This is a genomic window from Endozoicomonas sp. ISHI1 (genome assembly GCF_024606225.1).
Classification (GTDB): Bacteria; Pseudomonadota; Gammaproteobacteria; order Pseudomonadales; family Endozoicomonadaceae; genus Endozoicomonas_A.
Genome location: NZ_JAGRPU010000009.1, coordinates 1 through 161,591, shown reverse-complemented (window position 1 = coordinate 161,591; position 161,591 = coordinate 1). Strand labels below are relative to the sequence as shown.

The following is a 161,591-nucleotide window of genomic DNA, read 5'->3' as shown; positions in this document are numbered from 1 at the left end:
GCAACGATAGTTCATTGGCCGAGAGTGACAGTGCCGATGGAAACCACGAAGCCCTGAGCTTTCTGAACAGGATCATTCGCAGAGGGCAACGGCTGGTACATTACCTGAGCAGCCTGGCCGGAGGCGGGAAAGACGACGCTGACACGGATACAGCGAAGAATAAGCAGCAAGAGGTGGCAAGCCTGAACGACACAGAGCTGAACCGACACTACCAGCGTCTGGTGCAGGACCTCAGTGCCCTGTCAGGCCATCGCAGTGGCGAGAGTCCGTCGTTTATGCCATCGGCAACCCAGAGAGTGGGACAGAACCTGACAACTCCGAAGCCTTTGACTATGGTAGGTCAGGGATGACAACCCCCGGGCTTTGAGGCAAGCTTTCAGTTTTGAGTCAGGCGTCCCGGTCAGAACAACTGTTGCTTATCTTGGCAATAGCACCCCTCCAAGAAAAGCTGCGAATAACATAGCTAAAGGAAGGCTTGCAGGAGTCAAATAATTTGCATCATTTTCTACAGTGGCTTTTTTACTGACCCGATAAATACTGACCTTGCCATCATTCCAGCTGACTGCCAGCTTAGTGCCGTCGGGACTGAAGGCAAGGTCCAACACCTTAGCTCTGCTAACATAGGGTAGGATTTGCGGAGAAGCGGACAGGTCGTTCGTATCAAAAATTCTGACCGTCCCGTCAAACACCCCAACGGCAAATTCAGTGCCGCCGCGATTATAGGCAACTCTGGTTACACCGTCTCCCACGGGCAAGAGGTAATCGAGAGTGTACCTGGAGCCACTTCCGGCTTTCATGCTAAAAACCCTGACGAATTCATTAGCTCCCACGATTACCAGCTGGTCATCATCGTCACTGTAGTCAATGCCACGTATTTCTGCCGGAAAAAACACGCTTTGCAAGAGGTCGGAACTCGTCGTGTTATAAACCGAGGCTCGTGTGGTAATCCCCGCGATTGCCAGCTGGGTGCTGTCTTTGTTGAAGGCAAGAACACTTGCTCCGTTTGACTTATCGTCGAGGGTGTAAAGGTGGGTGATCGGATCCTTCACTCTATAAACCATGACCTCACCCTTAACAGTACTACCTTGAATCACCCCACCCCCGAAGGCAAGAAGAGTGCCGTCGTGGCTGTAGACAAGAGTCTGTATCGGCTTTGTTGAATTGGACAGGGTTTCCAGATGTGCGAACGACTGGTCATCATAAATCCTGACCTCTTGATCACCCTCCACGGCTGCCAGCTGGCCGCTGTGGCTGAAGTCGATGCTCTTCACCGGATTATTTGCTGTATGAAGGGTTCGCCGGAGCCTCGGCTCTGTCACGAAACTCACACTAAAAATTTGTATGGCTCCTGAAGTTGGACACCCGCTTTTGCCCTGACCGGCAGTGATTCCCAAAGCCAGGATACCGTTCCTGTTCCATGAAACACTCCCAGCAATGTAAGGCTTGCAGTAACTCACTGCCGGGGCAGAGCCGTTTGTGGGGATGGGGGTTGATTGTGGCAGGACACTGCTCACGGATGTAGGGACTGGTGTAATAATTTCCGGCATCCGGTTCGGATCTACAGTAATCACATGCTCCAATCGAACATTCACTTTTGCTGTTGACTGTTTAACGTCATACGTCGTATGAGCTTGCACCTGCAGACAGCCTGCTGTCAATGGAACAAGCAGACCCGCAATAGCCCAGCACTTCTCGATGCTCATGGCTTTTCTCCAAAACCCCAGCACAGCTGAGCGTAAAAGCACACGCAGCATACAGAAAGCAGGAGGCATCATCACTCCCTGAAAGGCGGCTATCACAAAAATGAACCCACCTATGTGGGAATGGCGACTGGCTGTATGGTGTCAAAGCCTGACTGCACTGGTTTTCATACTTTGAACCGTTTTCCAGATTATCGTGACCACGAGAGAAAACAGAAAAACCGGAAGACTTTACCCGCTGGTACTTTTTTTCACTAGGGATTTATATAGGGCCACCTGACAGGACATGTCAAATTTCATCTTCTTCCAATGTGAATATGAGCCGGATGGTTGGGCTTCCGGACGCTTACCCAAAACCATACTTCTTGCGAGCCCCTTCAGGAACCACTGCCGGAACTTGCATCGATCAAGAAAGAGCTGTAACGGGTTATGGATGATCTAAACTTACCGCTTCGCAACAATCTCTCCACAATAATCTGAGCGAAAGCCAGATGTGGGAATAATACTTTAAACGAAGAAATATCATACGACGGGGGACGCACAGTAGAGCGATGTATGAATCCAACATCAAATCAGCAGCTGCCGCACTTGCTCTCCTGCTGAAATTCCACGAAAAGAATGTCGACATCAGCTCGCTGATTCATGAGCTATCCGGTAAAGATGTCAGTATCGACTTACGGGAACTGGTCAGGGTATCCCGGCGCCTTGGCATGAAAGCCCGGAAGGTTACAGTTAAAAACAACCTTCATAAAGCCCCTCTCCCCTTCATTGCCCAGGGAAAAGATCAGCAGTTTTTTATCATTGCCAGTTTCGATCCGGAGAAACAGACTGTCATGGTACAACTTTATGGTCAGCAGCCGTGTATTCTGAAACTGGATGAACTCTGGAAAAACTGGGATGGCAGCGCTCTCTGGATGACCAGACGGTTTGATTTGAGTCACACCATGAAACGCTTTGGCATCAGCTGGTTTATTCCGGTGGTGATCAAATACCGCCGGGTATTGGGCGAAGTGGTTCTTGCCTCGTTTTTCCTGCAACTGTTCGCCCTGATTACCCCAATCTGTTTTCAGGTGGTTATGGATACCGTGCTGGTGCATCAGGCCATCTCCACCCTGAATGTTATTGCCATCGCTCTGCTGGTCATGTCGTTATTTGAAGTGACCCTGGGAACGTTGAGGATGTATCTGTTTTCCCACACCAGTTGCCGCGTGGATGTGGAACTTGGCAGCCGCCTGTTCGAACACTTGTTAAAAATACCTATTGCCTATTTCAGTGCCCGGCCTGTGGGTCAGGTGGTGGCTCGGGTTCGGGAGCTGGAAAACATTCGGGAGTTTCTTACCAACAATGCCATGACTCTGGTGCTGGATCTTTTTTTCACCATTGTTTTGTTTATCGCCATGTACTTCTATTCGTCGACGCTCACCTGGGTCGTACTGGCTTCCATCCCATTTTACATTCTGCTTTCCGTACTGATCAGCCCCGGCCTGCACAACCGCGCCAAAGAACGGTTTGAGCGCAGTGCCATTAACCAGGCCTTCCTGACGGAAGCAGTTACCGGCATGGAAACCCTGAAGTCAACCGCTGTTGAGCCAAGAATGCAGTCCCGCTGGGAGCGTTATCTGTCGAGCTATGCCAAAGCCAGTTTCAACAGCAGTGTGTTGGGCACGGTGGGCAGCCACCTGGTAGAGCTGATTAACAAAATTGTCACCGTAGCACTGTTGTGGATTGGCGCCAAAGAGGTCATCAGCGGCAGTCTGACTATTGGTGAGCTGATTGCCTTCAACATGCTTTCAGGCCAGGTAGCCCAGCCTATCCTGAGACTTTCCCAGCTCTGGCAGGAGTTTCAGCAATTCCGGATATCCATTGCCCGCCTGGGTGATGTTCTGAACACGCCCCAGGAGCCACAGCAAAGTCTGGATAAACCACCCATAGCGGCACTTCAGGGCCATATACAGATGGAACGGGTCAATTTCAGTTACAGCTGCGAACTGCAGAACACCCTGAGCGACATCAGTCTGATGATTCCTGCCGGACAAACCATCGGCATTGTAGGAGAGTCCGGTTCCGGTAAGTCGACGCTGGCAAAACTGTTGCTGCGTCTCTATGTGCCAAACACCGGGAAGGTGTTGATTGACGACAACGACATTGCCCTTCTTGACCCCTCCTGGCTGCGGCGACAAATCAGCGTTGTGCTTCAGGAAAACACTCTGTTCAACGGTACCATCCGGGAAAACATTGCCCACACAGACCCTCTGCTGCCTATGGAAGCTGTGATTGAAGCAGCCAAACTGGCAGGTGCCCATGAATTCATCACCCGCCTGGCCCGGGGCTACGACACCGAGCTGGGCGAGCGGGGTACTGGGCTGTCCGGTGGCCAAAGGCAACGGATCGCCATTGCCAGGGCACTGATCAGCAATCCGAAAATTCTTATTTTTGATGAAGCAACCTCAGCACTGGACTACGAGTCCGAGCACGTGCTGCAACAAAATATGGACGCCATTTCCGAAGACCGAACAGTGATCACAATCGCCCACCGGCTTTCAACCATCAGACATTGTGATCGAATTATCGTAATGAGAGATGGCAGGATTACTGAAGATGGCACTCACCACAGCCTGATCGAAATGAACGGCTACTACACCCGATTGTGGAACATCCAGTCAGGTAATCAAGATGATTAAACGGCTCAAGCGTATCGTCTCTGCTTTTCATTCCAGGGAAGAAAACGAGTTCCTGCCCGCTGCGGTAGAAATTCTGGAGACCCCCGCTTCACCCCTCAAACACGTCTTAACAGTTGGTATCTGCCTGTTATTGGTGATTGCCCTGGTCTGGGCATGGTTTGGCAGTATTGATGTCGTCGTAGAAACGGAAGGGCGTGTTATTCCCGACGGGTATTCAAAAAAAATCAGCCCCATACAGGTGGCCAGAGTCAGCACCATCTTTGTCAGTGAGGGGAGTCGGGTAAAAAAAGGTGACAAACTGATTGAGCTGATCCCCAACCCAACTGACTCAGAAAATAATACCCTGCAAACCACCCGGGAAATTACCAGTGCCCAGCTGTCTGCCCTGAGAGAGAAAACCCTGCTCAGTCTGGTCAATACTCCAAACCTCAACCAACCGGTTTCGGTCAACCTGGAACAGGAGGCAACCCTTCAGCAGCTGGTCTTTGAAGTTCCCCCTGACGAACAGCGATGGTCAACAGAAAACAACACCCTGACCAGTGAACTGGATGCCTTTCTTTCGGCTGATAAAGCAATAGCAAAAACCATTGATGAGCTATCCACAACCCTGCTGGTTGATGCCGAAGAAATTCAGCGCCTTCGGCTTTTGCACCCTATCCATGACAAGCTGGCTACCATCACACAGGGCCTCTATGAGAAAAAAATGATGTCCGAAGTGGACTGGCTGACAAGAAGGGAAAAACAGATCGACACCACCCAGCAACTAAAAGTCATGGTGTTGCGCCATAAAGAGCATGAAGCCCGATACCAGTCTTTACTGGCCGAGCGACAACAAAAGCGTGAATCCTTTATCTCGAACCATGTCAAGGAGTATCTGGGAGCGATCGAACAACTGGATCGTGCAGCCAAGACGGGACAGAAGGCGAACCAGCGAGAAGAAAATCAGATATTAATAGCTCCCATCGACGGCATTGTCCAACAAATCCAGGCTCACTCCTCTGGTGATGTGGTTCAGCCGGGTCAGCCTGTCATGGTGATTGTGCCCACAAATATACCTCTGATCGTTGAGGCCACTGTTCTCAATAAAGACATTCGCTGGGTTAAGACCGGACAGAGCGTGCAGGTGAAAGTCGAAACCTTCCCCTATACCCGCTATGGCTATCTTGACGGTCATGTCCGTAGAATATCTGGTGACGCTATTAACGATGAACAAAAGGGCTGGGTTTTCCAAATCTATATTGATCTGGAAAAAGATTGGTTCCAGGTGGATGATCTCAGGATCAGACTACAGCCGGGGATGGTAGTAACCGCTGACGTCGTCGTTAGCCAACGTCGTTTATTAGAGTATTTCCTGTCACCCCTGCTGCGCTATCAGAAAGAAACCTTTCGAGAAACCATGTAGGGCAATATTGATATAAACTCGCGGCATTTTCCTGTTATGTCATTGCATTTGACAGCATCTGCCGCCAATGGTTTTCTTAGTGCCGGAAAACAGAAAAGAAGAAAATGAAGCCATTAAAAATGACCACAGCCGGTGCCAGCAGTGCCGGCATCAAGGAAGAAAATCAGGACGCCTGGGTGGCGGAGATGCCAGCAAACACCCAGGTGATGAGTGACAAAGGCGCCATTCTGGCTCTGGCCGATGGCGTCAGCGCTTGCAGTGAAGCCCGCCGGGCCAGTCAGACCGCTATTTCCAGCTTTACCTCTGATTATTACAGCACCCCGGATTCCTGGACAGCCCGTCATTGTGCCGCACGAATTCTCAGTTCATTAAACCGCTGGCTTTACCAGCAGGGTCGAACGGACCCCAGGGATAAAGGCAGCTGGTGTACCACCTTTACTGCCATGATTCTGAAGTCAGCTACATTGCATCTGGTGCATACCGGGGACTCCAGAGCGTGGCGCATGAGAAATAATGAGCTGGAATGTCTGACCCGGGATCATACCGCCACCCTGGGTGGACGACAGTATCTGGCCAAGGCACTGGGCATGACGCTTGATGTCGAAGTGGATTACAAATCAGAAGCATTGGATGCCGGAGATATATTACTGCTGACTACCGATGGTATTCATGATTTTCTTTCACAGAATACCATCAAAGAGTGCTTTTACCAGCAGAGATCACTGAATGAAGTTGCACAACATCTGATAGATCTGGCATTAAAAAATGGCAGCAATGACAACCTGACCTGTGTTATCGGTCGCATTGATGAAGTACCATCCGGAGATGCCTGTGAGAACCTGGAAAGGCTTTCTCAACTCAGATTGCCACCGGATCTCTACCCTGGTCAGATACTCGACGGCTATCACATTCTCGAAGAACTTCACGCCAGCAAACGCAGCCAGCTTTATCTTGCAGAAGACACTTTGTCTGAGCCAGCCGATGCCAACCATGTGGTCATCAAAACCCCTTCCATCAACTATGAGGATGACCCTGATTACCTCGAAGGTTTCATGCGTGAAGAGTGGATTGGCCGCAGGGTAAAACATCCTTCTATTATGGAAATCATGGCCCCAAGACCCGGTCGGAAGTTCCTTTACCATACCTGTGAATACATAAAGGGACAGACCCTGCGCAACTGGATGCAGGAGAATCCCAAACCGTCTCTGACCCAGGTCAGGGATATAGTTGCACAGATGATCACAGCTATTCGGGGATTGCACAGACTTCAGATTCTGCATCAGGATCTGAAGCCGGAAAATCTGATGTTTGATCAGAAAGGTCGTCTAAAACTGATTGATTTTGGATCGGCGCGAGTCGCAGGGGATTTGGAAAACCGGCAGGCTCATCAGAGTGATTTACCGCAGGGCACCAAAAACTATACGGCACCGGAATACTTTCTGGATGGTGTCATCGACGAAAGAGCGGATCAGTTTGCCATTGGCGTGATAACCTACGAATTACTGACCGGCAAACTGCCCTACGCGGAACATTCAGGCAGCAGTATCAGGGTCAGGCATTACCAGCATATGCAATACCGCCCTGCCAACCTGTCTGACTCAGCCATTCCTGCATGGATTGATTCAGCTCTGGCAAAAGCAGTGGCTGCTGACCCGGCGAAACGATATCCCGCACTGTCTGAATTTTTTCAGGATCTGAAGCAACCCAACCGTTCATTCCAAAGCCGCAGGTTCCAGCCCCTGATAGAAAGAAACCCGGTGCTTACCTGGCAGTTGATTGCACTGTTACTTTTGATTGCCAATCTGATCCAATATTTGGGCAGCTGAACGAGAGTGGATTGCAGGCACGAAATAACGGTTGTGATTGGCTAAGCAACCTGAAAATAAGGTCTGCTCCACTCGAGCCTTTTATATTGTTGGCAAATCAGGCCACTTTGCCGACAATGTCTTCCAGACTTGTAGCATTGAGTGATGCCATGTTGTATGTCCTTAAAGACAGAAATTTTGTTAGTGGCACTTAACAACCTGTTATTAATTTTCATTATGAAATCATTTATGATTTCAAACGTTAATTTTGAATACAATTTCTAATTAAAGATAAATACAAACTTTTGAGTAATGAGATATGGATGGAATAAATAACAGTAATAACAGTGTTATTTCATTGTCGCCGCTACATAATCGAACTAAAACAGAGAAAGAACCCATTGGTGTCATTATGGGTAAAAATGTCACTGTACATAACAAAAGTGAAGCTAAATTGCTTAAATTGTCCGCAGAAGCTGATGCAGGGCCATCAACGGTAGCACACGCTGCAACGTTTGAAGAAGCGACACGAACAATAGAGCGCTTCCTGAAGAACAACTCCGGCAATGAGCTACTGAGCACTCTTGGCATGACGGCAGAAGGGCGGATTGTCCTTTTGGCAGAGCAGGATGAATGTCAGCAGCCGAAACTGCGTCGGGCGCTTGAACAACAGCTTGAGGCACTGCTACCCGAAAATATAGCGAGGGCGCTCAAGGAGCGGGAGGTTGAGAACACAGTAAGCACTGAATTTAAAACACTTGTAAATTTTCGAAACCGTACCCTGCGGGACCGACAGATCCGAAACCGGCTGATGGAACTGGAGAGGCAATATACTTCTGAATTTAAAAAGCTCGATGAGCTGACCACGACCGAAATCACTGTCCTTGATGCTGCACTCACTACAGGCTCCAATGAACCGGACGAGCCTTTCGCGGAATACAGATTTAGAAACGAGTTCACCCAAGATCGCTGGAAATTTATTGATAACCGAAAATCGGGGGCTATCAAGCCCAAAGATTTCTACATGAGCAATGTGATTGCCCGGCAGTTTAAGTTGAGTTTCGACAGTTTTGGATGGCTTTTGGAACTGCCGAAGATCATTGACCGGGAAATGATGACGAATCAGAAAACCATAGAGACCCTGATAGAGCACCAAAAGGATTACGATTCGGACGCTTTCATGTCCGCTTTCCTGGAAACGACGGTAAACGGTAAGAGTACAGTGAATGTTGCACGGGATCTTGGACTGATTATTGAACGTATCACCGTTAGTTATAATGGCAAGTTGGTGAAGAGCATTGATGAACCGATTACTATCAGGCACGTGAAACACAGGTTTGACGTGCATGTCCATGTCAGACCCGACAAAGCGCTCTATGACTCAATATGAAAGTACTTTACTGTTACAGGCAGGCGTATAAAACATACTATGAATTAATCCCCCGTCCGATAATAATTAGGCAAAATGATTATTTCGTTACGCTTTTTTCGACTGTTTCAGTTCTCAGTCGTTCAGCGAACACCTTTTTAAGGAATTGCTATGACTCAACACCGCAAGCTTTAGCTGTCTGAAAAACTTCAGAGTGGGCTAACTGGTAAATGTCTCAGCTTTGATTAACTACAATAGGTTATGCTGCTTTTGAGTGGATTTCGAAAGATTGGAAGCTTTTCAATTCCTTAGTGTCCAACTTTGAAAATAAAGACTGGAGATTTAAAAACCATGTTGCTCAGAATAATATCTATATTTTACTTATTTCCTTTTTTCCTCAATGCAGATAGTTTAACGTCGCAGCCAACTTATGCGATTGTATTTCATGAGACTTATTGTGAAAAATATAACAATGCAATTCATCGTTATATACACAGCGTGGGCAAAAAGGGCTACTCCGCATTTTACTTTTGCACTGACACTGTTGATATTAAGGAACTAAAAAAACGGATAAACCTTAATGCCGAAGAGAGAAATGTCAATTTGTCTGAGATAAAGGGAATAAATATCTTTGGTCCGGTTATTTCTACTGCAACAATAAGAAACCTTAAATCCCGCGACCGCTATTTTTACCCTACTACAACGTTAATGCTTGATAATATCGAATTAGTCTTATACAGAAATACAGTAATCGATATTAAAACCAAACCGTATAAATCTCCTGATATTACACGATGGGTATCACATATGTTTGCGTCACCCAATAAAATAGACAAAGACATATCTAGTGTATTAGATAATTTTTCAAATGAACTTGCTGAACAAGGGAGCATTTCCACTGGAGAAAATTTCAAAAACAAACTGCAGAATGATTTATCGGACTCCAGAACAGTCAAGTATTATAGTTTTCCTGACGGTGAAGGAACTGCAATAATAGGGATGGCATCTTTTCCTGTACTCTGGACTATTACCGGACTTTCTCGCATGCGTGAGGGTTATAGTTTCTGGAGGCGATTTCAAACTGTTGGTGATTATTTTGGTAGCTTTGCCCTTATAGGCTTAATGTCAGGAGTTGAAGCATATTCAATAAATAGTTATTTATACACTCAGCATTACTTACCTGATGGCAATCAATGGAAAAAGGTCTTACTGAGAAAACCGTTAAATATTGATGGCTTTATCGATATGCATGGCAAGCACTATAACTATTTTTGATAGTAAAAATACCCGTTTGAGAAAACATTACAAGTGCCTCAAAATAATTTGAGGCACTTTTTTCATTATTTATGGGTTGGCACCATAGAGTGATTTTCAAGCAATCTATGCCATATAAGTTGAAAAGAATACTTATCTTACTCTCGCTCAGAGGGGTAGATTACCCAGGTTGAAGATAATGCAGCTAATAATGTCAAAGGACAGCTTAGATAATTTAAAAATATCGCTTGCTCAGAAGGCCGAAAAAAAGTCGAATAATAGTCCAGAGAAACTGAATTAAATACAGTCTGTGATTCTTTAATAAAAAAGTTTATCCCATCAGAAGGCATATCCTCAAATTTTTTCTCTATCAGATTAAAAATATATTCTTTTTGAATTGCGTGGTACTTCATTGCTTCAAACACTGCAGACTGTAATATCATAAGATAACTTAAAATGATCTCACGACTTGCATGTGGGACATAATTAAGACACATTGCAGCTAATATGATGAGTGAAAGTGAATCACCTTTAGCAGAGTATTCTTCACTCAAGGGTATAATAAACGGTATCAAATCCCCTTGAATGCCATGATCGACAACAATCTTTTCAGCAATTTGAATCATTGTAGACCCATCAAACTGAGCTCCCCAACTATGTGTTCCATACAACCTATCTGAAAAAGCTTTTTTGAAGTCACTTGCTCTTTTCACTAACTCATCCTTACCATCCGCGAGCCCTGAGTTAGGAAACATCATAAAAACTATAAAAATTGGCAAGAATGCCTTTAAACTTTTCATAAATTACCATACAACATTGAGTCAGGCTGTTAAGGATAGTTCAATGTTCGTAATTGTCTTGGCAAACTGATACCGGCAATAGAAAACCAAGCCATACTTTTTACTGTTTCGGCGTCATGAGACTCGGGGCCTTACAGTTGATCCTGTTCAGCTTCATTGAACGACTCTCTATGACCGAAAACTGTGACCCTAAGCAGTCTTCATTGGTTGCACCAAACCATAATTTGCAGAAGATATTGAATCTACGTTCAAGCACAGCATTTTTCGGAGTAATGAACTTGTCAAAACCTTGCAGGCTAAGCGACCGACGAGGAGTGATTCTGTAAAAACTACCACACCGACTTCAGGGTAGATAACCAGCTGTGTCAGTAACTTTCTTTAAAGGGTATATTTTTTGAATAATATTCAGCCGCTAATCTAACAATCCATACTGTGTCGCAAGGGTATGTCGCTTGTGCAGCAGGCAAAGATTGGAAATATATATCCATCGGACCATGTTTACTTATATACTTTCCATCTCCTATATAAAACATACTATGAATCACCGCGTCACCTGATAAAAATTGTACAACATCTCCCCAGCGTATTTTTTTCTTATCGAATATATGAATAGAAACAAACGGCAGTTTTTCATACCATTCACTGAAATTTTGCGATGTTTGTTTATCCATCCCAAATGCCAGATAATTAACAAAATGGTGGCAAATACCACGCATAACATCTTCTTCATTTTCAAAAGAAGAAACCGTTTTACAAACATTCTTAAAGCCCTTCGTAAAAAGTTCGGACAACCTTTTTTTTACTTGTGCTCGATAGCATAAATCAACATTAACTTCCTCAGCGCAAGATAAAGAAACTAAACAATCTTTATCCAGAACAGGATTTCTTGCATCTATTTTATAATGCTTGACACCATTTAAAACAAAGGGAAAAACAACGCATTTAGTAATCTGAACTTTTTTTTCATCGTAATGTTCTATATCGTCAATTTCTTTAATGCAGACTTCTTTATCGCTCAGTTTTTCAATGTAGAATTTTTCTACGATGAGTTCTTCATTAAGAAAATGAAATTGACTCGAAGAATCTACGCTTCTTTCTGATAATGATTTTTCACTAACCTGTGATTCGTAGCTTTGATCAATTATTAATTTATTAGGTACTAACTCTTTAATACCAGAACATTCTGGCTGTGCTAAAGCGAGGTGGTCTTGCAAGCATGTTGTTGTCAGTGGATTCATTGTCATACATCCTGTAGTATTTCTTAAAATAGCCGGACAGTCTTTCCCATATCCAGACGACAGTTTTTTTTCAACCTTCTGCCTTCCAACACTGGTTATATTATATATGACAGAAAAGAGGAATAATAATTCCCTTTTTTACTAGTTTTTTTATTAACACTAACTACGAAGTAAGTCCGCATAACAAAGAACAGGCCTGAGTTTGAATTTTTTGTTTCAACCTGTTTTGCGGTTCAGCCAGGTACGTTCGATCAGGAGCAGTAACTCACCACTGAGCAAACACAAAGCTATGATGACCAGTGGAGTATTCAATGAGAAGTGCCAGCTTTTTATCATCAGGAACAAGTGCTGAGAAGCAGTAACAAGACCGACCACGGAAACCAGGCAGGTCAAGAAAATACTGATATAACGGAAGTGAGGCAATACCATTAAGACTCCGAGCAGTCCAATGGCTGTTCTTTCTGTTCGGCAGAATGGGCAGGTTTGAACGATTTCCACCAGATCCATCCACCAGGTCACTGCGCAGATCACAATAGCAATCCAACCCAATGGTCTGATGTAGTGGCTCAGCACCAGCTTCGTGATCATGAAACCTGTCTCAGTGAACTTATCTCAACAGAGTTATCGTAAGATGACCAAGACTCTTTACAATGAACTGCTTATAGCGAACTGCCAAACATGCCTCAGGGCTCCTGAAGATGAAAGCCCAGTGCCTTCAGATGCGCCTGAACTCCTGTCTCACACTTTCTTGCCTGAACCGTCAGAGTGCTGAATTCCCGCCGCTCCCGATAATGCTTTCTCATTCGGTCAAACTCAATACGGCGTGCCTTCTTGTCCATAAAGAAGAGGCGGCGCATGAGGGCATCGTCACGTCGCAGATCGTAGACCGATTTCATCGCCAAACCAGCAGCCTGGGCGGCTGTAGCAGAGTCATTGAAGCCCATTCGTTTCAGGGCGGGCATGGGAGTGATAGCGGCCAGCCTGACTCGACCCGGCAGGCCAAAGGCCTGGCACAGAGCCTTATAGACCGTTTCGGTTCCGGAGATCTTGCCGTCCAGACTGTAGCCAGCAATATGAGGGGTGCCAATATCTACGCGAGCCAGCAAATCCAGATTAACATCAGGTTCATATTCCCAGACATCCAGCACCACACTGAGATCGAGACCTTCTTCAATGACTTTCAGCAGTGCCTGATTATCAATAACCGAACCTCTCCCGGCATTAATTAGAATAGAACCCGGTTTTATCTGACTTAACCTGTCATAATCCAACATGTGATGGGTAGGATACTTTACGTTCCGGGTCAGGGGAGTATGCAGGGCAATGACATCACACTGTTGCAGCAGTGTTTCCAGAGGTTCAAATCTGACTCCCGGCGTTCGCTCACAGAGCGGATCACAGGCCATAACTTCAACACCCAGTCCTTCAAGGGTCTTATAAAGTCGGCTGCCCACCTGTCCATGACCAATAATACCTGCCTTTCTTTTCTCCAGCTTAAAGCCCTCCCGATCGGCAAGGATATCCAGAGCACAAAGCACATACTCAACAACAGATCGGGCATTACAACCAGGCGCATTGGCAAAAGTAATGCCCCGTTTGGTCAGTGCTTGCTGGTCAATATGATCAACGCCCGCAGTACAGGAGCCTACAAACCTGAGCGAGGACGCCTGACTCAGCAGTGATTCATTCACCTTTGTCACTGAGCGCACCAGCAGCGCATCTGCACCGGCAATATCGCCTGCAGTAATATCCCGACCCTGCAAAGCCATTACTTCACCCAGTGCCCCAAAGCATTCATGAAGAAGAGGTATGTTCTCGTCAGCAACAATTTTCATCGATGGTGATATTCGTTGTGTCCGGTAATGCCGTGATACTATAGTCCATCCTTACAATTAACAACTCAGGGCTTATGCATATCTGTCACGTTTGTTTGAGAGAATCGAGAGAAGATAACCATTAAAAAACCTATACTGCTCTCAATCTGGCCAATCATTGCTCATGACCTTGAAAGTAACTGTTCGCTTCCTCGCCCTGCTTCTGCTCTTCACTCTGACGGGCTGTGGTTTTCGGTCCACGCCTGAATATCAGTTGGAGGAGTATGAAGAAAGGATCAGTACTGTTACCGGACAGCCAATGCCTTCTGCTACAGTCAGCTTTCCTGAACTTCCTCCGCTGAGAAAGAGGCAATATCCATTGCCCGATGTTCGTTTGAAAGCACTGGAAGCCCTGAACCTTCTGGAATGTCCCAAGCTCACCCAGCTCATCGCACACCGCAACAACAGCCTGGGTAAACAGATGCAGCCATCTCAGTTGCTACACTACGAAAAAAAACTGATCGTCCAGCTTAAAGACTGCACATACTATTTACGGCAGCAGGATAAAAAGCCAGAACTCAGGGTCAGGCTGGAAGTCATCCTCCAGCAGAAAGAAGCCGCATTGCCTGCCGCGAAATGGAACATGTTGCTGTCTAATACCGAACTGCCAGGCCAACTCAGCGGCTTTCAGACTCTGCTTCCCCTCCACGGTGATAACGGCCGCCAGGGAACACTGGAAGCGTTAAACTATCTGCGGTTCTATCTGAAAGATGACCGTTTTTCTCCTCCCTACGATCAACAGTCTCTGGAAATGCATCTGCAACAATTGACTGCTTCGCATTATAGTGGTCAGTTACTGGCTGCTGCCACGGCTATCAGCAATACCCTCAATCGGGTTTCAGTGATGCTGGAAAAAAGCAATACTATCTGTCCGCAAGGTCGGCGCTCCTTGAAAATAGAGCGACTCAACAATGTATTCAGACTTTTCTACGTCGACAGTATTCAGCCTTATATGGCAAAAGTAGTTTCAGAAGGTAGAGAGTGGCGGTCAGTCGTGCTGCCTTTACTGCATGAACTGCCAGCGCCTCCTGATAAGGCAATGAAAGACTATCTACGGGCCATTGGCTATTCTGACTCCACCTTTTCAGTGTGGCATCAACTGGACAAAGCCATCCTGCGACATACCCGAAGCTGGCAGAAAGTGCTGGCTGAATGCCAAATGCAACCCGGACAAAATCCTGCGAATTAACTTCCAGACACCAGTGCCGATAGACTGCCTTAAGGGCGATTCCTGACTCACACTTTTACGCCCTGCATCACCGGAGATTCAATGGATAAAAAGCCGGATGTCGAAGGGAATGTGATTGACCTTTTTACCCGCAAGCCCGTCAACGAAACAAATAGTGAAAAAATTATCAGACTGGCGCCAGAGCTGGATGGCCTGGAAATGCTTTACAGTAACGACGCCAATCCGGGCAAACTGTTCAGCATGAAAATTCTCTGCTGGGCCCTGAAAAAAGATGGTACTGTGGATGCCATGGTGCCCTGGCTCAACAAGCTGGTGCCTGCAAGAGACCTCAATGATCCACTGAACGGTCATTGGGAAGGCTATTACGACAGCTTCCATGACCACGCCTTTTTTGAGCCTCCCGAATACAAAATGACTGAGCTTGAAATGGCCGCCCGTTATTATCAAACGAAGGAAGACGACCCCAACTTCATTGTTCAGGAAATTGGGGACAACATTGGCACCCACGCCATCCTGACAGAAGACAACTTTCACACCCTCCTGTTGATTCATGTCACCAGCTGGCGATTATACAACGATGGTCGTATTCATGCCATGCTCGCCGACGAAAAGAAAGTAGAAACCACCCCCATTCTGCCCAAAGATGGATGCCTTTTTCCGGCCCAGGAACATGAAGATTTCAAGTACTTCTTTCACCACATCATTGCCAACAAGATCAAGCGTGGTGACCCTGATGCCATTGCTGCCATTACCCAAATGATTGAAGAGTAAGCAAGTATCTAACAACTGTATGCTTTGCGCTTGGTACACTATATTGTGTTGGTAAATTTTGCAGTATGGTAGAGTTGATAATTTGATACTCTCTCTTTATCTTCAATAAATTCTCCTTCATCATTAAGAAACATATCTGTTTCATATAAATCATACCAAACATCACTTCCACGTGGACATTCATCGTATAATGCCTGAAGCTTGTTAGCTTCATCTGGTGAAAAACCTCGGGCTGCTTCTGCAATCACTGGAAGTAAATTATTAAACCTTGCTAAATGAGCTAGCTCAAGAGCATTACTATTTGCCCATGTCACAGGCTTGCGCAATAGCTCAGCATTATAAAAAGGCACAAGATCTCTGGCTAACGCTTCGTTGTTTGTTTTAATAGCTAACACCAGAGGAGTATTATTTCCAAACTGCCTTGGCATACTTTTTAGATTTGGCGTAATTAGCAACTCATGATTCGTTTTTTGAAGATAATTGAATATAGCTTTTGATGCCCCCTTATCTCTGGCTGCTACAGCTGCAGTAAATGGAGTATTTTCAAAAGGTGTTGAATCAAATTGTAGCAATAAAGATTCGATCCCTTCTTTTTCCATGAGCTCCCTAATAAATTCGATTCGTTCTTTTTCAAAAGGGTGTTTATCTTTAGTTTTGGGAGCATTTGTAATATCAAAAACAACCTTAAATAATATATTTGGTCTAAAAGCATCACCTTTAAACGCAAATGGATCTCCTCCAGACCTCAGTAGCTTTAATGCTCTATTCCAATCAATTAACTCTGCTGCAAGTACTTTCATGAGCTTCTGTGTCACCAGATTTGTTACACTCTTCATCCTTAGAGTGAATGATCTTCGAGTTTTTTTTAGAATAGGTGTGTACTTAAATTTCAGAGGATAAGGAGAGACTCTTTTCATTGATCGAAAAGATCGTTTACTCAATTTCCCAGCATTTACTTTATGAATAGGGTTCCTTTTATCAAAGTACCATTCTTTATACAATGTATTGTCTGGATAAGATGGCAGCATACCATTACCTCACAACGTAAAAACATCCAAAGATTTGATTCCTAATGCTTTGCGGAGTTCCCAAATTATCTTATTAGTTAGTCATTCTAACGTTAAGTTATTACGCGCTTTGATTAAACTTGCTTCTTTTCCATAAATACAGAAACAAGGTGAGAAATATGAGTGGATACCTTCACGGTAGCTCCGACACTCAGCACTCCTTTATAAAAAATCACAGTTGTTTGATTTTTTTGTTAGGCATTCTTGCACACTTGTAAGTAATTAGTTTGAACCCAAATAAAATATAAGGTACTAATGAATAATTTACTAATAATGAAGGAATAAAGACATGGATCAAGTAGTAAAACCGACTATCGTGCAAGGGTCATATAACCCACAATGCTTCGAAATGGAGATCGACAGCCTGCCTATAAACAAAGCTGATGATAATAAATACCTTACTGACGCAGCAGAGCACACAAGAAATCAAATAGCCCATAAGGACTTGCTTTTAAGATCCATTTCCTTGGTTCCAACCGAGAAAGATAAGAATAATTACTATATCGACCTTGCAAAAAATATAGTCTTCAATCTCGATAAAACTTTTTTTGATTCAATTGATGAAGAGTCCTGGAAAAACATGGCTGATGGTTTAAAGTTTTCAGGCATTGATTCATTGGAGAAAGCCACAGCTATGGATTTGAGGGTATGTCCTCCATGTCCAGTCTTTCACACATGGGCCGCACTGCATGGCACCACCATATTTAATGGTTTGAATAATCCTGAAGGGCTCAAGGGGATAGATTATGTTCAAAGAATATTAGAAGAAGGAAGCAGTCTAAGTAAAAATGATATTCCACTGCTTATAGTGTTTTCGAATATGAGTTTAACAGAGTCTCAAATTCAAGAGATGAAAGCTGAATTTATAAGCCATGATAATATCTTATGTATCTCTTTGGAAACAGACCTTCAGCTAAAATTCCCTATACCATTAAATAAATATGCTTCATCTATGAGCCTTGAGTTTATGGATTCTATTAGAGTTGTTGTGTCTCAAAACATTGCTAATACACTAAGCTTTTGTATAGATAAGGCGAGTTCTGAAAATAAACCCAAACTAGCTAATCGTTTAGAAAAGCTCGGAGTTAATCATTTATTTTATTCCGATATTGATAATCAATGGTTATCCAAACCACCCTACATATTAGCCAGACATGGGATGTTTACTCTGCCAAAAATGCCAGATGACATTCTACTCAAAGATATCAATGGCCACACCTTAACAGGACTATCTGATATTGATAGAAAGCGTTTAGTGGCACACAGATCTTTTTTCTCCGATCTACCTCATTTAAATAAACGAAAATCAAAAATATGGTCTACGGACAAAGCAAGAAAGCTATTTAATTATATTTTCAGTGGTGAAGCAGAGCGTAACTATCAATATCTAGCAACACAGATAGGACATATTTCACACCACTACTATGATCTACTGAAACCTGCCAATCAAGTTGTTTCCTGGAAAGGTGACAATGGTTGTTTATTTATGACAGAGCACTCTAAAGATGATTTTTTAAGAGCTGCTTCAAAAAGAGTAAGCATAATAGACCTTCATGAAGAACCGAATAATGGATATTGTTTTAATCCAGATCCATATTACAGAGAAGCACATAGTCTCGTTGGCATGCAATTACTCAAGTATTATTACTATGGACATGATTACACGTGGCGCCAATAGTAGAAGATACCTAACCACATCAACTCCGCACCATTACGACTTTGAACCAGTGTTCAGGAACTTTTTTTATTTTGTTGCGTGTAAATGAGTACAGGATGCAGATGATCATTTCTTCAGGCAGAAATGTTCATTTTGAGCTGGAGCTCGCTGATTTTTCCGGGCTGTAACTCATCAAGTTCAAAAAGTACCTGCAAATTCTGAACAGTTACTACGGAATAACCCAATAACCAGGTAAAGAAGTATCTTATGAATAATCTTAACTCTGATGGAACTAAGGTATTTACTGACCGTACTTACAAGCAGATAATGGAGTCAGATGAGCAGAAAGCCATCACGGAATATTTTAATAACTATCAAGTTCCTCGCTTTATAAACACCTCTCAGTATACAAATGGCAATGCGACCAGAGCATTGTCTTCGTATTCTATTAAGGCTTCTGATGATAATTCTGAAAGCAATGATAATAAAATCTTACAATTGGGTATAGATGATTGTGAATGGGTTGGGATCAATGAGAATGTTCAAGCTATAAGGCTTAGTGGTTGCGTATTCCTCATTCATGTTCCTTATGATGCTGAATTCTATTATGCCTGGCATCTTAACTCGGTGCACAGGAAAATTTTAGCCGACGATAAAACAGCAGCCGTCTGCATGTTTAGCGATGCTACTGAAGTTAAATCAGCTTACTGCGGAGCCAGGTCCTGGAGAGATATACTGAGTCAATATCCCGGGACAAGCTATTTATGTGCCACTGACGACATTGAAGATCAGTTCAGGAGTGTTTTTCGTGTTAGTTCGGATAATATCACCAAAACCGGAGGAGTGGAGGTTGACATCACATTTAATATTGCGACCCGACGCTTTCAGGTGATAAATCGTCTTGAAGTTGAAGCCGCTGACAGTGCGCTTGAATCCCGAAAAGAAATGCTGCAAGAACATCCGGGGACCAGCAATTTATATGGCCCTGAAGACGTTGGAGATCTGGCAGGGAATCCTTCTAACATTGATGCGGCTAAACCAAAACCGGAGGACAGAGTTAACTCAGCCACGGAATAGATGGCATTGTTTGGGCCGCTCTTTATGAACGCTCACATCACTCAGGCTCCCCGCCCTCTGGATACTTTGGTGATGATGAGCACTGCCCTGCCCTGGCTTCTGCCCCTTCAAACAACCGCTACACCAGACAGACCAAAGAAATCTACGTTTACCTAATCGCTCTGAATATCCTGGAGGCTGATATTACCAGCAAAAGGAGTATCAAAACAAAGCGTAAAAAGGCTGGTTGGAGTAATAAACATCTTGCTCAGCTACCGAGGGCATTCGTTGTAGGGCTAAATGAGAATGATTAGACTGGTGCGTAAGCCCTGTGCCTTTACCCAAGACGCATAAACCAACTGATACTCTTCAAACGGCTACGATACTCTGCCACATATTCATCGATACGGTCTGGTTCTGAGCAGCTTAGAGTGGCATTGCTCGTATAGATCAAGAGAGGGCCAGTAAAAAGGGCAGTCTAACGTCGCACTACTTCACCTCATCTCGACTCCAGCTTTCAACCTCAATCTTACGGGCATTTTTGTCAGGCATTCTTACATAATGGTTAGCCATAAATTGGAACCAAAAAGAGTTTTCAGGGACAAAGTGAAACAGAACGAATTAAGGAATAAAGATATGGATCAAGTAGTAGTAAAACCGGCCATATTGCCAGGGGCATATACCCCGGCACACTCTGAATCGGAGGTAGCTGGCCTACCAATTAATAAAGCTGATGATAAGAAGTACCTTCCTGAGGCAGAAGAGCACAGAGAACATAATTTTGGGCATAAGGATCTTTCATCAAGACTCACTTCTTTGGTTACGACCGAAAAAGATAATAATGATCACTACATCAAACTTGCAAAAAATATCGTCTTCACTCTGGATCGACTTTGTTTTGATTCAATTGATGAAGAGTCCTGGGAAAATATGGCTAATAGCTTAATGTTTTCTGGTATTGATTCATTAGAGAAAGCCACTGCTATGGATTTGAAAGTATGCCCTCCATGCCCAGTCTTTCACACATGGGGCGCATTGCATGGCACCAGCATTTTCAATGGCTTGAATAATCCTGAAAGACACACGAAAATAAATTATGTTAAGAGGATATTGGAAGAAGGAACGAAACTCAGTGAAAGTGATATCCCCCTTTTTATAGTCTTTTCAGATATGAATCTAACAAGCTCTCAAATTGATCAGATGAAGGCTGAATTTAAAAGCCATGAAAATATCTTATGTATCTCCTTAGAAACAGATCTGCAGCTAACATTCCCTACAGAATTGCAGCAATATGCTTCACGCATGAACATCAGGTTTATAGATTCTATTAGAGTTGTTGTATCTCAAAATATTACTAAGACTATAAGCTTTTGTATAGACAAGGCAAATTCTGAAAAAAAAACCAAACTAGCTAATCGTTTTGAAAAGCTAGGGGCTAATCATTTATTTTATTCAGATATAGATAATCAATGGTTATCGAAACCACCTTTCATATTAGCCAGACATGGGATGTTTACTCTGCCAACAATGTCGAGTACATTGCCACTTATTAACACATACATTAACAGTAAAGAACTACCTGATGTCGATAAAAAGCTTTTAGATAGGCATAGATCATTTTTCTCTGAACTGCCTCATCTAAATAAAGAAAATTCAAAGAAATGGTCTACGGACAAAGCGAGAATGCTATTTGATTATATTTTAAGTGGTGAAGCTGAGAGTAATTATCAACATCTATCAAAGCAGTTAGTCCATATTTCATCCGACTACGATTATCTTTTGAGGCCTAATAATAAAACGGTTTCCTGGAAAGGTGACAATGGTTGCTTCTTTGTTAGAGAGCACTCTAAAGGTGATTTTTTAAGAGCCGCTTCAAAAAGAATCAGCATGATAGACCTTCATCAAAAACCGGATACTGCATATTGTCATAATCCAGATCCATATTACAGAGAAGCACACAGCCTCACTGGGATGCAATTACTCAAGTATTATTACTATGGTCATGATTGCACATGGATCAAATAATAGAAGATGCCAAACCGCTATTCTATTTTCTAGTAATCATTTAGAACCAATAAAAGTTATAAGGTTCTAAGAAATAAATCATTAAACAATAGAAATCAGTACATGGACCAAGTTATAGGGTCGAACAAATTATCGGCTGCATGTACCCCAGTATACACCGATACGGAGGGAGGCAGGCTATCTAAAAATACTGATCATGATAGGAAATACCTTTCAAAAGCAGAAGAATGCACAGAAGACTATCTTGAGCACAAGGTACTGTCATTAAGAAGTATTTCTCTGGCTCCGACCGAAAAAGATAAGGATCATCACTACATCGCACTTGCAAAAAATATAGTTGCTAATGAAAGTCCATTTTTTTTAAATTCAATTGATGATGAATCCTGGAAAAATATGGCTGATAGTTTAAAATTTTCAAACATTAATTCATTAGAGAAAGCCATCGCTATGGATTTAAGGGTATGTCCTCCCTGCCCTCTATTTCACACATGGGTCGCATTGCATGGCACCACAATATTCAATGGTTTGAATACCCCTAAAAGACTCAGGGGAATTAATTATGTTGAAAGGATATTAAAAGAAGGAACTGATCTGAGTAAAAATGATATCCCATTGTTTATAGTATTTTCGGAGATGAATCTAACAGAATCTCAAATTAATAAGATGAAGGGTGAATTTAAAGATCATGATAATATATTATGTATCTCGCTTGAAACAGACCTGCAGCTAAAATTCCCCAAGCCATTAGAGAAACACGCTTCATCTATGAGCTTTGAGTTTATGGATTCCATCAGACTTGTTGTATCTCAACACATTACTGAGACTATAAGCTTTTGTATAGATAAAGCAAAATCTGAAAACAAAATCAAACTAGCTAATCGTTTAGAAAAGCTAGGGACTAATTATTTGTTTTATTCAGATATTGATAACCAATGGATATCCAAACCTCCTTACATTTTAGCTAGCCATGGAATATTTAGTCAGCCGACACTATCAAGATCGTTGCCTCTCACCTATGTAAAAAGTGAGGATAAAGAAAAGCTATCTGATATTGATAGAAAACTTTTGGAAAGACATAGATCATTTTTCTCTGAGCTTCCTTACTTCGATAAAAGAAATACAGAAAAATGGTCTACAGATAAAGCAAAAAAGCTATTTGATTATATTTTAAGTGGTGAAGCAGAATGTAACTTTAAACATCTATTAAAACAGATTACACATATTTCACCTATCTACACATGCCTATTCAACATTGATGAGGGGGCTTCCTGGGAAGGTGAAAATAGTTGTTTTTTTGTGGCAGAGCACTCTAAAGAAGATTTTTTAAGAGGTGCTTTAAAAAACCCCTGGAGGATAGACCTTCATCAAAAGCCAACTAGTAAGCTTGCTGATGATTCTTATAATCCAGACCTATATTACAGAGAAGCACATAGTCTCATTGGAATGCAATTACTTAAATATTATTATCATGGACATGATTTCACATGGTGCACTTGGTAGAAAATACCTTAGATCTGATAAAGTGCCAAGCCGGAAGACCTGCCTGAAGAGCGGGAGATCCTACTAACAGTTATTGTGTGTGCTGACTATGCAAAATCATTGGATAAACCAAGATATCCTTAAAGTTTATCGTTTTTCAAATATGCAGTTTTTTTTGCTTCCTGAATGAAAACTCATATCTGCCACTTTTTATTCACCTTGAGTTAGCTCCTCAATCTCTCTCTTTATGTCTTGCAGTTCTTCAAGTAGTCCTAATTCACTACATGAGTTTATAAACTCACTACTTTCATTAAGTATTTCCAACACCATCAGCAAGACCTTCTTTAAGTCCTCATTCAATCCTTTATTTCTTTGCAAACCCTCAAAAGTATTATCAAGTTGACCACCTGGTCCGGACAAGGGAGACAGGGAAGAAAACATTAAAAATTGATCAACGCTGGTAGCAACTAAACCATTCTGTTGCAAGTTCCATAATTGCCCTAAATATATATCTTTTGGATTTGTGGGGTTAGATTGAGTTTCGCTTAAAAGCACTGCTCTCATCATTCTAATACCTTCAATCATTTTTGAAAGCCCAGATGATTCACGAGCGCCAATAAAGCTTTCCAGGCTATATTCGCTTTTTTTAAATGCTCTTGTAAAAGCTTTATCGTAAAATGAGATGAAACGAGTAGAAGTTGAAAGCACTGTTGCGCTTGAATGATATGGAAGTGCATATATTAGTAACACTAAGATCGTATTTCTTAATCTCATTCTGTACTGCTCTCTGTCATACCTAACTTACGACGAAAAATAGCACTGAATATCTGGAAAAGCAAAAATCCAAAATCAAGTACAAAGTTTGAGGTGCCACCTTATTTTTCAAGAAAAAGATAAGGACAACCATTAATAAAAAATCATAATAATCGAGACAATTAAACAAAAAAAGAAAAATTAGAACAGAAAAAACCCGCTGGAGCTAATGTGCAGCACCAGATGATAATGATTAGACATTACAGATCAGCACAGGCTTCGACGGCAAAGATGGAAACCAATGGGTCAACCACCCACTGCCGATGATGCGCAACATTCTTCTCAGTCAGATGATCCTCACCACACAAATTAGCCCTGCGAACACACCGATAGTACGGAGTCGAACCTGAATCAATCAGGCTACTGCGAACCTGAGTCATGAGATCTTCAGCTACAATGGTAAAAATTGGAAACAGCAGTAAAGTAGTTCAATCCGTAGACTGGTCAAATATATGGATGTCCCTATTCTTTTATATGCCTATACTCAATGCCGTGTATCGCCATCAATGAGATTTGATAGATGAGTCTGCTCGTAAAAGCAATGATGCTACTGTTTTTTATCTCCGGCAGTACCACATCAAATGAAATAAAGGGTACAATAAAAATAACAGTTTTAGTAAATCAAAACAGACTAACTTTCGAAAAGGAATATGCTGAGATATACAGTCTTACTCAACTGATACAGAAATTTATTTTTGGAAAAATATCAGAAAAAATTGCAACTAATATAAGAAATCATCGTCCCCGAGAGCTAACTATTTCTGAACAGTTGACAGTAAATATTCAAAAGGAATCAGATGATCAAAAAAACAATAGAGCATACTGCTCCGAAGTTTTTCCATCTGAAAATCCTGAATCTCTTACATTTTCCGAGCTGCCTTCATCTACTGAAACCTTATTAGACCAGCAAACTTTTCTCGAAACGACAGCATCAACAACAATTGATAATAATACAGTAACTTTTCATTTTAATGTTCCTTTTATTGCTTCTTTTAATAGCAACGGGGAACCTTTAATCGGTATCAAAGCAACTTTTGATAAGATTTACGACGAGTTACAAACGCACCTGATCAGTGAAATCGATTGAGCTAAAATAGACATAACATCAAATTAAGGAAATGCATCTCAGGTGCAAGCTCCTGATTTTTTGTTGGCTCACGATCATTCTAAATCAGCATATTAAAATCAACTGTATACCCAGCTTTTTCATTTCTATAACAGTACCAAGCCCAATCTTGATCTCAAATATACACCATTCCACCGATGCCACTCTCCAGCCTGGTAATCCTCACCATATAAGTAATCCATGCGGGTCAAATATATGAATGTCTTTTTCCATTTGTGCTTTTTCAATTTTTTATATGAATCTCTCTGTCTATTTCTTATTCATTTTTCACTTTTTGTTCACTTTTTCATTTTGTTAGGCATTCTTGCACACTTGTTAGCAATGAATCAGAACCAACACACGTTGTAAGGTTCTAAGGAGCAAAGAACAAGGAGCAAGGACATGGATCAAGTTGTAGGAGAGCAAATACATCCGGCAGGATATTCGTCACTGTACACTGAAACGCTGACAGAAAGCCTATCTGAAAATAAAGTTAACAATAAGAAATACCTTCCTAGGGCAGAAGAGTACACAGAAGAGCATTTTGGGTGTAAGGACTTATCATCAAGATGTATTTCCTTGGTACCGTCCGGGAAAGATAACGATAGTCACCACATCCGCCTTGCAAAAAATATAGTTTTCACGGCAGATCCAAATTTTTTTGATTCAATTGATAAAGAGTCATGGAAGAATATGGCTGATAGCTTAAAGTTTTCAGGCATTGATTCACTGGAGAAAGCCAGTGCTATGGATTTGAGGGTATGTCCTCCATGTCCGGTCTTTCACACATGGGCCGCACTGCATGGCACCAGCATATTTAATGGATTGAATAATCCTCGACATCTTACTGGAATTAATTATATTCAAACAATATTAAAAGAAGGAACTGATCTCAGTAAAGATGATATTCCATTACTTATCGTGTTTTCGGATATGAATCTGACAAAGACTCAAATTGATCAGATGAAGGCTGAATTTAAATATCATGAAAATATCTTATGTATCTCTATGGAAACAGATCTGCAGTTAGGTTTTCTCGTGCAATTAGAGAAATATGCTTCATCGATGTGCCTTCAGTTTATGGATTCCATTAGAGTTATTGTGTCTCAAAACATTACCGAGACTATAAGATTTTGCATAGCTAAGTCAGAGTCTGAAAACAAAACCAAACTAGCTAATCGTTTGCAAAAACTAGGGGTTAATCATTTGTTTTATTCAGACATTGACAATCAGTGGTTATCTAAACCACCTTATATATTAGCTAGCCACGGGATATTCACTCAGCCAAAAATGTCAATGACATTGCCACTTATCTATATAGATAAAGACGTTACAGAACAACTATCTGAAACTGATAAAATCCGTTTAGAGAGGCATAGATCATTTTTCTCTGAAATGCCCTACCTAAATAAAAGAACATCAAAAAAATACTCCAGAGATAATGCGATAAAACTATTTGATTATATTCTAAGTGGTGAAGCAGACAGTAATTATGAACACCTATCAAAACAGATTGTACATATTTCATCTCACTACGATTATCTCTTGGAATCTGATAGAGGCGTTTCCTGGGACGGTGAAAACAGTTGTTTTTTTGTGGCAGAGCACGCTAAAGATGTTTTTTTAAGAGGTGCCTTAAAGAAACCCTGCATTATAGACCTTCATGAAAAGCCAGTTAGTGGACGTACTGATGACTCTTATAATCCAGACCCTTATTACAGAGAAGCACACAGCCTCGTTGGCATGCAATTACTGAAGTATTATTATCATGGACATGATGACACGTGGCGCCGTTCTTAGAAGATGACCAGAAGATTTAGGGCACCCATAAAAAATCAAACTGCCTTTACCCAAATAATCGAGGATTAAAAGCGTAACCTTCATTCGCAATCTCTCTCAGGCATCTGGTTGTCCTTAGTTGTCCTTTCAAAAGCCAGGGCTATCTATTGGAGCAGAAAGGTTAGCGCGACAACCCGGTTAAGTTACACAAATACAAGCCTCCTAGGAGGCTGACTTCCGAATCAGGTAGATATACCGTTTTTCCACCTGCTCATGAGACAGCAGTTCATGATCCAGAAAGTTACAGAACTTGGGAATATCACGCTGGGTAGAAGGATCGGTCGCTATAACCCTGACCATTTCTCCCGGCTTCATGTCTCTCACTTTATTGTGCAACATCATGACCGGTTCCGGGCAAAGCAGACCTGAAGTATCCAGTTCATGATCAATTTCTATAGTATCCGACACATTCACTCCTGTTATCCGACCCAGGAACCGGACCGACTCAGGGATCGATAAACAATAGCCAGTCCTGCACTGCGGGCCAGCATAAAGGCACTGTAGGCCAACCACAAGCCGTGATTACCCATATTACGGGTGACATACCAGACTGGCAGAAAGACCATTAACGTCGCCACCAACATGGTGTGTTGCATCATATCCGTTCGCACGGCGCCAATAAACACACCATCCAGCCAGTAGCACCAAACGGCAAACAACGGCATGGCGGCCAGCCAGGGCAGATAAGTGTTTGCCGTTTCAGCGACGGCAGGGATATTCGTCAACAGACCAATGATACCCTGCCCCACCAGCGAGAAGGTGAAAAAAAATAACACGGCACAAATGAGCGAGCAGTAACCTGTTACCCTGACAATCTGTTTAAAGCGATCTTCTTTTCGCTGCCCCAAAGCTTCACCCGTCAGTGCTTCGGCAGCATGGGCAAAGCCATCCAGTCCATTGGAAATCAGCAGCAACATATTAAGTAACAAAGCATTGGCCGCCAGGATATGACTGCCACTCTGGGCTCCCTGTGCCGTAAAGAAAGCCTGAGTTCCAAGCAGACAGAGCGTGCGAACAAACAAGTGTCGATTCAGTAACAGCAGGCGACGCATAGAGCCCAGGCTCAGAATCATTGAACGGACAAAAGTTCCAGACTTACCTCTCAAGGTTTGACTGACCATCGAGACCCCCAGTACAAGACTGGTATAGTCGGCGATCACTGTTGCCAATGCTGCACCCTGGGTAGCCATTCCCAGGTCCAGAACAAAAAACAGATCCAGAATAATATTAACCACATTGGCCAGCACGAGAATAAACAATGGCCCTTTAGGGCGGTGCATTCCAATCAGCCAACCAACTATCGTAAAGTTAATCAAAACCGCAGGAGCTGAAAATATTCGAGTGGAGAAATAGATCCTGGCCTGTTCAGCCACTTCAGGGGCCGCATTAAATAAAGGCAGGGCAATAGCCAGGAGGGGACGATGTAAAAGAATCAGCAAAAAGCCGATCACCAGAGCTAGCAGGATCGACTGGGCCAGCCATTGCCGGGTTTTCTGATGATCATCCTGACCCAGCGCCTGGGCCACCAAACCGGTGGTTCCCATTCTAAGGAAACCAAAAGCCCAGAACAACAGTGAAAACAATGTGCTGCCGATGGCGACACCGGCCAGATAAATATCACTGGAGAGATGCCCCAGCACCCCTGAATCAACCAGTCCCAGGAGAGGGACCGAAATATTGGCAAGAATGGCAGGCCAGGCAAACATCCAGACCTGCCGATACAATGCTGCAGTCGATTTCAACGTCAGTCCTCACAATTGCCTGACAAAATTCAGACCATTTTATGAGGCTTTAGTTCAGATCAATATACGTAAACTTTACTTTATGACTTTATGAAGGCTGAGATCTTTTGTGCGGCTTCTAACAGATGTTGCTCATGAGTAAAACCCGATTTTACCCGGGGTTTCAGATCATGATTGCCGTCGGCCAGCCAATGAAGCTCAATATTCTTTGACAGGCCGTAACCCCGCACGGTGCTATAATCCCCCATGACATCCCTACTACCCTGCACCACCAGCATGGGTAATGGGAAATCAACAAGATGCTCCGTTCTGGGTTTGTCCTGTTTACCTGGTGCATGGAATGGGTACCCCAGGCATACGACACCTCTCAATGAAAGACCAGACACCTCAGACACCAGCAGGCTGGCCATGCGTCCGCCCATGGATTTACCGCCAATGAAAAGAGGGCCGTTATAATCCTTTTGGATATATTCAATCACGTCCTGCCAGCAGTGCAATAATTTTGGTTGCCTGTCCGGTGGTCTTTTTTTACCGGTTTTCCTTCGCTCCCGCATATAAGGGAATTCAAAGCGCACGACACTGATACCTTCAGCCATCATCAAGACGGCCATTTGATTCATGAAATCGCTGTCCATAGCCGCACCGGCACCATGGGCCAGAATCAGTAATGGAGACCCGGTTTCAGCCCGGTTCCAGATAAGATCCATAAGATAAACAGTCCAGAGGAAATAAAGCGTTTGATTGTAACGCCATTTACCCGACCCGTCGCTGCGATCTGAACTAAGCTGGTCGAAGCGCAATGTCCTGTTCATTGATCAAAGCACGACTCTTTCTATCTTATATGTTAACGACTTTGGTCGTTTTATATCCAACTGACCGGAACACTTCATACGGTGTCGAAACGGAAGCCTGTCATGACCCATGCCCGCTTTACTCAGGGTTCAACAATGAAGCACGTCATTGTCATGAGCCTCAGCAATGCAGCAGGCATCACAACGCTGTTTTTTGTCGACCTGCTCGACCTCTTCTTTCTCAGTCTGCTCGGTGAAAAGTTTCTGGCTGCAGCTATTGGTTATGCCGGCACCATCCTGTTTATCACTTCGGCCCTGGGTATTGGCTTATCCATTGCCGCCGGGGCCCTGGTCTCCAGATCCATTGGTAGCCACAACCGGGAAAAAGCGTGTCAATATCAAGTAAACATCTGTTTCCTGGTGCTGTTAGTCAGTATCACGCTGGCCATCGTTTTCTGGCTTCTGATCCCTGAACTGGTCACTTTGCTGGGAGCCACCGGGCGAGTTCATGAACTGGCCGACAGTTACCTGCATATCGTGATTCCCTCCATGCCTCTGGTCAGCCTGTCCATGACCCTCGGTGCCGGGCTCAGAGCCGTAGGAGATGCCAGGCTATCAATGACATCGTCACTCTCAGCCGGAGCTGTGAATGCCATAATGGACCCTATACTGATCTTTCTTCTGGAATTGAATATAGAGGGTGCTGCCATTGCTTCAGTGATGGCTCGTGCCACAATGTTTGCTATTTCCTTTTACGGCATTTTCTATAAACATAAACTCTACTCCCCCTTCCGTCTTTCCCACTTTGGCAAGGATCTGAGAAACATTCTGGCAATCACCCTCCCTGCCATTGCCACCAATCTGGCCATGCCTTTCAGTGGCGCCTGGATGGTTCGCTATATGTCGCAGTACGGCAATAGTTACGTAGCAGGCTACTCAATCATTAACCGACTGATACCTGTCGCCTTCGGTGTCATTTTTGCCCTGTCCGGAGCAGTAGGACCTATAATAGGCCAGAATTTTGGGGCGAGACGGATGGGCCGGGTCAGGGAGTCGCTTCGAAATGCTATCCTCTTCACTGTGCATTATGTCATTGTCATTTCAGCCATACTGTTTTTCTTGCAGGACATTCTCATTCAAGTGTTCAGAGCCACGGGGGAAGCGGCCAGCCTGGTGTCGTTTTTCTGCGACTGGATTGCCATTAGCTTTTTGTTCACAGGTACTCTGTTCGTCGCCAATGCTGCCTTTAACAATCTGGGCAAACCCGGATACTCAACCCTCTTAAATTGGGGTCGGGCGACACTGGGTACCGTTCCTTTCATCTGGGTCGCCTCTGCATATATGGGGCCCTATGGCGTACTGGTGGGTCAGGCAGCCGGAGGAGTCCTGTTCTCAGCCATAGCCATTTGGCTGAGCTTTCGAACTATTGACGCCATTGAATGCAAGATTACCCGACAGGACACGATTGCCAGCCTTATGACCCGTCAGGAGGAAACCACAGCTTGTCCTTTCCAGCCGATGTCATCAGAATGTTCACAACTGGCACAAATGGCTGAAGAAGGTGAGTGCGAAGAGGCCGGTAACCTATCCGATAAAGCCAGATAAGTGTATTGATCCGGAACCTAAACCCCTTCATGCTATGCAATGGCACCAGACAGCGAACAGACAGGTTGCCATTGTTTCGAAAACTGACGTCAGAGTTGGAAATGAGCACACCACAATCAGGAATTACTCCAGAAGCCAATACCGATGCCTGCTTTCTGGTTTTAACTATCAGGCAAGATCCAGACAGCCTCACACAGATTAAAAAGACCTGTGCGCTGATACCACAGCTGACACGGGATCTCAGCGAACAGTACCCCGATGCCAGGCTGACCTCCACGATCAGTATCGGCAGTCAGGCCTGGGACGCTTTGTACAAAGCCGCTAAGCCAAGGCTTCTCGCTCCCTTCAAAGCCGTGACAGAAGGTGACCGGACTGCACCTGCCACTCCCGGTGATCTGCTGCTCCATATCCGTTCCAATCGTCGGGATATCAATTTTATCCTGTTGCACAGAGCTATGGATCATTTTGGACAAGCCGTTGACATTCAGGAAGATGAGACAGGTTTCCGTTACCTGGACGGTCGCGACCTGACCGGATTTGTAGACGGCACCGAAAATCCACAGGGAGATAACAGGGCCAGCGTCACTCTGGTGGGTGATGAAGATCAATCGTTTGCCGGAGGCTGCTATATCCATACCCAGAAGTGGGTTCACTCATTCAAAAAGTGGGACAAACTGGCGGTCACTGAGCAGGAAAAAGTGATCGGCCGCACCAAGGAGGACGACATTGAATTCAGTGGCGAAGAAAAAGCGCCAACGGCTCACGTAAAGCGTTCCAACGTCAAGGACAGTGGAGGCAAAAGTATGGAAATCCTGCGTCACAGTATGCCCTATGGCAATGCCAGTGAAGGCGGACTTTACTTTGTCTCCTACTGTCGCACTCCGACCCATTTTGACAAAATGATGGAGTCCATGGTCAAGGCCGACAGGCATGGTCACTATGACCACTTGATGGATTATTCACAGGCCACCACTGGCTGTGCATTCTTCGCGCCCTCTGTTGAGTTCCTGACTTCAGCTACCTGATCGACTTCTAACTGTAATCAGAGTACCGATGTTCCCCCGCTTCCCAGGCGATTCGGTACTCGCTGTCTTCCCTGCTTACCAACCTCAGTTCCATTTCATGGTGGCGCAGACAGTAATAGGTCGTCTTCTCATTTTGTGACTACATTTGATGGATGTTCATCGTCACAGTAAACGCTTTCACTCTATGAGCAGATTGATAAAAAGTCATCTGACTTTAATTGGCACTACCGTTCTGTCACTTTTGCTTTCCGGCTGTTTCTCTTCCGACAACCATCAGGCACTGGGAACCCTTGAGCGTGACAGAGTCACTCTGACAGCGACCGCTTCGGAGTTGATTACAGAGATACTCATCCATGAGGGCAACCCGGTAAGAACCGGTCAAGTGATCCTGAAGCTGGATGATCGCAAGCAACAGGCAGCCGTTGCTGCGGCCCTGGCCGAAACAGAACGGGCACGAGCTTATCTGAGTGAAATAGTCAACGGCGCCAGAATGGAAGACATAGCAGCAGCAAGAGCCAGTGTCGGGCAAATAGAAGCCCGGCTGGTGGATGCCAATAAAACGTTCCAGAGAAACGAAACACTGTTAAAGCGCAAACTGATCAGCCAATCCAGACTGGATCAGGCGAGAGCTGATCGTGATGCTCTCATGGCAGAAAAAGTAAATGCCAGAGAAAAACTCCAGAGTTTGCTCAATGGCAATCGCCCTGAAGTCATAGAACAGGCAGAGGCTTCCATGAAAAAGGCTCTGGCCAATCAGTTTCTGGAACAGAGAAAGCTGGAGGATCTATCCATTTATGCCACAAGAGACAGCTGGCTGGATAGTCTGCCCAGACACTTGGGAGAGAGAGTTTCAGCAGGCAGCACTCTGGCCATCCTGCTGTTGCATGAAGCACCCTATGCACGCATTTACGTTCCAGAGCCCCGCAGGGCCGCTGTTCACGTGGGCGACCACGTGACGGTACATATTGATGGCGTCAAAAAATCTTTTCTTGGTCAAATACGCTGGGTTTCTCTGGACCCGGCCTTCACTCCCCATTATGCCCTCAATGAAAAAGAACGCTCCCGACTGGTTTACATGGCCGAAGTACAGCTTCCGGAAACCGCTTCTGATTTGCCATCAGGACTGCCTGTGCAAGTGGACCTGCCCCTGTGAGCCGACAGGCCATCTCAGCCAAAGGGCTGACCCGCTGTTTTGGTGATTTCATGGCCGTAGATCATCTGAACCTGAACATCGAAGAAAAGACCATTTTTGGTTTCCTGGGGCCCAATGGCAGTGGCAAGTCGACTACGCTCAGAATGTTAACCGGTTTGCTGACACCCAGTCAGGGTGACGTTCGTGTTCTGGGGCTGGAAATACCCAAAGAGTCGGAAGCACTTCGACAGCGACTGGGCTATATGACCCAGAAATTCTCTTTGTACGACGATCTCTCCGTCGAAGAAAACCTGAAGTTCATGGCACAAATTTTCAATCTGCCGGGCAGAGAGGTCAATAAACGCATTGACAGCCAACTCACTACCTATGGTCTGGACCAGCGCCGCAAGCGTATGACAGGCAGCCTCAGTGGCGGGCAGCGCCAGCGGCTCGCCCTGGCAGCAGCAACATTACATAAACCCGAATTATTGCTACTGGACGAACCAACCTCAGCGGTAGACCCTCAGAACCGACGTGATTTCTGGGAAACTCTTTTTGACCTCTGTGATCAGGGAGTCACTATTCTGGTGTCCACTCACTACATGGATGAAGCCGAGCGTTGCCATAGTCTGGCCATTCTGGAGGGAGGTATTAAGCAAGCCGAAGGTTCCCCCAAGCAGCTCATGGCCGATATGCAAGCCAGGGTTTTGGAAGTAGACGGCACCGAACTTCGGCTGGTCAGGGAAGCCCTGACAGCCCGACCTGAAATTTTATCCTCGGCCCAGCAGGGAGCCCGCCTGCGGGTTCTGATAACCAATACAATCAGTGAGCCTGAAGTCTGGTTGCGAAGCCAGTGGCCAGAAGAAATGAAAGACAGAACCATTGAAAGGGTGCGCCCCAGTCTTGAGGATGTATTTGTTCATTGTACCCAACAGCGGCGGCAGTAATGGAAAAGCTTTCAACTCTGTCGGGCATGACCAATAGCCTTCAAAGAATTGCCTCGATTCTAATGAAAGAATTACGACAACTGTCCCGTGATCGCGCCACCTTTGCCATGATCGTCATTATTCCTCTCATTGAATTGCTGCTGTTTGGCTTCGCGATCAATACCGATGTCAGAGAGATACCGGTCACTGCTGTGGATAACAGCCGCACTTACTTCAGCCGCGCTCTGATGGATGCACTGGAGGCTACTCAGGTGATCAGAATAGTTCGTCAGGATGCACGTCCACAGGGAGCAGAAGAAGCACTCAAGAGTGGAAAAGTAAGAGCTGCCCTGATTATTCCATCCGACTTCATCCAGCGCTTAAACGATGGCAGAACCGGCGCGCAGTGGCTTATTGACGGCTCAGACCCTATGATCAGCTCGGCCATTTTAAAGCTCCAGACGATGCCTTTCCGTGCCACTGCCGGGATTCAGCCTGAGTCTTCGGGCGCGCTTTTTAAAATCGTTCTTTACTACAACCCGGAGCAACGATCCGTTGTCAATATTGTTCCGGGTCTGGTTGGCGTTATTTTGACCATGACGATGATTATGTTCACATCTGCCGCACTGGTGCGTGAACGAGAGAGGGGCAATCTGGAACTGCTGATCGCGACACCGGTTCACCCTATTGAGCTAATGATCGGAAAGATCATTCCCTATATTTTTGTAGGGTTTATTCAGACCGGCATCATTATGTCACTGGGCCACCTGATTTTTGATGTGCCCTTTGTCGGCAGTATTATCCAGATGCTACTGGCTACCATGCTGTTTATTTCTGCAAGCCTGACCCTTGGGCTGATTATCTCGACCATTGCAGAAACACAGTTGCAGGCCTCACAAATGACCATTTTCATTCTGCTGCCTTCGATTCTACTGTCAGGATTTATGTTTCCTTTTGAAGGCATGCCAATAGCGGCTCAATGGCTGTCTGAACTCTTGCCTGCAACCCACTATATGCGGTTGATGAGGGGGATTATTTTAAGAGGAGCAGAGTTACAGGGCATGACGACGGATGCTGTTTATCTGGGCGCTTTTACTATCGGTGGCTTAGTGGTCGCGGCAAAACGATTTAAAAAGAGCCTTGATTAGATGGGGTTTATGCGACCATTAAAAATACGACAGTGCTATTGATTGCCTTGCATGATCTACCCTATTATCAGTCTTCTTCATGAAAATTGAGAAAGACTCTAAAAAACGACTTTAGATAATTTGGCAACAACGTCAGTATATCTTCTAAATTAAATTGATGTTCAGTAAAAACAGCAAGAGCCTTAATAGTAAGTAAGGGCAGAGACATTATAATGGTATTGAGTTCGGAAATGCTATTGGGGGGTGTTGGTATATTGTGCATTAACATCCGCTCCCAATAATAATAAACAGCTACATGCAGCCACCTCTTATCAACTATTGCCATATTATAATCCCACTTATGACCATTTGGGCCATCATGAGCGACTGCGCCATAACTTAATAATGCAACAATCTGACCTATACTTGAAGTGTCGCCTAAAACATGTCTTATGTTCAGGCCATTATATCGGTAGGTACGAGTAAAGGTATTTGGGTCAGCACCATGTTTGAGCAGAAAAAGCAGCATCTCTAATGATCCGGTGCTGATTGCAGTGGGAACTGCATCTGCATCTTTTGCCAGATGATAACCCTGATCGATCAGCTCTTTAACTGCTTTAAAATCATTCTCAAAAATAGCCTCAGTAAACCCTCCTGCCAAAGAAAATTGCGTGGAAAAAATGAGCATAAAAAAAAACAATCTCATCGTATAGCTTCTTTCGAATATAGAGTTTGAAATTTAGTACGATTATGACCAGGAGCAAATAAAAACTACGGCTCATGCCTATTTTTCAGCTGACTTAAATAGCTTTTTTACCAACCTCTATTTTACTGTAAACCAACAGGGAGCACCTTTTTTCTTTCAGTTTTTTAACCGCAAAGCAGTGATTTAGGATAGTCATTTCCTCAGAAAAATAATGCCTCCATCATTTTTATGAAAATCCTGAACTTTTCAGGAAAAATATGAACCAATAATGTAATGAATTGAAATTATAAAGAATGATTTACTCGCATTTGTCATCAACCAACTTGCAGACCAATCCCATTGGGACAGATCCGCCCAAGGCTTACGCACCAGCATTATCATTCTTATTTAGCCCTACAATATTTCTTCGGTCAGTCTGGTGCAGCGGTTTTTTGAAGGGCAGGAGCCAAGGCAGGGCAGTGCTCATCATCACCAAAGTATCCAGAGGGCGGGGAGCCTAAAGTGATGTGAGCGTTCATAAAGAGCGGCCCAAACAATGCCATCTATTGCGTGGCTGAGTTGACCCTGTCCTGCGGTTTTGGTTCAGCCGCATCAATATCAGAAGGACTCCCTGCCAGATCTCCAACGTCTTTAGGGCCATATAAATAGCTGGTCCCTGGATGTTCTTGCAGCATTTCTTTTCGGGATTCAAGCTCACTGACAGCGGCTTCAACTTCAAGAGGATTTATCACCTGAAAGCTTCGGGTAGCAATATCAAATGTGATGTCAACCTCCACTCCTCCGGTTTTGGTGATATTAGCCGGACTTACACGAAAAACACTCCTGAACTCATCTTCAATGTCGTCAGTGGCACATAAATAGCTCGTCCCGGGATATTGACTCAGCATCTCTCTCCAGGACCTGGCTTCGCGGTAAGCTGCTTTAACTTCAGTAGTATCCCCAGACATGCAGACGGCTGCTGTTGTTTTGTCTGATAAAATTTTCCTGTGCAGCGAGTTAAGATGCCAGGCATAATAGGATTTAGCATTATAAGGAACATGAATGAGGAATACGCAACCACTAAGCCTTATTGCTTGAACATTCTCATTGATCCCAACCCATTCACTATCATCTATATCCAATTGTAAGATTTTATTATCATTGTTTTCAGAACTATCATCAGAAGCCTTAATAGAATACGAAGACAATGCTCTAGTCGCATTGCCACCTCTATACTGAGAGGTATCGATTAAGGTAGGGCCGTTATAACAGTATTTAGAAAATTCCGATTTAGTATCAGAGATTTTTACAAAGCGATCGGCTTTATCGTAATTAAAACATTCCGTGACGACACTCTGCCTACCTGACTTCATTGGCTGCTGGTGAGTCCTCACAGTAAATCCATTAGTTCCATAAGAGTTAAGATTATTCATAAGATACTCCTTTATCTGGTTATTGGGTTATTCCGTGGTAACTGCCCAGAATTTGCAGGCGCTTTTTGAACTTGATGCATTGCAGCCCGGAAAAATCAGCGAGCTCCCGCTCAAAATGAACATTTCTGCCCAAATAAATGAGCATCTGCATCCTGTACTAACTTAGACGCAACAAAATAAAAAAAAGTTCCTGAACACTGGTTCAAAGTCGTAATGGTGCGGAGTTGATTACGATCCCGATTTTTCTGAGGTCGGCGTGTGCCTTGCGGGTAAGTGCAGTGATACCATCGAAGAAGCCATGCACCAGAGGCTGGCAACCAGGGCTTACGCACCAGCATAATCATTCTCATTTAGCCCTGCAATGAACGACCTCAGTAGCTGAGCGGTAAAATTGTGATCGCAAGAGGAGCCCAACATTTCAGTGATGATGACTGGCTCAAAACTGAGAACCTGGGCATCACAACAGGCTTTCATTTAGTGAGCTACTTATTCAGAAGAAGATGTGGAACAACGACAGTACTCCAGTCAATTTCCAACCATTCTCTCGGTATATCTTGTGAAGTTGCATTCCCACGAGTAGCTTGATTTGTAGCCAATTGACGATCAGGCATTATCAACAACCAATGATTATGAGCATGAAGTAACATCATACAATGGCGATTTTCATGCAACGCATTAACAACTTCATCTTGATTCTGAAAAATAACATCAACACCATCTGCTCTTATCAAGCTAATCTGAAAAGGACATCCCGGAGTGGGATCACTAGAAGCTATATCAAGCATTAAAATGTTTTGGTTGATAAACGGGGCAATCAGGAAACGAATATGATTATCTTCAAGCCACATTCTATCGGGATTAGATCCATTCATTTCATTAGCCATTGATACTATAAACTCACGTTCATCACCTTCCTCGACCATTTCCTGAGCCCTGGCAGAAAAATATTCAAATACTCTCTGCGCTGTTAAATCATCTGAATTTTCAGTCATTTCAGACAAAAGCTCATACCTATTACTTCTGATCCAACTCAAAATAGCATGCCAGCCACAGTAACCATCCGTTGGCATATTATGAACCTCTAATCCAAGCTCTTTTAAATATTCACTCGTATTTTTCAGACTGTTGTAAGCATCTGACTTTTCTCTTTTGAAACTAATGGAAATTCCCGTCAGAACAACACATAAGGCTTTGGCGCCATTCAAGGCTTCTGCCGAAGTATTAGTAAATTTTCTGCACACTTCATAGACATTTTTAGCAGTAGCACCAGTACTGACACAGGCACTCTCTTCAACAAAGCTTTCCATCTGGCTGTAGGTTCTGGGAAATGTCCACACACACGCATTATTTGAGCCAATCATTCCGAAAGCGCAGTAGTCTTCCTGATTCTGTATGTCGCTGGCAGCCAGTGATTCACAGGGGTTTTTCTGGAATACTGTTGATGGAAAAAAAATCATAGAGCTTTTATTTTTCTCTCCTTGCCTTCGTATACCCGACTTTTCAATATCCAAGCGTACATTGGAATCTAGCTGAAAGGACTGGAGATTATTATAACTCTCATTTCCAAGAGCAATAATAATTCTAATATACATACAACTTTCTTTGCTTCTAACTTTAGTTTCAAGGTTCCATCCAAATCCCTCAAGGGCATCTGATAAATAGCTTTTACAATGTTCCTTATATTCATTGTCACCAAAACACTTAAATAACAGCACAACCTCCAAATCAGAATTTTTATTAAATAATGATTCAGCGAACTTAAATTCATTTTCTTTTTGCTCCAAATACGATGTATAAAAAAGGTGATACCACAAAGATCTGGCAATAATATATCGAGTAAAGCGTCGTTCATCAGGTTCAGAATGAAAATTATGCAGTGAAAAATTATAATCACCAGAACCCTCAGCAATAAAACCTAATTCGCGGGAAGGAATAACAAAACAAGAAAACGTTTTTTTTAAATGCTTAACAAATACTACTACTTCTTTACGACCCTCTTTAAATTCATCGTTAAAATCTTTTATAAAGTAGCTGAACTCTGAATTAAATCCATAACAGCCATCCACCATAAATTTCAAGTTAGAAGGCGCAACAACGAAAAAAAGCCGTAAATCCTGAACTGCTCTTACGTCTTGCAGATAGAATACTAATAGCCAAAAAAATAATTGCCTAAACATTCAAAACTCCTGCATTGTTATTGTCTCAGAAACTGGTGCAAAGCCTACATGTTAGACTACCGTAGGCCTTTGCAATCAAGTTTTTTACCTTGGTAAGCGCTCACCGCCTGTTAAACTATCTGTCAGATAATCCCATTTCATCGCTGACATATTCCCGAATCAGGCTTTCACTCAGGTTGTTATGCAACGGAAGGGCGGATCTTTCAGTACCAGCGAGAACTCTTCTGCAATAACGGCAAGGCTTGAGCATGCATCCTGAAGGGTGCCAGAGACAGTCTGTGTCTGGATTAAAACAAAAAATCCAGATTGTACCTTCATGGTGGCGTTATCTTTCGAAGGCTCAGAAAAGTCACTCAAACATATCGCTTGTGCATTGGAACGCCATCCAGATCAGTATCATCACTTTGCTCGCTTGCCGACGTGATACACCTTATTCAACAATCTGCACAAAGTTTTGAACCTTTTCAGAAAAATATGGACTAAGAATGAAATCGTATTTTTAAAACATTATTTCCATGCATTTATCATCAATCCACTCACAGCCTCAGCCACAACCTATAAGGGCAGATACTACCTGTCAGGAAGCTGTGAGCTCGAAAAAAACAGAGCCATTGCCCACAAATGGCTCTCTTCTAGTTGAACAAAAGTGTCTTTATCACAGAAAAACAATAAAAATCAAAACGTTAGAAAAACCAGAAGGCTATTTCTCTGCTGGCGAAAAACACCAAATATCATTAATGAAAGATTATCTGGATGGCAATACCGAACATTTTAGTGGTGATGACTGGCTCTATCTGATAATAAAACTGGGTAACAGGTTTTTTAGTAGAAAAAAACAGGAAACACTCCAAAAAGAATTCAGTACAACACACAAAATAGAGAATTTGTTTAAAAAAATTGCCAAGTTACAAGCATTGAGATGTAAAATTGAAGATATCGTTCATTATTCGCACTTAGACAGACGTTTTGGATTGTATGAAGCAGCAAAAAAAGACAAGCATTTATTCCCAGCTGGTTTTCTGGATGAAATTATTGAATTAGCAAAAAACAACCTTCCCCTGCCTCCCTGTGCAACACAAGAACTTTTATACGCAACAGCCAGCTTGGATTATAAATCACGGAATCCATTTTTCTCTGACCTCATCATTGCCTGTTACAGAAACAGTCATTTTTTACCTCCAGACATTGAAATGGGGCACAAAATCGAAAAAGAAATAAAAAAACAAATTCTAAAAGAGAGTTCAAGCAATGAGGATCTTGAAATAGAATTAATGCTATCAGATAACTCCATAGTTCAGAAAGTTTGTGGCGGAAGATCCATCCAGCTCACTCTTCCTGACAACCAAACACTATACCTTAAATTTCAACGAAAAGATGAATCATGGAATGAGTTCACCCGTGAACTTAAAATGCACAATAGTTTGCACCACTTATTTTCAGATCAGAATTTCGCCAGCGAAATACCTTTAAGTAAAGGTTTATTTTCTATTTCTGCGGATATCATTAATAAAAGATTGGAAGATGAGCTCGAAATATTTGAAGGTCACATACACGGTTATTGTTTCTCAGCTTCAAAAGATTATGTTAATTATGCATGCCAATTAGACCCATCAAATTCCAAAAACCCTCATTACAGGTCCGAAGAAGGGTTAAAAAAAGCAGCTATTGATATCGGGAAGTATGCAAGATATGGACTGTCATTCGATAGCCTTATTAAATCGCAGCATACAAAAGATTTATGTGTTGCATGGTCAGGTCTGTCAAAATGGATGACTTTAGGGCAACTGAGTTCTTATCATTTTTGCAATAATGAAGCTTTTCCCGGATCAATTTGTAACTGGGTAGAAGACACTGAGCGCTCAGATTTATCCTGGTCCGGTTTGAGAGATCTTGGTGACAGCCAAATATTTGAAACTACATTGCACAGCCTGCCCCCTGAAAATGCTTTAAATGTTAAATTTTTTCCAAAAGTCGGAAACCTGTTAGCTTTTTTTAATGCGCTTATGGATAATATCGTTGCCATTGTTATTGTTTATGCTCGTGGAAAACGTTTATCCCATGAGTTTCATTACCAAAATCCTAAAGCTGTCGAAGATGTACAAAGATTCATCGGAGATATTCTTGAGCATTTTATCCGGGGATATTATGCAACCGATACAATAAGCTTACAGCAAGCTCTTGAGTTGGATAATACAGAGTTCGAAAAATGGCTACATAGAACCTCATTAGAAATAGTCTATTGGTCAGCTATGCAGCCGTATGAAATGACAGAGGATTTTTTTATTTCTAGACATGATCACAAATACCAGAACTATTTCTTACATATCAATCAGAATAAAAGACCAGATCCAGAGATAATGAAAACTTCAAACGAAATCCATAATCATTCACTTTCTCATAAAACGGCTGATGGTAGAAAATATAATTTTGGACTTGCACATATGTATGGTTTTCCCTTGCAGGCTCTTATAAAAGGGCTGTGTAAATTATCTATAAACATTCTGGAAAACAGTCACCCTCCCCATGATTCTCAATCAGTTTTGGCAGGCTGCACTAATCAATAACGATCAATTGTTGCTTGGCCGATACGGGGGATTCTCCAACCAATAGCAAATACAAAACCACCGTCACTTTAATTTGCCAAGAGTCACAATTCTACTAAAGTCCATACTCTGCATTGTAAATAGACGTTATAAAATGAGAGCACTTTACTTCACGCTGTTTTTTTTCATGACATGCTCTCTGGCAGGAGATTTTACGGAAGCCATTAGGGAAAATAATTTTAACAAAGTAAAAGAATTAATGGGCCAAGGTTATCAACTTGAATATGATCAGGATGCATTGCCCGATGCACTTTGCTTTGGATCACTGGAAATGCTTATTTTTCTGCTAAATAATGGTGCAAATCCAAATTCATTTACATCTAAAGAAACTTACAACAGCCTGACGATCTCACACATCTTGGCTGATGCTTCAACGATATCTCAAATTGTTACATTACTCAGTCACGGAGCAAGTCCTGCTCATGACTATAACTGGGAGTTTAACCATGCTATTGGTGAGAAAAAGTGGCTGCATTTGACTATTTATTATTATTGGGAGCGGATGTTAATACACAAGATACCAACACCCCCCAATAGCATTTCCGAACTCAATAGTATTTTATCATCTTTACCTTTACTGGCTATTAACTCACTTGTCACTTTTATTGAGCATCAACCTAATTTAGAAAATCTATTGTCGTTGCTTCCAAATAATCTGAAGTTTTTTTTTGATTACCTGAAATATCCCAAATAAGCTTCAGAATCAATCAGGCTCGAACAAGGCAGGTAATCGCCTCTTTGACATGAACATAAATTTTGATCTCAGCCTCCGATGAATTTTTGTGCTTCCGGATTCTGCCGACAATGACACAAAACTGAACATCCTCTGACAATGGCAGAAAATGACAGCAAAAATCTATCTCACACTCTTCATGCAGCCCTGATCCTATGGCAATCCTGACATCTCCTATACAAAACAGGCTGTCACAAAAGATTTCAATACATATCACTCGCTCATAGCCAAAAAGCATTAGCAGGGCTAACAATATTTCTGTATGATTGCGACGGGTTTGGCAGTATAAGAAAACTCTGCCAACCGATAAGGACCGGATAACAACCAGAAGTGTGCACGACCAGGAGTACCAACCCAGGATCAAAACACTCGGAGTCTGAAGGTAATAAGTCAGTCTCAAGTCATTCAGCCAGAGCCTGAGGATCTCTGGCAAACAGTGAACTTGACAACTGTCTTATATCAGAGAACTCACGAGAGCAGCTTTTTCGCTGCCCTGATGAGAGAAATATTCCGACTCAATTCGTCAACTGCATTTTTTTATTAACACATAAAGAATCAGCAGGAAGTACGGCCTTACGGACAACCCGGGGGAGCTGGCCGGTAGCAGAGAATATCTGGCCTGAAATCCAGTAGAGCAATGCGCCTTGGCTGTTCGGAAACCTTTGGCAACTGAACAGGGTTCCTTTGGCCACAAAAACACTATGCACAGTGTCAAGGCAAGAGCCAAGGTCATAGTGTGTTACTGGATTTCCGGTCTAAGTTGCAACGCCTCAGGTTATCTCCAAGTCGTAATAACTGTTAGCAGAACCCGAAGGTAACACGGAGCATGAGCACTGCAACGATACAGCCAACCTATAACTACAAGGTTGTCAGGCAGTTTGCCATCATGGCGGTGGTTTGGGCCATCGTCGGGATGGGGATGGGACTGTTCATCGCTACCCAGATGGTATTCCCTGAACTGAATCTTGATCTACCCTGGACCAGTTTTGGCAGACTGAGACCCTTACACACAAACGCCGTTATTTTTGCATTTGGAGGCTGCGTCCTTTTCGCTACCTCTTACTATGTCGTCCAAAGGACCTGTCAGGCTACCCTGGCCATGCCCGGACTGGCATCTTTCACGTTCTGGGGCTGGCAGCTGGTGATCGTTCTGGCCGCCATCACACTGCCCATGGGCATGACCTCTTCCAAGGAATACGCCGAGCTGGAATGGCCAATCGATATCCTGATTGCCATTGTCTGGGTCAGCTACGCAATTGTGTTCTTTGCCACCATCATGAAGCGAAAGGCCAAGCACATCTACGTGGCCAACTGGTTCTTCGGTGCCTTCATCATCACCGTTGCGATTCTGCACATTGTCAACAGCGCCTCTGTTCCAGTCACCCTGACCAAGTCCTATTCTGCCTACGCTGGCGCCATGGACGCCATGATTCAGTGGTGGTACGGACATAATGCGGTCGGCTTTTTCCTGACCGCCGGCTTCCTGGGCATGATGTACTACTTCGTTCCCAAGCAGGCTGAGCGTCCGGTTTACTCTTACCGTCTGTCTATCGTACATTTTTGGGCACTGATCGCCATCTACATCTGGGCGGGCCCGCACCATCTGCACTACACTGCCCTGCCCGACTGGGCCCAGAGCCTGGGTATGGTGATGTCCCTGATCCTGCTGGCACCTTCCTGGGGAGGCATGATCAACGGCATCATGACACTGTCCGGCGCATGGCACAAACTGCGTACCGACCCGATCCTGCGCTTCCTGGTGGTATCCCTGTCCTTCTATGGTATGTCGACCTTCGAAGGCCCAATGATGGCCATCAAAACCGTTAACGCTCTGTCTCACTACACTGACTGGACCATCGGTCATGTGCACTCCGGCGCATTGGGCTGGGTTGCCATGGTTTCTTTCGGCTCCCTGTACCACCTGATTCCCAAGGTTTGTGGTCGTGAACAGATGTACAGTATTGGTCTGATCAATACTCACTTCTGGCTGGCTACCATCGGCACCGTCCTTTACGTAGTGGCCATGTGGGTCAACGGCATTACCCAGGGTCTGATGTGGAGAGCTGTAAACAACGACGGCACCCTGACCTACAGTTTTCTCGAGTCCGTAACCGCCAGCCACTTTGGCTATGTTGTCCGTGCAATCGGTGGCGCCTTCTTCCTGGCAGGTGTGCTGATCATGGCTTACAACTTATACCGCACTGTCAAACTGGGCAGTGAAAACCAGCAGGAAGGTGAAGCTCAGGCGTCACCTGCACAGATGGCCTGACGGGGGAGTTCACCATGAAAAAACATGATTTAGTCGAAAAAAATCTTGGTTTGATGGTGGCGCTGATCGTAGTAGCCATCAGCTTTGGCGGCCTGGTTGAGATCGTGCCCCTGTTTTTCCAGAAAACCACCACTGAGCCGGTGGCAGGCCTTAAGCCTTACACTGCTCTTCAGCTGGAAGGTCGTGACATCTATATCCGTGAAGGCTGCGTAGGTTGTCACTCACAAATGGTGCGCCCTCTGCGTGCTGAAGTAGAGCGTTACGGCCACTACTCTGTAGCCGGCGAGTCTGTTTACGATCATCCGTTCCTTTGGGGTTCCAAGCGAACCGGTCCGGACCTGGCCCGTGTTGGCGGTCGTTACTCTGACGAGTGGCACCGTGCTCACCTGAATAACCCGAGAGACGTTGTCCCCGAGTCCATCATGCCATCTTACCCATGGCTGAACGAAAACGTTCTGGACGGCAAACTGACCGGCAAGAAAATGGAAGTTCTGAGAGGCCTGGGCGTACCTTACACCGATGATGACATCGAAGGTGCTACAGCCGCAGTCAAGGGTCGCACTGAAATGGACGCCGTAGTGGCTTATCTGCAGTCACTGGGCACCGCACTACAGAATAAACGGTGACACTCATGGATATTAATGATCTGAGAGGACTGTCCACTGTTTTAGCCATGATTGCCTTTCTGGGGGTATGTTTCTGGGCATACAGTGGCCATAAGAAGCGGGACTTTAATGAAGCAGCATCACTGCCGTTTGCAGACGACGAAGCTCATATAAATACACGACACGCCAGTGGCTTGGCAAAGACTGAGCACGCAGACAAGGACAAAGGGGCCATACAATGATGAGTAGTTTCTGGAGTGGGTGGGTTGTCATCCTTACTCTAGCCTGCCTGGCATTTGTAATCTATGTGCTGTTTACTACCTGGAGGCAACAGCGCGAAGAGACAACAACTGAAACCACCGGGCACGCCTACGACGGTATCGAAGAGCTGGATAATCCGATGCCCAAATGGTGGCTGGCTCTGTTTGTCGGTACCATCGTATTTTCTGCCGGTTACCTGGCTCTGTATCCGGGTCTTGGTAACTGGAAGGGCTTTCTGGACTGGACCTCTACCGGTGAGTTGGAACGCCATCAGCAAAAACATGATCGTCGTTATCAGCCACTGTTTGAACAGTACGCTAATACTCCGATTGAAGAGCTGGTAAACAACCCTAAAGCCGTCAAGATGGGTGAGCGTATCTTCCTGAACAACTGCGCCCTGTGTCACGGCAGTGATGCCGCCGGTGCCTTCGGCTTCCCGAACCTGACTGATGACGACTGGCTATACGGCGGCACGGCTGACGCGATCACCACCACGATCATGGAAGGCCGTAACGGGCAGATGCCTGCCTGGGGCGCGGTGATTGGCGAGAAAGGCGTTCGTGACGTTGCTACCTTCATCCGTGCTAATGCGGGTCTGGTAGACAAAGTTGCCCCGGCCACAATGACAGCGGGCAAGAAGATTTATGACACGACTTGTGCGGTATGTCACAACGCCGACGGCAAAGGCAACCAGCTACTGGGGGCACCTGACCTGACCGATGAAGTCTGGCTATATGGTTCCAGCCAGGCTCAGGTGGAATACACCATTCGTAATGGTCGTAACGGTGTGATGCCGGCCTGGAAAGACATTCTCGGCAAGGAAAAAGTCCACCTGGTCGCTACCTACGTATTCAGTCTCGACGAAGACAACAAGGACAACGAAAAAGAGACAGATTAACTGTCTCTGATTCGCCACCTTGTCATGAAAACCACAGCTGTCTGGCTGTGGTTTTTTTTATCAGGTAAGATAACGCCGAATTACCAATAGCGTCCTGTTAAGATGCAGTTCGAAGGACCACTTCTTACATTCACGGTGAGAAGAGCCAGGTTCAATGGACGATTTATAACGACCATCAGGGCAGTGAAGTGATATGCCAGAGTCAGACCAACAGATCCAATCCAGTGGACCGGAATTAATTGACCTGTATCAAAAGCCGGACAAAATCTACACACGCAGTTTCCAGGGGTACTTTCGCAATCTCAGGCTGCTCGGGGGAGCGCTGTTGTTCCTTCTGTATTTTGGCACGGCCTGGCTTAACCTGGATGGTCGACAGGCTGTTCTGTTTGACTTGCCGGAGCGCAAGTTTCATATCTTTTCCGCTACTTTCTGGCCGCAGGACTTTATTCTGCTGTCATGGTTGTTGATTATCTGCGCTTTTGGTCTGTTTGCCATCACGGTGTTTGCCGGCCGGATCTGGTGTGGCTATACCTGCCCACAGAGTGTATTCACCTGGGTATTCATGTGGGCAGAGAAGGTCACAGAAGGTGACCGCAACCAGCGAATGCGCAGGGACAAAGCTCCGATGTCGGCAGAAAAAGTTCTGCGTAAACTGGCGAAGCATGGTATCTGGCTGGGTGTTTCTGTTGCCACTGCTATCACGTTTGTCGGTTACTTTACTCCGATTCGGGAACTGGTTCCGAATATGTTGTCTCTGGAAGTCAGCCCCTGGGCACTTTTCTGGCTGGGCTTTTTTACCTTTGCGACCTATGGTAATGCTGGCTATCTGAGAGAGATGGTCTGCCTGCACATGTGCCCTTATGCACGATTCCAGAGTGTGATGTTCGACCGGGATACTCTGGTGGTCGCTTACGATCATAAGCGCGGTGAAAACCGGGGTTCACGCAAAAAAGGTGTGAACCCCAAAAGTCAGGGTTTGGGTGACTGTATTGACTGTAGCGTCTGCGTCCAGGTCTGCCCGACCGGTATTGATATCAGGAACGGACTGCAAATCGGCTGCATTGGATGTGCGGCCTGTATCGATGCCTGCGATAACATTATGGACAAGATGGGCTACGATAAAGGCCTGATCCGCTACACCACAGACAATGAGCTTTCAGGTAAGAAGACCCATTTCCTGCGCCCGAGACTGATAGGTTACACCGTCGCCCTGCTGGCAATGATCGGACTCTTTGCAGGGAGCCTGAACAATCGCTCCGCACTGGAACTGGACATTCTCAGAGACCGCAATCAGCTTTATCGCACCACCTCCGATGGCAGCATTGAAAATACCTATATCCTCAAACTGGCCAACAAGGATCAGCGCACGCTGACCATGACCATCAGTGTCAGGGACATAGGGGATTTGAGCACCAAAGGTGATATGAGCTTTACGGTCAATGCCGGCGAAGTTGCGCAACACGTAGTTCGGCTGGTCTTGCCTGCGGGTTCTGTCCATTCCGGCAGCCGTGATATTGAATTTATAATCAGCAGTGATCAGCCGGACATTCAGCCTGTAAGTGCCGAAAGTCGATTCCTTGCTCCGCAAATCTGAAGACAGGTAGTAACGATTATGAGCCTTGTGAAGAATGAACCCGTCACCCGTTGGTACCAGGAGCCCTGGGTATGGGGAATTCTGGGAGTACTGGCGGTCACCTTTGTTTGGGGCAGTTACCGGACTTACTATGCGTTCAAGATTCAGGACAGTGTGGTGGTCGATGACTATTACAAAACAGGTAAACAGATCAATGAAGATCTTACCCGTGATCACAACGCCAATGACCTTGGAATTCGGGCCAACTTGCTGATCGACGATCTGACAGGTGAGGTTCGAATCACCGTAAACGGCAACCTCAGCGAATGGCCACAACAATTAAAGCTCAGCCTGCTTTCTCCAGTATTCGCCGACCAGGACAAAGTCATCATGGTTAACCGTTCTATCTCCGGTGACGAGTCCACCCAGATATATGTGGGTCAGATTGATGAAGCGGTCGAGGGAAAAACCTATGTCCAGTTGGAAACTCTGGACGAACTTATTCCTGAAGTCGGTTACGAAACAGGCTGGCGCCTGAATCAGCCCCTGGTGCTGAAAGCCGGTGTTGCCAGCGAGCTGCTGCCGCGCGGTAGCTCTAAACCTTGAAGCATTTTGGGCTGAGTGGATGAGTAAACATTCTGAAAATTGCTACTGTTTCCATTGTCACCTGCCTATCGAAGGGACACCCCCTTACACGGCGACGGTTGAAGGTGTTCAGCAGCCCATGTGTTGCCCGGGCTGCAAGATGGTGACTGAAGCCATCATTGCCGGCGGACTGGACAGCTATTACCAGCACCGCACCGACCCCGGTCTGCAGGCCAATACGCTCAGCCAGCGGCTGGAAGAAGAACTCCGGCTTTACGACCGGAATGATATTCAGCAGGACTTTGTGATCAGCAACGGTGAGTCCGAAAGACAGGCCAGCCTGTTGATAGAGGGCATCACCTGTGCTGCCTGTGTCTGGTTGTTGGAGAATCATATTAGTCTGATCGAAGGTGTCGAAAAAGTCTCTGTTAACCTGAGTACTCATGAAGCCCAGATCAGCTGGAATAACGCACAGACACCACTCAGCGATATTCTGATCGCCATTCATCAGATTGGTTATAAAGCCTACCCCTGGCGCGCTGATCGCCAGGAAGCCATGCTCAAGCAAGAGAACCGCGTATTCATACGACGCCTCGCCATTGCCGGTATTGGCACCATGCAGGTCATGATGTATGCCATCGCGCTCTACTCCGGAGCGATCAGTAACGACATGACGGCCCCCTATCGGGATCTGATCCGGTATGTCAGTGCTCTGGTGGCCACTCCGGTCATACTCTACTCAGCGGCACCTTTTTTCAAAGCAGCCCTGCGAGATTTCCGAACCCGCCATCTCAGCATGGATGTGCCGGTCTCCATTGCCATTGGTGGAGCCTATGTTGCCAGCCTCTGGGCAACCGTTAACGGAAGTGGTGAAGTTTATTTTGACTCGGTATCTATGTTTACTTTCTTCCTGTTGTCCGGTCGTTATCTGGAGCTTCGTGCGAGACATTCAACCTCTCGTGCAGCCCGGGCCCTAAGCAACCTGCTGCCCTCCAGCTGCCTGAAAAAAGAGGGTAAAGAGTATGTTCGAGTCCCGATCATTGATCTGAAACCCAAAGACCATGTACGGGTATTACCCGGTGATTCCATTCCCGCTGATGCTGTTATATTGCGAGGGAGTAGTAGTGTCGATGAATCCATGCTGACAGGCGAATATCTGCCAATAGCCCGCAGCATAGGCGAGTCAGTGATGGGCGGCAGTCTCAATATCGACAACGCCCTTGAGCTTGAAATCACCCATGTAGGTGAAGAAACCCGGATGTCTGCGATTCTCAAACTGCTAAAACATGCCCAACAGGACAAACCTGCCATTGCCCGACTGGCAGATCGTGTTGCCGGTTACTTTGTGGCTTCTGTTCTGGTGACAGCAACTGTCGTTTACTGGTACTGGTCGGGTGTCGTGGCAGAAGATGCGTTCTGGATCACCCTGTCCGTACTGGTAGTAACCTGCCCCTGTGCCCTCTCTCTGGCAACGCCAACAGCTCTGACGGCAGCGACAGGCTATCTGCATAAACTGGGATTCCTGGTCACCCGGGGTCATGTTCTCGAAGGTCTGGGCAAAATCACCCACATTGTTTTTGATAAAACCGGCACTTTGACCCAAGGTCGTTTAAAACTGGAAGGCACTTATCCTGTTGCTGGCTGCCATCACTCTGAGTCCAAGCTGCTTGCCATTGCCTCAGCCATTGAAGCGCATTCGGAACATCCCATTGCCAGGGCTTTTGCAGTCGCGACTGACCTCAGGGCTGAAGAAGTGGTCAGTCATACCGGTCGGGGCATCGAAGCGAGAATCGGTGCCAACCATTACAAAATGGGCCGTCCCGATTTCTGCTGTCAAACAAATATACCTGCACGCCCGAAGCAGGAAGGACAATGGCTACTCATGTCTGAGAATGACTTGCCACTGTGTTGGTTCAAACTAACTGACAGCCTCAGGCCAGAAGCGGCCCACGTCATTCGTCGGTTAAAAGATTCCGGTTTCAAGGTGACGCTGCTCAGTGGTGATCAGGAACCGGTGGTAGCATCAGTCTCCCAACAGTTAGCCATTGAACAATGGCACTCTCAGGCCAGTCCGGACGACAAACTGATGTTTATTCGCCAGCGACAGGCTGACGGCGAGCATGTTCTGATGGTGGGTGATGGCATTAATGATGTACCGGTGCTGGCCGGTGCAGACGTCTCTCTGGCTATGGGTAATGCTTCAGACCTGGCCAAGACCAGTGCCGACGCCGTACTTCTGTCCGACGACCTTGGTCGTTTGATAGACGCCTTTGATCTGGTCAGACGTACCCGCAAGATCATTCGTCAGAATCTGGCCTGGTCATTGGGTTACAATATAACCGCCCTGCCACTGGCAGCAGCAGCTATGATTGCCCCCTGGATGGCTGCGATTGGCATGGCATTAAGTTCTCTGCTGGTGGTGGGCAACGCCCTGCGACTCAACAGAGATAAAAAGCCTGCTTCCCGGGAAGAACAACTGGCAAGCCAGAATAATGGCAGTGAAAATGCGGATAACCTGCAAGTTGCTGTAAAGGTATAGTACCCCTATGGAAAGCCTGATCATTCTTATACCAATAGCCGTATTGCTGATTGCCCTTGCTGTAGGGATATTTCTATGGGCAGTAGATAATGACCAGTTTGATGATCTGGAAGGACCCGCCCACAACATTCTGTTTGACGACGACCAGCCAAAAGTCAGTCGTCCAACCAAAAAAGACTGATTGGGAACAGCTCTGAGCAGATTAACAGCCCTGAGCAGATGAACAGCCTTGAGCAGATAGATAGCTATGACGGAAGCGCCAACTCTACTAGCCGCAACCACCCTTGGCTTGCTGGGCAGCACTCACTGCATTGGCATGTGCGGAGGTATCACCTCAGCCCTCAGCCTGTCACTCAGAGGACGCTCAAAAGCTGAAACCAGCTGGTTAATGCTGACTTATCACATAGGCCGAATCAGCAGTTATGCCTTGGCGGGCCTGCTGTTTGGATTAGTGGGCTGGTTTCTCGGGGATGCCAGTGAAGCCATGCAATCCTCGCTTCGAATCATTGCTAGCGGAATGCTGATCGCCATGGGTCTTTACATCACCGGCTGGTGGAAAGGCCTGATGAAAATGGAAAAGCTGGGACAACACCTCTGGAAACACATTCAACCGCTCGCCAGCAAACTTCTGCCCATTCGCAGCACGCCTGATGCCCTGACCCTGGGTGCCTTATGGGGCTGGCTTCCCTGTGGACTGGTTTACAGCACGCTCATCTGGTCCGCCACTCAGAACAACCCGACCCAATCTGCCTTGTTAATGGCCGCTTTTGGGCTGGGCACCTTGCCCTCTGTGTTTCTGACCGGAATATTTGCAAGGCAACTGACGTCTGTTATTCAAGCCAGCATGACCCGCAACATTGCCGGCATTATGATGATTCTCTTTGGCCTTTACAGTATTCCCGGTCCACATCAGGTATGGGTCATGTCCATACTCTCAATCGGACATGGCGGCCATTCTATGTAGGTGTCTGAGCCAACAGAGCTCCAGATAGCGGTAACATTTCGCCAGTACCGTTTGGTATGACAAATAACATTATTGTGAACTGGACAAATAACAACTGATTCCGGATTTATTGAGGTGAGAACCAGCATTCTCATCTTTTAATAATCCATCTCAAAATGAATCAGAAAGCATTTTGTTTTATGCACTCTCTTCATGTCGATTTTTGAATAAACCCATCAACTTTGAAAAGAAAGTCGCTTTCTTTACCAATTAAACCGTTTGATTAGATAGCAACAATGTCGTATGAGACTTGGCCATGAGGATGCCATGATCGGCCTTTGCGATTTCTCCAGGAGTTGCTTTCCCAGACATGATAGTATCCTTCTTGATTCGGTTGTTAATGATATTATGCCGCGTATGCTGTATATCCCCATGTTAAGTTTCTCTGCACCCTTTCTCAAAGTCTGCTAGGCTGTCTTTCTCACTCATTTGACAGGAGTACAACATGAGCTTAAACGCTGAACAACCGAACGAAACAGAGCTTGACCATATTCGAGACACCCTGACGGGTATTGTCAGCTACGCCAGCAAAACCCGTGCTGAAATGCACCAAGGGTTCGCTCGTATAGACAAACGTTTTGACCAACAAGAAAAACGCTTTGCCCAAATTGACGAACGCTTTGTCAAGATTGACGAACGCTTTGACCAGCAAGAAAAACACTTTGACCAGTTCAAACAAGAAACTCGTGAACGCTTCGACAAAATAGAAGACACTCTCACCATTATCGTGAACCACCTCAAGAAATAAGCCACGCCGCCTAATAACAAAATCCAGTCGATTGTGAACCTCCCCCGTTTTAGTGGACACTCAAATCCAACTGAAACGGTAATCACGTGCCTGCTTATAAAACTGTGAAAAAAACTCTCCAATACACCAACGAATTTAAAGTGTCGGCTGTTAGAATGACCATTAGACCCAACAAAATGTTGAAGGATGTCGCTGAAGCACTCGACATTCATCCCTATATGTAGTCTCGTTGGCGCGAGGAATATTTTGAGGGACAGCTCGTGGCTGATGAGCGCAAAGTTAAGTCAACTCCAAATGATGTACATTCCGAGCAAGGCCAGCTGCGCCACGACAACTTAGCTGTAGACCTGTGTCCATTTTATCGAGGGAAGATCATTGTCTCTGGACTAATACAACTAACACTGTTAACCCTTGCCGACACTACTCAAGTGAGTTGACTCTGCTGCCCACTTAGTTTCAGGCTAAGGTCGGGTGTAAACGATCTTGCCAAGTTCTCTTTTAATACGCACATAGACAAACAGTGTCGTAAAACCCAAGGCCAACAGATATCATTCTTTTGATATCTGTTGGCCTGAAAGCCTCTGAAACAACCGAACAATGAGTGATACCAGCTGCTATGTCAGTGGCTTTAGTTAAAGAGTCTTCTCATGGCATCGAGCTTTTTATTGGTCAGAGCCATTGGTGATGCTTCAGCCTGACTTTTAGCTGTTTCCTGGCCTGTAATGCCTGAAAATGCCTGTGAATATGGACCATAACGTCGAACAGCTGGAACGTAAGGACGGACCGGCTCGTGATTTATTCGATTCAGATCAGGTGCAAGCTCAATCTTCAGCAGGCTTCGACCACTTTTTGTTGAGGGCATGGTATTGGACTTCGCTGCGCAATACCGTGACGGTTCAAATACCGGTCTGGTTGCGGCGCTGATTGTTGTTTTTACTCCGTAAGTCATAATATATCCTCTATGAAGATCTATGGTTCTGAACAGGCAACAGACATTAAAGTTCTCGGTTACCTGCGCCTTTGGACAGTCAAAGGACATTAAAGTTCATGGTTGCCCATAGAAACTTCGTAGCTTTCTGGAACAGCAAATTCGTTGCTTCGCCTCAAATGTCGAAAAGTTTCTGGTGGTGATTCGTCACGGAGCAATTTTCATCCTCAATGTTCTGCCGTCATCAATACGATGTCGCCTTGGCCAGCGCTATTATCAGCCAGGCTTCTGGTTGTCTGAGCTATCAGAGCTCATGCCCTGCTTTACCAGACATCAGAGCCCGTTTGACCTGATGAGCAATTTCTTCTGAGTTCACACCTTTGAGGAAGATGTGTGCATGAGCGAGTCCCACTGATCGTTTATGGGGTGGATTCACATAGATTCGCCATTCCAGAGAGTACCTTGACACTAACTCGCCAAGACTTTTCTTCAACAACCCGTTTGACTCTTCCTGCAAAGACTTTTCCTGCCAGTCCTTGCCGGACATAAACAACAACAGATGCACTACGTCGTCTTCCAGCCAGTAGGGATAACGGTTAAATACCAGTTGGCTTTCCAGCACACAATGACCATCACTGCACTCCAGCGCCCTTTGGTTCGATAGGTTGAAAACATTCTCCAGCACAGCCGTTTCAGGCGATATCCCACTCAGCTTCAATCGAGACAGATAGCTCAGGTAAGCCATCAGCTGGACAGGACTTCTACGGGTATCAATATAATCTGACTGAATCTCTTCCCAGGTAATCACTCCGGAATAGGTGACAACACTGAACAGCACCTTAAGCAATACAAGACTGCAAACGCCAATAACCCACAAAACGCACTCTCCCGGTTGAACCCAATATTATTGGTTGTCTAGCATAGACTGATCACAGGCTGTCGGAGCGGAAGTGAATGCTCTTTCAATGTAGTCATTGATGAGGTTGACTCATTTCCCACGCTTTCAGGCCCTCTGGGTCTCAGCGTGGGAACAAGTTTTAAACACCATTCTGATGATTTTCAGAAGGCTTGCGAAGCGCCCTGCCATCGGCTTCAGGCTTTTTGTTTGTCATAGCCAACGACTGCTTCAGCCTTTTCTTGCTGCTCCCCTCCCCCTTGAAATCGGTGCTGCTGCTTGTTGCAATAACTGATAATAATTACGCCCCGGCCCTCCCGGCTCAGCCACAAAAACATCAGGCTGCGGCCTTTGCGGCTCATCCTCATAAACAAATGAATCTTGATTTAATCCACCGACCGCCATGGCCGAATTTCGAATTATTTGATCAAGATACGGCTCGAAACGAGGTACATCTCTGCCGTCCATGCTGCTTGGATACTCGATTGCACGTCCTGCAGGCTGACATATGAAGTTAAATCTGATTTCGAAAGGCGCACAAAGACGTTGAAAAGTTGGAATATACGCTTGGAACGGACCGAGTCTTGTCGGACTTATATAAATTGTGGGCACTACACCAGCCAGACTTCGACCACCCGATGTTGTTGTCGAACAGCTAGCGGATCCCGCTACACTAAACTGCGGCGGTTGAAATTCCACTCTGGCTGCGGCACTACTTGTTGTTGGTGTTACTCCGTAAGTCATAATATATCCTCCATGATGATCTACATTTTTTGACAGGCGACAGCCCGTTTTGAGCAGGTGGCTCAATTATTGATCCTATTGATCACCTGCTGACAGAACATACCCAATAAATCGGGACTTAAAACAATTTTCAATTTATCACGTATATCATTAAGGCTGCCTGATGGGGTGATTTTTAGCCAATCGTCGAGCAATTTAGAATTGTATTGACTCATATTTTCCAGAAATTCTTTCAGATCATAATCATCTAAATTATCAATCAGACTGTTCCAGTCAGGTGCAATAGTAATACATGGTGGGTTTGCAGAACCCAATTCACTGTAATTATAATCTTCTTCGAATTTGAATGGATGCCCACTTTCCAGGATTCCAAATCCAAGGAATGTTTTTACACTGTCCTGTTCCCCCTCCATAAATGAGTAAAATGTTTTTGCCTTTGGCTCAATGTCTGGCTCCAGTGTAAACTCCTCAAGATCTTTTACCGGGACGCCCCTAACCTCAAAATCAGCTGTATTTATCTCTTCACTGAGGCTGAAGCTACTGCCGTCCTTGTTTTCTACCTCTTCGGGGGTCAATAAAAATGACAGTGCATCTTCCTCTTCTTTTAATCGGGATAATTCTTCAAGCGCAAATCTTCCTTCCTCTAACAGCAGGTTGGTCATTTCCTTAATAAACTCAACAGGGATTTTTCCGTTTTGTTCAAAAACTTTGCCAGTGTTTGCAGCCTGATTTACATCGGTTGCATTCCGGCCTGTAAAGCTTGGGAGTGCTTCCAACCACTGACAGGTACGTTGATCAAATGAAACAGGCTGGCGCGGAGAGGATCCTGCAGGGCTGGTATTATTTGTATTAGATGCAGGCTCAACCTCAACCAAACGTCGACCGTTCGATGTTGTCGCCGGACAGTTATCGGACCCCGCTGAAGTGTTCTGCGGGGGATGAAATTCAGCTTTGGTTGCACCGCTACCTGTTGTTGGTGTTAATCCGTAAGTCATAATCTATTCTCCGTGATAATTTATAGTTATAGACAGGCAACGGACATTAAAAGTTCCCGGTTGGCTGTATGAACTCTCAGGTTTCCAGTGAAGCGAATTCCCTGCTTTGCTATAAATTGACCTTAGCCTTCTTGCAAAAACCTGTTAATGACATTCCGGTTAGCATTTCTAACCGCCTTTTTCCTGAATACACAGCCAAAGAGACAACCCGTTCCCGCGCTGGAATCCGGCGACCTGAAAGCATTGAAACCGGAATGAATTGCGCCACCTACTTATTGACACACGTCAAATACATTTGGCTTTTTAGTCTTTAAACTGTTAATAAAAAGAACCGGTCAATCGGCTGTTTACCTGGATAGTCATCAATAGCGTCCAGCCAGATGAGCGGTAACCAATTCGAGAGTTAACATGAGTACAGCCCCCGTATGGGATACAGGTCTGATCAAAAAATACGACCTCAGTGGCCCAAGATATACGTCATACCCCACTGCCGTTCAGTTTCAGGAGGGGTTTAACCCCGGGCACTATGAGTCCAGCGCCCGGAGAAGCAGTGCGACCAATAATCCCCTGTCCCTTTATATACACATACCTTTCTGCAGCCACGTTTGCTACTACTGTGGCTGCAACAAGATAGTCACCAAGCACCGTTACAAAGCCAAAGAGTACCTCGACTACCTGTTTCGCGAGATCGACATGCAAGCCAGTCTGTTCGGCCAGGATCAGAGAGTAGAGCAGCTTCATTTTGGTGGTGGCACTCCAACGTTTCTGAGCCCGGACCAGATTTCTGCGGTGATGGACAAGCTAAGGTCCGTCTTTAACTTCAGCTATCAAAGTCATGCTGACTTTTCCATTGAGCTGGACCCCCGCGAGGTGGACTGGGTCATGATGTCCCGTCTGCGTGACGAGGGCTTTAACCGTATCAGCATCGGCGTACAGGATCTTGACGAGAAGGTTCAGCAAGCCATCAATCGGGTGCAACCCGAAGAGCAGGTTCAGTCTGTTCTGGATGCCGCCAGAACGATGGCTTTCAGGTCAGTGCATATGGATTTGATCTACGGCCTGCCTCATCAGACCGTTGACGGTTTCATGAGTACCGTAAACCGTGTGATCGGGATGGCACCAGACCGACTGTCATTGTTTAACTACGCTCACCTGCCACATCGCTTCAAACCACAGAGACGAATTAACGAGGCCGACCTGCCCTCTTCTGAGGAAAAGCTGGACATTCTGCATCAGGCCACCAAAAAGCTGGTAGCGCGAGGCTATGTCTTCATCGGTATGGATCACTTTGCCCTGAACGATGACGAGCTGGCCGTCGCCCAGGAAACAGGCACCCTGCACAGAAACTTCCAGGGCTATACCACGCACAGTCACTGCGACCTGATTGCCATGGGCGTTTCCTCTATCAGTAAGGTAGGCGGTGTTTATACGCAAAACCATGTCAGCATGGAGGCTTATCAAAACTCAATCAATGAAGCCCGCCTGCCGATCTACCGTGGTTTGACCATGAATCGTGATGATGAGATTCGTCAAAGTGTCATTAACCAACTGATCTGCCATTTCAAACTGAACTTTGCTGAAGTCGAAGAACGTTATGACCTCAAGTTCAGTGACTATTTCTCTGATGCACTGGAAGCACTGAGACCCATGGCCAACGATGGGCTGGTTTCTTTGAATGGTCAGGGGATTAAAGTCGAGCCCAGGGGCAAGATGCTGATCAGAAACATCTGCATGCAGTTTGATGGTTATTTCAAACAGCAGACACAACAACGGCAGAACCTTTATTCAAAGGTGATTTAACCTTGCTCAGGTAAATTAGCCCGCAGACATAGCGGGCTGAGCACGAAAAGCGTCTAATAAGCCACTGTCAGACTGATTGACTAGAAAGATCGTGTATAACCCAGTTGAAGGCCGTCACTGATACTACGACTGGATCGAATCAACGTATAATTCATGCTCAGAGCAGATTGCTCAGACATTTCGCCATGGTAGCCCAGACTCAGATACAACCCCGTGTCGTTGATCTCCTGAAACAGATGTTCTGACTGTCCGTGCCCCTCAGTGTCATTGACTGTATATTTGGACTTTTCACTCAATACAGTCTGCTGCTGATAGCCCGCAGAGAGCTTCAGGGCTGAGGGTTTATCCCCCATTTCATTCAGTAACACAAAGTCACTGCCCAACCGGACAACCCATTGGTCAAACGATTGCCCGCGCACAGCCATTCCTTCACCAGACAGACCTTTCTCTCTGAAGCTGTCCGACTCAGAATGATGGTAAAGAAACTCAACCATTGGCGTGACGGTAAGACCATTGAGCCAGTCATTCATGTCGATGTCATAACCCAGGGCGCCGTAAGCATTCCACTCTAAGCCTGAGCGATCAGCTCGCAGCCGATCACCCCCGGCCCGCTTACGCTGGCTGCTGTATTGTTTGGTAGCAACAGTCAGGGCTCCATCAAACTGCCATTGATCCCTCTGCCAAGACATGAACGGACCAAAATGTACAGATTCTACCGAGCCCGAGCCCAATTTCTGTTGGAAAACGGCTGACGTTTTACGGGTACCAAACATCAGGCCGACAATGGTATTTTCAGTGGCCTGACTAAAAACCCCGGCATTCAGCCCGTAACTGTTGGCGTTCATTTCTTCCAGGCCAGGCAGTGATGAATAATGGGATTTCGAGCCATAAGTTTGCACAAAGCTGTGCCACTGACTGCCGCCATCACTCTGCAACTGCTCTGTGATGGTCTGATTGCCTGCTTTCAACGTGTATTGATCCAAACTGGCACTATTAAGAAGAAAAGCCTGACCGCTGCGGTAGAAATCCATAATCTGGCGCAGATCACTCATCTGGTTGAACAATGCCTGAGTAGCAGCCATTTCCAGATGACGTGTCGCATTTAATGTCGCCTGAGCGCTGGGGCTCGGATGATAGAGCACCTCTCCGACTTCAGGCAGGGGCTCATTAATCGTTGACTGCAATGCACGACTGGCAGCCCCTTTCTCAACCTTAATGACCATCCACTTTTCCTGAGCACCTTTTACAGCCTCATTATGTTTTTCAGACTTCTCAGAACCTTCAGGGCTTTCAGGGCTCAGCGGGATATTATCTCTGGATTCTGATCCAGATTTCTCATCATGCCCGGCTTCTCCACCATCGCCACCGCCTCCGCCACCATCATCACTTTCAAGGAGCCTGAGAGTGACTTCATAAGGCTTGTCCTCACCGGGATTAAAAAAGGATACCGGTTCAACTATTAACGGAGCAGAGTTATCGTCACTGCCGTTATCCGGACTGAACAACCATTGACCAAGCCTATAGGAGAGCCCGCCAAGCCCCGTCCCCAGAAGGGCTGTTCCTCCGGTCACAAGTAAGGCCGGATCAATAGCCAGCACGGGCACAGGCAACACAACGGCTGCCAGCAGCATGACCAATACGAATGTTGATTTGAGTAATTTTTCGGCCATAATCCTTCCCCCGGAGTACTGATTGAATTCCTTCGGGGGACTATGACTGATTATTTTCAGGATTTGACTAACAGGGTTGTTATTTCAACAAACAGATGTACACAGCCCGTTTCCTAACGAAACTTTTGCATCACTGTGTAAACGTCTTCCTGAAGGAGCCAGGCACTCAGTTCTGCTTTCCTTTCCTCCAGTCTGGCTCGCCGGCTGTCTGTCCCAGTCTCTTTACCAATAGAAGAAGCCGCGATTTGCTCAGATTGACCCAGCTCTGCAAGCTCATGGTCAATGTTCTCCAGTTCACCCAGTACAGAGAGCACTTTCTGGTTGAGCTCTTGCTGATCGTTCATTTCTGGTTCATGATCTTCACGTCTCTGTTGCCCGAGCTCATCATTCTCATAATAATCCTCAAAGCTGCTCCAACTTTCAGGCCGGGTCGGTTCGTATTGCATACCATCATCAGAATGAGCTGCATCCTCCGACAAATCTGAAGACCCCCTTAAATCACCATAATTATCCCACTCCAGGTCTGGCAATCTATCGGGCGGCACCCGCGATGACGAAGGCATCGTTGTCGTCACGGGTGAATTCGTCAGAGAGATTTCTTTAAGCTCTTCCGATATTCCAAGATAATCACTGATGATGCCTTCCAGCTCCACCCTGCACTCTTCCAGCGCCATTGTTTTTAATCCACGATACCCCAGTTCAGCAACCAAATAAGTCCGAAAGGCCATCAACTCTTTGAAGTAAGCTCTGGAGCGTTGCTGTTCTTCTTTCAGGGCCAGGTGCCAGCTCTCAGGAGCTTCTTCGCCAGCCAGCTCGGTCTCCCAGTCCCGGTCATTGTCGTCTGAATCATCAATGCGGTAAATATAATCCAGAGGATCAGTCAACAGAGTTTCAAGACCTGTGCCCGGACGGGCTTCATTTTCATCAAGGGCAATGTACTTTTTAACCACTTCCAAAATTGTCAGGGCATACTCTTCATCAGGGGTATCAGACGGCTGCATTTCAGAACTCTGTCGCACAAACTGCACTTTCAGCTCTCTGATCTGGCTGGCATAGTCCTCTGACTTTTGCTGCTCCAGCAACAGTTCACTGCGCAGTCGGTCCAGCTCCCTGTCTTCAGGATCAACGTCAACCAGCACAGCAGGATGATTCTGCATTGACATGAGACTTCGTGACAGTTCTTCGGATTCCTCCCTTAATGCTTGCAGCAAGGTTTCAGCAGCCACCAACTCTTCTGCCAACTTGTCAGTCTCTTCAGAATCCCTGCCCTTTTGCAGCTCATTGAGCGTTTTCAGAGCTTCTACCAGCTTGACTTGAGTTTCCAGAGTCCTGGTCTGACTCTCTACCTCCCGGACTTTCAGTAGATAGCTCATCTCATGCAGCTGTTCGACCTGACGTTTGATAGCGACCATTTCCTGTCCAGTCATGACCGCCATCTCCTGCCATTCAGACTTTAGCCGTGACAGGGTCTGAGCAATCTCCTCAGCCTTAGTTTGAACCGATTCATGAACCCTTTGCAGAGACCCTTCGAGGAACATCAGCTGTTCATTAATCTCATTGAGTTTATCTTTCAGCTTCGGCAATGCCTGAGCATCGGCCTGAAGTTTTTCCTCAATGGTGTCAATGCCACCCAGCAGTCTCTGTAGCTGTTTAACCTCGCCCTGTGCTTTTGCAAGCTCATCAACTACTCTTTGGCGCACTTCTTTATCAACGCCTTTCGGTTTTGATCTGAGCATTTCAAGTTCGCCGGTCAGGGAATCCAGCCTGAATTGCAGTTTAGCCCTCGACTGTTCCACCTCTTCCAGCTTTAGCCTTCGTTCTTCAGACTCTATCATGGTCGACTCAAGCTGAATGGTGACTGCATTTGCCTCCTGCTTTTTGACGTTTAACTCTTCTGAAACCTGACCAAACGCCTCTTCAAATTGCTTGAGCCTCTCACTCATCTCATCAACCGATGAGTTCTTGCTGATCAACTCTTGCTGGAATCGTTTAGCAAGCGCCTGGCATTGTTCAGCTTCATATTTAGCCTGCCTGATTTGCTGTTGCCAGACCCTTTTTTTCTGACCCCGCTTGTTATTAAACTGAGCGGCTTCTTTCAGCAGCTTCTCATTCATACTGCTGAGCCCCTGAAACTGTAGCTCCAGATTATACTTTTGCTCTTCGACCTTTTTTAGCTGCTCTCTGGTATTCACCAAATCAGCGGTCAATTGATTCACGTGAGTCATAGCACTGGAGACAGGCCCCTGCATGGTTTGACTGCGAACGGTCTCCTGTTCTGCTTTGAGGTCAAGAACCTTCTGCTCTGAACTTTCCAGGGCGCTTTTTGTTTTCTGCAAAAGGTCACTAATTTCCCGGATCTCTCTGTTTCTATTCAGTATCTCTTCTCTCACGCGATCCAGTTCGGTTCTCAACTGCTGTTTCGAAAGCTTACCCTGACTGACATGCTCCTGAAGGCGGGTATGACTTTCTTGCAGCAATTTAAGCTCATACTTTTTCTCTTCAAGCTGATGCGCTGTCCTGACGAGCTCAGTCTGGTCTGTTTTTTTCTGATCCCTGAGACGCTGGATCTGCGCCTCCAGCGAAGCTTTTTCTTTGGCAACGTTTGCTTCCCACTGCTTAAAGCCATTGAGCTCCGCTTCCAGCACTTTTCTGGAAGAAGCCTCATGCTGTAAGTGAACTCTGGTTTCTGCAAGCAGTTCACCCTGAGCCTTAAGTTCTTTTTCAACATTCTTCAGACGCTGAGTCGACTGGTGTGCCTCTACCCAACGCGCCCTGACCATCTGCTCTTCCCGGGTGAGAAGAGCAACCTGCTCCCGATACAACCGATTCTCAGAAGCGATCTTTTCCGAGCTATTGATCAACAGGGCTTTCTCTTTTTGCAGTTTCTCCAGATCTGCCCCCAGTCGCCTTACCTGAATGTGCTGAGCAGCCTGATCATTCTCCAATTGGGTTTCCAGCTCCTTTTGTAACTCCTGACTGCTTACAAGCTGCGTTCGAACAGTATTTAGCTCACTAATAACAACCAGATATTCCTGAAAGTTTTTATCTTTATTCTGAATGGCAAGACTTAACTGATTCTCCAGAAACTGAACCCTTTCTAAAGCACTTTCCAAATGAGCTCTGCGGGTATCCGCTTCATCAGAAACCGTCTTGACCTCTCCTTCCAGGGATCGGACAGTCTGCTGAGTTTGGAAGAGCTGGTTTTGAATCGCCTGCTGAGCGTTTTCTGCATCGACAAGCATTCGCTCGGCTACCTTTAGTTTTCTCTGCAATGGCTTAATAGTGCCTCGCTCAACGGCTTTATTTTGCAGAATCAGTGCCTGAATATCGTTGGCCTGAAGGCTCTTCTGCCGATTCAGCCTTTCAAGCTCAATATCTTTTTCTTTAATCTTTTCAGTGAGTGTCCGTGCTTCACCTTCAAGGGCCATGACCTTTTCACGGGCAAGCTGAAGCTCTCCCCCTTTTTCAGTATCTTGCCAGTTCCTGAGAGCATCACTCAATCGTTCAACTTCTTCATTCACTCTCAGTGTCTCAAGATCAACGTTTTTGTGCCGCTCTGTCAGTACTCTTAACTCATCGCCCAGCTCTTTTTGACGTTGCTCGGCAAACCTGAGTTGTTCGATTAAATACTGCATCTCCTGAAAGTGTTCTTGCCCTGAGGCCAGATCCGATTTTTCCGGAAACAGCTGACTGGCCAACTCTGCTTTTCGCTGTCTCTCCAACGCCAGCTCTTCTTGTGTCTGATGGAGCGTTCTGTTCAGAGCCTCTGCACGTTCAGACTCTCTGATCTCCAGCTGTTCCCGAATAATTCTCTGGGGTTGTGCGTGTGTAACGACAAAATCAGTCAGTTGCTTTGAACGCGTTTCCAGCTCACCCGCATGAGTTCGAAGATAAAACAAATAGCCTACTCCCGTGCACACAGCTACTCCGGCAGCGACAGGAATAGAGACAGAAGCAGCCCCCGCTGCAAAGGCCCCAACGACCATAACCCCAGTCCCCTTGGCGATGGTGACAGCGATTCTCCGGCCATTCCAGATCGAGCTTTTCTGAAGTCTGGTGCGATGCGTCTCTTCAAGCTCAGCACACTCGGCCTCTTCGAGTTTTAATGATCTGAGTTTATCCAGCTCCAGCTCGCCCTTTCTGTCCATCAGGATTTTCTTTTCCCGTGGCGTAAGATCATTAAATGTCAGACCTTCTGCGTCAACGAGTTCCTCAAAGGTTCTGGGTTCAGCCTCTGGCACGGCTGGCCTAAAGAAAATCCCCGTCACTGAGCTGAACAGACTCATGGCGTAAATCTCCCTGATTTACGAAATTGTATTGAAAACAGTTATCGGCACATTGGCCGTGAAGAATATTTTTCTTTACTAATAGTTATTGATAGCGTTCACAGCGACCTCCATAAACCCTGTAGCTAAAGGTCCAACCTGCTGATCAAGGGCAATACTTTTTACCGCGAACTTATCGAAACCTGATAAGCATTTTCCGAAAAAAACCTTAAGTATGAAGGAATTACACTTTAGTCTCGGAAAGCACAGACTTACACTCAGATAACATTTTCAATAGAATGTGCAGCGATTTCGCCAATACGACTTTGAGGCCACTCAATGACGTCAAAGCCCAATGTACGACAGCCTGGCCATGTGGCCTGCAGAGACTGTAGTCTTAGCTCTCTCTGCCTGCCGCTGGCATTGAGTCTACAAGACATTGACCAGCTTGATCGCATCATCAAGCGAGGCCGCCCTCTCAAGAAGGGGGAACACCTGTTCCTGGAAGGAGACCCCTTTACCAGCGTCTTCGCTGTCCGCTCCGGGGCCATTAAGACCTATACCGCCACCAACGAAGGTGAGGAACAGATCACATCTTTCTACCTTCCCAGCGAGATACTGGGCCTGAGTGGTATGGATACTGACGTCTACCCTGTCTCTGCACAGGCTATGGAAACCACCATGATCTGTGAGATCCCCTTTGATCAGCTAGAAACCCTGTCCGACCGATTCCCAGAGTTGCGTCGTCATATGATGCGCCTGATGAGCAAGAAAATCCGGGAAGATCAGCAGATGATGATGCTACTGTCCAAGAAGAACGCCGATGAAAGGATTGCGACTTTCCTGATCAATCTGGCCAGTCGTTTTCGTCGCAGGGGGTTCTCATCTCAGTCATTCCGGCTGTCCATGTCCCGCAACGAAATGGGCAACTACCTGGGACTGGCTGTAGAAACCGTTAGCCGGGTATTTACCCGATTTCAAAAAAACGGCCTGATCTTCGCAGTGGGCAAAGAGATTGAAATCCGTGACCCGGTTCAATTATGCTCACTGGCGGGTGGAAAGTCTGTCGATTTGGAACAGATTATCTCCACCGCATAAGCTCGCCCGGAATGGACAGTAAGGCAAAAAAATGATCGTTGATGAAGCTTATCTGAAAGCACAGATTAGAACCGTTCCTGACTGGCCAAACCCTGGCATTTATTTTCGGGACGTTACCACGCTTTTCGAGAACCCCAAAGCCTGGCGGTCAGTCATGGACAGCCTCATTCATCGGTACATGAATGTTGAGTTTGACCGGATCGGTGCCCTTGATGCACGGGGTTTCCTGTTGGGCTCTGCGCTGTCGTATGCTTTGAACAAGCCACTGGTCTTATTCAGGAAAAAGGGGAAACTGCCCTTCCATACCGTCGCCCGGGATTATGAGCTCGAATACGGTACGGCGACCCTGGAAGTTCATTCAGACACCATTAAGAAAGGTGATAAAGTGATTCTGGTCGACGACCTGATCGCAACAGGCGGCACTTTGCTTGCGGCCAGTCATCTGGTCAAACAACTCGGCGGACAAATTCTGGAAGCGGCTGCCATCATGGACCTTCCGGATCTTGGAGGTTCAAAGACATTGAACGAAGCAGGAGTTCCGGTCTTCTCTCTGTGTGAATTTGAAGGGGAATAACCCCCCTTATTTGCTCTATCTGCATCAAACTCACTTCTACCCCTTCCACGGTGGCCTGATATTCGGTTTTATCGGAAATAACTTCAGGTGCTGCTGTGTTTTTCATGCTCTGAAGTGCTCCCTGGTTAAATTTTGCTGTACTTCAGATTTTTTTGAGTGCTACGATAATCTGAATAATGAAAATAATGCTCTAAAGCAAAGGAAATCCCGATGGGTATTTGTGCAAAGGAGCTGCGCCACTACGTTGTTCGCCCTACCCTGAAACATTTAAGAATGTGGAGCCCTACTGCAGAAAACCTGCTGCTGGGGACTGCCGCCAGAGAATCCGGGCTGGGTTTTCATCTTAAACAAGAACACCATCAGGCTTTGGGGATATTTCAAATCTCGCCCAGAATGCATCGCAACATCTGGGATCATTATCTGGCGAAGAAGGCCGACCTTTCCAGTTTGATCCGGGGGCTGGCCAGCCAGAGAGAATTTCTGGCTCATCCACACCTGGAATTAGCGACCAACCTCTCTTACGCAACAGCCATTGCCTGGATGATTTATTATCGAACCAATAAACCCATCCACAAAGTACCCCATGATGATGTCCATGCTCTGGGTAAGCTTTGGCATAATTACTACCACCGTCACCACCCCGGCCCCATCGAGAGCTTTGTGGCGAGCTACAAGACTTTAATAACGAATTCAATTGAGACAGAAGAGTCAGTATCAGAGAGTGTCAAGACTCCCTGATGCTGCTCTGTAGCGGACAATTTCGAGACAATGGGGGATGTTGCAAACGGTCATTGAATATAATCCCACAGGTCATTCCATTGCGGGTTTTCTTTTTCAATCAAATCAATCTTCCACTGGCGATTCCATTTCTTCAGCTGTTTTTCGCGGATGACGGCGGACTCCATCGTTTCACGCTGCCCAAAGTAAACCCGCATGTGAACGTTATGTTCTGCTGTAAAACCAGAAGCCAGGTCGTTTTTGCGTTGCCATATCCTCTGAATCAGGTGACTGGTTACACCAATATGCAGTGCTCCATTTCTCTTACTGGCAAGTATGTAAACGCAAGGTTACTTAAGCATTGATACTCCTTCGATCATCATTCTCGAAAAGGCGGGAATCATTCAGCTTGAGTTAATAAGCTTGCGGTCATACCTGCTGGCGAGTACTCACCCTCCCTTTTAAATCAAGATTCGTAACGAAATTGCCCCCTACAGAGCTGATGACGTCAGCTGGCCCGATCGCGCTTTTCTGCACACTTAATACACAGATCGGCGTATGGCATCGCGATCAGACGGGCTTCAATGATTTTGTCACCACAGCCGGTGCAGAAGCCGTAATCATCATGATTCATACGATCCAGCGCTTTGTTAACCAGGTTAAGTTCAGCCCGGGCATCATTACCCAGCTGGTCAATAACCTCATCATTTTCCCTCTCCTGCGCCTGTTCTGACCAATCGGCATTGGCCCTGCGAGTCATATCTTTACTGATGTTTCCGAGACGAACATTCAACTCATCTCTGCGAGACAATAACCAGACTTTAAGTTTCTCGTAATCAGCCATGGAAATCCCCTGAATAAATGTCGACGATTATTGTGTGTATAAACGACTGGATGCTATGTCCCTTCGCATTCTGTCCATTAGCTAAGCATAGCCACAGTTAACTATATTTCGACAGCTCATTCGCAACAGTCGCATGCAGCCCTGCGAAATTCGGGAGATATCCCTGATGCCTATCGTTAAACCTTTTATTATAATGTCCTCAATTTTCGGGTTCCTGCCCGTTTGACCATTATTCAGAGCTGTAAGTCACCCGGTTTAACCGCCCCCTTTCCGGGCTTTAAATGAAGTTGGGTACTTTGAGAGACAAGACAGAACCAAAATGCAGAGTCAGACAAAAAGCGCAAAAACCAACTTCAACAAGCTACAGAAACGCCTGAGACGAGAGGTTGGTCAGGCCATCGCTGAATACCACATGATTGAGGATGGAGACCGCATCATGGTCTGTCTGTCAGGGGGAAAGGACAGCTATACCCTGCTGGACATTATGCTGAATCTGAAGACCTATGCGCCGGTCAATTTTGACGTTATCGCAGTTAACCTTGATCAAAAACAGCCTGGCTTCCCTGAACATGTGCTGCCTGATTATCTTGAAAATCTGGGCGTTGAGTATCGCATTGTCGAAGAAGATACTTACTCCATTGTCAAAGAGAAGGTGCCTGAAGGAAAAACCACGTGCGCACTCTGCTCACGCCTGCGCCGGGGCATTCTCTACCGCACAGCCAGCGAGCTGAAAGCCACCAAGATTGCCTTAGGCCACCACCGGGATGATATTTTAGAAACTCTGTTCCTGAACATGTTCTATGGCGGCAAGATGAAAGCCATGCCGCCCAAACTGGTTAGTGACGACGGTCAGCACACGGTTATCCGCCCTCTGGCCTTCTGCCGTGAAAGAGATATTATCCGTTTCTCCGGGTTCAAAGCATTTCCGATTATCCCCTGTAACCTCTGCGGCTCTCAGGAAAACCTTCAGAGGCAAGCGATCAAAGCTATGTTCACTGATTGGGACAAGCGCTTCCCCGGCAGAATGGAAAGTATGTTCAGAGCTCTGAGAAACGTAGCTCCCTCCCATCTGGCAGACAGCTCATTATTTGATTTCAGAAATCTGGTGGCGGATGGCCAGCCTGCTGAAGAGGGTGACACAGCATTTGACCCGGTGGATGTACCTCTGACCTTCAGGGATCAAAACGATGAAGATGAAAAGCCTGAACAAGCCTCCATTGTAAATTTGATTAACCTTTAGGCTTATCAGGCAAGATCGGACAGTTTTTACTGGCAAAGTTCCCGTAATAACGGATTCCCCTGATCCTGCCCCATGCCCCCCCTGACTGAACAATCTTCTGTTTTCAATGGCGTGCTTCGCTATTTATACAATCCCTCCGGTATGCACCGGAGGGAGTCGTTTGCTGAGGCATTAGCAGTATCATTAGATGCATTATTACCAAAGTCATCCATCAATTAATACTGATCCGTTAAAGGCTTTTCCAGATCGAACTTTAGTAAATCGTTACTCTCAATCATGAATATCAACTCTTCTATGTAATCGATCCCTCTTGAGGAATAGGCATGAAGTCCATGTGCCAGCATCGGACCGGTAACTGGCTTCCCCATGGATCTTCTTTTTGAGCGCAGCTCCCTCAAACCTTCATAATGATGGCTGGTATTGAGATTGTGCATGTAAGACCGAACCGATGCAGCCATTGAAGAAAACTTCCTGACCTCGTAAGTCGCACCTTCCGGACGCTCACCGGGAATAACACCACAGCCCGGAGTAAAACACCACTGGCCAAAGTAATTGTTGGCTTCAACGGCAAACCTTGAAGTCCCCCAGGCCGACTCGTTAGCTGCCTGCACCAAAGCAAGAGAGACCGGAATCTCATCCGCCCTACTCAACAGGTCGTCATAAAAATCATCACTGACTCTAAACTCTTCATCCACCCTGAATTTTCTGGCAATATCAAATAACCACTTTTCTTCGGCTTCATGCAGAGTCGATTTGTCTCTTAGCATTTTAATTTCCTGACGGATACCCGCCAGACGCTCATTCTCTTCATCAACCATTTGCTTGATGAAGCCAAAGAAGTGACTTTTCTTCTTGTTGACGTCTTCGATGGAGGCAAAATCAGGAATATCCTTTTGAACCTTTTTCTTAACCTCCTCCTTGCTGATCTTTTTTACCTGTTCTACTGCGGGCTCTTTAACAGGCTGAAAATCTTTGTTATACCAGCTTGCCAGAGCGACAAGTCCCGCCAGTAGCAAAAGAAAATAACGATCAATTTTATTCATCATGGTATTAGCAATACTCCTGAGCCAGCTTGGCAAAAACGACTCTTTCCACACAATACTTCAACAAAAACGGCACCGCCTCAGAGGCATTTAATCACTCCGGAGTTCTATCATACTAGCCCCCTGACCTTACGATCCACCTAACCTGTCATGACCTAAGCTATCAGGTGGCTGATAAGGTGCTAAATAATTGCCGTATTATTCAATAAATAACCTGCCTTTGGACGATATTACTTTACATCGTGTTAGAAATAATTAGACACTGAAATCAAGGCTATCAAACGATCCTGTTGAACAGGAAGAACCGATGCCTGACGCAGTGAATAATAACAACATATTAGCCGCTGTTTTGTAGCTGATTACAAAGTTCAATGTAAGGATTACCAGCTACTGGTACAGCCATAATGGAGGTTGCACCATGATATTAAGTCATTTTTGGGGACTTCTCTCTCGTCCCGAAGAAGAGTGGAGCATTATTCGAGAGCACCCTCCCGGTATTCTTCGCCTCTACCTGGGTCAGGTCATCTGGCTGGCGGCCCTGCCAGCCATATGTACTTATCTGGGAACGACTCGAACCGGTTGGACAGTCCCCGGCAGTGATCAGGTCATCAAGTTAACAGAAGCCAGTGCTGCTTACATGGCATTTTTTGCCTGGCTGGCCATACTGGCCGGTGTTGCTGTTATGGGTGCATTCATCCAATGGATGGCAGAAACCTTTGGCAGCAAGCCCACCATGACACAGAGTGTTGCATTTAGCTGCTACACAGCTGCACCACTCTTCCTGGCGGGCTTCTGCGGACTTTATCCCTCTATCTGGTTGACTATCGTCGCAGGCACCATTGCCACTTCCTGCTCTGCATGGATGTTGTATTCTGGTCTGCCAACCTTTATGCGAATACCCAAAGAGCAGGGATTTGTCTATGCCAGCTCAGTGCTTTGTATCGGGCTGGTTGTTTTGGTCTCTATTATGATCACCACTGTTATTTTCTGGGGCATGGGTGTAGGCCCTGAATACATTCAAGCTCACTAAAACTTCAGCGTCAGGCCAGATGAATTAAGTCATATCATCTGGAAGCGACGCCCTGAACCCTGTCTGATTATTCCAATAAGCAAGCTGTACAGATACAATTTCCCTGATCTATCCTCTGGAAAGTTTTTCAAATCAGTTAGTTTATGTCGAATACACAATGTCTCTATTTGCCTGCCATTGAGTTACGGGTCAGTGAGCTTTACTGCCTGGCTGAGCGGCACTTTCTTAAACAATTTCCGCGTCCACAGATCAGCCTCAATTTAAGAGGTGAAACCGCCGGTCAGGCTTGGACAGAAAAAAACCTGTTACGCCTCAACAAGCAACTATTTAAAGAAAACCAGGAGCATTTTCTGACGCATACCGTGGGCCATGAAGTCGCACACCTCATTGCTCACCAACTGTTTGGCAGAAAAATCCGTCCCCATGGCAGGGAGTGGCAATGGATTATGGAAGAGGTTTTCAGACTGCCGGCCCGTAGAACGCACAGCTACAACACCAGCAATACCAGTAAAAGGCCATTTTTGTATAGTTGCAGCTGTAAAGGAAAGACCATCCCACTCAGTACCATCCGCCATAACAGGGCAGTAAAAGGTACCGTCTATCTCTGTACCCAGTGCCGGGAACCTTTGAAGTTCGTTGAGAGAATCAGCGTTTGAGAACCTGTACTTCAGTGGCAATTTAAGAGTGGTGAAACCACTCTTTTTTGAGAGGGAACTTCTCTTATCACGAAGCAATAATTGCACGGCTGGTTAACCCGGCATCCAATGCTACCATCACCTTCTGAACAGGTTCTTCAGTTAACTTCTCGCCAGTCCAATAATCGCGCCAATACACCGGCTGATCGGAGGTCAATGCCACCTCCCTGGCGTTCTCGTTGTAGTTGAATAAACAGTGCAGCTTTTTACCCTCTGTTAAAGCAAGAGAAGCATGATGTAAAGACAGTGAAGTAAATTGGGCGGCGTCCTGACTGTAACGATGGCGCAGTATCAATTTGCTTAATGTCTTTTTAGCAAAGGGAGTGAGATCAGGCAGCGGATCGCCCGAAAGCAAAAGCCCACCGCTGGCAAGTAAGACATTACGATGAAAGTCGTAATTACAACGATCCGTTGATTGATTAGCAAGCGAAACAAATGTGCCGCAATCAGGATCGATTTGCCACAATTTACGATGCTGCCAACTACGATAGAAGGTTTCTTTTGCAATTTGCTCAAACCGCTGAGCGTTCCGCTCCACATCGTCAGAGACTCTCATGGCATCTACAAGTCCCAGAGATGGCCACATGGGTGCGTTACACCCGAGTAACAAAGCATTTTGAGCGCCTTCCGCTATTGCCTCCATCCCCATTCGGTAAGCCTGCACTCCGGTGACGCCTCTCTGATAACGTTTTCCTTTAAGCGCTCCCCAATAATTGGCATCGAGTTTAAACAGCTCGACACCCCACTCTTCTCGCATGGTTCTGACCAGGTGAGTTAAATGAGCTAGTACTTCGGGGTTGGATGTATCCAGTACATACCAGGGGGTACAACGCCAGCCTCCGTACGTCACATCTTCGGCTTTGAGGAGATCACCGTTATGATGGCGGACAAACCATGATGGATTCTGTTCAAACAGTTGCGACTCAGGCTGAGCAATAAAAGGAGCAAGCCAAATCGCCGGTTTTTTTCCTTTGCGCCTGATATCCGCAATTAATTCTTTCACTCCTCCGGAAAATTTATCCGAAGGAGACAACCAGTCGCCCATAAACGCCTGATAACCATCATCCAGCAGCACCCACTCCAGGCTACCAAGATCACCTGCCATTAGATTGAGATTCTGGCGAATGTTGTCTCCGGTGACATCAGCATAATAGGCATACCAAGAGCACCAGCCGATGGGTGCTGGTTGCCCGACGCCTGCCCTTGCGGGGTGATGCTGAGCGATCAACTTTGCGTATTGTTGATACAGCTGAGATAAAGAATCTCCACTTAGCACAACGACTGACTCCAGCTCTTTGCTGCCAGAGTCCCGAGGAGAAGTTCCTTCCCCATCAATGCATGCCGATATCATAATACCGCTCTCACCATTGACTACTTCGAAGTAGCCCGCATAGCGATAACAGCGGGTAAAACCAAACAAGGTATACTCCGCTGAACCTTCAATAATCAGGTAGTTGTAATAACGCTTTCTCTGCTGTTCCCCATAAATCCGATAACTACTGTCGTTATCCGGGCATCGACCAACATCGACCGGCTTGTCAAACGTCCCTGTGGTTTGTGCCAGCATTTGAAAGCCATCACCCAGCAAAGTCGCACTGAACTCAAAATCAAACTCACTGGTAAATAGCTGGTAATTGTCTGGTATTGGATTGTCATGCAAACCGTTATAACAAAAGGTCACTTCATTTTCACAAATGTTATCCAGCAAGTCTGGATTATTCACTGTGAGCTCTCTGTGACACGGCAAATGAATGGTATGAGACATATGAACCTGTTTAAAGCTGGCAAAAAACCCATAGCGTCATTTGACGAGCTCCCATGCTCAAGCTTAGAAACAAATACTCAAATCAAACAGTCGAAACAACAAACCCGGATATCAACTCAACGAAAGTTTGCCCATATTTTTCCAGCTTGTATTCACCCACCCCTGAAATATGAGACAGAGTCTCCAGACTGGTAGGTTTAACATTAAGCATTTCATAGAGGGTTTTGTCATTGAAAATGACATAAGCAGGGACACCCTGCTCTTCTGCCAGCTCTTTACGGCGGGTTCTCATCGCCTCCCATAGCGGACGATCATGGTCTTCAATAATGACCCGGCCCTGATCCACACTTCGGGTTTTGCGTGCAGCTGTTTCAGTCGCGTATTCGAAACGATCCTGACGGAGTAATAAACGCTCATTGCCTTTGAGCAGGGGACGGCACTTTTCATTCAGTTTGAGTGCGCCATGCCCTTCTACATCAACATTGATAAATCCCCTGGCCACCAGCTGCCGAAAGACCGAACGCCACTCGCTCTGTTTAAATTCACTGCCGATACCAAAGGTGCTTATCCGGCGGTGACCAAACTGGCCGACTTTGGCGGTTTCTTTGCCAATCAGCACGTCAACCAGGTGCGAGACACCAAACATCTGCCCCGTTCGATAAACGCAGGAGAGTGCTTTTCTGGCGGCTTCTGTCCCATCCCAGGTGGCCACCGGCTCCAGGCAAAGGTCACAGTTGCCACACTTTTCTTCCAGGGGCTCGCCAAAATATTCCAACAGCACCTGACGGCGACAACCCGTTACCTCACAGAGGGACAACATGGCTTCCAGTTTCTGCTGTTCTATTCGCTGAATTTCAGGGGCAGCCGTAGAATTCGACTGGATCTGCCTGAGCAACATAACATCCTGGAGGCCGTAAACCATCCAGGCGGTAGCCGGAAGCCCATCACGACCGGCCCGACCGGTTTCCTGATAATAAGCTTCAATGCTTCTTGGCAGGTCCAGATGAGCCACAAAGCGAACATCCGGCTTATCAATCCCCATCCCGAAGGCCAGGGTCGCGACCATGATCATGCCGTCTTCGTTGAGAAAGCGGTGTTGATTGTGCTTACGATCCTGGGCTGTCATACCACCGTGATAAGGCAAGGCTTTTCGACCCTGGGCATTCAGCCAGGCCGCGGTATCCTCCACCCGTTTTCTGGAAAGACAGTAGACTATGCCTGAATCTTCGGGGTGCTCTTTTTCCAGAAATCTCAGTAACTGTTGCTTACCCTGCTTCTTCTGGCTGATGCGGTAAAAAATGTTGGCCCGGTTAAAGCTGTCGACAAATACCCTGGCCTGCTCCAGACCCAGACGGTCGATGATTTCCTGACGGGTTCGTTTGTCTGCCGTGGCGGTCAGGGCAATTCTGGGAACCATTGGAAAGCGTGCTTTCAGCACCGAGAGCTGTAAATATTCGGGCCTGAAATCATGTCCCCATTGAGAGACACAATGCGCCTCGTCAATGGCAAACAGGGCAATTCGTATCTGATCCAGCTTCCTCAACATCATTTCAGACATCAGACGCTCGGGAGCGACATAAAGCAGATCAAGATGCCCGGTGAACAGTTCCTGTTCGATTCGATACTGCTCTTCCATGGCAACACCTGAGTGAAGGCTCTCAGCTCGAATACCTATCTGCTTGAGATTACGGATCTGATCTTCCATCAAAGCAATCAGAGGGGAGACAACAATGGCGGTACCCGCCATAACCAGGGCCGGTACCTGATAGCAAAGCGATTTACCACCGCCGGTAGGCATTAGAACCAGCGCATCACGCCCTTCTGTGACCTCCCTGATGACCTCTCCCTGAAAACCACGAAAAGATTCGAATCCGAAAGTATTTTGCAGAACATCCAGAGCAGGATCAGTCATTACAGCCCAGCGCACATTTAAACGACAATAATTAATTGAATAAGAAAAGACGAGTCAGTATAGCACCAAACGGGCACATGGCTTCAAAGAGTTTGGCTCTTTTGAATTTGAAATGGATAGACAGGAATCTTTCAGAAAACTGCTGTAAACTTCCCAACCTCAATTCATACCGGATTTTCTTTAAATGCAGGACATCTGTTCTACTCTTGAGCCGCTGCTGGACAGGTATGCGGATGAAGAAGGTTTTACCTTCCACGCCATCCATGGCTTTTGTACCGCCATGACCATCGTCCCCTTCGAATTGAAGACAGATGAGCGTAATGAGATTCTGTTTGGAGTTCCTGTCACACTCACCAGACAGGACTCAATCCTGCTGGAACAGGCGCTTGATCAGTTGTCACGGGCAATCGATCGACAGTTCAATGAAGAAGAGGGCTTTGAGCTCTCCTGCGAGGAATTTGCCGACCCGGATGATGAAGACCTGATGGACTGGTGCTGCGGTTTTCTCCAGGCTCATATCATGACAGAAGAAAAGTGGTTCCGGGACAATGAACAGGAAGTCAGTGAATTGCTGCTACCGGTCATGCTGGGCTCCGGACTGTTTGACGATGAGCCTGAGTTTGAAGCCATCCTGGAAGATGAGCAGCTGACTGAAGATATGTGCAGCCAGATACCGGAAGTGTTGATGGAACTTTATCTGCTGTTTAACTCTCCAGAGGAAGCCAGCAGCAAGCCACCCAGCAAAGCATCAAAACCTGCCCGCAAAGGTTCACCCCGCAAGCGCCACTGAACATCGACCGCACTGCTCAACAATTCTGTGAGCAGTGCTTTCTGTCATATTAATCGGTGAGCTACTCCAGAAGAGCTACTCCAGAAGAGCTATGCCAGAAATATGACACCCTTTAACGAGAATTCTCTGCCAGCCGCAACAATTACCGACTCAATGGAAAAAGCCACATAGCCATTTATACTGCAAGAATCAGGGAAGATTCTCAGGAGAGAGGTTGTGGGCAATCCGATCAATAACAGCGGGGCTTCTTCAGTAAGCCATTCTCAAACAACAGGCGCTGATTCACAGAATTCGATTACCAAGACAGTCAAGGTCAATGGCAAACTCTACAATTGCAGTGCTTCGAAAGTCTGGGGATTAAGAGTTGCTCGTGAGGTTCTCGGTGTTCACGGTTTGGTTAAACCCGTCTATGACCACTTCCATAGCAAGCTGCATGAACATCGCGCTGACCATGCAACGAATCCATCAAAACCGCCTTCAACACCCCTTTCGGAAAGGAATGCCCGCCCTCTGCCCAAGCTCCCCAACAAAATGAGTGAGCAACCCGAAACGACCCGTTCAAAACCCGCTGACACACCACTTGCAGTTAGAAACAGCACTCCGGAAACCCCACCAACTAAAGCCCTGTCCGTTCCTGAAATCATTGATGGCATAGACTATGGCAAATTTGATGATGATTCTGGTTTCTCACTCAGCAACTTCTCAGACGCCGTCCGGCAGCTCCCCACTTCGGATATCAAGGATTTAATATCAAAACTTAGCCAAAACCAAGACGATAGCTACAGCACAGTCAAGCAAGAAGTACGAGAAATTTATGCCGAAAGAAAAGTCACCGAAAAGATGAAAAACTTTAACGGTGACGTAAAGGGTTTAAAAGAAGAACTTGCCACACATTACGCAAAAGCCCCCATGCTCGCGGCTGCGATGGGCGCAGAGGTAGATCGTCAACTGAATATTCAGGAAAGCCCTGACTCCCGATCCCGCGAACTTAAAGAACTGACTCCGTCCTTGCAGGGTGTGTATGGCTCGAACAATGGGTCCCAACTGACATTTGGCTCTTATGAGGGAGCTCCACTTAAACTGGATCAGACATTCCCCTTCCAGCCTGACGACCCTGTCATTACAAAGCAATTCAGCGATATTCAAAAAGACAGCCCAGATATACAAAGTAAATTCGATCAAGACCCTGCTTTCAAAGCTCAAGCACAGCCAAAATTCAAAAACATCTTTCAGAGCGATAAAGGCAAAGCATTCGCACCGGGAGCTCCCTATCATGCCGCCAAAGTTGACCTGCCTGGTGGCAGCTTTATCGCCAGTCAGGGACCGGTTGAAAAGACAGAAACCAACTTCATTAAGATGCTGGCCCATCATCGTCCTGCCGTTTCAGTCTCTCTTGTTAACGCCAAGGAACTGCAAGATCCGAAAATTTCCGGGCAGAGAATTAATAAGTGTTCTATTGAAGTAGGCCCGAAGAATGTGGGTGAAGAAAAAGACTACGGCGGCGTTAAGGTTAGACTGGATGGGCAGTATTCGTTTGATAATGATAACGTCACCGTCAAACAATTCTCCGTTAATGGAGAAACACAGTTCAGGGTTTACGACAAAGGCTGGGCAGACCATTCTGCCGGCAACCCGGAAAGACTGGCAAAACTGTCGGTACTGGTTGAAAAGTTACGTCAGCATCCCTCTGTTGCAGCCAGGTCAGACAACCCCACCGTCGTCAACTGCAATGCGGGGGTCGGCAGAACCGGAACTTTCGTAACGATTGATAACAGCCTTAGGCAGTACCAAAAGACAGGAAAAGTTCCACAAGATTTCACTCAAACCATTGCTACCGCCCGTGAGGTCAGAAACAAATTCGTGCAAACAGCAGGACAGCTCAATACCGTCACGGCGGTTCACGGACAGTTCACACCATTGTTTGATCCACTGCTGAAAGAAGCAGGGCTGACCGTTGCTACACCTGCAGAACCCCCTGTTAGCCGCCAAAAAGCCCCGGACCCTGAAGATAACGGACTGGGGTACGGTTCAGAAGCCTATGCCACCGTTGACAGGGAAAAGCTAAAAGCGGCCCAAATCAGAAGAGACAATGAGAACGACCTTTACGTCAATACCCGTTTTGCAAAGACAAGTGAGACTGCTGTTGAAAAGGCTCCGGACTTACCGCCCTCACCACCCGTGCCTGCGAAGAGATCGAAATACAATGGCCCTAAAAATGCTGACCAACTGCTGAATAAAATTACTGGAGGCGGGTACGGAAATACAATACAAACATTCGATGCCAGGAAACTGACCACTGAACTGACCCATGTCTTGCGTCAGGCAGATCAGGAGCAACTGAATGAGATTGTTAATTACACCGAGACCTTAAAGGCAAACAGTGATTGGCATCAGGTAGGCGAGATCATGGAAGAAGCCATCAAAAACCACAGACGCCCGCGCAACCTTCCAAGAGGATAAGTTCGCAGCTGATTGATTTTCTCAATACAAAAATACCGGCATCCGCCGGTATTTTTGTATCTGCCTGTGCAATCAGTTGGAAGGAATCCCATCCAGGGCATCAATAACATCTTCCAGCTCAGCGATGGTCTGCCGGATCAGTTGCTTGTATTGAGAGGAGTCCAGCTTCTGCACTTCGCCCTTGAGATGATTGCGGGCACCATCAATGGTAAAACGTTTGTCGTAGAGTAAGCTGCGAATTTGCCGAATGAGCAACACATCCTGACGCCGATAGTAACGGCGATTCCCACGCCTGACCGGTTTTAGCTGCGAAAACTCCTGCTCCCAGTATCGAAGGACATGGGATTTCACCTGACACAAGTCGCTGACTTCACCGATGGTGAAGTAACGCTTGCCGGGAATGACAGGGAGATCACTCTTCCTGAGCTCTGTTTCCTGCATAAGCCTCAACTCGTGACCTGAGTTTCTGGCCAGGCCTGAAAGTCACCACCCTGCGAGGAGAAATGGGAATCTCTTCGCCGGTTTTAGGGTTTCGGCCGGGCCGCTGACTTTTGTCGCGCAGTTCAAAGTTACCGAAGCCGGATAACTTGACCTGTTCATTATTCTCCAGTGCCAGACGAATCTGTTCGAAAAATTGCTCGACCATATCCTTGGCTTCGCGCTTGTTCAAACCGAGTTCTTCATGAAGACGCTCGGCTATATCCGCTTTAGTCAGAGCTCCCATGGATAACTTCCGCTCTCTTATAACCGGGGCTGCGAACTGTTGAAAGCCTGCTCAGAAAGCAGGCCCGAAACAGACCGCTCGCATTGGCTGATTAGCTACGGAGACTGGCACCCAATTCCGATTCCAGCCGACTTACGATGCTGTCAATCAAACGATTAACTTCTTCGTCTTTTAGAGTGCGGGAAGCGTGCTGCAAGGTCAAGCCCAAAGCGAGACTCTTGTGACCTTCTGCAATGCCTTTTCCGGCATAAACATCAAAAATACGAACATCTTTCAACAGTTCAGAGGCTTCTTCCCGAATGACCTGGTTGAGACTGTCAGCAGCCACTTCCTCCCTGACAAGCAAGGCCAGGTCACGACGAACTTCAGGGAATTTGGACAGTGGTGTGAACTCTGTCACCTTACCCTGGCTCACTGCTTCCAGACTGGCTTCAAACAGGAGCACGGCACCGTTCAAATCCAACGATTTCGCCAGACTTGGGTGCAGAGCGCCTAAGTGACCAATGACCTTATCATCACGAATCAGCGCTGCACACTGACCTGGGTGCATGGCATCGTGACTGGCTTTTTCGAAACGGAAATCCCCTGCCGCACCACCGAGTGCCAGCAGAGCTTCTACATCCCCTTTCAGATCATAGAAATCCACGGGCTCAGCTTTGATCGCCCAGCTTTCAGGATAACGACTGCCGGTAATCACAGCAGCAATCTGGTTTTCCTGTCGCAGAACGCCATCCTCACGAACAAACGTCTGGCCGGTTTCGAACAGACGAACCCGGCTATGCTGACGATTCAAATTGTAACTGACCGTTTTAACCAGACCCGGCAGCAGCGATGTTCGCATGACAGAAAGATCGCTGGCGATGGGGTTCGCCAACGCCACGGGCTCACGCCCCGGATCAAACAGCTGATGCAACTTCGGATCAATAAAGCTGAAAGAGACCGCTTCCTGATAGCCACGCCCCACAAGAATACGACGAATGTCAGATTCTTTAACCTTGTTTTCATCCACCTGCTTAAGCTTCAGAAGCGCCGTTGGAATGGTTTCTGGCAGACGCTCATAACCGTAGATACGACCCAGCTCTTCTACCAGATCTTCTTCTATGGAGATGTCAAAACGCCAGCTTGGCACTGAAACGCTCCACTCACCTTCCGCCGTGGAGTTCATCTCAAGGCCCAGTCGCGTCAGCAAAGCTTCAATCAGATCATTCTCGATAGTAATGCCTAACAGTGAAGCGACTTTCTCAGCCCTCAGATGAACCGTGTTCAGAGCAGGCAGATTGTCTTCACTAACGACCTCAGAAACAGGCCCAGGTTGACCACCGCAGATGCCCAGAATCAGCGCTGTTGCTCTCTCAATCGCCTTACGCTGCAACTGAAAGTCGACACCACGCTCAAAGCGATGAGAAGCATCGGTATGCAGCCCGAAGGAACGGGCTTTACCGGCAATCGTGATGGGGTCAAAGAAAGCGGCTTCCAGCAGGACGTTACGGGTCGTCCCGGAGACACCCGATCCTTCTCCGCCCATCACACCGGCAATGCCCAGGGCCTGCTTCTCATCAGCAATCACCAAAGTCCGGGGGTTCATGCTGACTTCCTGCCCGTCCAGCAGAACCAGCGTCTCCTGTTCATGAGCCATACGAACAATCAGGGAACCATTCAGGGTATCCAGATCATAACCGTGCATAGGCTGACCCAGTTCCAGCATGACATAAGCCGTTACATCGACAACCGGATCAATGGAACGAATACCGGAACGACGCAGGCGCTCAACCATCCACAGAGGGGTAGGCTGAGTGACGTCTACCTCTTTCAGAACACGGGTCAGAAATCGTGGAGCGCCCTCTTTGGATTCCACAGAAACCTTAAAAGTGTCGTCAATGGCCGGAGCGATCGGTTCAACCTGAACTGCGCTGACATCGGCCAGAAAGTTCGCACTGACTTCCCGGGCCAGACCGGCAATGCTCAGGCAGTCGCCACGGTTTGGCGTAAGGTCAACATCAATGATTTTGTCATCAAGGTTCAGATATTCACGGATATCCTGACCCACGGTAGCATCCGCTGGCAGCTCCATCAGGCCGTCAGAAGATTCAGCCATGCCTAGTTCTTCTTCCGCACAGAGCATGCCGAAAGATTCAACACCCCGCAGTTTGGCTTTCTTGATTTTGAAATTGCCCGGCAGAACGGCTCCCACTGTTGCAAAAGGTACACGAATGCCAACACGGGCATTAGGGGCGCCACAAACCACCTGCAATGTTTCTGATCCGGTGCTGACAGAAGTGACACGCAACTTGTCCGCATCCGGGTGTTGTTCACAGGCGATAATTTCACCCACAACCACACCGGAAAACTCTCCCGCTACCGGTTCAACGTCGTCTACTTCCAGACCGGCCATGGTGATTTTGTCCACCAGCTCCTGGGTGCCGGCTTCCAGGGCAACCCACTGACGTAACCATTGTTCACTGAATTTCATAGGTTTTTCTCAACTCCGTTATTCGATCTAGTTCCAATAAAACCGTTAGTTGAACTGGCTCAGGAAGCGCAGGTCGTTATCGAAGAACTGACGCAGGTCGTTTACGCCGTAACGGAGCATGGCAAAACGCTCAACCCCCAGACCGAAGGCAAAGCCTGTGTACTTGCTGGCATCAATACCGGAATATGCAAAGACTCTCGGGTGAACCATACCGCAGCCCAGCACCTCCAACCACTTGATGGAACCGTCTTGGTTGCGTCCCCACTCAATATCGACTTCTGCCGAAGGCTCAGTAAACGGGAAGTAGGAAGGACGGAAGCGGACTTTCAGATCGTCACGCTCAAAGAAAACCCTCAGGAAGTCACTGAGAACGCTCTTCAGGTCAGCAAAACTCACTTTCTCTGCCACGTACAAGCCCTCTACCTGATGAAACATCGGGCTGTGAGTCTGGTCGGAATCGCAACGGTAAACCTTACCGGGACAGACAATGGCAATAGGGGGCTTTTCGTTCGCCTTGCCCAGGGCTTCCATGACACGCACCTGAACCGGAGAGGTGTGGGTTCTCAGAACGGTATTGTCATTGAAGTAAAAAGTATCATGCATGGCACGGGCCGGGTGATGGCCCGGAATATTCAGCGCTTCAAAGTTGTGGTAATCATCTTCGATTTCCGGCCCCTGGGCCACCTCAAAGCCGATGTTGCCAAAGTAATCGGTGATGCGCTCCATGGTGCGTGTTATAGGGTGCACCGTCCCCAGGTTCTGGCTACGGCCGGACAGGGTAACATCAATGGTTTCGCTGGTCAGACGGGCTTCCAGGGCCGCTTTATCCAGACCGTCACGTTTCACGTCCAGGGCCGCCTGAACCTGCTGCTTGGCTTCGTTAATAAAACCACCGGCCTTCGGGCGTTCTTCCGGGGACAGTTTACCCAGACCTTTCAACAGCTGGGTCAGCTCGCCTTTTTTGCCAAGAAACCGTACCCGAACCTGATCCAGATCAGCGGCATTGGCGGCTGACTCAACTTCAGCCAGAGCAGAGACGACTATGGGTGAAACAAGTGCTTCCAGATTCTCCATGGGATTCCTGATAACCGATGCGTAGAGAAAATAAACCGCCAATTCTAGCGGTTGGGGAGGGGTTTGGATAGATGTACTTTTGAGCGGATTTCACCGATGTCGGAAAGCCCTGATATTCATACCGACCGTACCGAATGTAATAACCTATCGGACAAGAAAACTGAACAATGATCTGAAGTACGGTTTACCAAACGAAGAACCCTCGCTCAGAGCGAAGCGAGGGCGGGGAGTGTCAGAGTGATTTTGCATTAAGGGTTGTACAATGAAATATATTCTTTTTTCCCGGGTACTCCAGGCTTGGCTGAACCACTAATAAAAACAAGCCACTTCCTTGTTCTTGCTCATTCAACACTCTATTGGATGCAGTAAAAAAACCAGATAGCCTACGCTGGCTGATTGCTACATAGCGTTTTTCATCGACTCCTGTGCCATGCCCACAGCTCAAGTGACCACTAATCCTGCTAGGAACGTGTTCTGTCGATGACAATGCACTTGCAGTAATCAGCTGATTACTCATGAAATTTTTATTGAAGATATACTCCACCGCAAAAAACGAATCCTCTGGGCTTGCAACATAACCATATGACTGCAATTCACTCCGAAAGGGTGCAGTAATACGTTCTGGAACAGAACACCTTTTATTTAAAGCCTTTGACAGGCTATCCCGCACGGAAGCTTCAAATACACTCGATGATGACAAGCTCTTTGTTTTAACGGTTATTAGCGGATCAGCAGAACATACTGATGTATCCGCATAACACACTGACGCAGCTAAGAAAATTAAAGCGCTAACGATTAGTTTGGAAATCATATCCAGCCTCAGGAAATCACTATGTAGAATGTAGAACTATCATTTGACCTATTTTCAGGTTTTAAGTTCAATGATGTGGCACATAAAAAAAGTCAGGCTTCCGCCCCCATTTATCCGGAGAAAAATTTGCTTTAAACTGCCCACCCTGATTTCAAAACCTCCCGTAATGATCTATGCAATTTTTTGTTAACGACCAGCCCCTGAGTTCAGAAGCCTCTCTGACGCTTGAGCAGCTGCTGGAACAGATCAATCAAACTGACAAGGGCGTAGCACTGGCGATCAACCGACAGATTGTCAGTCGCTCCCGCTGGCCCTGTAAGAGAATAGAAGAAGGTGACCGTATCACCTTGATTAAGGCTACCGCTGGTGGCTGACAGAGCTTAAAAAAATCGCACTTGGAATGACCGACAACTTATCAAACCGCAGGGCTGGTATGCTAACCATTGCTGATAAAACTTTCCATTCTCGTCTGTTTACCGGTACCGGGAAATTCAAGAACAGCCAGACCATGGCTGAAGCCATTAAGGCTTCTGAGAGTGAACTGGTCACCATGGCACTCAAACGAGTGAACCTGAATGATGATCAGGATGATATTCTCTCTCCCCTGACTAAAGCTGGTGTTAACCTCTTACCTAATACCTCCGGAGCCCGCAACGCCAAAGAGGCCGTGTATGCAGCCCAGCTGGCCAGAGAAGCCCTGCAAACCCACTGGCTGAAGCTGGAAATTCACCCGGACCCCAAATATTTGTTGCCTGACCCTATCGAAACACTAAAAGCCTGCGAAAAACTTGTTGAAATGGGATTTACTGTTCTACCTTATGTTCACGCTGATCCTGTCCTGTGCAAAAGACTGGAAGAAGCCGGTGCCTCTGCGGTTATGCCTCTGGGGGCACCCATTGGCAGCAATCTGGGCCTGAAAACTGAAGAGTTTTTGAACATCATCATCGAGCAGAGCCAGGTGCCAGTGGTTGTAGATGCCGGCATTGGCAGCCCTTCCGATGCCGCTAAGGCAATGGAAATCGGAGCGGACGCGGTGCTGGTAAATACAGCCATTGCTGTTTCAAATGACCCGGTAGCCATGGGCACTGCTTTCAAGGAAGCCGTAATAGCAGGCAGACGAGCTTATGAGGCTGGCCTGGGAATACGTTCTCATCAGGCTCATGCAAGCAGCCCTTTAACTGCGTTTCTGGAAGATTTTTAATGTCATTTGTAGACGCGTTTAACCAGTTAAACTGGGATGAAGTCAGAATGAACATCCTTAGCAAAACCGCTACGGATGTAGAAAATGCCCTGATCGCTCGCAGACCGACTCATGATCAGTTTCTGTCACTGATCTCTCCGGCGGCTGAACCTTATCTGGAACGGATGGCACAGAAAAGCATGGCGCTCACCCGCCAGCGCTTTGGTAAAACCATTCAGATGTACATTCCACTTTACCTCTCCAACAAGTGCACCAACATCTGTACCTACTGCGGCTTCAGCCTCGACAACAAGATTCGCCGCAAAACCCTGAGCATGGAAGAGCTTGATCGTGAGCTGCAAGCCATCAAAGCCATGGGGTTTGATCATATCCTGCTGGTGACAGGCGAAGCTCAGGGTACAGTGGGTACCGAATACTTCAAAACCGTGCTGGATAAAGTCAGACTGCACTTTTCTCACATTACGCTGGAAGTACAACCTCTGGAACAGAGCGAATACGAAGAGTTGATGGAACTGGGACTGGACGCCGTTCTGGTTTACCAGGAAACCTACAACCGCATCGCCTATGAGAAATACCACCTGCGCGGCAGCAAGATGAATTTTGACTATCGTCTGGACACTGCTGACAGACTCGGCAAAGCTGGCATCGACAAGATCGGCGTGGGGGCTCTGATCGGTTTGGAAGACTGGCGTACAGATTCCGCCATGGTAGCCGCACACCTCGACTACCTGGAAAAAACTTATTGGCAAACCCGTTACTCCATCTCTTTTCCGAGATTGCGCCCCTGCGAAGGTGAGTTCGAACCTGTTTCCATTATTTCAGACAGACAGCTGCTACAACTGATCTGTGCTTACCGTCTGTTTAAGCCGGAAGCAGAACTATCACTATCCACCCGGGAGTCAGAATCCTTCAGAGACAATGTCTTGCCCTTGGGCATTACGACCATGAGTGCTTTCTCAAGCACTCAGCCGGGCGGCTATGCTGATGGTGCTGTCGAATCCTTGGAGCAGTTCTCAATCGACGACAACCGTCGTCCTGAAGAGGTAGCGGCTGCGATCAAATCGAAAGGTCTGGAAGCGGTCTGGAAGGACTGGGACCGCAGTTATAGTCACTAGCCTTTAAATCAGTGGTTGCCAACGGGCAATCCACCGGATTTTGTTGTTAGATGCCGTGTCAGTTGTTGGGCAGTCTGGACAGGATGAGCTTTAAGGTTTCTTTAATTTCCACATTGTCTGCTTTCAACTCTGCGTTGTCTGCTTTCAGTGCAGCAATATCTCTACCTTGCTGGTCAAAACGTTTGTCTTGCTGGTCAAAACGTTTGTCAATCTGAGCGAACCCCCGGTGCATTTCGGCACGGGTTTTACTGGCGTAGGCGACAATCCCCGTCAGGGTGTCTCGAATATGGTCAAGCTCTGTTTCGGGTGGTTGTTCAGCGTTCAACATGCTGTATTCCTGACAAATGAATGAGAAGGACAGCTTAGCAGACTTTGAGAGATGACACAGAGACACCTCGAACTCTGATCAACAAAGCGCTCCACGAGCACACCCCCATACAATTCAATTTGAAACAAAGAGGTTTTTAAACGCCGTAAACAAAGAAAGCTTCTATCCTGTTAAGTCTAATCTGTCGGGACTGCTGCTATGTCAGAGCGTTTGTACGAAAAAAATCAACTGGGTGTGGGTTTTACTTTTCACAATCCGGTTATCTATCTAAATAGCTGGCTGAACAGCTGGAAAGAAGATAAACCCCTTCTGGACATCGGTTGTGGCCACGGAGTCAATACTCGCGCTGCACTGATCCGTGGAACACAGGTCGTAGCCACTGACATGGATAAGCCAGACTTGTCTGAGTGGCTCAATGACCTGCCGGAGATTCAGCAGCAAGCGGTCACATGCAGAGCAGCAAAACTGCCAGAGAACATGCCATTTGAAGATAATGCCTTTTGCGGGATTCTTTGCGCTGAAGTGTTTCATTTTCTTGCCAATGAAGACGTCACGCCATCCATTGATGAACTATACAGAATTCTTGAGCCGGGAGGCACTCTTCTGCTGACCTGCTGCTCCTGTGACGTTGAAGTGCTGAAAACCACGGGCCTGAGCAGAGAGATACGAGACGGCATAAGAAAATCACCCTTAACCGTGACCTGTCAGCGGGATTATATAAACCTTCTGAAGCAGGCGGCAAAAGCATTTAATTGTCCTGAAATAACCGATCCGGTATTAGCAGCCCATGAAATTAATATCCCTGGAAGAGACTTTTGTTTTTTTACATCTGAACAACTGAAAGTATTAATGGAGCATGCCGGATTCATGATCGAAGTCTGTGAACAGGGTGAGGCTCCACACTACCCGGTATGGAGTCATGGCGACCAGGATCAGGTCCGGATCCTGGCCAGAAAACCGGCTTGATTTGCAGGCTTTGTAGCCCATCGATTCAATTTTTTACGCCCAAGCCGAAATAAACATCAAGTAATAATAGCTACGGTAAGCCCCGCCATGATTGACCCCAGTGAACAATTTAAAGAGTTTTTAAAAGACTTTGGTGAACATATTGGTCACGATCTGAACACGGATGACAATATCTGCACTTTGGTTGACGAGAACGATGATATTGCAGTCATCATGGAGGTTCCTGAAAACAGTGATCTGCTGTTGCTCTATCGAATGCTGACGACAATGCCAACAGATCCTGAGCTACAGGCCGCCAGAGCAATGCAGCTATTATCCCTCAACGGGGCTCCGGATAAACTCAAAGGTGCATGGTTTTATACAGACCCGGATGGAATGGGTTTACACCTTATGACCAGCCATCCTGTCGGCACCCTGTCCCATGAGACTTTCAAAAACCTGGTGTTTGGCTATATAGAGCTCGCCAACACACTTTCTCAGGAACTGGCAGAAGAAGAGCAGGGGTTTGTTCATGAGCCTTCAACGGCAGGGGGGATAGCCGGATGAGAGGAGCAAGTCTGGCAGCAAGCTCAGCTGCCATAAATGCACGAAGATACATAGAGGCAAACGAAAGGAGCGAGAATAAACAACACTCGGATTTAAAGCCCGGCACTCCCAGAATTCGTTATTGTACTGGAAATTTTCCTTCATTAATCGACCCCACTCAGCATCACGTAGGAACACTTGCTCCGGGTAAAGGTACTAACAGACACGCTTGGCGCATGGGAGAGGCCCTGTCTGTCGAGGCAAGAATTGCCGCATACCCTTACAAAAAGTCCATTCATGGCGCTGGGCTGTGTGACAAAAAAATCCTGCATGAAATCAAGTCTTGGGATACTCACCGCCCTCTCGCGCTGGCTGCTGGCAAAGCAGCCGGATTATCAAGCAAAGGAGCCGAAGGCTGTGTTTTCGACAAGAAAACCGGACTCACCGCCTATATTCTCCGTAATCCTGAAACCAGCCCTCCAGAAGTACGTATTGTTTTTGGTAGCTGGGATGCCCTGAAAAAACCGGAAGAGCTTTCCCATACCTCAAGGTTCAAAAAAGCGTTCACCCTCGTTCGCTGGTTACGGAACCTGAGGAACGTCAGGCGGAAAAGTGTGCCTGAAAGCTTCAAACAAGCCAGTGAACTCACCAGGCAGGTTCAGAAGCTGATGCAGAAAAACAGCACCTTTAAAGGCTGGACTCTCAAATTATCGGGCTATGAAAAAGGCGGGGCACAGGCATCATACGCAGCGGTCTCACAAGATAAGGTTTTACCGGCCAGATGCTTTTCCAGTGAGTTCCTTAGCCGCGACATTATTAACTCTTTGGACGAGGACAAACAGCGGGCCGCCAGTGAAGCTATCATTCACTACCAGCCTGTGGAAGACGAGTTCGTTTTACAGCTCGATAAGCATGACAAGTTTTTTCAGAACAAAGTCATCGGAAAACCTGTTGCTATGTATGCCAGAGAATATGAAGAGACTCACTTTCTCTGAATTCAGCTTTAACAAAAAAGGCTTTGACAACACACTGGCCCGATGACTGGCAGAAGAAGGACAGGAGTTAGTTTACCAATCCCCCCAAGAAGGACAGAAAGATGGTAGGAAGCGCTGCCGCAGCAAGCACAGCCGTCAGAGATGCACAAAGACACATGTATGCAGGCAACGACAGAGGTTTTCGAGAATTAGGGCTACGACCAACACCCCCTACGACCCTCCCTCATATTGGGAATTTTTTTTCATTAACTCATCCGCAGCAATCTTCAGTAGGTACTCTTGCTCCGGGCAATGATCCTGTAGATAGATACCGCTGGCAAGTGCAGGACGCCGTGCGTCTCGAGGCAAAGATTGCCGCTTACCCTTACAAACACTCCATAGAAACAGACGGCATACTAGCAGCCTGTCGGACTTAAGCGTCCGTAGCGAGGATTGCAAGAAATTGAGGATAAAAATTTCTGCTTCTGAGGAGAATAGCGAGCTATTTGACGAAGAAGCAGGAATTTTTAGACCAATTTATTGCAACCGCAGTAGGACAGCCTTAAGTCCGACAGGCTGCTAGACGACACAATCCAGGATGAGATCAAGTGCTGGGATACCGAACGCCCTCTTGCATTAGCTGCTGGCGAGGCAGCTGGATTGTCGACCAAAGAATCCAAAGGCTGTATTTTCGACAAGAAAACCGGACTCACCGCCTATGTTCTTCGCAACCCTAAAACCATTCCTCCTGAAGTACGCATTCTTTTTGGTGACAGGAATGGCCTGAAAAAACTGAATGCACCTTCTGATCCTCCAATATACTGCACCCAAGCCGAATCTGATTATGACTCGCGTTCCCAACCGGGAGCCGCAAAAAAGGCCTTTGCAGCGGTCACGGTTCTCCGGATAGACAAAAACGAGTAATATTAAACATCTGCCGAGGTGTCCAAATGTCAGATTTTCAGACCGGAAAACACCTCTGACCGTTCGACCACAAGTGCAAAACCATGAGTTACGACGACCAGGATCTGTTCCTTCAGGAAATGGAGGGAGTGGCTCCCCTGAAAAGCTGCACCAAAGCTGACCTCAAGAAACATCAGACAGCCACTCCCGGTCAAGCCCTGAGGAGGAAGGCTGCCCAGGCTGAACTGAATGACCCTAATTTCTTATCACTGGATAACCCAAAAAGAGTCCAGCCTTACGATCACCTGGAATATAAGCGCTCCGGTGTTCAGGAAGGTGTTTTCAAGAAAATGAGGCTGGGTAAATACGCTATTGAAGCCAGACTCGACCTCTATAATCACACAGCGGCTGAGGCTCGCAAAGCCGTTTTTGACTTCATCAACGACTGCCAGCAACACGAACTTCGTTCGCTCATTATCAATCATGGTCGGGGCTTAGACAGCAATCCCCCCGCCATCATCAAAAGCTACGTCAACACCTGGTTACGGGAAATGGATCAGGTTCTCTGTTTTCATACCGCATTGAAGTTTCATGGCGGCTCTGCGGCGCTTTATGTTTTACTGAGAAAAAGCGAAAGGGAAAAGCTGGAAAACCGGGAGCGTCACTCCAAACGCACCGCCTGATTCTGACACACCTAATAAAACGGGGTTATGGAAAACCATAACCCCGTTAGAAACCGATATGAACCAGACTTAAGCCAGAGAAGCTTTAGCCTTTTCAACCAGCTGACCGAAAACGGCCTTGTCGTGTACCGCCAGATCAGCCAGAACCTTACGGTCGATTTCGATCGCAGACTTCTTCAGACCTGCAATGAAACGGCTGTAGGATAAGCCGTTAGTACGCGCACCGGCGTTGATACGGGCAATCCACAGAGCACGAAACTGACGCTTGCGCTGACGACGGTCGCGGTAAGCGTACTGACCTGCTTTGGTGACAGCCTGCTTGGCTACACGGAATACACGTGAACGTGCTCCGTAGTAGCCTTTAGCGGCCTTAAGAACTTTCTTGTGACGCTTGCGCGCGATTACACCACGTTTTACACGTGCCATGAGCTAACTCTCCGAAAAAAATGATCTAAAAAGCGATTAGTCGCGCAGCATACGCTTAACGAGACCCTGGTCGGCAGGTGTTACCATGGAGGTACCACGCAGCTGACGCTTACGCTTGGTGGTCATCTTGGTCAGGATGTGACTCTTGAAGGCACCCTTACGCTTGTAACCGCTAGCGGTTTTCTTGAAACGCTTGGCGGCACCACTGTTGGTTTTCATTTTTGGCATGAAAAAGCACTCCGCATTCGCGACGACCTACCCTTCTAATTAATGATTCTCATCAACGAGAGAGGCGCCCGTTTCAGGGCCAGGAGGTGTCGGGATATTAAAAATAAAAGCGACTGTCGTTCATCCAGAACGAGAAAAAACCGGCCACTGAGAAAGCAACCGATTTTTCACAAACGAATCACTTCTTCTTTTTCGGAGCAATCACCATGATCAGTTGACGGCCTTCCATTTTCGGACGCTGTTCAACGGTACCGATTTCTTCCAGATCTTTTTCAACCCGGTTCATCAGTTCCATGCCCAGCTGCTGGTGAGCCATCTCACGACCACGGTAGCGGAGGGAAACCTTCGCCTTATTGCCCTCTGTCAGGAAACGTACCAGGTTGCGCAGTTTTACCTGGTAATCCCCTTCCTCTGTGCCCGGGCGAAACTTGACTTCTTTCACCTGGGTCTGAACCTGTTTCTTCTTGGCTGCGGCTTTCTGCTTCTTTTGTTCGTATTGATGCTTGCCGTAGTCAAGGATCTTACAGACTGGCGGTTCGCTGGTTGCATTAATTTCAACCAGATCCAGCCCTGCTTCCTGGGCCATGGACAAAGCGTCACGGGTATCAACTACCCCTACCTGAGAACCATCGGCTCCAATCAGTCGGACTTCTTTGGCACGGATATTCTCATTGATCGGCGCTTTCTGCGGGCGACGATCGCGGAAGCTGTTACGTCTGATGGGTGTATCTCCTGTAAAGGCGGCCTGTGCGAAAGGGCTTGTCGTCATTAAATATTGAGCTCGACAAGCCTATAACAGATTGATTACGCAGTACGGCCACGCTTGCTGACATCCGCTGCAAGGTGCTCCATGAATGCCTCTACAGGCATGGTACCCAGGTCTTCACCAGTGCGGGTACGCACAGCAACGGTTCTGTTTTCCATTTCCTTATCGCCAACAACCAGCAGATAAGGCACCTTATTTAAGGTATGCTCGCGGATTTTAAAGCCGATCTTCTCGTTTCTCAAGTCCGCTTTTACCCTAACGCCCTTTTCCAGCAACATTTTTTCCAGTTCTGCCGTATAAGAAGCCTGTCTGTCAGTAATATTGAGAATGGCAACCTGCCTGGGAGCCAGCCAGGGAGGCATAGCTCCTTCATAATGCTCAATGAGTATTCCGATGAAGCGTTCAAACGAGCCGAGAATCGCTCTGTGCAACATGACCGGTGTTTTTCGTTCACCGCTTTCATCGACATATTCAGCACCCAGACGGCCAGGCATCGAGAAATCCACCTGAATCGTGCCACACTGCCATACCCGGCCAATGCAGTCTTTAAGGGAAAATTCGATTTTAGGTCCGTAGAAAGCACCTTCACCCGGCAGCTCTTCCCAGGGCAACTCCTGTGCATTCAAAGCATCGGCCAGGGCTTTTTCGGCTTTATCCCAAATTTCGTCCGAACCTACTCGCTTTTCAGGACGGGTAGACAGCTTGTAGAGCATGTTGTCACGACTGAAGCCAAAGTCCTCGTAGACTTCATGGAGAAAGTCGATAAAGGCGGCCACTTCCGACTGAATCTGATCTTCCGTCGCGAAAATATGGGCATCATCCTGAACAAAGCCTCGAACACGCATGATTCCGTGCAGCGCACCGGATGGCTCGTTACGGTGACAGGAGCCAAATTCCGCCAGTCGCAATGGCAGATCACGGTAGCTCTTCAGGCCCTGATTGAAGACCTGAACGTGGCATGGGCAGTTCATGGGCTTAACAGCAATGTCACGCTCTTCCGAGTTAGTGGTAAACATGTCGTCCTGGAACTTGTCCCAGTGACCGGACTTTTCCCAGAGAGAGCGATCCACCAGCTGCGGAGTTTTGATCTCTTTATAGCCGTGTATTATCTGTTTCTTACGCATGTACTGTTCCAATTCCTGGTAAATAGCCCAGCCATTGGGATGCCAGAACACCATACCTGGTGCTTCTTCCTGCATATGGAACAGATCCAGCTTCTTACCCAATTTTCGGTGGTCACGCTTCTCAGCTTCTTCCAGACGCTGGAGATAAGCTTTCAGGGCTTTCTTGTCTTCCCAGGCAGTACCGTAGATACGGGTCAGCATTTCGTTACTGGAATCACCACGCCAGTAGGCACCGGCCACACGCATCAGTTTGAAGGCTTTCAGCCTGCCTGTTGAAGGAACGTGTGGGCCACGGCAGAGGTCCATCCACTCACCCTGACGATAAACGGAGATCACTTCACTTTCCGGCAGGTCATTAATGATCTCGACCTTGTACTCTTCACCCATGGCCCTGAAAGCATTGATGGCTTCGTCACGAGTCATGACGACTCGCTCAATGTTCAGATCCTGCTTTGCCAGCTCAGCCATTCGCTTTTCAATCTTCTCCAGGTCTTCGAGGTTAAATGCCCGCTCGTAGGAGAAGTCATAATAAAAGCCATTATCAATCACAGGACCAATGGTGACCTGGGCCCCCGGATACAGATCTTGGGTAGCCATAGCCAACAGGTGAGCCGTTGAGTGACGAATCACCTCAACACCTTCTTCGTCACGGGAAGTGATAATGGACAACTCAGAGTCGTCCGTGATTTTGGTGCTGGCGTCCACCAGCTCACCATTGATACGACCCGCCAGAGTCGCTTTGGCCAGGCCCGGACCAATATCCTGGGCTACTTCCATTACAGAAACGGCGTCAGCAAACTCGCGCTTGCTGCCGTCGGGAAGCGTAATTACAGGCATGAGGAGATATTCCTTAATTTTTTGCCGCCAGGGCTTTTGCCACTATTGGCATTATGTTCATCTTCAGTGGCAACCTGTACCGAAGGCTGCTTGCTCATCGTTCTTGCCAGCCCATACCAGAGGCTGAGAACTTCTGTACCAGTGGCAACCCATACCAGGGGATGCTTGGATTTTCTCACCGATTGAAAGGAGAAAATCTTGGGACATATACATGCAGTTAGCAAAGAAAAGCCAACTTAGGGTTATTGTGGTTTTTTCAAAGCCTGTGTCAAGTCAGAAAAATTATAACCTTGACAGGGCTCGTGGCACCTAACCGCTGTTTTGCGGATAAAGGGTATAAAGGTCACAAAATTCATGAAGCCGGTCACTCGACAAAGGTTTACATTAGCGGACAAAAAAGAAGTGTTAAAACCTGGTCAATAAAAAATCATTCCGAATCCAGTTTAATACAATTCACTGAATAAATTGCAATTCTTCAGGTTCTACTAACTATACTCCGGCTTTCATGCAGCAGGATGGAATATGAAAGATCTAATCAGAATTACTGTTTTTTTTGCAGTTATTATGAGCTTCATGACTACAAATGCTTATTCTTATAATTTTTCGCTGCATTATACAAGTAAGCTAGAGGATGAAAATGCTGTTGAGTACATATGCATTCTGGACATTAATTCGGAAGACATTAGTTTTTTACTTTTAGCCGGAGCTGCGGCCGGCTCTGTGCTACCTAAGTTGTCGCCAAAATTTCGCCCATTAAATAGCTTCTCTACGGCACTAATTATTGGCTCAATCTATATTTTCGACAATATGTGGCTACTAGGTTGTTGCCGTGCCGGAATTGAGACAACCTCCTTGATTGAGGTCGCGGGTGCTTTACCTCTCAGCTTTGCAACAGTGTATCTATACAAGGAATGTTTCATAAGATGAGGTCGTAACCAGGTGCGCTCCAGGCGTCACCCGGAACCACTTGATGATCCAAGCCGCCATGCGGCAAAAAAACTCTCATTATCGTCTAATCATTCCCGATACCACATCAGTTCTGATGTGTTTGAATGATACACAAGCTCCTGGAAACAGTTTGTGTGCCAGGAAAGAGCCCACCGCGTCTCCTTCCAGAAGTGTGTACAGAGCATTCTTTACTCCGCCAAGCCTTTATCACTAATCCAGAGAGTACAACCCACAAGTACCGATCCAACAATGACTGATTTACCAACAACGGAATTGTAATTCCCATGTATATGCACGATCTCTGCCGTCTGCATGGCTACCCTGCAAATACAAACAAGTTGCATTTCACCTCACATTGACTATACCTACCCGAGCCAAGACAAATCTGTTCAAACCAGCCAGCCTAACTGATCAATCGGCCTGTCAGCTCACGGAGACAGATCCAATGCTACGGTTAAAACCTTACCTGGTGTTTTTAATATCGACGATGATGACTTATATTCCCGGACATTCAGCCTTGGCAGATCTTGTCATAAATACGACAGAGTCAATCAATCCTGACAACTCCCCCTCCTCTTCCGAAGTTAATCGAATCGCATCCGCTTCTGAACCCGATGCCGTTCTGTCGGATAGGGTGTTAATGGGCATCACACTGGCTCTGGCATCCTCAGACGATATCAGTTGCGGGGAGGACCAGGGGATAGTGAAAGCCTTCATCTGCTCAAAGAGCAACGGCCCGGATAATTCAACTGTGATCTATAGTAACAGCTCTGACTTTAACGCTATTAAAGATAAGCTGGGATGTGAATCCCCCGCTACAACAGACGTCAAAAAAAACAAACCCGATTACGATCGGTGGCTGACCAGCTTTTCTGTCTGGGTTTCTGAAGGCATAGAGATGTACATACTGCTTAAAGGCGCTCTTCTGTTTAATCCAAAAGCCACCAAAAAGATTATGGCGACAGCCACTGCCACCAGTTTAATCACTATGACGGGTATTTATACTGCCGGGGTCGGGCTCGCGGAATCTGGTAAGAAAATCCCCGAGAAATGGATTGCAGTTGTTGAAGGCTTAACAAGATTAAAAGCCGGCCTGAGCCTCGGTGGCTGGGCTCTCGGGATCGCAGGAGGGGTTGCAGGTCGAAAAGAACTCGTCTTGTCAGGATTACTGATAAATGTTGTCTCAAACACCTTTCGCGAAACCGGAAGAGGTGCTCTCATTACTTTACCGCTGATTCTTGATAAAAAGTACGCAGCCATTGCTTTCTCTGGCATCCCTCTGGCATTCATTGCTGCACAACCTTTATTCTGCTATCAGCGGACCAACAACCCCTATGCGAAAGCATTCGCATGGACTTTAATCGCCACTCTGGGGGCCGGACTGTTCTCGAGAGCCTGGCATAACTTTGAAAGACTTGCCGGTGAATCCAGCACGCTCTGGAATATAGACAAAAATATAACTGTTGGTGGTGATTATGAGATACTTAGTCATGAAAAACTGCCAATGTCGGTTATTGCTCCCTTTGGATATCAACCCAACCCCACGATTATTACCGTAGCCTCCGGTCTGGGCTTTTTTACATTCGTATCGCTGGCAAGCCTCTACCGTTTTATCTACAGAGTTGAACCCTCAGGCACGGGTCAGATAATAATTGATCTGGATGCATCTCAGTTCTGATACCCATACATGATCTCCAGTGGACTTTCAGGTTGTCTTTTCAAAGGTCAGGATGGTGTATTAGAGCGAAAAGGATAAAAAAGTCCGGTGTAGGTTTCACTCTTCTAAACCCATTAGAGACAATCCGTACTTGCCTGAACAGACAGGTTGCAGCCAAACTATTGCGCTTTTGGACAATAAGCCAGCCCACCCCCGTCAGGCTGCAACGGAATTATATGACCCAACAACGCCCGGATACTACCGACTACCTCTCACTGTTCCTGAATGATGCCCCCCTGATGGATGTTCGGGCCCCCGTTGAATTCAGCAAGGGTTCATTTCCATTGGCGACCAATCTGCCTATTCTGGACGATCACCAACGCAAAGTGATTGGTACTGAATACAAGCAGTACGGGCAGGAAGCAGCTCTCTCTTTGGGTTATGAGCTGGCCACTGACAATGTTCGTACTCAAAGAGTGACTCTCTGGCAGCAATTTGCTCAACAACACCCAGATGGCTACCTATTCTGTTTTCGCGGCGGTCAGCGCTCTCATATCAGCCAATCCTGGCTGGCAGAGTCCGGATATCCCTACCCTCTGGTCGAGGGGGGCTACAAAGCCATGAGAAGATTCCTGATTGATGAACTGGAACAGTCTGTTGATGATATTCCCTTTATGATTCTCGCTGGCAAAACCGGTACCGGCAAAACTCGTCTGATTCATGACATTGAAGACAGTATTGACCTGGAAGGTCTGGCCAATCATCGAGGATCGAGCTTCGGTCGCCGTTACGGTGGCCAGCCCACCCAAATTGACTTTGAAAGCCGCCTTTCTATCGCCATGCTCAAGCACCGCCATTTTAAACCAGGCCGATCGGTACTTCTGGAAGACGAAAGCAAGCTGATCGGGCGTTGCGGTCTGTCCCGGGCATTCAGGGACAAGATGCAGCAATCCCCGATCATTCTGCTGGAAACGTTCATCAAAGATCGTGTAGAGATAGCTCTCCAGGAGTATGTCCGTGATAATCTGGCCGAATTCGAGACGGTTTATGGTAAAAAAGAGGGCTTCGCCCGGTTTAGCCAGGGCCTGGCTGACAGCCTTTACCGGATTCGTAAAAGATTGGGTGGAGCCCGCTATAAGGCGCTGGGAGAACTGCTATCCTCAGCTCTTTTGCAGCATGAAGTTCATGGCATCATTGATGGTTACCGGCCACTGATTGAGGAGTTATTGGTGGGCTACTACGACCCCATGTACGAATATCAACTGGAGCAAAAACAAGGAAGAATTCTTTTCAGGGGCAACCGGGAAGAGATCAGAAGCAGCTATCCCGAGCTGGTATTGAACTGAGAAGCAGTTCGACTCCGGTAAAAGAGGGCCATACCCCAAACCAGAATGGCAATGACGGCCCACTCCTGAGCGTTGGGTATGCGCCCCTCCAGCATAAAGACAAAAAGTACTCCAAATAAAACTTCCAGCGATGTACAGGGATAAAATCCTGAATCACTGTTATGCAACACCGCCTTGCGTCTGCATATCCGGGCCAAACCGGTGGCTAATACGCCTGCCAACAGCAGTCCTCCTCCGAAGTAAGCCCAGTCAATATTGGCAACACCTTTCGAAAAGAGGGTAAATTCGGGATGGTCCAGCCAGGTCAGTGGATAAATCATGGGGAGTGCCAACATAGAGCCTAATCCGGTTAACAGATAACGATCGGAAGGACCAATATCGGGATGTTCAATGGCCATTAACAGTTGTATGCGGGTACCTGCGAGCCAGCTGATGCTCGCCAACAGTAACCAGAACAAGCCATTGGCCATACTCTGCTCATGTGAGTCCGGAGAAACCTGATCAAACTTCTGGGACATCAACAGAAACAGCGCTCCAATCAACAGCAGTAAAGGAATAGTGAGCTGACTGCCAGCTTTTCCAGTCAAAAAGCATTTCTGAAAAATCATGGGTAAAGCGGCCATCAGAATACAGGCAAAGACTCCGCCGAGGCTTCGGATACTGATAATAAGAAAAAGGTAATAAAGAACATTAGTCAGCAGGGCCACCCAAACCCACTTCTGGATATCACCCAGCCGGGCTCTTTGAATCATCTCGCGACGAAAAAGAACGATCATAGAGATCCAGAGACCAAATGCTGTAAAGCGTCCTGCTACCAGTTCTATAGCCGTATATTCCGACATCCATTCAGGAAGAATGATCAAACTTCCCAGCAATGCCCCCGACACCAGTGAATAGACAACGCCTCTGGAAATCAACCCGGTACCACTCCAAACAGAAACTTAAGGTTCTCTGAGCATTGTCTACAACATCTTGATTTTCCAGCCTCCGGGAAGGGATTGCCCTCCTCAGCCGACCAGCGAGGCAGCAAAACGGATAAAATTGGCTGCACTTCCCGGCGGTGTTTTTCAAGATAGTCGTCCCGATAAATCCCATTTCAAAAAAGACTGGCTGCAGGTAGTATCGTTACAACCGATTCAATCCAATACCAAGGGAAGTATTCGTGTCCACAGATTTCGATACTTTTATCAACCGAACTCATACCTCAAGCCTGAAGTGGGATCGCTACAAGGAAAGAGATATATTGCCTTTCTGGGTGGCGGATATGGACTTCAAATCCGCCCCCGAAATCATTGAAGCTATGCAACAACGTGTTGAACATGGTGTGTTTGGCTATACCCTGGCCGATGAGGGCCTGGAAGAACGCATTGTCGAGCGAATGCATAACCTCTACGACTGGCAGATTGAAAGAGACTGGATCGTCTGGCTGCCCGGGCTGGTAACGGCACTCAATATTGCGGTGAGGAGTGTTGCCGGTCCCGGAGAAACCGTTGCCGTGCCTCTACCGGTTTACTATCCCTTTTTGATGGCTCCCAAGCTGGGTGGGCGCGAAATGATCGGACTGGACTGGGTTATCAGGGATAATCAGTGGCAGTTTGATCTGGAGGCATTTGAAAGCAAGATCACCGAAGACACCCGACTCTTGATGCTGTGTAACCCACAGAACCCCAATGGCCGCGTGCTCAGCCGGAAAGAACTGGAGACTATCGAGGCACTCTGCAAAAAGTACAACATTGTCGTATGCTCCGACGAAGTGCATTGCGACCTTATTCTTGATCGCAACGCCGAGCACATACCTTACGCCAGTCTGAGTGACTTCACCCGTGACACCTCCATCACCCTGATGTCTCCTTCCAAGACATTTAATGTGGCCGGCTTAGGCTGCGCCTTTGCCATAATACCGGATGGCACACTGCGTATGGAGTTCCAGAGAGTTCGCAAAGGAATTGTCCCTGATCCGGATAACATGCTGATGGGTTTCACGGCGGCCAGGGCCGCCTATGAGCACGGTGAACCCTGGCGCCAGAGTCTGCTGGACTATCTGCGGGGTAACCACGACCTGCTGATGTCTGAAATCAACGGTATTGAGGGGCTAACTATGCTGCCTCTTCAGTCTACCTACCTGGCCTGGATTAACGTCAGCGAATTAGGACTGGATGATCCTCACCGTTTCTTTGAAGAGGCCGGTGTCGGCTTCTCCCCCGGCGCTCAGTTTGGAGACCGTGACTACCTGAGAATGAACTTTGGCTGCAGCCGCTCCACTCTGGAAGAAGGCATCCGCAGGATCAAGGCAGCAGTAGCCAATCTGAAATCCTGACTGGCGTAATTAAATGTCGGGCTGTCATTGAATAAATGACGGCCCTTTCAACACTTTTCAGAACACCCACTTGCTGATGATGGCCCGCCACTTTGATAACGGATGGCTCAGACAGCAAAGCCTTTATGAGTTAATCTGCTAACATTGACACATCTGTCAATCTTGATACTTCTGCCTTTAAGCTCTAAACCATATAGGATACTTTAATAGACTCTGATCAAACCGGACAGCATTCATCAAATGCTTTGGAGATTAGCTCGTGCTGAAGATGACGCCTACAGAAAACACTCCGCCACTTCCGATCCCGACAAGAACACTGATTCTCGACTCAGGTACCCCGGAAGAAAAACGACAGGAACTGAATCAGTATTTCTGCGAAACCTACGATATTTACGACCGTCTTTTTGAAACACTCACCAATGATGAAGCTTTTTACCGCAAAGCCATTTCCCAGAGACACCCGCTGATTTTCTACTACGGCCATACGGCAGCATTTTTTATCAATAAGCTGATTGCTGCCCGCCTGATTAACGAACGGGTAGATACGGACATCGAAGCAATGGTGGCCATCGGCGTTGATGAAATGTCCTGGGATGATCTGGACGAAAATAACTACGACTGGCCTACGGTTCCAGCCATGAAAGAATACCGTCGAAAGGTCAGGGCACGGGTCATTGATTTTATTGAAAACATGCCTCTGGACGTACCCATCACCTGGGAAAGTCCGGCCTGGCTAATCATGATGGGCATTGAGCATGAGCGCATCCACCTCGAAACCTCATCGGTTCTGATTCGTCAGCTACCTCTGGCTTACGTCACGCCCCACCCGAACTGGCAACCCTGTAAAAGTTCAGGGGCCGCCCCGGAAAATCAGTTAATTGAACATACGGGTGGCCACCAGATTCTCGGAAAACCCTTTGATCATGCCCTTTATGGCTGGGACAACGAGTATGGTCACTATGAAGAAAGTATCCCTGCCTTCAAGGCCAGCCAGTACCTGGTCAGCAACCAGGAGTTTCTTGAGTTTGTTCAGGATGACGGATACAACACCGAAAAATACTGGACCGATGAGGGCTGGGCATGGGCTACCTTTGCCGAAGCCATACACCCTGAGTTCTGGGTTCCCGGTGATGAAAATTACCGATACCGGGCCATGTTGGAAGAAATAGACATGCCCTGGAACTGGCCTGTGGATGTCAACTGTCACGAAGCTCAGGCTTTCTGCCGATGGAAATCAGAAATGACAGGCCTGCAAATACAACTGCCATCTGAAGCTGAATGGTATTGTTTGAGAGACACCATTGAAACAGACCAACCCTATTGGGAACAGGCTCCGGGCAACATCAACCTTGAATACTGGGCCTCCTCCTGCCCGGTTAACCAGTTCAGGACTGGGGATTTTTATGATGTCATTGGCAATGTCTGGCAATGGACAACGACACCCATTGATGCCTTTGAAGGCTTCAGGGTTCATCCCTACTATGATGACTTTTCAACCCCCACATTTGATGGCAGGCATAACCTGATTAAGGGTGGCTGCTGGATCTCGACAGGCAACTATGCAATTCGGGATTCGCGGTATGCCTTCAGACGGCATTTTTTCCAGCACGCCGGTTTTCGCTATGTTGAATCCACCGCTGAACATAATACCAGCCAGAACCCCTATGAAACCGATGCACTGGTGGCTCAGTACCTGGAATTCCATTATGGCGACAGCTACTTTGGCGTTGAAAACTTCCCCAGGGCCTGTGCCAGGGTCTGCCATGAATTGCTAAAAGACCATAATTGCACCCGGGCACTGGACCTTGGCTGCTCGGTAGGGCGAAGCAGTTTTGAGCTGGCCCGCTGGTTCAATCATGTAGACGGTATCGACTTCTCAGCTCGTTTTATCTCTGCGGCCGCGAAGCTTCAGCAGAACGGAAAAATTCGATACTTTGTACCTTCCGAGGGCGAACTGGGTGAATACCGTGAAGCCAAACTGACAGATTTTGCCGATGACATTGATGTCAGTCGTGTGCTGTTTACCCAGGGCGATGCCTGTAACCTCAAACCCAAGTACAACAACTATGACCTGATCTTTGCCGGGAATCTGATTGACCGACTGAATGATCCCCATAAATTCCTGTCTTCTGTACATGAGAGAATCCGCCCGGAGGGACTGCTGGTGCTGACCTCGCCTTACACCTGGCTGGAAGAATACACGTCAAAAGAGAAATGGCTGGGTGGAATACGCGAGAATGGTGAAGCCCTCACAACCTATGACGGGCTGAGAAGAGTTCTAAGCCAACACTTTGAGGAAATCAAACCACCCAGAGATATTCCTTTTGTCATCCGGGAAACCGCCAGAAAGCACCAGCATACGGTTGCTCAGGCCACGTTCTGGAAAAAAAAGACTCCCTGAGTCAAGCAGGAGCCTGAGAATGACTTCTTTATCAGGCTCCTGACCTTTCTATTCTTCGCAAATCCTGTTCAGGCACCGCTGACCATCTCCGGAGCAATAGTTCCCCTTGTCAGTCTAATACCTGTTATGAGCTTCAGTTTTCCATTATATTGCCCGATCAAGACAACGATTACGGGTTCAGTGTGAGCAAAAACAGTTTCCAGTTTGAACAAATTGGAGTGATTCACTCCTGCTATCGGCAAAAATTTGGAATTCCCCGCCAACCAGGCATTGTCACAGCGGCAGAGTCAGAGCTGGAACTGATACCCCCCTTCAACCAGGAGAATCTGGTGCGTGGTCTGGAAGGTTTCTCTCACCTCTGGGTTCATTTTATTTTTCACGAAACCATGAATGAAGGCTGGCGTCCTACTATTCGCCCTCCTCGTCTGGGCGGTAAACAACGCATGGGAGTTTTTGCCACCCGTTCGACCCACCGTCCCAATCCCATTGGCCTCTCCGTGGTAAAACTGAAGGGCATCCAGTCCGGAAACGGCAAGCTGGTACTAAGACTAACAGAAGCTGACCTGCTGGACGGCACACCCATCATTGATATCAAACCTTACTTGCCTTACGCCGATGCGCTACCAGAAGCTAAAGGTGGCTTTGCACCTTTACCGGCGGTTATGGCAGAAGTGGAATTTAGTGAAGTGGCCATGATCAAGTGCCAGATCTATGAACGACAGACCGGACGCTCTCTGGTGGAACTGATTAAACAAGTATTGGGCCAGGACCCACGCCCGGCGTACCTAAGAGATACAACAGGACGCAGACATGGCTCTGCACTCTGGGACGTTAATGTAGTCTGGGAATCCAGGGGCGATCACTTTCTGGTCACCGACCTGGAACCTTACGGTCATCTTTAGGAGTTTAAGAATGATCATTCCCTATCAGGAATTGAACGCAGAGACACTGAACCATCTGATTGCCGATTTTGTCAGCCGGGAGGGGACTGACAACGGTTTTGACCAGGATCAGGAAAGCCGTATTCAGCAGGTAATCGGGTTATTGAAATCCGGTGAAGTCGCTATTGTTTTTGATCCTCAAACCGAGAGTGTGAATATTATTCCTGCCAAAGAAGCTCAGCACTATGAGTCTATGATCAACCACTCTTAAAAGATCAGGCTTTTTTCATAAATCAGTTACCCCGCCCCACAGAGGGTGTCGCAAAACTCCAACAACTTGTTCCCATGCTGGGACCCACAGGGCCTAAAAGCATGGGAACCGGAGGTTTTTCGACACACTCCATGGAGCGGAAGGCCTGAAACCCGTACCTTTTCATCGGTCCTATGTGTCAAACGAAAACGGTCGTTTTCTTCAACGCCCTCAGTCCCCATATTCCCTGGGTTGTAGCGGAATTGGCAATTCAAGCTAAAACAAAAAATTCAAAACACCCAGTAATATCAGGGCTTTGCAAGCGATGTGGCTGCATGGACACCCATTTGTCAACCATCCCTCAACAATACTAATAACAGGACCGCTCGTATTATCAGCATCAGAAATAAGTTTGGATGAAGTGTAGGCTACCTGGGTTGTATTGGGAGAGACTATAGCAGAAGCGGATAAAAATGATGAAGCAGATGAAATAGCTGTTGACATAGTGCCATTACATGCAACATCAAAACCCGCCGAAGACCATGCGCTCAATGAAGCAAATCCTGCTCTATAACGTTTCCCATTGACAGCCCAACAGCGGCGTTTACCAGCATCATCAAACGATACCCAACCCCATGCCTGCTCTCTGTCTTTTAATCCAAATGCCCCATTCATCATCTTGATGCCAGAACAGTAATTGCGAAAGACGCCCCCCATATAGTGATCGGGATCCGACGGATGAGCTAAGTCAATGGATAAATCATTGCCAAACTGATCAACGACGCTGTTACAGGTAGAATCGACAAAGCTCAGAACGTTTTCTCTGGGCCATAAGTATATAGAGAACAAAACACCACTGCTTTGTGGTGAAACGGGTGTTGGAGGATCCGTTCCAGTGGTTACAGCTATAACGGTTTGAGTGTTTTTCATAGTCAACTGCACTTGCCCTTTTTTCTGAAAACATCTTACGCTCAGTGCAGCGTTTTGAGTGTTGGTTGATCCTGGTAGACCTTTTAAAAGATCAAACTCAGAGTGCAAAAATCGGTAGACGAAATGTTCTTCTGTGCCAAACTCACCATAATTGCTACAGCCCAGATCTACCGGCCTGATCCTCATATCGTTATCCGCTGGATCAAGTACCACCCTGATGTTGTCTGCAACAAAAATACCCGCGCCCCTCAGTTCCAGAATACCCGCCGGTATATAATCCCCTGTGGCCGGGGTTGTACCAGGGTCTCCTGTGGTAGCCGTTGCTGATGAATCATCGCTATCCAAAGGATGTCTGGAATCGACTTCGATATTCGCCAGATAATAGACAGAATCATTATGGGTTGCCGAGATCACGTAGTGACTCTCTATGCCTCCCTCAATAACAAATTCAGGCAGGATATCCACTCTGTTCCCCACAAAAGCCGAGTTGTCCGGTAACTGAAAACCGTTGACTCTTCTGATGCTATCAGAAACGGGCTCTGACAATGGCAATTCATAAACCGCTGGCTGTCCCTTTCCGGGCGATTGCTCTGCATCAAAGATAAACAAGGTTGGATAGACCGTTTGAAAAACCTCATGACCCAGTTTTGATGTTGTAGCGGATACTTTTCTAATCCTGACTGTTTCAGAAATTGGAGCTGCAGCTGGGGGAGAACTACGGGGAATGCCTGAGGAAGTGCTCGGGGAAGATGTTACCGGTGGTATTTGATTATTCTTTTCTCTGATGAGAGCCTTAAAAACAGCTAAATGATGACTGCACACATCTCTATCAACACTACTGACTAACTCTGAACAACTTGAAAACTCTGTAAATGCGGAACTGCCCGTTAAGCTACCGGCAATGAAAGCATAACAAGGGAAGGCGCAAATTGCTGACAATAAAGCAACCGCTAAGCCAAGCCTGTGACTATTCATAACTATAACTTGAGACCTCGTCAAGGAAGAGCGGGTAGCAACATGTAGAGACTGCCCATGCGCAAGATTCGTGAAGTACTCAGACTCAAATTCGGGCACCGCCTCAGCGGGGTGGCCGGATGTACTGGAATCACTGGCCGGATGCTGCCGGATTGTGTGACCGAGTACTCTCGAATAGCCATGAGTTTATGACAAACTGCGGCAGATCGCGCTCCTTCAATGGAATATCGACTGTATCTCTCCTCAATCTGCAGACACATTTTGGTAACAACTGAAGTGCGGGAAGACCCAATCCCAATGTTGCAGCTAATGCCTGACTGGTATACCTTATCCAAGTCTGCTTGATACGTTTTGAACAATGGAACCAGGTTTGAGTTATAGCCAGCCCTCCAAGAAACAGGCCAGCACCTATGGATGCTTTCACCCATGTGGGTGTTTTTTCTGGTACTTCAAATCCTCTTAATTCAGCTGTGCCAGCAATGCTAATAACCGGACCGCTCGTATTATCTGCATCAGTAATAAGTTTGGATGAAGTGTAGGCCACCTGGGTTGTATAAAGAGAGGCTGAAGAAGAAGCGGACAAAAATGATGATGCAGATGAAATGGCTGTTGGCACAGCGTAATTACATGCAACATCAAAATCTGCCGAAGACCATGCGCTCACTGAAGCAAAACCTGTTCGATAAGTCTTCTCCAATGAAGATTCACAGCCATGTTCACCGGTATCACCTAATATCCACCCCCATGCCTGCTCTCTGTCTATTAATCCAAATGCTCCCTGAACCATATTAACGTCAGTACAATAACTGCCCCAGACGTCACCCATGTAGTAATCAGGATCCGATGGATAAGCTGAGCCAATGGTTAGATCATTGCCAAACTGATCGACGACGCTGTTACAGGTAGAATCAACAAAGCTCAGGACATTTTCTCTGGGCCATAAGATTATAGAGAACAACACCCCACTGCCAGTTGGTAAACCAGGTGTTGGAGTGACCGTTTCAGTGGGTACGAATACAATGGTTTTAGTGTTTCTCATGGTCAACTGCACTTGCCCTTTTTTCTGAAAACATCTTACATTCAGTGCAGCGCTTTGAGTGTCTTTTGATCCTGGTACACTTTGTAAAAGATCAAACTCAGAGTGCATGAATCGAAAGACGAAGAATTCTTCTGTTCCTCTTCCATCAGAAAAATTGATACACCCCAGCTCTACCAGTTGGACGCTCCTGTGATTATCCGCCAGGTCAAGCACCACCCTGATGTTGTCTGCAACAAAAATACCCGCGCCCCTCAGATACAGAATACCTGCCGGTATATGATCTTGTTTAGTTGGGGTTTTATCTGGGTATCCTGTGGTAGCAGTGGCTGATGAAGCTCTGGTATCCAAAGGATTTCTGGAATCGATTTCGATATTCGCCAGATAATAAACAGAATCATTATAGGGTGCCGACATCACGTAATGATTCTGTGTGCCTCCTTCAATCACAAACACAGGTAAAATATCTATCCTGCTCCCTACAAAAGCTGAGTTATCAGGCAATTGAAAACTCTTTACGCCTCTGAGACGGCCAGTGACGGGCACTGTCAATGGCAATTCATAAACGGCTCGCTGTCCCTTTCCTGACAATTGCTCTGCATCAAATATAAACAATGTTGGATAAGTGGTTCGAAAAGCCTCATGATCCAGCCTTGATGTTGTAGCGGATACTTTTCTAATCAAGACTGTTTCAGAAATTGCAGCAGCAGCCGGGGGAGAACTACGGGGAATGCCTGAGGAAGTGCTCGGGGAAGATGTTACCGCTGGTATCTGATTATTCTTTTCTCTGATGAGAGCCTTAAAAACAGCTAAATGATGACTGCACACATCTCTATCAACACTACTGACTAACTCTGAACAACTTAAAAAATCTGTAAATGCGGAACTGCCCGTTAAGCTACCGGCAGTGAAAGCATGACAAGGGAAGGCGCAAATCGCTGACAATACAGCAACCGCTGACCAGAGTCCGGCACTATTCATAAGCGCACTCTGCCTCATTTTTAAAACGTTCAAACAACAGCATCCGTACCATGGCAATCCTTTTTGAGACCGTTATTTATCCCAGACCGGATATTTCATAAATAAAGACAGTGAGAACGACTAGCAGCCTGTCGGACTTAAGCGTCCGTAGCGAGGATTGCAAGAAATTGAGGATAAAAATTTCTGCTTCTGAGGAGAATAGCGAGCTATTTGACGAAGAAGCAGGAATTTTTAGACCAATTTATTGCAACCGTAGTAGGACAGCCTTAAGTCCGACAGGCTGCTAGAACCGTCATCATTCATCGAACCTGTCTGAGGAGCAAAAGTGCTGTCATAAGGAAGTCGGTAATGCTGCTTTATCATCCAGATTACCGACTGGTGATAGGTTTTACGACACCTGCAACGGGCGGGATATAACAACAAAAACTACAGTCTACCAGGATCGAGTAGAGCTGGATCTTTCGAGAAGTCTTTATTTCCCAATAGATTACGCCCTCCTCTCAATCCACTAAAACATTTTGGTACCACATGGACTACTGCAGGAAGACCCAAACCCAGAATAGTCGCTAACACCTGACTGGTACGCCTTATCCAAGCCTGCCTGATTCGTTTTGAAAGATGGAACCAAATTTGAGTAATAGTCTGATCGCCAAGAAGCAGGGCCGCACCTACGCCCATTTTTTCCAATGTGGTTAAATTTTCTAATGCTCCTAAACCCTTTAATTCTGCAGTGACAGTATTATTCATAACCAGCCCCTCCGGATGACCTGCATCATAAATAAGTACGGGTGAAGTGAAGGCTGCCTGAGTTGTAGAGGGAGAGACTGTGGATGAAGCGGATGTTGGCATAGTGCAATGACAGGCAACATCAAAACCTGCCGAAGACCATGCGCTCACTGGCGCAAATCCTGCTCGATAACGCTTCTCTGAATCAGACGAGCAGGGGTGCTGATCGGGATATTTAAAAGGTATCCAACCCCAGGCCTGTTCTCTTTCTTTTAATCCAAACGCTCCATTTATCATTTTGATATCAGAACAGTAGGTACTGTCATAGACGCGACCCATGAATTGATCAGGATCCGATAGACGAGCTGTATCAATGGACAGATCATTGCCGTGCTGATCAACGACGCTGTTACAGGTAGAATCAACAAAGCTCAGAACGTTTTCTCTGGACGATAAGCTAATAGAGAACAACACACCACTGTTTCGTGACGATCCGGGCGTAAGAGTATCCATTTCTGAGGATACCGATATGACTGTTTTAGTGTTTTTCATCGTCAACTGCACTTGCCCTGTTTTCTGATCACATTCAACATTCATTGCAGCCGGTTGAGCATACCTTGATCCCTGCACGCCCTGTAAAAGAGCAAATTCAGAGTGCATAAATCGATAGACGAAAGGTTCCTCTGGTCCTATCCCGTCAGCATCGTCAGTGCAACCCAGATTTACCGGCTTAATCCTCCTGTTATTATTCGCTGGATCAAGTACCACCCTAATGTTGTCTGCAACAAAGAGACCTGCTCCCTTCAGATCCAGAATACCTGCCAGTGTGTGATATTTTCTGGTCGGGGTTGCCCCAGCGTTCCTTGTAGTAACTGTTGCTGTTGAACGGCCTGCCTTTATGGGATTTCTGGAATTGATTTCGATATTCGCCAGATAATAAACAGAATCATTACGGGTTGCCGACATCACGTATTGATTCTCTGTGCTTCCCTGAATCACAAATTCAGGCAGAATATCCGTTCCGTTTCCCACAAAAGCCGAATTATCCGGTAACTGAAAACTGTTGACCCTTCCGGAGCTGCCAGTGACGGGCTCCGACAATTGCAATTCATAAACAGCTCGCTGCCCCTTTTCGGATGAACGCTCTGCATCAAAGATAAACAAGGTTGGGTGGAAGGTTCGAAGAACCTCATAATCCAGCCTTGATGTTGCACCCGAAATTTTTCTTATCTTGACCGTTTCTGGAATCGGAGAAGCACTTGGGGAAGGTTTTGTCGAAGATACCTGATTGTTCTTTTTCCTGATTAAATCCTTAAGAACCGACAAATGATGACTGCAAACCTCTCTGTCGACAGTGCTGGCAAATTCAGAGCAACCCGAAACCTCTGTAAACCTGTAACCACCCGTTGACCCACCTTTGGTGAAAGCATGACTGGGGAAGGCATAAATTACCGACAAAAGAGCACCTGCTAACCCGGATCTGGAAATAATCATAACTGCACTCTGTCCAGTTTTTAACGCTCAAACAGAAGCATCCTTACTATAACAATCCTTTTTAAAGTCGTTATTTATCCTAGACCGGATATTTCATAAATAAAGGTAAAGCCTTCTCCAATAAAAAACGAACCTCTTGACGTCTGTTTTTTCCAGCATCAAGTAAACCCCACAGACTTGGATTTCTCATCCACGCTTATGGAACAAAAAAGCGGATGGCTGCCCTGCGGGTTCCTGTCTTGTATCACTGCCCGCAGCCCAGCCAAGCAGGCGATGCTTCACAACGGGTTTGGTAATGCTGCTTTATAATCCATATTACCGACTTAAGGGTTTTACCTTCCCGGGGACAGGCTATGAACAATAACAAACTACGGTTGATCTTTGCTTAGCAATAGAAACTCCTGTACAAGTGGTCTCATCCCCACGGAACAGGGTGATGCCGACTGGAATAACGGAAGGCCGAAACCTAACACAGCCGCTGACACCTGACTGATATATTTTGTCCTGGCTTGCGTGATGTAGTTTGAATAAAAGTACCAGACTTGGGTAATGACTTGATCCAATAAAAAAAAGCCAACGCATGCGCCCAAAACAGTTCTCTGCTCTTCAGTTAATCCTTCCGTCCTATCACTGTTTATGGCCAGAGCGCTTTTGTTACCTACCACTCTGGCAGATATGTGTGAAGCATTAGTTATCTGTGAAACATTAGATAGCTGAGTTGTATCTGGAGAGAATGTGGTTGAAACGGATGTTGGCATAGTGCCATTACACGCAACTTCGAAACCTGCCGTAGACCATGCGCTCACTGAAGCAAAGCCTGTTCGATAAGTCTTCTCCAATGAAGATGCACAGCCAAGTTCACCGGTATTATCACCTAATATCCAACCCCATGCCTGCTCTCTGTCTTTTAATCCAAATGCTCCCTGAACCATATTAACATCAGTACAATAACTGCCGCGGATGTCACCCATATAGTGATCAGGATCTAACGGGGTAGCTGAGTCAATCGATAGATCATTCCCAAACTGATCAACGACACTGTTACAGGTAGAATCGACAAAGCGCAGGACGTCTTCCCTGAGCCAGAGTCTCATAGAAAACAACACACCACTGCTTAAATGTAATCCGGATGCTGAAGGGTCAGTTTCAGTGAGTACAGATATGACGGTATTAGTGTCTCTCATAGTCAACTGCACTTGTCCTGTAGCCTGATGACATGCAACATTCAATGCAGCGTTTTCAGAGCCTGCTAATCTGTGTGCGCCTTTTTGGAGATTAAATTCAGAGTGGGTAAATCGATAGACGAAGTACTCCTCTGCTCCTCTCTCATGAGCAAAATTCGTACACCCCAGTTGTACCGGTTGGACCTTACTTTCACTGTCTGCCGGATCAAGTACCACCTTGATATTGTCTGCAACAACAATACCCGCTCCCGTCAAATCCAGAACGCCTTGAGGTATATGATTCTTTGTGGTCGGGGTTGTAGCGGGATACCCTGTAGCAGCGGCTGTCGATGAACTGCCGCTGTCTAAAGGATTTCTGGAGTCAACTTCGATCTTTGCCAGATAATAGACAGAATCATTATGGGGTGCCGACATCACGTAGTGATTCTGAATGCCTCCCTCAATAACAAATTCAGGCAAAATATCCTCTCCGTTTCCCACAAAAGCCGAATTGTCAGGTAACTGAAAACTGCTAACTTTCGTGGGACTGCCAGTGCCGGGATCTGACAATTGCAATTCATAAATGGCCGGTTGCCCCTTTCCTCGCGATCGCTCTGCATCAAAGATAAACAAAGTTGGATGGGTGGTTGCAAAAATCTCATTATCCAGCTTTGATGTTGTAGCGGATATTTTTCTTATCCTGACTTTTTCAGAAATTGGGGGATGAATGAGGTGAACACCTGAGGAAGTTGTTGGAGATACCTGATTATTTTTTTCTCTGATTAGATTCTTAAAAATAGGCAAATGGTGACTGCACACCACTCTATCGACACTTTCGGGTAATTCGGAACAATATTTAACCTCTGTAAATGTAGAACTGCCCGATGATCCTCCCGTGGAGAAAGAATAACAAGGGAAGGCATAGATTACTGACAAAAGAGCCACTGTTGACCCAGATCTGGAAATATTCATAACTGCACCCTGTCTAATCTTTAAACGTTAAAATAGAAGCATCTATACCGTGATAACCCCCTTTAAGGTCGCTATTTATCCTAGCAGCCTGTCGGACTTAAGGCTGTCCTACTGCGGTTGCAATAAATTGGTCTAAAAATTCCTGCTTCTTCGTCAAATAGCTCGCTATTCTCCTCAGAAGCAGAAATTTTTATCCTCAATTTCTTGCAATCCTCGCTACGGACGCTTAAGTCCGACAGGCTGCTAGACCCGATATTTCATAAATAAAGGGGACACCTTCTCCAATAGACAAAGAGCCTCACGCCCCTGAATCTTTAAATGGAATTCATTAAGGCCTTTCAGCAAGCATGAGAGTGAAGCAAACTATCATCAGCCATTAAACCCGACAGGGCGTCAAAAACATTGTTACCAAGAAACCGGTAATACTGATTTAAAGTACAGATTTCCGACTCGTGGAGGGTTTTGCAACACCCTCCGGAGGGCACAGGCTATTTACAACGAGGAACTACAATGGTGGCACTTGCTCTGACAATAGAATGTGCTCTGTCTGTCTTTCTCTCACCCCGCAGACAAATTTTGTTAGCAACTGAAACATAGGAATACCCAGACCCAATGTAGCCGCTAAGGCCTGACTGGTATGCCTTATCCAGGCTTGCCTGATACGCTTTGAAAGATAGAACCAGCTATGAGTAATGACCTGATCCGCAAGCACACCAAGACCCACTCCGACTTTCTCCGAAATGGTTAACCCTGCTGTGTCAGTACTATTCATAACCAGAGCACCTGGATCAGGTATCAGCACGGGTGAAGTGTAGGCTACCTGAGTTGTATAGGGAGAGACTGTGGATGAAACAGTTGCGGCGGATTCAGTGGGTGCAATGGTTTCAGTGGATGCAGTAATCCATTCAGTCGGTGAAATGGATGAAGCAAATGTTGGCATGGTGCAATTACACGCAACATTAATGCCTTTGGTAGACCACACGTACAGTGAAGCAAACCCTAATCGATAACTCTTCTTGGCGCCATGCGAACAGCTATCACTGTCGGCGTAATCAAAGGCTTTCAAACCCCATGCCAGCTCAATGCCTTTTAATCCAAACGCTCCCTGAATCGCATGAAAATCGGAACAATGATTATGGTGCCAGCCACCTATATAGTGATCAGGATCCGATGGCAGAGCGGAGTCAATCGATAGGTCATTGTCATGCTGATCAACGATGCGGTTACAGGTAGAATCGACAAAACGCAGAACGCTTTCTCTCTTCCGCTGAAAACTAAAGGAGAACAACACGCCACTGCTCTCTGCAATTTCCGGAACATCGGCTGTTGGCGCATCGTTGGGTACCTTTATGACGGTTTTAGTGTTTTTCATGGTCAACTGCACTTGTCCTGTTTCCTGGAAACATTCAACATTCAATGCAGCGTTATGACGATATGTTTCTCCCAGGGTGCCTTGCAGGAGGTTAAATTCAGAGCGTATAAATCGATAAATAAAACGCTCATCTCCCCCTCTTGTTTCAGGATCATCGTTACACCCCAGTTTTACCGAATTAATCATCCCGTGATTGTTCGCCGGATCAAGTACCACCTTGACGTTATCTGCAACAAAGATACCCGCCCCCATCAGGTTCAAAATGCCTGCCGGCATATGACTCCGACTGGACGGGGTTGAATGGGGGGATCCTGTGGGAAGTGTCGTTGATATACCGCCAGTATCCAGAGGGTTTCTGGAATCGACTTCGATATTCGCCAGATAATAGACAGAATTATTATGGGGTGCCGACATCACGTAGTGATTCTGCATCCTTCCATCAATCAAAAATTCAGGCCGAACTTCATTTCTTCCGTTCCCCACGAAAGCCGAATTATCCGGCAACTGAAAACTGACGATTGCATCGTGGCCATCAACAGACTCTGCCAATGGCAATTCATAGATAGCTTGCCGCCCCTTTCCAGGCACTTGCTCTGAATCAAAGATAAACAGGGTTGGATCGTCAGTTTTAAAAACCTCAAGATCTGGTCTTGTATTTGTAGCGGGTATTTTTCTTATCTTGACCGTTTCGGATATTAGAGAATGACCTGAGGAAGATGTTGTTGGAGATATCTGATTGTTTTTTTCCCTGATGAGAGCCTTGAATTCCGATATGTGCTGATTGCACACATCCCTATCGATACGGCGAGTTAATTCAGAACAACTTGAAGCCTTTGTATATGTGGAACTGGTCGTTGGCTCAACTGTGGAGAAAGCATAACAAGGGAAGCCATAAATTGCTGACAATAGAGCAACTGCTAACCCGGATCTGAAAACATTCATAACTGCACTCTGTTTAATTTTTAAAAGTTAAAACAGAAGCATCCTTACCGTAATAATCCTTTTTAAGATCATTATTCAGCCTAGACCGGATATGTAATAAATAAAGGCAAAGACTTCTCTGATATAAAATAACAACGACAAACTACAATGGTGACTCATGTTCTGCCAATCGAATGTGTTCTATCTTTCTTCCTCTCAGCCCACTGTCACATTTTGGTATCAACAACTGGACTGCCGGAATTCCCAGACCTATTGCAGCCGCTAACAACTGGCTGGTATGCCTTATCCAGACTTGCCTGATACGGTTTGAAAGACAGAACCAGATATGAGCGATGCCCTGGTCCGCAATAAACAGGGAAATACCTAATCCCGCTTTCTGCCCATCGGTCAGTCCTTTAGTGCCATTACCTTCAATAGCCGGAGCACCTTCACCTGAAATCTTTGCAGGTGAAGTGTAGGCTACCTGAGTTGTATATGGAGAAACTCTGAATGAACCGGATGAAGTCGATAAAATCGATGTTGGCGTAGTGCAATGACAGACAACATCAAAGCCTGAAGCAGACCACTCACTAAGCGAAGCAAATCCTAGTTGATACTTCTTCTCCAATTCAGTTGAACAGCTATGCAGATCGGTGTGAGGAACAACTGTCAAACCCCATGCCTCTTCTCTATCTTTTAATCCAAATGCTCCCTGAATTGTTTTGATGTCAGAACAGTATTTGCTGCTGCCCCCGATACCCCCCATATAGTGATGAGGATGCAATAGATTCATTAAGTCGATCGATAAATCATTGTCATGCTGATCAACGACGGTGTTACAGGTTGAATCGACCAAACTCAGAACGTTCTTTCTCGGCCATAAGCTCATAGAGAACAACACACTTTTGTTTTCTGCCGGACGGGGTATCAGAGTGTCAGATTTAGTGGGTACGGATATGACTGTTTTCGTGTTTTTCATGGTTAGCTGCACATGCCCTGTTTTCAGGTAACAATCCACATTCAATGCAGCGTTTTGAACATTTTTTGGTCCTCGGGTACTTTGCAGGAGATCAAACTCAGAGTGCGTAAATCGATAGATGAAGCTCTCCTTTGCTCCTCTCCCATCAGCATCATTTGTACACCCCAGTTTTACCGGTTTAGTCTCAGCGCGATTATCTGCCGGATCAAGTACCACCTTGATGTTGTCTGCCATAAAGATACCTGCTCCCTTCAGATCCAGAATGCCCACAGGTACATGAGCCCGTTTGGTGGGATTTGGAACGGGGCGCCCTGTTGGAGCTGCTGTTGATATAGCGCCCTTTGTTAAAGGATTTCTGGAATCGATTTCAATATTTGCCAAATAATAGACAGCATCATTATGGGGTGCTGACATCACGAAATGATTCTGTATGCCTCCCTCAACAACAAATTCGGGCAAAATATCCGTCCTGTTCCCCACAAAAGCCGAGTTATCGGGTAACTGAAAACTACTGGTTCTTCTGGAACCGTCACTCACGACCCTGGTCAATGGTAATTCATAAACGACAGGCTCCCTCTTTCCAGACAGCCCCTTTCCCGAGAATCGCTCTGCATCAAAGATAAACAAAGTAGGATAAGTGGTTCGAAAAGCCTCATGATCCAGCCTTGTTGTAGCCGATATTTTTCTTATCATGACCGCCTCTGAGATTAAGGCGCCATCTGGGGAGCGACCTGGAAAAGTGCTTAGCGAGATATTCGGGTTAATAGTTGGGAAAGCACTAACGGAATGTGTTGTTGGATATAACTGTCTGTTCTTTTCCCTGATGATTTCCTTAAAGGCCGATAAATGATAACTGCAGACACCTTTATCGACACTACTGGTTAAATCAGAACAGCTTGAAACCTCTGTAAGTATGGGACTACCCGTCGAACCACCTATGGCGAAAACATGACTGGGAGAGACACACATTGCTGACAATAGAGCAACCGCCAAACCGGGTCTGGAAAGATTCATAACTTAACCCTGTCTCATTTTTAACGACCAAAACAGAAGTATGCTTGCTGTGACAATCCGTTTTAAGACCGTTATCTTATCCTAGACTGGATTTTTCATAAATAAAGACAACGTCTTGCCCAACAGGAAATGAGCCCCACACTTCTGGAAGTCTTGCCATGATGTCGGTGACAGCGCTGTGACATACTCCCTCCACCAAATCGGCAAGCCGATTCCAGTGGGGGCTTCTCCGAATCATTTTAATGTCAGAACAGTCATTTTTCTGCCAGATGATACCCATATAGTAATCAGGATCTGAAGGATGAGTTGAACCAATGTTTTGGTAATTTTTTACGACAATCTACGGTTGATTTTTTTCAAATATTACTTCTTCTGACAGTAGATTATGGGCTGCTTTCTTTGCTCTCAATATACTGACACATCGTGGTACCAGCTGGAATGCCGGAATCCCAAATCCCATTACAACAGCTAACACCTGACTGGTATGCCTTATCCAGGCTTGCCTGATACGGCTTGAAAGATAAAACCAGCTATTAACAACAGCCTGATACCCAACAAAACTGGTTATGCCAAAGACTATGCCCTCTTTCTGCCTTTGGGTTAATCCTGCTTCACCAGTATTATTCATCATCAGAGCACCTGCGTCAGGAGGAAGTGTGGATGAAATGTCGGGAGCCTGAGTTGTACAATCAGACGTTGCAGTGCAATTACATGCAACATCAAAACCTGCTATTGACCACGTGCTCACAGAAGCAAACTCTGCCCGATAAGTTTTCTCCATGGCCTCACAGCCATATTGATCACTGCTATCACCTAAAACCCAGCCCCATGCCTGTTCTCTGTCTTTTAATCCAAATGCACCCTGAACCATATTAATATCAGTACAAAAACTACCCCAGATGCCACCCATATAGTGATCAGGATCCGATGGATTGGCCAGATCAATGGATAGGTCATTGCCAAACTGATCAACGACGCTGTTACAGATAGAGTCAACGAAGCGCATAACGTTTTCTCTGTGGAATAAGATCATAGAGAACAACACACTACTGCTTTCTGGCGAACTGGGTGCAGGAGCATGAGTAGGCACGGATATGACGGTTGTAGTATTTTTCATCGTCAACTGCACTTGCCCTGTAGTTTGATGACAGAAGACATTGAATGCTGCGTTCAGAGGTGTTGTCAGTCTTTGTATGCCTTGCAGGAGGTCAAATTCAGAGTTCGTAAAGCGATAAACGAAGCGCTCTTCTGCTCCTCTTCCATCAGCAAAATCTGTACATCCCAGCTCTACCGGTCGGACTCTTATCTGATTATCTGCCGGATCCAGTATCACCTTGATGTTGTCTGCAGAAAAAATACCCGCACCTCTCAGATACAGAATGCCTGAAGGTATATGTTTCTGTGTGGTCGGGGTTGAGCCGGGGTATTCTGTGGCAGCTGTTGCTGATAAACGGCTCTTCTCTGGAGAATTTCTGGAATCAATTTCTATATTCGCCAGATAGTAGACAGCATCATTATAGGGTGCCGACATCACGTAATGATTCTGTATGCCTCCTTCAGTCACAAACTCAGGTAAAATATCTATCCTGTTCCCCACAAAAGCTGAGTTATCAGGCAATTGAAAACTCTTTACTCCTCTGAGATGGCCAGCGACGGGCACTGTCAATGGCAATTCATAAACGGCTGGCTGCCCCTTTCCTGACAATCTCTCTGCATCAAATATAAACAAAGTTGGATAAATGGTTCGAAAAGCCTCATGATCCAGCCTTGTTGTAGCCGATATTTTTCTTATCCTGACCGTTTCAGGAATTGGAGAAGCACTGGGTGAAATAGTTGAAGAAGGTGTTGTTGGAGATACCTGATTGTTTTTTTCCCTGATCAGCGCCTTAAAAGCAGGTAAATGATAACTGCACACGTCCCTATCAACCCCATTGGTTAATTCAGAACAACTTGAAGCCTCTGTATATCCGGAACTATCCGTTGACCCATCTGCGGCGCAAACATGATAGGGGAAGGCAAAAATTACTGATAACAGAGCAACCACAGAACCGGATCCGGGACTATTCATAACAGCACTCTTTCTCATTTTTAAATGCTAAAACAGAAAATCCTTACCGCAATAATCCCTCTTTAACGTCGCCATTTATCCTAGCAGCCTGTCGGACTTAAGCGTCCGTAGCGAGGATTGCAAGAAATTGAGGATAAAAATTTCTGCTTCTGAGGAGAATAGCGAGCTATTTGACGAAGAAGCAGGAATTTTTAGACCAATTTATTGCAACCGCAGTAGGACAGCCTTAAGTCCGACAGGCTGCTAGACCGAATATTCCACAAATAAAGGCAAGCCTCGTCTAAATGGAAAGTCATTCAATCGGGCTCAGATTCAAGAGCACTCCCATGAGGAAGCCGGTAATGCTGTTCAGTCATCCAGATTACCGACTTGTGGAGATTTTTTTGCAACAAACTACTGCTGCTGCTTTGCTACCAGTTCTGACATTGTTGGTTCTATCAAAAGGCTTTGAGTTGCGCTCTTTCCTCTCAATCCACTGAAACATGGGATCAACTGGACCAGCGGAATACCCAAACCCAATGCAGCAGCCAGCGCCTGGCTGGTATGCCTTATCCAGGCTTGCCTGATACGTTTTGAAAAATAGAACCAGCTTTGAGTAATGGCCTGATCCACCACAAACCCGGCAATACCTACACCTATGGCCACTTTCTGCCCTTCGGTTAATCCTGTTCTCTCAGTACTATTCACAGCCAGAGCACCCACATCAATACTGTAGACCTGAGTGGCAATACTGTAGGGTATCTGAGTGACAATAGCGGACTCCGGGCAATTAATCGCAACATCAAAACCTGCCTTAGACCATGTGCTCACCGGGGCAAATCCTGCTCGATAAGTCTTCTCCAGTAAGGCCGCACAGCTAAGCTTATTGTCTTTATCAGCTAAAAACCACCCCCATGCCTTTTCTCTGTCTTTTAGTCCGAATGCGCCATGAATCATATTAACATCAGTACAGAAGCTGCCCCAGACGTCACCCATGTAGTAATCAGGATCCGATGGATAAGCTGAGCCAATGGTTAGATCATTGTCAAACTGATCGACGACGGTGTTACAGGTAGAATTGTCGAAGCGCATGACGTTTTCTCTGGGCCATAAGAATATAGAGAACAACACCCCACTGCCAGTTGGTAAACCGGGTGTTGGAGTGACCGTTTCAGTGGGTACGAATATAATGGTTTTAGTGTTTCTCATGGTCAACTGCACTTGCCCCTCAGCTTGATAACAGCGAACGTTCAATGCAGCGTTCAGAGGACCCATTTCTTCTTGTGTGCCTGGCAGGAGATAAAATTCAGAGTCCTTAAATCGATAGACGAACTGCTCTTCTGCTCCTCTCCCATCCCTAAAATGGGTACATCCCAGCACTACCGGTTGGACGCCCTTATGATGACCCGCCGGATCCATTACCACCTTGATATTGTCTGCAAGAAAAATACCTGCCCCCTCCAGCTCCAGAATACCTGAAGGTTTATGCATCTGAGTGGTGGGAAGTTCTGAGGCAACGGTTGCTGATGAACTGCCCCTGTCTGAAGGGTTTCTGGAATTAATTTCGATATTCGCCAGATAGTAGACAGAATCATTATGGGGTGCCGACATCACATAATGATCCTGTATGCCTCCTTCAATTACAAACTCGGCGAGAACATTAATGCTGTTCCCCACAAAAGCTGAGTTATCGGGTAACTGAAAACTCTTTACGTCTCTGGTAGGACCAGTCACGGCTACTGTCAATGGTAATTCATAAACAGCTGGCTGTCCCTTTCCGGATGATCTCTCAGCATCAAAGATAAATAAAGTTGGATAGGTGGTCCGAAAAGCCTCATGATCCAGCCTTGTTGTAGCCGATATTTTTCTTATCCTGACCGTTTCAGTAATTGGAGATGCACTGGGTGAAGCAGTTGTGGAAGCACTTGTAGAAGCATTTGTGGAAACACTTGTGAAAGGTTTTGTTGCAGATATCTGATTGTTCTTTTCCCTGATAAGTGCCTTAAAAGCTGGTAAATGTTGACTGCAAACGCCCTTATCATCATCACTGGTTAATTCAGAACAACTATAGACATCTGTATACGTGAAACTACCCGTTGGCCCGTCCGTGGCGTAAACGTGACAAGGTAAGGCAAAAATTGATGACAATAGAGCAACCGCGAACCCGGATCTGGAACTATTCATAACTGCACTCTGTCTGCTATTTGAAAGTCAGAACATAGACATCCTTGCCCTGATAATCCTGTCTAAGGTCGCCCTAAATCCTAGACCGGATATTTCATAAATAAAGGCAAGCCTTCTTTAAATCAGAAATCATTCAACCGGGCTGAGATTCGGAGTTTTCCGAGAGTACTGCCATAAGCAAGCCGACAACTGTTGACAGACCGCCGACTTGTGGAGGCTTTTTTGCAACATGCTACAGTTGCTTTTCCAGTTCTGACATCTTTGGTTCTGGCGATGGAGTGAAGGATCCACTCCTTCCTCTCAATCTACTGATACATTTTGGTAACAACTGGAATGCGGGAAGACCCAATCCCAATGTTGTAGCTAATGCCTGACTGGTATACCTTATCCAGGTCGGCTTGATCCGTTTTGAAAAATAGAACCAGGTTTGAGTTATAAGCCCCCCAAGAAACAGGCCAGCACCTGAGGATGCTTTCACCCATGTGGGTGTTTTTTCTGACACTTCCAACTCTCTTGGTTCAGCTTTGCCAACAATACTGATAACCGGAACCAGATCGCTTGTATTATCTGCATCAGAAATAAATTTGGATGAAGTGTAGGCCACCTGGGTTGTATAGGGAGAGACTGTAGAAGAAGCGGATAAAAGTGATGAAGCAGGTGAAATGGCTGTTGGCATAGTGCAATTACATGCAACATCAAAACCTGCCGAAGACCATGCGCTCACTGAAGCAAACCCTGCTCTATAACTCTTCCCATTTACGGCCCAACAGCGAGGATCACTAGCATGATCAAACAATACCCAACCCCATGCCTGCTCTCTGTCTTTTAATCCAAATGCCCCATTCATCATTTTGATGCCATGACAGTAATTGCCAAAGTCGCCCCCCATATAGTGATCAGGATCCGACGGATGAGCTGAGTCAATGGATAAATCATTGCCAAGCTGATCAACAACGCTGTTACAAGTAGAATTGACAAAGCTCAGAACGTTTTCTCTGGGCCATAAGTGTATAGCGAACAACACACCACTGCTCTGTGGTGCGTCGGGTGTTGGAGTATCCGTTTCAGTGGGTACAGATATAACGGTTTTAGTGTCTTTCATAGTCAACTGCACTTGCCCTGTTTTCTGAAAACATCTTACATTCAGTGCAGCGTTTTGAGTGTCTGTTGATCCTGGTACACCTTGTGAAAGATCAAACTCAGAGTGCAAAAATCGGTAGACGAAATTTTCTTCTGTGCCAAACTCACCATGATTGCTACAGCCCAGATCTACCGGCCTGATCCTCATATCGTTATTCGCTGGATCAAGCACCACCCTGATGTTGACTGCAACAAAAATACCCGCGCCCCTCAGATTCAGAATACCCGCCGGTATATAATCCTGTGTGGTCGGGGTTGTAACGGGATATCCTGAGGAAGCAGTGGCTGATGAAACACCAATATCCAGAGGGTTTCTGGAATCGATTTCGATATTCGCCAAATAATAGACAGCATTATTATGGGTTGCCGACATCACGTAGTGACGCTGTAAGCCTCCCTCAATAACAAATTCAGGCAAGATATCCGCTCCGTTCCCCACAAAAGCCGAGTTGTCCGGTAACTGAAAACTGTTGACTCTTCTATGGCTGTCAGAAACGGGCTCTGACAATGGCAATTCATAGACGGCCGGTTGTTCCTGTCCGGGCGATTGCTCTGCATCAAAGATAAACAAAGTTGGACAGATGGTTTCAAAAGCCTCATGAGTCAGTTTTTCTGTTGTACTCGATATCTTTCTTATCTTAACTGTTTCAGGGATTGATGAAGGAGTCACTGAAGGATTCGGAGAACTGCGTAGAGAAATATTTGAAGACGTAGTCGGGGAAGTTGTTGTTGAAGATGCCCGATTGTTCTTTTCCCTGATGAGAGCCTTAAAAGCCGACAAATGATGATTGCACACCTCCCTATCGAAACAATTGGTTAATTCAGAACAATTTGAAACCTCTGTATATGCAGAACTGTCCGCTGGCCCAACTGCGGGGAAAACATGACAAGAAAAGGCGAACACTACTGACAATAGAGCAACCGTCAAGCCCGATCTAAAGCTATTCATAACTGCACTCTGCCGCATATTTGAAAGCCAAAACAGATGTATCCTTGCCGTGACAATCCTTTTTGAAAAGTCGTTATTTATCCTAGACCGGAAATTGGATAAAGAAAGGCCATGTCTTCAGCAATAGGAAATGAGCCCCAAGTCTCTGACAGGTATTATCACGAGAAAGCCGGTAAGTTAACCCCAAGCTATCCGGCAGTTTCTGTCACCGGTTTACCCGACACAACAGCCAGCTTTACTGCGGATTACCTGAACACAGCAGTGTATGATTTCATTCTCTTTTCAGACATGTGACACACCTCGATGGCCTCGTGTATAACCCGCATCTACGTTTATATGGCCGGAGATCTCTAACCACTTCAATCAGCTGGACTAGCGGAATGCCCAAACCTAAAGTAGCAGCTAACATCTGGCTGGTGTATCTTACCGAGGCTTGCCTGATATGTTTTGAAAAATAGAACCAGCTATGGGTAATGGCCTGATTCACAACCAATGCACCAATACCTGCAGACACTATCTGCCCTGGTTTTAATCTTTTTCTGCCAGTATTACTCATAGCCATAGCACCTGTATCAGTAACGTGGGGTGATTGAGTTGTAGAATCGGATATCGGCATAGGGGAGTTACAGGCAGCATCAAATCTCGCCGAAGACCCTGCCTTCACTGAAGCAAATCCTAGTTGGTAACGTTTAGCCAATTCAGTCGAACATCTATGCGAATCAGCCTGATCAACGCCTGTCAAGCCCCATGCCTCGTCTCTGCCTTTTAATCCGAATGTTCCCTGGATTACTTTAGTATCAGAACAGTACCTGCCACCCGAGATACCTCCCATATAGAGAAAAAGGTCCGATGGATTGGCTGACTCGGCGCATAGATCATTGCCAAACTGATCAACAATGCTGTTATAAGTAGAATCAACCAGGTGCAGAACGTTTTCTCTATGCCATAAGTGCATATCGAACAACACACCACTGCTTTTCAATGGTGCAGGCGTTGCCGTTTCAGTGGGTAAGGATATGACGGTTTTAGTGTTTTTCATGGTCAACTGCACTTGCCCTTTATTCTGAAAGCAATCAACAGTCAGCGCAGCATTTTGATATTGTGTTGATTTCTGTATACCTTGCAGGAGATCAAATTCAGAATGCATAAATCGATAGACGAAACTCTCTTCTGTTCCTCTCCCATCACCATGATCAGTACATCCCAACTCTACCAGTTTGATCGCTACCTGATTATCCACCGGATCAAGCACCACCTTGATGTTGTCTGCAACAAAGATACCCGCACCCCGGAGATTCAGAACGCCTCCGGGTACATAACGTGGTTTTCTCGGGGGTGAGACAGAAGGCACTGTGGCAACTGCTGTGAATGATTTGCCTGTATCCAGAGGATTTCTCGAATCGACCTTGATATTCGCCAGATAATAAACAGAATCATTATGGGGTGCCGACATCACGTAATGGAACCAGCTGTGTCCCTTAATAACAAACTCAGGCAGAATATCGATGCGATTCCCCACAAAAGCAGAGTTATCCGGTAACTGAAAACTGCTGAAACCTATGGAAAAGTGCCTGCTACGCCCGGTCATTGGCAATTCATAAACGGCAGCTTGTCCATTTCCAGACGTTTGCTCTGCATCAAAGATAAACAAGGTCGGATGGATGGTTCTAAAAACCTCATGCCCCAGTCTGTTTGTTGTAGCGGATATTTTTCTTATCCTGACCGCTTTAGAGCCTGGAGGAGTGTCTGTGCAAGTACTTAAGAACGCATTCCGGGAAATAGCCGGGCAAGTTGTTGAAGATGACTGATTGCTTTTCTCCCTGATGAGATTTTTAAGAACAGGTAAATGACGCCTGCACACGTCCCTGTCAGCACGACTGTTTAATTCAGAGCAACTTGAAACTTCTGTAAATACATCACTGCCCGCTGACTCACCCGTGCCGTAAACATGACAGGGGAAGCAATAAACCGCTGAGAATAGAGCAACTACCAACCCGGATCTTAAGGTATTCATCATTTCAATCTTTCTAATATTTAAAAATCGAAACAGATATTCCTTATCGTTGTAATCCTTTTTAAGACAGCCCGAGCAACTTTAGACCAGATATTTCATAAATAAAGGCAAAGCTTTCCACTTTAAGAAACAAGCCTCCCTCCTTCGGAACTTTCGTTGTTCAAATGGTACTGTATGTCAGCAAAAATCGATCCAAGCGAATCGACACATTTGGACTGCAGTGGCAGCTTTGGCGCAGTGAGCTGGATTGAAGAAATCTCGACGCGTAAGGCGATGAAAAGTGGAACCCGGCTGTTTGGTAATATCATTTTATCCCTGATGAATGCAGGAAAGGCTCTGCTCTCACATACGAAGAAGCTGCTCGACTTCCGGGCAGATAGTGCCAGACTTGAACACCCTGCACGAGATGGTTATTCAGGACGAACAAGATTAGGTTTTTGTGCCGTGGGTGGGGCTTAATATCTACCCGGAGATCTGTGATTGAAATCAATGTGTAAACGTTGCCAATGGAGAAGGTTTTTTTATTAAATTCTGAAAAGTTTTTACAGCACTGAATGGAACAATTTTTTTGATGGCTAAGTATAAATACAGAGTCTAGACTTCATGTCGATTGCTTCAAAGGGTTCTGAGCATGATCATGCTGAAACACTATTTATTAGCCCGGTTAGTCGCCCCTTTATTCCTGTTAATGGCTTTGTTTGCAGAAGCCTGGACGACTCAATCTCCAAACGTCAACTCTTCTCCAGCTTCAACCTCTTCTTCTATAGCACCCTATCCTCCTCTGCCGACAGTATTGTGTGACTCTCTTCCAGCACAAACGCCGGGGGTTCAGCAGCGGCTACGCCAGTACGTAGAACTTGTCAAGGGACGACAGTGTATTGTTCTCGCTGCTGATCCGACAGAGGATCTGAGTGAGACGATCAAACGGGCTCCTGAGAACACTGTTATCCTGCTCTCTTCCGAGACTGTGTCTACTGCGTCTTCTACTTCTACATCCTCTCTCCCTCCGGTGGATAAAACCCCGATTGAGTATCTTATTAATAAAGGAATAGTTTTGAAGGACGGTCAGGACATCATTGGTGCAGCAGACGACGGTTTTGAAATAGTTATCAGAGTTGATGCAGGTTTTAAAGATCTGTCTATGGTCATGATTGATGACATGTACGATTTCGATAAAACGAGAGACAGTCACATAAGGCATGTTACTTTCCAGCCCGTTGGACCTGAGAACAATGTGGGGGCTTTTTCTATTATTTATGCTGGTTGTTATAACCGGAAACTGATTGTAGAAAATAACCTGTTTTATGTGTCTGTCAGACGGGCCGGACTTTTCCTCTCTTGCGCAGGATCCCTTGATGCATCGGTGAACCAGGGTTCGGGCCTGCAGTTTGCCAATAACGTCATGATAGGTAAATCCATACTCTACGACGGGAGTGATATTGTTCCTAAAGGGATAGATATTTATTATGCCGGTACGCAGCAGTTACAGAAGATCGCTGTTATTGAAAATATATTCCAGGGAGAGATGGCACACGCGGGTGACTTTTACCTACCGGCTGGGAGCAGTATGGATATTTTCAGAAACACGGTTGATATCAACAACAATATGCTGGGCAAGAAACCTCTCTCAACGAGACCGGCTCGTTTTAGAGATGGTTTCTTTCTCAGGGGTAATTATGATACAAAAGTCAACTTGTTACCTCCCCTTTTTAATCTGGCAGGCAATCGGATACGCTCAAAAAGTACAGCTATAGGTATCGAAGGACACATTAAACTGGCCCTGGCCTGTAACCATCTTCAGGCAGCCAATCCGTGGCGACAATATCCACCTTCATGGTGGTGGCGACCAAAACAATACGGCTTGAAAGCCGTTGATCCACTACCATTGGCAGGAGAGTGTGAAGGCACTGCGGATTCAACCGGTGCCGTGGTAACGCCCACTTCACCGACAGTCTGCCAGGTTTTCAATACCTGGACGTCTATCGATGGTTCCATGATCAATCCTTTGAGTGGACTGGACAGCCTTGATGGTCGGCTATTCAGCCTTGATGGTCAGTTATTTTTGATGTATTAGTCAACATCTCAGTGACAATAGGCTTCTTGTTCAGAGCCTGCAACGTCGAAGCTGGGCACCGTAGTTTGAAGCTCGACTGTCGACTTTTTTAGCCGTATTCAACAGCCAGGGCTTTTTCTTGTGACTCCCACGCTTATAGCCACCCCAACCCTCATGATAATTCAGGTAGAGCAAATCAGCACGCCATAGAGAGACACCATTAATACGACGGGTCTTGTTGGTATACCAGCCAATAAAATCAATGGCATCCTCAAAATCATCCCGCCCCCTGAACCAGCCACCGTTCTCTTTCAGGTACATTTCCCAGGTGCCATCCTGGGCCTGGGCATAGCCGTAGGCTGATGAATTTCTGGGCAATGGAATAAACAGGAACCAGGGTCTGGGGGGTCTGACATCATGACGATAAGAGGATTCCTGATACATGATAGCCATCATGATCTGAATGGGAGTCCCCCATTTTTCATTGGCTTTTTTAGCGTGTCGATACCAACTACGCTTTTCTTTGAAAATACTGCATAAGTTATGGGGATTGGCAGGCGGTGTTGTGCTGGCACAGCCGGTCAGAAAAAGAAATCCTGTTATCATTATGATCAGTGCCAGTCCCCGTTTCACGTATCAGACTCCCCATTGCTGCATCAAAACAATAAACTCATCTTCTGTAACGACACGAACACCAAGATTTTGAGCCTTGGTCAGCTTCGAGCCCGCTTTTTCTCCAGCCAGGAGCGCCGTGGTTTTTGCTGAGACAGAGCCGGTAACTTTGGCGCCCACTTTCTGTAATACGGCCTTGCCTTCATCCCGGGTCATAGTGTGCAGGGTTCCTGTCAGCACCCAAACCTCACCTTGTAAGGGTTGATCCACATCCTCTTCCTGTCCGGTGTCTTCATCCCAGTGCACGCCAACTTTCAGCAGTTCATCCATCACTTCAAGATTATGCTCCTGCTTGAAAAACGTTTCTATATGAGCAGCAACGACAGGACCGACATCATCCACTTCCTGTAACTGCTCGACCGTCGCTGACTTGATCGCCTCAAGATCACGATAATGAGCCACCAGACTCTGAGCAGTCGCTTCACCTACCTCACGAATGCCCAGTCCGTAGATAAATCTGGCCAGCGTCGTTTTCTGGCTGGCCTTCAAGGCATTGACCAGATTGGTGGCTGATTTTTTGCCCATTCGCTCAAGGGATGCAATAGGCTCTGCTCCGAGTTTGTAAAGGTCAGCCACAGTATTCACAAGACCTTTCTCGACAAACTGATCCACCAGCTTATCACCCAGGCCATCAATATCCATGGCTTTCCTTGAAGCAAAGTGTTTGATGGCCTCCTTACGCTGGGCCGAACAATAAAGACCACCAGTGCAGCGAGCTGCTGCTTCGTCTTCATCTCTTTCAACGTCTGAATGGCACACCGGGCAGCGCTCAGGCAATTCAATATCTCTGGCATCAGCTGGTCTTCGGTCGGGAATAGCCCGAACCACCTTTGGAATCACGTCCCCAGCCCGGTGAATCACAACGGTATCACCTATTTTCAGACCCAGACGTGCCACCTCGTCCATATTATGGAGGGTTGCATTGCTGACGGTGACCCCACCCACAAAGACCGGCTCGAGACGGGCAACCGGCGTAATGGCACCTGTTCTGCCCACCTGGAACTCCACATCTTTCAAAAGGGTCATTTCTTCCCGGGCAGGAAACTTATGGGCAACGGCCCATCGGGGAGCACGAGCTACAAAACCCAGTTGCTCCTGCAGGGCCAGACGGTTGACCTTATAAACAATACCATCAATTTCGTAGGGCAAAGCTTCGCGCTTCTCACTCATTCTGGAAAAGTATTCAGCACAGGCAGCAGCCCCTTTAACTACCCGCAGCTCCGGATTGACCCGCAGGCCCCAGGTTTTAAAACGCTCAAGAATATCCGCATGCCTGTCAGGCAACTCACCCCCTTCAACCACACCGGCACTGTAACAGTAAATATCCAGAGGTCTTTTCGCCGTTATTTTCGAGTCAAGCTGTCTCAGACTGCCCGCTGCTGCATTGCGGGGATTAACGAACACTTTTTCATCCCGGGCTTTAGCTCTCTTATTCAGCCTTTCAAAACCTTCCTTGGGCATAAAGATTTCACCACGAACTTCCAGACGATCAGGCCAACCTTCACCCAGCAATTTCAGAGGAATAGTAGCAATGGTGCGAACATTCAGAGTGATATCTTCGCCAGTCGTACCATCCCCACGGGTAGCACCTCGCATCAGCGCCCCCTTCTCGTATAAAAGGCTGACCGCAATCCCATCCAGTTTGGGTTCGCAGGCATATTCTACTGCTGAATCGGTGCCCAAACGCTCACGGACTCTGCGGTCAAAGTCATTGAGATCGTCTTCGTTAAACGCGTTATCCAGCGACAGCATGGGCAGTTCATGACGAATCTGGCCAAACACTTTCAGGGGGGCAGCACCCACTCGCTGGGTGGGTGATTCAGGTGTAATCAGCTCGGGAAAATCCGCTTCGATGGACTTCAGCTGCTGCATCAGCCGATCATAACTGGCATCGGCAATGATCGGATCGTCCAGAACATAGTAACGATAGTTATGATCATTGATCTGCTCTCGCAGCCCTTGAGCTTGCTGTTGAGCTTCCTTAAGAGAGAGGGTAGTTTGGGTCATGATTCTGTTACTTAAACGGTCCTGAGTGATTCTAAACCGCCTTGAGCCTGTACACTGAAGCCCCCGATAGACCGGGGGAGGATAAAAATTAATGAGAGGTAGAGATGGATCAGTCAGCCAGCTTCTGGGTTAACTGTTTTCTTTCGAAATCGCGAATACGCTGACGATAATGCTCCAGTGTCTGTTGCGTCAGTACACTGAAGTGTTCGTCTTTTAGTTCTCCACCCAAATCCAGCGCCAACTGTCGTACAGTTTCTTCCATCAGCATAAACGCCTTGAGTGGCTCACGGGGTCCGGGCAATCCCATAAAAACACTGACAGCCGGTGTATCAGTCGATTCCAGTTTACCAATATCAAAAGTGCCCGGCTCTACCCCATTTGCCATGCTGAACAGGATCTGTCCGGTTCCATCCTTGTTGGCATAACGGTGAAAGATCGACATATCGCCGTAGCGCATGCCTGAAGCCATCAGACTCTGGAGCAACCTTGCGCCGTCAAAGTTTTCACCACCTTTTGCCAGCAGATTGATCACCAGGATTTCACTGGCTGCAGGACGGTCTGCAAGCTTTTCCTGATTGACAGAACGGTGACTTTTCTCAGTTCTTGCGGGCTTGGTCTTTGCAAATGTGGGGGGTACAGCGGCCTGGGGTTCTTCAACAAACTCAGACTTAAAAGTAAAACTTTCCTGCACGGGTGCAGGTTCTTCAACACCGGAAACAGGCTCTTTTACTCTGGATCCGGGCTCGACAGAAGGCACTTCCGGTACTTCATCAACCTGAGTCAGAACCGGTAAGGGCTCTGATTTTTCCTGAACTTCCGGAGCCTCAACAGACGGTTTCTCTGCGGGTGTCTCTTGCACCGGCCTGGCAGGCGCCATAATTTCTGACCCAAGGCTGGATATTTCCGGTTCGATCCGCTCCCTCACAGAAACATGGGTTGACTCTTCTGAACGCACCCAGTTCTTCACTGTTTCCAACTTCTGGGGGGGAGCCTCTGACCTTCTGGCTCCACCATTGGGCAATTCACTGCCAAACTCGTCTTCATTTCCTTTTACATCTTCAAGACCGAAAGACAGTTCTGATGCTCTTTTTCTAGCCAGACGCATACGGCGGTATCCATCAGCCAGAACGCCAATAATGACGACGATTCCGATTACTACCAACCAATCTCGTAAACTCATGTCCATGCCGCCTGTTTACCCGGTGGGTTGTTGCCGCCTGAAAACCAACAACCCGAAAACGCAAAAAAGTCTGAAATTTATAAATCAGTGAAATGTACTACCATGTTACAACAAAACAATATGTATTCAGACCATTGTTTATGATTATTGATGAAACACGTTTTTAATCTTCACTTTCATAACACTGTCCGACAACCGCCAGAATCAGGTAAGTCAAGCATCCTGACCTACAAGTCTATTTTGGCGAGTATTTATTGTCCCTTCAAGCGCAAACCACGGATATCATTAACAAAGTTCGATAAATAGTGATAACTTTTTTCAGTCGCCTGTGCAACTGTACAAACCGTTTAATCTCAGGTTACACAAAAACAGACTTCTTATACTGAACAACGAATAAAAACTAACCGTTCAATAAGAAAAAGTTCAGAGTTCTGCCATAGCTGCGGCCTCTTCCACATCCACAGATACGGGTCTGGAGACACCGGGCTCCTGCATCGTTACACCCACTAGTTGATTCGCTGCCTGCATGGCAATTTTGTTATGGGTGATGTAGATAAACTGAACCTTGTCACTCATTTCTGAAACCATTTTGGCGTACCGGCCTACATTAGCATCATCCAATGGTGCATCCACCTCATCAAGCATGCAGAAGGGTGAAGGATTCAACTGAAAGATGGCAAATACCAGGGCAATCGCCGTCAGCGCCTTTTCACCACCAGACAGCAGATGGATAGTACTGTTCTTCTTGCCCGGCGGTTGCGCCATGATAGCTACCCCGGTATCCAGGAGATCTTCGCCGGTCAACTGCAGATAAGCGCGGCCACCTCCGAAGACTCTGGGGAACAGTTCCTGCAAACCGGAATTCACCTTCTCAAACGTCACTTTGAAACGCTGACGGGTCTCCCGGTCGATTTTGCGGATAGCATTTTCCAGGGTCTCCAGAGCGGACTCCAGATCATCGTTCTGCGCATCCAGGTAGGTTTTTCGTTCCGACTGGGTTTCGTACTCTTCTATCGCTGCCAGATTGATGGCCCCCAGTCTTTCAATCCGTGCCTGTAATCTTTCCAGTTCCTGTTCCCAGACTTTCTCGCTGGCGTCTTCCGGCATATTGGCCAGAACGGTATCCAGATCAAACTGGTCTTCCCGCAATTGATCAGACAGGGTCGTGCGCCGGACCTGCATGCCCTGCCAGTCCATCCTTAACTTCTCAAGTCTTGAGCGGGCAGTCTGGGCTTTTTGCTCGGCGGACTGCCGACTCTTTTCCATTTGCTGCAGTCGTTGTTCAACGTCCTCCAGCTCGCTGCGAGCCTTCTGCATCGCTTCGTCTTCTTCCAACCTTCTGGCCAGCAGAATCTCCAACTGTTCTTGCAATTCTCCTTCAGGAGAATGGGACTCCGACAGTGACGTCTGAAGCAGCTCCCGGCGTTCCCTCAGTTTGGTGGATTGCTGACTGAGTCGCTCGATAGCCGCTCGCAGAGATTCCACCTGACTGTTGATGGTTTGCTGCCTCAAGGCCAGCTGATGTAGACGATCCTTATCCTGACGGGAACTCTGCCGCAACTGTTCCAGCTTTTCTCTGCCCTTCTCTCTTTTCTCCAGCAGATCTTCTTTGAGACCGCTGTCCATTTCCATTCGATCCAGAGCCTCCTGAAGTCGCAGGCGGGACTCTCCGATACTTTCCTGTTCAGCCTGACTTAACTCCTGACATTCAGCAATTTCTTGCTGAAGTCGAATTCGCCTTTCCGAAAACTGCTCAAGCCTGACTTTTCTGGCACCGAGATCCGCTCTCACCTCACCCTGGGTTCGGTTGAGTTCAGTAATCTGTTGTTGAGTCTGCTGTCGGTGGGTTTCCAATTGCTCAGCCTGAATCCTGGCGTTGGCCAAACGTTCTTCAACCTGCTGACTGAGCGCTTCCAACGTTTCCATTCGGCTGCCAAGCTGTTCAAGCTCTTGCTGACGGGCCAGAACACCGGAATGATTATCCGTTTCGCGACAGACCCGAAGCCAGTTTCCGGATAGCCAAATCCCCTCTTTTGTGACGATGGATTCGTGAGCCTGCAGAGCGGTTCGGGCAGATAAAGCCGCTTCCAGCGAATCTGTGACATAAATGCCTGCCAGTAACCCCTTGGCTTCACTGCCTGACTGTACTTTGCCAGCCAGAGCGTGAAGCGCTCCTCTGGCCTCTTCAGAAACCTGATGAGCGGAAGCATCCAGTAAAACCGCTGCGCCTTGCTCCAGAGAATCCAATAACCCTGCAACAGGATCCAGATCATCAACACAAAGTGCTTGCAAGCTGTCTCCGAGAACGGTTTCAACAGCCAGTTCCCAGCCTGACTCCACTTGCAGTTTCTCGGCTAGCCTGGGTGCAGATGCCAGTCCATGCTGCTCCAGCCAGACCATGACCCCGGTATCCTGTCCCATAGCAGCCTGCTGAAGGGCCTCCAGAGAAGCGTGACGCCCTCTGATCATACTCAGTTCATTGCGATGGCTGTCACGATCTTCCTGTAACTGATCAAATTGAACACGGTTTTCTTCAATGTCAGAGGTGACTTGTTCCAGTTTCAGCTCGTGATTTTCGCGGGTCAGCTCCAGCTCGGTCAGCTTTTCGGAAAGCAGCTCCATCTCTTCAATGTCTTCGCCACCACCAAGACTGCTGCTTTCTTCTCGCAGACGCCGTTCACGCTCATGGAGACGATCCAGTACGGCTTCAGCATGTTGAATTCGGGACTGCTCCACTTCAGCTGCTTTCTGAGGCTCGTGGGAGCGCTGATTAAACTGTTCCCATTCCTGCTGCAAACGATGCACTTCCTCTTCCACCCGGGCAAGAGAGTCACCGGATTGGTATTCCTGCTCCTGAAGCATCTCCAGCTCAGGTTCAATCTGCAGTTTTTCTTCTTCCAGAATTTCCAGCTGAGACTGATCCTCAGCCATCTGTTCACGGGCTTCCTGCCAGCTTTGTTCAAGCTGCTGCAGGTCATGACTCAGTTCTTTGGCCCGCTCTTCCTTATGGCGAAGCGTCTGCTCAATCCGGGTGATTTCATTGCCCGTGCCATAGTATTTGGCCTGGGTTTCATGGAAGTAGTCACTCAACTCCATCTGCTGGGCGCGGTCTTTTTCCATTCCGGCATCGGAGGAGCGCTGCTCACTGACGGCCGCTTCCAGCTGGACTTCCAGCTCGGAAATCACATGTTCCTGATTCCTGACCTTTTCATCGATGCCCCGCCAACGCAAGGCCTGAAGCTGGGCTTTTTTCAGTCGTTCATCGGCTTTGTATTCTTTGTATTTTTCTGCCGCTTCGGCCTGTCTCTGCAAATGCCCGAGACGACGCCCCAGCTCTTCTCGCAGGTCGGTCAGTCGTTCCAGGTTTTCATTGGTTCGGCGAATGCGGTTTTCTGTTTCACGGCGGCGCTCCTTGTACTTGGAGATACCAGCCGCTTCCTCAATAAAGACTCTGAGTTCTTCCGGCTTGGACTCAATCAGCGTGGAGACGATGCCCTGACTGATGATGGAGTAACTTCGCGGCCCTAGACCGGTGCCGAGAAAGATATCCATCACATCTTTACGGCGACACTTGTTACCATTGAGGAAATAAAAATTCTTGGCTTCCGAGGTCAGCATCCTGCGCACAGAAATCTCGCTGTAGGCAGCAAACTCGCCAGTGACCCGACCTTCGTTATTATCAAAGATCAACTCTACCGTCGCCTTTGCTGAAGGCTTACGGCTATTGGAGCCCTTGAAGATAACGTCTGTCATGGACTCACCACGCAGGTGCTTGGCAGAAGACTCCCCCATGACCCAACGTACGGCGTCGATAATATTGGACTTGCCGCAGCCATTAGGACCTACAACACCGCACATATTGGAGGGAAAATGAACCGTTGTGGGATCCACAAAGGATTTGAAACCGGCCAGTTTGATCGATTTAAGACGCATCTTTTCCTTAATTCGTAGCTATCAGGACCACAGCTGCCTGGTTATCAGTAGGTAACAACTCTCTACGAGTGTACACAGATTGTGCCCATGAGGAAAAGTCGTCGTTACCGAAAGCTTTGACCGTCAACCTTATGGCCAGTTCAGTCTGTCTGCTGTGACAGGGCAATCAACCCTGTGCAGGTTGTTGAGACCAGTACATTTCTTATGGCACCCTGCCTTCAATGATGCGTTGTAACCGCTCTGCGTTACTGTGAAAGTTATTTCTTCTCTCCGATGCCAGCATGTTATTCAGTGCCCGCCGGGCACCTTGCGAGTGACTTGCCCCGGTGTCCTGAATAATGCGCTGTACACGTTCTGCATTATTCCAAAGCCCGCAACACAGCTCTTCTACCAGCTGGTTACTCAGTGCCATCTCGGCTCCGAACGTCAGCCTTACCCCGGCGCCCCGAATAATGTCTCGTAAACGTTCTGCATCACTCAACGACCTTCTATTCAGGAACGCTATCAGCTTGAAACTCAGTTGCCGGTCAACTTCGTGCATCAGCCGTGTCCCGGTATCCTGAATAATGCGTTGTAAATTGTCTGCTTTCTCCCACATCTCGTCATCCACAGCCTCTATCAGCATCCTGCTCAGCACCATCTGGGCGCGTTCCGACAGCCTTGCCCCGGCATTCTGAATAGTGAGGTATAAAAGCTCTGCTTCATCCCAAGCGTCATTACTTATGGCCAGTAACAGCTGATTACTCAGTTCCCGCAACCGTGTTGTCCCGATGCCCCGGGCAGCAAGTTGTTGCAGCTCCTGAGGAGGGAGGGTACTAAGCTGTCTTTCCCGGTTTGTTGTTCTCTCTGCTCTTTGGGTAGCAGCAGCGAAAAAATGACTGCCAGGCATTTCCCGGATGGTCTACCAAGTGCCATCATGCCCATGATAATGATACTTGAGTAATTGCATTCCAACGAGGCTGTGTGCTTCTCTGTAATATGGATCTGGATTATAATCATCATCAGTAAGCCGGCTATCTGGCTTTTGATGAAGGTCTATAAGGTAGACTCTTTTTAGAGCACCTCTTAAAAAAACATCTTTAGAATCCTCTGTCACAAAAAAACTACTATTCTCACCGCTCCAGGAAACACCTGCATCAGGTTCCAATAGATACCTGGAACAAGGGGAAATACGAGCTAACACAACGGATAGATGTTCATAATTACATTGTGCTTCACCACTTAAAATGTAATCAAATAGCTTTTTCGCTTTATCTACAGACCAGTTGACTGAATTAGGTCCATTTAAGTAAGGCATATCAGAGAAAAATGATCTATGCATCTCTAAACGATGTCTATCAATACGAGATAATTTTCCCACCAAGTAACCACATATATGAGGAGGGAGCGGCAATGTCAATGACATTTTTGGCTGGGTAAATATCCCATGGCTAGCTAAAACATAGGGTGGTTTGGACAACCATTGATTATCAATATCTGAATAAAACAAATGATTAACACCGAGTTTTTCTAAACGATTAGCCAATTCGGTTTTGTTTTCAGAATTCGCCTTATCTATACAAAAGCATATAGTCTTTTTAATATTTTGAGACACAACAAGTCTAATGGAATCCATAAAACAAACGCTCATACATGAAGCGTATTCCCCTAATTGAACGGGAAATTTCAGCTGCAGGTCTGTTTCCATGGAGAGGCATAATATATTATCGTGATTATTCAGTTCAGCCTTCATCTGTTCAATTTGAGACTCTGTAAGATTCATATCTGAAAAAACTATAAGCAGCGGGATATCACTTTCAGCGAGTTTGGTTCCTTCTTCTAATATTCTTTGAACATAATTAATTCCCGCAAGTTTATCAGGATTATTTAAGCCATTAAATATGGTGGTACCATGGAGTGCCGCCCATGTGTGAAAAACCGGACATGGAGGACATACCTTCAGATCCATAGCAGCGGCTTTCTCTAATGAAGCAATACCCGAAAACTTTAAACTTTCAGCCATATTTATCCAGGACTCTTCATCAATTGAATCAAAATAAGTTGGATCCAAATTGAAGACTATATTTTTTGCAAGCTGGATGTAATAAGTATCCTCATCGTTTTCGGTCGGAACCAAAGCAACACATCTTGATGAAAGCTCCTTATTCTCAACATTATTTTCTGCGCGTCCTACTGTGTTTGGAAGATACTTCCTATCATCAGCTCTATTTTTGAACAGTCTGTCCGCTTCCGTTTCGGAGTGTGGTGGGGGATATATCCCTGGAAACAGGTTCGGATTAACTGCTTGATCCATGTCCTTATTCCTTTTTCATTAATCATTCATTTTTATTCCAAAGTGCGAACGAGTCATATACGCACACTGCAAGCCATTAAGTTTGGCTTTTACACGTAACTCTCCGTCATCTCATAGATCAACCCTATTTGATTTTCTGAGCGACAGATTTCAGTGATCCACTAGATGACCTTGTCGAGTAATTTGGCGACAAGGATTTTTTCTGATTGACTCACAAGCAAACAGAATCCAGCTTCACTTTGCTTTTCCTTTGCTTCCTCTGTTTCGTCGGGTACTCTGCCAGCAATGATGCGTTGTAATCAATCTACGAGATTGTGTAAGTCCTACTGTGCCTCTTCGATTTCCCGCTGGGCGTCGTCCATCAGACTGGTCTCGGAAACATCAATAATGCGTTGTAAACGAGCTCTGTCATAAGAACAATCATATGTCCGTCTCATTACCAGCATGTTATTCAGTTCCTGCCTGGCGTCGTCCGTCAGACTTGCCCTGGCATCCCGAATAATGCGTAGCAATCGATCCGCATCATGCCAATTCCTCTTGTTCGCGCTATCTATCAGCATGTTGCTCAGTACCTCCCGGGCGTCCTCCATCAGGCGGGTCTCAGTGTCCCGAATCATACCCAGTAAACGACCTACACTATTCCAATCCCAGCGTTTCCGGGCCTCAACCAGCATGTTACCCAGTACCTGCCGGGGTTCGTTCGTGAGACTTACCTTGGCATCCCGAATAATGCGTACTAAACGATCTGCGTCATTCCAATCCCTATTAATCAGGGCCTCTGTCAGCTCATAACTCAGTTCTTCGCGGCCTTCTTGCATCCCCCTTACCACAGTCCCCTGATCACTGAGTGGTTGTGGTCCTTGAGGAAGCAGGGTATCAATCTGCCTTGCCGGATTTGTTGTTGTCTCTGTTCTTTGGGTAGTCGCAGCGAAGGCACTGGCAGAAGCCGTTTGTGAGGAACGGGTATCCGCAGGCTCGTTATAGGAATCGGGTAAGTCCTTCTGTGCCTTTTCGATTTCCCGCTGGGCGTCGTCCATCAGACTGGTCTCGGAATTCTCAATAATGCGTCGTAAACGAGCTCTGTCATAAGAAGAATAATATTTCCGGCTATTTACCAGCATGTTATTCAGTTCCTGCCTGACGTCGTCCGTCAGACTTGCCCTGGCATCCCGGATAATACCTAGCAAACGATCCGCATCACGCCAATTCCTCATTTTCGCGCTGTCTATCAGCATGTTGCTCAGTACCTCCCGGTCGTCGTCCATCAGACGAGTCCCAGTGTCCTGAATCATGCCCAGTAAATGATTTACACTAACCCAATCCCAACGTTTCCGGGCCTCTATCAGCATGTTACCCAATACCAGCCGGGGTTCGTTCGTGAGGCTTACCTTGGCATCCCCAATAATGCGTACTAAACGATCTGTTTCACCCCAATCGCTATTAAGCAGGGCTTCTGTCAGCTCATAACTCAGTTCTTTGGGGTCTTCTTGCATCCCCGTTGCCCCAGTGCCCTGATCACTGGATTCAGGAGCCAATATTACTGTTAACTCAGGCAAGTCTTCTCTACATAGCGGGCAGGTTGACCTTTCCTCAAGTGGAGTATGTTGAAACAACCGCTGCATACAATCTCTGTGAATTTTATTGTTACAACATGGAATGAGAGTCACACCTCTGCCAAACACGTGCTGACATATACAGCACCTGCCGCCCGCTTCAGCAGGCTGGCTGTTTTGAGAATGATTAACTGAGTTACCTGAATTATTTATGCTATCCATTATTAAAACTTCCCTGAAAATTTGTTTAAACCGAATGATTTGACCACCAGTCTTCAGGAAAGTTCCATGTCGGCCTGCCCGTGGGAGAGCATCAAACTCCTCCTTTGAGAACAGATAGTTCCGGATCTCATTTAAATACAAGATCTGGAGAACAACCACGATGAAGAAACTACCGCTCGCATCCAAAACAATAATGTGTGCAGCCTGTTAGCAGGCTGTGTCACTGAGCGATCGTGACATGTGTGCATTTCAACAATGACTGCAGGAGCGCCAGACTTTGTACTTATTTACTCTGGCGAGTGAAAAGAGAATGAAACCTTTTTGATTTTCTGAGTTACCCCTTTCAGTGTTCCGCTGGTTGACCTTGTCGGGCAGGTTGGCGGCAAGGATTTTTTTGATTGACTACACGAGCAAACGGAATCCAGCTTCACTGTGCTTTTTGTGCTTTTCCTCCGTTTCGTCGGATACTCTGCCCTCAATAATTCGCTGTAATCGCTCTGCGTTATTGTGAAAATTATTCCTTACCTCCCATGCCAGCATGTTATTCAGTGTCTGCTCGGCTTCTTCCGTTCGCGTTGTCCCGGTATCCTGAATAGTAAGTTGTACTCGATCTGCGCTATCCCAACGGTTATTTACGTCCAGACCGGAGAGTCGCTTGCACTTATTGCTTGAATCTGGCCCTCCGGCTACCCTATTTAGGCGTAAATTTATTGATGTGGTTTAGCTTCAGGTAGTGCAGGTGCGGCAGAATCATTATTAATTGATTCTTGTGCGGTAGAATCAATATTAACTGATTCCTGTGCGGTAGAATTAATATCAATTGATTCCTGTGCGGCAGGATCAATATTAATTGATTCCTGTGCGATAGAATCACTATTAATTGATCCTTGACTTTCTTCTATTTCAATCTGCTCTTCCGGGCAAGATCTCAATATCTTAATAATATTAATTTGATTGTGTGTATCATTATTGCTAGGAGTATAAACAGTTTCATTAAACTGATTTTCACTTATTACAGAATAAGGGTAAGGTTTATATTTTTTTTGAAAATGCACTAAAAAACTTTTCGCTTCAAGTTTATTTGTTTCTTTTGGGATGGCTTCACCTGAATCGCTTTCTTTACTTTCATATCTGGCAGTTAAAACATTGTAATCTCTAAAAACAATAATTCCATTTGAGACAAACAAGGCATTAGCTTTCATTGGCTGTCTTAAGTGCTCATATTGATAATAAATTTCATATTGGCATGAAATATTGAACGGTTCCCGATCAAAAGCACCTAATCTCACACTATCAGCTAAAGCTGTGACCGTTAAGAAATAGGTAGCGATTAGAAGGTTATTTGGTTGCATGTCATAGCCTTTTGAGTTAGGAAAACAAATAAAGACTATGACAGTCTAAAATAAATTTTTTGTTTTCCTATATCTAATATCAAAATAAATTTTTTGCTTTATATAACTGATAATAATACTGCTGCTTTTACGGCTAACGAGCCTTTAGAAAAACCATCTCTAAGGCGTACGCCCGGCATGGTCATCAACCTGTGGGTGAAAGTCCCCTGTGGGTCTGCCAGCATCGGATCTTGCGCCTGGCCAACCGATGATATCCACTCGCTTAAGGCAAGTGCAATCCCGTGAGGGGTTTTGCGCAGGCAGTCAGACCGCAAAAGTTCGAGCCGACGGAGACTGGGAGTCCCTCAGAATTGGTATTGAGTCATAACAGTGATCCGCTTGCTGTCCTTGTCGAAAGGGTTACATTATCAGACATAACCCAGCTTCACTTTGCGCTTCCTCCATTTCATCCGGTACATTGGCGCTGTTGATGCGCTCTAATCGCTCCTGGTCATCAATAGAGTTTTTGCTTTTATCCGTTGTCAGCATTTGAAACAGTAACTGCAGTACTTTTTGCGACCGACACGCGCGGATGCCCTGAATAATGCATTGCAAACGATCCGCGTTATCCCAATCCCTGCGATTCAGGGCTTCTATCAGCTTGTTATTCAGCTTCTTCATGAGTTCGTGCGTCGGCTCAGCCCCGATGCCCTGAATAATACGTTTTAAACGACCTGCTTCAGCCCAGGTACCACTATCCAGAACCTCTATAAGCTTGTTACTCAGTTCCCGCCGGGCTCGTTCCACCAGCATCACCCCAGTGTTCTGAATACTAAGCTGTATACCTTCTGCTTTATCCCAGTCGTTATTTTTTAAGGCTGATACCAGCTCATAACTCATTACCCACCGGGATTTTGGCGTCTGCATTGTCCCGGTTCCCTGCATACTGTGTTGTGATTGCGATAGATCAGGCAGATCCACCCTGCATACCGGACAGGCTGTTCTTGCTCCTAGTGGAGTATTTGCAAAAAGCCTCTGGAGACAGTCTCTGTCCATTTCATTCCAACAACAGGGAGTGACAGCAGTCACCGACCTGCATAGATCTAAACATATAGGGCATACCCCACCTGCTTGAGCAGGTTGGCTGCCTGGAAAATAGAAAGCCGGGTTTGAGCTTATCATAATAAATCCTCCATGACTTTTTTGATCAGATAAAGAGCGAACAAGTCATGCGCGCGCTCTGCAAGCCATTTTTTACAGGCTTGGTCATGCCTGCAAAAGACTGCCTTGATTCTGAATTCTCCTGACAAGCCAAGGCATAACAGGGCATGTTTACACTGTACTTATTTACTTAGATAGCAATTAATTAATTTTGTTCCCGATTGTTTTATTCCGAATTGTTATCTTCCTGTGAGAAATGCTTTCAAGTGCAGCCCTGATGTCGGCTTGCGTTCTGGCTCATTTTTGTTCCCGGTAAGTAGTATCAAGACAAATGACCCAGCCACCTTCTTCAGGAACCATCCAGTCGACGATCATTCTGGCAATACCGTCAAGCCTCATACCACTTCTGATGAAGAAGCTTGAGACGTTTTCGCCTGAAATCGATCTCAGGGCAGTGTCCCACGATATGGACAACGCGAGGGAGCTTGACCAAACCCATCTGAATGAGACCAATAAAAATTATCAGCACAATAAGGCCAGGACGGTATTGGTGCCAACCAAGGAGGGATTGTTCTGACCGAAATCTTTGTCTCGAAATTATCCCCTATAAAGTGCGATCGCCTAATGGAATATTCAAGGACGGTGGTTATCAGAAAAAAATACTATCGGGGTTTACACCAACGACTCATAAATCGAATCCAAATCAACGCTGCTTACAAACTCTTCGGCAATGTTTGTCAGCTCATCGGATTTGAGCACCAGAGCATTACTGGCGTTGTGAGCCTGCCGTAAGTGGGTGTCCTTAATAGAATTTTCAAAATTGGAAGAGCTAACAATTGCAGACATCATGGCATACAGTTCTTCTGGTGAGGATGGATCATGAGCGCCGCAGTATTTACCGATGTTATCTTTAGGCCCGACTTTAGCACCGGCCCAACAGTACGTTAAGCAACCACCTTTCGAGTGTGTCACTTTATACATATAGTGACTGAAGGCCTGCTTGATCGCTTGCTTGCATTTTTTTCTTAAATCATCCGAAAAGTGTAACTCGTCATATGACAGCTTAGAGGACTTACAAATGTCTCTGTACCTCTTTTGGATGTCAAATCTTTCTTCTTCATATTGATCTTTCCGAGTTTTATTTTTCCAACCACTCGTCGCGACATCACTGTATTCTCTTGCCAATGCTTTCAAAGCATTTTCACGTTGATTGACTACCGCATCATATCGTTTGATTTTTTCTAATGACTGCTTATTCAGGTCCGAACTGTGCTCAAGCAGACGTTGATACAGGGCTTCAGCCTTTTCATCAATCGTTGTGATGTGCCAGGAAGGTTGCCCCAGGATAATGACTGGACGGTGATTCGCCTTGCCCGGGATTAACTGTGAGAACGCAGGCTGGCGCAACAGCATTCGTTCTATATTCGGAATTCCCTCAGGTTCGTATGTCCAGGCAGTCTGCATAGATGAATCGACCATGTTATATTCAAGGCGTGACGAAAAGCCATCATGACAATGTGTGATAAACAAGGCATAATCTGCTCTCTCCTGAAAGCCTTTATAAGTATACAGCCATCGCTGGCTATTTTTTTCCCTGGACAAATAGGTCGTGTACCACATTTTAAGGCAACGTGCGGCTTCAACCTTCAGTTCATCAACATCTTCCAGACGCAACAATAGCTTATGATGTTCAACTTTCCCCTCCGTTTCAAAGGATCGTACCGGCACTGGATCCAGCCAGCCGGATTTCAGAGCCTCCAGGGCAAACTGAATAACTGAAGACTTTGCTAAGTCACTCCAAGCCAATATATACACCATTGAATTCAACCAATCTTCAGAACTTGCATCCCCATGAAAAATCATTTTTGAATGGAGTACCTTGAGTGGTTGAGTGACCTGGTTTTCATCATTGCTGGACAATATTTTTTTTACTGCCTCCGACATCGGTTTATTGCCGATGCCTATATCTCCGGCCAGATCACTCAGTTCATGGATCAATGCTTTTGTCTCTAGCGACTCGATCATTGAGACGCCCATGAGAAAACCGGTTAAATCTTTTCGCTTCCAGAGTTTCAATACCGTTTCGTAAGTGCCTGGATTGATTGTTGGCAATACACTGCCTGCCTCAAGGGCTTTGTCCAGTTTCCTGAGGTTGATACCACTGGCCTCAGCCAGAGCTTGCTGTTGTCCTAAGTCAGCACCTTTCAGGTGATTCTTAATCATCCTGGTCTCAGTACTGGAAGCACTGACCTTTCTGGTAGGCTGGAATTTTGGTGTAATTTCTTTTTCCCGTACTGGCGCTCCGCCCAAATCCACTGACTCCCAGGTGTGGCCTCCATCTCCGGAATACTCGGCAAAGCTGTGGCTTGAGCTATCAATTTGCCGGGATGGAATACCAAAATAACGACACATAGCAATAAAAACAGGCACACGATGACGACAGCTACCTTTCAGCCTTGTTACCAGGAATTGAAAGAAATTCTCGCCGAGCTTTGGTTTAGCATCACCGGAAAACGCCCGACAATAGTCCGTGATCGCCTTAATTTGTTGCTCCGTGTCTTTAGCATCTTTTATAGACTGCAAAAGCCCCCGTACTTTGGTCGGGTGTTCTTCAATGGTCTTAAACACTTTGTCCAGTACTGTTTTCATGCCTTCTGAACAGACGGCGTCAAACCATGTTGACCGTTCTGGGCGGGTTCCTTTTGCAGGTGTTTTTTCGTCAGGTTTTCTGGATTCTACGATATAAGTAACTTCAATATTTTGTTTGCCTTTGACCTCTGGAATGGACAGTGTATGAAGCCCGGTGTATCGGTCCCTGACCAGGGTAAAATCCGGTTCTACAGGTTGCATGAAGAAGCTCATTGCCCGGCTGCTCCATGTCAAATCTTCTATACGCAGGGCCACGATATAGTCGTCAGGCGTCAGGCTGGGCAATGCATATTGACCATCGTCTGATGACGCTTTGAAGGTTGCCAGCGTTTGATCGCTGGCCAATGTCACTTCCTTATCACGCCCTGGTAACCGATCCGGTACGAGGCTTTCAACCCCCAGAATGGGTTTGGCATCAAGAGCGATCTCTTTGATATCCCCCTTGGCAGTCACATAAATATCCTTTGCCGACCAGCGATACATACCGGGAGGATGGTTCTGCGTATTAAAAATTTGGCAACTGTTATGTTTTGGCATCTTCTGAAGCTCATAGTCCGTTCTCTGATCCAATGCCGGAGCTTGTTTCTCGCAGACTTGCGGGCTGTATTTTTCAGAATCATCAACCCAATGGTTTGGCAGACTCCTGATCTGATGCCAAAACGCAGGCCGCTGCTGAACGGCATGGGCGTCCCATGCCGCTTCCCATGTCGCTATCCTCTTATCAACCTCTCGAAGATAAGGCTGGTTAGCCGGTATTTTCAGCGTTTGTTTCTCTTCTTCCGTCATTGGAAATAAGCGCTTGGCGTCCACGCCCGTCTGGCCAAACTTACGATTAAACCAGCTTTGCTGCCAACATCGGTAGAGAGCCCGGGTGAAAATATCGTCCGATTGATCCGGCTTCAGGGGCAGATCGAATGCCAGCCACCGGGCCTGTGCCACCATTTTGATCATTTCCGTCTTGGCTTCCTCGTCACTCAGACGAGTCTTAATACTTATTTCATGGCGTTTTTCATCAACACTGTTGAGATCACTGCGTCGTATCAACCACGGACGATCAATGTCCGATACTGTCTGGTTTAACCAATTGCAAAGTCCGGAATCAGGCTTACTGTTCCCCATGACAAGAGCCGAAGACTCTGGCAGTGCCTCCAACGATACCCCGGCAGCCATCAGATAAAGCCGGTAGTGCTGATTAAGGCATTGATGCAGTCCGTCTTCGGTAAAATCACCCCCTCGGATGACGGCCCTGGCCACATTCTGTAAATCAAGACTGGTGGGCTGTAACGGCAGTTTTTTCCGTTGCAGCTCAGCTCTTAAACGACAATGTATCTGAGTCAGTTTTTCAGCCACGGTTTTCCCCTGCAGGGTCTGTGGTAACACTTTCTCGGCAATGGTCTGCAATTCTGCCGGGCTGTACTGCCGGATAGGCAAATGTCGGAAACGCCCTTTCAGTGCCGGTGATAAGGGTTTTCGTCCGCTGCACTCCCGTGGGTTGATGGTGGCAAACAGGTGGAATCCGGGATGGGCGTCACCGGCCAGAATGTCGTTCAGCTCACCTTCCAGATGCTGGCTGTCGATCAGATTCATTTCTGAAATAACCACGATGCCACCATGCACTTTTGCCGTCTGGATCTTTTCGCACACTTTCTCCCAGGAACAATCACAGGCATTCAGGGGAAAGACCTCTGGCATGGTTTCTCCCCGTTGCTCAGCCTGCTGTTTGACGCTTTCAATCACCAGATTGAGAGTGGCATCCTTACCCCGTCCAGCCGGACCTTCAATCAGAGTCGCCTGACGACCGTCGTGTTTTCTGTCGAGATGATAAGCTTGCTGACAGCGACTTAAATCCTGTCCAAGCCGTTGCACCAGCTCCTGGACTGCCGATCCGGAGGTATCAAAGTCAGGTCGGGTTTGTTTGGTGAATGTTTTGAAGGCCTGCTGCATAAGCTTCAGGGTGGTCTGGTTATGAACCTTGTTACTCAGGGTGTTGTCCGATTGGTAACGGGCAGCAAACCAGATTTCCAGTGCTGTCTGCGCATCCTGATGAGTTTCGCTGATTTCGAGACCCAGCACATCCCGAAAACTTTGTTGGATCAAACCGTTCATTTGTTTATTGTTAACACTGTCGTTTACATGCAGTGCACAATCCAGACACCAACCCACCCAACTGCAGATATCCGTTAAATCCCTGGGGGTAAAATCGTGCTCTGGCAACAGCTCCTGATAATATTGCCAGAGTGTCATCACACTTTCGGTGGCACTTTTTGCAATTTTATTGACTTGATCGTCTGGCAGATGCCGTTGTAACTGTCTGATCAGAGCCGGTTCCACTACCCTGTCCCGAAGGAAAGCCCGGTCCAGGCGAGGGTAGTAAGCTCTGGGCAGTTTCTCTTTCAGGGTCGGGTCCAGCTGGCGCCCGGCGTAATGATCCGGGTTACCGGTGAGAATCACCCGATGTTTTGAGCTGACCTTGACAGGATGACCATTCACATAGATGCAGGGTTCCGGTTCCCATAAGCCGTTTAATGACGCCAGCAATCCGGTTTTAGCCAGGTTGGCTTCATCCAGAACCAGGGTTACATATTCACCGTCTCTGTCGTGTGTTGCTTTGGTCCATTCCATCAGCATCCGGTTTTGCTGCTCCATAGAGCGGTCACCATCGGCGTGGTCTTGCCACTGCCAGCGTTTCATCAGAGTCTGTTCGCTGTCAGAAGGTCCAAGGGACATCACCGAAACCTGTCCTGAAGCCTCTGCCACCCTGGCCGAAAAGTAACTTTTGCCGGTGCCGGTTTCTCCCTGCAGGAATAGAACGGGTGAGTCCACAAGCCGGTCATGGAGTCGGGATAAGCGACGGCTTTCACGATCCTTCTGATTCATCGAGCCGTGATAAAGATCCTGAGCCAGTGCCAACAAAGGCTTATCAGCGGAGCCCTGCCATGTCAGTGATTCAGACAGTCTACCTTCCATACGTTCAATGGCTGCTGCGTCAGAATTTGCTGTTCTGGCAATATGAAAACAATCGGTAGCCAGAGCGTGAATGGCCTCAGATCGGGTCTGCCCTGGTAGCAAAGGTAGCTGCCAACCAGAAGCCAGTGCATCTTGCAAACGCTTGATCTGTCTTGATGGTCTGATGTCTAACTGTTGATATGGCTCTGTTTCCGATGGATTCACTGCCAACTGATACGCCATTGACTCTCGTTGTTTTTCAGGCGCATGGGCCACGATCATGGCACAGAGCCTGTCCAGAGATTTTTTTTCAGCCTCACATGAAAATGGACTTTCATAAGACAGTTGCAGTTCAGTGTCCTTAAAGACTGCCGGTTCAAAGGCTCTGGCCAGTGGCCACAGGTTCTGCTTCACAAACGCTCTATCCAGCCTCAGGGCACTATTAATGATGTCATTTAACCGATCCGGGTCTACCGAGGCAGTTTGATTCTCATCCGGCTTTCGATGGGCCCCCGGCGTTTTATGAGCATCCGGCAGTAAATGCCAACAAACCACTTTCATAAAATCCCGCACTGACGGGTTCTGCCGGGTGCTATGGGTGATGACGCTATTGACAGCCTTGCGCCAGTGGCGAGGCAGAAACTGCGGGGACTGGTCAACCTGTTGTGCTCGCCGGGCAGCCAGTATCAGGTTATTCAGCAATCCTTCGGTCATTTCAGGCAGAGGGTTACAAAGGTGACGAGGTACGGTTCTAAACGCTTCGTAAAGTTGCTGAAGTGCCTGTTCGGGCAGTTCAGTTCGGGGGATATCATGCCTGGCCCCATTGATATCCCAGATATCGACCTCGGGACAGGGTTCAGCCCTGGCAACCAGTGAACTGAATACCGGAGACGGGCTTTTCGCAGACTCAGTCCAGAGTAGGGCAACATGTGCTTGTGGGTAGGCTTGTAATTGGCCATTCACCAACAGAGGCTGCCCGACAGCCAGAGGTTCCAAAAGCTGCTGAAGGTCTGGATTACTCTCGAGCCCCCGCAATACAACCGGCTTGCCAGAGGTTAAGGCCTCCTGCAACTCACTTGGACACCGTCCAAAATGCGCCTTTTGTTCCGAGGTGATATGGATATTATCAAACAGCTGACTGAGGCTGGTCTGTTCATTGACTTGAATCACCAGAGGTGTTTTCTGATCATTGATCCAATGACTGGCCTGGGCAGATTGCTGATACGTGACGGTATTAAAGGCAGCGTGACCTTTTATTGAGTGCTCATGGCTTTTCGTCAACCCCAGGGCTTTCGGCTGTCCTTTTGTGTGAGTCACCCGCAGCCGGGGCTCCAGACCGGTAGACTTGCGAATCGTCTGCAGCGAACCCAGTAGACAAAACCAGAGTGCCTCAGTGAGGGGAGATGTTACGGTGACGACACCACCCGCCCGAACTTGTTCCAACAGACAGTTGTTAGGAACGGCATGACCTTCCGGGGCAATGGCAATCGGGTTCAGCCATTGGGTAATATTACTCTGGTTAATGATGATTGGGTCTCCTGGCGCTATACCGGAGCAGGACAAGCTTTGGAACAGTGAATGAAGCTCGTCCTTCCCTAACGGCATTTGATAAAACTGAACATTGTCGGGTAACTGCCGGAGCTTCCCATTGCTCTCAAAACTCTTCTGCGCCAGCATCTGTCGAATCGTCTGCTCAAAGGCCAAATCCTGCCAGTTGGCGCCTTTCAGAATCACCCGTTGTCCTGCCCTCAATGTTTCAAGCTTGCCGGGGAGGTGCTGGATTCGTCCCTGTTTATCAACACCGGGACCGCCCAGCAGCAAATGTCGCCAGTTACTGTGCAGGTGGCAGTCAATAAGAACGGTATTGTCGTCATCCATAGCGCTTTCCATAGCGCTTTCGTCAGAGGAAAGTTCAGCCAATACCGGAGGAACCTCATTGACCTCCATCGATGAGTCATCGCTGGTCTGTGCATCAAACTGCCAGGTATTGCCCGGTCGGTTAATTCGCCGCCAGAAATCTGCACCCGGTGCATCGACGGCCCGCCCAACCGATGCCAACTGTTCAGGGTTTGCCAGAACCAACAGATCAACGTGCTCACCCAGGGAGCGTTTCTTCTGGCTGATTTTGTCGTATAAGCAGGGATTATCCGGGTCCAGCAGATCGTTAAATTTTGGCAGTTCCTCACTGGTGAGTTTGCGGATATCCATCACCAGAGTGAGTGGCTTTGAACCTTCAAACAGCTTGCCCGAACGGAGAACGTTGCGACCCTCTTCAGAAATGCTCAACCGGCTCACCAGATTAGCCTGTGAAAGGTCGTCGGGATGGGAGATAAGGGTGACGTCGCGATTTCCGTCGCCGGTCCGGGCCACCAGCAGCTGTCGCACCTCATCATCACTGGAAACAAAACGGAAATCGAAGGAATGGGAGACCCTGGCGAGCAGGGACTCTGTTGAGGATACGGTTCTCGTTTTGTCAGGAAAGATCATCGGGGCTGATGATTTATTGAGTTTGGAGGCGATACCAGAGCAGGCCTTTGTAATCTTTGACGGTAAATCCTGCTCTGTTCTATTGGCTGGCACACCGCTATCAGGCACGTCACTAACAGCTACGCCACTGAAAGGAACGGGGTTGTTTTTTTGCACACTAATACGACTATCCATAGTCAAACTCCCTACTGCCTTCTGAAGGATTAAATTGAGACTGATTAATTATTTGACCGCCAGATAGGACACTAGCAGCCTGTCGGACTTAAGGCTGTCCTACTGCGGTTGCAATAAATTGGTCTAAAAATTCCTGCTTCTTCGTCAAATAGCTCGCTATTCTCCTCAGAAGCAGAAATTTTTATCCTCAATTTCTTGCAATCCTCGCTACGGACGCTTAAGTCCGACAGGCTGCTAGTTTCGCTTAAACAGCTAGCCGTAACGATTGAAGGAAATCGTCGATCTCGGAACCGTGTCCCATAGTTCGGGCAATACGGGATCGATGCCAGCCAAGAGAAGTTTAACTCGTTCCTGCGCTCTGAGAATGTCATCATGAGCAACCGGTTGTCATGCATCAAATTCGTTACACATCGAATTCAAATTCACGCTGTTCAAAAACTCTTCGGCAATTTTTGTCAGCTCATCGGATCTGAGCACCAAAGCGTTACTGGCGTTGAGTGACTGCCGCAAGTAGTCATCCTTAATGGATTTCTCAAACAATGGATCGTTATTCATTTCATACATCATGGTATACAGCTCTTCTGTTAAGGAAGGATCGTGAGTGCCATAGTTGCCCCGGTCAGTGTAGCTTCCCCACTGGCAAGCATTGGGCCAACAATACGTTAGACAACCACCTTTCGAGTGTGTCAATTCATACAGGTAATGACTGAAGGCCTGCTTAATTGCTTTCTCGCATTTGTTTTTTAAGTCAGTTATAAGTTTCTGCTCCTCCTCTGATAGCTCACGGGACTCAGCAATGGATTTGTTTTCGCTGCGGACATCATCTCTATGTTGCCTAATTAGATTCAGTGACATGTCTTCATTAAAATAGCCACCGGGACTTTCAAATAATGCATGCATCCGAATTTTAAGATCAGCTAAAGCTTGCATGTGATGGAGTCTTTGTTCTTTTTTGACCGCCTCATATTGATTGATTTTTTTCGATAGCTGCCTCAAGCCCGGGCTATTCTCAGTTTTATGCTGTAACAGGGCGTTGGTCTTTTCATTAATTGCTGTGTCGAGCCAGCGAGGTTGCCCCATGATAATGACCGGACGGTGGTTCGCCTTCCCCGAGATTAACTGCACAAATGCAGGGTCGTGCACCAGCATTCGTTCTATATTCGGAATGCCATCAGGCTCGTCCGTCCAGGCGTCCTGTAAAGATGAATCGGCAATTTTACCTTTAAGGAATGACGAACATCCACCATGACCCTGAGTGATGAAAAAGGCAGAGGTATCACTTCTTTCCTCTTGTAAGCTTCTATAAAACAATTGCCATGCCTGGCTATTTTTTTCCCTGGACAAGAATTCCTGATACCACTTTTTCAGGCAATGTGCGGCTTTAACTTTCAGTTCGTCGACGTCTTCCAGACGCACCAGTAGCTGATGCAGTTCACGGGGCAGTGAAGCGTTGTTCTCATCGAACGGCAGTGGGTCCAGCCAACCCGATTCCAGGGCTTCACGGGCAAAGTGAATAACCGAAGGTTTGGTTAAGTCACTGTCTTCCAGTATTTTCACAATTAATCTCACCCATTGGTGAGAGTTTGCTCCAGCCTGGTCAACCATTTTTGAATGGATTGACTTGAGTAGTTCAGTGACCTGATCTTCATCGCTGTTAGACAATATTTGTTTGACCGCCTCCGACATTGATTCATAAATATGCCAGTCTTTGCGAGTCATAGTATCTTTCCATGACTTCCCGAAATGGCTCAATGCGTTTGTCCCCAGCGACTCTGTCAACCAGGCCACAGTATCTTTCCATGGCTTCTCGAAATAGCTCAATGCGTCTGTCCCCAGCGACTCTATCATCGAGACGCCCATGGCAAAGCCGGTTAAATCATTTCTCTCCCAGAGATTCCTGATTATACTGGAGAAACTTAGATTCGCTTCTCGCCATGCACTTTGGGTATCAAGGTTTTTTTTCAGTTCCCCGAGGCTCATAGCACAAGCTTTAGCCAGATCTTGCTGCTGTGCTGAATCAGCACCTTTTAGCAGGGCTTTCAAGTGACCCTTAATCGTCCTTAACACAGTGCCGGGATCATCGACCTTCCTGACAGGCTGAAAATTGTAGGTAATTTTTGTCTTCTCTGCGCCTGCCCCGCCCAAATTTACCGACTCCCAGGTTTGGCCTTTATCCGGGGAATACTCTGCAAAGTGGTGGATAAGGCTTGTAACTTGCCGACATGGAATCCCGAAATAACGACAAAGCGCTATAAAAACAGGTACACGATGACGACAGCTACCCTGCCGCTGGGTTACCAGGAAATGAAAGAAACTCTTTTCGCGATTTGGTTTAGTCTTACCGGAAAACTGTTGGCAATACTCCGTGATTGCCTGAATGCGTTGTGTCGTACCATGAGCGTTTGCTATTTTCCGCAAAGGCTTCCGTATTTCGGAGGGCTGTTGGCCAATATTCGTAAACAGTCCGTCCAGTACTTTTTTCATCCCTTCTGAACAGCGGGTGTCAAACCGTATTGATCGATCTGTTCGGGCTTCTTTAAGCGATGATTTTCTTTCCTGTGCTCTGGCTTCTACGACATAAGTCACCTGAATACTCTGGCCGGCTCTGGCCTCCGGAACAAACAGTGTGTGAAGCCCGGTATATCCACCCCTGATCAGGGTAAATGCCAAATCGGGTTCGATACGCAGGGCCACGATATAGTCGTCAGGCGTCAGGCTGGGCAATGTAAATTCGCTATTCTCCGATGAACATTTAAAAGTCCCCAGCGTTTGATTGCTGGCTAATGTTACTTCCTGGTCATGCTCCGGCAACCGGGCAGGCATGAGGGTTTCGACCCTCTGCATCAGTTGATCACTGATCTCGAACAGTTCGATGTCACCCTCAGCGGTCACATTAATATCATCTAAGCAAAAGCGATACATTCTGGAAGGAGGTTCCTGCGTAGCAAAAATTATATGGTCATCACAATGATTTGGCTTGCGGTTCTCATAGTTCGTGTCCCAGTCCAATGTTGAAGTATATTTTACCTGGACTGCCGGATCGTATTGTTCAGAATCGTCAACCCTGTGGTTCGGCTGACCACTTATCTGATGCCAAAACGCAGGCCACAATTGAACGGTATTGGAGTTCCATATCCTTATCCGCAGATCAGCTTCCTCAAGATAAGGCTGGGAAGCAGGTAATTTAAGCGTTTGTTCCTCTTCTTCCGTCAGGGGGAATACGCTATTAGCGTCAATGCCCGTCTGGTCAAACGTACGATTAAACCAGCTTTGCTGCCAGTGTCGGTACAGTGCCCGGGTGAGAATATCATCCGACTGATCCGGGGTCAGGGAAAGACCGGATGCCTGCCATCTGGCCTGAGCCACCCTCTTGATAACTTCTGTTTTGGCCTCCTCTTCACTCAGAAGGGTATTAATGCGAATTTCATGGCGTTTTTCATTAGTGCTGTTGCGATCACTTTGTCGTATCAACCACGGATGATCAATGCTCGATACCGTTTCGCAGAGCCATTGGCTCAGCTTATGTGCAAGCGCTCCTTTACCCAAGGCAAGATCCGCTGACTCGGGCAGTTCCTCCAGCGATATGTTGGCGGCCATCAGGTAAAGCTGGTAGTGCTGAGTGAGGCATTGATGAATAGCTTTTTCGGTAAAATCGCCCCCTCTGATAACCGCTCTGGCGACATTCTGCAAGTCAAGGCTGGTCGGCTGCAACGGCAGGTTTTTGCGTTGCAGGCAAGCCCTTAAACGACAATGTATTTCCGTCAGCTTTTGAGCGACGAGTTTCCCTTCTGAGGACTCTGGCAACACTTTCCCGGCAATGGTCTGTAATTCCGCCGGGTTGTACTGCCGGATGGGCAAATATCTGAAACGCCCTTTCAGCGCCGGTGATAAGGGTTTTCGCCCGCTGTACTCAGGCGGGTTGATAGTGGCAAACAGATGGAAACCCGGATGGGCGTCACCGGCCAGAATATCGTTCAATTCACCTTCCAGATGCTGGCTGTCGATCAGATTCATTTCTGAAATGACCACGATGCCGCCATGTACTTTGGCCTTCCGGATCGCTTCACATACTTTGTTCCAGGAACAATCACAGGCATTCAGGGTAAAGACTTCCGGCATGGATTCTCCCCTTTTCTCAGCCTGCTCTTTGACACTTTTAAGCACCAGATCCAGTGTCGCATCTTTACCCCGTCCGGCCGGGCCTTCAATCAGTGTCGCCTGACGACCGTCGTGTTTTCTGTGAAGATGATAAGCCTGCTGACAGCGGCTCAAATCCTGTCCAATCCACTGTACCAGTTCACTGACTGCCGAGCCGGAGGTATCAAAGTCTGGTTGGATTTTTTTGGTGACCGTTCTGAAGGCCTGCTGCATATCCTGCAGAGTGTGGTTATAAACTTTGTCGCTCAGGGTGTTGTTCGGCTGGTAACGGGCAGCAAACCAGATTTCCAGTGCTGACAGGGCATCCTGGTGAGTTTCGGTGATTTCAGGGCCCAGTACATCCCGGAAACTTTGTTGGATCAAACTGTTTATTTGCTCACGGGTAACATTTTCACCTGTGGGCAGCGCACGGTCCAGGTACCAACCCACCCAACTGCAAATATCCGTTAAATCCCTGGGGGTAAACTCATGTTCTGGCAACAGTTGCTGATAATGTTGCCACAGAGCCATTACACTCTTGGTGGCACCGTGTGCAATGTCGTTTATTTGCTGCTCCGGCAGATGTTGTTGCAACTGTTTGAGCAGAGCCGGTGCCACCACATTGTCCCGAAGGAAAGCCTGGTCCAGGCGGGGGTAGTAGGCTCTGGGCAGTTTCTCTTTCAGGGCCGGGTCGAGCTGTCGGCCGGAGTAATGATCCGGGTTACCGGTGAGAATGATCCGGTGTTTTGAGCTGACCTTGACAGGGTGGCCATTGACATAGATGCAGGGTTCCGGCTCCCACAAGCCGTTGAGTGACGCCAGTAATCCGGTTTTGGCCAGATTGGCTTCATCCAGCACCAGGGTAATGTATTCTCCGTCTTGGTCGGATTCGCTATTGACCCATTCCATCAACGCCCGGTTTTGCTGCGCCATAGAGCGGTCGCCATCGGCGTGTGTTTGCCATTGCCAGCGTTTCATCAGGGTCTGTTCGCTGTCAGAAGGACCAAGGGAAAGCACCGCTGCCGGACCTGAAGCCTTCGCCATTTTGGCGGAAAAGTAACTTTTCCCGGTACCGCTTTCCCCTTGCAGGAATATCACGGGTGAGTCGACAAGCCGTTCATGGAGTCGGGATAATCGACGACTTTCACGACCTTTCTGATTTATCTCGCCGTGATAAAGATCCTGAGCCAGTGCTGACAAAGGCTCATCAGCGGAACCCTGCCATGCCAGTGATTCAGACAGTCGGTTTACGATACGTTCAATGCCTTCTGAGTCGGAATTTGCTGTTCTGGCAATATGAAAACAATCGGTGGCCAGAGATTGGATGGCATCAGATCGGGTTTGCGCTGATGGCAAAGGTAACTGCCAGCCAGAAGCCAGCGCATCTTGCAAACGTTTAATCTGTCTTGATGGTCTGATGGTGAACGATTGACAGCTCTCTGCTGCGGCCGGATCGACTTTCAACTGGCAGGCCATTGCACCTCGCTGTTCTTCAGAGGTATGGGCCACGATCAGGGCACAGAGCCAGTCCAGAACTTTCTCTTCATCCCATTGCGGACATAACGTTTGATAGGACAGTTTTGCTTGCTTGAAAACTTTCGGGTCAGAGGCTCTGATCAGTGACCACAGGTTCTGCTTCACAAACGCTCTGTCTAACTGCCGGGCACTATTGATGATTTCATTTAACTGGTCCGGGTCTACCGAGGCAGTTGACTTCTGATTTGCATCCGGCAGTAACTGCCAACAAACCACTTTCATAAAATCACGCACTGACGGATTCTGTCGTAAGCCATGGGTGATGACACTATTGATAGCCTTGCGCCAATGACGGGGCAGTAGCTTTGATGACTGGTCAACCTGCTGAGCCCGCCGGGCAGCCAGTATCAGGTTATTCACTAACCCTTCGGTCATTTCAGGCAAAGGGTTACACAGGTGGGCGGGTACGGTTTTAAACGCTTCGTAGAGATCATCAAGCGCTTGTTCTGGCAGTTCAGTCCGGGGGATATCATGCTTGTCCGCATTGATATCCCAAAGATCGACCTCAGGACAGGGGTTACCCGTGGCGACCATTGAGCTGAATACTGAAGACGGGCTTTTTGCGGACTCTGGCCAGAGCAGTGTGACATGAGCTTGTGGGTAGGCCTGTAATTGACCATTCACCAACAGCGGCTGTCCCACAACCAGGGGTTCCAGCAGTTGCTGAAGCGACGGGTTACTCTCAAGTCCCAGGAATGCCACTGGCTTGCCTGCGGTTAATGCCTCCTGCAACTGACTCTGACGTCGTCCAAAATACGCCTTTTGCTCAGAGGTGATATGGATGTTATCGAATAGCTGGCTGAAGCGGGTTTGTTCATTGACCCTAATGACCAGTGGTGTTTCCGGCTGATCATTGATCCAATGACTGGCCTGGGCATGTTGCTGGTAAGTGATGGTTCTAAAAACGGCATGATCTCTCATTGAGTGCTCATCGTTTTCTGTCAATCCCAGAGCTTTCGGCTGCTGCCTTGAATGAGCCACCTGTAATTGGAGCTTCAGGCCTGTCGTCTCCCTGATGGTCTTCAGTGAACCCAGTAAGCGAAACCAGAGTGCTTCGGTGAGGGGCGAAGTGACGGTGACTACACCACCCGCCCGAACTTGTTCCAACAGACAGGTGTTAGGCACTGCATAGCCTTCCGGGGCAATGGCAATCGGGCTCAGCCATTCCCTGATGTTACTCTCGTTAATGATGATCGGATTTTGTGGTGCCTGCTTTTCTTTTTTATCACATGAGCGGGACAGGCTTTGGAACAGTGAATGAAGTTCATTCTTCCCTACCGGCATCTGATAAAACTGAACATTGTCGGGTAACTGACAGACCTTCCCATTGCTCTCAAAGCACTGCTGCGCCAGCATTTGTCGAATCGTCTGTTCGAAGGCCAGATCCTCCCAGTTGGCTCCTTTCAGAATCACCCGTTGTCCGGCCTTCAATAACTCAAGCCTGCCGGGGAGGTGCTGGATTCGCCCCTGCTTATCCACACCGGGGCCGCCCAACAGCAACTGTTGCCAGTTGCTGTGCAGGTGACAGTCAATAACAGCGGTATTGTCGTCGTCCATGGCGCTTTCGGCAGGGGGGAGTTCAACTAATAACGAAGGAACCTCGTCAATCTCCATCGATGGCTCGTTGCCAGTTTGTGCGTCGAACTGCCAGGTATTGCCCGGTCGATTAATTCGCCGCCAGAAATCAGCACCAGGTGCGTCTCCACGCTGGCCAACCGATGTCAACTGTTCAGGGTCTGCCACGACCAGCAGAGCAACATGCTCGCCCAGGGGGCGTTTCTTCTGGCTGACTTTGTCGAACAGACAGGGGTTGTCCGGGTCCAGCAGGTCGTTAAATTTGGGCAGTTCCTCGCTGGTGAGCTTTCGGATATCCAGCACCAGAGTCAATGGCTGCGAACCTTCAAACAGCTTGCCCGGACTCAGAGCGTGGTGACCGTCGCCGGAAATGCTCAACCGGCTCACCAGATTTGCCTGTGAGAGTTCATCGGGGTGGGAAATAACAGTGACATCCTGATGTTCATCGCAGGTCCTGGTAACCAGAAGCTGCCGAACCTCATCGTCACTGGCGACAAAACGAAAATCGAAAGAACGAGGGGTATTTCGAGGCGAAGAATCCGTTGAGGATACCGTTCTCACTTTGGCAGACAAGGTTTTTTGAGTTAACGAAAGATTGAGTGTGGCATCAGAGACAGCTTCAATCTTTTCCGACAATGCCAGCTTTGCTTTCTTGGGTGGCGGACCACAGTATTGACTCTCAAAAGCAGGGCTTTTTATGTTCTCACCAATCCGACCATCCATAGTCATTCTCCTTTTCTACTGCTATCAGCATTCCTGTATTGAAGTTGTTTAGGAGTTTGACCTTAAAAAAGGATGAAAGTTCCGTTTTGATACTTAGTCGTGACCATCGAAGGAAATCACCGGTCACGAAAAACTTATCGTGACCAGACAATGATCAGATGTCCAATGACTCACAAAGCGAATTCAAATTCACGCTGTTGCAAAATTCTTCGGCAATTTTTGTCAGCTCATCGGATTTCAGCACCAGAGCGTTACTGGCGTTGAGTGCCTGCCGCAGGGAGTTAATCTTACCAGGCTCCTGAAACCAGGAAGAGCTATCAATTTTACGCATCATGGCATGCAGTTCTTCCGGTGAAGAGGGTTCATGAGAGCCGTAGCTCTTGAATGCGTCTATGGGCACTTTGGCCCAGCAATACGTTAAAGAGCCACCTTTCGAGTGCGTCATTTCATAGAGGTAATGGCTGAAGGCCTGCTGAATCACTTGCATGCACCTGACTTGTAAAAACATCACACGTTTTTTCTTCTCATCCGTCACATAAGGTGACGCTGGCATGGACTCGGCCCTGCTTGTGGCATCAAACCTTTTTCCCTTATCTTCTTTTTTGTCATATCGCTTATGAGGAGGCTTTGATGGGTCGTAACTTGCACTCCAACTGCGACTATACGGTGCTTGCAGAACACCATTGCCTTTATATCGCTGCACAGAACGTTGGTTAATTTTTTCCAATAAATGCCTGACCTCCGGGCTATTATCAACTTTTAGTCGATACAGGGCTATGGCCTTTTCTTTATATACTGTATCGTCCCAGCAAGGTTTCCCCAGGACAATCACCGGACGGTGGTTTGCCTTGCCCGAGTTTAACTGCGGAAATGCGGGAAGATGCGCCAGTATGCGCTCTATATCCGGAATGCCCTCAGGATCCTCTGTCCAGGCGGCCTGCACAGATGAGCAGAGAATATTCTTTTCAAGAAACGGTGAAAACCCATCATGACCATGAGTGACGAACAAGGCATCATCTTTCTTCTCTTGGATGCATTTATATTTCAGCAGCCATTCCTCGCTATTTTTTTCTCTGGACAATAATTGCTCATACCACTTTTTCAGACCTTGGGCGGCTTCAACCTTCAATTCATCGACATTTTCCAAACGCAACAATAGCCGATAATGTCGATTGGCCTGAATCATATAGAATTGATGCATCGGCTGAGGATCCAGCCAACCTGATTCCAGAACCTTTCGGGCAAACTCAATAACCAAAGGTCTGGCTAATTCACTGCCATTCAGTATATTCATCATTGAAAGCAACCACTTGTATGGACATGCTCCACCCTGTTCAATCATTTTTGAATGGAGTGACTGGAGTAGTTCAGTCACCTGATCTTTATCACTGTCAGACAATATTTGTTCGACTGCTTCCGACATCGGGCTGTAGGGATTCCCGGTAGCGTCATCACATACAGTACCGATCAATGCCTTCTCGTCCTTGCTCAATGCTTTTGTCTCAAGTGACTCCAGGATTGAGACACCCATGGAAAAATCAGTTAGATTTTTTTCCTTCCAAAGGTTTTTGACTATTTCGGAAATACTTGGACTGGTTCCTGACAATGCACCGCTTGTCTCAAGGGCTTTGTTCATTCCCTTCAGACTCATACTCCAGGCTTTAGCCAGGCTGAAACCACTTCCCTCCGCAGTGGCATGAAAGTCAGGTGTCGTTTCTTTTATCTCCCCGGGTGCCCCACCACAATCCACTGATTTCCAGGTTTGGCCGCCATCCCCTGAATACTCAGCAAAGCAATGGATAGGGTTACCTATTTGTCGACATGGAACCCCGAAATAACGACAAAAAGCAATAAAAACAGGCACACGATGACGGCAGCTACCTTGCCGCTCTGTTACGAGGAATTCAAAGAAATTTTTATTGCGCTCTGGTTGTTTCTCACCGGAAAACTGTTTGCAATAGTCCGTGATCGCCTCAATTCGTTGATTCGTGCCTTTAGCGTTTTTTATTGTCTGCAAAAGCATCTGTTCTTCAGATAGGGGTTGGTCAACCTGGTCAACCTGGTCAACGGTCTTAAACAGTTTGTCCAGTACTGTTTTCATACCTTTCGAACAGCGAGCGTCCAGAAGTCTTGATCGTTCTGGTGAAGCTCCGTTAGCAGATGTTTTTTTGCCCGGCTCTCTCGGTTCTACGACATAAGTCACACGAATAATCTGGTTGGCTACAGCCTCTGGAATAGTCAGTGTGTGAAGCCCGGTATAGCGATCCCTGACCAGGGTAAATGCCAAATCGGGTTCCATACGCAGGGCCACGATATAGTCGTCAGGCGTCAGGCTGGGCAAAACATACTGACCATTTTTCGATGACGTTTCAAGGGTCGCCAGTGTTTGATCTCTGGTTAATGTTACTTTTTGGTCTTGCACTGGCAACCCCAATGGTATAAGGGTTTCGACCCCCAGAATATGCTGATCATTCAGATCGATCCGTATAACATCCCCCTCATCAGACACATCAATATCTGTTGCCCAGCAGCGATACATATCGGGAGTATAGTTCTGGGTATCAAAAATTTTATAAGCGTCAAGATTTAGCCTCTCCTGACTTGAATAGTTCGTTCTCCAATCCAGTTTCTCATCCTGTTCCCTGTGGAATTCCGGAATGTATTGTTCAGGAGCTTTATTACCGTCAGTAGCCAATACTTTCTTAACATAGCTCTCAACCCGATGGTTGTTCTGCAGGCCACTCATCTGATGCCAGAACGCAGGCCACAATCGAACCGCCTTGGAGTCCCATGCACTTATCCGCTGATCAGCCTCTCGAAGATAAGGCTGGGAAGTGGGTAATTTCAGCGTTTGTTCCTGTTCTGCCGTCAGGGAAAATACACTACCAGCGTCCACGCCAGTCTGGCCAAAATTACAGTCAAACCAGCGTCGCTGCCAGTGTCGGTAAAGCGCCTGGGTGAGAATATCGTCCGACTCGTCCGGCTTCAGGGAAAGACCGGATGCCTGCCACCTGGCCTGAGCCACTCTCTTGATAATTTCCGTTTTGGCTTCCTCTCCATTCAGATCCGCCTTAATACGAATTTCATGGCGTTTTTCATCGATGCTGTTGAAATAACTGCCGCGTATCAACCACGGACGATCAATGCCTGATACCGTTTGGTTGAACCATTCGCAAAGTTCATAATCAATCGCACTGTTACCCGCGACAAAAGTTGATGATTCAGGCAGTGCCTCAAGCGATATTTTTGCGGCCATAAGGTAAAGCCGGTAGTACTGATTGAGGCATTGATGAAGTGCTTTTTCGGTAAAGTCGCCCCCTCTGAAGACGGCCCTGGCGACATTCTGTAAATCAAGGCTGGTCGGCTGCAACGGCAGGTTTTTCCGTTGCAGATAAGCCCTTAAATGACAATGTTTTTCTGTCAGCTTTTTAGCGACGAATTTACCTTCTGAGGACTCTGGCAACACTTTCCCGGCAATGGTCTCTAATTCTGTCGGGTTGTACTGCCGGATGGGCAAATGCCGGAAACGCCCTTTCAGTGCCGGTGATAGCGCTTTGCGTCCGCTGTACTCAGGTGGGTTGATGGTGGCAAACAGGTGGAAACCCGGATGAGCGTCACCAGCCAGAATGTCGTTTAACTCACCTTCCAGATGCTGGCTGTCGATCAAATTCATTTCTGAAATCACTACGATGCCGCCATGTACTTTGGCCTTCTGGATCTTTTCACACACTTTGTCCCAGGAACAATCACAGGCATTCAGGAGAAAGACTTCCGGCATGGATTCTTGCCTTTGCCTGGCCTGCTGTTTGACGCTTTCAATCACCAGGTTGAGAGTGGCATCCTTGCCCCGTCCCGCCGGGCCTTCAATCAGCGTCGCCTGACGACCGTCGTGCTTCCTGTTGTGATGATATGCCTGCTGACACCGGCTCAAATCCTGTCCCAGCCGTTGCACCAGCTCACTGACTGCCGATCCGGAGGTATCAAAGTCAGGGCGGGTTTGTTCGGTGAATTCTTTGAAGGCCTGCTCTATAGAGTGCAGGGTGGTCTGGTAATGAACT

Annotated in this window: 116 protein-coding genes; 58 read left to right on the top strand and 58 right to left on the bottom strand. The window is 46.9% G+C overall.

All coding sequences use genetic code 11. The annotated features are described in order from the left end of the window. Nucleotides 1–350 (top strand): hypothetical protein (locus KBW69_RS08405; RefSeq protein ID WP_257280588.1); only part of this gene is annotated, 350 nt, incomplete at its 5' end. 66 nt (nt 351–416) lie between these two features. Here KBW69_RS08405 and KBW69_RS08400 read toward each other — a convergent pair. Further along, nucleotides 417–1,703 carry a WD40 repeat domain-containing protein gene (locus KBW69_RS08400; RefSeq protein WP_257280587.1) on the bottom strand — a complete coding sequence of 429 codons (1,287 nt, stop codon included), beginning with the start codon at nt 1,701–1,703 and terminating at the stop codon, nt 417–419. A 548-nt stretch (nt 1,704–2,251) separates the two neighbouring features. Here KBW69_RS08400 and KBW69_RS08395 point away from each other — a divergent pair. From KBW69_RS08395 to KBW69_RS08375, 5 genes are all read left to right on the top strand, one after another. Continuing rightward, nucleotides 2,252–4,381 carry a type I secretion system permease/ATPase gene (locus tag KBW69_RS08395; RefSeq protein ID WP_257280586.1) on the top strand — a complete coding sequence of 710 codons (2,130 nt, stop codon included), beginning with the start codon at nt 2,252–2,254 and terminating at the stop codon, nt 4,379–4,381. Further along, nucleotides 4,374–5,783 (top strand): HlyD family type I secretion periplasmic adaptor subunit, encoded by a 1,410-nt coding sequence (locus KBW69_RS08390; protein ID WP_257252940.1) that lies wholly within the window; start codon nt 4,374–4,376, stop codon nt 5,781–5,783. The genes KBW69_RS08395 and KBW69_RS08390 overlap by 8 nt, the downstream gene beginning before the upstream one ends. 104 nt (nt 5,784–5,887) lie before the next feature. Then, nucleotides 5,888–7,609, top strand: a complete 1,722-nt coding sequence (locus tag KBW69_RS08385; RefSeq protein ID WP_257280585.1) for a bifunctional protein-serine/threonine kinase/phosphatase — start codon at nt 5,888–5,890, stop codon at nt 7,607–7,609. Nucleotides 7,610–7,907: 298 nt separating this feature from the next. Next, nucleotides 7,908–8,978 carry a hypothetical protein gene (locus tag KBW69_RS08380; RefSeq protein ID WP_257280584.1) on the top strand — a complete coding sequence of 357 codons (1,071 nt, stop codon included), beginning with the start codon at nt 7,908–7,910 and terminating at the stop codon, nt 8,976–8,978. A 300-nt stretch (nt 8,979–9,278) separates the two neighbouring features. Continuing rightward, entirely contained in the window at nt 9,279–10,232 is a 954-nt protein-coding gene (locus tag KBW69_RS08375) for a hypothetical protein (RefSeq protein ID WP_257280583.1), read from the top strand. Nucleotides 10,233–10,369: 137 nt separating this feature from the next. Here the strand turns inward: KBW69_RS08375 and KBW69_RS08370 are convergent, their stop codons facing one another. The 4 genes from KBW69_RS08370 to pdxB all read right to left on the bottom strand — a co-directional run bounded on the left by KBW69_RS08370 (nt 10,370) and on the right by pdxB (nt 14,084). After that, nucleotides 10,370–11,011 (bottom strand): hypothetical protein, encoded by a 642-nt coding sequence (locus tag KBW69_RS08370; protein ID WP_257252420.1) that lies wholly within the window; start codon nt 11,009–11,011, stop codon nt 10,370–10,372. A gap of 365 nt (nt 11,012–11,376) precedes the next feature. Next, entirely contained in the window at nt 11,377–12,249 is an 873-nt protein-coding gene (locus tag KBW69_RS08365; RefSeq protein WP_257280582.1) for a hypothetical protein, read from the bottom strand. A gap of 216 nt (nt 12,250–12,465) precedes the next feature. Continuing rightward, nucleotides 12,466–12,837, bottom strand: coding sequence for a disulfide bond formation protein B (locus KBW69_RS08360; protein ID WP_257252423.1), 372 nt, complete (start codon nt 12,835–12,837; stop codon nt 12,466–12,468). Between the two features lie 95 nt (nt 12,838–12,932). Next, nucleotides 12,933–14,084, bottom strand: a complete 1,152-nt coding sequence (gene pdxB / locus KBW69_RS08355) for a 4-phosphoerythronate dehydrogenase PdxB (RefSeq protein ID WP_257252425.1) — start codon at nt 14,082–14,084, stop codon at nt 12,933–12,935. A 163-nt stretch (nt 14,085–14,247) separates the two neighbouring features. Here pdxB and KBW69_RS08350 point away from each other — a divergent pair, with 163 nt between their 5' ends. Beyond that, entirely contained in the window at nt 14,248–15,312 is a 1,065-nt protein-coding gene (locus tag KBW69_RS08350; protein WP_257252426.1) for a DUF3080 domain-containing protein, read from the top strand. A gap of 81 nt (nt 15,313–15,393) precedes the next feature. Beyond that, nucleotides 15,394–16,083 carry a hypothetical protein gene (locus KBW69_RS08345; RefSeq protein ID WP_257252427.1) on the top strand — a complete coding sequence of 230 codons (690 nt, stop codon included), beginning with the start codon at nt 15,394–15,396 and terminating at the stop codon, nt 16,081–16,083. Between the two features lie 38 nt (nt 16,084–16,121). Here the strand turns inward: KBW69_RS08345 and KBW69_RS08340 are convergent, their stop codons facing one another. Continuing rightward, nucleotides 16,122–16,883: a hypothetical protein gene (locus KBW69_RS08340; RefSeq protein WP_257252428.1), complete on the bottom strand. Its 762-nt coding sequence runs from the start codon at nt 16,881–16,883 to the stop codon at nt 16,122–16,124. A 556-nt stretch (nt 16,884–17,439) separates the two neighbouring features. Between KBW69_RS08340 and KBW69_RS08335 the strand changes: the two genes are divergently transcribed. The 4 genes from KBW69_RS08335 (at nt 17,440) to KBW69_RS08320 (ending at nt 23,388) form a co-directional block, all read left to right on the top strand. Continuing rightward, on the top strand, nt 17,440–18,828 hold the full coding sequence (locus KBW69_RS08335; protein WP_257280581.1) for a hypothetical protein: 1,389 nt from the start codon (nt 17,440–17,442) through the stop codon (nt 18,826–18,828). A 246-nt stretch (nt 18,829–19,074) separates the two neighbouring features. Next, nucleotides 19,075–19,884 (top strand): hypothetical protein, encoded by an 810-nt coding sequence (locus tag KBW69_RS08330; RefSeq protein WP_257280580.1) that lies wholly within the window; start codon nt 19,075–19,077, stop codon nt 19,882–19,884. A 615-nt stretch (nt 19,885–20,499) separates the two neighbouring features. Beyond that, a complete protein-coding gene (locus KBW69_RS08325; protein WP_257280579.1) occupies nt 20,500–21,888 on the top strand; it encodes a hypothetical protein in 1,389 nt (462 codons plus the stop codon). A gap of 102 nt (nt 21,889–21,990) precedes the next feature. Continuing rightward, nucleotides 21,991–23,388, top strand: coding sequence for a hypothetical protein (locus KBW69_RS08320; protein ID WP_257280578.1), 1,398 nt, complete (start codon nt 21,991–21,993; stop codon nt 23,386–23,388). Nucleotides 23,389–23,577: 189 nt separating this feature from the next. Here the strand turns inward: KBW69_RS08320 and KBW69_RS08315 are convergent, their stop codons facing one another. Beyond that, a complete protein-coding gene (locus KBW69_RS08315) occupies nt 23,578–24,141 on the bottom strand; it encodes a hypothetical protein (RefSeq protein WP_257253812.1) in 564 nt (187 codons plus the stop codon). A gap of 239 nt (nt 24,142–24,380) precedes the next feature. Then, on the bottom strand, nt 24,381–24,560 hold the full coding sequence (locus KBW69_RS08310; protein ID WP_257253810.1) for a hypothetical protein: 180 nt from the start codon (nt 24,558–24,560) through the stop codon (nt 24,381–24,383). 140 nt (nt 24,561–24,700) lie between these two features. Here KBW69_RS08310 and KBW69_RS08305 point away from each other — a divergent pair, with 140 nt between their 5' ends. Then, nucleotides 24,701–25,267, top strand: coding sequence for a hypothetical protein (locus KBW69_RS08305; protein WP_257253808.1), 567 nt, complete (start codon nt 24,701–24,703; stop codon nt 25,265–25,267). 420 nt (nt 25,268–25,687) lie between these two features. After that, complete coding sequence (locus tag KBW69_RS08300) at nt 25,688–27,085, top strand: hypothetical protein (protein ID WP_257280577.1); 1,398 nt, start codon at nt 25,688–25,690, stop codon at nt 27,083–27,085. A gap of 201 nt (nt 27,086–27,286) precedes the next feature. On the opposite strand, the gene tusA is transcribed toward KBW69_RS08300, so the two are convergent. The 3 genes from tusA to KBW69_RS08285 all read right to left on the bottom strand — a co-directional run bounded on the left by tusA (nt 27,287) and on the right by KBW69_RS08285 (nt 29,678). Then, nucleotides 27,287–27,532, bottom strand: a complete 246-nt coding sequence (gene tusA, locus KBW69_RS08295; protein WP_257253804.1) for a sulfurtransferase TusA — start codon at nt 27,530–27,532, stop codon at nt 27,287–27,289. An 11-nt stretch (nt 27,533–27,543) separates the two neighbouring features. Then, nucleotides 27,544–28,866, bottom strand: a complete 1,323-nt coding sequence (locus tag KBW69_RS08290) for an MATE family efflux transporter (RefSeq protein ID WP_257280576.1) — start codon at nt 28,864–28,866, stop codon at nt 27,544–27,546. 80 nt (nt 28,867–28,946) lie between these two features. Further along, complete coding sequence (locus KBW69_RS08285) at nt 28,947–29,678, bottom strand: alpha/beta family hydrolase (protein WP_257280575.1); 732 nt, start codon at nt 29,676–29,678, stop codon at nt 28,947–28,949. A 102-nt stretch (nt 29,679–29,780) separates the two neighbouring features. On the opposite strand from KBW69_RS08285, the gene KBW69_RS08280 reads away from it, so the two are divergent. The 5 genes from KBW69_RS08280 to KBW69_RS08260 all read left to right on the top strand — a co-directional run bounded on the left by KBW69_RS08280 (nt 29,781) and on the right by KBW69_RS08260 (nt 35,493). Further along, nucleotides 29,781–31,262, top strand: a complete 1,482-nt coding sequence (locus KBW69_RS08280) for an MATE family efflux transporter (protein ID WP_257280574.1) — start codon at nt 29,781–29,783, stop codon at nt 31,260–31,262. 101 nt (nt 31,263–31,363) lie between these two features. Further along, nucleotides 31,364–32,287: a Dyp-type peroxidase gene (locus KBW69_RS08275; protein ID WP_257253800.1), complete on the top strand. Its 924-nt coding sequence runs from the start codon at nt 31,364–31,366 to the stop codon at nt 32,285–32,287. 184 nt (nt 32,288–32,471) lie between these two features. Further along, nucleotides 32,472–33,440 (top strand): HlyD family secretion protein, encoded by a 969-nt coding sequence (locus tag KBW69_RS08270; protein WP_257253799.1) that lies wholly within the window; start codon nt 32,472–32,474, stop codon nt 33,438–33,440. After that, the gene (locus tag KBW69_RS08265; RefSeq protein WP_257253798.1) at nt 33,437–34,366 is read left to right on the top strand and encodes an ABC transporter ATP-binding protein; all 930 of its coding nucleotides are present in this window, start codon (nt 33,437–33,439) and stop codon (nt 34,364–34,366) included. Before KBW69_RS08270 ends, KBW69_RS08265 begins: the two co-directional genes overlap by 4 nt. Further along, the gene (locus KBW69_RS08260; protein WP_257253797.1) at nt 34,366–35,493 is read left to right on the top strand and encodes an ABC transporter permease; all 1,128 of its coding nucleotides are present in this window, start codon (nt 34,366–34,368) and stop codon (nt 35,491–35,493) included. Before KBW69_RS08265 ends, KBW69_RS08260 begins: the two co-directional genes overlap by 1 nt. Nucleotides 35,494–35,560: 67 nt before the next feature. Here the strand turns inward: KBW69_RS08260 and KBW69_RS08255 are convergent, their stop codons facing one another. The 3 genes from KBW69_RS08255 to KBW69_RS08245 form a co-directional block, all read right to left on the bottom strand. Continuing rightward, complete coding sequence (locus tag KBW69_RS08255) at nt 35,561–36,178, bottom strand: hypothetical protein (protein WP_257253796.1); 618 nt, start codon at nt 36,176–36,178, stop codon at nt 35,561–35,563. Between the two features lie 542 nt (nt 36,179–36,720). After that, nucleotides 36,721–37,590: a hypothetical protein gene (locus tag KBW69_RS08250; protein WP_257276300.1), complete on the bottom strand. Its 870-nt coding sequence runs from the start codon at nt 37,588–37,590 to the stop codon at nt 36,721–36,723. A gap of 482 nt (nt 37,591–38,072) precedes the next feature. Beyond that, nucleotides 38,073–39,767, bottom strand: coding sequence for a hypothetical protein (locus KBW69_RS08245; protein ID WP_257280573.1), 1,695 nt, complete (start codon nt 39,765–39,767; stop codon nt 38,073–38,075). A gap of 587 nt (nt 39,768–40,354) precedes the next feature. On the opposite strand from KBW69_RS08245, the gene KBW69_RS08240 reads away from it, so the two are divergent. From KBW69_RS08240 to KBW69_RS08185, 12 genes are all read left to right on the top strand, one after another. Beyond that, nucleotides 40,355–42,331, top strand: coding sequence for a hypothetical protein (locus KBW69_RS08240; protein WP_257280572.1), 1,977 nt, complete (start codon nt 40,355–40,357; stop codon nt 42,329–42,331). A gap of 133 nt (nt 42,332–42,464) precedes the next feature. After that, nucleotides 42,465–43,064 carry a hypothetical protein gene (locus tag KBW69_RS08235; RefSeq protein ID WP_257280571.1) on the top strand — a complete coding sequence of 200 codons (600 nt, stop codon included), beginning with the start codon at nt 42,465–42,467 and terminating at the stop codon, nt 43,062–43,064. Between the two features lie 865 nt (nt 43,065–43,929). Next, nucleotides 43,930–45,372: a cytochrome-c oxidase, cbb3-type subunit I gene (gene ccoN / locus KBW69_RS08230; RefSeq protein ID WP_257253280.1), complete on the top strand. Its 1,443-nt coding sequence runs from the start codon at nt 43,930–43,932 to the stop codon at nt 45,370–45,372. Nucleotides 45,373–45,386: 14 nt separating this feature from the next. Further along, nucleotides 45,387–45,998, top strand: a complete 612-nt coding sequence (gene ccoO / locus KBW69_RS08225; protein ID WP_257253278.1) for a cytochrome-c oxidase, cbb3-type subunit II — start codon at nt 45,387–45,389, stop codon at nt 45,996–45,998. Nucleotides 45,999–46,003: 5 nt separating this feature from the next. After that, a complete protein-coding gene (locus KBW69_RS08220; RefSeq protein ID WP_257253277.1) occupies nt 46,004–46,219 on the top strand; it encodes a cbb3-type cytochrome c oxidase subunit 3 in 216 nt (71 codons plus the stop codon). Continuing rightward, nucleotides 46,216–47,136, top strand: coding sequence for a cytochrome-c oxidase, cbb3-type subunit III (ccoP, locus tag KBW69_RS08215; protein ID WP_306670848.1), 921 nt, complete (start codon nt 46,216–46,218; stop codon nt 47,134–47,136). The genes KBW69_RS08220 and ccoP overlap by 4 nt, the downstream gene beginning before the upstream one ends. A gap of 193 nt (nt 47,137–47,329) precedes the next feature. Beyond that, complete coding sequence (gene ccoG, locus KBW69_RS08210; RefSeq protein ID WP_257253276.1) at nt 47,330–48,730, top strand: cytochrome c oxidase accessory protein CcoG; 1,401 nt, start codon at nt 47,330–47,332, stop codon at nt 48,728–48,730. An 18-nt stretch (nt 48,731–48,748) separates the two neighbouring features. Further along, nucleotides 48,749–49,315, top strand: a complete 567-nt coding sequence (locus KBW69_RS08205) for a FixH family protein (protein WP_257253274.1) — start codon at nt 48,749–48,751, stop codon at nt 49,313–49,315. Nucleotides 49,316–49,334: 19 nt separating this feature from the next. Continuing rightward, nucleotides 49,335–51,833, top strand: coding sequence for a heavy metal translocating P-type ATPase (locus KBW69_RS08200; RefSeq protein ID WP_257253273.1), 2,499 nt, complete (start codon nt 49,335–49,337; stop codon nt 51,831–51,833). 7 nt (nt 51,834–51,840) lie between these two features. Further along, a complete protein-coding gene (gene ccoS, locus KBW69_RS08195) occupies nt 51,841–52,014 on the top strand; it encodes a cbb3-type cytochrome oxidase assembly protein CcoS (protein WP_257253271.1) in 174 nt (57 codons plus the stop codon). 66 nt (nt 52,015–52,080) lie between these two features. Beyond that, nucleotides 52,081–52,797, top strand: coding sequence for a sulfite exporter TauE/SafE family protein (locus tag KBW69_RS08190; RefSeq protein ID WP_257253270.1), 717 nt, complete (start codon nt 52,081–52,083; stop codon nt 52,795–52,797). A gap of 484 nt (nt 52,798–53,281) precedes the next feature. Continuing rightward, nucleotides 53,282–53,584 carry a hypothetical protein gene (locus tag KBW69_RS08185; protein ID WP_257253269.1) on the top strand — a complete coding sequence of 101 codons (303 nt, stop codon included), beginning with the start codon at nt 53,282–53,284 and terminating at the stop codon, nt 53,582–53,584. Nucleotides 53,585–54,212: 628 nt separating this feature from the next. Here the strand turns inward: KBW69_RS08185 and KBW69_RS08180 are convergent. The 4 genes from KBW69_RS08180 to KBW69_RS08165 form a co-directional block, all read right to left on the bottom strand. Beyond that, nucleotides 54,213–54,533 carry a hypothetical protein gene (locus KBW69_RS08180; protein ID WP_257253267.1) on the bottom strand — a complete coding sequence of 107 codons (321 nt, stop codon included), beginning with the start codon at nt 54,531–54,533 and terminating at the stop codon, nt 54,213–54,215. Between the two features lie 283 nt (nt 54,534–54,816). After that, complete coding sequence (locus tag KBW69_RS08175; protein WP_257280570.1) at nt 54,817–55,359, bottom strand: GIG1 family protein; 543 nt, start codon at nt 55,357–55,359, stop codon at nt 54,817–54,819. A 279-nt stretch (nt 55,360–55,638) separates the two neighbouring features. Next, complete coding sequence (locus tag KBW69_RS08170) at nt 55,639–56,151, bottom strand: hypothetical protein (protein ID WP_257280568.1); 513 nt, start codon at nt 56,149–56,151, stop codon at nt 55,639–55,641. Between the two features lie 62 nt (nt 56,152–56,213). After that, entirely contained in the window at nt 56,214–57,146 is a 933-nt protein-coding gene (locus tag KBW69_RS08165; protein WP_257253264.1) for a hypothetical protein, read from the bottom strand. A 408-nt stretch (nt 57,147–57,554) separates the two neighbouring features. Between KBW69_RS08165 and hemN the strand changes: the two genes are divergently transcribed. Beyond that, the gene (gene hemN / locus KBW69_RS08160) at nt 57,555–58,946 is read left to right on the top strand and encodes an oxygen-independent coproporphyrinogen III oxidase (RefSeq protein WP_257253263.1); all 1,392 of its coding nucleotides are present in this window, start codon (nt 57,555–57,557) and stop codon (nt 58,944–58,946) included. A gap of 80 nt (nt 58,947–59,026) precedes the next feature. Here hemN and KBW69_RS08155 read toward each other — a convergent pair whose 3' ends face one another. Next, complete coding sequence (locus tag KBW69_RS08155) at nt 59,027–60,616, bottom strand: autotransporter domain-containing protein (protein ID WP_257280567.1); 1,590 nt, start codon at nt 60,614–60,616, stop codon at nt 59,027–59,029. A 113-nt stretch (nt 60,617–60,729) separates the two neighbouring features. Continuing rightward, nucleotides 60,730–64,902: a hypothetical protein gene (locus KBW69_RS08150; protein WP_257253261.1), complete on the bottom strand. Its 4,173-nt coding sequence runs from the start codon at nt 64,900–64,902 to the stop codon at nt 60,730–60,732. A 318-nt stretch (nt 64,903–65,220) separates the two neighbouring features. Between KBW69_RS08150 and fnr the strand changes: the two genes are divergently transcribed. The 3 genes from fnr to KBW69_RS08135 all read left to right on the top strand — a co-directional run bounded on the left by fnr (nt 65,221) and on the right by KBW69_RS08135 (nt 67,291). Then, complete coding sequence (gene fnr, locus KBW69_RS08145) at nt 65,221–65,979, top strand: fumarate/nitrate reduction transcriptional regulator Fnr (protein WP_257253260.1); 759 nt, start codon at nt 65,221–65,223, stop codon at nt 65,977–65,979. 31 nt (nt 65,980–66,010) lie between these two features. Then, complete coding sequence (locus KBW69_RS08140) at nt 66,011–66,553, top strand: adenine phosphoribosyltransferase (RefSeq protein WP_257253259.1); 543 nt, start codon at nt 66,011–66,013, stop codon at nt 66,551–66,553. A gap of 210 nt (nt 66,554–66,763) precedes the next feature. Then, on the top strand, nt 66,764–67,291 hold the full coding sequence (locus KBW69_RS08135; RefSeq protein WP_257253258.1) for a hypothetical protein: 528 nt from the start codon (nt 66,764–66,766) through the stop codon (nt 67,289–67,291). Nucleotides 67,292–67,341: 50 nt separating this feature from the next. Here KBW69_RS08135 and KBW69_RS08130 read toward each other — a convergent pair whose 3' ends face one another. Then, complete coding sequence (locus KBW69_RS08130) at nt 67,342–67,608, bottom strand: GIY-YIG nuclease family protein (RefSeq protein ID WP_257253287.1); 267 nt, start codon at nt 67,606–67,608, stop codon at nt 67,342–67,344. A gap of 170 nt (nt 67,609–67,778) precedes the next feature. Further along, nucleotides 67,779–68,114, bottom strand: coding sequence for a TraR/DksA family transcriptional regulator (locus KBW69_RS08125; protein ID WP_257253257.1), 336 nt, complete (start codon nt 68,112–68,114; stop codon nt 67,779–67,781). A gap of 319 nt (nt 68,115–68,433) precedes the next feature. Between KBW69_RS08125 and ttcA the strand changes: the two genes are divergently transcribed. After that, on the top strand, nt 68,434–69,354 hold the full coding sequence (gene ttcA / locus KBW69_RS08120; RefSeq protein ID WP_257253256.1) for a tRNA 2-thiocytidine(32) synthetase TtcA: 921 nt from the start codon (nt 68,434–68,436) through the stop codon (nt 69,352–69,354). A 215-nt stretch (nt 69,355–69,569) separates the two neighbouring features. Here the strand turns inward: ttcA and KBW69_RS08115 are convergent, their stop codons facing one another. Further along, nucleotides 69,570–70,400: a glucosaminidase domain-containing protein gene (locus KBW69_RS08115; RefSeq protein ID WP_257253255.1), complete on the bottom strand. Its 831-nt coding sequence runs from the start codon at nt 70,398–70,400 to the stop codon at nt 69,570–69,572. A gap of 415 nt (nt 70,401–70,815) precedes the next feature. Between KBW69_RS08115 and KBW69_RS08110 the strand changes: the two genes are divergently transcribed. Further along, nucleotides 70,816–71,427 (top strand): Yip1 family protein, encoded by a 612-nt coding sequence (locus tag KBW69_RS08110; protein ID WP_257253254.1) that lies wholly within the window; start codon nt 70,816–70,818, stop codon nt 71,425–71,427. Between the two features lie 143 nt (nt 71,428–71,570). Further along, nucleotides 71,571–72,083: a SprT family zinc-dependent metalloprotease gene (locus KBW69_RS23695; protein ID WP_257288636.1), complete on the top strand. Its 513-nt coding sequence runs from the start codon at nt 71,571–71,573 to the stop codon at nt 72,081–72,083. Between the two features lie 67 nt (nt 72,084–72,150). Here KBW69_RS23695 and KBW69_RS08100 read toward each other — a convergent pair whose 3' ends face one another. Beyond that, the gene (locus KBW69_RS08100) at nt 72,151–73,845 is read right to left on the bottom strand and encodes an alpha-galactosidase (protein WP_257280566.1); all 1,695 of its coding nucleotides are present in this window, start codon (nt 73,843–73,845) and stop codon (nt 72,151–72,153) included. Between the two features lie 124 nt (nt 73,846–73,969). Then, nucleotides 73,970–75,799 (bottom strand): DNA helicase RecQ, encoded by a 1,830-nt coding sequence (gene recQ / locus KBW69_RS08095; RefSeq protein WP_257280565.1) that lies wholly within the window; start codon nt 75,797–75,799, stop codon nt 73,970–73,972. Between the two features lie 184 nt (nt 75,800–75,983). Between recQ and KBW69_RS08090 the strand changes: the two genes are divergently transcribed. Next, nucleotides 75,984–76,589, top strand: coding sequence for a YecA family protein (locus KBW69_RS08090; protein WP_257280564.1), 606 nt, complete (start codon nt 75,984–75,986; stop codon nt 76,587–76,589). Nucleotides 76,590–76,805: 216 nt separating this feature from the next. Then, a complete protein-coding gene (locus tag KBW69_RS08085; RefSeq protein ID WP_257280563.1) occupies nt 76,806–79,049 on the top strand; it encodes a tyrosine-protein phosphatase in 2,244 nt (747 codons plus the stop codon). A gap of 72 nt (nt 79,050–79,121) precedes the next feature. Here the strand turns inward: KBW69_RS08085 and KBW69_RS08080 are convergent, their stop codons facing one another. From KBW69_RS08080 to KBW69_RS08060, 5 genes are all read right to left on the bottom strand, one after another. Beyond that, a complete protein-coding gene (locus KBW69_RS08080) occupies nt 79,122–79,490 on the bottom strand; it encodes a MerR family transcriptional regulator (protein ID WP_257254362.1) in 369 nt (122 codons plus the stop codon). Beyond that, nucleotides 79,462–79,773, bottom strand: coding sequence for an integration host factor subunit alpha (gene ihfA, locus KBW69_RS08075; RefSeq protein WP_257254363.1), 312 nt, complete (start codon nt 79,771–79,773; stop codon nt 79,462–79,464). Before ihfA ends, KBW69_RS08080 begins: the two co-directional genes overlap by 29 nt. Nucleotides 79,774–79,864: 91 nt before the next feature. Further along, nucleotides 79,865–82,243 (bottom strand): phenylalanine--tRNA ligase subunit beta, encoded by a 2,379-nt coding sequence (gene pheT / locus KBW69_RS08070; protein WP_257280562.1) that lies wholly within the window; start codon nt 82,241–82,243, stop codon nt 79,865–79,867. Nucleotides 82,244–82,288: 45 nt separating this feature from the next. Next, nucleotides 82,289–83,317 (bottom strand): phenylalanine--tRNA ligase subunit alpha, encoded by a 1,029-nt coding sequence (locus tag KBW69_RS08065; protein WP_257254365.1) that lies wholly within the window; start codon nt 83,315–83,317, stop codon nt 82,289–82,291. A gap of 232 nt (nt 83,318–83,549) precedes the next feature. Continuing rightward, entirely contained in the window at nt 83,550–84,128 is a 579-nt protein-coding gene (locus KBW69_RS08060) for a hypothetical protein (protein WP_257254366.1), read from the bottom strand. A gap of 173 nt (nt 84,129–84,301) precedes the next feature. Here KBW69_RS08060 and thiS point away from each other — a divergent pair, with 173 nt between their 5' ends. From thiS to thiH, 3 genes are read left to right on the top strand one after another with little or no spacing between them, the layout of a single operon-like run. Beyond that, nucleotides 84,302–84,502 (top strand): sulfur carrier protein ThiS, encoded by a 201-nt coding sequence (thiS, locus tag KBW69_RS08055; protein ID WP_257254367.1) that lies wholly within the window; start codon nt 84,302–84,304, stop codon nt 84,500–84,502. A 59-nt stretch (nt 84,503–84,561) separates the two neighbouring features. Beyond that, nucleotides 84,562–85,329, top strand: coding sequence for a thiazole synthase (locus KBW69_RS08050; RefSeq protein ID WP_257254368.1), 768 nt, complete (start codon nt 84,562–84,564; stop codon nt 85,327–85,329). After that, on the top strand, nt 85,329–86,444 hold the full coding sequence (thiH, locus tag KBW69_RS08045) for a 2-iminoacetate synthase ThiH (RefSeq protein WP_257254369.1): 1,116 nt from the start codon (nt 85,329–85,331) through the stop codon (nt 86,442–86,444). Before KBW69_RS08050 ends, thiH begins: the two co-directional genes overlap by 1 nt. 58 nt (nt 86,445–86,502) lie before the next feature. On the opposite strand, the gene KBW69_RS08040 is transcribed toward thiH, so the two are convergent. After that, nucleotides 86,503–86,772 carry a hypothetical protein gene (locus tag KBW69_RS08040; protein ID WP_257254370.1) on the bottom strand — a complete coding sequence of 90 codons (270 nt, stop codon included), beginning with the start codon at nt 86,770–86,772 and terminating at the stop codon, nt 86,503–86,505. Between the two features lie 198 nt (nt 86,773–86,970). Between KBW69_RS08040 and KBW69_RS08035 the strand changes: the two genes are divergently transcribed. The 6 genes from KBW69_RS08035 to smrA all read left to right on the top strand — a co-directional run bounded on the left by KBW69_RS08035 (nt 86,971) and on the right by smrA (nt 90,823). Then, nucleotides 86,971–87,738: a class I SAM-dependent methyltransferase gene (locus KBW69_RS08035; RefSeq protein ID WP_257254371.1), complete on the top strand. Its 768-nt coding sequence runs from the start codon at nt 86,971–86,973 to the stop codon at nt 87,736–87,738. A gap of 87 nt (nt 87,739–87,825) precedes the next feature. Next, on the top strand, nt 87,826–88,284 hold the full coding sequence (locus KBW69_RS08030) for a type III secretion system chaperone (RefSeq protein WP_257280561.1): 459 nt from the start codon (nt 87,826–87,828) through the stop codon (nt 88,282–88,284). Next, nucleotides 88,281–89,258: a hypothetical protein gene (locus KBW69_RS08025; protein WP_257280560.1), complete on the top strand. Its 978-nt coding sequence runs from the start codon at nt 88,281–88,283 to the stop codon at nt 89,256–89,258. Before KBW69_RS08030 ends, KBW69_RS08025 begins: the two co-directional genes overlap by 4 nt. A 101-nt stretch (nt 89,259–89,359) precedes the next feature. Continuing rightward, a complete protein-coding gene (locus tag KBW69_RS08020) occupies nt 89,360–89,674 on the top strand; it encodes a hypothetical protein (protein WP_257280559.1) in 315 nt (104 codons plus the stop codon). A gap of 223 nt (nt 89,675–89,897) precedes the next feature. Further along, nucleotides 89,898–90,161 (top strand): hypothetical protein, encoded by a 264-nt coding sequence (locus KBW69_RS08015; RefSeq protein WP_257280558.1) that lies wholly within the window; start codon nt 89,898–89,900, stop codon nt 90,159–90,161. Between the two features lie 83 nt (nt 90,162–90,244). Continuing rightward, nucleotides 90,245–90,823, top strand: a complete 579-nt coding sequence (gene smrA / locus KBW69_RS08010; RefSeq protein WP_257254375.1) for a DNA endonuclease SmrA — start codon at nt 90,245–90,247, stop codon at nt 90,821–90,823. A gap of 69 nt (nt 90,824–90,892) precedes the next feature. Here the strand turns inward: smrA and rplT are convergent, their stop codons facing one another. From rplT to thrS, 4 genes are all read right to left on the bottom strand, one after another. Then, entirely contained in the window at nt 90,893–91,249 is a 357-nt protein-coding gene (gene rplT / locus KBW69_RS08005) for a 50S ribosomal protein L20 (protein ID WP_257254376.1), read from the bottom strand. 36 nt (nt 91,250–91,285) lie between these two features. Beyond that, nucleotides 91,286–91,477 (bottom strand): 50S ribosomal protein L35, encoded by a 192-nt coding sequence (gene rpmI / locus KBW69_RS08000; RefSeq protein WP_034837404.1) that lies wholly within the window; start codon nt 91,475–91,477, stop codon nt 91,286–91,288. 178 nt (nt 91,478–91,655) lie between these two features. Further along, on the bottom strand, nt 91,656–92,246 hold the full coding sequence (infC, locus tag KBW69_RS07995; protein WP_257254377.1) for a translation initiation factor IF-3: 591 nt from the start codon (nt 92,244–92,246) through the stop codon (nt 91,656–91,658). Nucleotides 92,247–92,281: 35 nt separating this feature from the next. Next, nucleotides 92,282–94,204, bottom strand: coding sequence for a threonine--tRNA ligase (gene thrS / locus KBW69_RS07990; protein WP_257254378.1), 1,923 nt, complete (start codon nt 94,202–94,204; stop codon nt 92,282–92,284). A 522-nt stretch (nt 94,205–94,726) separates the two neighbouring features. On the opposite strand from thrS, the gene KBW69_RS07985 reads away from it, so the two are divergent. The 3 genes from KBW69_RS07985 to mnmH all read left to right on the top strand — a co-directional run bounded on the left by KBW69_RS07985 (nt 94,727) and on the right by mnmH (nt 98,155). Next, nucleotides 94,727–95,131: a hypothetical protein gene (locus KBW69_RS07985; RefSeq protein ID WP_257254380.1), complete on the top strand. Its 405-nt coding sequence runs from the start codon at nt 94,727–94,729 to the stop codon at nt 95,129–95,131. Nucleotides 95,132–95,597: 466 nt separating this feature from the next. Next, nucleotides 95,598–96,830 (top strand): hypothetical protein, encoded by a 1,233-nt coding sequence (locus KBW69_RS07980; protein WP_257280557.1) that lies wholly within the window; start codon nt 95,598–95,600, stop codon nt 96,828–96,830. 215 nt (nt 96,831–97,045) lie between these two features. Beyond that, nucleotides 97,046–98,155: a tRNA 2-selenouridine(34) synthase MnmH gene (gene mnmH / locus KBW69_RS07975; RefSeq protein WP_257254382.1), complete on the top strand. Its 1,110-nt coding sequence runs from the start codon at nt 97,046–97,048 to the stop codon at nt 98,153–98,155. Here the strand turns inward: mnmH and KBW69_RS07970 are convergent. Further along, nucleotides 98,131–99,072 (bottom strand): hypothetical protein, encoded by a 942-nt coding sequence (locus KBW69_RS07970; RefSeq protein ID WP_257274775.1) that lies wholly within the window; start codon nt 99,070–99,072, stop codon nt 98,131–98,133. The genes mnmH and KBW69_RS07970 overlap by 25 nt on opposite strands. Before the next feature lie 245 nt (nt 99,073–99,317). On the opposite strand from KBW69_RS07970, the gene KBW69_RS07965 reads away from it, so the two are divergent. The 4 genes from KBW69_RS07965 (at nt 99,318) to KBW69_RS07950 (ending at nt 104,025) form a co-directional block, all read left to right on the top strand. Further along, on the top strand, nt 99,318–100,472 hold the full coding sequence (locus tag KBW69_RS07965) for a PatB family C-S lyase (RefSeq protein ID WP_257280556.1): 1,155 nt from the start codon (nt 99,318–99,320) through the stop codon (nt 100,470–100,472). Nucleotides 100,473–100,740: 268 nt separating this feature from the next. Then, the gene (gene ovoA, locus KBW69_RS07960; RefSeq protein WP_257280589.1) at nt 100,741–102,873 is read left to right on the top strand and encodes a 5-histidylcysteine sulfoxide synthase; all 2,133 of its coding nucleotides are present in this window, start codon (nt 100,741–100,743) and stop codon (nt 102,871–102,873) included. A 182-nt stretch (nt 102,874–103,055) separates the two neighbouring features. After that, nucleotides 103,056–103,775 carry a tRNA (N6-threonylcarbamoyladenosine(37)-N6)-methyltransferase TrmO gene (tsaA, locus tag KBW69_RS07955; protein ID WP_257280554.1) on the top strand — a complete coding sequence of 240 codons (720 nt, stop codon included), beginning with the start codon at nt 103,056–103,058 and terminating at the stop codon, nt 103,773–103,775. 10 nt (nt 103,776–103,785) lie between these two features. Then, entirely contained in the window at nt 103,786–104,025 is a 240-nt protein-coding gene (locus tag KBW69_RS07950) for a YheU family protein (RefSeq protein ID WP_257280553.1), read from the top strand. A gap of 255 nt (nt 104,026–104,280) precedes the next feature. Here the strand turns inward: KBW69_RS07950 and KBW69_RS07945 are convergent, their stop codons facing one another. The 10 genes from KBW69_RS07945 to KBW69_RS07900 form a co-directional block, all read right to left on the bottom strand. Further along, a complete protein-coding gene (locus tag KBW69_RS07945; RefSeq protein WP_257280552.1) occupies nt 104,281–105,543 on the bottom strand; it encodes a hypothetical protein in 1,263 nt (420 codons plus the stop codon). A 496-nt stretch (nt 105,544–106,039) separates the two neighbouring features. After that, a complete protein-coding gene (locus KBW69_RS07940; protein WP_257280551.1) occupies nt 106,040–107,629 on the bottom strand; it encodes a hypothetical protein in 1,590 nt (529 codons plus the stop codon). Between the two features lie 723 nt (nt 107,630–108,352). Beyond that, a complete protein-coding gene (locus KBW69_RS07935) occupies nt 108,353–110,146 on the bottom strand; it encodes a hypothetical protein (protein WP_257280550.1) in 1,794 nt (597 codons plus the stop codon). 368 nt (nt 110,147–110,514) lie between these two features. Beyond that, entirely contained in the window at nt 110,515–112,281 is a 1,767-nt protein-coding gene (locus tag KBW69_RS07930; RefSeq protein ID WP_257280549.1) for a hypothetical protein, read from the bottom strand. A 505-nt stretch (nt 112,282–112,786) separates the two neighbouring features. Then, nucleotides 112,787–114,241, bottom strand: a complete 1,455-nt coding sequence (locus tag KBW69_RS07925) for a hypothetical protein (protein ID WP_257280548.1) — start codon at nt 114,239–114,241, stop codon at nt 112,787–112,789. Between the two features lie 496 nt (nt 114,242–114,737). Continuing rightward, the gene (locus tag KBW69_RS07920; RefSeq protein ID WP_257280547.1) at nt 114,738–116,246 is read right to left on the bottom strand and encodes a hypothetical protein; all 1,509 of its coding nucleotides are present in this window, start codon (nt 116,244–116,246) and stop codon (nt 114,738–114,740) included. Nucleotides 116,247–116,907: 661 nt separating this feature from the next. Beyond that, nucleotides 116,908–118,635: a hypothetical protein gene (locus KBW69_RS07915; RefSeq protein ID WP_257280546.1), complete on the bottom strand. Its 1,728-nt coding sequence runs from the start codon at nt 118,633–118,635 to the stop codon at nt 116,908–116,910. Nucleotides 118,636–119,028: 393 nt separating this feature from the next. Further along, on the bottom strand, nt 119,029–120,798 hold the full coding sequence (locus KBW69_RS07910; protein WP_257280545.1) for a hypothetical protein: 1,770 nt from the start codon (nt 120,796–120,798) through the stop codon (nt 119,029–119,031). A 232-nt stretch (nt 120,799–121,030) separates the two neighbouring features. Continuing rightward, entirely contained in the window at nt 121,031–122,608 is a 1,578-nt protein-coding gene (locus KBW69_RS07905; protein WP_257280544.1) for a hypothetical protein, read from the bottom strand. A gap of 550 nt (nt 122,609–123,158) precedes the next feature. Then, entirely contained in the window at nt 123,159–124,904 is a 1,746-nt protein-coding gene (locus KBW69_RS07900) for a hypothetical protein (protein WP_257276287.1), read from the bottom strand. Nucleotides 124,905–125,075: 171 nt separating this feature from the next. Between KBW69_RS07900 and KBW69_RS07895 the strand changes: the two genes are divergently transcribed. After that, nucleotides 125,076–125,360: a hypothetical protein gene (locus tag KBW69_RS07895; protein ID WP_257276286.1), complete on the top strand. Its 285-nt coding sequence runs from the start codon at nt 125,076–125,078 to the stop codon at nt 125,358–125,360. Nucleotides 125,361–125,538: 178 nt separating this feature from the next. Beyond that, nucleotides 125,539–126,975: a hypothetical protein gene (locus KBW69_RS07890; RefSeq protein WP_257276285.1), complete on the top strand. Its 1,437-nt coding sequence runs from the start codon at nt 125,539–125,541 to the stop codon at nt 126,973–126,975. A 30-nt stretch (nt 126,976–127,005) separates the two neighbouring features. Here KBW69_RS07890 and KBW69_RS07885 read toward each other — a convergent pair whose 3' ends face one another. The 12 genes from KBW69_RS07885 to KBW69_RS07830 all read right to left on the bottom strand — a co-directional run. Continuing rightward, nucleotides 127,006–127,587 carry a hypothetical protein gene (locus tag KBW69_RS07885; protein ID WP_257280543.1) on the bottom strand — a complete coding sequence of 194 codons (582 nt, stop codon included), beginning with the start codon at nt 127,585–127,587 and terminating at the stop codon, nt 127,006–127,008. Nucleotides 127,588–127,590: 3 nt separating this feature from the next. Then, entirely contained in the window at nt 127,591–129,633 is a 2,043-nt protein-coding gene (ligA, locus tag KBW69_RS07880; RefSeq protein WP_257276283.1) for an NAD-dependent DNA ligase LigA, read from the bottom strand. A gap of 109 nt (nt 129,634–129,742) precedes the next feature. Further along, on the bottom strand, nt 129,743–130,813 hold the full coding sequence (zipA, locus tag KBW69_RS07875; RefSeq protein ID WP_257280542.1) for a cell division protein ZipA: 1,071 nt from the start codon (nt 130,811–130,813) through the stop codon (nt 129,743–129,745). Between the two features lie 423 nt (nt 130,814–131,236). Beyond that, complete coding sequence (gene smc / locus KBW69_RS07870; protein ID WP_257280541.1) at nt 131,237–134,746, bottom strand: chromosome segregation protein SMC; 3,510 nt, start codon at nt 134,744–134,746, stop codon at nt 131,237–131,239. 202 nt (nt 134,747–134,948) lie between these two features. Beyond that, nucleotides 134,949–135,635 (bottom strand): hypothetical protein, encoded by a 687-nt coding sequence (locus KBW69_RS07865; RefSeq protein ID WP_257280540.1) that lies wholly within the window; start codon nt 135,633–135,635, stop codon nt 134,949–134,951. Between the two features lie 12 nt (nt 135,636–135,647). Next, a complete protein-coding gene (locus KBW69_RS07860; protein ID WP_257280539.1) occupies nt 135,648–137,039 on the bottom strand; it encodes a hypothetical protein in 1,392 nt (463 codons plus the stop codon). Nucleotides 137,040–137,362: 323 nt separating this feature from the next. Further along, nucleotides 137,363–138,661, bottom strand: a complete 1,299-nt coding sequence (locus KBW69_RS07855; protein ID WP_257280538.1) for a hypothetical protein — start codon at nt 138,659–138,661, stop codon at nt 137,363–137,365. An 860-nt stretch (nt 138,662–139,521) separates the two neighbouring features. Beyond that, nucleotides 139,522–140,166, bottom strand: coding sequence for a hypothetical protein (locus KBW69_RS07850; RefSeq protein ID WP_257280537.1), 645 nt, complete (start codon nt 140,164–140,166; stop codon nt 139,522–139,524). 399 nt (nt 140,167–140,565) lie between these two features. After that, nucleotides 140,566–141,072: a hypothetical protein gene (locus KBW69_RS07845; RefSeq protein ID WP_257280536.1), complete on the bottom strand. Its 507-nt coding sequence runs from the start codon at nt 141,070–141,072 to the stop codon at nt 140,566–140,568. A gap of 906 nt (nt 141,073–141,978) precedes the next feature. Beyond that, nucleotides 141,979–149,562 carry an AAA family ATPase gene (locus KBW69_RS07840; protein WP_257280535.1) on the bottom strand — a complete coding sequence of 2,528 codons (7,584 nt, stop codon included), beginning with the start codon at nt 149,560–149,562 and terminating at the stop codon, nt 141,979–141,981. A gap of 387 nt (nt 149,563–149,949) precedes the next feature. Next, a complete protein-coding gene (locus tag KBW69_RS07835; RefSeq protein WP_257280534.1) occupies nt 149,950–157,533 on the bottom strand; it encodes an AAA family ATPase in 7,584 nt (2,527 codons plus the stop codon). Between the two features lie 154 nt (nt 157,534–157,687). Further along, the coding region (locus tag KBW69_RS07830; protein WP_257280533.1) for a transglutaminase-like domain-containing protein at nt 157,688–161,591 on the bottom strand (3,904 nt) is incomplete at its 5' end.

Coding starts and splice junctions, on each gene's coding strand:
- KBW69_RS08320 (WP_257280578.1), top strand. CDS start 21,991: ATGGACCAAGTTATAGGGTCGAACAAATTATCGGCTGCATGTACCCCA.
- KBW69_RS08125 (WP_257253257.1), bottom strand. CDS start 68,114: ATGGCTGATTACGAGAAACTTAAAGTCTGGTTATTGTCTCGCAGAGAT.
- KBW69_RS07835 (WP_257280534.1), bottom strand. CDS start 157,533: ATGGATGGTCGGATTGGTGAGAACATAAAAAGCCCTGCTTTTGAGAGT.
- KBW69_RS08330 (WP_257280580.1), top strand. CDS start 19,075: ATGAATAATCTTAACTCTGATGGAACTAAGGTATTTACTGACCGTACT.
- KBW69_RS07900 (WP_257276287.1), bottom strand. CDS start 124,904: ATGATGAATACCTTAAGATCCGGGTTGGTAGTTGCTCTATTCTCAGCG.
- ccoS (WP_257253271.1), top strand. CDS start 51,841: ATGGAAAGCCTGATCATTCTTATACCAATAGCCGTATTGCTGATTGCC.
- KBW69_RS08325 (WP_257280579.1), top strand. CDS start 20,500: ATGGATCAAGTAGTAGTAAAACCGGCCATATTGCCAGGGGCATATACC.
- KBW69_RS08185 (WP_257253269.1), top strand. CDS start 53,282: ATGAGCTTAAACGCTGAACAACCGAACGAAACAGAGCTTGACCATATT.
- KBW69_RS08040 (WP_257254370.1), bottom strand. CDS start 86,772: ATGTTGAACGCTGAACAACCACCCGAAACAGAGCTTGACCATATTCGA.
- rpmI (WP_034837404.1), bottom strand. CDS start 91,477: ATGCCAAAAATGAAAACCAACAGTGGTGCCGCCAAGCGTTTCAAGAAA.
- KBW69_RS08060 (WP_257254366.1), bottom strand. CDS start 84,128: ATGATTTCCAAACTAATCGTTAGCGCTTTAATTTTCTTAGCTGCGTCA.
- ligA (WP_257276283.1), bottom strand. CDS start 129,633: ATGACCCAAACTACCCTCTCTCTTAAGGAAGCTCAACAGCAAGCTCAA.
- KBW69_RS08370 (WP_257252420.1), bottom strand. CDS start 11,011: ATGAAAAGTTTAAAGGCATTCTTGCCAATTTTTATAGTTTTTATGATG.
- KBW69_RS23695 (WP_257288636.1), top strand. CDS start 71,571: ATGTCGAATACACAATGTCTCTATTTGCCTGCCATTGAGTTACGGGTC.
- ccoG (WP_257253276.1), top strand. CDS start 47,330: ATGCCAGAGTCAGACCAACAGATCCAATCCAGTGGACCGGAATTAATT.
- smrA (WP_257254375.1), top strand. CDS start 90,245: ATGAGTTACGACGACCAGGATCTGTTCCTTCAGGAAATGGAGGGAGTG.
- KBW69_RS08270 (WP_257253799.1), top strand. CDS start 32,472: ATGAGCAGATTGATAAAAAGTCATCTGACTTTAATTGGCACTACCGTT.
- ttcA (WP_257253256.1), top strand. CDS start 68,434: ATGCAGAGTCAGACAAAAAGCGCAAAAACCAACTTCAACAAGCTACAG.
- KBW69_RS07985 (WP_257254380.1), top strand. CDS start 94,727: ATGAAAGATCTAATCAGAATTACTGTTTTTTTTGCAGTTATTATGAGC.
- KBW69_RS08300 (WP_257280577.1), top strand. CDS start 25,688: ATGGATCAAGTTGTAGGAGAGCAAATACATCCGGCAGGATATTCGTCA.
- KBW69_RS07935 (WP_257280550.1), bottom strand. CDS start 110,146: ATGATTATTTCCAGATCCGGGTTAGCAGGTGCTCTTTTGTCGGTAATT.
- KBW69_RS08310 (WP_257253810.1), bottom strand. CDS start 24,560: ATGACTCAGGTTCGCAGTAGCCTGATTGATTCAGGTTCGACTCCGTAC.
- thrS (WP_257254378.1), bottom strand. CDS start 94,204: ATGCCTGTAATTACGCTTCCCGACGGCAGCAAGCGCGAGTTTGCTGAC.
- thiH (WP_257254369.1), top strand. CDS start 85,329: ATGTCATTTGTAGACGCGTTTAACCAGTTAAACTGGGATGAAGTCAGA.
- KBW69_RS07890 (WP_257276285.1), top strand. CDS start 125,539: ATGCTGAAACACTATTTATTAGCCCGGTTAGTCGCCCCTTTATTCCTG.
- KBW69_RS08250 (WP_257276300.1), bottom strand. CDS start 37,590: ATGAATAATCTTAACTCTTATGGAACTAATGGATTTACTGTGAGGACT.
- KBW69_RS08360 (WP_257252423.1), bottom strand. CDS start 12,837: ATGATCACGAAGCTGGTGCTGAGCCACTACATCAGACCATTGGGTTGG.
- pdxB (WP_257252425.1), bottom strand. CDS start 14,084: ATGAAAATTGTTGCTGACGAGAACATACCTCTTCTTCATGAATGCTTT.
- KBW69_RS08235 (WP_257280571.1), top strand. CDS start 42,465: ATGAGAGCACTTTACTTCACGCTGTTTTTTTTCATGACATGCTCTCTG.
- zipA (WP_257280542.1), bottom strand. CDS start 130,813: ATGAGTTTACGAGATTGGTTGGTAGTAATCGGAATCGTCGTCATTATT.
- KBW69_RS08335 (WP_257280581.1), top strand. CDS start 17,440: ATGGATCAAGTAGTAAAACCGACTATCGTGCAAGGGTCATATAACCCA.
- KBW69_RS08110 (WP_257253254.1), top strand. CDS start 70,816: ATGATATTAAGTCATTTTTGGGGACTTCTCTCTCGTCCCGAAGAAGAG.
- KBW69_RS07845 (WP_257280536.1), bottom strand. CDS start 141,072: ATGCAGACGCCAAAATCCCGGTGGGTAATGAGTTATGAGCTGGTATCA.
- KBW69_RS08315 (WP_257253812.1), bottom strand. CDS start 24,141: ATGAGATTAAGAAATACGATCTTAGTGTTACTAATATATGCACTTCCA.
- KBW69_RS08030 (WP_257280561.1), top strand. CDS start 87,826: ATGATTGACCCCAGTGAACAATTTAAAGAGTTTTTAAAAGACTTTGGT.
- KBW69_RS08035 (WP_257254371.1), top strand. CDS start 86,971: ATGTCAGAGCGTTTGTACGAAAAAAATCAACTGGGTGTGGGTTTTACT.
- KBW69_RS08390 (WP_257252940.1), top strand. CDS start 4,374: ATGATTAAACGGCTCAAGCGTATCGTCTCTGCTTTTCATTCCAGGGAA.
- KBW69_RS08080 (WP_257254362.1), bottom strand. CDS start 79,490: ATGCAGGAAACAGAGCTCAGGAAGAGTGATCTCCCTGTCATTCCCGGC.
- KBW69_RS08280 (WP_257280574.1), top strand. CDS start 29,781: ATGACCCATGCCCGCTTTACTCAGGGTTCAACAATGAAGCACGTCATT.
- KBW69_RS08025 (WP_257280560.1), top strand. CDS start 88,281: ATGAGAGGAGCAAGTCTGGCAGCAAGCTCAGCTGCCATAAATGCACGA.
- KBW69_RS08150 (WP_257253261.1), bottom strand. CDS start 64,902: ATGAGTCTGTTCAGCTCAGTGACGGGGATTTTCTTTAGGCCAGCCGTG.
- KBW69_RS08380 (WP_257280584.1), top strand. CDS start 7,908: ATGGATGGAATAAATAACAGTAATAACAGTGTTATTTCATTGTCGCCG.
- ihfA (WP_257254363.1), bottom strand. CDS start 79,773: ATGGGAGCTCTGACTAAAGCGGATATAGCCGAGCGTCTTCATGAAGAA.
- KBW69_RS07850 (WP_257280537.1), bottom strand. CDS start 140,166: ATGCAACCAAATAACCTTCTAATCGCTACCTATTTCTTAACGGTCACA.
- KBW69_RS07855 (WP_257280538.1), bottom strand. CDS start 138,661: ATGCAGCGGTTGTTTCAACATACTCCACTTGAGGAAAGGTCAACCTGC.
- KBW69_RS08155 (WP_257280567.1), bottom strand. CDS start 60,616: ATGGCCGAAAAATTACTCAAATCAACATTCGTATTGGTCATGCTGCTG.
- KBW69_RS07980 (WP_257280557.1), top strand. CDS start 95,598: ATGCTACGGTTAAAACCTTACCTGGTGTTTTTAATATCGACGATGATG.
- mnmH (WP_257254382.1), top strand. CDS start 97,046: ATGACCCAACAACGCCCGGATACTACCGACTACCTCTCACTGTTCCTG.
- KBW69_RS07920 (WP_257280547.1), bottom strand. CDS start 116,246: ATGATAAGAAAAATATCGGCTACAACAAGGCTGGATCATGAGGCTTTT.
- fnr (WP_257253260.1), top strand. CDS start 65,221: ATGACGTCAAAGCCCAATGTACGACAGCCTGGCCATGTGGCCTGCAGA.
- ovoA (WP_257280589.1), top strand. CDS start 100,741: ATGACGCCTACAGAAAACACTCCGCCACTTCCGATCCCGACAAGAACA.
- KBW69_RS07895 (WP_257276286.1), top strand. CDS start 125,076: ATGTCAGCAAAAATCGATCCAAGCGAATCGACACATTTGGACTGCAGT.
- KBW69_RS08200 (WP_257253273.1), top strand. CDS start 49,335: ATGAGTAAACATTCTGAAAATTGCTACTGTTTCCATTGTCACCTGCCT.
- KBW69_RS08345 (WP_257252427.1), top strand. CDS start 15,394: ATGGATAAAAAGCCGGATGTCGAAGGGAATGTGATTGACCTTTTTACC.
- KBW69_RS08285 (WP_257280575.1), bottom strand. CDS start 29,678: ATGAACAGGACATTGCGCTTCGACCAGCTTAGTTCAGATCGCAGCGAC.
- KBW69_RS08275 (WP_257253800.1), top strand. CDS start 31,364: ATGAGCACACCACAATCAGGAATTACTCCAGAAGCCAATACCGATGCC.
- KBW69_RS07840 (WP_257280535.1), bottom strand. CDS start 149,562: ATGGATAGTCGTATTAGTGTGCAAAAAAACAACCCCGTTCCTTTCAGT.
- ccoO (WP_257253278.1), top strand. CDS start 45,387: ATGAAAAAACATGATTTAGTCGAAAAAAATCTTGGTTTGATGGTGGCG.
- KBW69_RS08170 (WP_257280568.1), bottom strand. CDS start 56,151: ATGACTTACGGAGTAACACCAACAACAAGTAGTGCCGCAGCCAGAGTG.
- ccoP (WP_306670848.1), top strand. CDS start 46,216: ATGATGAGTAGTTTCTGGAGTGGGTGGGTTGTCATCCTTACTCTAGCC.
- KBW69_RS08205 (WP_257253274.1), top strand. CDS start 48,749: ATGAGCCTTGTGAAGAATGAACCCGTCACCCGTTGGTACCAGGAGCCC.
- KBW69_RS08340 (WP_257252428.1), bottom strand. CDS start 16,883: ATGAAAGTACTTGCAGCAGAGTTAATTGATTGGAATAGAGCATTAAAG.
- KBW69_RS08385 (WP_257280585.1), top strand. CDS start 5,888: ATGAAGCCATTAAAAATGACCACAGCCGGTGCCAGCAGTGCCGGCATC.
- KBW69_RS07950 (WP_257280553.1), top strand. CDS start 103,786: ATGATCATTCCCTATCAGGAATTGAACGCAGAGACACTGAACCATCTG.
- KBW69_RS08260 (WP_257253797.1), top strand. CDS start 34,366: ATGGAAAAGCTTTCAACTCTGTCGGGCATGACCAATAGCCTTCAAAGA.
- rplT (WP_257254376.1), bottom strand. CDS start 91,249: ATGGCACGTGTAAAACGTGGTGTAATCGCGCGCAAGCGTCACAAGAAA.
- KBW69_RS08350 (WP_257252426.1), top strand. CDS start 14,248: ATGACCTTGAAAGTAACTGTTCGCTTCCTCGCCCTGCTTCTGCTCTTC.
- KBW69_RS08255 (WP_257253796.1), bottom strand. CDS start 36,178: ATGAGATTGTTTTTTTTTATGCTCATTTTTTCCACGCAATTTTCTTTG.
- KBW69_RS08090 (WP_257280564.1), top strand. CDS start 75,984: ATGCAGGACATCTGTTCTACTCTTGAGCCGCTGCTGGACAGGTATGCG.
- infC (WP_257254377.1), bottom strand. CDS start 92,246: ATGACGACAAGCCCTTTCGCACAGGCCGCCTTTACAGGAGATACACCC.
- pheT (WP_257280562.1), bottom strand. CDS start 82,243: ATGAAATTCAGTGAACAATGGTTACGTCAGTGGGTTGCCCTGGAAGCC.
- hemN (WP_257253263.1), top strand. CDS start 57,555: ATGAGTACAGCCCCCGTATGGGATACAGGTCTGATCAAAAAATACGAC.
- KBW69_RS08115 (WP_257253255.1), bottom strand. CDS start 70,400: ATGATGAATAAAATTGATCGTTATTTTCTTTTGCTACTGGCGGGACTT.
- KBW69_RS07930 (WP_257280549.1), bottom strand. CDS start 112,281: ATGAATATTTCCAGATCTGGGTCAACAGTGGCTCTTTTGTCAGTAATC.
- KBW69_RS08020 (WP_257280559.1), top strand. CDS start 89,360: ATGGTAGGAAGCGCTGCCGCAGCAAGCACAGCCGTCAGAGATGCACAA.
- ccoN (WP_257253280.1), top strand. CDS start 43,930: ATGAGCACTGCAACGATACAGCCAACCTATAACTACAAGGTTGTCAGG.
- smc (WP_257280541.1), bottom strand. CDS start 134,746: ATGCGTCTTAAATCGATCAAACTGGCCGGTTTCAAATCCTTTGTGGAT.
- KBW69_RS07910 (WP_257280545.1), bottom strand. CDS start 120,798: ATGAATAGTTCCAGATCCGGGTTCGCGGTTGCTCTATTGTCATCAATT.
- KBW69_RS08395 (WP_257280586.1), top strand. CDS start 2,252: ATGTATGAATCCAACATCAAATCAGCAGCTGCCGCACTTGCTCTCCTG.
- KBW69_RS08065 (WP_257254365.1), bottom strand. CDS start 83,317: ATGGAGAATCTGGAAGCACTTGTTTCACCCATAGTCGTCTCTGCTCTG.
- KBW69_RS08135 (WP_257253258.1), top strand. CDS start 66,764: ATGGGTATTTGTGCAAAGGAGCTGCGCCACTACGTTGTTCGCCCTACC.
- KBW69_RS08305 (WP_257253808.1), top strand. CDS start 24,701: ATGAGTCTGCTCGTAAAAGCAATGATGCTACTGTTTTTTATCTCCGGC.
- KBW69_RS08180 (WP_257253267.1), bottom strand. CDS start 54,533: ATGACTTACGGAGTAAAAACAACAATCAGCGCCGCAACCAGACCGGTA.
- KBW69_RS07915 (WP_257280546.1), bottom strand. CDS start 118,635: ATGAATAGTCCCGGATCCGGTTCTGTGGTTGCTCTGTTATCAGTAATT.
- KBW69_RS08190 (WP_257253270.1), top strand. CDS start 52,081: ATGACGGAAGCGCCAACTCTACTAGCCGCAACCACCCTTGGCTTGCTG.
- recQ (WP_257280565.1), bottom strand. CDS start 75,799: ATGACTGATCCTGCTCTGGATGTTCTGCAAAATACTTTCGGATTCGAA.
- KBW69_RS08165 (WP_257253264.1), bottom strand. CDS start 57,146: ATGACTTACGGATTAACACCAACAACAGGTAGCGGTGCAACCAAAGCT.
- KBW69_RS08365 (WP_257280582.1), bottom strand. CDS start 12,249: ATGAATCCACTGACAACAACATGCTTGCAAGACCACCTCGCTTTAGCA.
- thiS (WP_257254367.1), top strand. CDS start 84,302: ATGCAATTTTTTGTTAACGACCAGCCCCTGAGTTCAGAAGCCTCTCTG.
- KBW69_RS07860 (WP_257280539.1), bottom strand. CDS start 137,039: ATGGATCAAGCAGTTAATCCGAACCTGTTTCCAGGGATATATCCCCCA.
- KBW69_RS08400 (WP_257280587.1), bottom strand. CDS start 1,703: ATGAGCATCGAGAAGTGCTGGGCTATTGCGGGTCTGCTTGTTCCATTG.
- KBW69_RS08050 (WP_257254368.1), top strand. CDS start 84,562: ATGCTAACCATTGCTGATAAAACTTTCCATTCTCGTCTGTTTACCGGT.
- KBW69_RS08220 (WP_257253277.1), top strand. CDS start 46,004: ATGGATATTAATGATCTGAGAGGACTGTCCACTGTTTTAGCCATGATT.
- KBW69_RS08245 (WP_257280573.1), bottom strand. CDS start 39,767: ATGTTTAGGCAATTATTTTTTTGGCTATTAGTATTCTATCTGCAAGAC.
- KBW69_RS08140 (WP_257253259.1), top strand. CDS start 66,011: ATGATCGTTGATGAAGCTTATCTGAAAGCACAGATTAGAACCGTTCCT.
- KBW69_RS07865 (WP_257280540.1), bottom strand. CDS start 135,635: ATGCCTGGCAGTCATTTTTTCGCTGCTGCTACCCAAAGAGCAGAGAGA.